The sequence below is a fragment of the Lutibacter sp. Hel_I_33_5 genome, from assembly GCF_007827455.1.
Classification (GTDB): domain Bacteria; phylum Bacteroidota; class Bacteroidia; order Flavobacteriales; family Flavobacteriaceae; genus Polaribacter.
Map to the genome: position 1 here is coordinate 2,406,957 of NZ_VISM01000001.1, position 230,686 is coordinate 2,637,642.

At 29.9% G+C, this 230,686-nt stretch carries 216 protein-coding genes, 1 tRNA gene and 1 other RNA gene (2 of these 218 only partly in view); 121 read left to right on the forward strand and 97 right to left on the reverse strand.

The genetic code is table 11. The features are described from left to right. The 11 genes from OD91_RS10615 to OD91_RS10665 form a co-directional block, all read left to right on the forward strand. Window positions 1–1,951: the 3' portion of a penicillin-binding protein gene (locus OD91_RS10615; protein ID WP_144896959.1), read on the forward strand. Its footprint begins 14 nt before the window's first position; 1,951 of the gene's 1,965 nt are visible here — the last part of the coding sequence; its start codon lies off the left edge, out of view; its stop codon occupies window positions 1,949–1,951. Then, window positions 1,952–3,418, forward strand: coding sequence for a UDP-N-acetylmuramoyl-L-alanyl-D-glutamate--2,6-diaminopimelate ligase (locus tag OD91_RS10620; RefSeq protein ID WP_144896364.1), 1,467 nt, complete (start codon window positions 1,952–1,954; stop codon window positions 3,416–3,418). After that, window positions 3,419–4,645, forward strand: coding sequence for a phospho-N-acetylmuramoyl-pentapeptide-transferase (gene mraY, locus OD91_RS10625; protein WP_144896365.1), 1,227 nt, complete (start codon window positions 3,419–3,421; stop codon window positions 4,643–4,645). Between the two features lies 1 nt (window position 4,646). Next, window positions 4,647–5,981 carry a UDP-N-acetylmuramoyl-L-alanine--D-glutamate ligase gene (gene murD / locus OD91_RS10630; protein WP_144896366.1) on the forward strand — a complete coding sequence of 445 codons (1,335 nt, stop codon included), beginning with the start codon at window positions 4,647–4,649 and terminating at the stop codon, window positions 5,979–5,981. Between the two features lie 5 nt (window positions 5,982–5,986). Next, a complete protein-coding gene (locus OD91_RS10635) occupies window positions 5,987–7,177 on the forward strand; it encodes an FtsW/RodA/SpoVE family cell cycle protein (protein WP_144896367.1) in 1,191 nt (396 codons plus the stop codon). Beyond that, a complete protein-coding gene (gene murG / locus OD91_RS10640) occupies window positions 7,161–8,255 on the forward strand; it encodes an undecaprenyldiphospho-muramoylpentapeptide beta-N-acetylglucosaminyltransferase (RefSeq protein WP_144896368.1) in 1,095 nt (364 codons plus the stop codon). Before OD91_RS10635 ends, murG begins: the two co-directional genes overlap by 17 nt. Beyond that, window positions 8,252–9,586 carry a UDP-N-acetylmuramate--L-alanine ligase gene (gene murC / locus OD91_RS10645; RefSeq protein WP_144896369.1) on the forward strand — a complete coding sequence of 445 codons (1,335 nt, stop codon included), beginning with the start codon at window positions 8,252–8,254 and terminating at the stop codon, window positions 9,584–9,586. Before murG ends, murC (OD91_RS10645) begins: the two co-directional genes overlap by 4 nt. A gap of 14 nt (window positions 9,587–9,600) precedes the next feature. Beyond that, the gene (locus OD91_RS10650) at window positions 9,601–10,320 is read left to right on the forward strand and encodes a cell division protein FtsQ/DivIB (RefSeq protein ID WP_144896370.1); all 720 of its coding nucleotides are present in this window, start codon (window positions 9,601–9,603) and stop codon (window positions 10,318–10,320) included. Window positions 10,321–10,326: 6 nt separating this feature from the next. After that, complete coding sequence (gene ftsA / locus OD91_RS10655; RefSeq protein ID WP_144896371.1) at window positions 10,327–11,655, forward strand: cell division protein FtsA; 1,329 nt, start codon at window positions 10,327–10,329, stop codon at window positions 11,653–11,655. 39 nt (window positions 11,656–11,694) lie between these two features. Further along, complete coding sequence (ftsZ, locus tag OD91_RS10660; protein WP_144896372.1) at window positions 11,695–13,593, forward strand: cell division protein FtsZ; 1,899 nt, start codon at window positions 11,695–11,697, stop codon at window positions 13,591–13,593. Between the two features lie 197 nt (window positions 13,594–13,790). Continuing rightward, window positions 13,791–14,003 carry a hypothetical protein gene (locus OD91_RS10665; RefSeq protein ID WP_144896373.1) on the forward strand — a complete coding sequence of 71 codons (213 nt, stop codon included), beginning with the start codon at window positions 13,791–13,793 and terminating at the stop codon, window positions 14,001–14,003. Window positions 14,004–14,007: 4 nt separating this feature from the next. Here OD91_RS10665 and OD91_RS10670 read toward each other — a convergent pair whose 3' ends face one another. Together OD91_RS10670 and OD91_RS10675 are read right to left on the reverse strand one after the other, a co-directional pair. Next, the gene (locus tag OD91_RS10670; protein WP_186434437.1) at window positions 14,008–15,195 is read right to left on the reverse strand and encodes a pyridoxal phosphate-dependent aminotransferase; all 1,188 of its coding nucleotides are present in this window, start codon (window positions 15,193–15,195) and stop codon (window positions 14,008–14,010) included. Window positions 15,196–15,224: 29 nt separating this feature from the next. After that, window positions 15,225–16,316: an acyl-CoA desaturase gene (locus OD91_RS10675; protein ID WP_144896374.1), complete on the reverse strand. Its 1,092-nt coding sequence runs from the start codon at window positions 16,314–16,316 to the stop codon at window positions 15,225–15,227. A 142-nt stretch (window positions 16,317–16,458) separates the two neighbouring features. Here OD91_RS10675 and rsmG point away from each other — a divergent pair, with 142 nt between their 5' ends. After that, the gene (gene rsmG, locus OD91_RS10680) at window positions 16,459–17,088 is read left to right on the forward strand and encodes a 16S rRNA (guanine(527)-N(7))-methyltransferase RsmG (protein WP_144896375.1); all 630 of its coding nucleotides are present in this window, start codon (window positions 16,459–16,461) and stop codon (window positions 17,086–17,088) included. 44 nt (window positions 17,089–17,132) lie between these two features. Here the strand turns inward: rsmG and OD91_RS10685 are convergent, their stop codons facing one another. The 4 genes from OD91_RS10685 to OD91_RS10700 all read right to left on the reverse strand — a co-directional run bounded on the left by OD91_RS10685 (window position 17,133) and on the right by OD91_RS10700 (window position 22,810). Beyond that, a complete protein-coding gene (locus OD91_RS10685) occupies window positions 17,133–19,586 on the reverse strand; it encodes a PEP/pyruvate-binding domain-containing protein (RefSeq protein WP_144896376.1) in 2,454 nt (817 codons plus the stop codon). Window positions 19,587–19,592: 6 nt separating this feature from the next. Continuing rightward, complete coding sequence (locus tag OD91_RS10690; RefSeq protein ID WP_144896377.1) at window positions 19,593–20,057, reverse strand: hypothetical protein; 465 nt, start codon at window positions 20,055–20,057, stop codon at window positions 19,593–19,595. 171 nt (window positions 20,058–20,228) lie between these two features. After that, window positions 20,229–21,923 carry a lysine--tRNA ligase gene (lysS, locus tag OD91_RS10695; RefSeq protein WP_144896378.1) on the reverse strand — a complete coding sequence of 565 codons (1,695 nt, stop codon included), beginning with the start codon at window positions 21,921–21,923 and terminating at the stop codon, window positions 20,229–20,231. Between the two features lie 386 nt (window positions 21,924–22,309). Next, on the reverse strand, window positions 22,310–22,810 hold the full coding sequence (locus OD91_RS10700; RefSeq protein WP_144896379.1) for a DUF456 domain-containing protein: 501 nt from the start codon (window positions 22,808–22,810) through the stop codon (window positions 22,310–22,312). 166 nt (window positions 22,811–22,976) lie between these two features. On the opposite strand from OD91_RS10700, the gene OD91_RS10705 reads away from it, so the two are divergent. From OD91_RS10705 to OD91_RS10720, 4 genes are all read left to right on the forward strand, one after another. Continuing rightward, window positions 22,977–23,339, forward strand: a complete 363-nt coding sequence (locus OD91_RS10705) for a BlaI/MecI/CopY family transcriptional regulator (RefSeq protein ID WP_144896380.1) — start codon at window positions 22,977–22,979, stop codon at window positions 23,337–23,339. Window positions 23,340–23,467: 128 nt separating this feature from the next. Then, on the forward strand, window positions 23,468–24,721 hold the full coding sequence (locus tag OD91_RS10710; RefSeq protein ID WP_144896381.1) for a M56 family metallopeptidase: 1,254 nt from the start codon (window positions 23,468–23,470) through the stop codon (window positions 24,719–24,721). A gap of 139 nt (window positions 24,722–24,860) precedes the next feature. Further along, window positions 24,861–25,928 carry an energy transducer TonB gene (locus OD91_RS13670; protein WP_255513239.1) on the forward strand — a complete coding sequence of 356 codons (1,068 nt, stop codon included), beginning with the start codon at window positions 24,861–24,863 and terminating at the stop codon, window positions 25,926–25,928. Window positions 25,929–25,954: 26 nt separating this feature from the next. Beyond that, a complete protein-coding gene (locus OD91_RS10720) occupies window positions 25,955–26,434 on the forward strand; it encodes a hypothetical protein (RefSeq protein ID WP_144896382.1) in 480 nt (159 codons plus the stop codon). 408 nt (window positions 26,435–26,842) lie between these two features. Here the strand turns inward: OD91_RS10720 and OD91_RS13525 are convergent, their stop codons facing one another. After that, on the reverse strand, window positions 26,843–27,016 hold the full coding sequence (locus OD91_RS13525; protein ID WP_186434438.1) for a hypothetical protein: 174 nt from the start codon (window positions 27,014–27,016) through the stop codon (window positions 26,843–26,845). A 68-nt stretch (window positions 27,017–27,084) separates the two neighbouring features. Here OD91_RS13525 and OD91_RS10730 point away from each other — a divergent pair, with 68 nt between their 5' ends. After that, window positions 27,085–27,765 carry an ATP-binding protein gene (locus OD91_RS10730; RefSeq protein WP_144896384.1) on the forward strand — a complete coding sequence of 227 codons (681 nt, stop codon included), beginning with the start codon at window positions 27,085–27,087 and terminating at the stop codon, window positions 27,763–27,765. On the opposite strand, the gene obgE is transcribed toward OD91_RS10730, so the two are convergent. The 3 genes from obgE to secDF all read right to left on the reverse strand — a co-directional run bounded on the left by obgE (window position 27,762) and on the right by secDF (window position 33,031). After that, entirely contained in the window at window positions 27,762–28,751 is a 990-nt protein-coding gene (gene obgE, locus OD91_RS10735) for a GTPase ObgE (protein WP_144896385.1), read from the reverse strand. The genes OD91_RS10730 and obgE overlap by 4 nt on opposite strands. An 85-nt stretch (window positions 28,752–28,836) precedes the next feature. Next, entirely contained in the window at window positions 28,837–29,955 is a 1,119-nt protein-coding gene (locus OD91_RS10740; protein WP_144896386.1) for an adenylate kinase, read from the reverse strand. 106 nt (window positions 29,956–30,061) lie between these two features. After that, window positions 30,062–33,031 carry a protein translocase subunit SecDF gene (secDF, locus tag OD91_RS10745; RefSeq protein WP_144896387.1) on the reverse strand — a complete coding sequence of 990 codons (2,970 nt, stop codon included), beginning with the start codon at window positions 33,029–33,031 and terminating at the stop codon, window positions 30,062–30,064. Between the two features lie 201 nt (window positions 33,032–33,232). On the opposite strand from secDF, the gene OD91_RS10750 reads away from it, so the two are divergent. Continuing rightward, window positions 33,233–34,909: a formate--tetrahydrofolate ligase gene (locus tag OD91_RS10750; protein WP_144896388.1), complete on the forward strand. Its 1,677-nt coding sequence runs from the start codon at window positions 33,233–33,235 to the stop codon at window positions 34,907–34,909. Between the two features lie 18 nt (window positions 34,910–34,927). Here the strand turns inward: OD91_RS10750 and OD91_RS10755 are convergent, their stop codons facing one another. The 7 genes from OD91_RS10755 to OD91_RS10785 form a co-directional block, all read right to left on the reverse strand. Further along, entirely contained in the window at window positions 34,928–35,593 is a 666-nt protein-coding gene (locus OD91_RS10755) for a DUF4412 domain-containing protein (protein WP_144896389.1), read from the reverse strand. Window positions 35,594–35,670: 77 nt separating this feature from the next. Next, window positions 35,671–36,597: a malate dehydrogenase gene (mdh, locus tag OD91_RS10760; protein ID WP_144896390.1), complete on the reverse strand. Its 927-nt coding sequence runs from the start codon at window positions 36,595–36,597 to the stop codon at window positions 35,671–35,673. A 119-nt stretch (window positions 36,598–36,716) separates the two neighbouring features. Next, window positions 36,717–37,781 (reverse strand): DUF6588 family protein, encoded by a 1,065-nt coding sequence (locus OD91_RS10765; RefSeq protein WP_144896391.1) that lies wholly within the window; start codon window positions 37,779–37,781, stop codon window positions 36,717–36,719. Between the two features lie 114 nt (window positions 37,782–37,895). Next, window positions 37,896–39,833 carry a DNA topoisomerase (ATP-hydrolyzing) subunit B gene (gyrB, locus tag OD91_RS10770; protein ID WP_144896392.1) on the reverse strand — a complete coding sequence of 646 codons (1,938 nt, stop codon included), beginning with the start codon at window positions 39,831–39,833 and terminating at the stop codon, window positions 37,896–37,898. 268 nt (window positions 39,834–40,101) lie between these two features. Continuing rightward, window positions 40,102–43,425, reverse strand: coding sequence for a bifunctional amidotransferase subunit GatB/aspartate--tRNA ligase AspS (gene gatB/aspS, locus OD91_RS10775; protein ID WP_144896393.1), 3,324 nt, complete (start codon window positions 43,423–43,425; stop codon window positions 40,102–40,104). Beyond that, window positions 43,425–44,825: an amidase family protein gene (locus tag OD91_RS10780; protein ID WP_144896394.1), complete on the reverse strand. Its 1,401-nt coding sequence runs from the start codon at window positions 44,823–44,825 to the stop codon at window positions 43,425–43,427. The genes gatB/aspS and OD91_RS10780 overlap by 1 nt, the downstream gene beginning before the upstream one ends. 1 nt (window position 44,826) lies before the next feature. Next, a complete protein-coding gene (locus OD91_RS10785) occupies window positions 44,827–45,093 on the reverse strand; it encodes a hypothetical protein (RefSeq protein ID WP_186434439.1) in 267 nt (88 codons plus the stop codon). A 641-nt stretch (window positions 45,094–45,734) separates the two neighbouring features. Between OD91_RS10785 and OD91_RS10790 the strand changes: the two genes are divergently transcribed. Genes OD91_RS10790 through trpA form a run of 9 tightly spaced genes read left to right on the forward strand, consistent with a single transcriptional unit; the run spans window position 45,735 to window position 53,277 of the window. Further along, a complete protein-coding gene (locus OD91_RS10790) occupies window positions 45,735–47,126 on the forward strand; it encodes an anthranilate synthase component I family protein (RefSeq protein WP_144896395.1) in 1,392 nt (463 codons plus the stop codon). Between the two features lies 1 nt (window position 47,127). Then, on the forward strand, window positions 47,128–48,057 hold the full coding sequence (locus OD91_RS10795) for a S41 family peptidase (protein WP_144896396.1): 930 nt from the start codon (window positions 47,128–47,130) through the stop codon (window positions 48,055–48,057). 3 nt (window positions 48,058–48,060) lie between these two features. Beyond that, window positions 48,061–48,645 (forward strand): aminodeoxychorismate/anthranilate synthase component II, encoded by a 585-nt coding sequence (locus tag OD91_RS10800; protein WP_144896397.1) that lies wholly within the window; start codon window positions 48,061–48,063, stop codon window positions 48,643–48,645. Window positions 48,646–48,662: 17 nt separating this feature from the next. After that, on the forward strand, window positions 48,663–49,652 hold the full coding sequence (gene trpD, locus OD91_RS10805) for an anthranilate phosphoribosyltransferase (protein ID WP_144896398.1): 990 nt from the start codon (window positions 48,663–48,665) through the stop codon (window positions 49,650–49,652). 1 nt (window position 49,653) lies between these two features. Next, entirely contained in the window at window positions 49,654–49,830 is a 177-nt protein-coding gene (locus OD91_RS13530; protein WP_186434440.1) for a hypothetical protein, read from the forward strand. 1 nt (window position 49,831) lies between these two features. Next, window positions 49,832–50,620, forward strand: coding sequence for an indole-3-glycerol phosphate synthase TrpC (trpC, locus tag OD91_RS10810; RefSeq protein ID WP_144896399.1), 789 nt, complete (start codon window positions 49,832–49,834; stop codon window positions 50,618–50,620). Window positions 50,621–50,622: 2 nt separating this feature from the next. Next, window positions 50,623–51,312, forward strand: a complete 690-nt coding sequence (locus OD91_RS10815) for a phosphoribosylanthranilate isomerase (protein ID WP_144896400.1) — start codon at window positions 50,623–50,625, stop codon at window positions 51,310–51,312. Further along, window positions 51,302–52,480 (forward strand): tryptophan synthase subunit beta, encoded by a 1,179-nt coding sequence (gene trpB / locus OD91_RS10820; RefSeq protein ID WP_144896401.1) that lies wholly within the window; start codon window positions 51,302–51,304, stop codon window positions 52,478–52,480. Before OD91_RS10815 ends, trpB begins: the two co-directional genes overlap by 11 nt. Window positions 52,481–52,509: 29 nt before the next feature. Then, window positions 52,510–53,277 carry a tryptophan synthase subunit alpha gene (gene trpA / locus OD91_RS10825; protein WP_144896402.1) on the forward strand — a complete coding sequence of 256 codons (768 nt, stop codon included), beginning with the start codon at window positions 52,510–52,512 and terminating at the stop codon, window positions 53,275–53,277. Between the two features lie 53 nt (window positions 53,278–53,330). Here the strand turns inward: trpA and OD91_RS10830 are convergent, their stop codons facing one another. The 9 genes from OD91_RS10830 to OD91_RS10865 all read right to left on the reverse strand — a co-directional run bounded on the left by OD91_RS10830 (window position 53,331) and on the right by OD91_RS10865 (window position 69,637). Next, a complete protein-coding gene (locus OD91_RS10830) occupies window positions 53,331–54,164 on the reverse strand; it encodes a T9SS type A sorting domain-containing protein (RefSeq protein ID WP_144896403.1) in 834 nt (277 codons plus the stop codon). Between the two features lie 202 nt (window positions 54,165–54,366). Continuing rightward, a complete protein-coding gene (locus OD91_RS10835; RefSeq protein ID WP_144896404.1) occupies window positions 54,367–54,837 on the reverse strand; it encodes an FKBP-type peptidyl-prolyl cis-trans isomerase in 471 nt (156 codons plus the stop codon). Window positions 54,838–55,170: 333 nt separating this feature from the next. Beyond that, window positions 55,171–58,860 (reverse strand): T9SS type A sorting domain-containing protein, encoded by a 3,690-nt coding sequence (locus tag OD91_RS10840; protein ID WP_144896405.1) that lies wholly within the window; start codon window positions 58,858–58,860, stop codon window positions 55,171–55,173. Between the two features lie 94 nt (window positions 58,861–58,954). Further along, window positions 58,955–59,704: a LytTR family DNA-binding domain-containing protein gene (locus OD91_RS10845; RefSeq protein ID WP_144896406.1), complete on the reverse strand. Its 750-nt coding sequence runs from the start codon at window positions 59,702–59,704 to the stop codon at window positions 58,955–58,957. A 5-nt stretch (window positions 59,705–59,709) separates the two neighbouring features. Beyond that, the gene (locus OD91_RS10850) at window positions 59,710–61,575 is read right to left on the reverse strand and encodes a sensor histidine kinase (RefSeq protein ID WP_144896407.1); all 1,866 of its coding nucleotides are present in this window, start codon (window positions 61,573–61,575) and stop codon (window positions 59,710–59,712) included. Between the two features lie 117 nt (window positions 61,576–61,692). After that, the gene (locus OD91_RS13535) at window positions 61,693–63,303 is read right to left on the reverse strand and encodes an amidohydrolase (protein ID WP_186434441.1); all 1,611 of its coding nucleotides are present in this window, start codon (window positions 63,301–63,303) and stop codon (window positions 61,693–61,695) included. 3 nt (window positions 63,304–63,306) lie between these two features. Further along, window positions 63,307–64,743, reverse strand: a complete 1,437-nt coding sequence (locus tag OD91_RS13540; RefSeq protein ID WP_186434442.1) for a M20/M25/M40 family metallo-hydrolase — start codon at window positions 64,741–64,743, stop codon at window positions 63,307–63,309. Between the two features lie 95 nt (window positions 64,744–64,838). Continuing rightward, complete coding sequence (locus OD91_RS10860) at window positions 64,839–66,608, reverse strand: TonB-dependent receptor (RefSeq protein WP_144896408.1); 1,770 nt, start codon at window positions 66,606–66,608, stop codon at window positions 64,839–64,841. 5 nt (window positions 66,609–66,613) lie between these two features. Further along, the gene (locus OD91_RS10865) at window positions 66,614–69,637 is read right to left on the reverse strand and encodes a tetratricopeptide repeat protein (protein WP_144896409.1); all 3,024 of its coding nucleotides are present in this window, start codon (window positions 69,635–69,637) and stop codon (window positions 66,614–66,616) included. Window positions 69,638–69,798: 161 nt separating this feature from the next. Between OD91_RS10865 and OD91_RS10870 the strand changes: the two genes are divergently transcribed. Then, window positions 69,799–70,485, forward strand: coding sequence for a cell division ATP-binding protein FtsE (locus tag OD91_RS10870; protein ID WP_144896410.1), 687 nt, complete (start codon window positions 69,799–69,801; stop codon window positions 70,483–70,485). On the opposite strand, the gene OD91_RS13675 is transcribed toward OD91_RS10870, so the two are convergent. After that, complete coding sequence (locus OD91_RS13675) at window positions 70,475–71,593, reverse strand: hypothetical protein (RefSeq protein ID WP_144896411.1); 1,119 nt, start codon at window positions 71,591–71,593, stop codon at window positions 70,475–70,477. The two genes, OD91_RS10870 and OD91_RS13675, sit on opposite strands and share 11 nt — an antisense overlap. Before the next feature lie 53 nt (window positions 71,594–71,646). On the opposite strand from OD91_RS13675, the gene OD91_RS10880 reads away from it, so the two are divergent. Then, on the forward strand, window positions 71,647–72,465 hold the full coding sequence (locus tag OD91_RS10880; protein WP_144896412.1) for a 2OG-Fe(II) oxygenase: 819 nt from the start codon (window positions 71,647–71,649) through the stop codon (window positions 72,463–72,465). Here the strand turns inward: OD91_RS10880 and OD91_RS10885 are convergent, their stop codons facing one another. Next, window positions 72,466–73,551 carry a glycosyltransferase gene (locus OD91_RS10885; RefSeq protein ID WP_144896413.1) on the reverse strand — a complete coding sequence of 362 codons (1,086 nt, stop codon included), beginning with the start codon at window positions 73,549–73,551 and terminating at the stop codon, window positions 72,466–72,468. It lies immediately after the preceding gene. A 521-nt stretch (window positions 73,552–74,072) separates the two neighbouring features. Between OD91_RS10885 and OD91_RS10890 the strand changes: the two genes are divergently transcribed. Further along, the gene (locus OD91_RS10890) at window positions 74,073–75,311 is read left to right on the forward strand and encodes a tyrosine-type recombinase/integrase (protein WP_144896414.1); all 1,239 of its coding nucleotides are present in this window, start codon (window positions 74,073–74,075) and stop codon (window positions 75,309–75,311) included. A gap of 189 nt (window positions 75,312–75,500) precedes the next feature. Here the strand turns inward: OD91_RS10890 and OD91_RS10895 are convergent, their stop codons facing one another. The 6 genes from OD91_RS10895 to OD91_RS10920 form a co-directional block, all read right to left on the reverse strand. Next, the gene (locus OD91_RS10895; protein WP_144896415.1) at window positions 75,501–76,394 is read right to left on the reverse strand and encodes a tetratricopeptide repeat protein; all 894 of its coding nucleotides are present in this window, start codon (window positions 76,392–76,394) and stop codon (window positions 75,501–75,503) included. A gap of 323 nt (window positions 76,395–76,717) precedes the next feature. Beyond that, window positions 76,718–80,668, reverse strand: coding sequence for an Eco57I restriction-modification methylase domain-containing protein (locus OD91_RS10900; protein WP_144896416.1), 3,951 nt, complete (start codon window positions 80,666–80,668; stop codon window positions 76,718–76,720). Then, window positions 80,655–81,665, reverse strand: coding sequence for a restriction endonuclease subunit M (locus OD91_RS10905; RefSeq protein ID WP_144896417.1), 1,011 nt, complete (start codon window positions 81,663–81,665; stop codon window positions 80,655–80,657). Before OD91_RS10905 ends, OD91_RS10900 begins: the two co-directional genes overlap by 14 nt. Beyond that, window positions 81,662–81,862 carry a helix-turn-helix domain-containing protein gene (locus OD91_RS10910; protein ID WP_144896418.1) on the reverse strand — a complete coding sequence of 67 codons (201 nt, stop codon included), beginning with the start codon at window positions 81,860–81,862 and terminating at the stop codon, window positions 81,662–81,664. The genes OD91_RS10905 and OD91_RS10910 overlap by 4 nt, the downstream gene beginning before the upstream one ends. Window positions 81,863–82,177: 315 nt before the next feature. Continuing rightward, window positions 82,178–83,599: a S41 family peptidase gene (locus OD91_RS10915; protein ID WP_144896419.1), complete on the reverse strand. Its 1,422-nt coding sequence runs from the start codon at window positions 83,597–83,599 to the stop codon at window positions 82,178–82,180. 227 nt (window positions 83,600–83,826) lie between these two features. Then, complete coding sequence (locus OD91_RS10920) at window positions 83,827–84,351, reverse strand: hypothetical protein (RefSeq protein ID WP_144896420.1); 525 nt, start codon at window positions 84,349–84,351, stop codon at window positions 83,827–83,829. 373 nt (window positions 84,352–84,724) lie between these two features. Here OD91_RS10920 and OD91_RS10925 point away from each other — a divergent pair, with 373 nt between their 5' ends. Further along, window positions 84,725–85,696, forward strand: coding sequence for an IS110 family transposase (locus OD91_RS10925; RefSeq protein WP_144894406.1), 972 nt, complete (start codon window positions 84,725–84,727; stop codon window positions 85,694–85,696). Window positions 85,697–85,730: 34 nt separating this feature from the next. Here OD91_RS10925 and OD91_RS10930 read toward each other — a convergent pair whose 3' ends face one another. The 7 genes from OD91_RS10930 to OD91_RS10960 all read right to left on the reverse strand — a co-directional run bounded on the left by OD91_RS10930 (window position 85,731) and on the right by OD91_RS10960 (window position 91,556). Beyond that, window positions 85,731–86,048 (reverse strand): hypothetical protein, encoded by a 318-nt coding sequence (locus OD91_RS10930; protein WP_144896421.1) that lies wholly within the window; start codon window positions 86,046–86,048, stop codon window positions 85,731–85,733. A 3-nt stretch (window positions 86,049–86,051) separates the two neighbouring features. Further along, a complete protein-coding gene (locus OD91_RS10935; RefSeq protein ID WP_144896422.1) occupies window positions 86,052–86,315 on the reverse strand; it encodes a hypothetical protein in 264 nt (87 codons plus the stop codon). 121 nt (window positions 86,316–86,436) lie between these two features. Continuing rightward, window positions 86,437–87,588: a hypothetical protein gene (locus tag OD91_RS10940; RefSeq protein ID WP_144896423.1), complete on the reverse strand. Its 1,152-nt coding sequence runs from the start codon at window positions 87,586–87,588 to the stop codon at window positions 86,437–86,439. 143 nt (window positions 87,589–87,731) lie between these two features. After that, the gene (locus OD91_RS10945) at window positions 87,732–88,586 is read right to left on the reverse strand and encodes a hypothetical protein (RefSeq protein ID WP_144896424.1); all 855 of its coding nucleotides are present in this window, start codon (window positions 88,584–88,586) and stop codon (window positions 87,732–87,734) included. 174 nt (window positions 88,587–88,760) lie between these two features. Continuing rightward, window positions 88,761–89,405 (reverse strand): SOS response-associated peptidase, encoded by a 645-nt coding sequence (locus OD91_RS10950; RefSeq protein WP_144896425.1) that lies wholly within the window; start codon window positions 89,403–89,405, stop codon window positions 88,761–88,763. Continuing rightward, window positions 89,380–90,786, reverse strand: coding sequence for an exonuclease domain-containing protein (locus OD91_RS10955; RefSeq protein ID WP_144896426.1), 1,407 nt, complete (start codon window positions 90,784–90,786; stop codon window positions 89,380–89,382). Before OD91_RS10955 ends, OD91_RS10950 begins: the two co-directional genes overlap by 26 nt. After that, entirely contained in the window at window positions 90,783–91,556 is a 774-nt protein-coding gene (locus tag OD91_RS10960) for a helix-turn-helix domain-containing protein (protein ID WP_144896427.1), read from the reverse strand. The genes OD91_RS10955 and OD91_RS10960 overlap by 4 nt, the downstream gene beginning before the upstream one ends. Window positions 91,557–91,608: 52 nt before the next feature. Here OD91_RS10960 and OD91_RS10965 point away from each other — a divergent pair, with 52 nt between their 5' ends. Together OD91_RS10965 and dinB are read left to right on the forward strand one after the other, a co-directional pair. Continuing rightward, window positions 91,609–94,602, forward strand: a complete 2,994-nt coding sequence (locus OD91_RS10965) for a DNA polymerase III subunit alpha (RefSeq protein WP_144896428.1) — start codon at window positions 91,609–91,611, stop codon at window positions 94,600–94,602. Continuing rightward, on the forward strand, window positions 94,599–95,816 hold the full coding sequence (dinB, locus tag OD91_RS10970; RefSeq protein WP_144896429.1) for a DNA polymerase IV: 1,218 nt from the start codon (window positions 94,599–94,601) through the stop codon (window positions 95,814–95,816). Before OD91_RS10965 ends, dinB begins: the two co-directional genes overlap by 4 nt. A gap of 125 nt (window positions 95,817–95,941) precedes the next feature. Here dinB and OD91_RS10975 read toward each other — a convergent pair whose 3' ends face one another. The 10 genes from OD91_RS10975 to ssrA form a co-directional block, all read right to left on the reverse strand. Further along, on the reverse strand, window positions 95,942–96,568 hold the full coding sequence (locus tag OD91_RS10975) for a metallophosphatase domain-containing protein (protein ID WP_144896430.1): 627 nt from the start codon (window positions 96,566–96,568) through the stop codon (window positions 95,942–95,944). A 27-nt stretch (window positions 96,569–96,595) separates the two neighbouring features. After that, window positions 96,596–96,835: a hypothetical protein gene (locus OD91_RS10980; protein WP_144896431.1), complete on the reverse strand. Its 240-nt coding sequence runs from the start codon at window positions 96,833–96,835 to the stop codon at window positions 96,596–96,598. A 91-nt stretch (window positions 96,836–96,926) separates the two neighbouring features. After that, complete coding sequence (locus OD91_RS10985) at window positions 96,927–97,373, reverse strand: DUF6730 family protein (RefSeq protein ID WP_144896432.1); 447 nt, start codon at window positions 97,371–97,373, stop codon at window positions 96,927–96,929. Window positions 97,374–97,390: 17 nt separating this feature from the next. Further along, window positions 97,391–98,221: a relaxase/mobilization nuclease domain-containing protein gene (locus OD91_RS10990; RefSeq protein ID WP_144896433.1), complete on the reverse strand. Its 831-nt coding sequence runs from the start codon at window positions 98,219–98,221 to the stop codon at window positions 97,391–97,393. Further along, the gene (locus OD91_RS10995; RefSeq protein ID WP_144896434.1) at window positions 98,222–98,524 is read right to left on the reverse strand and encodes a hypothetical protein; all 303 of its coding nucleotides are present in this window, start codon (window positions 98,522–98,524) and stop codon (window positions 98,222–98,224) included. 84 nt (window positions 98,525–98,608) lie between these two features. Next, window positions 98,609–99,649 carry a DUF6371 domain-containing protein gene (locus tag OD91_RS11000; protein WP_144896435.1) on the reverse strand — a complete coding sequence of 347 codons (1,041 nt, stop codon included), beginning with the start codon at window positions 99,647–99,649 and terminating at the stop codon, window positions 98,609–98,611. 211 nt (window positions 99,650–99,860) lie between these two features. Beyond that, entirely contained in the window at window positions 99,861–101,213 is a 1,353-nt protein-coding gene (locus OD91_RS11005) for a DUF3987 domain-containing protein (protein WP_144896436.1), read from the reverse strand. An 89-nt stretch (window positions 101,214–101,302) separates the two neighbouring features. Beyond that, complete coding sequence (locus OD91_RS11010; RefSeq protein ID WP_144896437.1) at window positions 101,303–101,593, reverse strand: helix-turn-helix domain-containing protein; 291 nt, start codon at window positions 101,591–101,593, stop codon at window positions 101,303–101,305. Window positions 101,594–101,687: 94 nt separating this feature from the next. Continuing rightward, on the reverse strand, window positions 101,688–102,533 hold the full coding sequence (locus OD91_RS11015; RefSeq protein ID WP_144896438.1) for a hypothetical protein: 846 nt from the start codon (window positions 102,531–102,533) through the stop codon (window positions 101,688–101,690). 146 nt (window positions 102,534–102,679) lie between these two features. Beyond that, window positions 102,680–103,073, reverse strand: a transfer-messenger RNA (tmRNA) gene (gene ssrA, locus OD91_RS11020). A gap of 118 nt (window positions 103,074–103,191) precedes the next feature. Between ssrA and OD91_RS11025 the strand changes: the two genes are divergently transcribed. Then, window positions 103,192–104,397 carry an NAD(P)-dependent oxidoreductase gene (locus OD91_RS11025; RefSeq protein ID WP_144896439.1) on the forward strand — a complete coding sequence of 402 codons (1,206 nt, stop codon included), beginning with the start codon at window positions 103,192–103,194 and terminating at the stop codon, window positions 104,395–104,397. A gap of 39 nt (window positions 104,398–104,436) precedes the next feature. Next, window positions 104,437–104,658 carry a DUF3820 family protein gene (locus tag OD91_RS11030; protein ID WP_144896440.1) on the forward strand — a complete coding sequence of 74 codons (222 nt, stop codon included), beginning with the start codon at window positions 104,437–104,439 and terminating at the stop codon, window positions 104,656–104,658. 49 nt (window positions 104,659–104,707) lie between these two features. Here the strand turns inward: OD91_RS11030 and OD91_RS11035 are convergent, their stop codons facing one another. The 4 genes from OD91_RS11035 to OD91_RS11050 all read right to left on the reverse strand — a co-directional run bounded on the left by OD91_RS11035 (window position 104,708) and on the right by OD91_RS11050 (window position 107,192). Continuing rightward, window positions 104,708–105,520, reverse strand: a complete 813-nt coding sequence (locus OD91_RS11035) for a hypothetical protein (protein WP_144896441.1) — start codon at window positions 105,518–105,520, stop codon at window positions 104,708–104,710. Between the two features lie 133 nt (window positions 105,521–105,653). Beyond that, a complete protein-coding gene (locus OD91_RS11040; protein ID WP_144896442.1) occupies window positions 105,654–105,950 on the reverse strand; it encodes a transcriptional regulator in 297 nt (98 codons plus the stop codon). A gap of 6 nt (window positions 105,951–105,956) precedes the next feature. Then, the gene (locus OD91_RS11045; protein WP_144896443.1) at window positions 105,957–106,544 is read right to left on the reverse strand and encodes a hypothetical protein; all 588 of its coding nucleotides are present in this window, start codon (window positions 106,542–106,544) and stop codon (window positions 105,957–105,959) included. Between the two features lie 69 nt (window positions 106,545–106,613). Continuing rightward, complete coding sequence (locus OD91_RS11050; protein ID WP_144896444.1) at window positions 106,614–107,192, reverse strand: hypothetical protein; 579 nt, start codon at window positions 107,190–107,192, stop codon at window positions 106,614–106,616. Window positions 107,193–107,219: 27 nt separating this feature from the next. On the opposite strand from OD91_RS11050, the gene OD91_RS11055 reads away from it, so the two are divergent. Then, on the forward strand, window positions 107,220–107,588 hold the full coding sequence (locus OD91_RS11055) for a DUF1801 domain-containing protein (RefSeq protein WP_144896445.1): 369 nt from the start codon (window positions 107,220–107,222) through the stop codon (window positions 107,586–107,588). Here the strand turns inward: OD91_RS11055 and OD91_RS11060 are convergent, their stop codons facing one another. Both OD91_RS11060 and kdsA read right to left on the reverse strand, forming a co-directional pair. Further along, the gene (locus OD91_RS11060) at window positions 107,589–108,548 is read right to left on the reverse strand and encodes a transglutaminase domain-containing protein (RefSeq protein WP_144896446.1); all 960 of its coding nucleotides are present in this window, start codon (window positions 108,546–108,548) and stop codon (window positions 107,589–107,591) included. It lies immediately after the preceding gene. 38 nt (window positions 108,549–108,586) lie between these two features. Further along, a complete protein-coding gene (gene kdsA / locus OD91_RS11065) occupies window positions 108,587–109,405 on the reverse strand; it encodes a 3-deoxy-8-phosphooctulonate synthase (RefSeq protein ID WP_144896447.1) in 819 nt (272 codons plus the stop codon). 69 nt (window positions 109,406–109,474) lie between these two features. Between kdsA and OD91_RS11070 the strand changes: the two genes are divergently transcribed. Beyond that, on the forward strand, window positions 109,475–110,443 hold the full coding sequence (locus OD91_RS11070; RefSeq protein WP_144896448.1) for a M20/M25/M40 family metallo-hydrolase: 969 nt from the start codon (window positions 109,475–109,477) through the stop codon (window positions 110,441–110,443). Window position 110,444: 1 nt separating this feature from the next. Beyond that, window positions 110,445–110,801, forward strand: a complete 357-nt coding sequence (locus tag OD91_RS11075; RefSeq protein WP_144896449.1) for a TfoX/Sxy family protein — start codon at window positions 110,445–110,447, stop codon at window positions 110,799–110,801. Window position 110,802: 1 nt separating this feature from the next. On the opposite strand, the gene OD91_RS11080 is transcribed toward OD91_RS11075, so the two are convergent. Beyond that, window positions 110,803–111,471, reverse strand: a complete 669-nt coding sequence (locus OD91_RS11080; protein ID WP_144896450.1) for a response regulator transcription factor — start codon at window positions 111,469–111,471, stop codon at window positions 110,803–110,805. A 5-nt stretch (window positions 111,472–111,476) separates the two neighbouring features. Further along, window positions 111,477–113,309: a tetratricopeptide repeat-containing sensor histidine kinase gene (locus OD91_RS11085; protein ID WP_144896451.1), complete on the reverse strand. Its 1,833-nt coding sequence runs from the start codon at window positions 113,307–113,309 to the stop codon at window positions 111,477–111,479. Between the two features lie 140 nt (window positions 113,310–113,449). Here OD91_RS11085 and OD91_RS11090 point away from each other — a divergent pair, with 140 nt between their 5' ends. The 3 genes from OD91_RS11090 to murC (OD91_RS11095) all read left to right on the forward strand — a co-directional run bounded on the left by OD91_RS11090 (window position 113,450) and on the right by murC (OD91_RS11095) (window position 117,725). Then, window positions 113,450–116,065, forward strand: coding sequence for a BspA family leucine-rich repeat surface protein (locus OD91_RS11090; RefSeq protein WP_144896452.1), 2,616 nt, complete (start codon window positions 113,450–113,452; stop codon window positions 116,063–116,065). Between the two features lie 26 nt (window positions 116,066–116,091). Next, entirely contained in the window at window positions 116,092–116,259 is a 168-nt protein-coding gene (locus tag OD91_RS13545) for a hypothetical protein (RefSeq protein ID WP_186434443.1), read from the forward strand. 113 nt (window positions 116,260–116,372) lie between these two features. Next, window positions 116,373–117,725: a UDP-N-acetylmuramate--L-alanine ligase gene (murC, locus tag OD91_RS11095; protein ID WP_144896453.1), complete on the forward strand. Its 1,353-nt coding sequence runs from the start codon at window positions 116,373–116,375 to the stop codon at window positions 117,723–117,725. Here murC (OD91_RS11095) and OD91_RS11100 read toward each other — a convergent pair. The 6 genes from OD91_RS11100 to trkA form a co-directional block, all read right to left on the reverse strand. Beyond that, entirely contained in the window at window positions 117,717–118,757 is a 1,041-nt protein-coding gene (locus tag OD91_RS11100) for a nucleotidyltransferase family protein (protein ID WP_144896454.1), read from the reverse strand. The two genes, murC (OD91_RS11095) and OD91_RS11100, sit on opposite strands and share 9 nt — an antisense overlap. Continuing rightward, window positions 118,747–119,871, reverse strand: a complete 1,125-nt coding sequence (locus tag OD91_RS11105; RefSeq protein ID WP_144896455.1) for a hypothetical protein — start codon at window positions 119,869–119,871, stop codon at window positions 118,747–118,749. The genes OD91_RS11100 and OD91_RS11105 overlap by 11 nt, the downstream gene beginning before the upstream one ends. Window positions 119,872–119,950: 79 nt before the next feature. Continuing rightward, on the reverse strand, window positions 119,951–120,115 hold the full coding sequence (locus OD91_RS13550; protein ID WP_186434444.1) for a hypothetical protein: 165 nt from the start codon (window positions 120,113–120,115) through the stop codon (window positions 119,951–119,953). Window positions 120,116–120,129: 14 nt separating this feature from the next. Next, the gene (locus OD91_RS11110; RefSeq protein WP_144896456.1) at window positions 120,130–122,388 is read right to left on the reverse strand and encodes a T9SS type A sorting domain-containing protein; all 2,259 of its coding nucleotides are present in this window, start codon (window positions 122,386–122,388) and stop codon (window positions 120,130–120,132) included. Between the two features lie 69 nt (window positions 122,389–122,457). After that, on the reverse strand, window positions 122,458–123,957 hold the full coding sequence (locus OD91_RS11115; RefSeq protein WP_144896457.1) for a TrkH family potassium uptake protein: 1,500 nt from the start codon (window positions 123,955–123,957) through the stop codon (window positions 122,458–122,460). A gap of 1 nt (window position 123,958) precedes the next feature. Next, window positions 123,959–125,305, reverse strand: a complete 1,347-nt coding sequence (gene trkA, locus OD91_RS11120; protein ID WP_144896458.1) for a Trk system potassium transporter TrkA — start codon at window positions 125,303–125,305, stop codon at window positions 123,959–123,961. Window positions 125,306–125,420: 115 nt separating this feature from the next. Here trkA and radC point away from each other — a divergent pair, with 115 nt between their 5' ends. Genes radC through OD91_RS11135 form a run of 3 tightly spaced genes read left to right on the forward strand, consistent with a single transcriptional unit; the run spans window position 125,421 to window position 128,296 of the window. Beyond that, the gene (gene radC / locus OD91_RS11125) at window positions 125,421–126,107 is read left to right on the forward strand and encodes a DNA repair protein RadC (protein ID WP_144896459.1); all 687 of its coding nucleotides are present in this window, start codon (window positions 125,421–125,423) and stop codon (window positions 126,105–126,107) included. 27 nt (window positions 126,108–126,134) lie between these two features. Beyond that, on the forward strand, window positions 126,135–127,439 hold the full coding sequence (locus tag OD91_RS11130; protein ID WP_144896460.1) for a polysaccharide deacetylase family protein: 1,305 nt from the start codon (window positions 126,135–126,137) through the stop codon (window positions 127,437–127,439). Further along, complete coding sequence (locus OD91_RS11135) at window positions 127,439–128,296, forward strand: hypothetical protein (protein ID WP_144896461.1); 858 nt, start codon at window positions 127,439–127,441, stop codon at window positions 128,294–128,296. The genes OD91_RS11130 and OD91_RS11135 overlap by 1 nt, the downstream gene beginning before the upstream one ends. On the opposite strand, the gene OD91_RS11140 is transcribed toward OD91_RS11135, so the two are convergent. After that, window positions 128,269–129,531, reverse strand: a complete 1,263-nt coding sequence (locus tag OD91_RS11140; RefSeq protein WP_144896462.1) for a polysaccharide biosynthesis C-terminal domain-containing protein — start codon at window positions 129,529–129,531, stop codon at window positions 128,269–128,271. The two genes, OD91_RS11135 and OD91_RS11140, sit on opposite strands and share 28 nt — an antisense overlap. Next, window positions 129,528–130,661 carry a glycosyltransferase family 4 protein gene (locus tag OD91_RS11145; protein ID WP_144896463.1) on the reverse strand — a complete coding sequence of 378 codons (1,134 nt, stop codon included), beginning with the start codon at window positions 130,659–130,661 and terminating at the stop codon, window positions 129,528–129,530. The genes OD91_RS11140 and OD91_RS11145 overlap by 4 nt, the downstream gene beginning before the upstream one ends. Before the next feature lie 71 nt (window positions 130,662–130,732). On the opposite strand from OD91_RS11145, the gene OD91_RS11150 reads away from it, so the two are divergent. From OD91_RS11150 to OD91_RS11165, 4 genes are read left to right on the forward strand one after another with little or no spacing between them, the layout of a single operon-like run. Continuing rightward, window positions 130,733–131,416 carry a YjjG family noncanonical pyrimidine nucleotidase gene (locus OD91_RS11150; protein WP_144896464.1) on the forward strand — a complete coding sequence of 228 codons (684 nt, stop codon included), beginning with the start codon at window positions 130,733–130,735 and terminating at the stop codon, window positions 131,414–131,416. Between the two features lie 33 nt (window positions 131,417–131,449). Continuing rightward, a complete protein-coding gene (locus OD91_RS11155; RefSeq protein WP_144896465.1) occupies window positions 131,450–131,992 on the forward strand; it encodes a hypothetical protein in 543 nt (180 codons plus the stop codon). A 2-nt stretch (window positions 131,993–131,994) separates the two neighbouring features. Further along, window positions 131,995–133,368: a DUF5723 family protein gene (locus tag OD91_RS11160; RefSeq protein WP_144896466.1), complete on the forward strand. Its 1,374-nt coding sequence runs from the start codon at window positions 131,995–131,997 to the stop codon at window positions 133,366–133,368. A 2-nt stretch (window positions 133,369–133,370) separates the two neighbouring features. Beyond that, entirely contained in the window at window positions 133,371–134,159 is a 789-nt protein-coding gene (locus tag OD91_RS11165) for a hypothetical protein (RefSeq protein WP_144896467.1), read from the forward strand. Here OD91_RS11165 and OD91_RS11170 read toward each other — a convergent pair. Further along, window positions 134,156–135,427, reverse strand: coding sequence for a replication-associated recombination protein A (locus OD91_RS11170; RefSeq protein ID WP_144896468.1), 1,272 nt, complete (start codon window positions 135,425–135,427; stop codon window positions 134,156–134,158). The genes OD91_RS11165 and OD91_RS11170 overlap by 4 nt on opposite strands. Window positions 135,428–135,503: 76 nt before the next feature. On the opposite strand from OD91_RS11170, the gene OD91_RS11175 reads away from it, so the two are divergent. Then, a complete protein-coding gene (locus tag OD91_RS11175; protein WP_144896469.1) occupies window positions 135,504–136,229 on the forward strand; it encodes a rhomboid family intramembrane serine protease in 726 nt (241 codons plus the stop codon). 38 nt (window positions 136,230–136,267) lie between these two features. Here OD91_RS11175 and rlmB read toward each other — a convergent pair whose 3' ends face one another. Beyond that, window positions 136,268–137,011, reverse strand: a complete 744-nt coding sequence (rlmB, locus tag OD91_RS11180; protein WP_186434445.1) for a 23S rRNA (guanosine(2251)-2'-O)-methyltransferase RlmB — start codon at window positions 137,009–137,011, stop codon at window positions 136,268–136,270. Between the two features lie 75 nt (window positions 137,012–137,086). Further along, a complete protein-coding gene (locus tag OD91_RS11185; RefSeq protein ID WP_144896470.1) occupies window positions 137,087–137,791 on the reverse strand; it encodes a hypothetical protein in 705 nt (234 codons plus the stop codon). A gap of 238 nt (window positions 137,792–138,029) precedes the next feature. On the opposite strand from OD91_RS11185, the gene OD91_RS11190 reads away from it, so the two are divergent. Further along, window positions 138,030–138,782 carry a hypothetical protein gene (locus OD91_RS11190; protein ID WP_144896471.1) on the forward strand — a complete coding sequence of 251 codons (753 nt, stop codon included), beginning with the start codon at window positions 138,030–138,032 and terminating at the stop codon, window positions 138,780–138,782. A gap of 1 nt (window position 138,783) precedes the next feature. Further along, window positions 138,784–139,551, forward strand: a complete 768-nt coding sequence (locus OD91_RS11195; RefSeq protein WP_144896472.1) for a hypothetical protein — start codon at window positions 138,784–138,786, stop codon at window positions 139,549–139,551. A gap of 58 nt (window positions 139,552–139,609) precedes the next feature. On the opposite strand, the gene OD91_RS11200 is transcribed toward OD91_RS11195, so the two are convergent. The 5 genes from OD91_RS11200 to OD91_RS11220 form a co-directional block, all read right to left on the reverse strand. Then, a complete protein-coding gene (locus OD91_RS11200; protein ID WP_144896473.1) occupies window positions 139,610–142,945 on the reverse strand; it encodes a VCBS repeat-containing protein in 3,336 nt (1,111 codons plus the stop codon). A gap of 98 nt (window positions 142,946–143,043) precedes the next feature. Next, window positions 143,044–144,009 (reverse strand): hypothetical protein, encoded by a 966-nt coding sequence (locus tag OD91_RS11205; RefSeq protein ID WP_144896474.1) that lies wholly within the window; start codon window positions 144,007–144,009, stop codon window positions 143,044–143,046. A 19-nt stretch (window positions 144,010–144,028) separates the two neighbouring features. Next, window positions 144,029–145,846, reverse strand: a complete 1,818-nt coding sequence (locus OD91_RS11210) for a SusD/RagB family nutrient-binding outer membrane lipoprotein (protein ID WP_144896475.1) — start codon at window positions 145,844–145,846, stop codon at window positions 144,029–144,031. 19 nt (window positions 145,847–145,865) lie between these two features. Then, window positions 145,866–149,114, reverse strand: a complete 3,249-nt coding sequence (locus OD91_RS11215) for a SusC/RagA family TonB-linked outer membrane protein (protein WP_144896476.1) — start codon at window positions 149,112–149,114, stop codon at window positions 145,866–145,868. 129 nt (window positions 149,115–149,243) lie between these two features. Next, a complete protein-coding gene (locus OD91_RS11220) occupies window positions 149,244–150,830 on the reverse strand; it encodes a ShlB/FhaC/HecB family hemolysin secretion/activation protein (RefSeq protein WP_144896477.1) in 1,587 nt (528 codons plus the stop codon). Window positions 150,831–151,058: 228 nt separating this feature from the next. On the opposite strand from OD91_RS11220, the gene rpsL reads away from it, so the two are divergent. The 42 genes from rpsL to OD91_RS11430 all read left to right on the forward strand — a co-directional run bounded on the left by rpsL (window position 151,059) and on the right by OD91_RS11430 (window position 180,094). Further along, window positions 151,059–151,433, forward strand: coding sequence for a 30S ribosomal protein S12 (rpsL, locus tag OD91_RS11225; protein WP_144896478.1), 375 nt, complete (start codon window positions 151,059–151,061; stop codon window positions 151,431–151,433). Window positions 151,434–151,459: 26 nt separating this feature from the next. Next, the gene (gene rpsG, locus OD91_RS11230) at window positions 151,460–151,939 is read left to right on the forward strand and encodes a 30S ribosomal protein S7 (protein ID WP_144896479.1); all 480 of its coding nucleotides are present in this window, start codon (window positions 151,460–151,462) and stop codon (window positions 151,937–151,939) included. 5 nt (window positions 151,940–151,944) lie between these two features. Beyond that, window positions 151,945–154,062, forward strand: coding sequence for an elongation factor G (gene fusA / locus OD91_RS11235; protein ID WP_144896480.1), 2,118 nt, complete (start codon window positions 151,945–151,947; stop codon window positions 154,060–154,062). A 19-nt stretch (window positions 154,063–154,081) separates the two neighbouring features. After that, window positions 154,082–154,387: a 30S ribosomal protein S10 gene (gene rpsJ, locus OD91_RS11240; protein ID WP_075342599.1), complete on the forward strand. Its 306-nt coding sequence runs from the start codon at window positions 154,082–154,084 to the stop codon at window positions 154,385–154,387. Window positions 154,388–154,539: 152 nt separating this feature from the next. After that, entirely contained in the window at window positions 154,540–155,157 is a 618-nt protein-coding gene (rplC, locus tag OD91_RS11245; protein ID WP_144896481.1) for a 50S ribosomal protein L3, read from the forward strand. Continuing rightward, window positions 155,157–155,786 carry a 50S ribosomal protein L4 gene (gene rplD / locus OD91_RS11250; protein ID WP_144896482.1) on the forward strand — a complete coding sequence of 210 codons (630 nt, stop codon included), beginning with the start codon at window positions 155,157–155,159 and terminating at the stop codon, window positions 155,784–155,786. Before rplC ends, rplD begins: the two co-directional genes overlap by 1 nt. Window positions 155,787–155,793: 7 nt before the next feature. Further along, window positions 155,794–156,084 (forward strand): 50S ribosomal protein L23, encoded by a 291-nt coding sequence (gene rplW / locus OD91_RS11255; RefSeq protein WP_144896483.1) that lies wholly within the window; start codon window positions 155,794–155,796, stop codon window positions 156,082–156,084. Between the two features lie 12 nt (window positions 156,085–156,096). Beyond that, complete coding sequence (gene rplB, locus OD91_RS11260) at window positions 156,097–156,921, forward strand: 50S ribosomal protein L2 (RefSeq protein ID WP_144896484.1); 825 nt, start codon at window positions 156,097–156,099, stop codon at window positions 156,919–156,921. A gap of 3 nt (window positions 156,922–156,924) precedes the next feature. After that, complete coding sequence (gene rpsS / locus OD91_RS11265) at window positions 156,925–157,203, forward strand: 30S ribosomal protein S19 (protein ID WP_144896485.1); 279 nt, start codon at window positions 156,925–156,927, stop codon at window positions 157,201–157,203. A 6-nt stretch (window positions 157,204–157,209) separates the two neighbouring features. Then, complete coding sequence (gene rplV, locus OD91_RS11270; RefSeq protein ID WP_144896486.1) at window positions 157,210–157,614, forward strand: 50S ribosomal protein L22; 405 nt, start codon at window positions 157,210–157,212, stop codon at window positions 157,612–157,614. Window positions 157,615–157,625: 11 nt separating this feature from the next. Continuing rightward, entirely contained in the window at window positions 157,626–158,351 is a 726-nt protein-coding gene (gene rpsC / locus OD91_RS11275; protein WP_144896487.1) for a 30S ribosomal protein S3, read from the forward strand. A gap of 23 nt (window positions 158,352–158,374) precedes the next feature. Further along, on the forward strand, window positions 158,375–158,806 hold the full coding sequence (gene rplP / locus OD91_RS11280) for a 50S ribosomal protein L16 (RefSeq protein WP_144896488.1): 432 nt from the start codon (window positions 158,375–158,377) through the stop codon (window positions 158,804–158,806). 11 nt (window positions 158,807–158,817) lie between these two features. Further along, window positions 158,818–159,009 (forward strand): 50S ribosomal protein L29, encoded by a 192-nt coding sequence (gene rpmC / locus OD91_RS11285; RefSeq protein WP_144896489.1) that lies wholly within the window; start codon window positions 158,818–158,820, stop codon window positions 159,007–159,009. Window positions 159,010–159,029: 20 nt separating this feature from the next. Further along, window positions 159,030–159,287 (forward strand): 30S ribosomal protein S17, encoded by a 258-nt coding sequence (gene rpsQ, locus OD91_RS11290; RefSeq protein WP_144896490.1) that lies wholly within the window; start codon window positions 159,030–159,032, stop codon window positions 159,285–159,287. A 1-nt stretch (window position 159,288) separates the two neighbouring features. Then, window positions 159,289–159,657 carry a 50S ribosomal protein L14 gene (rplN, locus tag OD91_RS11295; RefSeq protein WP_144896491.1) on the forward strand — a complete coding sequence of 123 codons (369 nt, stop codon included), beginning with the start codon at window positions 159,289–159,291 and terminating at the stop codon, window positions 159,655–159,657. Between the two features lie 12 nt (window positions 159,658–159,669). Then, complete coding sequence (gene rplX, locus OD91_RS11300) at window positions 159,670–159,978, forward strand: 50S ribosomal protein L24 (protein ID WP_144896492.1); 309 nt, start codon at window positions 159,670–159,672, stop codon at window positions 159,976–159,978. A 2-nt stretch (window positions 159,979–159,980) separates the two neighbouring features. Then, complete coding sequence (gene rplE, locus OD91_RS11305) at window positions 159,981–160,532, forward strand: 50S ribosomal protein L5 (protein WP_144896493.1); 552 nt, start codon at window positions 159,981–159,983, stop codon at window positions 160,530–160,532. Window positions 160,533–160,535: 3 nt separating this feature from the next. Continuing rightward, window positions 160,536–160,805: a 30S ribosomal protein S14 gene (gene rpsN, locus OD91_RS11310; protein ID WP_144896494.1), complete on the forward strand. Its 270-nt coding sequence runs from the start codon at window positions 160,536–160,538 to the stop codon at window positions 160,803–160,805. 105 nt (window positions 160,806–160,910) lie between these two features. Continuing rightward, a complete protein-coding gene (gene rpsH, locus OD91_RS11315; RefSeq protein WP_144896495.1) occupies window positions 160,911–161,309 on the forward strand; it encodes a 30S ribosomal protein S8 in 399 nt (132 codons plus the stop codon). Between the two features lie 10 nt (window positions 161,310–161,319). Beyond that, window positions 161,320–161,865, forward strand: a complete 546-nt coding sequence (gene rplF / locus OD91_RS11320; protein WP_144896496.1) for a 50S ribosomal protein L6 — start codon at window positions 161,320–161,322, stop codon at window positions 161,863–161,865. A gap of 11 nt (window positions 161,866–161,876) precedes the next feature. Then, window positions 161,877–162,227 carry a 50S ribosomal protein L18 gene (gene rplR, locus OD91_RS11325; RefSeq protein ID WP_144896497.1) on the forward strand — a complete coding sequence of 117 codons (351 nt, stop codon included), beginning with the start codon at window positions 161,877–161,879 and terminating at the stop codon, window positions 162,225–162,227. Window positions 162,228–162,230: 3 nt separating this feature from the next. Next, window positions 162,231–162,755, forward strand: coding sequence for a 30S ribosomal protein S5 (gene rpsE, locus OD91_RS11330; protein ID WP_144896498.1), 525 nt, complete (start codon window positions 162,231–162,233; stop codon window positions 162,753–162,755). Window positions 162,756–162,766: 11 nt separating this feature from the next. Beyond that, window positions 162,767–162,949 (forward strand): 50S ribosomal protein L30, encoded by a 183-nt coding sequence (gene rpmD / locus OD91_RS11335; RefSeq protein WP_144896499.1) that lies wholly within the window; start codon window positions 162,767–162,769, stop codon window positions 162,947–162,949. Window positions 162,950–162,961: 12 nt separating this feature from the next. Then, on the forward strand, window positions 162,962–163,411 hold the full coding sequence (gene rplO, locus OD91_RS11340) for a 50S ribosomal protein L15 (RefSeq protein ID WP_144896500.1): 450 nt from the start codon (window positions 162,962–162,964) through the stop codon (window positions 163,409–163,411). Window positions 163,412–163,425: 14 nt separating this feature from the next. Continuing rightward, complete coding sequence (gene secY / locus OD91_RS11345; RefSeq protein WP_144896501.1) at window positions 163,426–164,748, forward strand: preprotein translocase subunit SecY; 1,323 nt, start codon at window positions 163,426–163,428, stop codon at window positions 164,746–164,748. A gap of 4 nt (window positions 164,749–164,752) precedes the next feature. Further along, window positions 164,753–164,968, forward strand: a complete 216-nt coding sequence (gene infA, locus OD91_RS11350; protein WP_144896502.1) for a translation initiation factor IF-1 — start codon at window positions 164,753–164,755, stop codon at window positions 164,966–164,968. Between the two features lie 74 nt (window positions 164,969–165,042). Further along, window positions 165,043–165,159: a type B 50S ribosomal protein L36 gene (ykgO, locus tag OD91_RS11355; protein WP_004568720.1), complete on the forward strand. Its 117-nt coding sequence runs from the start codon at window positions 165,043–165,045 to the stop codon at window positions 165,157–165,159. After that, window positions 165,159–165,524, forward strand: a complete 366-nt coding sequence (gene rpsM / locus OD91_RS11360) for a 30S ribosomal protein S13 (RefSeq protein WP_144896503.1) — start codon at window positions 165,159–165,161, stop codon at window positions 165,522–165,524. The genes ykgO and rpsM overlap by 1 nt, the downstream gene beginning before the upstream one ends. A gap of 76 nt (window positions 165,525–165,600) precedes the next feature. Further along, a complete protein-coding gene (rpsK, locus tag OD91_RS11365) occupies window positions 165,601–165,984 on the forward strand; it encodes a 30S ribosomal protein S11 (protein ID WP_144896504.1) in 384 nt (127 codons plus the stop codon). An 84-nt stretch (window positions 165,985–166,068) separates the two neighbouring features. Beyond that, window positions 166,069–166,674, forward strand: a complete 606-nt coding sequence (gene rpsD, locus OD91_RS11370) for a 30S ribosomal protein S4 (protein ID WP_144896505.1) — start codon at window positions 166,069–166,071, stop codon at window positions 166,672–166,674. Window positions 166,675–166,769: 95 nt separating this feature from the next. Then, window positions 166,770–167,762 (forward strand): DNA-directed RNA polymerase subunit alpha, encoded by a 993-nt coding sequence (locus OD91_RS11375; protein ID WP_144896506.1) that lies wholly within the window; start codon window positions 166,770–166,772, stop codon window positions 167,760–167,762. Between the two features lie 60 nt (window positions 167,763–167,822). Next, window positions 167,823–168,296, forward strand: coding sequence for a 50S ribosomal protein L17 (gene rplQ, locus OD91_RS11380; RefSeq protein WP_144896507.1), 474 nt, complete (start codon window positions 167,823–167,825; stop codon window positions 168,294–168,296). Window positions 168,297–168,385: 89 nt separating this feature from the next. Beyond that, window positions 168,386–169,501 (forward strand): glutamine-hydrolyzing carbamoyl-phosphate synthase small subunit, encoded by a 1,116-nt coding sequence (gene carA / locus OD91_RS11385; RefSeq protein WP_144896508.1) that lies wholly within the window; start codon window positions 168,386–168,388, stop codon window positions 169,499–169,501. A 122-nt stretch (window positions 169,502–169,623) separates the two neighbouring features. Next, window positions 169,624–170,913: a phosphopyruvate hydratase gene (eno, locus tag OD91_RS11390; protein WP_144896509.1), complete on the forward strand. Its 1,290-nt coding sequence runs from the start codon at window positions 169,624–169,626 to the stop codon at window positions 170,911–170,913. Between the two features lie 158 nt (window positions 170,914–171,071). Continuing rightward, the gene (locus OD91_RS11395) at window positions 171,072–172,358 is read left to right on the forward strand and encodes a citrate synthase (RefSeq protein ID WP_144896510.1); all 1,287 of its coding nucleotides are present in this window, start codon (window positions 171,072–171,074) and stop codon (window positions 172,356–172,358) included. A gap of 66 nt (window positions 172,359–172,424) precedes the next feature. After that, on the forward strand, window positions 172,425–173,339 hold the full coding sequence (locus tag OD91_RS11400) for a dimethylarginine dimethylaminohydrolase family protein (RefSeq protein ID WP_144896511.1): 915 nt from the start codon (window positions 172,425–172,427) through the stop codon (window positions 173,337–173,339). 86 nt (window positions 173,340–173,425) lie between these two features. Then, entirely contained in the window at window positions 173,426–174,361 is a 936-nt protein-coding gene (gene ctlX / locus OD91_RS11405) for a citrulline utilization hydrolase CtlX (protein ID WP_144896512.1), read from the forward strand. Between the two features lie 190 nt (window positions 174,362–174,551). Further along, complete coding sequence (leuC, locus tag OD91_RS11410; RefSeq protein WP_144896513.1) at window positions 174,552–175,952, forward strand: 3-isopropylmalate dehydratase large subunit; 1,401 nt, start codon at window positions 174,552–174,554, stop codon at window positions 175,950–175,952. An 89-nt stretch (window positions 175,953–176,041) separates the two neighbouring features. Then, the gene (gene leuD / locus OD91_RS11415) at window positions 176,042–176,641 is read left to right on the forward strand and encodes a 3-isopropylmalate dehydratase small subunit (protein ID WP_144896514.1); all 600 of its coding nucleotides are present in this window, start codon (window positions 176,042–176,044) and stop codon (window positions 176,639–176,641) included. A 21-nt stretch (window positions 176,642–176,662) separates the two neighbouring features. Further along, window positions 176,663–178,186, forward strand: coding sequence for an alpha-isopropylmalate synthase regulatory domain-containing protein (locus OD91_RS11420; protein ID WP_144896964.1), 1,524 nt, complete (start codon window positions 176,663–176,665; stop codon window positions 178,184–178,186). A gap of 47 nt (window positions 178,187–178,233) precedes the next feature. Then, window positions 178,234–179,289: a 3-isopropylmalate dehydrogenase gene (gene leuB, locus OD91_RS11425; RefSeq protein WP_144896515.1), complete on the forward strand. Its 1,056-nt coding sequence runs from the start codon at window positions 178,234–178,236 to the stop codon at window positions 179,287–179,289. Between the two features lie 130 nt (window positions 179,290–179,419). Beyond that, the gene (locus OD91_RS11430) at window positions 179,420–180,094 is read left to right on the forward strand and encodes a PrsW family intramembrane metalloprotease (RefSeq protein ID WP_144896516.1); all 675 of its coding nucleotides are present in this window, start codon (window positions 179,420–179,422) and stop codon (window positions 180,092–180,094) included. Here the strand turns inward: OD91_RS11430 and OD91_RS11435 are convergent. Genes OD91_RS11435 through pafA form a run of 3 tightly spaced genes read right to left on the reverse strand, consistent with a single transcriptional unit; the run spans window position 180,084 to window position 182,881 of the window. Then, window positions 180,084–180,944, reverse strand: a complete 861-nt coding sequence (locus OD91_RS11435; RefSeq protein ID WP_144896517.1) for a T9SS type A sorting domain-containing protein — start codon at window positions 180,942–180,944, stop codon at window positions 180,084–180,086. The genes OD91_RS11430 and OD91_RS11435 overlap by 11 nt on opposite strands. Window positions 180,945–180,967: 23 nt before the next feature. Beyond that, window positions 180,968–181,231, reverse strand: coding sequence for a hypothetical protein (locus OD91_RS11440; RefSeq protein WP_144896518.1), 264 nt, complete (start codon window positions 181,229–181,231; stop codon window positions 180,968–180,970). 3 nt (window positions 181,232–181,234) lie between these two features. After that, window positions 181,235–182,881, reverse strand: a complete 1,647-nt coding sequence (pafA, locus tag OD91_RS11445) for an alkaline phosphatase PafA (protein ID WP_144896519.1) — start codon at window positions 182,879–182,881, stop codon at window positions 181,235–181,237. Between the two features lie 113 nt (window positions 182,882–182,994). Here pafA and OD91_RS11450 point away from each other — a divergent pair, with 113 nt between their 5' ends. From OD91_RS11450 to OD91_RS11465, 4 genes are all read left to right on the forward strand, one after another. Further along, the gene (locus tag OD91_RS11450; protein ID WP_144896520.1) at window positions 182,995–183,735 is read left to right on the forward strand and encodes an ABC transporter permease; all 741 of its coding nucleotides are present in this window, start codon (window positions 182,995–182,997) and stop codon (window positions 183,733–183,735) included. 1 nt (window position 183,736) lies between these two features. Further along, window positions 183,737–184,504, forward strand: coding sequence for an ABC transporter ATP-binding protein (locus OD91_RS11455; protein ID WP_144896521.1), 768 nt, complete (start codon window positions 183,737–183,739; stop codon window positions 184,502–184,504). Window positions 184,505–184,563: 59 nt separating this feature from the next. Beyond that, window positions 184,564–184,636: transfer RNA gene (locus OD91_RS11460), tRNA-Lys, on the forward strand. Between the two features lie 123 nt (window positions 184,637–184,759). Continuing rightward, window positions 184,760–186,244, forward strand: coding sequence for a DUF389 domain-containing protein (locus OD91_RS11465; protein ID WP_144896522.1), 1,485 nt, complete (start codon window positions 184,760–184,762; stop codon window positions 186,242–186,244). Window positions 186,245–186,497: 253 nt separating this feature from the next. Here OD91_RS11465 and OD91_RS11470 read toward each other — a convergent pair whose 3' ends face one another. Genes OD91_RS11470 through OD91_RS11480 form a run of 3 tightly spaced genes read right to left on the reverse strand, consistent with a single transcriptional unit; the run spans window position 186,498 to window position 188,837 of the window. Beyond that, the gene (locus tag OD91_RS11470; RefSeq protein ID WP_144896523.1) at window positions 186,498–187,574 is read right to left on the reverse strand and encodes a mannose-1-phosphate guanylyltransferase; all 1,077 of its coding nucleotides are present in this window, start codon (window positions 187,572–187,574) and stop codon (window positions 186,498–186,500) included. Next, on the reverse strand, window positions 187,564–188,151 hold the full coding sequence (locus OD91_RS11475; RefSeq protein WP_144896524.1) for a SprT-like domain-containing protein: 588 nt from the start codon (window positions 188,149–188,151) through the stop codon (window positions 187,564–187,566). Before OD91_RS11475 ends, OD91_RS11470 begins: the two co-directional genes overlap by 11 nt. Before the next feature lie 5 nt (window positions 188,152–188,156). Next, window positions 188,157–188,837, reverse strand: coding sequence for an SDR family oxidoreductase (locus OD91_RS11480; protein ID WP_144896525.1), 681 nt, complete (start codon window positions 188,835–188,837; stop codon window positions 188,157–188,159). A 74-nt stretch (window positions 188,838–188,911) separates the two neighbouring features. Here OD91_RS11480 and OD91_RS11485 point away from each other — a divergent pair, with 74 nt between their 5' ends. After that, window positions 188,912–190,192 carry an amidohydrolase family protein gene (locus OD91_RS11485; RefSeq protein ID WP_144896526.1) on the forward strand — a complete coding sequence of 427 codons (1,281 nt, stop codon included), beginning with the start codon at window positions 188,912–188,914 and terminating at the stop codon, window positions 190,190–190,192. Between the two features lie 39 nt (window positions 190,193–190,231). After that, complete coding sequence (locus OD91_RS11490; protein ID WP_144896527.1) at window positions 190,232–190,882, forward strand: class I SAM-dependent methyltransferase; 651 nt, start codon at window positions 190,232–190,234, stop codon at window positions 190,880–190,882. 8 nt (window positions 190,883–190,890) lie between these two features. Here OD91_RS11490 and OD91_RS11495 read toward each other — a convergent pair whose 3' ends face one another. Both OD91_RS11495 and OD91_RS11500 read right to left on the reverse strand, forming a co-directional pair. Then, entirely contained in the window at window positions 190,891–192,405 is a 1,515-nt protein-coding gene (locus OD91_RS11495) for a hypothetical protein (protein WP_144896528.1), read from the reverse strand. Window positions 192,406–192,446: 41 nt separating this feature from the next. Then, the gene (locus tag OD91_RS11500; RefSeq protein ID WP_144896529.1) at window positions 192,447–193,502 is read right to left on the reverse strand and encodes a glutaminyl-peptide cyclotransferase; all 1,056 of its coding nucleotides are present in this window, start codon (window positions 193,500–193,502) and stop codon (window positions 192,447–192,449) included. A 165-nt stretch (window positions 193,503–193,667) separates the two neighbouring features. On the opposite strand from OD91_RS11500, the gene OD91_RS11505 reads away from it, so the two are divergent. Beyond that, window positions 193,668–193,922 carry a type B 50S ribosomal protein L31 gene (locus OD91_RS11505; protein WP_144896530.1) on the forward strand — a complete coding sequence of 85 codons (255 nt, stop codon included), beginning with the start codon at window positions 193,668–193,670 and terminating at the stop codon, window positions 193,920–193,922. Window positions 193,923–194,283: 361 nt separating this feature from the next. Next, window positions 194,284–195,795, forward strand: coding sequence for an FMN-binding glutamate synthase family protein (locus OD91_RS11510; RefSeq protein WP_144896531.1), 1,512 nt, complete (start codon window positions 194,284–194,286; stop codon window positions 195,793–195,795). 142 nt (window positions 195,796–195,937) lie between these two features. Here the strand turns inward: OD91_RS11510 and OD91_RS11515 are convergent, their stop codons facing one another. From OD91_RS11515 to gcvP, 5 genes are all read right to left on the reverse strand, one after another. Continuing rightward, window positions 195,938–197,239 carry an erythromycin esterase family protein gene (locus OD91_RS11515; protein WP_144896532.1) on the reverse strand — a complete coding sequence of 434 codons (1,302 nt, stop codon included), beginning with the start codon at window positions 197,237–197,239 and terminating at the stop codon, window positions 195,938–195,940. A gap of 280 nt (window positions 197,240–197,519) precedes the next feature. Beyond that, complete coding sequence (locus tag OD91_RS11520) at window positions 197,520–198,158, reverse strand: DUF998 domain-containing protein (RefSeq protein WP_144896533.1); 639 nt, start codon at window positions 198,156–198,158, stop codon at window positions 197,520–197,522. Between the two features lie 44 nt (window positions 198,159–198,202). Further along, complete coding sequence (locus OD91_RS11525; protein ID WP_144896534.1) at window positions 198,203–198,526, reverse strand: YegP family protein; 324 nt, start codon at window positions 198,524–198,526, stop codon at window positions 198,203–198,205. A 14-nt stretch (window positions 198,527–198,540) separates the two neighbouring features. Beyond that, entirely contained in the window at window positions 198,541–199,209 is a 669-nt protein-coding gene (locus OD91_RS11530; protein WP_144896535.1) for a HEPN domain-containing protein, read from the reverse strand. A 202-nt stretch (window positions 199,210–199,411) separates the two neighbouring features. Continuing rightward, window positions 199,412–202,249: an aminomethyl-transferring glycine dehydrogenase gene (gene gcvP, locus OD91_RS11535; RefSeq protein ID WP_144896536.1), complete on the reverse strand. Its 2,838-nt coding sequence runs from the start codon at window positions 202,247–202,249 to the stop codon at window positions 199,412–199,414. Between the two features lie 186 nt (window positions 202,250–202,435). On the opposite strand from gcvP, the gene OD91_RS11540 reads away from it, so the two are divergent. The 18 genes from OD91_RS11540 to OD91_RS11625 all read left to right on the forward strand — a co-directional run bounded on the left by OD91_RS11540 (window position 202,436) and on the right by OD91_RS11625 (window position 219,034). After that, on the forward strand, window positions 202,436–203,254 hold the full coding sequence (locus OD91_RS11540; RefSeq protein ID WP_144896537.1) for a hypothetical protein: 819 nt from the start codon (window positions 202,436–202,438) through the stop codon (window positions 203,252–203,254). Between the two features lie 111 nt (window positions 203,255–203,365). Beyond that, the gene (gene serA, locus OD91_RS11545) at window positions 203,366–205,261 is read left to right on the forward strand and encodes a phosphoglycerate dehydrogenase (RefSeq protein ID WP_144896538.1); all 1,896 of its coding nucleotides are present in this window, start codon (window positions 203,366–203,368) and stop codon (window positions 205,259–205,261) included. Window positions 205,262–205,334: 73 nt separating this feature from the next. After that, the gene (kynU, locus tag OD91_RS11550; protein WP_144896539.1) at window positions 205,335–206,597 is read left to right on the forward strand and encodes a kynureninase; all 1,263 of its coding nucleotides are present in this window, start codon (window positions 205,335–205,337) and stop codon (window positions 206,595–206,597) included. Beyond that, entirely contained in the window at window positions 206,598–207,797 is a 1,200-nt protein-coding gene (locus tag OD91_RS11555; RefSeq protein WP_144896540.1) for a S41 family peptidase, read from the forward strand. Beyond that, window positions 207,790–209,238 (forward strand): NAD(P)/FAD-dependent oxidoreductase, encoded by a 1,449-nt coding sequence (locus tag OD91_RS11560; RefSeq protein ID WP_144896541.1) that lies wholly within the window; start codon window positions 207,790–207,792, stop codon window positions 209,236–209,238. Before OD91_RS11555 ends, OD91_RS11560 begins: the two co-directional genes overlap by 8 nt. Before the next feature lie 84 nt (window positions 209,239–209,322). Next, window positions 209,323–209,847: a DUF1697 domain-containing protein gene (locus tag OD91_RS11565; protein ID WP_186434447.1), complete on the forward strand. Its 525-nt coding sequence runs from the start codon at window positions 209,323–209,325 to the stop codon at window positions 209,845–209,847. Then, a complete protein-coding gene (locus OD91_RS11570; protein WP_144896543.1) occupies window positions 209,848–210,993 on the forward strand; it encodes an FAD-dependent monooxygenase in 1,146 nt (381 codons plus the stop codon). A 36-nt stretch (window positions 210,994–211,029) separates the two neighbouring features. Beyond that, window positions 211,030–211,434 (forward strand): RidA family protein, encoded by a 405-nt coding sequence (locus OD91_RS11575; protein WP_144896544.1) that lies wholly within the window; start codon window positions 211,030–211,032, stop codon window positions 211,432–211,434. A 146-nt stretch (window positions 211,435–211,580) separates the two neighbouring features. Further along, a complete protein-coding gene (locus OD91_RS11580) occupies window positions 211,581–212,267 on the forward strand; it encodes a DUF6090 family protein (RefSeq protein WP_186434466.1) in 687 nt (228 codons plus the stop codon). Further along, a complete protein-coding gene (locus tag OD91_RS11585; RefSeq protein ID WP_144896546.1) occupies window positions 212,267–213,022 on the forward strand; it encodes a DUF6090 family protein in 756 nt (251 codons plus the stop codon). The genes OD91_RS11580 and OD91_RS11585 overlap by 1 nt, the downstream gene beginning before the upstream one ends. Window positions 213,023–213,053: 31 nt before the next feature. Further along, the gene (locus OD91_RS11590; protein WP_255513244.1) at window positions 213,054–213,731 is read left to right on the forward strand and encodes a DUF6090 family protein; all 678 of its coding nucleotides are present in this window, start codon (window positions 213,054–213,056) and stop codon (window positions 213,729–213,731) included. A 31-nt stretch (window positions 213,732–213,762) separates the two neighbouring features. Next, window positions 213,763–214,470, forward strand: coding sequence for a DUF6090 family protein (locus OD91_RS11595; RefSeq protein ID WP_186434467.1), 708 nt, complete (start codon window positions 213,763–213,765; stop codon window positions 214,468–214,470). Between the two features lie 16 nt (window positions 214,471–214,486). Beyond that, window positions 214,487–215,926, forward strand: coding sequence for an aldehyde dehydrogenase (locus OD91_RS11600; protein WP_144896549.1), 1,440 nt, complete (start codon window positions 214,487–214,489; stop codon window positions 215,924–215,926). A 70-nt stretch (window positions 215,927–215,996) separates the two neighbouring features. Beyond that, window positions 215,997–216,215 carry a DUF6500 family protein gene (locus tag OD91_RS11605; protein ID WP_144896550.1) on the forward strand — a complete coding sequence of 73 codons (219 nt, stop codon included), beginning with the start codon at window positions 215,997–215,999 and terminating at the stop codon, window positions 216,213–216,215. A gap of 38 nt (window positions 216,216–216,253) precedes the next feature. Next, entirely contained in the window at window positions 216,254–216,571 is a 318-nt protein-coding gene (locus OD91_RS11610) for a GIY-YIG nuclease family protein (protein WP_144896551.1), read from the forward strand. A gap of 47 nt (window positions 216,572–216,618) precedes the next feature. Continuing rightward, window positions 216,619–217,395: an SDR family oxidoreductase gene (locus OD91_RS11615; RefSeq protein WP_144896552.1), complete on the forward strand. Its 777-nt coding sequence runs from the start codon at window positions 216,619–216,621 to the stop codon at window positions 217,393–217,395. A 28-nt stretch (window positions 217,396–217,423) separates the two neighbouring features. Then, entirely contained in the window at window positions 217,424–217,951 is a 528-nt protein-coding gene (locus OD91_RS11620; protein WP_144896553.1) for a 3-hydroxyanthranilate 3,4-dioxygenase, read from the forward strand. After that, window positions 217,952–219,034, forward strand: coding sequence for an amidohydrolase family protein (locus tag OD91_RS11625; protein WP_144896554.1), 1,083 nt, complete (start codon window positions 217,952–217,954; stop codon window positions 219,032–219,034). A 59-nt stretch (window positions 219,035–219,093) separates the two neighbouring features. Here OD91_RS11625 and OD91_RS11630 read toward each other — a convergent pair whose 3' ends face one another. The 9 genes from OD91_RS11630 to dnaK form a co-directional block, all read right to left on the reverse strand. Then, entirely contained in the window at window positions 219,094–219,717 is a 624-nt protein-coding gene (locus OD91_RS11630; RefSeq protein ID WP_144896555.1) for a hypothetical protein, read from the reverse strand. A gap of 11 nt (window positions 219,718–219,728) precedes the next feature. Beyond that, window positions 219,729–220,346, reverse strand: coding sequence for a DUF2306 domain-containing protein (locus OD91_RS11635; RefSeq protein ID WP_144896556.1), 618 nt, complete (start codon window positions 220,344–220,346; stop codon window positions 219,729–219,731). After that, on the reverse strand, window positions 220,346–220,768 hold the full coding sequence (locus OD91_RS11640; RefSeq protein WP_144896557.1) for a DUF2141 domain-containing protein: 423 nt from the start codon (window positions 220,766–220,768) through the stop codon (window positions 220,346–220,348). The genes OD91_RS11635 and OD91_RS11640 overlap by 1 nt, the downstream gene beginning before the upstream one ends. A 180-nt stretch (window positions 220,769–220,948) precedes the next feature. After that, complete coding sequence (locus OD91_RS11645) at window positions 220,949–223,105, reverse strand: TonB-dependent receptor (RefSeq protein ID WP_144896558.1); 2,157 nt, start codon at window positions 223,103–223,105, stop codon at window positions 220,949–220,951. A 98-nt stretch (window positions 223,106–223,203) separates the two neighbouring features. Further along, entirely contained in the window at window positions 223,204–223,833 is a 630-nt protein-coding gene (locus OD91_RS11650) for a GyrI-like domain-containing protein (RefSeq protein WP_186434448.1), read from the reverse strand. 10 nt (window positions 223,834–223,843) lie between these two features. Beyond that, the gene (locus tag OD91_RS11655) at window positions 223,844–224,761 is read right to left on the reverse strand and encodes a GyrI-like domain-containing protein (protein ID WP_144896560.1); all 918 of its coding nucleotides are present in this window, start codon (window positions 224,759–224,761) and stop codon (window positions 223,844–223,846) included. A gap of 68 nt (window positions 224,762–224,829) precedes the next feature. Then, a complete protein-coding gene (locus tag OD91_RS11660) occupies window positions 224,830–226,131 on the reverse strand; it encodes an NAD(P)/FAD-dependent oxidoreductase (RefSeq protein WP_144896561.1) in 1,302 nt (433 codons plus the stop codon). A 57-nt stretch (window positions 226,132–226,188) separates the two neighbouring features. Further along, entirely contained in the window at window positions 226,189–226,713 is a 525-nt protein-coding gene (locus OD91_RS11665) for a hypothetical protein (RefSeq protein WP_144896562.1), read from the reverse strand. A 72-nt stretch (window positions 226,714–226,785) separates the two neighbouring features. After that, window positions 226,786–228,687, reverse strand: a complete 1,902-nt coding sequence (gene dnaK, locus OD91_RS11670) for a molecular chaperone DnaK (protein ID WP_144896563.1) — start codon at window positions 228,685–228,687, stop codon at window positions 226,786–226,788. A 245-nt stretch (window positions 228,688–228,932) separates the two neighbouring features. Between dnaK and OD91_RS11675 the strand changes: the two genes are divergently transcribed. Both OD91_RS11675 and OD91_RS11680 read left to right on the forward strand, forming a co-directional pair. Then, the gene (locus tag OD91_RS11675) at window positions 228,933–229,274 is read left to right on the forward strand and encodes a DUF2853 family protein (RefSeq protein ID WP_144896564.1); all 342 of its coding nucleotides are present in this window, start codon (window positions 228,933–228,935) and stop codon (window positions 229,272–229,274) included. A gap of 91 nt (window positions 229,275–229,365) precedes the next feature. After that, window positions 229,366–230,686, forward strand: the 5' portion of a protein-coding gene (locus OD91_RS11680; RefSeq protein WP_186434449.1) for an L-serine ammonia-lyase. Its footprint extends 101 nt past the window's final position; only the first 1,321 of its 1,422 coding nucleotides appear in the window; the start codon lies at window positions 229,366–229,368; its stop codon lies off the right edge, out of view.

A 230,686-nucleotide genomic window follows, 5' to 3' on the forward strand; every position in this document is an offset into this window, starting at 1 on the left:
ATTGGCAATAATCTTTAGAGTTTTTAATTTACAATACATTCAGGGAGAGAAATATAAGAGGCTTTCTACCGAAAGAAATATAAAGCAAGACACTGTTTATGCAAATAAAGGAAATGTGTATGCTGCTGATGGAAATTTATTAGCAACGTCTATGTCTAAGTATACCATTAGAATGGATGCAGTTGCTGTAAAAGACAAAATATTTTATGCCAATGTTTTAGAGTTGTCAAAAGAATTGTCAAAAATGTTCGGAAAAACTACAGAACATTATGAGCAACGATTAAGAAATGCTAAAAAAAGTAGAAATAGGTATTTATTAATAGCAAGAAATGTTGGGTACAACGATTATATTAAAATGAAGCAATTTCCCATCTTTAGAAAGGGAGTTTATAGAGGTGGGTTTATTGCTGAACACAAAACTGTAAGAGCGCATCCTATTGGTAAAATTGCAGAAAGAACTATTGGTTATCACGATTTTAGAGGTGATGCAGGGTTAGAGGGAGCGTATGCAAATCATATGAAAGGAGAAAATGGTGTACGTTGGAAGCAGAAAATTGCAAAAGGACAATGGAAGCCTATTAATGATGTAAACGAAAAAGAACCAATTGATGGTCATGATGTAATTACTACCATCGATGTGAATATTCAAGATATTACACATCACGCTTTATTGCAACAATTAGAACATTTTGAGGCAGATCATGGTTGTGCTGTGGTGATGGAAACCAAAACAGGAGAGATAAAAGCAATTGCAAATCTTGGTAGAACCTCTGATGGTAAATATTTTGAAAAAAGAAATTATGCTATTTGGGAAAGTCATGAACCAGGTTCAACATTTAAACTAGCTAGTTTAATGGCGGCTTTAGATGATAAAGTAATAGACACATCAACAGTTGTTGATACAGAAAAAGGTAGAATATATATTCATAATAGAAAAGTAGAAGATTCTCAGCGTGGTGGATACGGAAAAATTTCTGCGGCTAGAGTTTTTGAAGTTTCTTCTAATGTGGGTATCGTAAAACTGATTAAAAAACATTACGATGAAAAGCCTGAAAAATTTATATCAAAAATAAAAGAGTACGGGTTTACAAAAAAAATAGGGTTACCAATTAAAGGAGAAGGAAAGCCATTTGTGCCAACTCCAAAAAACAAAAAACGTTGGAATAAAATTTCTTTAGAATGGATGGCATGGGGTTATGGGGTTTCAGTAACTCCTTTACAAACATTAATGTTTTATAATGCTGTTGCAAATGATGGAGTTATGGTAAAGCCTCGTTTTATTAAAGAGTTAAGAAGAGAAGATAAAGTAGAAAAAGTTTATGAGACTGAAATTGTAAACGCAAGAATTGCATCTAAAGAAACCATAAAGAAAATAAAGACAGTGATGGAAAATGTGGTTGTTAAAGGAACTGCAGATAATATTTATTCACCAAACTTTTCTATGGCAGGAAAAACAGGAACTGCTAAAAAATACATTCCAAGACATAAAAATAATAAAGGAGAAACCATTTCTGGTCATTATTCAAATAAACACTATGTAGCGTCATTTGCAGGTTTTTTTCCAGTTGAAAATCCTAAATATTCTTGCATTGTTGTGGTTCATGATCCGAAGAAAGAAAAAGGATATTATGGAGCCATAGTTGCTGCGCCAGTATTTAAAGAAATTGCTCAAAAAATATACACCACAACACCTGTTGATGTACAATCTGTTGATGATAATGTGCAGATATCAGCATTAGATAAGTTGTTTAATAAATATGGAAACGCATTAACTAATACAAATAATACAATTCCAAATGTTAAAGGAATGTCTGGTATGGATGCGATTTCATTGTTAGAAAATATTGGATTGAAAGTCCGTTTTACGGGTACAGGAAAAGTTACTTATCAATCTTTATCGAAAGGACAAAAAATAAAAAAAGGAACAACCATAACTCTAAAGTTAACCTAATTGAAAATACTTAAAGATATATTATATAAGGTTTCTGTAAATGCTGTTTTTGGCGATACAAATATTGGTGTGAAAAGCATTGTATTTGATTCTAGAAAAACTGAACAAAATACTGTCTTTATAGCATTAAAAGGAACATTGGTAGATGGTCATGAATATATCGAAAAAGCCATAAAGTTAGGAGCAACGTCTATCATTTGTGAAGATATTCCTAAAGATAAAAATGAAGGAATTACCTATGTGCAAGTTGAAAATTCAAATTCAGCATTAGCTATAATGGCTTCTAATTTTTTCGAAAACCCTTCAACAAATTTACAGTTAGTTGGTGTTACAGGAACTAATGGTAAAACTACCGTTGCATCATTGTTGTATCAACTCTTTAAGAAAGCAGGATATAAAGTTGGTTTACTATCTACCGTAAAAATTATGGTTGATGAGGTTGAGTATAAAGCAACCCATACTACTCCAGATTCTGTAACAATCAATCAATATTTAGATACGATGGTTGAAGCTGGTGTGGCCTATTGTTTTATGGAAGTAAGTTCTCATGGGATTCATCAAAAAAGAACTGCTGGCTTACATTTTGCAGGTGGAATTTTCACAAATCTTTCCCACGATCATTTAGATTATCACAACACATTTGCAGAATATAGAGACACTAAAAAAATATTCTTTGATGAGTTACCAAAAACGGCATTTGCATTAATAAATATTGATGATAAGAATGCTGGTTTTATGCTGCAAAATTCGAAAGCAAAAAAATATTCGTATGCATTAAAAACCATAGGAGATTATAAGGCTAAGATTTTAGAAAAACGTTTTTCCGGAACATTAATAAATGTTAATGGAATAGAAGTGTGGACGAAATTGATAGGAGAATTTAATATCTATAATTTATTAGCAATTGTAGGAACAGCCCAATTATTAGGACTCGAAAGATTAGAAGTCTTGCGGATAATAAGTGAGTTAGAAAGTGTAAGTGGACGTTTTCAGTATACAATTTCAAAAGAAAATATTACGGGAATTGTAGATTATGCACATACACCAGATGCTTTAAAAAATGTGTTAGAAACAATTAATGATATAAGAACTGGTAACGAAAAAGTGATTACCGTTGTAGGATGTGGTGGCGATAGAGACAAAACTAAAAGACCAAAAATGGCGCATATAGCTTCTCAATTAAGTAATCAAGCAATATTTACTTCAGACAATCCAAGAACAGAAAATCCACAAACCATTATTGATGAAATGGAAGTTGGAGTTTCGCCAGAAAATTATAAAAAAACATTATCGGTTTTAGACAGAAAACAAGCAATAAAAGCAGCTTGTAAATTTTCTGAACCAGGAGATATTGTTTTAGTCGCAGGAAAAGGGCATGAAAATTATCAAGAAATAAACGGAGAACGTTTTCATTTTGATGATATGGAAATAGTTACAGAATGTTTTAACCAACTAAAAAAATTATAAATGCTGTATTATTTATTTCAATATTTAGAAGAACAATTTAATCTTACGGGAGCTAGTGTGTTTCAATTTATCACTTTTCGTGCAGCTGCTGCTTTTATTGTTTCATTATTGATTTCTGCTATTTTCGGTAAGAAAATTATTAGGTTTTTACAAAAACAACAGGTAGGAGAAAGTATACGTGATTTAGGTTTAGAAGGACAAGCGGAAAAAGCAGGAACTCCAACTATGGGTGGAATTATTATCATTATGGCAACCTTAATTCCTGTGTTATTATTAGCGAAATTAGAAAATATTTACATCATCATTTTATTGATTACCACAGTTTGGATGGGGTTAATTGGTTTTACTGATGATTATATAAAAGTATTTAAAAAAGACAAGCAAGGTTTAAAAGGGAAGTTTAAAGTTTTAGGTCAAGTTGGATTAGGAATTATCGTTGGTTCGATGCTTTATTTCCATCCAGATGTAACCATGAAAGAACAATTGCCAAAAGCAGAACAAATAGAGCAAGCTAATGGTAAAATAAAAGTTTTTGGAGATGCAGAAAAGTCAACAAAAACGACAGTTCCGTTTTTAAAAGACAACGAATTAGATTACGCAAAAGCATTAAGTTTTTTAGGTGATGATTATCAAAAGTATGGTTGGATTGTCTTCATTTTTATTGTTGTTTTTATAGTGACGGGAATTTCTAATGGGGCAAATTTAACAGACGGAATAGATGGCTTAGCAGCAGGAACATCAGCCATTATGGTAATTACGCTCGCGGTTTTTGCATGGGTTTCGGGTAATATCATTTTCGCAGATTATTTAGATGTAATGTATATCCCTAAATCGGGAGAAATGACAGTTTTTATACTTGCTTTTGCAGGAGCTTTAATAGGTTTTCTTTGGTACAACACGTATCCAGCACAAGTATTTATGGGAGATACAGGGAGTTTAACAATTGGTGGAATTATCGCAGTAATAGCAATAGCAATTAGAAAAGAATTGTTGTTGCCAATTCTTGCTGGAGTATTTGTTGTAGAAAATTTATCAGTGATGTTACAAGTTTCTTGGTTTAAATACACAAGAAAAAAATATGGTGAAGGAAGACGAATTTTTAAAATGTCACCCTTACATCATCATTATCAGAAATTAAGTTATCACGAAAGTAAAATTGTTACACGTTTTTGGATTGTTGGTGTTTTGCTAGCAGTGCTAACAATTGTAACTCTAAAATTAAGATAGTGTGAAAAAACTAGTTGTTTTAGGAGGTGGAGAGAGTGGAGTTGGTACAGCTATTTTAGGAAAGCAAAAAGGATATAAAGTCTTTGTTTCAGATAAAGGAAGTATATCAAATAAATATAAAGAAGTTCTTTTAAATAATGAGATAGATTTTGAAGAGAATCAGCATACAGAAAGTGAGATTTTTAATGCTGATGTTGTGATGAAAAGCCCTGGAATTCCAGATAAAGTAGCCTTAGTTCAAACGTTACTAAAAAAAGGTATTCTAGTTATTTCAGAAATAGAGTTTGCATCACAATTTACAGATGCTACTATTGTTGGAGTTACAGGTTCTAATGGTAAAACTACCACAACAATGCTAACGCATCATCTTTTAAAATCTAGTGGGATTCATGTTGGAATGGCAGGTAATATTGGTGATAGTTTTGCGCTTCAAATTGCAGAACAAAACCATAAAAACTATGTGTTAGAATTAAGTAGTTTTCAATTAGATGGAATCGAGAAGTTTAATTCACACATTGCCATAATAACCAATATTTCTCCAGATCATTTAGATAGATATGATTACGATTACAACAAGTATATCGCGTCAAAGTTTAGAATCAGTCAGAATCAAACCCCTGATGATTTTTTAATATACGATGCTGATGATGATGCGATTAATACTTGGTTAAAAAACAATAAAACAAAAGCAACATTAATACCTTTTTCTATAAAAAGAGAATTAGAATTTGGTGCTTTTTTAAAAGATAAAAACATAATAACAATTATTAATACCAAACAATTCAAGATGCCATTAACTAAGTTATCATTACAAGGAAATCATAATATTAAAAATGCAATGGCTGCCACGTTGTCTGCGCAATTATTGAATGTAAGAAAGCAAAATATTGCAGAAAGCTTATCAAACTTTGAAGGTGTAGAACATCGTTTAGAAAATGTTCAAAAAATTAGAGGTGTGCAGTTTATTAATGATAGCAAAGCTACCAATGTAAATGCAACTTTTTATGCTTTGGAATGTATGAAAACTCCTACAGTTTGGATAGTTGGTGGTGTAGATAAAGGAAATGATTATACAGATTTAATGCCATTAGTAAGAGAAAAAGTAAAAGCTATTGTTTGTTTAGGCGTAGATAATTCTAAGATTTTAGAAACGTTTGGGAATGTTGTAGATGTTTTTGTAGAAACAGCAGGAGCTGAAGAAGCAGTAAAAGTGGCTAAAAAAATATCAGAAAAAGGAGATACTGTTTTATTATCGCCTGCATGTGCAAGTTTTGATTTATTTAATAATTACGAGGATAGAGGACGTCAATTTAAAGCGGCAGTTAGAGGTTTATAAAAAGAATGAAAACCATTTTACAACATATAAAAGGTGATAAAACCATTTGGGCAATTGTAGCTGTTTTGGCAATACTTTCCTTTATGCCAGTTTATAGCGCAAGCACAAACTTAGTATATGGTGTAGGTTCTGGATCTACTTTAGGATATTTAATTAAACATATGGTGCTGTTAATAATGGGTTTTGCTATTATTTATGGCGTTCATAAAATTCCGTATAGATATTTTAGTGGCGGTTCAGTTATAATGTTACCAGTAGTTGTTATTCTACTGATTTTTACGTTAGCACAAGGCACAACCATTGGAGGGGCAAATGCAAGTAGATGGATTCGTATTCCGTTTGTTGGTATTGGTTTTCAAACATCCACATTGGCAGGTTTGGTGTTGATGGTCTATGTGTCTAGATATTTAGCAAAAAACAAAGAAAGAGAAATTCAGTTTAAAGAAAGTTTATTACAACTTTGGTTGCCAGTTGCAGCAGTATTGATATTGATTTTACCTGCAAATTTTTCTACTACGGCTATAATTTTTTCAATGATATTATTAATCACTTTTATTGGTGGTTACCCATTAAAATATATCGCATTTATTTTAGGAATAGGAATTGTTGCGTTAACCTTTTTTATTCTGATAGCAAAAGTGTTTCCTGATGCAATGCCAAATAGAGTAAATACTTGGCAAAGTAGAATTGAGAATTTTTCCAAAGCAGACGGGTCTGAAAGTTATCAAGTAGAAAAAGCAAAGATAGCAGTCGCAACGGGTGGAATTGTTGGGAAAGGTCCTGGTAAAAGTGTGCAAAAGAATTTTCTACCTCAATCATCTTCAGATTTTATTTATGCAATTATAGTAGAAGAATACGGTTTAATTGGTGGATTTGTAATTGTATTTATTTACTTTTTATTACTCTTTAGAATTTTTATTGTGGTACGGAAAACCACAACAATTTTCGGAACATTATTGGTTTTGGGAGTTGGTATTCCAATCATATTTCAAGCAACAATTAATATGGCGGTAGCAACAAATATTTTTCCCGTTACTGGTCAAACACTACCGCTTATAAGTAGTGGAGGAACTTCAATTTGGATGACCTGTTTTGCACTTGGAATGATATTAAGTGTGAGTGCATCAAAAGATGAGACAGAAGAAGATATTTTAGATGATAACCCTTTAGATATACTCCATGAAACAATCGATTAACATCATAATTTCTGGAGGTGGAACAGGCGGACATATTTATCCAGCGATTGCGATTGCGAATGAATTAAAATTACGTTATCCAGAAGCTAACTTTTTATTTGTTGGCGCAAAAGATAAAATGGAGATGGAAAAAGTTCCTCAAGCGGGATATGAAATTAAAGGATTGTGGATTTCTGGAATTCAAAGAAAACTAAGCTTAAAAAATTTATCATTTCCATTTAAATTAATCAGTAGTTTGTGGAAAGCAAATTCAATTATTAGAAATTTCAAACCTGATGTTGCTATCGGAACAGGCGGGTTTGCGAGCGGACCAACTTTAATGGCAGCGAATAGGAAAAAGATACCAACTTTAATTCAAGAACAGAATTCATATCCAGGAATTACGAATAAATTATTGAGTAAAAAAGCACAAAAAATTTGTGTTGCTTACGATCATTTAGAGCGTTTTTTTCCAGAGAATAAAATCATTAAAACTGGGAATCCAGTAAGACAAGATTTATTGTCTATACATACAAAAGTTGAAGAAGCAAATTCGTTTTTTAAACTTAAAAAAGATAAGAAAACAGTATTGGTTTTAGGGGGGAGTTTAGGAGCAAGAAGAGTAAATCAATTAATAGAAAGTCAATTAGATTTTTTTAAAAATCAAGAGGTACAAGTTGTTTGGCAATGTGGTAAATTATATGTGAATGATTATGAAAAGTATAATGAATTTGACGCAATTCAAGTACATCAATTCTTAAACAGAATGGATTTAGCATATGCAGCTTCGGATGTAATAATTTCTAGAGCTGGCGCAAGTTCGGTATCAGAATTATGCATTGTAGGGAAACCAACAATTTTTATTCCTTCTCCAAATGTAGCAGAAGATCATCAAACTAAAAATGCAAAATCTATTGCAGATAAACATGGTGCTATTTTAATTAAAGAAAGTGAGTTGGAAACATTTCCAATTGTATTTGAAACACTTTTAAAAGACGAAGGAAAGCAACAAAGTTTGTCAGAAAATATTAAAGAATTAGCGTTGCCTAGTGCAACATCAGATATTGTAAACGAAATTGAAAAGCTGTTAAATAAGTGAATTTTAAAAGTATAGAAAACGTTTATTTTATAGGTATCGGAGGAATCGGTATGAGCGCTCTTGCAAGATATTTTGCAGCAAATGGGAAAAAGGTTGCCGGATATGATAAGACAGCTACAGATATCACAAATTCGTTAGAAAGTTTAGGTGTCGAGATTCATTTTAAAGATGGTGTAGAAAACATTCCAGGTCAATTTTTAGATCAGAAAAAAACACTTGTGGTATATACACCTGCTGTGTCAAAAGAACATATTGAATTAAATTATTTTATTGAAGCTGGTTTTACTGTTTTAAAACGTGCAGAAGTTTTAGGTAAAGTAACAGAAAACACCTTTTGTTTTGCCGCTGCTGGTACGCATGGAAAAACAACAACATCTTCAATTTTAGGGCATATAATGCAACCTAGTTTAGCAACTTCATTTTTAGGGGGCATTGCAGAGAATTATCAGTCAAATTTAATTCTTGGTGAAGATAAAATTACCGTAGTTGAAGCTGATGAATTTGATAGGTCGTTTTTACAATTATCTCCAAATATTGCATGTATAACATCTATGGATGCAGATCATTTAGATATTTATGGTGAAGCAGAAAGTTTAGAAAATTCGTTTAAAGAATTTGCCGCTAAGGTTTCAGAAAAATTAATCATTGCAAAAGGATTACCTATTAACGGAATTACCTACGCAATAAATGAATCTGCGGATTATAAAGCGCACAATATTAAAATAAACAATGGTCGATATGTTTTTGATGTTGAGACTCCAAATTCTGAAATAAAAAATATTGAGTTTCATCTACCTGGAAAACACAATGTAATGAATGCTTTAGCTGCATTGGCAATGGCAGATGTTTATGGAATTGACTTGCCGAAAATTAAAGAACAGCTAAAAACTTTTAAAGGAGTTAGAAGAAGATTTTCTTATAAAATTAAAACCGATGATTTGGTGTTGATTGATGATTATGCACATCATCCGACTGAGATAAATGCAGTAGAAAATTCAGTAAGAGAAATGTATCCTAATGAAAAAACTTTAGCAGTTTTTCAACCCCATTTATTTAGCAGAACAAAAGATTTTGTAGAAGAATTTGCAAATGCATTATCAAAATTTGATGAAGTTATTTTATTAGATATTTATCCAGCCAGAGAATTGCCACTTGAAGGGGTAACATCTGACTGGTTATTGAAAAAAATTAATTTAAAAAAGAAACAATTATCAACAAAAAAAATGTTGATTGAAGATATTAAAAAATCATCTGCAAAAATTATTACCATTTTAGGTGCTGGAGATATTGGAATGATGGTAGACGAAATCCAAAATGAATTAGAAAAATAACAAAAATTAGAAATTTGAAAAAGTATTTACCACATACAGGTTTATTGTTGTTGCTAGGTTTGTTGCTATTTTTGTATGGGTTTTCTGTTCATAGGAATATGAATAAGAAAATCATAAAAGTTGATATTGAGTTTAAAGAAGAGGTAAACTATTTTCTAACTCATTCGATGGTTAATAAATTGTTAATACAAAACTTTGATGACGTTAAAAAACAAGCAAAAACTGTAATAGATTTACATAAGTTGGAGAAAAAGGTTTTAATGAACCCTTATATAGAAAATGCTTCGGTTTTTTTAACAATAAAAGGTGAGTTAAAATCAACGATAAAACAACGAACACCAATAATAAGGATTGTTGATGGTAGTACCTCTTACTACATTGATAAGCAAGGAGTGAAAGTTCCTCTGTCTTTAAATTATTCAGCACGTGTTCCGTTGGTTTCTGGAGTGAAAAGTGAGAGTGATATTGCGGAAATTATGCAGTTGATGGAATTAATTTTGAATGATGACTTTTTGAAAAAAGAAATAGTTGCCATTCAAAAATTAGAGAACAAAGAATATTTTTTTACAACTAGGAGTGGTGATTATAAAATTGAGTTTGGAAAAATTGAAGAGGCAAGTTTAAAATTTAGAAAACTAAAAGCGTTTTACAACAAAACATTTGTAGATAAAACCATAAAAAAGTATAAAACTATAAACGTAAAATATCACAATCAAGTTGTGTGTACAAAATAAATCAAAATGGAAAACAATAAAATAGCAGTTGGTTTAGACATTGGTACTACCAAAATTGTTGCCATGATTGGTCGTAAAAACGAGTACGGTAAATTAGAGATTTTAGGAATAGGTAAGGCTAAAAGTTTAGGTGTAAAACGTGGTGTGGTAAGTAATATTACACAAACCATACAATCTATTCAACAAGCTGTTGATGAATCGGAAAGTGTTTCTAGTACTAAGATAGATGAAGTTGTAGTTGGTATTGCTGGACAGCATATTAGAAGTTTGCATCATAGTGATTATATCACAAGAGCAAATGCAGATGAAGTAATTGATGAAAACGATATTGAGAATTTAGTAAATCAAGTTCATAAATTAGTGATGTTGCCAGGAGAAGAAATTATTCATGTGTTACCACAAGAATTTAAAGTGGATTCTCAAGCGGATATCAAAGAGCCAATCGGAATGTACGGTGGGCGTTTAGAAGCTAATTTTCATGTAGTTGTTGGACAAGTTTCATCAATCAGAAATATTGGTCGTTGTGTAAAAAGTGCCGGTTTAAATCTAGCGGATATCACTTTAGAACCATTAGCTTCAGCATCAGCAGTATTAAGTCAAGAAGAAAAAGAAGCTGGTGTAGCTTTGATTGATATTGGTGGTGGAACAACAGATTTAGCCATTTTTAAAGACGGAATCATTCGTCATACAGCAGTAATTCCTTTTGGTGGAAATGTAATTACAGATGATATTAAAGAAGGTTGTTCTATTATAGAAAAGCAAGCTGAATTATTAAAAATAAAGTTTGGATCTGCATGGCCAGGAGAAAATAAAGAAACAGAAATTGTTTCTATTCCAGGACTTAGAGGAAGAGAACCTAAAGAAATTACTTTAAAGAATTTATCAAAAATAATACATGCTAGGGTTCAAGAAATTATTGAGCATGTGTATTTAGAAATAAAAAATTACGGTCACGAAACTGCAAAAGGAAAATTAATTGCAGGGATTGTACTTACTGGTGGTGGTTCACAATTAAACCATTTACGTCAGTTAGTAGAATATATTACCGGAATGGATGCAAGAATAGGCTATCCAAACGAACATTTAGCAGGAGAATCTGATGAATCACTTTCTAGTCCGTCTTATGCAACTGCAGTTGGGTTGTTAATGGAAGGATTAGAAAATCATGCAAGAGAAGAGGCTGAAGAAGAAGTTGTTGAAGAAATTGAAACTTCAACAGAAGAAAATGTAGCCGTAGAAGAAGAAAAACCAGTAGAGAAAAAACAGCCTAAAAAGAAATCTTTCTTTGAGAAATTCACAGACGGATTAAAAGATTTTTTAGACAACGCAGAATAAAATATATAATTAATAAACAATTAAAATTGAAAAGTTATTATGAGCGCAGATTTCAATAACATTTCGTTTGAAATGCCTAAAGCACAATCTAATACCATAAAAGTGATTGGTGTTGGTGGTGGTGGAAGTAATGCAGTAAATCACATGTTTACCCAACATATTAAAGGGGTAGATTTTGTAATCTGTAATACAGACTCTCAGGCATTAGAAAACAGTCCAATTCCAAACAAAATTCAGTTAGGTGTAAACTTAACATCAGGTTTAGGAGCTGGAGCAAATCCAGAAGTAGGAGAGAAGGCAGCTAAAGAAAGCATGCAAGAAATTCAGCAAATGTTAAACACGCAAACCAAGATGGTATTTATTACTGCTGGTATGGGTGGAGGAACAGGTACTGGTGCTGCGCCAATTATTGCTAAGATTGCCAAGGATATGGATATTTTAACAGTAGGAATTGTTACTATGCCATTTCAGTTTGAAGGGAGAATGCGCTCGAAACAAGCTCAATTAGGAATTGATCAATTACGTAATAATGTAGATTCTTTAATCGTAATCAACAATAATAAACTTCGTGAAGTATATGGAAACCTTGGTTTTAAAGCAGGTTTTTCTAAAGCAGATGAAGTGTTGTCTACTGCAGCAAAAGGAATTGCAGAAGTAATTACACATCACTATAAGCAAAATATAGATTTACACGATGCTAAAACGGTACTGTCTAATAGTGGAACAGCAATTATGGGTTCTGCAAAAGAAGAAGGAACTAATAGAGCTAAGAATGCGATTGTAAAAGCGTTAGATTCTCCGTTATTAAATGATAATAAAATTACAGGCGCTAAAAATGTACTGCTTTTAATTGTTTCTGGTGGCAGTGAGGTTACCTTAGATGAAATTGGAGAAATCAATGATTTTATTCAAACTGAAGCTGGATATGATGCTAATATAATTATGGGTATTGGTGAAGATGAAGAATTAGGTGATGCTATTTCCGTAACAATTGTTGCTACAGGTTTTGCAGCAGATCAACAAAATACAATTACCAATACTGAAGCTAAAAAAATAATTCATACGCTAGAAGGCGAACAAAAAGCAACCTATGATTTTGAAGATAAAAAGGTTGAAAAAGCATCAGTATTAGAAGAACCAATTGCTCCAAGTGTTGAAAAGAAAATAGTGCATGTTTTAGAAGATAATGTTGAAGAAGTAGTTGAAGAAACAAACCCTTTAATCCAAACAACAGAAGCAATTAAAAACATTAATGTTGTTTTTGATGAAGTTGTTGAAGAAGTTTCTGAAGACGATTTTGTTATCACCAACGCTACAACTATTGAAGCACCAGTAGTAGAAGAAAAACTTGAAGTTCAGGCAGATTTATTATTTGATTTACCATTAAATTCTTTTGAAGAAGTTACTGCAGAAGAAGAAATAGTACACGAAATTACTGCGGAAGAAATAAATCAAGTAGAAGTTCTTGATGAGCAAGAGATTGTTGCTGAGAAAGAAGAGGTTGAAGAAACAAGATTTGTTTTAGAAGATTTTGAAGTGCAGCCTACTATTGGTAAAAGTTCTACAATTTCTAAATCAGATGAAGTAGTGGAAGTTGAAGAAGGATTAAATTTCGAATTAAAAACTGCAACTCCACAAAACGAAATTAATCAGATAGAAACTGAAAGTGAAGAAGTGTCTCCGTTGAGTTTAACAATTGCAGAATTGGAAAATAGAGCAGAACTAAGACGTGAGAAAATGAAAGGTTTCAATTATAAATTTACAGAGCAAGTAAATAAAAACATAGATGATATAGAACGTCAGCCAGCTTATAAAAGAATGGGTGTAGATTTAGACCAAAACAATGCTATTAGTAAGTCTAAAACTACTTTGAGTACAGAGAATGATGATATTCAATTAAACTCAAACAATTCTTTTTTACATGACAATGTGGATTAACCCCTAGATTAGATGGGTAAGTCTTACCCTTTATTAACCGCACTAAAATTTTAGTGCGGTTTTTTTTATGTTTTTTTTCAATCGGCGTAAACTATTGCTATTGAGTTTGTTGATTTTTAAGAGATTATGTTCAGATTTTAGTGTAACATTAATTATTATATGTCGTCTATACTATATAATCAATTAAATTAAACACCATGAAATCAACAGCACACCCACGAGTCATTGAAAGAGGAATTTTAACATCTAATTACAAACAAGAGATTAGAAATAACCTTCGAGAAATAAATTCTACATCTTTGTTTGGTAAAAAACTACTCGTAAAAAACAACCAAGCACTTTGTACCCCTGCAGGCACAATTTTAAGAACTTCTTTATTCTTTATTGCTTTGGTATTTATTGTTTTTTAAAGCTTTATACTAAAACTTTTTCAATCCTTTTTATCGCTTCTCTTAATTGAAGTTCTGATGCTGCATAGGATAATCTAATACAGTTTGGTGCACCAAAAGCGTCACCAGTAACCGTTGCAACATTTGCTTCTTCTAAGATAAGCATAGAAAAATCGGTCGCATTATTAATTTGCTTACCAGAAATAGTTTTGCCAAAAAAGCTAGAAACATCAGGAAAAACATAAAAAGCACCTTCAGGTACATTTAGTTTTAAACCATCAATTTTACCTAGTAGATCTAATACTAAATCTCTACGAGATTTAAATTCTTCTACCATATAAGATACTTTTGTAGGCGATGCTAAAACAGCTGTAATTGCTGCTCGTTGAGCAATACAGTTAGTTCCGGAAGTAATTTGTCCTTGCATTTTAGTACATGCTTTAGCAATCCATTGTGGAGCACCAATAAAACCGATTCTCCAACCTGTCATTGCATAAGCTTTTGCTAATCCGTTTACGGTAATTGTTCTATCAAACATAGATTCGATCGCTCCAAAACTAAAAGGTGTTACTCCATAGTTTATGTGCTCATAAATTTCATCAGATAAAATATAAATCTGCGGATGCTTTTCTAAAACAGCAGCTAAAGCTCTATATTCTGATTCGCTATAAATACTCCCACTTGGATTGTTAGGAGAATTAAAGAAAATCATTTTTGTTTTTGGTGTAATTGCTGCTTCTAATTGAGCTGGTGTAATTTTAAAATCATCATCAATAGAAGAAGGGATTTCAACATATTTTGCTTCACACAACGTTGCAATTGCAGAATAACTTACCCAATATGGAGCAGGTAAAATAACTTCGTCACCAGGGTTTAATAAAACCTGTGCTATGTTTGCAATAGATTGTTTTGCTCCCGTTGAAACGACTATTTGATTTGGTGCATAATTTAAGTTGTTATCTCGCTTAAATTTCTCGCAAATAGCTTCTTTTAACTCACCATAACCATCAACTGGTGTATAGGAGTTGTAATCTTGATTAATAGCTTCAATTGCAGCATTTTTAATAAAATCAGGCGTATTAAAATCTGGTTCTCCCAAACTTAAACTGATAATATCTTTTCCTTCTGCTTTTAATTCTCTTGCTTTAGCAGCCATTGCTAAAGTTTGCGATACAGGTAAACTGTTAATTCTGTCCGATAATGGATGTGACATTTTTAATAAAGTTATAGTGTGTTGTTTATTTATGCTAATTCAGGATTTTTACCTAAAACCCCTAAATGTTTAAAATGTTCAATTACTGCTCTAGTCATTGTCTTATACTCATTATAAGGCAAATTAAATTCTTTTGTTGTTTCTCGCACAATTTTAGATAATTTGTCGTAATGTACATGAGAAATATGTGGAAAAATATGATGTTCAACTTGATGATTTAATCCACCCGTATAGAAATTTACTAGCCAATTACTAGGAGCAAAGTTCGATGTTGTATATAATTGATGGACAGCCCAAGTGTGTTCTAAATTTCCATCTTTATCAGGTATTGGCATTTCTGTATTAGGTACAATATGTGCTAGTTGAAAAACTAGACTTAAAATCATACCGGCAGTATAATGCATTACAAAGAATCCTATTAAAATCTTCCACCAAGCAATATTCAAAACTAATAAAGGTAAAACGATCCAAAGTGAATAATATACAATTTTAGAGACGATTAACTTTGTCCATTCAGTAGCAGGGTTTGGAAATTTACCATACGATAGTTTTCTTTTTAAATAACTATGCATTTGTTTAATATCGGTAGTAATTGCCCAATTAATGGTTAATAATCCATATAAAAAAATAGAATAATATTTCTGAACCTTATGAATTTTTAACCATTTAGAATGTTTAGAAAAACGAATGATTCTTCCCGCATCTATATCTTCATCATGATCTTTAACATTGGTAAATGTATGATGTAAAACATTGTGCTGTACTTTCCAGTTATAAACATTTCCTGCAAGAATATAAATACTACTCCCCATTAATTTGTTTACCCATTTTCTGCTAGAAAAGGATTCATGATTACTATCGTGCATCACATTCATTCCAACTCCAGCCATTCCAATACCGGTAATTACCATTAATAAAGCCATTACCCACTGAGGCATTGATATTGTTAAAATTAAAATAAAAGGAATTAAAAATAACGAAAACATTAGAACTGCTTTGGTGTATAACTTCCAGTTACCAGTACGTTTTAAGTTATTTTCTTTAAAATAGGTATTCACTCTTTTATTAAGTGTTCTAAAAAATTTAGCGTTATCTATTCTAGAAAAGTTAATAGTTTTCATACTGTTAGTTTGTTTAACAAAAGTAAACGTTTTTTGTGGACAAATGTTGTCTGATATACCCTTTTTAACGAATAAGATAACTTTCGTTTAAAAAATAACAGATATCAATTAGTTTTCTATTTTTGCAGAGTAAAATTTATCCATGGAAATTATCCTTAAATATTTTAAAAACCTAAGTGAAACTCAGTTAGAACAGTTTGCAAAATTGCAAGAATTGTATCAAGATTGGAACCTGAAAATTAATGTGGTTTCTAGAAAAGATATCGACGAATTATATTTACGACATGTGTTGCATTCTCTTGGAATAGCAAAAGTGATGCAATTTAAACCAGGTGCAAAAGTGATGGATGTTGGTACAGGTGGCGGTTTTCCTGGGATTCCGTTAGCTATTTTATTTCCTGAAACACAGTTTCATTTGGTAGATTCTATAGGGAAAAAGATAAAAGTGGTGAACGAAGTTTCTGCTGGTTTAGGTTTAGAAAATGTAAAAACAACCCATGGAAGAGTTGAAGAGGTAAAAGACACCTACGACTTTATTGTGAGTAGAGCAGTTGCACAAATGGAAACTTTTGTACGTTGGAATAAAGGTAAAATTGCTAAAAAGCAAAACCACGATTTAAAAAACGGAATTCTTTATTTAAAAGGTGGCGATTTAACTGAAGAGTTAAAATTATACACTTCTGCTACTGTTTATAATTTGCCTGATTATTTTGAAGAAGACTTTTTTGAGACAAAAAAAGTGGTGCATTTAGGGATGAAGTTTAAAGGGTAAATTGTTTTTGTTTTATAATTAATCTTGTTAGATAATAATAAAACCTAGTAAGGCCTTGCTTGTTTAATGTATAAGTATCTATTTTCAATTGTAGAATCAACTTTAAATTCTATATCCAACCCAAAATCAATGTAATCACAATTACAATTATATACTCTACTGTAGAAGTAAGTATTAATTATTGTTAGATAATCCCCTAATTTATATAATTCTTCATCCGACATAACATGATTTGATGTATCTGTTATAACATTAGAAAAAGTATTGTATTCTAAAGTATATTTATTATTGTTTGATGAAAAAGTATATATAATAACTTGATCTGGTATGATTCCTGGATCTGCGTCAACAACACTAATTTCTTTAAATTGAACATTTACAACAAAGGCATGGTTTCTGTTAAAAATATTTCTTGTGATAACAACACCGTTTGCGTCTTCATCTGGAAAAGAGCGATGAACTAGAATTCCCATAGCAGTAGATAAGTGATTTATTTTAAAATAATCTCTTTCTTCAAAGGCACGAAAATTCCATAAACTTGCCCAAACCTTTTTTATTGCTCTGGTTGGTGTTTTCCTATCATGATTTAATTTTCCGGAAGAAGAACTGTAAAGCCCAGCTCCATTAAACCCTTCTAAGTCTTCTGCGTTGGTTGAAGATCGAAAACGATATGAAGTAAACCTGCTGTCTGAGGTCATTTTATTTAATACATTACTTAATAGTTTTTGATTTAGAGGAGAATTCTTAATACTATCACGAATTTTATCCAACATTGATTTTCTAAATTCGGTATTAGTTTTGAATTCAGATTGGTTTAAAATAGTATCAATATAAGTATCTATGCCATTTTCTTTAAGGTGTTCTTCATAGTAATAAAATGGAATCGCAAAATAATTTTCTGGTACAGGTGCTGTTTTGCCTTCCCTTTTAAAAGCTTTAAGGATTTCTGCAAAGTTTGCAGCTTTTCCTCCAATTTTATTTACATCTTTTATTGAAACATTTTCTAAATCAATAATCCCATAATTTTGGGTGTCTTTATCTAGTGTAATTATATTTTTTGGTTCATTTTTATTCCAAAAAGCGGTAGCTTCTTCAATAGTAGCTTTTCTAATTTGGAAAGAATCTGTATCTACTTTTAAATATACTAATTTTCCATTTAAATCATTTAAAGTCTTATCTTTATAACCATCCCTTAAAGTCATGTTTGGTGTACCTCTGTTATAACTTAAAACATTAATATGACTTAGATGAGTTTGAAATTCAGTAGTAATAATTCCAGAAATAACGGGAATGTCAATAGGGATTCCATTTGTTAATACAATATTATGTTTTTGAAGATTTACAGATGAAATATCTTTTACGTCAATTTTTTTCAAATAACCATAGCCCTCGGCAATATTAAGTGCTTGATAATTTTGTCCTTCAAATAATTCATTAGCGCCAATTATTGGTATTTCTTTACAATTCTCCCATGAAGTATTTGTGGTATAAAAATACAGATTGTCTTTTAAATAAGAGCTTTCTGAAATTTTATTATATATTCTGTATACGTCCTCACAATTAGCACCATCAGAAGAGAAAAATTCAAAAGTATAAATATTTAAATTTTTAAAATAATTGATAGTTATTGGGAATAAATAACGATTGGAATTATTAGAGTATTGTTCCTTAATATATTGATCATGAGAATGTTTGTATTCTAGTTGTTCTTTAGAAAAAGTATAATGTAATTTGTATTTTTTTGAATTCATGTAATACATTATATTTTTTCTACTATCGAATATTGCTTTTAAAGATTCTACTCCGCTTAAATGGGTTTTTGAAGGTTGATCTGCAACCATTACAAAAGCATTTTCATCAATTAACTCTTCAAAATAATATAAATTTTCATATTTTTTTCTCAAGAGTTTTATTCCTCTTTTATTATAAAAACGATCATCTGACAAAGAAAGTTTTCTTTTGAAATAGTTTTCTTTTGTGAAAATAATGGAGTCAGATTTTTGAATGTAATTTCTACTATTGCTTTTTAGTTTAGAGATATGGTTTTTATCAGGGGATAGAAAAAGGCGATAAATATAATTCCCTTTTGGAGAAAAAATTTTTATAAAATAGCTCCCTGTTTTTAGATTATTCAAAGAAATGTTATCCCTTTCTGAGGCATTATTTTTTTGATAAAGAGTTTTCCCTAAAGAATCATATATGTATATGTTAAATGTTGTATTAAAAAAACTATGAAGTGTGTTTCCGTCCGTAAATAAATAACCTTTAAATTCCTGGTTTTTTTCGTTGGAATCTACTTTTAAATAAAAGTACCCGTTAGAGTCACTTTTGTAAATTACATTTGAATTTTGAAATCTAACATTAACATTTTTTAATGGAATATCAGAAACTACATCACTAATTACTGAATGTATCGGTATTTGTGCATTCGTTTTTTGAAAATAAAAAAATATACATATAATAAAAAAATAAACAGTGATTTTAAGTTTGTCACTCATAACTTTTTATTTTACTAATTCAAATTTTGAAATATTATTTCCGCTTCCATGAATGAAAACAATATAATCTTCTCTAAAAAAATACTCATGAATAAATATTTCTTTTATTACATCTGGTTGAGATTGGCAAGTATATTTTAAATTAATTTTTTTCGATTCAATAAGATAATTTCCTCCAATTTCTATACAGTTAAGAATATTAATATTTGAAGTGAAAGTACTATCTAATAAAAATTCATATTTATCACTATTACTCAAATTAATTGGCTTCCAAAATGAAGGACGTTCTCCACCACCATCTACCCAATTATAAGTTTCTTCCCATTTACCAATTAATGAGCCTTCATTTATAAGTTTACCTGAATCCGAACCTTCTCGATATGCTTCTGGGTCATAATTGTCATCATTAAAAAGACTACTACAAGAAGTTGTTAGTACTAATAATAAACAATACGCAATTTTAGATTTCATAAGATTTTTTTATTAAATATAATGAAAAATAATTAATAGTTTGATGGTAGCTAAAGTTGTTGTAATAAAAAAGGAACTACATTGCTGTAATTCCTTTTTTTGTCATTCCTGCGAAGGCAGGAATCTCAGTAAGAATATAATGTCAAATTCCTGCCTTCGCAGGAATGACAGTTAGATAACCTCTACAAATAAGCCATCATCAGTTTTAGAAACTTTTGCAAGCTTATTTTTAGTTAATCCTTTTATGGTTTTGTCCCATTTTTTATTAGACAGACCAGATTGAGTTTTTAATTCTGATAAATCAATTTTTTCTACTTTAGAAATAATTTCTAATAACGCTTTTTCTTCATCGTTTAATTCAACAGAAAGTGCTTTCTTCTCAGGTCGCATTTGCGGAAAGAATAATACTTCTTGTATCGATTGATTATTTGTTAAAAACATAATTAATCTATCCATTCCAATTCCCATACCAGAAGTAGGAGGCATACCATATTCTAAAGCACGTAAAAAATCTTCATCAATAAATTCGGTAGCTTCATCATCACCTTTTTTAGCTAATTTAAGTTGATGCTCAAATCGCTCACGTTGATCAATTGGATCATTTAATTCCGAATATGCATTTGCAATTTCTTTCCCACAAACCATTAATTCAAAACGCTCAGTTAACTCAGGATTGTCTCTATGTTCTTTACAAAGCGGAGACATTTCTTTAGGATAATCTGTAATAAATGTTGGCTGAATGTAATTTCCTTCACATTTTTCACCAAAAATTTCATCAATCAATTTTCCTTTCCCCATGGTATCATCCACAGGAATATTCATGCCTTTTGCAGCAGCTCTAATTTCATCTTCTGTTTTACCAGTAATATCAAAACCAGTAAAATGTTTTATAGAATCTGCCATCGTTACTCTTGCATATGGCGCCTTAAAATCAATTTTATGCTCACCAAAAGTAGCTTCCGAAGTTCCATTTACTGCAATTGCACAATGCTCTAAAAGTTGCTCAGCAAAATCCATCATCCAGTTATAATCTTTGTACGAAACATAGATCTCCATTGCTGTAAATTCTGGATTGTGCGTTCTGTCCATTCCTTCATTTCTGAAGTTTTTAGAAAACTCATACACACCATCAAAACCACCAACAATTAATCTTTTAAGATATAATTCGTTAGCAATTCTCATGTATAATGGAATGTCTAAAGAATTATGATGTGTAATAAATGGTCTTGCTGCAGCTCCTCCAGGAATCGGTTGTAAAACAGGTGTTTCAACTTCAAAATAACCAGCGTCATTAAAAAATGAACGCATGGCATTAAATAATTTTGTTCTTTTTATAAAGACTTCTTTTACATGCGGATTTACCACTAAATCTGCATAACGTTGTCTGTAACGCAACTCAGGATCTGTAAAAGCATCATAAATAACCCCATCTTTTTCCTTTGGTAAAGGCAATGGTTTTAAAGCCTTACTTAATAAGGTGAAATCTTTAACTCTAACCGTTTTTTCGCCAACCTTGGTTGTAAATAATTCCCCTTCAATTCCTATAAAATCACCTAAATCTAGTAATTTTTTAAAAACATCATTGTATTTAGATTTGTCTTCTCCAGTACAAATTTCATCCCTATTAAAATACACTTGTATTTTACCTTCACCGTCTTGTAACTGTGCAAAAGAAGCTTTTCCTTGTACATTTATAGCCATTAGTCTTCCAGCAATTATTACCTGTTTATTTTCAGCAAAATCCTGTTTAATTTTTACAGAATTTGAATTGATTGGATACAAATCTGCTGGATACGGATTAATGCCTAATGCACGTAATTTTGTGAGTTTTTCTCTACGTACAATTTCTTGTTCTGATAATTGCATTTGGAATTTTTATAATGATTTTTAAGCTCCAAAGATACAAACCCTTAAAGAATTAGACAATGAAGTTTAGGTAGTTATTCTACTAAAAATTTGTTGGTCTACGAAATCGTTGTATATTTGCAGTCACTTGCTATTTATATAGCAATTTAGTTGTGTTGTTTGGCACTTTAGTAAAAGTGTCTTGGTTTTGTTAACCAATGGAAAGCTTCCCTGAGATGGGACGCTTTTTTTTTGCTCTGAATTTATTTCTGGAACTTATTTTATTTTTTTTGAAGCTATTTCCTGCTTTTGCAGTCGCTCTTTTCAAGGAGCTCCAACAATGCTGCAATCAGGGCTAAACAGCTTAGGGTGTTAATAGATAGACTAAAAAGGGTTTCCATTTTTTATTAAAAGAACTGTCCTTTGTATTCCCAGAAGGTAATCATGAATAAAACAAAATAGATTGCTGCTACAGAAAATTTTATAGTCGCAGAAGCTAAAAATCCTAGAAATGCTCCGAAAGAAGCTTTTATAGCGCGGTTTGTGTCTTTTCCATCATATAGTAATTCACCAATTAAAGCACCACCAAAAGCACCGATTAACATTCCGAATGGAATAGGAGAGAACAATCCAACAAGTAACCCTATTGTAGTTCCATAGACACCATATTTACTGCCTCCAAATCTTTTTGTGCCTATTGCTGGAATAAAGTAATCTAGTATCCAAATTAAAATAGCAATCCCTAAAGTTACTCCTAAAAACGTCCAATCTTTCGGAACAATTTTTGTAAAATGTAATAGTAATAAACCAAACCAACTTGTTAAGGGTCCAGGTAAAACAGGTAAAAATGAACCTATAATTCCGAGAATTACAAGCACAAAACCTAGTAGTAATAAAAATATATCCATATTTATTTAATGTTCAATTATAAGAAGAAACCTAACAATAACTTCATTTATTCTAATTATAAGACGAAGATAAAGGAGTATTGTTACAAAAAATCAACTAAAAAATTAGTTTAAACTAAAAATTTAGTTACATTTGTGTTGTTGAACTAAAAAGTTAGTTAAAAAAATGAGCAAACAATTAACAAAAGCAGAAGAGCAAATAATGCAGGTTCTATGGGATTTAAAAGAAGCTTCGGTTAAGGAAGTTATTGAAAAGTTACCAGAGCCAAAACCTGCTTACAATACGGTTTCTACGATTATCAGAATTTTAGAAACAAAAGAATTTGTAGACCATAAACCATTAGGGAGAGGGTTTATTTATTATCCAATAATAGAAAAAGAAACCTATAGCAATCAGAGTTTACATAAACTAATGAATGGCTATTTCGAAGGTTCTTTTAAAAGTATGGTGTCCTTTTTTGTAAAAGAAAACAAAATGGATATTTCTGAATTGGAGTCTATTTTAAAAGAAGTGAATAAGAAAAAGTAATGTCAGTTTGACTGAATTTTTAAGAATTAAAAATTAGTAACGAGAACAAATAACTTCTCGATAAAATTTCTTTTCGATTTGTATCTCAAGAAATCACGCTAAGTGACAGTTTAAAAAAAATAAAAATTATGATCAACTATATTATTCAAGTTATTCTATTCCAAATATTGTTTTTGGCTATTTATGATTTAATTCTAAGTAGAGAGACATTTTTTAATAAAAATAGAGTGTATTTATTAATTACTCCTGTATTATCTTTTTTAGTACCATTCATAAAAATACCAACCTTTCAAAAAGTTGTTCCAAAAGAGTTTATTATTTACTTACCAGAAATAATGTTATCTCCAGAAAAAGTAATTCAACAAACAAATTGGTATCAAAATATTAACTTTTTGAATGTATTGTTCTGGCTAGGTGTATTCTTGTTTTTAGTAGTGTTTATTGTAAAAATAGTTAAAATTAGTAGATTAATTTTAAAGAATAAAACCATAAAACAAGCAACTTATAAATTAGTGTTGCTACCAAAAAAGACGAAGGCTTTTTCTTTTTTCAATTACATTTTTTTAGGGCAAGATATTTCAGAAAATCAGCGAGAAAAAATTATTCAGCATGAGCTTGTTCATAGCAAACAAAAACATTCTTTAGATTTATTCTTCTTCGAGATATTAAAGATTTTTATGTGGTTTAATCCTATGATTTATTTCTATCAAAAAAGAATCACTCTATTACACGAATATATTTCTGATGCTGTTATGACAAAATCAGATAAGAAAGAAAATTACATTAATAACCTACTATCCAACTTTTTTCAGGTTGAAAACATTTCGTTTGTCAATCAATTTTATAAACAATCATTAATTAAAAAAAGAATTATTATGATGAAAAAAACACAATCCAAAAAAATGAATCAATTAAAATATTTAGTGTTGATTCCAGTATTACTTAGTATGCTTTTTTATACTTCATGCTCGGAAATTAAAGCTCAAGAGAAATTTAATTCTAAAAAAGAAGTTTCTAGCGATAAGACAGAGGTCGAAGAGTTAAAATTTAATAAGATAGATAAACCACCAGTTTATCCAGGCTGTAAAGAAGGGGATAAACTATGCTTTTCAAGAAGCGTTCAAAAGTATTTTATAAGTAATTTTGATAATTCTTTGATTAAAAAATTGGGATTATCTAAAGGTGAAAAAAGATTAGCGATTCAATTTACAGTTGATAAATATGGAAAAACTACTAATATCAATGTTAAAGCTCCTCATCCTGAATTAAAGTTAGAAGTAAGTAGAGTAATTGGTTTATTACCAAAAATGATTCCTGGTGAACACAAAGGCAAGAAAGTGGCTGTAAAATATTCTATTCCATTTGTGATAATGGTAGAATAAATTAATTAACTAGTGTAAAAAATTTGAAAACTCAATACTTAGTATTGAGTTTTTCTTTGTGTATTTGTAAAATTCTTCATTACCTATGTGAAATCTTAGGTATTTTCTATATTTGCTATCAAATTTTATTTTTCTGTCTATGCAAAAGGTTTATATTTCTATTTGTTTCTGTCTTATTTCTACAATTGTTTTTTCGCAAGATAAAGTCGCCCTTGCAAATGCTTATGTTAAAAAAGTAACTCAGAGTTTAAAAGCAACAGATACTGTAAAAGCGATAAGATATTTAGATAAAGCACTTATTAATTTTGGCGATAACAAATCTTCTAAAGCATTAAAGATAGCAACTGAAATATACGCAGCAAAAAAAGAATATAACAAAGCAAAGGAATATGCTGATTTGTATTTTAAAACATCCAAAGATCAAAAACTAAATGAGTATCAAGAAATGTTGCTTTTATATATTGATATTGAAGATGCGTTGATCGAAACACCAGTAGAAATTAAGAAAATTAAAGAAAAACCTCTTGTTGAAGTTAAAAAAGTAGAGGTAGCCAAAGTTGTTGTTGGAAAAACTATTGAAGATACATACCGTCTTTCAAAAGAAAATTTCGAAAAGAAATCATATAAACTATCAAAAGAAAACCTAACTAAATACTTTTCTTTAAATCCAAATAAGACATCAAAAGAATACGAAGAAATGTTGGAGTTGTTTGTAGATATTGATGAAAAAATAGAAGAATCTAAGGCTAAAGAAACTAGTTCAGTAATACCTCCACCACCAACTCCTGAAGTAATTGAGATTGTTGAAGATAAAAATGAAATTGAAGAAACTGTTCCATTTACGGTAATTGAAGAAGTACCTGTTTTTCCAGGATGTAAAGGAGAAAATATCGAATTAAAGAAATGCTTTAGTAGTAGTGTACAGAAACATTTCGTTAGAAAATTCAATGCAGATCTTCCGAATCAATTAGGTTTAACTCCAGGAAGAAAAAGGGTGAGTATTTTTTTTGTAATTAATAAAGACGGAATTATAGATAATTTAAATGTACGAGCTCCACATCCAAAAATTAAAGAAGAAGTGATTAATGTTATGAACACTTTACCAAAAATGAAACCTGGTATACAAAGAGGTAAAGCTATTGGTGTAAAATATTCTATTCCTTTTACAATGATTGTTGAAGGGAATTCTGATAAAGAAGAAAATTAAATCAATATAATTTGTAAATTCACACAATGAAATTTATACGTTTTTTGTGTGTTTATTTTTTACTGATTTTCACGATTATTTCCTGTGACTTATTCTACCCTAAGAAAAGTCAAAATAATTCAATTAATACGGTCGTAGATTTCTCAACAATAGATGTGTATCCATCCTTTAAAAATTGCGATTCTATAATTGATAAAACTAAAAAAACAACGTGTTTTAGGAATACAATTCACAATAAAATATCAGAACAATTTAAAAACCATTCTTTAACTATAAAAGATACAATTGATGAAGTTGTTTATGTTGATGTTTTAATTAATTCTAAAGGGAATATTAGCTTAAAAAAAATTACTTCTACAGAGAAATTAAAAGAGCAATTACCAAAATTAGATAGTATTATAAAAGTAAGTGTTACCAATTTACCTGTTATTTTTCCAGCGTTAAAAAGAGGGATTCCTGTTTCTACCGAATATCAATTACCGATTAAGGTTTTATTAAATGATTAAAATTAAAAACTAGTATATTTACAAAATTGATAAAATTTCAATATGAAAACTTCGATTGTAAATTGATCTATTTTCTATGAATAAATTTTTTAAAAAACTTTATGAATTAGGCAGATTAGAGGGGTTTGAGGTCAGAAATACTAGTTTTGTATTATTTTTAATTGGCCCAAGTTTATTTATTTATTCTCTTTTTATTGATAATTATGACAATGACAAAGTTAGAATTGAAGGTGCAAGAGAAGTTTTTTCTTTCTTATTCTTGATTATTAGTCTGCTTCCTTATTTTTATAAAAGAAATATAAAGAATTATTATGGTTGGTTGGTTTTTATTTCCATGCTACTCTTTTCTCATTATACAATAATTAATCTTCTTTTAAATGATTTTACAATCTACTTTATATTAGGGAGTTATGTTTTAATATTTTGTTCAATTCTGTTGTTTAATAATAGAGTATTTATTAATGTTTTCTTATTTACAGTACTAATACATTTAATTCTAAATTTATTTTCTTCTAATGTAGATAAAGAAACTTTTAGTGCGGTATTAAGCTCTATCTCGTTATTTTTTATTTTTTGCTTCATTATTTTAAACGGTTCTGCAACCGTTTAGAAATAGAATTTCTAGAGAAAATAAATCCTTAGAAATAAGAGTGCAAGAAAGAACCAAAGATTTAGAAGAAAAAAATAAAGATTTAGAAGATTTTGCTCATGTTGTCTCTCATGATTTAAAAAGACCTTTAAGAAATATAATGACACTTTCTCATTGGTTATTAGAAGATAATGTAGATAGTACTACTGAAAAAAATATAAAGTTGATAAATAAGCAAATCGAGCAAATGGATTCCTTAATAAATGGAGTTTTAAACTATTCTTTGCAAAATCAAGTTTCTAGCGATGAAATTAAAGTGGATTTAAATGCTTTGGTTAATACATTAATAGAACTAAATGTACATAAAAATTGTAGTATTAAAGTCAATAAAACATTGCCTACATTAAGTATTAATAAATCGCAAATAACTCAAGTTTTTGAAAACTTAATTAATAACGCAATCAAGTATAATGATAAAGATATTTGTGAAATAGAAATTGATTACACTAGAGATGAAAAACATTTCACTTTTTCAATAGAAGATAATGGTTGTGGAATTGAAAAAAAATATCATGAAAAGATATTCAAGTTATTTCAAAAACTAGAAGTTAATAAAGAAGTCGATTCTGTTGGAATTGGATTAGCATTGGTTAAAAAAATTATCACCAGAAATAATGGAGAAATTTATTTAAAGAGTAAAGTAGGTAAAGGAACAACTTTCTATTTTACACTACCAGCTTAATTAAGCATTTTCCAAAGTGTATCCTTTAACTCTTGCAAGCCAATTTGTGCAACAGAAGAGATAAATAATGTTTTAATTCCTTTAGGTAAATCTGCTTTAATTTCTGCTATTAATTCATCATCCAGCATATCTGTTTTAGAAATAGCTAATAATCTATCTTTGTCTAATAATTCTGGATTGTGTTGTTTAAGTTCGTTCAACAAAATTGCATATTCTTTGTTGATGTCATCACTATCAGCAGGAATTAAAAAGAGCAAGGTAGAATTTCGCTCTATATGACGTAAAAAACGATGTCCTAAACCTTTTCCTTCAGCAGCACCTTCAATAATTCCAGGAATATCTGCCATCACAAACGTCTGATGATTTCTATGTTCTACAATTCCTAAATTAGGTTTTAGAGTAGTAAATGCATAATCTGCAATTTTAGGTTTTGCAGCCGTAACCACCGATAATAATGTGGATTTTCCTGCATTAGGAAAACCTACCAATCCAACATCTGCTAATAACTTTAATTCTAAACGAAACCAGCCTTCAATACCATCCATTCCAGGTTGCGCATAACGAGGAGTTTGATTTGTAGAGGATTTAAAATGCCAGTTTCCTAATCCACCTTTTCCGCCTCGTAACAATACTATTTCTTGTTGATCTTCGGTTACTTCAAATAAAATTTCGTCAGTATCTGCATCTCTAACAATAGTTCCTAGTGGAACAGGAATGTAAATATCCTTTCCATCATGCCCAGTACTTCTACTTTTACTACCAGAACCACCATGATCTGCTCTAAAATGCTTTTTGAATTTTAAATGAAATAGTGTCCACATGTTTTTATCACCACGTAGAATTATATGTCCGCCACGACCTCCGTCACCACCATCTGGACCACCTTTGGTAATAAATTTCTCTCTGTGTAAGTGCATAGAACCTTGTCCGCCTTTACCAGAAGATGCATACACTTTTATGTAGTCAACAAAATTTCCTTCAGTCATTTTATTTGTGTAATTATATAATTGTTAAAATGTGTAATTGTTCAGTTTGTTGTTTAAACAATTCAACATATAAACAATTCAGCTTTTATAGAGTGTCAAATACTTTCGATAATCGTGTTGTAATATCTTCAATAGAACCAACACCGTTTATACCGTAATAATTTCCTTGCGCTTGATAAAAGTCTTTTAAAATAGCTGTTTTTGTATTGTATTCGTTAAAACGATTACGTATTTTGCTTTCATCAGTGTCATCTGTTCTTCCACTAGTTTTTCCACGTTCTAATAAACGTTCAACTAATAAATCTTCTGGTACTTCTAAAGCTACCATTCCGTTTATTTGTTCTCCTTTTTCAGATAAAAACTCATCCAAAGCAATTGCTTGAGATTCTGTTCTTGGAAATCCATCAAAGATAAAACCGTTTGCATCTGCGTTTTTTTCAACCTCTGCTTTTAACATATTTATGGTTACTTCATCTGGTACTAAATCACCTTCATCCATAAATTTCTTGGCTAATAAACCAAGTTCAGTTTCGTTTTTAATATTAAATCTAAAAACATCTCCTGTAGAAATATGTACTAAATTGTATTTGTCTTTTAGTAAATCTGCCTGTGTTCCTTTTCCTGCACCTGGAGGGCCAAATAATACAATATTTTTCATTTTTGGTTGTGTTGTTAATTGATATACTGATGGTAAATTTCTTCCTAATTCGTTATAATCTAAACCGTAACCTACAATAAATCTATCGTCAATATTTTTTCCGATATAATTTATTGGCAGCTCTTTTTTATACACATCGGGTTTAAAAAAGAGGGTTACAATTTTTAATGCTTTTAATTTTTTATCCTTAAAAATAGTGTAGATTTCTTGAAGTGTAACTCCAGTATCTATAACGTCTTCAAGAATAATTACGGTCCTATTGGTTAAATCTTCATTAATACCAATTAGGTTTTTTACTTTTTCGGTTGATGTGGTTCCACTGTATGATGCTAGCTTAACAAAAGATACTTCGCAATCTCCTTTGTAAGATCGTATAAAGTCTGCAGCAAAAACAAAACACCCATTTAAAATTCCAACAAAAACCGGAACTTCATTTGGGTATAAATCAGCTTTTACTTGTTTGGTTAATGACTGTATAATTCTATCTATTTCTTTTTCAGAAATAAAAGGTTTAAAATACAAATCATGTAACTTTATAATGCTCATTTATAGGTAAATATACTAATTGATATGAATTGAAAAAACCGTTTTGAAGTTTCTGAAATATTTTCAGTATAACAAAACGGTTTTTTTATATGATTAATTTTTACTCTTATTTATTCTTTTCGTCTTTTTTAGTTGTATCAAACATTATTGGTGTTGCAACAAATAATGAAGAGTAGGTACCTACTATTACACCAATAATTAATGCAAACATAAATCCTTTAATAGAATCTCCACCGAATAAGAAAATAGCTAACATTACTAATAAAGTAGTTAATGATGTATTTATGGTTCTTCCTAACGTAGAACTTAATGCTTTATCAACTACTTCGCTATATTTCCATTTAGTATGAAGTCCAGCAAACTCTCTAATTCTATCAAAAATTACCACCGTATCATTCAGTGAATAACCTACCACGGTAAGTATTGCTGCAATAAATGATTGTCCGATTTCCATATCAAATGGCATAAATTTATAAAGAATTGAGAAAATTCCGATTACAATTAATACATCATGGAAAACTGCAACTACAGCTCCAATTGAGTATGATATTTTTCTAAAACGTAATAAGATGTATAAGAAAACTACTAATAAAGAACCGAAAACTGCATAAAGCGCTGATGTTTTAATATCATCTGCAATAGTTGGATCTACTTTTCTATAACTCATAACTCCGCTTCCAGATTTTTCGAAACCTGGTTTAAAATTATCATAAGAAGTGTCTCCTAAATAGGTTTTTAATCCTTTGTATAATGTACTTTGAACCTCTTCATCTACATTTTGTCCTTCTTCATCAATCTTATAAACTGTTGTTATTTTTAACTGAGAATCAGAACCATATGTTTTAACTTCTGGTGATGTTCCAAAAACATCTTTTAACGTTCCAGCAACTTCTGTTGCATTCATTGGTTGGTCAAAACGAACAACAAAAGAACGTCCTCCTTTAAAATCAACTCCTTGTTTTAATCCAATAGAGAAAATAGAAACCAAACCTGCTAAAACAATTGCACCAGAAATAACATAAGCAATTTTACGTTTTCTAAGGAATTCTATATTTAAATTTTGGAACCAACCTTTAGAAATAGATGTGTTAAACGTTAGGTTAGAACCTCTATTTACTGCTCCATCAACTAATAATCTAGTAATAAATACTGCTGTAAATAATGATGTTGCTATACCAACCATTAATGTTAAGGCAAATCCTTTAATAGGACCTGTCCCAAAAACATATAAGATAATACCTGTTAATAAAGTAGTAATATTTGCATCTATAATGGCAGATAAAGCTCCTTTGATAGAGAATCCTTCTTCTACAGATTGTTTTAATCCTTTCCCTTTATATAAGCCTTCTTTAATTCTTTCAAAGATGATAACGTTTGCATCCACAGACATACCAATTGTTAAGATAATACCAGCTATTCCAGGTAATGTTAACACTGCATTAAACGATGCTAATATTCCAAAAATGAATAAGATATTTACTGCTAACGCGATGTCTGCATATAAACCTGCTTTTCCGTAATATAAAAACATCCAAAGTAATACAAGGATAATTGCTAGTCCGAAAGATTGAATACTTCTATCAATAGATTCTTGACCTAAAGAAGGTCCAACAACTTCAGATTCAATAATTTTTGCCGCAGCTGGTAATTTACCTGCTTTTAAAACCGTTGAAATATCTTGTGCTTCATCTACTGTCATTAAACCACCAGATATTGAAGTTCTTCCTCCAACAATTGGTCCTGGTACAGAAGGAGCTGTATATACATAATCATCTAACACTACAGCAACAAATTTCCCTGTGTTATCTCCAGTTAATTTCTCCCATAACTTAGAACCAATACTGTTCATAGTCATACTTACTTCTGGCTTGTTCAATTGGTCATATACTTGAGCAGCGTCAACAATTACATCACCTTCAATAGGTGCTTTGTCAGCTCTGTTAGACTTTATGGCATATAATGAAATTATATCTGTTCCGTCTGCTCCTTTTGTAGGCTTGTAATCCCATAAAAATTTAGCAAACTTTAAATCTCCAGTTAATAATGCTCTAACATCTTTATTAGCTAGTAGGCTATTAACTTGAGCTGTATCAACTAATCTAGCATAAGCTACTGTAGAACTAGCTTGCTGATTTTGTGTGAAATTTGGATTTAAATAAGTAAATAATGATTTTTGTTCTACTTGGGTAGAATCTGTGTCTTTACCTAATAAATCATCAATACTATCAGTTTCTGTAGAGTCCTTTACAACTTCTGTATCAACTTTTAGTAACTCGCTAACTTTACTGTTTGCTTGTAAAAAAAAGTTTTGAAGTTCTGTATTAGAAAATACTTCCCAGAATTGTAATTCTGCCGTACTTTGTAATAATTTACTTACACGTTCTATATCTTTTGCTCCAGGTAATTCTATTTGAATTCTTCCTGAATTTCCAATTCTTTGTATGTTTGGTTGCGTAACACCAAATTTGTCAATTCTACTTCGTAATACTTCAAACGCAGTACTAATAGATTGATCTATTTCTCCCTGTAGAATTTCTTTAACTTCTTCATTCGTTTTGTTAAAGTCAATTTTATCACGTAAAGATTTTGTTCCAAAAATACTTGGGTCACTTAATTTTACATTTGTTCCAGCTAACTTAACAAACTCATCATAAAAGTCGTCAAAATAAGTTGCATTACTATTTTTTTGAATTTTATCAGTAGCAACCAATGCTTGGTTAAAAATTACATTTTTAGTTTCGTTTGTTAACCCTTTCAAAATATCTTTTACAGATACTTGTAAAATAGCATTAATACCACCTTTTAAATCAAGACCCAAGTTCATTTCTTTGTCCTTGATGTTGTCGTAAGTTAATTTGGTAAACCCTAGATCTACAATTTCTTTTCCAGCAACGCTGTCTAAATATTTTCTTTCAAAAGTAGCAAGCTCTCTACCGTTGTTTTCTTCAGCTAAATTTTTAGCATAAACTTTAGCATCATCTTCTACTTTATTCGCAAAAAATGTGAATGATAATTGGTATAAACTTACTAATCCGAAAAGGATTGCAAATAATTTGATTAGTCCTTTGTTTTGCATCTTCAATAATTTAAGTCGTCTTTCTATATAAAAACGTGCAAATATAGTATTTCAAAAAAGATTTAACAATTCTTTTATCACATTTATCTCATTAGATTTTTTTAGTAAAAATCGAGTGTCATTTTTGTCGTTTTTTAAGTATTAATATTGTTTATATTTACCTCATTAAACAGACATTTATTACATACTAAAAGTTGATATATGGCACATTTATCTGATATAGAAATTGCACAAAAAAAAGAGTTATTACATATTAAAGATATTGCAGAGAAGTTAAGTGTCTCTGAAGATGATATAGAAATGTACGGAAAGTATAAGGCAAAACTACCTTTATCTTTAATTGATGATGAAAAAGTAAATCAAAATAACTTGGTTTTAGTAACGGCGTTAACTCCTACACCAACAGGTGAAGGTAAAACTACTGTTTCAATAGGATTGACAGAAGGATTAAATAAAATTGGTAAACAAGCAACTGTTGTTTTACGTGAGCCTTCTTTGGGGCCTGTTTTTGGAATAAAAGGCGGAGCTGCAGGTGGAGGATATTCTCAAGTTGTACCGATGGAAGATATTAATTTACATTTTACGGGTGATTTTAACGCCATAGAAAAAGCAAATAATTTATTGTCTGCATTAATTGATAATAATATTCAAAGTAGGATAAGTAATTTAAATATTGATCCAAGAACAATTTTGTGGAAACGTGTTATTGATATGAACGATCGTTCTTTAAGACAGATAACTATTGGGTTAGGTGGTACAGCAAATGGAGTTCCAAGAGAAGATGGGTTTAATATAACACCAGCTTCAGAAGTGATGGCTATTTTATGTATGGCTACTAATTTTGATAATTTAAAAAAGCGTTTAGGAAATATTTTTATTGGATTTACTTATGATAAAAAGCCAGTTTTTGCTAGTGATCTAAAAGCTGAGAATGCTATGGCAATTTTATTGAAAGATGCAATTAAGCCTAATTTAGTACAAACATTAGAAGAAAATCCAGCTATAATTCACGGAGGTCCTTTCGCAAATATTGCGCAAGGAACCAATACTATTATTGCTACTAAAATGGGACTTTCTTTATCTAATTATGTAGTAACGGAAGCTGGTTTTGGTGCGGATTTGGGTGCAGAAAAATTCTTGAATATAAAATCTGCATACGCTAAGTTAAATCCTAAATGTGTAGTTTTAGTGGCTACAATTAGAGCGCTACGTCATCATGGGAAATCTCCAAAAGAAGAATACAATACGCCAAACTTAGAACGTGTAAAAGAAGGGTTTAGAAATCTTGAAAAACATATAGAGAATATTAGAAAATACAATATAGAATCCGTGGTTGCTATAAATTCGTTTATATCAGATACAGATGAAGAAGTGCAGTTTGTTATTGATGCATGTAAACAATTAGGTGTAGAGGCTGTTTTATCTGAAGGTTGGGCTAAAGGTGGAAAAGGAACTCAAAATCTTGCTAAAGCAGTTGTAAATGTAGTTGAAAATAAAGCAACTCAACTTAAACCTTTGTATGATTGGAAAAGTCCAGTGAAAGAAAAAATTGAAACAATTGCTAAAGAAATTTATGGAGCAGAAAAAGTAGAGTATAGTAAAAAAGCACAATTAAATTTACGTAGAATTGATAGGTTAGGTTTTAATGATTTTGCGATTTGTATGGCTAAAACTCAAAAATCATTTTCAGATAATGCATCATTAATCGGAAGACCTGAAGGTTTTACTGTTACTGTACGTGAAATAGAGATTGCAGCTGGAGCGCAATTTATTATTCCAATTTTAGGTAAAATGATGCGTATGCCAGGATTGCCATCTATTCCTGCGTCTGAAGGAATGACGATTGACAGTAATGGTGTTATTTCTGGTTTGTCTTAAATTAAGGTTAGTAAATTATTAATCAATTCCAGCTGGACTTGGTTTTTCTGGTTTTTTAAAACCATCAGGAATGCTAAAGTCAAATAGATTATTATCTACCTCTTTTTTAGTAACCTCGGTAACTTTTAATTCGACTTCCATGTCAATTCCTCCTTGATTTACGTTGACAATAGTAAGCATTGGAAACCCTTTAATTTTGTCTTGAATAACAACTGTATTTTGAGTAGGAGCAGAAATTTTTTCAGTCATAAATAAGGTTAATTTAGTTTCAATTGATCCTTTCTTTATTACAACATCATAGCCTATACAATTGTAGCCTGCAATTGTCATTGTTTTGTTGTTTTCAGAAACTGTTACATCATCTGGTTTGCTATTATTTAAATCTTTTTCAATATAAATTTTTCCTGCCATTGGGTTATCAGAAAGCAATAACATTTTCTTTTTATTATTATCAATAATTGTAGTGTTGTCACCAATCATATTATGCTTTTGTTCTGTTCTTGACATATTGTTTTTAAAGTAATATGTAATTGGAACTTCACCAATCATTTGAAACATAGCTTTTGCTTGTGCGTTATCAGTAGACATTTTCATTGTCATTTTTATAACGCCTTCTTCTAGTTTTTCTTGAGAAACTACAGATACTGTTATCAGGAGAATAAATAATTGAACAATTTTTTTCATGGTTTTATTTTAAAATTATAAAAAAAACCTCTCTTATTTAAGAGAGGTTAGCTTATACAAATATACTTTTTTTAAAATTAAATATTTAAAGAAGTATTGTTATTCTTTACAGCTTCTGCAGAAGATGCTAAGTGTTCTTTCTCTGCGTCACTTAGATTAATTTCTACGATACGTTCTATTCCGTTTTTTCCTAAAACAACAGGAACTCCAATACACAATCCAGATAATCCATATTCACCATCTAATAATGTTGAACAAGGGAATATTTTTTTAGTATCACATGCAATTGCTTGAACCATTCCAGAAACAGCAGCACCAGGAGCATACCAAGCAGAAGTGCCTAGTAATCCAGTTAATGTGGCGCCACCAACTTTAGTATCTTGTTTTACTTGTTCTAATTTTTCTTCTGATAAAAACTCAGAAACAGGAACAGAGTTTCTAGTTGCTAATCTAGTTAATGGAACCATTCCTTTATCAGAATGTCCACCGATAACCATTCCGTCAATATCAGAAATTGGAGCTTCTAAAGCTTCAGCTAATCTATATTTAAAACGAGCAGAATCTAATGCACCGCCCATTCCGATAATTCTATTTTTTGGTAATCCAGTTGTTTTATGAACTAAATAGGTCATTGTATCCATTGGATTAGAAACCACGATAATAATTGTATTTGGCGAATGTTCTATTAAGCTTGCAGAAACCATTTTTACAATTCCAGCATTGATGCCTAATAATTCATCACGTGACATTCCTGGTTTACGTGCGATACCAGAAGTAATAACACAAACATCAGAATTTGCAGTTTTACTATAATCTCCAGTAGTACCAGTAATTTTAGTGTCAAAACCATTTAAAGAGGCAGTTTGCATTAAATCCATTGCTTTTCCTTCTGCAAAACCTTCTTTAATATCTAATACAACTACTTCTGATGCGAAGTTTTTAATTGCTATGTACTCTGCACAACTTGCTCCAACAGCACCTGCACCTACAACTGTTACTTTCATTTTATTTGTTTTTAATGATCATTAATTTAAGTTGCACAAAAGTAGAGAATTACAAAATCATATAAAAACAAAAAGCTCTTGAAATTTCAAGAGCTTTTTATATAAAAATGTATTTTTTATTATCTGATACTGATTGCAATACCAGCACTAATTGTATTATACTCTTGTAACGTATAATCAGCAAATATTTTAAAGAACCCTAAACTTAGTCTAGCTCCTACAGTGGTTTTAAAGCCGCTTGCATCAAACTCCATGTTTGATGGTGGTGATAAATCAATTTTTTCTGTATAACTAGTTCCTGCTATATTATATGAATAATTACCTTCATAAGTACCACTCATTACTAAACTAGAATTACCACTACCGTATCCTAAACCTCCATAAATATTGATGAAAGGAAAATTTAATGAAGCGATAGCCTGAATAGTATAAGCAGATAAATTAAATTCTGCTTTTGCATTATTTATAGTAATATCACCTGTCTGATTTGGAATTCCATAACTTACATCCATAGATGTATAAGCTGCTAATAAAGAAACATGTAATGGAGTTTTACCTAAAGGACCAAACCAATCTGTAATTTCTTTTTTAAGACCTAAACCATACATTCCTGCTTTACCGCCATCATCCCCTAAATCAGTTTCAGGAAAATAACGTACACTAGCTTCAAATTTTCCAGGTAAGCCAATATTAAATTGAACTAATGGGGCAGGAACAGCTTTTAAGGGTAAATCACCAACCACCCCACCTGGCAACGTTAAGTTTGCAGTAACATTTTGTGATTGTCCATTTGCTGGAGAAGCTGGGTCATTAATTGTTACATTCCTTGTAACAGTTAAACTAGTTGAATTACTAGGTCCAGCAAAAGTTGATGCTGATGAAGCTCCAGAAATAGAAGTTAAACCTAATGCGGTTAAATTAAATAATTCTCTTTCAGTTGGTACTTTTGCAGCACTTAATCCTATTGTTAAATCAAATCCTAAAACCTTGTGAACTTTCGCAGTATGAAACCATCCATTGTTCATGCTGTAAATAAACCCCTCCATGGCAGGAGCAAAATATCCTTGCATTAATTTGGTTGCATCATTCTTGTCTGCAAGTAAAATATTTTCAAAACCATCTTGTGCTTTTGAATTTAAGGATAACGTAAGTGTTGCTATAAATAATAGCGCATACTTCTTCATAATATAGTATATTTAATTAATAATTGGTTAAACTTTAGGCAAGATATAAAAAAAAACACATTTCAAAAATTGAAATGTGTTTTTAAGATGTTAAATACGGTATATCACGTAGTTCTACGCATCGATATTTGCATACTTTGCATTTCGTTCAATAAAGTCCCTTCTTGGTGGTACTTCATCTCCCATTAACATAGAAAATACTCTATCTGCTTCTGTAGGGCTGTCTATAACAACTTGACGTAGTGTTCTGAATTCTGGGTTCATGGTTGTATCCCATAATTGCTCAGCATTCATCTCTCCTAAACCTTTGTAGCGTTGAATATTTACACTTCCGCCTAATTTTTGAGCAATTAAATCACGTTGATTATCATCCCAAGCGTATTCTCTTTTTTGTCCTTTTTTCACTAAATATAAAGGTGGAGTAGCAATATAAATATATCCTTGTTCTACCATCTCTCTCATGTATCTAAAGAAGAAAGTTAAAATTAATGTAGCAATATGTGATCCATCGACATCGGCATCACACATAATAACTACTTTATGATAACGTATTTTAGTTAAGTTTAATGCTCTCGGATCTTCTTCTGTACCAATAGATACTCCTAGTGCAGTAAACATGTTTTTGATTTCTTCGTTTTCAAAAACTTTATGTTGCATCGCTTTTTCAACATTTAAAATCTTTCCACGAAGTGGTAAAATAGCTTGAAAATTACGATCTCTACCTTGTTTTGCTGTTCCACCTGCAGAATCTCCCTCAACTAAAAATATTTCACATAATTCTGGGTCAGTTTCTGAACAATCTGATAATTTTCCAGGTAAACCACCTATACTCATTACGGTTTTTCGCTGTACCATTTCACGTGCTTTTCTTGCTGCGTGACGTGCTTGTGCCGCTAAAATTACTTTTTGAACAATAGTTTTAGCATCGTTAGGATTTTCTTCTAAGTAATCTGTTAACATTTCAGAAACTGCTTGAGATACAGCAGAAGTTACTTCTCTATTTCCTAATTTGGTTTTTGTTTGTCCTTCAAATTGTGGTTCTGCAACTTTAACAGATATAATTGCTGTTAATCCTTCACGGAAATCATCACCTGCAATTTCAAATTTTACATTTTTAAGTAATCCAGAATTATCTGCATACTTTTTTAATGTACCCGTTAATCCACGTCTAAAACCAGAAAGATGTGTTCCTCCTTCATGTGTATTAATGTTATTTACATATGAATGAAGATTCTCTGAATATGAGGTATTGTATACCATGGCAACTTCTACTGGAATTCCATTTTTCTCACCCTCCATAGAAATTACGTTGGCAGTTAATTGCTCACGTGTTGAATCTAAATATTTAATAAATTCAGGAAGACCTTCTGTACTTGTAAAAGTTTCATTGATATAATTTCCTTCATCATCTTTATTACGCTTATCTGTTAAAGTGATTGTAATTCCTTTATTTAAGTAAGATAATTCACGTAAACGTGCAGATAAAGTGTCGTAATTATATTCTGTTGTTTGTGCAAAAATTGATTTGTCAGGAGAAAAAGTAACGATGGTTCCCGTAAAGTCAGTTTCACCAATAGTTTTTACTGGATATAATGTTTTTCCTTTAGAGTATTCTTGTTGCCAAACTTTTCCTTCTTTATGAACTGTTGCTGTTAAGTGTTCTGATAATGCATTTACACAAGAAACACCAACACCGTGTAATCCACCAGAAACTTTATAAGAGTCTTTGTCGAATTTACCGCCAGCCCCAATTTTTGTCATTACTACTTGTAATGCGGAAACACCTTCTTTTTCGTGAATTCCAACAGGAATTCCACGTCCATTATCTTTCGTGGTAATAGAATTGTCTTCATTAATTGTAACATCAATAGTGTCACAATAGCCGCCCATTGCTTCATCAATTGAATTATCTACAACCTCATATACTAAGTGATGTAAACCACGTACACCTACATCTCCAATATACATAGAAGGACGCATTCTTACATGCTCCATTCCTTCTAATGCCTGAATACTGGAGGCATCATAATTATGTTTTTTTTCTTCGCTCATGATAAGTGAATTATTTAGATTTAATTTTTGTAAAAAGGAGTTAATCCTTCCTAACAAATTTACGAAAAAAGGACTTTTTTTGAAAGTATTTTAGATGATGAAACTTGTAATTATTAACATTTGTTCATTACTAAGAAAGTGTCTTAAATAGCTTAAAAATGAGTTTATTTTTAATTTTGATATTTCTAAAATCGATGATTATTTAAAAGAATAAAAAAAATCCCGCAGAAGCGAGATTTTAAAATTTTATAATAGAGTGAAATTTACACTATTTAATCACTTTTACATTCATTTCCTCAACTTTTTTATCAGATAAAGGAGAAGGAGCGTTAAATAATAAATCTTCACTGGATCCTGTTTTTGGGAAAGCCATGACTTCTCTAATAGATGCTTTTTTCTCTAAAATCATCATCAATCGATCAATTCCCCAAGCAATTCCACCATGAGGAGGAGCACCGTATTGAAACGCTTTGTACATGGTTCCAACACTTTTCATCATTTCTTCTTTATTGTACCCCATATTTTTATAGGTAGCTTCTAATATTTCAGCTTTATGTGCACGAACTGAACCACCACCGATTTCAAAACCATTTAAGATTAAATCATATTGTTGCGCTATGATTGTTCCAATTTCATCATCATTTCCAGTCATATGTTTTTCTAAATCATAAATTGCTGGCATAGAAAAAGGATTATGTGTAAACGTCCATCTTCCTTCTTCTGTTTTTTCAAACATTGGGAAATCTACCACCCAAGCTGGTCTTAATTCCTTTGAGTTAATCAACTTTAAAATTCTACCCATTTCCTGGCGAACAGCATCTAATGCTTTATTAGCAGTTGCATAATCTGCAGCAGAGAAAAATACAATGTCACCAATTTGAGCGTCAGCAGCTTTAATAATGTTGGCAGCAATCTCTTCACCTAAAAACTTAATGATTGGCGATTGTAAATCATTTTCATTCACAATAATATAGGCTAAACCTCCAAGCCCATTTTGTTGAGCAATTGCTGTTAGGTTTTCAATTTGACCTTTAGACATACGTTTCTTACCTTGTTCTTTTGCAGAAACTTTAATACATTTTACAATTCCACCATCTTCAATAGGTTTGCTAAAAACTTGAAATGTAGTGTCTTTTACAATTTCAGTAATATCTTGCATTTGTAATCCGAAACGTAAATCTGGTCTGTCGCAACCGTATTTATCCATCGCATTTTTATAGGTAATAACTTCAAACGGATGTAAAATCCATTTTTTACCATATATTTTTGTCACCACTTCATTAAACATTTTTGTGTTTAAATCTATGATTTGTTGCATACTAGCATATGCTAATTCTATATCTAATTGTGTGAATTCTGGCTGACGATCTCCACGAGAATCTTCGTCTCTAAAACAACGAGCAATTTGGAAATATTTCTCAAAACCACCAACCATTAACATTTGCTTAAACTGTTGAGGTGCTTGTGGCAAAGTATAAAAAGAACCTGCTTGTTTTCTTGTTGGAACAATAAATTCTCTAGCACCTTCATCAGTTCCAGCGGTTAAAATAGGCGTTTCAATTTCTAAGAATTCTTCTTCATCTAAAATATCACGTAATAACTTAATTACTCTATGACGATTTACAATTGCCTTGCGAACATCGTCATTTCTGTGGTCTAAAAACTTGTATTGAAAACGAGTAGTTTCATTTGTTTTCATTGCTCTTTTTATTTCAAAAGGCAATGTTTTAGATAAATTTAATATTTCTAAAGTGGCTGTTTCTAATTCTAGTTTACCTGTTCTTAAACCTGCATTATAGTCATCTTCTTTTCTTTGAACAACAATTCCAGTAACCATAATTACAGTTTCTGGTTTCAATTTAACAAGTTCATCTAGATTTGGGAATGACTCTCTACTTAATCGTACTTGAAATATTTGATTGCTAGAATCACGTAAATCGATGAAAATTAATTCCCCATGATCTCGCACACTAGAAACCCAACCAGATAAAGTTACTTCTTCGTTAATTGAAGTTTCTGTTAGTTGAGAGATTTTATGTGTTCTATATTCATCTTTTATGATGATAGGAACTTGAGTTAATTCTTCTTCTGCTTTAGCTATTTGCTTTTGGCTATTCGTTTTTTGTTTTTCGTTTCCATTATTTTCACTTCCAACTTCACCAGAAAGAGAACTTAAAATTCCTTCTCTAATTACTTTTCCTGAAGCACCTTTACCAATAATAGCGATTACTTTACCAACTAAAATACCAGCTTTACCTTGGTTTCCTCCTTTGATATCATTTGCAACTGCTTCGTTTTCTGAAATTACTTTTTTGATGGCATTTTGAATTTGCGCTTCAGAAATAGTATTCTCTTTAAAGTAAGTTGTATAATCAAAACTAGCATTATCTAATAATGATTTTATAGCATTTTGAGCAAGAACTACAGTTACTTTGTTTTCTTTAAGTAGTGAGAAAATGGTTGTGAAATCTTCAATATTTTGAATCTTCACATAATCTTCAGGTTTAATATTATTGGTTAGTGTTTTCGCAACAAATGACGCATCACCAATCTTGTTGTTAATCGTGACAAAGGTTTCAGATCGTAATGAATCTCCAGTGAAAAACTTTGCGTCTTGCGGTAAAACACCACCTTTAATTAGTATTGACTCTACGGCAAAAGGTAAGGCGCTTGTATCTACATCAATAGACTCTACAACTTCTTTTATACTAACAAAAGGTAAATCTGGTTCAGAGATAAAGCGATAATCTGCTTCAAACTCCTTTTTACGCATCGTCTTTGTTTGCTTTAATTCTGCATCAAATAAAACGGTAGTTTGGTCGGGTCTAAATTTTTTATGCTCAACAAAATAGTTTAGTTGCTTTTCAATTTCTTCCTTTAAAGCATCGACCATAAACTTAAACGAGTTTAGGTTTTTTATTTCTGTTCTGGGGTTTAAATCGTTGCTTCCTTTTTTACGTAAAGAGACAGAAACATCCGATTTAAATTCACCTTTTTCAAGGTTAGCTTCCGATATTTTTAAATTTTGAACAATACGCTGTATGTATTGCGCGTAGGTTGATGCATCTTCAATATTACGAACACATGGTTCTGTAACTATTTCTATTAAAGGTACACCTGCTTTATTAAAATCGACTAAAGAAACATTCTTTTCGTGCATTAATTTTGCTGCGTCTTCCTCAATATGAGTTTGAGTTAGTTCAACAGTAAACTGTGATCCATCATTTCTAAAACACGATACTTTTCCATCTGGAATTACCGGATTGTGGTATTGTGTAATTTGAATATTTTTCGGGTTATCTGGGTATTCGTAATGCTTTCTATCCCACGAGATGATTTCGTTTGAAAAACTAGATTCTACAGCTTTTCCAAAGTAAATAGCTTTTGTAATCGCTTCTTTATTAATAGCGGGTAATACACCCATTTGCCCTGTACAAACTGAACAAATATTTTCGTTAGGTTTGTCTATTTCAGTGTTTGGACACGAACAAAATAATTTTGTCTTTGTGTTTAATCGTACGTGTGTTTCAAGTCCGATAACCAACTCTAAATCTTGTGCTTCAATCGCTGCGTTTAATTGCTCTAATTCCATTATAGTACGTCGTTTAAAAAGTTAGCAAAAGTTAAAACTTTATCGTCATTTTTTTTCGCTGCCGATATTTGTAATCCTGTAACTGTTCCTTTAGGAATGGTTAATGTTGGTAATTGTGCTAAGCTAAAACCAACGGTGTATGCGTCTGATAAATACATGGCCAACGGATCTTTTAAGCTGTTTCCTATTTCTGGCGGAGCTGCTGGTGTTACTGGAGATAAAATAATATCTACATCGTTAAAATCGGCGTCAAAACTTTGTGAGATTTGATCTCTTAAAGCTAATCCTTTTAGGTAAATAGCATCTGAAAACCCTTGTGATAATACTTGATTTCCACCAACAATTCTGCGTTTTGTTTCTTCAGAAAAATTTTCTGAACGTGTTACAGCGTAGGTTTCTTTTAAATTGTCAGATTCAATTCTATTTCCATAGTTAGTGCCATCTAAGCGCGATAGGTTAGAGGCTGTTTCTGCCATAGCAAGTGTATAATAAGTAGAAACTAATGTGTTCGATTCAAAAAAGTCTAAGGCTTTAACTTCAATACCCTTGGCTTTTATTTTTTCAATAGTTTTTAAAAAATCTGCTTTTACCTGAGTGTCAATAGCATCAGAATCTATGAAGTTTTTAAAATACCCAACAGATTTAACAGTATTGGAATTTAAAATATCAGCATCATTAATATCTTCTGATTGATACGTGGTTTGATCTTTAGCATCTTTTCCACTCATTGTATTTAGTACAATACGAATATCTTCGATCGATTTTGCTAAAGGTCCTACACAATCGGTTGACGATGCATAAGCCATTAATCCGTAACGTGAAATACGACCGTAAGTTGGTTTTAAACCATAAACGGAATTATATCCAGCAGGTTGACGTACAGAACCACCAGTGTCGCCTCCTATAGAAAATACGGTGTAATCTTTTGCAACATTTACAGCCGATCCACCACTAGATCCACCACCAACTAAATTAGGATTATTGGCATTTTTCACAGCGCCAAATATGGTGTTCTCACTTGACGATCCGTGACCAAAGCTATCACAGTTTTCTTTTACAATCGGTATTGCACCTGCGTCTAATAACTTCTGGATTGCCGTTGCTGTATAAGCCGATTTATAGTTTTTTAATAAATTAGAACTAGCCGTTGTGTTTGTGCCCTGAAACATATACACATCTTTAATGCCGAAAGGAATACCTTCTAATAAACCTATAGATTCACCATTGTTTATTTTAGCATCAACTTTAGCCGCTAATTCTAAAGCAATAGTATCAAGTAAAGTGTTTACTGAATTGTGTGTGTTTTGCTGTAAAAGGTCTAATTTTTCTTGAATTAGTGCTGTGCAAGTAATTTGTTTAGACACCAGTTGTTGGTGTGTTTTTTTTATCTGCGACTCCATGTTAATCTTCTATAACTTTTGAAACTACTAAATAACCGTTCTTTTCTTTCGGAAAGTTTTCTTTTATTATTGTGCGTTCTATTTCAGAACTTTTAACTACGATATCTTCTCGCAAATCAGTTAATGACACAGCGTTGTAATTGCCATTGCTAGAAGTATTGTTATCTGTATGTGCATTTTTAATTACATCAAATAATTGATTAACCGCTTCCGAAGGTTTCGCGCCTTTAATACTCGATAAAATATCGACTGTCATTATTTTACTCATATGCTTTAATATCTATAATTAATAAAAAAGCCTTCCAAATTTGGAAGGCTTTATTTATATATGTTTAAACAACAACCTTCCAGTCCTAACAATTAGGATTATTGAAATTATTATTGTTGTTATTATGTTTCATTTTTGTTTAAAAATTGGTGGCAAATATATATAGAATTGTTTTGCTCACAATTTATTTTTTTAAAATATTTAATCTTTTTATTATTTAAAAATACACCAATAATCTGATCAAAAATTATTGGTGTAGTAATCAATTCAAATAGTTATACAAAAGTTTGTATTTCTATGCAAATAACTAATTATTAGTTATTAAAATAAAGTTAAATATTAATTATAGTTATATATTGAAACTAAATTATTTATAATTATAATAAAAAATTAATTCTTTACTTATTTTACTCTAATCATATTACAATCTATTATATAGTTAAAAAAAAATATAAGAATATTTGTTCAAATAGATTTAGGTCTCTACATTTGCCATTCAATGATGAAACAAATAAACATATGGTGGTGGAACTCTCTTAATCAATAAGTGAGAATAGATCCTATATGTAAAAAATAAAGAAAAGGCTTATCTCACGATAAGCCTTTTTTTATAATACGCTTTTTTTGAAGCAAAACATAAAATGAAAAAATTACAATTTAAGACAACAAGTAAAAAACGGATATCGGATACTGTAACACCAGTAGGTTTGTATTTGCGTTTTAGAGATAAATATGCGAATTCACTTTTACTAGAAAGTTCAGATTATCATAGTAAAGAAGAAAGTTTTTCTTTTATATGTATTGAGCCTGTAGTTTCAATGAAGGCTGATAAAAATCAGTTTACGGTTACACATAAAGGAGTAGAGTTGTCTAAAAATACAATAGATAGAAGTTTTTTCGATTTATTTACTGATTTTTCTAAGACGATAGATTTAGATTGTGATGATGAACTAAAATCATTTAATGGCTTATATGGTTATACAACCTATGATTCCGTTAAATATTTCGAAACTGTTCAGTTAAATAATCCTGATGCACCTTCTGCAATTCCAGAAATGCAGTATAGTTTTTATCGATTTATTATTGCTATCAATCATTTTAATGATGAAATGACCTTGATAGAAAATATAGAAGAAGGTACCGAATCAAGAATTTCTGAAGTAGAAACGATTATAGAATCTCAAGTTTTTAACACCAACACATTTGATATTGTAGATGATGAAACTTCAAATTGTACAAACGAAGATTTTAAAGAATATGTAAGAAAAGCAAAATCTCATTGTAAAAGAGGAGATGTTTTTCAGTTGGTTTTATCACGTCAGTTTCAACAAAAATTTAAAGGAGATGAATTCAATGTTTATCGAGCTTTGCGTTCTATAAATCCGTCACCCTATTTATTTTATTTTGATTATGGTTCTTTTAAATTGATGGGATCATCACCTGAAGCACAGATAAAAATATCTGCAGGAAAAGCAACCATCAATCCAATTGCTGGTACGTTTAGAAGAACTGGTGATATGGCTGAGGATATTAAACTTGGTAAAAAACTTTCTGAAGATAAAAAGGAAACTGCTGAGCATGTAATGTTGGTAGATTTAGCGCGTAACGATTTAAGTAAACATGCTGATAATGTAACTGTAGAGGTTTTTAAAGAAGTGCAATATTTTAGTCATGTTATTCATTTAGTTTCTACCATAGAAGGAAAAATTAAAGGAAAACCAATAGAAATTGTTGGCGATACTTTTCCTGCAGGAACCTTAAGCGGCGCGCCAAAATATAAAGCGATGGAGCTCATTAATAAATACGAAAATCAGTCTCGAGGATTTTATGGCGGAGCAGTAGGAATTATTGGTTTAGATGGTTCTGTTAATTTAGCAATTGCAATTCGTTCTTTTGTGAGTAAAAGTAATGTGTTGTATTATCAAGCTGGAGCAGGAATTGTAATTCATTCTGATGAAGAAAAAGAATTACAAGAAGTAAATAATAAGTTGGCAGCGTTGAAAAAAGCGTTGACTTTAGCAGAAAATATATAAAATGAAAAACATTCTATTTTTATGTTTGTTGATATTTCTAGTTTCTTGTAATAAAAACAAGAAATATGTTGAAGAAGCTATAGAAATAATTGAAAACAATTCGATTAGAAAAGATTCAATAAATTGGAATTCTTTTAAAAGCAACTTGTTAGAAGAGATTAAGAAAGAAGATGACTTGACAGAGTTACATGCTTTAATTAGCAAAGCCTTATATGGTTTAGGAGATAATCATAGTTTTTTATTAACTAAAGATGTTCAAGCTAAAATTTTTAATGATAGAAACCCAATTCCAAGAGTTTATTCAGATACAATTTCTGATAAAATAGGTTACATAAAAATACCACAATTTTTAGGAAATGATAGACAAGTAAATCAGTTTGCAAATGATATTCAAGATGAAATAAAATGGTTAGATAGTTATGATTTAAATAACTATATTATTGATTTAAGAGGAAATACAGGAGGAAATATGTTTCCTATGTATTTAGGTTTAGCTCCAATTTTAGGTACTGATGTTTCAGGGTTTTTTAAAATGACAAACGATAAATTATTGCCTTGGAGTTATAAAAGTAACAGTGTTTTTGTAGGAGATGAAAAAATGTTAGAAATAGAAGATTCGTATTCTTTAAAATCGGATATTCATAAAATTGCTGTTTTAATTGATGGAGAGACTGGTAGTTCTGGTGAAGCAATTGCGATTGCTTTTAAAGGAATGAAAAACACAAAGTTTTTTGGTCAATCAACTTATGGAATTTCTACAGGAAATGATGTCTTTGTGTTAAGCGATGGCACAAAAATGGTTTTAACAACAAGTATTTTTGTAGATAGAAATAAAAAAATATACGGAGGTAAAGTTGAACCAGATGCTATAACATACCAACCGAAAAAAGAAGCTATAGAATGGTTGTTAAATACCAACACTAATAAATAAAAAATGAAAATATTAATTTTAGATAATTACGATTCTTTTACCTATAACTTGGTTCATATGGTAGAGAAAATTACTGGCAATTTTCCTGCAGTTTTTAGAAATGATGAAATCAGTATTGACGCCATAAATAACTACGATTTAATTATGCTGTCTCCAGGACCAGGAATTCCGGATGAAGCTGGAATATTAAAGGAAGTTATTAAGACGTATGCTGGTAGAAAACCAATTTTTGGAGTATGTCTTGGTTTACAAGCCATCACAGAAGTTTTTGGAGGTAAAATCATTAACCTAGAAGAAGTTTTTCATGGAGTTGCAACCGAAATGAGGGTCATAGATCCATCAAGTGTTATTTTTAAAGATATTCATGAAACGTTCTTAGCAGCACGTTATCATTCTTGGTTAGCTTCAGATGAAGGTTTTCCTGAGCAAATTAAAGTAACTGCAAGAGATGAAGATGGGGGAATTCAAGCAATTGAACATAAAGAATATCAAATAAGTGCAGTGCAGTTTCACCCAGAATCTATTTTAACGGAAGTTGGTGAGCAGATTGTTACAAATTTTATTCAAAGCTGTAAACCAAGAGCTTAAAGCGAAAAGCCAATAGAATGAAAGAAATACTAAATAAATTATATCAACATAAAAGGTTATCAAAATCTGAAGCAAAACAAATCTTGATAGATATTGCCGCAGAAAAATATAACGATGCGCATTTGTCGTCTTTTTTAACGGTGTTTATGATGCGCCCAATTACAGTTGATGAACTTTCAGGGTTTAGAAATGCGTTAAAAGAATTAGCGATAAAAGTAGATTTTTCAGACTATAATACCATTGATATTGTTGGTACTGGTGGTGATGGAAAAGACACGTTTAATATATCAACTTTAACTTCTTTTATAGTTGCAGGAACTGGCCAGAAAGTTGCAAAACATGGTAATTATTCTGTGTCTTCGCAATCAGGTTCTTCAGATATGTTAGAAAGTTTTGGTTATGAATTTACTAATGATGAATCAATTTTAAAAAGTCATTTAGAAAAAGCTAATATTTGTTTTTTGCATGCACCAAAATTTCATCCAGCTATGAAAGCAGTTGGGCAAACAAGGAAAGCGCTAAAATTAAAAACGTTTTTTAATATGTTAGGACCATTGGTAAATCCGAGTTCACCTCAAAATCAATTATTAGGAACATTTAACTTGGAAGTTGCACGTTTGTATAATTATATTTTGCAAGAAGAAAATTCTAATTACGGAATTGTGCATGCTTTAGATGGTTATGATGAAATTTCCCTAACTGGGGGATTTAAATTGTTTACCAAAAATGGAGAGCAATTAATTAATCCGGAAGATTTAGGGCAAAAAAGGTTGCAACAATCAGATATTTTTGGAGGTAATTCTGTAGCTGATGCAGCAAGGATTTTCAAAACTATTATTGATGGAAATGGAACTGATGCACAAAATTCTGTAGTATTAACAAATACAGCTTTTGCATTACAAATAGTTGATGAAACAAAGAGTTTTGAAAATGCATATGAAGAAGCTAAAGATTCGTTATTTGGATTAAAAGCAAAAAGGACTTTAGAAAAACTAGTAAATATTTAAAATGAAGAAAAAAAGTGATTTAATATCTATTATCCCTGCATTTTTATTAATGGGGACAGCTTTGGGTATTCAAACTCAGAATATTTTAAAACATTCAATAATTGGGTTAATAGTTGGAATAATAGTTTACTTTTTCTTAACAAATAGAAATAAAAGAATAAATAAAACGAAGTCATAATATGACAATACTCGATAAAATAATAGCCTTCAAAAAGAAGGAAATAACAAAAATAAAAACAGAAGTTCCTGTTAAAAAATTGGTAGAAAGTCCAAAGTTTAAAAGAACACCTTTGTCGTTAAAAAAGTCGTTGTTAGAAGTTGGTTCTACAGGAATTATTGCAGAGTTTAAACGTCAATCGCCATCAAAAGGAATTATTAATGACAAGGCTACAATTACTGATGTAACAAATGGATATTTGGATGCTAATGTTGCAGCTCAATCCATTTTAACAGATACTTCATTTTTTGGAGGTACGATGGCAGATTTAATGGAAGCGAGAATTATTAATCAACAAAAACCAATTTTACGGAAAGATTTTGTTGTGGATGGATTTCAAATTGTTGAAGCAAAAGCAATTGGAGCTGATGTAATTCTATTGATAGCAACCTGTTTAACTGCTCAGGAATTAAAAAATTACGGACAACTTGCAACTGATCTTGGAATGGAAGTTTTGTATGAAGTACATACCAAAGAAGATTTAGATAAGATTAATGATTTGGATGGGAAAATCATCGGAATTAATAATAGAAATCTAAAAACCTTTAAGGTAGATTTAGAGCATTCAATCGCTTTAGCGAATCAAATTCCTGATACTTGTGTTAAAGTTTCTGAAAGTGGAATTTCTGACCCAAAAATTATTACAGGTTTAAAAGAGTTTGGATTTCATGGTTTTTTAATCGGAGAAAATTTCATGAAAACCGATAATCCAGGTGAAGCTTGTCAAGAATTTATCAGTCAAATTCGATAATTATGAAGCTGAAAGTTTGTGGAATGAAATATCTAGAAAATATCCAACAAGTTGCTGAGTTGCAACCTGAGTATTTGGGTTTTATTTTCTATGATAAATCGAAACGTAATTTTGAAGGAATCATTCCTGAATTCCCAAAATCAATTAAGAAAACAGGTGTTTTTGTTAATGAATATATAGAGATTTTAATTTCTATGGTTGAAGAATATCAGTTAGAGGCAATTCAGTTACATGGGGATGAATCTGTAGAATATATTAATAAATTAAGAAATCAATTAGCAGAAAGAAGAGCCTTGTTTATTGAAGAAAATAAGCAGATAAGAAAGAAAAAAAATCAACATTTTATTTCTAAATCACCAATTGAAATTATAAAAGTATTTGGTATTAAAGATGAATTTAATTTTGATGTTTTAAAACCTTATGAAGATGTAGTTGATTTCTTTTTGTTTGATACTAAAGGAAAAGAAAGAGGAGGGAATGGTGTTGTTTTTAATTGGGAAGTATTAAAAAATTATCCATCCAAAAAACCATTTTTTTTAAGCGGAGGAATCGGTTTAGAACAATTAAAAGAAGTAAAAGAGATTTTAAATACTGAGTTACCAATTTATGCAGTTGATGTTAATAGTCAATTTGAAATTAAACCAGGATTAAAATCTATAGAAAATATAAAGAAGTTTAAAAATGAAATTTAAACCTACAAAAGAAGGGTATTACGGACAGTTTGGAGGCGCATTTATCCCTGAGTTATTATATCCTAATGTGAAAGAATTAGAAGATAATTATATTCAAATTATCGAATCTTCTGAGTTTCAAAAAGAGTATAAATCGTTGTTGAAGGATTATGTTGGTCGTCCAACACCATTGTATTTAGCAAAACGATTATCAGAAAAATATGGTGTTACTATTTACCTAAAAAGAGAAGATTTAAATCATACAGGAGCGCATAAAGTAAACAATACGGTTGGTCAAATTCTTATAGCAAAAAAATTAGGTAAAACTAAAATTATTGCTGAAACTGGAGCGGGACAACATGGAGTTGCAACTGCAACTGTTTGCGCTTTAATGGGATTAGAATGTACTGTTTTTATGGGGGAGATTGATATTAAACGTCAAGCGCCCAATGTTGCTAGAATGAAAATGTTAGGAGCAAAAGTTGTTGCTGCCACAAGCGGAAGTAAAACGTTAAAAGATGCTACTAATGAAGCAATTCGTTACTGGATTCAGAATCCTGAAACCTATTATTTAATTGGTTCTGTAGTTGGGCCACATCCTTATCCAGATATGGTAGCGCGTTTACAAGCTATTATTTCTGAAGAAATGAAATGGCAATTAAAAGAACAAACTGGTAAAGAAAATCCGGACACGGTAATTGCTTGTGTTGGTGGTGGTTCTAATGCGGCTGGTGCTTTTTATCATTATTTAGAGGATGATAAAGTTGAGTTAATTGCTGTTGAAGCTGCAGGTTTAGGAGTTCATTCCGGAGAAAGTGCTGCTACTTCTCAATTAGGAGAAGTTGGTGTAATCCATGGAAGTAAAACTATTTTAATGCAAGATGATTATGGTCAAATAGTTGAACCATATTCAATTTCTGCAGGATTGGATTATCCTGGAGTTGGCCCTTTACATGCCTATTTATTTGAAAGTAAACGAGCTGAATTTATGAATGCGACTGATAAAGAAGCATTAGATGCTGCTTATGAATTAACTAAAATTGAAGGAATTATTCCTGCATTAGAAAGCGCCCATGCATTGGCTGTTTTACCTAAGATGAATTTAAGAAAAGATCAAGTTGTTATTGTTAATTTATCGGGTAGAGGAGACAAAGATTTAGAAACGTATATTAAACATTTAAGCGATTAGCCATTAGCTAAAAGCCAAAAGCTTTAGAAATGAATTCAATCAAAAATATATTCAATCAAAAAAAGGAAGGAATACTTTCAATTTATTTTACTTCTGGATTTCCAAAATTAAATGATACTACAAAAGTAATTCAGAATTTATCTGAAAGCGGTGTAGATTTTATTGAAGTTGGTTTGCCTTATTCAGATCCATTAGCAGATGGCCCAACGATACAAGATAGTAGCCAGGTTGCATTAAAAAACGGAATAAATTTAGACTTGATTTTTGATCAGTTAAAATCTATAAAAGAGACAAATAAAACTCCGTTAGTGATTATGGGGTATTTGAATCAGGTGATAAAATATGGTGAAGAAAAGTTCTGTGAAGCTTGTGTATCTTGTGGAGTCGACACCGTTATTTTACCAGATTTACCAATGATTGAGTACGAAAATCATTATCAAGAGTTATTTAAAAAATATGGAATAACAAATGTCTTTTTAATTACACCTCATACATCCGAAGAACGAATTAGAAAAATAGATTCTTATTCGGATGCTTTTATTTATGTTGTTGCTTCTGCTTCAATTACAGGTGCAAAGGGAGAAATTTCCAATCAGCAAATAGCTTATTTTGAAAGAATAAAATCAATGAATCTTCAAAGTAATTTGGTTGTTGGTTTTGGTATTTCTGATAACAAAACTTTTACAACTGCTTGTAATTATATGAATGGTGCCATTATTGGTTCTGCTTTTATAAAAGCGTTAGAGAAAAATGGAGTTGATAAAATTGATGGTTTTATTAAGTCAATTATAACTTAAATAAAAAGGCGAAACTAAAAAGTTTCGCCTTTTTTAATACTTTCAAATTGCGATTAATGTTGTATAAGTATCATTTTTGATGCACTAACATTATATTTATCAGAAAACTTAACTAAGTACATTCCATTAGCTAATTTTGAAGTGTCAAAAGTTTGATTTGAATTTTCTATTTTCCTTGAGATAAGCATTTTACCTAAAACGTTGAAAATTTCAATCTTATTGACTCTTTCATTTATGTTTTTTAAATTTAAATGTTGGTTTGCAGGTATTGGATACATAGAAGCTTTGCTCAATTCATTACTTATTGTAGAAGCTGTAGATGCTTCTTTATAGAATTTTATTTCACTAATTGTATTCCAAGCACTTGTGTTAGCTTCTGTTGTAGCATTTATTCTTCCAAAACAAATTAATTTTACATATGTAACCCCAGTTTGTACACTTGGTAATATAAATTGCTTATAAGTTCCATCTAAATTACTTTGTTGTTTAGCTCCATTGAAAACATCTGTAAAATCTGCAGCTTCTTTTCCTGTAGTAGATACTAAAAATTGAAAAGCATAAGGATCACTTTTAGCAACAGTTAGGTATTGAAATTCAGCTAAGTTATAAGCGGCACCAAGATTAATAATAATTGATGCTTCTCCTGTTGCATTTCCTAAATTACCAGCCCAATCAGTATCTGGGTCATTATCTGTAATTCTTTCTTTTACATTATTTTTTGTATCAGATTTTTCTTCATCAAATGCAAATTCTACAGTAATTCCAGTAGTAATTTCTGTATTAGTTGAAGTTACAGGTACTTCTTGAGAAAACCCATTAAATGCTAGTAAAAAAACTAATGTTCCTAAATAGTTTTTTGTTTGTTTTAAAAATTTTAAAGTAATCATTTTTTCGATATTTTTTTATTTTAATTTAATATATTTGGTAAACCAAACTGGTGTGCCAATTTGGTTTACCAAATATATTAAATTATATTTAAATCTTAAAAATTGATTAAATGCCAGTAAGTTAAATGATTTTTCATGAAAATTATTAGTAATAAAATAATGCCTATTGTGAGTTTAGGTATAATGAAAAGTAAATAATATTTTAGTTTACACTAATCAATTTAATGTCAAATATAATTACTTTACCCCCTAATGGATTAAAAGAGGATAATTTTCCTGAATATCCAATTTTAGAAGGAATAATTAGTTTCGCAGAACCACCTTCTTGAAGATATGTTATTCCTTCAGAAAAACCAGGAATTAGTCTATTTAAATCATAATTAACACCAATATCTGGGCTTTCTTCAAAAACAATTCCATCAGTTGTGTATCCCTTATAATAAACAGTTACATTAGAAGAAAGAGTTGGGGTTTTCCCTGTGCCTTTATCGATAATTATATAATATAACCCAGTGCTACTTTTTTTAGGAGTTAAATTGTTTTTAGAAATATAATCTTGAATTTCTATTTCATTAAGAGAATCATAATCAATTACTTCTTCTTCAATAGTTTCAGTTGAAGAACATGAAACAAATAGAAGTGTTACAAATACTATAGATATAATTGATTTCATTAAGAATGATTTTAATTTGGAGGCAAATATAAGTGGAAAGTTTTAATATTTTTTTTCCAAAAAAGTTAAATCATTAAAATTTATAATTTTAAAAGAAGAATTATTTAACTAGAATTAATTTTTTACTAAAAGAAAAGTAAATAAATAAATCCAGAAATAAATAAATACATGGTAGTTAAAGCAAGTTCGAGTCTATAGCGTTTTATGAGTTTCATTAGTGACATTTATTATTAGATACCAGTTTGTAAAAAAGGTTGCGTCATTTTATGAAAAAAAAGAAGCCAGAATAAATATTATCCTGACTTCTTTAAACTAACTTTTTCTTTTATGGAATTATTCCTTAATTATTTTTTTAGTGATAATCCCTTTTTCAGTTTTCATTTTTAATAAATAGATTCCTGAATTAATTCTCTCTAAATTGATTTTAAGTTTTGTTGTTTCTATTACTTTTTTACCAAGTAAGTTATAGATAGAAACCTTTTCAACTTTAGAATTACTCCTTATGTTTAAGGTGTTTTTAGCTGGATTTGGATATATAAAATATTCAATTCCTTTCTCTTCATCTATACTTGCAGTTGAACTAAATATTGCAGTAATGTTTTTATCTGCATCCATTGTTATTGATAATGGATTTGTAGTTCCAGATGCATCTCCAGACCAATTAACAAATTGATACCCTGTATTAGGAGTTGCTGTTAAGGTTAAAGATTCTCCATCATCATAAGTAGATTTTCCTTTAAGTATAGGATTTATTGAGACGGTTCCATTTGTTGCGGTAATTGTTAATGTACGTTGTATTTTTACAAAAGTGGCAGTAACTATTTTATGTCCATTCATAACAATTGTAAATTGATTTGTCGTCCCAGAAGCATGACCCGCCCAATTCTTAAATTCATATCCAGTATCTGGAGTTGCTGTTAATGTAACAGAGGTTCCTTCATCATATTTTCCGTTTGTTGGATTTGGATTTGTAACGATAGTTCCATTTGAGGAAGTCAATGTTAGAATGTATTGAATCCTACTAAACATAGCTGTAATATTTTTGTCAGCATCCATTGTAATTGTTAATGGATCTGTTGTTCCAGATGCATCACCAGACCACCCATCAAATTGATAACCTGCATTTGGTGTAGGAGTTAAAGTAATTGCAGTTCCGTAATCATACGTTCCATTTGTAGGGTTTGGATTTGTAGCTACACTACCATTTGTTGCTGTTAAAGTTAATGAATGTTGGATTTTAGCAAAAACTGCAGTAACATTTTTATCAGCATCCATCGTAATAGTTAATGGATTTGTTGTGTTTGTATTACCAGTTCCTGCAAAATCTCCTGTCCAATGTGAAAACTCATATCCTGAATCTGGAACAGGAGTTAGAGTCACTACAGTTCCGTCATCAAAAGTTCCACTATTTCCAGTTATTGTTGTAGGAGTTGGATTTACAGTTATAGTTCCGTTTGTTTCTACAATAGTTAATGTACGCTGTGTTTTAATAAACATTGCAGTAATGTTTTTATCAGCATCCATTGTAATAGTTAATGGATTGGTGGTTCCAGTTGCATCTCCAGACCAACCATTAAATTGATATCCAGTATCTGGGGTTGCTGTTAGTGTAACACTTGTACCGTCTGTATAAATTCCATTTGTAGGATTTGGGTTTGTTGTTATATTACCATTGGTCGCAGTAATTGTTAAAGTTCTATTATTTTGTGCAGGATCATATTCAAAAGCTCCCATATCTACAGTTGTATTGTAGATTCTTGAATTTCCAGCTAAATCTAAAGTAACCCCACTCGGAATTTTACTATTATCACCAGTATCAACAGCAGGAGAAGTAGCTTGTAATTTAAAATCTGATGCTAGTAATGGATCTGAATTACTAGTATTTGTTAAAAAAGCTAAATTTGAAAAGTTATCCTCATCAATTGAGTTGTTTACAAGTGTTGTATTTGGTAATGAAACATGACCTTTATTGATTGCCTTTGTTACAACATTGCTTGCTCCTTTATTGTTATAAAAGATGCTATTAGAAATGTTTGCATTGTGTGTGCTACTACCTCCAGTATTTTTAGCTAAACTTAGAACTCCTCTTTCTGTACTGGCTTGTGTTCCAATATCAGTATTATTTGCAAACGTACAGTTTGTTATGTTTGAAGTTACGTTAGATCCAGAAGCGTTCGCCCTTATCCATAAAGCACTTGCTGTATATCCTTTTTCTGTTCCGCTTTTATCTTTTGAAGTATTATTAGTAAATAAACAGTTTGTAATATTATAAGTAACTGTTCTATTCTTATTCGTTAAAAAATATCCCACAGAACCATACCTACTAAGGTTATTGTTAAAAACACTGTTTTGAATATTAATACTCGCATTTATATCAAAATAGGCTCTTATTGCTCCTCCTGTTAATCCAACATTGTTCTTAAAAGAACAGTTTTTAAGAGTTAGCGAATTAGCAGTATCAGCAACTAAAATTGCAGATCCATAAGCATTGGTAGAAGTACCATTAGCGTGTCCATCATTTATTTGAATTCCATCAATAATAATATCATTTGCGTTTAATTTTACAATATGATAACTATTTTCAGTTCTGCCCATTGCAGAAAAATCTACGCCTGTATCATCTCCATTCAAATCTCCCGATAGAATTGTTGGATTGTCATTTATTTTACGTTCAGAAATTGTTGTTTCTGTTCCAGCAAAACCACCGTAAATTTTAAGATTATTTACACTTAAATTAAAAGCATCCGATCTTCCAGTACCTGGTTTATAAGTTCCTTTAGCAATCCAAATTTCTGAAGTATTATTTCCAATTTCATTAAAAACATCTTTTAAATCAGATTTTGCATTTGCCCAAGAATCTCCAGAATTATTTCCTCCAGACACATTTGCATTAACATAATATTTAGCTATTGAAGGCGTTGGTTGATATTTTTTTATAGAAACTTTACCTCCATCTAAAAAGAATAAGTAAAGGTGATTATCTGTAGAATTAAATTTTATTCCGCTAAAAAAATCAGCCGTATTAGTGGTTATATTTAAATCGGGTAATGTAGACCAGAAAGAAGAACTGTATTTCTGAAATTGTAACTTATCACTAGAATCAGAATACATTAAATATGCTCTGTTTTGAGTTTTGTCTTCTGCTAAACTTAAAATATCACTAGTATTATTAGTTGTATTAAGAGGTTGTGGAGTTGTTTGGTCTTTATATCCAAAAATTATTCTTTTAGCTCCAGCGTTTCCAACAGCTTCATTTTGCCCTGCCCAATAATTTCCTCCAGAAACTGAGGTCATTTTTATTAACCTTGCTGGATCTATGTTTTTATGATAATCATTATTACCAGTATTAAAAATGTGTTGATACACATCTGCACGTTGTACAACTGCAGTGTGATTTATCGTATTATTAACTACATATTTATTATATGCTGTTGGATAAGTTGCCATAGCTTTAATGCTATAAACTTGATCATAGCTCCAAGAAGAAGTTCCGCCTCCATTTACAACACCTACATCATAAAACCTTCTTAATAGATGATTAGCGGTGTTATTTGAGACATTTTGATGTCCAAAAACATAAATATTATTATTCGTATCGTATTGAATACTTAAAGGCGCAATTTCTCTAATGGCATCACTTCCGTTTAAACTTGTTTTAATAGCAACCCAATTTGTACCATCAAATTTATAAATATCAATTCTATTTGTTGTTTTATTTTTAAAAGCAACATTAGGTTCATTTGTAGATGGGTTAAAGGCAATGTTAATTAATACTGCTTCATTTGCTATAATAGCTCCTGTACCAACTGCCACCCAGTTTGTGCCATCAAACTTAACAACATAAGGTTTGTTGGCGTCTAAAACATTTGCGTAAATAACATAAGGATTTCCCGTTGTTGGATGAAAAGCCATTGCCGCATCCTTTGCAAAATTTGTAAACTTAGCACTTCCTACTTGTGTCCAATTCTGTCCAAAACTCAAACTTGAGATTAGAAAAAGTAAATAAAATAATTTTGATTTCATATTTTCTTGATTTTTTATGAAAACAAAATTGCCCCTAATATTTATTTAAATTAGAGGCAAATTTCTGAAATGTAGATATGAGTTTCTAAACTCCTTAGATGTTTTGTACAATGGTTAAAAATTCTTCTTTTTTATCTTTAGATATTGATACTACTTTATCATTTTCCATTAAAATGTACCCGCCATCTTTTTTAATATATTCTTTTATGTAAGATAAATTTATAAGATATGATCGATGAGGTTTATAAAATATATTTATATTTTGTAATAGATCTACAAAAAACTTTAAAGGTTTGCTGACTAAAATAGTACCATCATTTTTTGTAGATACTTTTGCATACATTCCATCTGCTTCTAAAGAAATTATATCATTAAAATTAACAAATTTTATTCCATCTGCATTTGGTAATCCTATTTTTTTGAAATTAGAATCTTGAAGACTTTCTTTTAGTTCTGTTAATCTTTTATTTATTTGCGAGTTTCCTAAAAAGGCCACTGCTTTATCAACAGCTTCTTTAACTTGATTTGGTCTTACGGGTTTTAATAAATAATCTATAGCAGATAGCTGAAAAGCTTTTATTGCATATTCACTATAAGCAGTTGTAAAAATAATTTCGAAATTATAAACTTCTTTTTCAATATAATTTAGGATTTCTAAACCAGAATGTTCTGGCATTTCTATATCTAAAAAAACAATACTTGGTGTTTCATTTTTAATTAAATCTACTCCATTAAGTAAATTTTCTGCTTCAAAAATTTCTGTAATCTTTGGGCAGTTTTCTTCAATTAAAATTCTTAGAACTTGCCTTGCTTTTTTCTCGTCATCTATAATTAATGCCTTCATGTATATTATTTTATAACAGGTATTTTTAAAATAACTTTTGTTCCTAAAGCTTTACTATCGTCTTTTAAATCTATGATTTCTACACCTATTTTTTTTTCTTTGCCAAAGTTTAATAAATCTAATCGTTGTGATGTAGCATTGGATGCAAAAGATTTATGATGTAATTCTTTTTTCGCATTTAATTCTTTTGATTTTTCCCTTCCAACACCATTATCTTCTATAATACACTCTATAATTTTATTAGACTCTTTACTTATAGATATACTTAACTTTCGTTCTTCTTTTATGTGTAACAAACCATGTTTTAATGCATTTTCTACATAAGGTTGAATTAGCATTGTTGGTATTTTTATTGTTTCAGAATTTGCATTATCATCAATTTTAAAAGAATATTGCAGTTGTTCTTCAAAACGTAGTTTTTCTAATTCTAAGTATAAATTAAGATTGTGTATTTCATCAGGAATAGAGATAAATCCTAAATCACTAAAATGAAGATAATTTCGAATTAAGTCTGCAAATTTCCCTAAATAATCGCTAGCTAAGTTTTTTTGATTTAGAACAATATAATCTTGAATAGAATTTAAAGCATTAAATATAAAATGTGGATTCATCTGAGCTTTTAGTGCTTTTAATTCTGAATCTTTATATTGTTTTTCTAGCGCTAATCTTTTTTGAATTTCTTTTAGTTCTAAAGCTATTAACTCTGTTTTTTTCTTAGCTTTTAAGCGACCAAAATAAAATAATGAAGCAATTAATAGTAAACAAGCAATTACAATGGAACCTATAAATAAGTTTCTGTTTTTTTTGCTTTCTAATTCTGCTATTTCTTTTTGGTTTTTAATTTTTTCAGTTTCAAACTTTGTTTGAGAATCCGCTAAGAATTTTCTTTTTTCTATATTAAAAATAGAATCTTTAATTGAAATGAATTTCTTGTTAGATTTTAAAGCATTTCCTTGTTGATTTAAGATAGAATAAGCAACAAATAAATGTTGATTAATCCTCATTTGATAAGATAAGTTCTCTATTTCTTTGAATTTTACTAGCCCTTTTGTGTAAAATGGAATAGATGCTTTATGATTTCCTTCTATAGAATATAATGTCCCTAAAGTATAATTTGCATAGGCAATATTATTTATTTGCTTTTTGTTTTTAAATGTATTATTTGCCTTGTCAGCATAAGTTCTTGATACTTTTAAATTTTCTATTTTTTTTTCTCTTAAATATAATATTTTATAAAATCGACTATATTTAATTTGTGTCATTGCAATACCACTTTCACAATCTTTCTTTTTAAAAATAGTATTGGCTTTATTTAAGTGAATTAATGCGTTATTAAACTTATTGCCTTTAATATTCATGTAAATATTTGCTGCATTAAGATGTATCCTAGCAAGTTGTATTGAATTTGGTTCTTTCTCTAATTCAGAGATTAGATTTAAACAAATCTCAATACCTTTTTCAAAATTATCATTTTCTCTTTCTATCTTAGCAATGTTATTTTTTACTTCAATTAATGCTTCAGTGTCCTTAGTAATATCTAATAACTTTATTGCTTTTAAGCAATAATTCATAGACGCTGAAAAATCTCCTTTTGTATAATAATAACTTGAGTAGGCTACAAAAGCTCTTGCAATTCCTTCTATGAAATTATTTTTTTCAGAAAAAATTAAAACATTTTCTATATTGGATAAACTTTCGTTGTAGTTTTTATTGTTATAATATAGACCTAAATCTAAAATTCCTAGTGCATTATTTTTATTAATTTCTTGATTGTTAAACTTTTTAAGATCAAAATTATCACTACAGATATTCTGAGAAAAACTAATAAGTATATTTAATAAAAAAAGAATGGAGGTTAGTTTAAATTTCATAAAAGCTTAATAGTGCAAGTGTGAAAATAGATGAAAATGAATTAATAATAATATAAAATTTCTGAAATGTTAAAACAAACTTCTAAAGTGTAATGTTTAACTTTTAAGAGAATTTGATTAATTTACCTGTTCACCATTTACAAAAGTTTTTAATGCTTTAGTTTCAGGAATCTCTTTTCCTTTAACTTTCATGATATTCTGATTTAAAATCACGAAATCTGCAGATTTTCCAACTTCAATAGATCCTTTTTTATTTTCTTCAAAGTTTGAAAAAGCAGCCCAAATGGTCATTCCTTTTAAAGTTTCTTCTCTCGATAATGCATTTTCCATTTGATACCCACCTTCTGGGTAATTGTTGAGGTCTTTTCTAACTGTAGCTGCATAAAATGTTAAATAAGGATTTACTTTTTCAACAGGATAATCTGTTCCTAAAGCTACTTTTCCGTAAATGTTTAGTAATTTTTTATAGGCATATCCACCTTTAATTCTTTTTTCGCCAACTCTATCTCCAGCCCAATACATATCTGATGTTGCATGTGTTGGTTGAATGGAAGGAATGATGTTTTTAAAACCATCGAAATCATTCTCATCAACAATTTGAGCATGCTCTATCCTCCAACGTCTATCTTTTTTATTTTTTAATACTTTCTGATAGGTTTTTAATAGTAAATAATTTGTCGAATCTCCAATAGCATGCGTATTCATTTGATAATCAGAATTCGCAATTTGTTCTGCAATTTCTTGATATCTTTCTGGTGAATATATTAAGGCTCCAAAATGATTTTCTCTATCGGAGTATGATTTTTTTAATGCAGCTCCTCTAGAGCCTAAAGCGCCATCACCATATACTTTAAAAGAACGCACGTTTAATCTATCCGTTTTTATAATTCCTTTTTTAGTGTAATAATCTAAGTTAGGTTGTGTTGCTGAAACCATGGCATAGATTTTAATTTTTAAATCTCCAGTTTGATGTAAACTATCAATTAATTCAATAATTGGTTTGTCTAAACCAGCATCATCTACGGTTGTTAATCCGTAAGAGAAATTAATTTTCTCTGCTGTTTTTAATGCTTGAATTTGTTCTTTTCTAGTTGGAGTAGGGGGTTTGATATAATCCATGGCATTATCTATTAAAACACCAGTAAGTTCTCCGTTTTCTTGAATAAATTCTCCACCTTCAATTTTTATTGCTTTTGTAATCCCAGCAAAATCTAACGCAGCTTGATTAACTAACAATGCATGTCCATCAATTCTTGTTATTGCCACTGGAATAGTAGGGAATAGTTTATCTAATTTTCCCTTGGTCGGAAACTTTTTAACTTCCCAATCATTTTGATCCCAACCTCGTCCTGTGATAAAAGAAACATTTTTTTCTTTTTGAAAAGTAACTAGTTTTTCTAAGACTTCATCGTAGCTCTTAGTATCAGAAACATCAACTTTTTGTTGTTGTAATCCTAAGCGATAAAAATGACAATGTGCATCAATTAAACCTGGAACAATAGTTTGGCTTTTAGCATCAATAATGTTTTTTGAAGCATATTTTTCTTGAATCTCCTCGTTAGAGCCTACTGCAATAAATTTACCGTCTTTAATCGCAAAAGCTTCAACATTTTCAAAATTGTCATTAACCGTATAGGTGTTAGAATTTATGACAATGCTATCTGCTTGTTTTTTACTGCAAGAAGTAAAAAGGATACTAAAACAAAAAAGAGAAATTAATCTTTTCATAAATTATGGTTTAAGAGTCTCGTTTGTGTACAAATATTTATCCATTAAATAGACAATACTTACCATGGAAGCACTCCCAAGTTCAAGCTCACGTTTATTTACTTTATCGAATGTATCACTTGCTGCATGATGATAATCAAAATAACGTTGACTATCTGGACGATAACCTACCAATGTAATTTCATCATTTTTCAAAGGACTTATATCAGCGCCACTTCCGCCTTTTGTAATATCATGTAAACCATATGGAGCTAATAGTTTTTTCCAACTTTGTAATAAGTGAATGTTTTTATCATTTGCATCAATAGAAAAACCTCTTGGTGTATGTCCGCCAGCATCAGATTCTAAAGCACCAATATGAATTTCTCCATTTACTTTAGCTAAACGCGCATATTCTTTGGCACCACGTAACCCATTTTCTTCATTCATAAAAAAGACAATTCTAATTGTGTTTTTTGGCTTGATATTATTCTTTTTTAATAAGTACGCAACTTCTAAGGATTGTACAATACCTGTTCCATCATCATGAGCGCCATCACCTAAATCCCAAGAATCTAAATGTCCGCCAATCACCATAATTTTATCTGGATTTTCACTTCCTTTAATTTCGCCAACTACATTATGAGAAGGTGCATCTGGTAATGTTTTACAACTTTGTTTTAAATAAAATTTTAACCTTGGATTTTCTTTTAAATGTTTGCTTAAATTTTCTGCAGCTCTAGAGCTAATTGCTGCTGAAGGAATATATTCTGATGTTGGAATATCTCCATACCCCATAGAACCTGTATGTGGATAATCATCAATGCCGTTTGTCATTGATCTAACAATAATTGCTTTCGCTCCAAATTTACCAACGGTTGACGCACCAGCAAATCGTTGCCCAACACAACCACCATACGCTTTAAAAGTGTTTATTAAGGTGTTGTCAAATCGACCATTAAAAAAGACAATTTTTCCGTTGGCTTTTTCACCTAATAGTTCGGCTTCTTCGATGCTTTTTACTTCAATAACTTCTGCTGTAATTCCGTTTGAAGGTGTTGCAATAGATCCACCTAAAGCACAAACAGGTACATGTATCTTTTTGCCTTTAAAAGAATAATTAGCAACTTCTTTTTCGCCACGTACCCAATGCGGAACCATAACGGGTTGTAACCAAACTGAGTCTAAACCAATCTCATTCATTAGTTTTTCTCCCCATACAACAGCTTTTGCAGCACCTTCAGAACCAGATAATCTACTTCCAACATTTGTTGTTAGGTCTTCTAACCAATCGTAGGCTTTACCTTCTTTTAAAGCCGTATTGAAAAAGTGTTTAATGTTTGTTGAGTCTTTTTTCTCTTGTTTAGAAAAGTCTGCAGAATTTAGAGCAGTATCTTTTTGTGTTTGCTTGCAAGAAAAAATTACAAGACTTGCTATAATAAGTAGCGATAGTTTTTTCATTTTGTAGGATTATTTGAATGAGATAAATCTACAAAAATCAAATGAGAAATTTGAAAAAGTAATTTTAGATTATAAAATACTTAAAAACGCTAGCTTTAAAAATCAAACTTATAGGCAACCCCTCCTAAAATTTGAAAACCTTGATTATTAAAGTTCGAGAAACGTTGATATTTATTATCAGAAATGTTATTCATTTTTATAAAAGCAGAAAGTTTATCACTAAAATGATAGCCTCCATTTAAGTTAACATCTACATAAGAAGTTAGCTTTTTTGTGGTAAATGAATTGTTGTTTGCTCCGTTATAATTAATCACACTTCTATCTCCAACGATAAAAGCATCTAGTCCGAAATACCATTTGTAGTTTTTATATCTGGTAAAAAAAGTTCCTTCAAACTCTGGTAAATTCCATGCGGTTGAATTATTGCTTACAGTATATGAATTTACTTTTCCATTAAAACCAACAGTAATTTTCTTGCTTAAGTCGATTTCTATTTCACCAAAAAAACTGAGTGTAATAACATCGTCATACAATACTTTATAAGAGTTTCCGAATTCGTACCCTAAAAGCGACGTAGCATTAAAATTTGTATTTGTCCCATCAGATTTTGAGTTATTTCTTAAAAATAACGCTTTGTCTTGTTCGTTTTTGTAGCTGGCTTTAAAATCAAAACTAGTATGCGTGGAAAGTTTTCCTGCAAATCCACCATTAAAACTATATTTTTCATTGGTTTGTGTGATGAAAAGTGTTGGTGAAACATACGGATTGTCTGCCACTAAATCTTGATATGTATTGGTATGTAAATCGCCATTTGCAGCCACATACACATTTAAGTAATCCTTTACTAATGGATACGAAACATGCACGTCTGGATAGATTAAAAAGTTAGTAGAACTATTTTCTGTATCTAAAGAAAGATAGGTTTTTAGCCCAGCTTTTATAGAAAAATCATTCCAATCTAATAAATAATACGGATTTATACCAGCTGTGAAAATAGTGTATTTGATTTGAGTATTACTGGTATATTCTTTTACAAAATCCCCTTTTAGAAACTCAAGTTTTGTGTTTACATGTATATCATCTAAAAATCGGTTAATTCTTCCTAAAGGAAATTTAAAATTAGGTTTTAACTGAATTAAAAATTCAGAAGAATCATATAAATCTCTAAAAATTCCTAAACTAATTGATGAAGATTGAATATACGAATCGTGTAAAAGAAATTCTGTTGTTACGTTAAACGAATTATAACTTTGCTCTTCGGCAATAGCATTTATGGTTGGTTGTGTAAAAGTATAATTTGGTAAACCATACCAATTGTATTTTTTCTGTTCTGAGTTTAACTGAATTTTAATATCAAAATAACGTTCTTCCTTAAGAAAAAAGAATCCAGCTTCAAAATTTGAAAAACCACTTTGTAAAGGTGTACTTTCAATAGGATTTTCAGAAGAGATATATTTAGCAAACAAGCCAATATCAAAATCGAATTTAGAATTATAATGTAAAAATAGTTCTCCAAAAGGAGTTGTGTTACTTCCAAATCCGCCTGCTAAATAATTTCTGTATAAACGTTCTTTTTTTCCTAAATCGATTCCTTTTAAAACGCCACTTTTAGGAATAAATGTAGAGGCAACCGGCGCAGAAAAAATAGTGTATTCTAAGGCTCTCTTTTTACTGTCTTTATCTAATTTAATGGTAGGCGTTTTTTTTATCTTAAAAGCATCTGATATTTTAGGAGTATACGAAGTAATCACATTAATTACTTCTGTTTTTATAGTGTCTTTAGCCTTTTTTGGAGGTGATTTTTTTTGTGCGTTTACCAAACAAACACCAAAAATAACTAGGTATGTAAAAAGAATTTTTTTCATCAATGTTAATTTTGTGGTGTTACCGAATTATTGGTTTTGGCTTCTTGAGTTTTTATTTTCTTCAACTCGTTATTTGCGTCTAATAAAACATCATCAAATCCTTGCGTATTTTTAATTACGTTTTCTAAAATATACGTTGCTTGATAGGCATCTTTTAGTTTGTAATAATTTTTTGCCATAATAATTAAGCCTTTTAATCCCCAATACTTATAAGAAGAATAATCAGCAGCTATCGTTTGTACAACTTTATTAGAGTCTAGATATTCTTTATTTTGATGTTTAAAAAAGGCATTAAAATACAGGGCTTCCGCTTTTAATTCTCCAGTAGCGTTTCTTTCTATTTCACCATAGTATTCTTCGGCGGTTTGTAAATCTTCAGTTTTAAATGCAGCTCTGGCAATAATAATCTTAGCATCATATTCTAAATTGCTTTCAATTTTATCTTTTACCAATACTTTTTCTGCGTATTCAACTGCTTTTTTAAATTGATTAGATTCGTAATACCCTTTCATTAAATTACTTTCTGCAAACAGAATATTTTGTGGCGAATTTGCTTCAACTTCTAATCGTTCTAACAAAGGAATTGCTTTTTTCCAATCCGCAGCTTCTAGATGAATTTGCGCTAATTTATTTAAAGCTTCTTCTGTAAATTCATTCTGATGTTGAACAATTACATAGCTATAATTCGGAATCGCCTTTTCTTGAAGATTAATTTTATTTAGTAATTCGGCTAAGTAAAAGTTTGTCTTAAGTGCGTGTAAACCATCTGGATAGGATTGTAGATATTTGCTAAAACCTTCAATGGCTTTTTGAGTATTATTCTCCAAAAATTTATTTTCCGCTGCTTGATACGTGATATTATCTAAATCATCATCAGAGACATTTGCAAATTTAATTCCACGAACCCAATTTGCATATTCATCAATATTTCCTGTATCTATATATACATTTTTAGCATTGGTAACCGCTTGCTTTGCTTCTGTAGAATTTGGATACTTTTTTACAGTTTCTTTAAATCGTTCTATCGCTTTACTATTGTTGTTTTCATTATAATATAGTAGCCCCTCTCGTAATAAAATACTTGGATTGTAAGCGCTTTTAGGGTGTTTTTCTAAAACACGTTGATACGCCTTATGTGCTTGTTCATTTTCTTTAATACTAGCATACGTATTTCCTATTTGATACAAGGCATCATCTTTTAAATCTGAAGTTTCAAATTGATTCACTACTGATTTTAACGCGTCAATTTTTTTATCATTTTCACCTAAAAAACCATAACTAATTCCAGTTTGATAAAACGCATAATCTGCACCTGTTCCAATTTCATCAGTAATGTTTTTGTACGCTTTTATAGCATCTCTATATTCTTTTGATGCAAAATAAGAATCGCCTACACGTAATCTAACATCATCTTTTAAAGAATAATCAATTTCTTCTTTACTCAAAAAGTTTTGAAACCATTCAATAGCCTTATCATACTGTTTTAGTTTAAAATAACTATACCCAATATTATAATCGATTTCAGAAAACTCAATGCTATTATTTTTAATTAAAAACTTTTTTAAGATGATAAATTGTGCTGTAGATTCTTTATAATTTTCTAATCTGTAATTAGTTTCTGCTTCCCAAAATTGTGCTTTTTGATAAATAGGTGGTTTTTCTGATTTTTTACTTTTCACAAATAAAGGAAGTGCTTCTTTTAGTTTATTTTCATTAAATAATTGAATTCCTCTGTATAAAGAAACTTCGTTGGTTAATTTTGAATTTTCTTTAGTTTTTTTCTTTGCCAGATAATTTAAAGCACCTTGATAATCTTGTTGATGTAAATAGGAGGTAACCACCAAACCATTAATTTCATTGTAGCTTTTAGACTTAGGATATTGAATTAAATATTCTTGTAAAATTTCTGCAACACTTTTATATGGGTTACCTTCTTCATAACTCAACTTAGCATAATTTAAAGCAGCATCTTCTTTTATTTGTTGATCAAAAGCAAGTTCACTAGCACTTTTAAAAGCATTTAAGGCTTCTGGTTTTCTGTCTAAGTTCAGATAACATTCACCTAAATGATAGTATGCGTTTTGAGAAACACCATCTTTTTCATCAATAATTTTATTGAAATAACTAATGGCAGTTTCAAAATTATCTTGCTTATAATAGGCGTATCCTAAAATATAATAATCAGTATTATTCCATTTACCTCTTTTTCCTTTATAGGTTTTTAAATACGGAATTGCTTCTTTATATTTTTTAAGATTAAAATAACTTTCTCCTACAATTTTAGAAATTTCTGATTTTTCTTTTTTACTTGCTTTTGGTAATAATTTCTCGCCAACATCAATACAACGTTCAAATCTACCTGCTTTAAAACTAATGTCTAATAGGTAATAACTTACTTCACTTTTATAAGATTCGTTATTTGCAATTTCTGTTAATGTCGTTTCTGCAACATCGTAATCTTCTTGTTTGTAAGCAATATATCCATAATAATATCGTGAGTCGTTTCCGTATCGAGCATCATTAATTAAAGGCAAAAATTTATTTCTAGCCAATGATAAATTTCTATTGACCAATAATGCATATCCCATTTTAAAGTTCAACTCTTTTTTGTTTTCATCAGATAAAAAACGATCGTTAACTTTTGTATACCATTTTAGGGCATGGGATGCTCTTTTATTAGAAAAATAATAATTACCAACATTTAAAAAAGCTTTGTCTTTTTTGTTGCTTGTTGGATGATTTTCTACAAAATCTTTAACTTTTTTATCGGCATCAGTTTGATTTAATTTGATAGCGCACATGGCATCATAATAAAATGCATCTGCTTTAATATTACTTGTGCTTTCGCTCTTTTTGGTGACTTTAATAAAATTCTGTTGTGCAGCAGCATATGCTTTGTTGTTGTACAATTTTACTGCGTGATTAAAATCTGCTAATAGGTTTACATCAATTTCAGATTGCTGAGAAGAAACAGAGAATGTTAGTAGAATACTTAAAAAAAAGAAAATTATTTTTTTTGAGGGTTTCATCAAAGAATTTTATTGTTTAAAAAGAATAACGTTCGTTTTTTTGTTTTGTTGGATAGTATTTCTAAAAAAGTTTTTAAAAATATGATTCAAATGTAAGAATTGTTGCTAATTTTAATCGTAAAATGATTATAAATTTATAGGTTTGTAGAAATCAATATTTTATGGAAGATTCGGTTTTACATTTAGATAATGCAGATATTTATCAAAGAGATAATTTAGTATTGTCTAAAGTAAATTTGACTATAAATAAAGGTGATTTTTACTATTTAATTGGTAAAACAGGAAGTGGAAAAAGTAGTTTGATGAAAACACTTTATGGAGATTTACACTTACAGCGCGGATTAGGAAATATTGTTGGTTTTGATTTGAAAAAATTAAAGGAAAAAGAGATTCCGTTTTTAAGAAGAAAAATAGGAATTGTTTTTCAGGATTTTAAATTACTGAGTGATAGAAATGTTTTTGATAATCTTGAGTTTGTTTTAAAAGCAACGGGTTGGAAAGATAAATCAGAAAGAAAAGATAAAATTCATGAAGTGTTAGATAAGGTTGGTATGAAAGAACAATACTACAAAAAAACCTTTGAGCTTTCTGGTGGAGAACAACAACGTGTTGCAATAGCAAGAGCACTTTTAAATGATCCAGAATTAATTCTAGCCGATGAACCTACTGGGAATCTAGATCCAAAAACTTCGTTAGAAGTGATGGAATTACTGAATGAAATAAATAAAAGTGGTAAAACCATTTTTATGGCCACGCACGATTATCAGCTTATCGTAAAATTTAAGCAAAGAACCGTGAAATGTGAAGGTGGAAAACTGTTTGAAGTAGAACAGAAAGCTACGGTTTAAAAATTTCTTTAATCATTTTTTTAGCCGATTCCTCAGGACTAAAGTGAATTAATTTATCTTGACGGTCTTTTATGTCTTCAATTTCAAAATCTTGAGAAAATAACTCTTCTGTAGCCCTTAATATTTCTTTTTTTGAATTAGCCACAACACATAAGTTTTCTAAACCAGTATCATCAATCATTTTACTATTAGCAATAATATGTTTTCCTTGATATAATGTGTTTAGTAGCTTTAACTTTATTCCGGTTTTCTGAAAAGTAAAAAGTGTATTTATATGCGCTTCTTTTAAAAGTTTTTCTAAAGAATCTTGATCAGGAATATCCTTAAAAACAATAGCATCATGTTTTTTTATTTCGGACTCAATTTTCTTATTGATTTTACTACTTGCAATAATAAATTTATATCCTGAATCTTTATAAACTTTAATCAGAAATAATGCTGCTTTAATATTATCAGAAACTCTTAGATCTCCATGAAACAAAATAAAATCTCTTTTTTTTGAATACTTATCTATGGTTTTAGTTTTGTGAAAAGCTGGAATATAGTGACATTTATTACCGTAATTAGAGGTGAAATACCTTTGTTCATAGGGTGAAATAGTAAATATTCCGGTTACCTTATTTATATGTTTTTCAAAACGTTTAAGCTTCCAACCTTCCATAAAGAAAAATATCTTTTTAAAAATATTTGATTCGCTTTTTGCTAATCCATAAAAATAATCATGCTCAATATTATGGGTTCTTATAAAAGTTCTTTCATCAAAAACTTTATTTAATAATGGGTAACAAGTATGTAGTCCTTCAAATAAAACAGGGGCTTTAATTTTAATTAAATTATAAATTAAAGTGTTGTTTTTCCTACTTTTAACCCTAAAAGGAAGCGTTGATAAAATGGAAAGAAAACTATTTTTCCTTTTATAATAAAAAACCTTTTCACAATATTTTTCTAACTCAGTTTGTTTTCTTTTATTGTTGAATAAATATGTGTGTAAATATATAGATACACCTTTTTTATGTAGTTCAATAATTTTGTAAAAAACATCTATTATTCCACCATAATTCGGAGGATACGGAACATCAAAAGAAACAAGGTGAATACTTTTCTTCATTAAGAACAAAAATAGAATTTAAAAATGAATACTTTTATACTTTTAAAATAATTGTGAATTATAATAGAAACAACATAGGTGAGCTAATTTTTAATCAATTAGAGAAAAATAAAGAATCTTTAAAAAAGCAATTTTTAAAGTCGAAAGATACAATTGGTTATTTTTTCTTAGATGATATTTTACCCAAAGAGTTTGCGCAATTAATTCATGAGAAATTTCCTAAAATTGACCAAGCTGTAAAAAAGAAAAATATAAGAGAGTATAAGTATACAGCCTATCAAATGGATAAATACGATTCATTATTAGAAGAAGTTATTTATGCATTTCAAGACGAAAAAGTAATTAAATTGGTTTCAGGAATTTGTGATTTAGAACATGTCTATGGAGATGAGTTTCTTTATGCTGGCGGATTATCTTTAATGAAAAGAGATAGTTTTTTGAATCCACACTTGGATAATTCACATGATAAAGACAGAAATAGATGGCGTGTTTTAAACCTGTTATATTATGTAACTCCAGATTGGGAGCTTGAAAACGGTGGAAATTTAGAAGTTTGGCCTAACGGATTAAAAAATAAGCAAATCACCATAGAAAGTAAATTTAATAGGTTGGTGGTAATGGCTACACACCAAAATTCATGGCACTCTGTAAGTAAAGTTGTTAAAGATGATGTTAGATGTTGTGTGTCTAATTATTATTTTTCTGATACCGCTTTATTAGTTTCGGATGAATTTCATATTACTACATTTAGAGGAAGATCTTCAGAAAAAATAAAAGATATAATCTTGCAAATTGACAATTCTGTGCGTTCTAGTTTACGAAAATTATTTAAAAAAGGAGTACGAGAAAATCCACACCAATACAAAAAGTAATTAATGTAAGTTGTTAAAAATAGAAAGCAATTGTTTTTCCTGTTTTTCCCAAACCAATGCTTTTTTTGCTGTACATAATTCTTTTGAAAAATCCTTATCTAATAACGCTTCAATTTGTTTAGCAATAATTTTTGGATCTCTGTTTTTTATAATCCCACCAACATTATAATCTAAGACAACTTGTTTCATTTCTGGAAGATTAGAAACTAAAATTGGAATTTCTGCTTGGATATAATCAAATATTTTATTTGGTAAAGCATATCTATAATTTAAGCCTAAATCTTCTTCAAAACTGATTCCTAAATTTGCTAAAGGTGTTAGTTTTTGAAGTTCTTCTGGAGATAATTTTCCTAAAAGCTTCACATTGTTTTCTAAACTTTCTTTTTTTACTTTCTTTTTTAATTGAATAAAAATATCACCATCACCAATAATAACAAAAATATAATTTGGAAGATATTTCATGGTATCAATCATTAATTCTAAACCTCTTCCCATATTAATTGCACCTTGATAAATAATGACTTTTTCTTCTTTATAATTAAAAGGAAAGTTTCCGGTCTCTGTTTCTTTATAAAGAGGTATGTTTTTTATAACTTTAAATTCTGACTTATAGGTGTCTTTATATATATCGGCTATACTTTTACAAACAGTATAATTATTTTTCAATTTCGGAATGACCCATTTTTCAATTTGAAGCCAAACTTTTTTTACTAAATTCTTGTCTACGAGTTCTGGAACTTCAGAAAATAACTCATGACTGTCAAAGACTATTTTTTTTCTTTGAATTTTACTTACTAAAAAATTCGCTATTAATGAATCGACATCATTAGAAAGTAAAATGTCTTTTTTTGTAAACAGTAAGAAAAAGAAAAGGCGGAAGTTATATTCAGCATAAAAAAGAAAGCTACTATTAAAAAATAAGTTCATTCTTTTAGTACTATATTCTCTAATAATAGGTGAACTATTTTTTAATTCTCTACCAACCAATAATACATCAAAACCATTAGCGTGTAAAGTATTACATACTTTTGCAACACGTTGGTCTGTAGATAAATCGTTTGTTACGGAAACTATAATTTTTTTCAACTAAAAAGGTATTGTTGTGAGCAATATAAAATAAAAAACCCACTCCAAAGTATGAAGTGGGAAAATTGCTATGAAAAAGAAAGATACTCTTTAACAAGTATCTTGGTTCAAAGATACAATAGAATGTAGTTGTAAACCAAAAAAAATAGATAAAAGGTCGATTTTTATAGATGAAAAGAAATCGATTTCGTAAAAAACCCACTTCAATTACTTAAAGTGGGAAAATTGCTATGAAAAATTATGATAACAACTTGTTATTATAATTTAATAGACGCTTGCTTTTAATATAACTTACGTCTATATATAATTTTAACATTTTATTTTGGTAAAATGTATTTTGTGGAGACGCCGAGAATACTTTAGTATAATTTTTGTTTGTCATTTATTCTTTATAAGTTGTTTATTTATAAGGGTTTGTATACTTTTTTTATATCTTAATAATCTTTTTTTATATAATTAGATATAACAAAATTATCAACGATTTTATCAACGTATAAAAATTTGAAAATAATTTAAAAATTATGAAGCATACATTTTATCTGAGAAAACCAAAGGGTGTTAATGAGACTTTAATTTTGTTTTCTTGTTATTTTAAAAATGAAAGAAAACAATTTGTTTATTCCACAAGACAATCAATAATCCCAAAAAATTGGGATTTCCAAAATAATAAACCCAATAATAGGGGAAAGGATGTATCGGTCAACCATATACTCATTTCTCGAGTTCTAAATCAATATGAAGATGAATTTTACTTATTTCAATCTCGATCTGAATTAAGTAAAACGGAGTTTACAAGCCATTCATTAAAACAGTATTTAGATAAATCATTAGGTAATATTTCAGTTAATAAAACTGCATTTTTTGAAGTTTATGATCGATTCACAAATGAAAAGATTAAAAGAAAAGAATGGAAAAAATCTACAATTAAAAGATATAATAATATTAAAAATCTACTTACAGAATTTGAAAAAGTAAAAAGATATAAATTAACTTTCAGTAAGATTGACAATATATTTTATACAGAGTTCATTGATTTTTGTTATGAGTATAAAGATCATTACACAAATACTTTTAATAGAAATATAGGGCTTGTAAAAACTTTTTTGTTTTGGGCTTTAAAAAAAGAATTTATGTTTAATAATAAATTTATTAATTTTAAAAAACCCAAACGAGTTTTAACAAGGGAGGAAGCATTGTCTTTTGAAGATATTAAAAAGCTCTATAATCACGATTGTGATGATTCAAAATTGAATAAAATTAAAGATGTTTTTATTTTTCAGAGTTTAACTGGTATGCGCTTTGGCGAATTAAAACTGATTAATAAAAGAACGGTTAATAGTAGTGATTGTGTAGTATTAAAAGAAGAAAAAGATAGTTCTAAAGATACCAGAGAAATTCCTTTGATTTCTATTTCGAAAGCTATTCTCTTAAAATATGATTACAGACTTCCATTAGTTTCTAATCAAAAACATAATGATTACATAAAAGAGGTTTTAAAAGATGCTGGTTTTGTAAATGAAGTTGAGTATAGCAAAACAAAAGGAGTAGAACAGGAGGTTTTTGTAAAGAAATTCTATGAACGTATTTCTACCCACACAGCAAGAAGAACATTTATTACTATTATGAGAAATAAAGGAATAGCAGATAAAACGATTATGAGTATCAGTGGTCATAAGGATATAAAAACATTTAATATGTATCATCAAGTAAATAATGAGGCTAAAATTGAAGCAGTAAAATCAGTATTTGAAGATTTCTGAGTGAAAACTCTTTAATTTTATGAGCCGTATTTAAGACGGTCAAAAGGTGTTACAACGTGATTGTATAAGATTAGTTGCGTTGATTTAGCACTAAAGTTAGCAAATAAATCACAGATAGAAAGTCCGCGAGGACTTTCGTAAACTGGCTAAAACCAGCAATTAATTTTATACGGTGTTAGCACCAGTTTTTTATTGTTTTAATTCAACTATTTGTTGTTTCGCAAATTCCTTTGCTCTTTCATCTCCGAATTCAGCTGTTTTTTCATAATATTCAATAGCTTTTTTCTTGTCGCCTTTCAGTTTGTAACCTTGAGCAATGTTTCCAAGAACAATATAATCTTTCGGATTTATTTTTTCAGCTCGTAAAAGAGGTTCAATTCCTTTATCATATTCTCCAGTTAGTAAATATGTAATTGATAAATTTGATAAACTCTCAATATGGTTTGGATAAAACTCTAAAACTTTGTTAGCAACATCTCGCATATTTTTTAGTAAATCATCATTTCCAGTATTGTATAGTTGTAACTGATAATTTTGAATGTCTAATAGAAAATCTTTTTCTGTTCCATCAAATTTTTCATTGCTAGTCCAAGTCCAATTATTTTTGTTTTTAGCAGAATATTCAATTGTTTTTAGAATTTCTGATGTGAAATTTTTCCAATCAGGAATTTGTCCAAGTGCATAGATTTTACCAAACCTCATATCAAGTCGATTTGGGTAAAGTTTGATTCCTTTGTCAATTTTATCAAACCCTTTTTTTAATTCGGTTTGATTGTAGTGAATTTGGCTTCCTAAAAATCCAGCATTTTTATTTAAACTATCTTTTAATACAAGACTTTCGCCATTTGTTTGGTCATTCGTCAAAGCCAGAACTTCTTGACGAGATTTCATAAAATGATAATTAAAATAACTCGTAAATAGTTCAGCGTCTTTTGGGTTTTCAGATTGCCATTTTCTCAAAGTTTTCAATTGATTTATTGTGTCATTAGTTTCACAATATTTCTGAAATTCAGATTGATAATTTTGACTAAAGCCAATTTGTGATATTAAAATCACAATTAAAGTTACAAATATCTTTCTCATTAGTTTTTTTTTCAAATTGGTGCTAACGGTTAGTATATGAAAAGTAGGGCAGGTGATAAGCACTTACTTTTGGATTTATACTGAGCCATATTTTTCATTTTATTTTTATCTTTTTCTAAAATACAAATTAAAAATGTGGCGGACTTTGCAAATAAGCACAAGCCTTTGATTTAGCAGTTTCCGCCCTATTTTTTATATACATTGTTAGCCACTGGCTTTATTCCGCAAACTTTCTAGCGTTGGTAAGACATACTCTTTTGCAATTTTTGGCGTAGCGTTGGCTGTAGCGAATTGCGAATGTGTATGGCTTTGAGCGTTGGCTTTTACATCGGTTTAATCATTTTTTCAATAAATTCAATTTCTTCTTTACTCAATTTATATTTTTCATAAAGTTGCTTGTCAATTTCCTCAATGGATTTACTCCAGTCAATGTCAGATTCAGAAGTGAAATTTTGGAGAGGAACAAATTTGTATGTTTTCGATGTTCCGTGTTGGCTTACTTTCGGAATGCTATGCATAAACCTAGTAAACTTAGTAAAACAATAGTTTGTTAGATTTTTAGCTGATTGTTCTTTTAAATCTAAATCAGCTCCTATAACGATATATGTTTCAGTGCTTATTGTATTTGGCTCTCCTACAAATGCATTTAAGTTATCATCATTTAACTCTGTCCCAATATTGTTAGCGTAAGGTGCAAATACTTTGAATTTATCAATCCAATTAGTATTTTTTGTGATTTCCTCTTTATTTAAAAAACCTACTTGTTTCCCTCTACCATAGCACAAAATAGGTGATGTTAGTCCATTCTTTGTAGACCTAAAGATTGTTTTGTTTTTAACAATATTTCCCTCTAGACCAAAAGGTTTTCTTGAAGATATAATGTTTTGAAAAGACTCAAATTTATCATTTGATTTAACCTTTTTGAGTATGTCTACAGCAATACTGTGTCGAATAAGAATGTCAGAGTCTTCTGTTTTTAAATTTCTTAAACTTTGAGTTGGGATTAAATTATCATTATAAGTAAATACTTTCGTTAAGTCTTCACTATTATCAAAACTCTTATCTCTTAAGAAAAAACAAATACCTCCTCTGTTATTTGTATTGGAGAAAATGATATCTGGCTTTAAAAAATCGTGTAGTTCCGAAACACTTTTGTCATTTAACATTTGGTCTCTAAATGTATCTAACCCTTTTCCACCAGCATACCATCTTGTTGGCATAATTATACAGGTGTAGTTAGAATCCAATTGTTTTGCAATATTTACAAAATGGTGATAAATAGGTCTAGCACTAGCTTGTGCACCTCCATCGCTTTCTTGGTATGGTGGATTACCAACAATTACATTAAATTTCATATCGTTGTTGTTAATTTTTATAGTTTCATCTTCAATCAAATCGTTTTCTTTGATTAAATCGTAAGATGTGTAGTTTGATTCTATATTTTTAATTTCTAGTTCAAGTAGTTTGTATACTTTTCTAGTAAATTCGTAAGCAATCTTGGATGTTGGGATTGAGTAAAAATTATTTGCTACCTTTTTTCCGAATTTTTTATATGTGGCATATACAAACTCGCCTTGTTTGGAAGCAATATCAAGTAGTAAAGTAGTTTCTTTTATTGCATCGACAGGTAATGAGTTCATCATTTTATCGGTAACAATTTCGGGTGTAACAATCTCAGAATCCGATAAGCGACTAAATTTCTTCATCGCATTACTTGCTCTTTCAATTGGTGAAATTGTAGTGTCGTTTGCTAAAGAATTTATATTAGAGATTTTATAATCTAATTCGCTTAGTATAAAAGGATTAATGTGCTCTTGAAATAGAACAAGTATGTCTGCTTCAAGATTTAAATGTGTTGCTATACGCAGATTGTTTTCATCGTTAATTATTGCATTGATAATTTCTTGAAGTGATTTAACAGTTGAATCCGTTAAAAAAGAAAAGAAAAGAATTCTTGCATAATACATTGCAAACTTTCCTTTGTAATCTATTTTTTCATCATCTTTTGAAGGTTTTGAATCCTTATCACCTTCATCTGCCTTTTCACTATTATCAGGTTCATCACCAGTATCAATATCGTCACCTTCTCCCTCTGATGGTTCTATTTCTAAACCTTGTCTTGATTTTAAACCACCTTGTTTTTCGATTACAGCTTTTATTGCCTCTATGTCTAACAAAGAAAAATCTATAGAAATTGATGTGGCTTCATCTAAAACACTCCTTTCATTCGAATATTTGCGAACAGCATCTAAAATATCTGTTGGCTCAACTTCAACCATTTTTTTGTTGTTAATGACAACTATTGGTGAAATTTGTAGCTCTCTTTTTATTCTTTCTTCTAATTCGGTATTTCCGTTAGATTCTACATTAACATTATAAATCTGCGACTTTTGTTCCTGCATTTGGAACACTCTATTAGGATTAAAATCAACTAATAAGGTTTGAGGTTTCATATTGTATTTTACAATATCGCCATCAGGTTCTTTATAAACCTTAATAAATTGGCTTTGAAGCCTGAAAATTGCTTGGTCGTACTCTTGTGGTGAGGCTGTATCTTTTAAATAGAGCATAGTATCCCATTCAGGTACTGTACTTCCTGTAAGCATTCTATTTACAGTTAAAGTGATAGTTTTTTTGTTCTCGCTTTCACATTTAATTATTTTAGATTTTACTGACTGTGTGTCTTTGTAAATTTTATCATTTTCTACACCAGAAATATTGATTACTTCGTAAGAACTTAGGTTTTTAAATTCATTCGATTTAATTAATTCCTCTAAAGCATCACAGGAAGCACGATAGGGAAGAACACAAACCATATGACGACACATTTTACCTTCTTTCAACTTATCATAGTCTAAAAAACTTAATAAATTGTCATCTTCATCTTTACCATCAATCACATTAAGTAAATCGATGATTTCTTGCTCATAAATAAACTTTTTATGTAGTTGATTTGTGTTGTCTTTAAGTATGGATTTAGGTTTTAATAATTCAGCGAAAGCATAAGTAATACCTGCTTTTTTAAGTTCTTCCATTCTTTGTCTGGAAGATTTATTTGGGTTAAATGCAAAACGTATCATTTGAGGAAAACCATAATAAGGGTTATCCCATTCTTTTATTTCATCTTTAATTAGGTTTTGCTCATTCCAATTTTCTTGGTCTTCTGCAATATTTGTGAATTGATAAAAAGCGATTATATCGTCATTTGTAAATTCACTATTCATTAAAATTCGATAAGGTGTACCAGATAAATGAATGCGAACCTTTGCGTTTATAGTTTTAGTAGTATCGTCTAATTGGTCTATAGATTCATCATTGAGTTTTTCCTCATTTTTTCGTTCTTTGCTTGAAAAGTCTTTTAAAACCTTACCATATTCTAATGCTCTTGCACCAAAATGTGTCTCGTCAATAAGTAATAAATCAATTTGATTTTCAAATACTTCCTTATGTTTTGTTTTTATATCATCGCCTTGTAAATCTTGAAGTGTTAGAAATAAAGCGATGTTTTCATTTGCCTCAATTTTTTCTTTAATAATAGAATCACTTTGCAAAAGTGAGTTACTGTCTAAAAACGTAAATCCATCAAACTTTTTATGGCTTTCTACAGTTTTTTTCCATTCTTCTCTAACATCAGCTTTTGCCGAAACAATTAAAACAATTTTTGCATTCATTTCTACTGCACAACACATTGAGGTAAATGATTTGCCAAAACGCATTACAGCATACATTAAAAGATTGTTTCTACCTTTGTTTAATGCATTTGTGAACCTTTCAATAGTCTCCTTTTGATTTGGTCTTGGCTCATAAGTTTCAGTTCTATTGTAAGTATGAACTATTGGAATATGACTGTCTTCAAATTTATAGAGCTGATATTTTGTGTCGTTATTTTTATGAGATTCTTTTATATCAATTATAGCATCATCTACGTCCTTTGGTGTAGTATCTTTGAAAAATTCATTTGAATAATATGGCATTGACTCTAAGGAATCAGGCAATAATCTAGACTTTTGAATATCGTTTTCTAAATATTTATGAACTGCAAAATCTCTAAAAAAAGTTTCTTCATCTATCTTTGCTACTTCTTGAAATTTCTTCTCTAGTTCAGGAAAATATTTTCTCCATTCATTAAGTCTTGTTTCTACTGGTCTGTAGGTATCGCCAATTTTTAAATAATTAGGAATTGTTCCAGTTGTGAAAGCGTAAATATGAGGCTCAACTCTTCCGATGATTAATTCCTCAAGTATTTGTATATCTAGTTGATTATTTTCTGCCATTTATTGATTTCTTATTTTCTATTAGGTCAATAAACCTTAGTTTTTTCCCTTTTAAATCTTTGTTTGACCAGTCCATAACTAAACAGTAAATTCCATTATGTTCAAGCATATTGTTGTTAAGACAGCCTTTACAAAATGAATTGTCTGTTTCTTCTTCTCCAAATAGGTTAACTGATTTTGTTTTTATTTCACCACAAGAGAATGGAACAACACCTTTTAAACCATCCATTTGCCAAACATTCCAAGAAATTATATATGCTATCTCTTGAATTGATTTAAGTAAAGGTTCTTTTCTGAATTTATGTTTGTAGTTTTCAATGAAAGTAAATAGCATTGACTCTCTTGCTAATAACAAACTGTCACCTTGCCATTCATAAGCATAAGTATTTTTATAAGCAGACTTTATTGCCTTAAGCCATTCACTAGAATCATCAACATTTTCGTTTATAACTCTTAGTTTTCTATCTAATAAACCAATCCTGCTTTCAATCTTAATGAACTTACCTGTTGTAGTATCGTATCTACTTGTTATGTATGGTGCTTCTCCACAAGAAATTTCAAGTCGAGTATCATTTACATAATCTATCCAAGTCTTATTTTTGGGGAATTCAATTTTTGTTTGGTTAGTTTTCCATTTTTTTTCATCTGGAATTTCTTTATTGAAAACATTTTTTCTTTCGAACCAAGCATTATCTATTAAGTTATTTTGTGCATTACATATCCAAGATGGTGTAAATACTTCAGCCATTTTTTTTACTCTGGAATGTTGTAATATTTGGTCTTTTTGAACCCTTGGCATTATTACATTTCCATTTATACCAGTAATATGCTCAGATTGAATCTGATTACATTCTAAATATTGTTCTCCCAAATGCTCATAATTACTTGTTGCCCAAATAATGTTTTTTTGAGTTGTTTGGTCTCGTAAAAGAATATCCAAAACTTTTGGATATTTTTCTAAGATTTCATTTTCTAATATGTCTATTTCCGTCCTCAATTCAGCTCTTTTATTGGCACTAGTAATTCTTTTGCTTCAACATTTAAGATTTCAGCAATTTTGTATAAATCCTCTAAACTTGGTTGTCTCCTGTTTTGTGCATAAGAGTTAACCATATTGTAACTTTTTTCTAGTTTTTCAGCTAGCCATTTTTGCTTAATTCCTTTTTCGTCTAAAACCTCTTTAATTCGGTTCATAATTGAATTATTTATTTCAGTTTACTAAAGTAAGAAGAATTATTAATTATCTCACTAAATGAGTATTAAAATAATCACTATGTTTGGGTGAGTGTTGGAAAAAGGCAAGCTCTTTTTATTTTGTGAGGCACGAGCAAAATGAAATGTGCTTGACTGTGCGGTTGGCTTTTCAGAGCTTGTGGCTAACGGTCTAGTATAAGAATAGTAGCGAATTTTCACGCATTAACTTTTCGGTTAACACAGACCTTTTTTATATTTACTTACTTTCGGTTTAGCGACTAAACCGCTATTATTTTTATACATTGTTGGCAATAGTTATTTTCCTGATTTCTCTTTTTCAAGTTCTATGACTAATTCAATTGCTTTGTCTTTTTTGTTTTTTAAATCATTTGTTAGTTGGTCTAAAAACTCATCTTTATTTGTTGAATATTCCAATGGATAATCTGCGGAAATTCCCACATTTTCATAGTTTTTGCCTTTTAAATCTTGATAAACTTCGTTAGATAATTCGTATTCCCAACCATTTGGAAGTTCTTTATCTAAAGTCGATGAAAAAATTCCTTCTGTTGTCGAGCCAATTCTTTTGAAATTGGAATTAGCTAAAGATGCTAAAACAAGAATTTCGGAAGCACTTGCTGTTAAATTACTTGTTAGCAAATATACGTTTCCATTAAAATGATTTTTTGACGGAATAATTTTAAACTTTTGAGGATTTGCAAAACCTTTTTCTATTCTTGCTTTTTTTGTGTAAGCCAATTTTTCTTTATCGGAAAAGTGGTTTAAAATGTCAAGTGCAACAGCATCTTTTCCGCCACCATTAAAACGCAAATCCAAAATATAACTTTTTGCTTGTGGTAAGTTTTTAATTATTGAATTCAATATTTTGTTGATTCCGTCAACTTCGTCTTGCCTTTGTAATTCATCTTTTCTATTCTCTGCTTTTTCCCAATATTGACCATAGAAATTTCTTAAATCTAAATCTTTCTCCAAATTATAATCCGCTAACATTAGCATAGAATTGATTTGAATGTAACCTACATTTTTCTTGATAAGTCCGTAACGAACCATTCCTGCATTGTAATTACGTAAACTATCAACATAAAATTCAGCAATTTCTTTGTTGAGATTAAATTCGTCCAATTTAGAATACTTTTCTTCTTGTTCTTTAATTTTATTTTTATACTCGTTTTCAATTTTTTCGGGTACTTCCATTTTGACGTGTCCATCATTTAGAATTGCAATCATTTCCTTAAAAATTGTATAAAGTTCTAAATCTGTGGTGTTCTCGTTTACTTTAGGTTTGTATTTTTTATAGACTTCTTTCCAATTAATGTCTTTAATATCAAAAGATGCGTAATGTTCATTGAATGTATCCCAAAACACTTGAAAGTTAATTTTTGGGTCGTTATTTAATTCGCTCGTAGTTTTACAGAGATTTGGTAATTTCTCTAATCTAGTAAATAGCCAATCATCATTTCCGTGTTGAATTGTTAATGTTTCTTTTGAATAGTTTGTGACTTTTCCAAAATCTAAAATATGTTCTTTAAAAGATAAATTACAATCTTGCTTTGAAATATTATAAACGCTTATAATTGTGTCATTCAATTCGATAATATTTCCATATCCAATTTGTTTCCAAAATCCGTCTGGTTTCGGTTTTTCGTTTGATACTTTTTCATTACACGAACACAGAATAAAAAATAATATAAAGACTGATAAAAATTTAATGTTTTTCATTCTGTTTCTTGGTTTGTTTTAATTATTGCCAACGGTCTTGTGTATGAAACGTAGCGTATAAATAAACACTAACTTTTCGGATTAACACAGAGCCGAATTTTTATATTTTGTTTTTAATTTTTCTCTTTTTAAAAGCCAAATTAAAAATTTGGCGGACTTTTTAAATATACACAAACCTTTCGATTAAGCACTTATTAGCTATGTTTTATACACCGTGTTGTGTACAGTTATTTTTTCATATTGTCAAATGTCAAAACTACTTTCGGTTTTTGAGCATCCATAAACATTTTACTTCTACCAAATAGACAAATTTTTCCAATTTCGTTAAATACGTTGTGTTCTCCGTTTGAGTTAATCAGAACTTCTGCAGTACAAATTCCGTCAAGATGATTTTCGTCAATATATTTCCAATGATTTTCAATTTCGTCTTTAAAAACAATATTAAAAGCAGGTTCATTATATTGAATTGTATAATTTCCGTCATCCATTTCTGTCGGATTAAAATCAGGATGAGCGTTGTAAATCTTATCAAGTATTTCTATAGCAGAAGAGTTAATATCTGAAACTCTTTCCGGAAACATTATTACAGTTCCATTTTCAAAAACAGCAATTTGTATTTTTTTATCGGTGTAATACTTAGATTTTTCTAAAATCAAATTCAAATCGATAGGCAAGTTCGGTTTCCATTTCGGTTTAGGTGGAAAGTCAATTACTTCTTTTTTTTTGTTAAATAGTTTATCAAATATTCCCATTCGTTCGAGTTTGTTTTAATTGTACACAACGTTGTTGTGTATGGTTAGTTGCGTGGTTAAGCAACTAAGTTAACAAACATTTACGAACCCGTGAAAATTCCGCAGGAATTTTCGTAAGTAGGTAAGAACCAAGCAATTAATTATACACGGCTTAAGTTAGCATTTTAATAAAAAGGTTAAATTAAGCAATATAAATTAGAAAGCACAGAAGAGAGGATTAAGGTTATTATATACGGAGAGACTATTGATCTCGTCAACATTGAAAATCCCCTCTCTTTTCTACACAGATTTCGTACAGTTTTATGAGGCTTCAGACCTCGATTTTAAGTCGTTGAAACTTGCGTAGGTTGTCCTTTCGTTAAAACATTTTCTTATGAATAAAGATATTAAATATTTTGGAATAGACATTAGTCATTTAGTATTTGATGTTACAGATTCTTCTGGTAATTACTATCAGTTTAAAAACAATGTAACTGGATTTAAAAAATTTGTAAAACATCTAGATTACAATAGTCATTGTGTAATGGAAGCTACAGGTTATTACCATTACAGGTTGGCTTATTTTTTACAGGAAAACAGTATAAAAGTTTCAGTAGAAAACCCTCTGTCGGTGAAACGCTTTATCCAGATGAAGTTATCAAAAATAAAGACAGATAAAAGCGATTCAAGATTGATTTGTGAGTATGCAAAACAAGTTGAATTAAAGTTATGGCAAGGTAATTCAAAACATCAGTTAGAATGCTTACAAATGACAAGACTTCTTTCTGTGTATACAAAACAGAGTACTATGTTAAAAAACAAAATACATGGAGAAGAAGTTTTGGGCAATCCAAGTAAAGTAGTTACGAGCTCATTAAAAAGTAGTTTGAGACAGGTAACAAAACAAATAGAAAAGGTAGAAGCAGCATTATTAATTTTAGTAAGAAAGCTACATCAAGATGTTTTAACACGCTTAAAAACAATACCTGGAATTGGAAATAAAACAGCGCTAATGCTAGTTGTTTTAACAGATGGATTTGATCGTTTTAAAAGCGGAAGTGAATTGTGTAGTTATGCTGGATTAACTCCTGTAATTAGACAAAGTGGAAGTAGTATAAATGGACGAGCCAGAATAAGTAAAATAGGCAACCAGAAGCTTCGAAATTTATTATTTATGTGCAGTTTTAATGCTTGTAAATACAACAAGGCTTGTAGAGAAATTTATGAACGAATAGTTGCCAAAGGAAAGAGTAAAAAATTAGCATTAATAGCGGTGTGTAATAAACTATTAAAACAAGCATTTGCCATTGCTAAATCAGGATTAATATATGATGATACTTATAGAAGTACTTTAGTGAATATTTAATGAGTTTTTACTTGTTTTTTACCACAGTACTTTGTTAGGCAACGTTTTTTAATTCGGTTAATTTTTCTGATAAAAATTCCGTTATTATATTATTCAATTCCGATTTTTTTATTTTTTCGATAATCTTATATTCAGATTTCTCCGTTTTAAAAATAAGAAATTCTATTTCCAAATATTCCATTTCTCCATTTGAGTAATAAAATATTTCTCCAGCAAAATTATTCGTTTCAAATTTTATTCCTTCGCTAGATGGATAATATATGGATTTACTAAATTTCGCATATTTCAATTCCGAAACTTTATAAATATTATGTTCCTCAAAAGTTTTGGAAATGATTTTCAAGTATTCCATATTTCAAATTTTCAAGTCCTCGATTACTTTTTCTAATTCGATTTTGAAATTTCTCCATTCAGAATATTCTTTATCAGGAATGGTACTAAAATCAATATCTTCTGTTACTTTACTAATCCCAAATTTGTTTTCGTCAAGTTGAATACAGTAAAAATCCTTATTTATCCAAACATCAACCATAAATGCACCAGAGTCAAAAGAATGAATTTCGTGTCGAATTCCTTTATGTTTAATTAATTCCGATATTTTGTCGACGTACTGTTTCATCTAATGTTGCCTAACGGTTTTGTGTATGATTAGTGGCGTGTTTAAGCACCTAATTTAGCAAATAAAAACCGAATAGAAAATCCGCGAGGATTTTCGTAAGTAAGCTTGAACTAGCCATTAATTATACACGTTGTTGTAAGCAGTTTTTTATTTCCGCTTTTAATATTTTGTCAATTTTTTCTAATTCCAAATAATTAATTCGGATTAGTTTATAATTATGTTCAGAAGCGAATTCGTTTTTAATTTCGTCTCTAATTTTCAATGATTTTAATGCTTTTTCTCCTCCCCAAATTGAAATGGGTTCAAAATGTTGAATTCCGTCAAATTCTATTAACGTTTTTAAATTTGGTAAATAAAAATCAAATGGTAGAGTTGTTTTGTGACTACAATCTTTAAATCTCTTTTGGTATTTATATTCAATTCCTTGACTCTCTAAATAAAGCCTTATTTTTCTCTCTCCAGTCGTCTCTTTGCATTTTGGACATCCTTTTCCAGTTGAATAAATATGGTCACTTGGTGTTTGTTTAAAAAATCCGTGAACTTCACATTTAATTTTCACTTTTTGATGTGCGTTTATGTAATTTACTTTATCGTAATTGTAAATTTCTCCGTGTTGTTTAATTGCTCTTTCTATAAATTGCTCTTTTGTCAATCCAGAATTTCCTGTGCATTTCGGACAATTATGACCTTTCAGATGAGCAGAAGCAAATTGAGACCACTTTCCGTGCTCTTTGCAAACAATGGTAATTTTTCTATCTGCTCCTTTGTATTTCGCTAAAGAATAATCATATCTATTTCCGTGAATTTCTTTTGCAATGCTGATAAATTCATCTAATGTTCGAGTAAATAATTCTGAATGTCCATCTAAACCACATTGATAACATCCTTTTTTATCGTTAACGTGATTGTCAGGTGTTTGTCTAAAATCTCCGTGTTTTTTACAAGTGATTATTATTTTGGAAAATGCTCCATTATAATCTAATTCGGATTTTGAATAATTGTATTTTTCTCCGTGAATTTTTATTGCTTGAGTTTTAAACTTTAAAAAAGGTTTTGTTCTTTTAGTCTTCGATTTTTCAATTCCGCAAATCGGACAACCTTGTTTTCTGTTTAAATGTTTGTAAGGTGTTTGAAAAAATGTTCCGTGTTCTGGAATTTTACAAATTATTTCAAGTTTTGAATCAACATTTATATATTCAGATTTCGAATAATCATATTGCTCTCCGTGAATAGCAATTGCCTTTTCAATGAATATGTTTGTCTTTTCGTTCACGGTTTTCTCAAATTGCTTACAACGGTTTTGTGTATGATTAGTGGCGTGTTTAAGCACCTAATTTAGCAAATAAAAACCGAATAGAAAATCCGCAAGGATTTTCGTAAGTAGGCGAGTACTAGCCATTAATTATACACGTTGTTCTACGCAGTTTTTATTCTTTTTATTAATTCACTTTTTTCAATTAAAATCTCTGGAAATTCTAGAAGTTTGATTTTGCTCTCGATTTCTACAAGTTCCAATTTTTCCTTTCCAAACTGTACTTTAAATTTAGCTTTTTCAGGCAGTATTTGTAAATATTCACAAAGTTCTTTTGGGTATTCATTGATTTGGTCAGTTAACTTATAAATCCACCTTAAAATATCATTAACAGACTCCGCAACATTCATTCCGTGTCCACTTGTCATTCTTCCGCCTCCAGGACTAAAATATACAGTATCTCGAATTTTTGTCATTGGTAAAGAATATCCTTTGTCCCATAAAGTTTGTCTTTCAGTTGCATTTACTTTTGGGTTTACATCTTTCCAATGTTTAATTTTATATTGAGAAATTAGTTCGGGAAAATTATCGTGTAGAATTTCAATCCATTTCGTGTCTGCAAAAATCCCGTATTTATGTTTATCTGTTCCTAAAATTACAAAAACATCGTCTGTTATATAAACGAAAAGTAAACTGTCAACTTGTTTTACAAATTTGGATTTTTTGTCTTTTTCTGAAGATAAGTGAAAGTGATATATATTCCATTCATTGAGCAAATGGTCGTGAAATCTACTTTGAATAACTCTTTTGCTTTGGAAATAATTCAAATTCCTTCCACTTTTTGCAATGTTAAAGATAAGTTCTATTTCCTTTCTTTTTGGGTGTAGAATAATCTCTTTTACGAAATTCGGATTGACTAATACTTTTCTGATTTTTGGATTAATTAACTTTAGTCTTATTGCCAAATAATTTCGAAGAATGTCATTTGTTTTTTCGCTATTCGGAATTTTTAAATCCATTTGTTTTAAAAGACGTTTAATTTCATCTTTTAATTGGTTTTCAAAAGTGGTCTTTGATAGATTCAATTTCGTTGGTTTGGTCAAATTGCGTAGAACTAGTTATATCCAATCAAATATATGGATTTATTATGTTAATTTACGGGATAACAGAACATTTGACTTGTTATTATCCGTTTAAAATATACTCAATTGATGATTGTCAAAGTCCAAATTATTTGAAATCAATTTATGTTCATAAGGGAAACCAAATTTTTTATAATCATCACCGTTTAACCAAAAAGATTCATCTTCTTTTTTCAAAATTACTGGCATTCTTTTTTTGGTATTGTGAATTTTACTCATAAATTCATTTGCTTGTGTTGTTACTATTGAGTAAGAATGAATAATTTGCCCTTCCATATCTGTCCATGAAGAATATATGCCAGCAAAAGCAAATAAATCCTCATTAGGAATCGTAATTAAATATTTTTCTTTTTTAGTGCCGCTTTTATTTAACCATTTCCATTCATAAAAACCATTTGCAATTATTAAACATCTATTTTGAATTACATCTTTAAAAGATCTTTTTTCATTTAGAGTTTCTATCCTTGCATTTAGTGTATAATGTCTATGCGAAGTATCTGATGACCATGATGGAATTAATCCCCAGTTAAACAAACTTGCTTTATTAGGTTCATTGCAAGTAATGACAGGAGTTTTAGGGTAGTCAAATGCTTTTATTACATCTGTAGGGTCAAAATTATCAATATCTTGAATATCGATATTAAATCTTTCTTGAATCTCTTCTTTTTTTTTAATTAATCGTGTTTGATAGCACATTCAATTCAAAATTTGCATTATACTTTTCTTCATCTAAAGGTACGAAATTGTTGGGGTTACTTTTTAGATACCATTTTAGAATTCTATTAATGTCCTTATTGTCTTTTTGTTTGATAATGTTTTGAGAGTATTCTTGTAAAGTGTTTTTGGCATTATTTTCAATATAGCCAAACCCTTTATAGGTACCGTTTACAACTATTACAAATGCTTGTTCGTTTTTATTTCTTCCTTTTTCCTTGATGATAAAACTTTCTGTTTGATATCGAACTGAAGATAAAGCTAATTCCACTCTAGAATTATAGCTTTCTACAGATTCTTCATTTCTACAAATACCCATGCACTGTTTTATTTGGTAATGAAAACAGTTAGAAACATTAGATTGTAGATGGCAATATTTGGGGCATAATTTAAATTCTTCACATAAATTTTCTATAAATACACGAGCTTCGGTAGCATTATAAAACTTGGTAATCGGTTTTTGTACTAGCTTAATTTTATTAGTAGCTATATGTGTAATTCCTTGTCTATCTTGATAAATAAACAAAGCAATGTTCTCTCCAGTTCTTCTTTGGGCTCTATTGTATTTTGGATAAATTCTTTTTATCTCAGAAGATTCGTGCAGTAGAGCAATTAATTCACTCCCTGTTTCAGTAAAAGTAATGTTGGCAGTTTCTAAACACATATTTACTTCTTTTTTTGATTTATCGTAAATATGACTTAGAATACGTTGCTTGATATTAATAGATTTACCAACATAAATAATTTCGTTTTCATTATTTCTAAAATAATAAACACCTTCTTTCTCTGGTAAATTGTCAATTACACTTTTTGGAAGCAACGGAGGTAAAGTTGCCTCTCTAGATTTTGGATTTAAAAAGGAATTAATAACGTTGTTGTTGTCTCGCTCTAAGAGAATTTTAAACAAAATTACTGTAGCATCTGCATCACCTTTAGCTCTATGTCGATTAGAAATAGGGATGTTTAAAGATTTACAAAGTTTACCCAAGCTATACGATTTTAAACCAGGGATAATTTTTCTGGATAATCTTACGGTACAAAGTTTTTTTCTTTGAAAAGAAGCGCCAAGGGATTTAAATTCTTTTTTAATTATATTATAATCAAAATTGACACTATGGGCTACAAATATGGTGTTTTCAGTAATCTCTAAGACCCGTTTTGCTATCTCATAAAATTTAGGAGCATTCATAACCAAGTTATCATTAATACCAGTAAGACTGGTAATATAATATGGGATGGTACATTCGGGATTCACCAAACTAGTAAATTCATTAACAACCTTTTCTCCATCAAAAACTAGAATAGAAATTTCAGTGATTTTATCACCACCAGTTGTTTCAATATCTACAATAGAATACATCATGCAATCAACTTTTCTAAAGCCTTTAATTCAATTCCTAGTTGATTTAGCATTTGAGCGATACTACTTATTTTCAATTCATGTTCATCATATTCTTGAGTATTTATGCTACAGGTGTATTCCCAAATTTCTAAAACATTTTCTTTTGGTACTTCAAACGCAGGATAAAACTTGTTATCAGAAACTAGTAACAACGAATTCTTTTCTTCAATTTTATCGTAAACTCTTTTATATACTAAACCATCATTTTCTGTAAGAATAATATAGGTTCTGCCATCTTTTACATCTTGAATATCATCAATAAATTTAGCTATAACATAAGAACCGCTTTTGGTAGGTAACATAGAATCTCCTTTAATGGGAAAAGCTCTGTGTTTACCTGTTGGCAGAAATGGGAGTTTAATTTTATTTAAGTCTTCTACATATTCTGGATCTGAATATCCATTTAAATATCCAGCAGATGCTTCAAGAGGAATTACTTCAATTAAATCTTCATCAGAACCATCTACCATAATTGGAAACAAGACTCGTTGATTTCCAACATCAATAAATGATGTTTCTTTTGATAATGTTAAATTGTTTTTAATCAGAATATCTAATGGTAATTTAAAGTAATCTGATAATTTTATTAATGTATCAATAGATGGTTCTATTCTTGCAGATTCATAAGACATTAATTGGGAGCGTGAAATAGATATCTCTTCTGATAAATATTCTTGTGATAACCCTTTTAAATTTCTAAGGTGCTTAAGATTGTTTGCTAAATTCTTCATAATGTTTCAAAATTAAACAATCAATGTGTAAAAATGAAACTATTTTTGTTAAATGTTTTTAAATACACATTCTTACTATAGTTTAAGGTATGGAACAATCTCTCCCAAAGAGTTGATTTCATTGGCTATATCAAACAATTTAAAAGCTTTTTGCATAACAGATGTAAATAGTACAACTATGTCTTTAGATGTCTTTAGGTTGGCTAAAAAAGCAAATATTAGGGTTGTTTTGGGTGTTGATTTTAGGAATAAAGCTGAGCAAAAATTTATAATGTTAGCTAAAAACAATTTAGGATTTAAAAAAATCAATTCTTATTTGTCGGAATTCTTACATCAGACAAATTTTGTTGTGCCAGATAAAGCGAAAACTATCATAAATTCATATGTCATTTATCCTTTTCATTCTTATAAAAACAGTCAACTCGAATCTAATGAATATTTGGGTGTTAGAATTCAAGATATTGGAAAACTGCGTTTGTCCAAATGGAAAAATAAGTTAGATAAACTGGTGATATTACATACTATTTCGTTTCAAAATAAGAAGGGTTTTAATACACACAGACTTTTAAGAGCTATTGATAATAATACATTATTAAGTAAGCTTTCTAAACAAGAACAAGGATTAGAAACTGATGTTTTTATTCAAGAATTAGAAATTAAAAAAGCATTTAATGAATTTCCTAAAATCATAAATAACACTCAGAATATATTAAATAGTTGTCATGCAGAATTTGATTTTTCTGGTGGAGTACCCAACAATCAAAAGTCTTATACTAATAATGAAGATTTAGATTATAGACTTCTTAATAAATTAACTTTTAATGGTTTAAGTTATAGGTATGAAAATCCAACTGAAAAAGTTTTTTCTAGGATAAAAAAAGAGCTGAAAATTATAAAGGAGAAGAAATTTGTGTCCTATTTTTTAATTAATTGGAAAATATTAAAATACGCAAGAAGTAAAGATTATTATTATGTAGGAAGAGGAAGTGGAGCGAATAGTATCGTTGCTTATTTATTAAGAATTACTGATGTTGACCCAATAGAGTTGGATTTGTATTTTGAAAGATTTATAAATTTATATCGTACAAATCCACCCGATTTTGATTTAGATTTTTCATGGAGAGATCGAGATGATATAACTCAGTTTATTTTTAAAAGATTTAAAAATACAGCATTAATATCTGTATATAATACATTTAAACATAGAGCTTCTGTAAGAGAATTAGGCAAAGTGTTTGGATTGCCAAAACATGAAATAGATAAGCTATCTGCAAATAAATTTAATTATCAAAAACTAGACAGATTATCTCAACTTGTTTTAATCTATAGTAAATATATTCAAGGGTTTCCAAATTATTTAGGAATACACGCAGGTGGAATTCTAATTTCTGAAAAACCGATTCATCAATATGTTGCAACATTTATGCCTCCAAAAGGTTTTGCTACTACTCAATTTGATATGGTAATTGCAGAAGATATTGGCTTATATAAATTTGATATTTTAAGTCAAAGAGGATTAGGTAAAATTAAAGAAGCCGTTGAGATAATAAAATATAATCAACCAGAAAAAGGTAGAGAATTAGACATACATGATATCAAAAGATTTAAAGAAGATAAAGAGATTAAAAACCTGTTAAGAACGGCAAAAGCTATAGGCTGTTTTTATGTAGAATCTCCAGCTATGCGTATGTTGATGACAAAACTACAAGTTGATACTTATTTAGGGTTAGTAGCCGCAAGTTCAGTTATTAGACCTGGAGTTTCTCAATCTGGAATGATGAGAACTTATATTCAAAGACATCGATTTCCTGAGAAAAGAAAAGAAGCACATCCGATTCTGTATGATATTATGCCCGAAACGTATGGGGTAATGGTATATCAAGAAGATGTAATAAAGGTAGCTCATTATTTTGGGGAGCTAACTTTGGGAGAAGCGGATATGTTAAGAAGAGGAATGTCTGGTAAATTTAGAAGTAGGTCGGAATTTGAAAAAGTAAAACAACAGTTTTTTGATAACTGTAAAAAGTCAGGTAAAGCAGATGATTTAGCAGCTGAAATTTGGAGGCAAATAGAGAGTTTTGCTGGATATGCTTTTGCTAAAGGTCATTCTGCTTCTTATGCAGTAGAAAGTTACCAGAGTTTGTTCTTAAAAGCTTACTTCCCTATTGAATACATGGTTGCAACGATTAATAACTTTGGTGGATTTTATAGAACAGAAGTATATGTTCACGAGGCAAGAATGCATGGAGCAATTATAAACCCACCCTGTATAAATAAAAGCTATAATCAAACTATTGTTATTGGAAAAGGGATTTTTATTGGTTTTATGTTTTTACAATCATTTGAATCAAAAACAGCTAAAGAGATAATAAATGAAAGAACCAATAATGGAACATTTAATAGTTTAGATGATTTTATAAATAGAGTTTCTATTTCATTAGAGCAAATAACAACTTTAATAAAAATTGATGCATTCAGATTTACAAAAAGAAATAAAAGAGAATTACTATGGGAGGCTCATATGAAAATCAACAAAATATCATTTAATGAAACCAAATTATCATTGTTTAAAACTGCACCTGTAAATTATAATACACCAAAATTATCTTCTACAAAATTAGAAGATGCTTTTGACCAAATAGAACTATTAGGTTACCCAATATGTAATCCATTTGATTTATTAGTAGATACTTTTATTAACCCAATGAGAGCTGAGCATTTGGCTAGATTAAAAGGGAAGGTTGTTACAATTGATGGGTATTTAATAACAGCACGAAAAGTAAAAACAAGCAATAACAAGGTTATGTATTTCGGGAATTTTGTTGATTATGAAGGTTATTTTGTAGATACAGTGAATTTTCCACCAGTAGTTGATCAATATCCATTTAGAGGAAAAGGAATTTATAGAATTACAGGTAAAATTGTTGAAGAATTTGATTGTATTAGCATAGAAACTCAATCTATGGAAAGACTTGCAATTGTTGAAGATCCAAGGTATTCAGATAGTCAAAAAGGTAGAATTTTAAAAAAAAGAAAGGTTGTATGAGTAATGAACGCTCTATTGTGCATATGGATTTAGATACTTTTTTTGTGTCTTGTGAACGTTTGTTAGATAGTAAACTTAATGGAAAACCTATTTTAATAGGCGGCACTTCCGATAGAGGAGTGGTGGCATCTTGTAGTTATGAAGCAAGAACTTTCGGCATCCATTCTGCCATGCCAATGAGAATGGCTAAACAATTATGTCCAGAAGCAATAGTTTTAAGAGGAAATTCGGGAGTTTACTCTAAGTTTTCAAACTTAGTTACTGATGTAGTTAAGGATTCTGTACCCTTATATGAAAAAACATCTGTAGATGAATTTTATATTGATTTAACTGGGATGGATAAATTCTTTGGATGTCATCAAATTGCAAGCGAACTCAGACAAAAAATAATAAAAGAAACAGGGTTACCTATTTCATTTGGATTATCGGTTAATAAAACAGTTTCTAAAATTGCAACTGGAGAAGCTAAACCTAATAATGAAATCAGGGTTTTAAAAGGAACAGAAAAGCCCTTTTTATCACCATTATCTGTTAGAAAAATTCCAATGGTTGGTGAAGTTACCTATAGAGCATTATGTGATTTAGGAATCAAACAGATAAAAACTATACAAGAAATGCCTATGGAAATGATGGCAAAAGTTTTTAAAAAGAATGGTGTTTCTATTTGGAAAAAAGCAAACGGAATAGATGATAGCCCAGTTATTAAATATCGAGAAAGGAAATCAATTTCGACGGAAAGAACATTTGATAAAGACACAATTGATGTAAATAAACTTGAAGGAATTATTGTTGCAATAGCTGAAAATTTAGTATACCAATTAAGAAGAGGCAATAAGTTAACGGGTTGTTTAGCTTTTAAAATAAGATATTCGGATTTTCAAACCTATACTTTACAAAAAAAAATAGCTTATACATCCGCAGATCATAAAATAATACCAATAATAAAAGAACTATATAAAAGATTGTATCAGAGAAGAATGTTAGTTAGATTGATTGGTGTAAAGTTTTCACATTTAGTAGAAGGGGGATTTCAAATTGATTTATTTAATGATGATGAAACAACAATTAATTTATATCAGGCAATGGATAAAATGAGAGAAAGATATGGTGATAGGGCAGTAATAAGGGCAGTTGGAATGGATGCGAAAAGTATTTCAAGATGGAATCCGTTTAATGGAGAACCACCACCATTATTAGCTAATAGAAGAGTTTAATAAAACTCTATCTAAACATAAAAGACAGCACCTAGGTAAAAAAAAAGCGCTATGAAAAAGCAAAACCTAGGAACTGTCAATATATTTCAAATATAATTATTTTATATTCATTAACTCAGAATAATTTATATTTCAATAGCAATTGGCTGATTTATATTTAAATATTTTTCATTTAAAATACTTGCATTTATATAAATAGTTTCATTTTTTTTTATGATACCATAACTTTCATGGATATGACCAAAAACGTGAACCTTAGGTTTAATTTCAATATTTTTTTTTAGAAGCTCTTCGCACCCAACAAATTCTCCCCTAACTGTTTTATCAAGAATTCCATAAGGAGGACCATGTGTAATTAGGATATCTGTATTTTTTGGTATTAAATCCCAGTGCTGCTTTATTTCTTCGCCTCTTTTTCTATTAAAAGCCCAATCATAAAACTCTGGCTGAATTGGAGAGCCCCAAAAATTCACACCTTTAATTTGGCAACCTGTATCATTTAAATAAATTACATTATCAGGAATTTTTGCTTCAACCATAACATTATGGGCTCTTTCGAAATAAAAGTCGTGGTTTCCAGCAATGAAAATTTTATGTTTATGTGGCTGTTTTGAAAACCAATCAAGAAAACCATTTATTTCATTAGCTCTTCCTCTTGATGAAACGTCTCCCGCATGAATTAAAATATCTCCTTTAGGAATTTCAATATCATTATGTTTATTATGTGTGTCCGAAATAAATACAATTTTCATGATTTAATAATATAATATTTTTAATTATTAAAAAAGCTTTTTCATTTCAGATTTGTAGTTAAATATTAAATCTTCAATTTCGTCTTTATGGTCTTCAAAGAATTTATAAAAAATATTTTCTGTGATTTGATTTCTCCCAATCCCAGTCATTATTGACATAGAAGCTATTTTCTTGTGAGTAGCCTCCAAACAATATAGTGTTTTAGATTTATTATTACTATTTTCAATGTTTATCGGTTTGCGTAGAAAGCGTAATTTATTATCCATGAATATTATATTTTAATTTTGAATTATAACAATTAATTGTATTCACATTTTTTTCCCTTTTGATGGGTAGAAAGAATTATTTTTGGCATAGTTATTTTTTGTTTTTCCATTTCTGATATGTTTTATATGATCTTGGATTGTCATTAAAAAACATTTTCATATGGTTTGTTATTTCAATTATTCCTTTATCATAAGCAGTATTTTCCACTTCTTTGATTTTTTGATATTGATAAAAATTAACTAAAAAACTTAGAAAACAAAAAATGAAAAATGAGCTAACTAAAATTGTCATCCACTTTGGAATAATGACGGTTTTAGTCAGTTTGTTTTGGAGTGTGTTTAATTGGGTATTTTGATTTTTAAAACTTACATCTAATGAGTTTAATAGTTCTGAAAACTTTAAATTTAAAGGAGTTGTATCAACTTTAAATTTAGTAGTTTTTATTTTCTCAGATTCTATTTGTAATGTTGCTACGGCTTTTTCAAATGATTGTATTTCATCAATTAGTAAAGCGGCTATTTCTTCAATCTTTGTCATGGTTATTATCTTGTTATTTATTTAACTGAGTTTTTAACTAGCGATTTCATAATTGATATTACTAAATTGGTTGGAAGTTGAACAATTTTGTTAGTCAGTTGAATACCATTATTTTTAACGTACTCTTTTCTTAAATTAATTTGAGGAGCTAGTTTGTTAATAGACATACTTCTGTGAACTTCACTTCCTTTTAGGTTTGTGCCTTTAAAATGATATCTAAACCCTTGTAATTTGTTCTGCTTATTTATAACTGGATTTACTTTAATTTTATATTTTATCATTAGGTCAATATAATTTTGAAAGCTTCGAGGTTTATACATTTTTAAACAGTTTAAGTGATGTTTATGAATCTCTGATCGAATTATCTTTAAACCATTTAGTTTTTCTTGTTGAATTTGCTTAACGGTTTTTAATTGTAGTTTTTCAGCTACTCTTTCTGCTGTTTTTTGTGAACGTTTGCCAATAAAACTATCATTATATGCTTTTCCTTTAAAATTAATTCTATTTATATATAAGTGAATATGTTTGTGATTTTTATCATTATGTACAAAGGCGATAGCTTGATGGTTTTCTAATTTTAATTCTTTAATAAATTCTTTTGTAATAATATTTAACCCATTATTATTTAACTTTTTTCCATCTTCAATAGTTGGACTTAATACAAAACTGAAAGTATTTCTCTTACATTTTTCATTCATAGACTGAATAATTTTAAATTCTTCAGTAACTTCTTTTGGAGTTTCTCCAGCAAGGTTTTGTTTAAAAACGATATCAGCATCTTTGTTTAAATCCCATCCATATTCTATAGATGCTTTTGTATGAGAAATTGCTTTTCCTTTACCAATCATTTATTTAAAATTTTGTAGATGCTTTTTTAATTCTTCAGCAGTTTGAAATACTTTTTGATATAAATCTGGGTGTTTTATTTTTATTAAATTTCCAATGCTTTTAAAATTATTGTGGTAGGTAATTAGCATTTTATATAGTTCAATTTGTTCTTCAGAAAGTCTTTCCGTTATCTTAAAATTAAGCACAGCTTTTTTACAAAATTCACTTTGTGTTAACCCTGTTTTTTTAGCTCTAATCTTTATCAACTTTTTTTCAAAAGAAGTAGTTCTAAACTTTGTTACACTGTTGTTTTTTCTTTTCATGTCATTGCTCCATTTGCGACCATAGGGAGAAAATCAAGATTTGTGAAGTCAGGCTTTTGGGCCCACTTCACACATCTTGAAAACCTACTCAAACCTAATTACTTTACCTTTTACGTCTGTTAGATTAAATACTTCAATTAATGTTTTTATATGTTTGTTTTTCATATACATTTTTAGTGCTTTTTGATTTGTTTTTGATAGTATTCTCTTTGGTTTTTCTTCTATACTTTTTAGAAAATAATCAGCAATATCAAACCCTTTTTCTCGTTCAATTCTGCTTCCTTTTTCTTTTAATAAATCTGATACTTTAATATCATATCCTTTTAATTTCAGTTTTTCAGAAGTTGATTTCCATTTTGTATAAGGAGAACCATTTTTGCCTTCTAAACCTAAATCTGGATAGAGTATTATTTTTCTATTTTTTAAGACTTTAATTTTTTTAGCATTCAAACCACCTAAAGAACCAGAAGCTAACCATAGATATTTTTCAAATAAAATACTCATTATACAAGCAGTTTTTTCAGACTCTACAATTGCAATGGGTTTATCATATTTTGATAACAAGTGTTCGCCAAAAAAACATTGTGAAAGGTTAAATGATTCGATCTCTCCTTTTTTTATTTTTAAAGAATGTTTCCAGTTGATATATTTGGTTCTTTTGCCTTGATTAGAATAAAGAATGATTTTTCCTCCTCTAATTTTATTTTCATAATCAATTTGCCAAAATATGGTTCCGTTATTCCAAGATGTTGCAGTACCAATTCTGTAATCATTTAAAAGAATAGAAACTTGTTCTGAATTAAATTTAGAATCTAAAAATTGAATGAAATTATTTTTTTCATAATTATCAAGTGTGTCACTAAGTTCATTTAAAGAATGAAAACTTGTTTTCTTAACTACTACTAATTGATTTTGATTTGTAAAGGGTGTGTAAGGTATATTTTGATTTTTAAAATATGCTTTAGGTGTTAAGTGGTAACCACAATTAACTTCTCTATCACATCTACCAACTTTAGATGATAAAAAGTTATCATTTTCTGTATCAATGTAACGAACTAATTTGTTCTTTTTGCATTGAGGACATTTATGCTTTATTGATTTTTTATGTAATGAATATTTATACATGTAGGCGATTTTACTTCATTTTCTGCACTTTCAATCTATACTTGACTTGTAACTCTTTTTTGACTGCACTTTGGCTTCACTTTGACTGCATTTTCTGCACTTTGAAAGTGCATTAGTTTGCATTGTTTGCACTAATTTTGCATTTTGATTTACGCTTAACTTATTGATATGCAGCTGTGTATTGTTCAAAGTGCGGAAAGTGCAGTATTTTCTATAGGTTTATCTTTTGATATTTTCCATGAGATACTTTTTTAAACAGTTTTGAGTCTTTTAAATATGTATAGAATTGTCTTTTACTAATTCTAGGCTTATCATTAACTTTCTTACAAGCAATCTTTAATCCTTCAGCAGTAGTAAAATCATCATCTAATTCCTCAAGAATTGTTTTTTGCAATTCTGTTAAAGTTTCAACATAGGCTTTCTTAATAATTTCTTGCCTAACCTTTATAGCATTGTTATAGAAGTATTGAAAAAGTTTTATGCCTCCTTGAACTGCAAATAATTCAATTTTATCAAGGGTGTTCTTATTAGCCGCATAATGGATTGATTGTAAAATCAAAGCAAAACGAATAACATATTGTTGAAGTTTAATTTCAATACTTCTCTCGTATTCGAAAAGATAATTTTCAGGTCTATTATTTTGCCAATCAAATAGATGCTTTTTAGCGTTTTCTTCAATCGGAATTAAAAGAGGTTCGACTTGGTCTATTGATGTTTCAATAAGGTTTGAGATTATAGAAAAGTAATTTTCTAAAATCCTATCATCTACCTTATTTATATTCCATTTTAAAGTTTTTTGTATTTCAGGATACACAAATAATAAGCGATCCATAAAACCATTAGAGCTTCTACCGTCTTTAGCAAAAGATTTTAATACTGATATTTGTGTGCTACCAATAACACCTATAAAAGGATCTTTTATCCTAAGACTTTTACCCGAAGCTCTATCTGTAGAAATAGTAGTTCCACTCCAAAGACTTAAGTATGTTTCTGCCTCTCCAGATGAATTGTAGCGATTAAAGTTCTTAATCCAACCATTTAATTCATCTACATAAATATATAAGCCTTTTTTATTATTAGAATGATGAAGTATTAATGCTTCAGGGGTATAATCATTGATAAGATATTTTTTTAAAAAAGGTTTTCTTAATGTAGTTTTAGAATCAGATTTTAATTCATCTTCATAGTCTTTTAAAAGTTTTGAGTACTCAGCAAACAGTAGATTTTCTTTTATATGAATAGGTTTAAAACAAAAACTTAAAGCGTGGGATTTTGAATCTCCAGGTCTACCAACAATTACAGTAAAAAGGTTTGCTTTTTCATTCCACCCTTTTTTTACTTCTACCTTAAGAGAATTCCCGATTGCAGATGAAGTCGCAGTTAAAATTCCTGCTCCTAGATAATCCAACGCAAATTGGTATTTATAATTTGCTTCGTAAATAATTTCTTGAATAATTTTAGGAAAAACTTCTACTGGAAAAGGATTTTTATTTTTGTCTGTTAATTGAATAAAATCATTTTCTAGGTCGATTTTATCAATATGAATAACTTTAGGTTTACTCATTTTAAGTGTAAATTTTAAACCGTATATTTGTACTATACAGTAGTTAATATTGTATTTTTGAAAAAATATAAAGCATAGGGTTTGTACCTCTATGCTTTTCTTTTGTATTTGAAATTTTTCAATGTTTGATCTTCATTGAAAATTTGAAAGTGGTGTATTAACTTTTTACGTGGGCCGACTTCTTCGGCTTTTAAGAATCCAGAGTTTACATAATTTCTAATGCTCTGATAATCTACATGTAATAGCTCAGCTACTTGATGATACGTGTAGTACTTATTTGTGTAGTCTTCTTTTGGGGAGTTTTTAATTTCAATAAGAAGTTTTTTTAGTTCTGAAACTTCATTTATTAGGAACTCATAAGGATTGTGAATTGCTCTCATAATTTATAATTTTAATGTATGTTGTCATCAAAACTGATAAAAAATGTAAACAGTTAGCACAGCTGTCTCAACTTTTTGTAGCTATTTAGTTTTTTTATAAATTATCAAGAAAACTAAGACTATCATAAAATTCTTGATAATTATTTAAATCTTCATCATTATTAAAAACTCTTCTTCTGTGTGAGGTGGAATTATCGTATTCAAAGCCTTGGGTAAAAAATTTTTTATAATAAAGATGATTTACATTTTTGTAATCATCACTCTCGAATATTACACATTTTGATACTTCCAACTTAGCGGTTACTATTGCAAGGTGTATATAATTACAGCTTATTCTATTATAAATGAATTTTCCTTGCTTATTTAGAAATTCTATTTCTTTGAATCCATCAATAATTTCATCAATTGGTTTAACGAAAAAATCTTCTAATTTGTTTTTATCTGTATAAACATCCTTTTCAGATGTTCTATATAGATCGGAATAATCATTTACATTAAAGCATTTGTTTTTTTTATTAAAAAGCGATAAAGTTTCAACAGTATTATAAAACTCTTGAAATTTTTTGTCAAGTTTATTACGGTTTTCTTTAGTAAGAAAAGGAGATAGCTTAGAGATTAACTTAGTTCCATCGGATATGTATGTTTTAGGTTTGTAGTTTTTATTTGGTTTTATCCTATATAAGAGCATTGATAAGAAAGAAATTAATAAAAACACAAATATAAAGGCACAAGTAATAAAAATGTACTTAAAAATAATACTCTTAGTAGTAAAACCTAATCTTAAATATTGAATAGAAAGAAGAAGTGTACCAGCGTTCATAATAAATAACCCCGCCTTCTCGCTCTTATATAATTTATTTTTTAAATGTTTTGGGTATTGATGTAAAAAAGATATTGCTGTGCCGGTATAAGAGGCAAACTTAAAGAAAACATTTATCATGATTTTATTATAGTTTATTATTGTTAATTATTCTAAAAATACTAAATTTGAAGATAACAACAAAAGAGTGAGGAAGAATTAAATTACCAACGAAAATATCAACTCAAAATAAAAACCCTTATAAACACTGAGTTTACAAGGGTAATCTGTGGAGACGCCGAGAATCGAACTCGGGTCCAAACAAGCAGCCAACAAGCTTTCTACATACTTAGTTTTTGTTTAGTTTTCATCAAAAAGCCGATCAAAAACAATCTACTTTAAGCCTATCTTCTTTAGTTTCAAAAATTTATCGAAGTGCTAAATTTTCTATGTTTACTTTTACGATGCCCAAAAGTGAAACGCCGTAAACCAAGGCTTTTCGTGGACATAAAGCTTGCACACCTAGTGTGCCGAGGCTAATTCTACTATAATTCGAATTATGCAGCTAAAGCGTAGTTATCTTCGCCGTTTAAAAAGTTGAAATTAAGTTTTACGAGTGTTATTTCATAACTCGGTATGCTTACAAATTCACTGACCTTGCTGTCAAAACCAGTCGTCCCCAAAATGTCAAAGAAATATTTCTATATATAGAAATAAGGATTGCAAAAGTATAAAAAATACCCTTGCTCATCATTATAAAATCTAATATCTTAGACCAATATTTATACCATTTAAGATTATGAAGTTTGGCATTATAAAAGAACGAAAAAATCCACCAGATAGAAGAGTGGTCTTTTCTCCAGAAAAGTTACAAGAATTTCAAGAGGAATTTCCTGAGGCAATAATTAAAGTAGAAAGCTCTGATATTAGAGTTTTTCCTGATTCTGCTTATACAAATGCAGGATTTGAGGTGACAGAAGATGTTTCTGATTGTGATATACTGTTTGGTGTAAAAGAAGTACCAATTGAGGCGTTAATTCCAAATAAGAAATACTTTTTCTTTAGTCATACTATTAAAAAACAACCCTATAATAGAAAATTAATAAATGCTATTTTAGAAAAAAACATCGAGTTAATAGATCACGAAACTATTATAAAAGCCAACGGAGCACGTTTAATTGGTTTTGGTCGTTATGCTGGAATCGTCGGTGCATATAATGGGTTTAGAGCTTTAGGGTTAAAAAATGAAACTTTTAATTTACCAAAAGCAGAAAATTTAGGAAGTCAGCAAGAATTAATAGAGGAGTTAAATAAGGTTGAAATTCCGAATATTAAAATCCTTTTAACAGGGAATGGGAAAGTTGCCTATGGAGCAAAAGAAATGTTGGACGGAATGAACATCAAAAAAGTTTCTGTAGAAGATTATTTGAGTTCAACTTTTACTGAACCCGTATATTGTTTGGCAGATGTTTTAGATTATAATAAACGTAAAGATGGTAAAGTTTTAAATAATAGAGATTTATACAACAATCCAGAAAATTATGTGTCAGATTTTATGCGTTTTGCAAAAGTGACAGATTATTTTATTGCCGGACATTTCTATGGAAATGGTGCTCCTTATTTATTTACTCGTGAAGACGCAAAATCTAAAGATTTTAATATAAAATTAGTTGCAGATGTTTCTTGTGATGTAGATGGTCCTGTTGCTTCAACTTTAAGAGCATCAACAATAGCTGATCCAATTTATGGGTACAATCCTCAATCCGAATCTGAAGTCGATTTTAAAGATGAAAGAGCTATTGTTGTAATGGCAGTAGATAATTTACCTTGCGAGCTACCAAAAGATGCTAGTGAGGGCTTTGGAGAAATGTTTCTTAAAAACGTAATTCCTGCTTTTTACAATAATGATAAAGATGGAGTTTTAGAAAGAGCTAGAATGACTCAAAACGGAAAGTTAACTGAACGTTTTTCTTATTTACAAGAGTATGTAGATGGAAAAGAGTAAGTTAGTTATTCGTTTTTGGTAATTAGTTCATGATATTTTATGGAACAAAATCAACAGTTTTTAATAGAGTTAGCTAAAATGAAAATGCCTTTTGGTAAATATAAAGGCACTTTTTTAATTGATTTACCAGAGCATTATGTGGTTTGGTATCATAATAAGGGGTTTCCTAAAGGTAAATTGGGTCAACAATTAGGGTTAGTTTACGAACTTAAGTTAAATGGACTTGAAGATATTGTTAGAGAAATTAGGAGGAAGTTTTAATTTCCCTAACAAAACATATCAAGTACATAAAGCATGTTTTATTTATAAATTATTTCTCAGTAAATCTCTTACCTGTTAAAAAACCAATTCTTAAATTTAATCCAATTAAAACATTTCCTCCTCCAATCATGTTACCTAATCGTAAAGCTGCATCAAAAATATCATCATTTGAATTCCCAAAATAGTAATGGAATCCAAATGATGCATCAACAGATATCGTTCTATCAAGAATCCATTGATTGCCATATTGTAAACCAAAATGTACTACAGTATGAGAAATTGTTTCTGTTCCATAGTATTCTTCCATTTTAAGTTTTCCAGTACTAAAACCTACAACTGGTGAAAAATAAGGACCGTGTAAAATATGTTTAGGTCTATATTCACCCTTATTAAATAAAGATTTTGTTTTCAATTTATAAAAGAAATCTATCCCAAAACCACTTCTTTCTAATTCAAATTCTGGAGTAACACCTAATCCATAAATTTTTAATTCTGTCATAATAGATTGCCCTAATTTTATGTTTTTTTCATAAGACAAGCCAAGTGTGTTATTTGCAAAGGCAGAAAAATTAAATAGTATGTTTCCAGTTCTATCTTCAGAAAAATAGTTGCTATCTTTTTCAGGATTTTTTACATTTAAATTTTCCCCATAAGCAAATTTCACTTCTCTTAAAAGCACTTTATCAATTGTAAAAAGAACGCCATTTGGATCATCAAATAATACATATTTAATGGTATTTTTTGTTACTTTTTTGATGATTACTTTAATTTCTGAACCATCTTTTTTTGTAATAATATCTTGACCTTGTATTGCTGAATAGCATAAAAATAAAATAAGAAATAATGTTTTGTATTTTTTCATAATCGATTTTTTTTAGGTGTAAGTGAGATACTTTAGAGTTTCTAAAGTATCCACTTAAACCATTGTTGATTTTCTTTTCCATAGCAAATCAATCTTTAAATAATGTTTTTTAAAAGTTAACTACTAATTCAAATCAACTTGTTTTTATTAATTTTTCTAAAGCTTCAATATGTTTTTTAAATTCTTGTTTACCAACCTCAGTTGCATAATATTTTGTATTTGGTTTTCTATCTATAAATTGTTTTTCAATTCTTATATATGCTACTTTTTCTAAAGCTTTACAATGACTTGCTAAGTTTCCATCAGTGACACCTAATAACTCTTTAAGTCTTTTAAAATCCGCATACTCATTTACAGTTAAAACCGACATAATTCCTAGCCTGATTCTATGATCAAAAGCTTTGTTTATATTTAGAATGATACTTTTCAGGGTTCCTTATTTTTTGTCATATTTAAAATAAATAACAGCTCCATAAATTATATGGATAATACCAAAACCTATCACTAAAAACCAAAAACTAAATTTTGGAATAAGAGCACATAATAAACCAATAACTATTTGTAGTATTCCTAATGGTTTTACAATATTATTAGTGTGTTTTGCAGCATGTAAAAGTGATAATCCATAAAATAAAGGAAGTAATGGAATTGCTTCTTTATATTGGTTTTTTAGGAGCAGTATACTGATAAAAACTAATCCAATACATAATGTAGTTATAAATGCTGAGACTAGTTGTTTTGTGGTAGAACTCCATATTTTTTCATCTGTAATTTTAGCTCTTCTTGACGTCATTATTATCGTAGTAACACTACTTAAGAAACCTACAATCAATATAACAATTATTGCATTTATTGCTGAATAGCTTCCAGTGTTAATATCATTAAAATAATAGTATACAGCACCAAGGATTGCATATATACCTGCGAAAACTCCAGATAAACCACTCAATGAAATAAACCTAGATGATTTAGTCATTAAGTTTTTAATTTCTGCAATGTCTTTTAAGTAATTTTCTTTATTCATTTTAAAGTACTTTGAAATACAAAGTAAGTGAATATAAATATTATGACAAAGAGAAATTCCATTAAATTTTTAAGTGCGTGATATTATTCCGTTAACAATATGAGCAACGCCAAGGATTAAAAGAGAAGAATACCAGTAGGTTGGAATGAGAAAAACAATAATAGCTAAAAGTAAACATAGTAAAGCAATTAGATAGATGTTTTTATTTTTAGAGGTATTTAATACAGTTGTAAAAACGGCATAAAAAATTAAGAAAAAAGGAGTAATAAAATTAGAATCTGAAATGTTATTTATAAATGAAAAAACAATAATGAAAATAAAAGAAAGAAGTAAATACGTATTTCTTTGAACTTTAGTTTTTTTATTCCATAAAAAATATCCTTCCTTTCTGGCATTTCTTCTACCTGAAAAAAAGAGTGCTAAGGTTGAAAAAATAAAAACAAAAATAAGAAGAACAACTCCTAAAATTTCAAGTATTTCAATAGACATAAAGGCAACAGGGTTTTCATCATTTAAAAAACCATCGCCAAAATATTTAATAGCATAGGCTGCTAAAAGAATATAAATTCCAATTAAAATACTTGTAATTCCTCTTAAAGAAAAGTTTACATTATTGTTTTCTAATAAATTCTTAGCTTTACCCATCATCTTTTTTCAACTGCTAATATACAAAAAATGAACCCTGCAGAAGACTTTATTCTAAATCAGCCAGAACCATTTAAATCAATGTTACTACATCTTCAAATTCTGATTGAAACTCAATTTAAAGAAGTTGATTTAAAATTTAAATGGAAAATTCCTTTTTATTATTTGAATGACAAACCCTTGTGCTATTTAAATCCGTCTAAAAAGAAAGGTTATGTAGATGTTGCATTCTATTCAAATAAAGCTTTTGATTTATATGATGAACATGTGATTACTGAGAATAGGAAAGTTGTAAAGTCTTTACGTTATAAAAATTTAGAAGAAATTGATGCGCAAGTTTTGTCCTCTGTGTTAGAAGAAGCTTTTAATCAAACAACTAAAGGTTTTTTTGGTAAATAATTAATTAATAATAACCTTATATTCTAATGCCAATTCATTTTCGATAAAAACATACAATAAACTATTTCTTTGTGGGTTTTTAAAAGTTAAAATTGAAATATCACCTTTTAAAGTTATACTAGGTTTTTTAGCATATTGTTGCCCTTCATAAAGATAAATCACTTTTTTATTATGTAGGTTTTTTATTTTTAATTGAATTGTATCATTTTTACTGATGTCGATTATTCCTTTTAAAGGTGAAACAAGTGTTAAATCATAATTCAAAAATTTTTGATTATAAATCGGTTGATTATAGAATTCTTCTTTAGATATTCTGCCGAAACGTAAAATCCAAAGAGAATCTTCAGGCAAATGTGTTTTAAAGATATTATCAGCAGGAATATTCCAAAAATAGGAATTAAAATCACGAATCCACTTTCCATTATTTTCATAACCTGCTGCCCAAGTCGCATCTAAAATAATCCATTTATTATTTAATTTCACAGCGTTCCAAGCGTGATTGGAGTTTTGAGGAATTACACCAATTTCTTCACCAGAAATCCGAACATTTCCAGTAATTACTTCAGTTTCTAGCCCTAATAAATCTCCAACTTTTTTAAAAGCTTGTGCATATTCTTCACAAACACCAGTTTTATTCCTAAAGGCTTTACTAACAAGTTCATCTTTTAGGTTTTGTAGCTTTTGTTCTTTTTCTTCTTCACTTGAATAACTAAAATTAAAGCTTCTCGGTTTCGGATTGTAAAACTCTTTTAGATTATAACGAATGTTTTTTGCTAACCAATAAAAAGCCGCATACGCTTTGTTTTCATCAGAATTAAAATCTTTTTGAATTTGATTTGCTAAGTTTTTTGCTGATGAAAATCGAGGATAATTATTAACTGAATTTTCAACCTTAGCAAAATTTTGCGCACCTGAAGAGTAAGAGAAAACTAATAAAAGAAAAAAGAAAAGTTGTTTCATAGTTTTATTTAAACAACTAAATCAAACAAAAATTGTGCCTATAAATTATTGATCGTTTTTCTAATGGAAACTAAATTAGAAAGTAAGTTTTCTAAGTTGTCTAAATGTAACATATTTGCTCCGTCAGATTTAGCATTTGCAGGATCAAAATGAGTTTCTATAAACAATCCATCAACATTATTTACAACACCGGCACGAGCAATAGTCTCAATCATATCGGGTCTTCCACCAGTAACACCAATAGTTTGGTTGGGTTGTTGCAAAGAATGAGTTACATCTAAAACAGTAGGAGCGAAGGCTCTCATTTCTGGAATTCCTCTAAAGTCAACAATCATATCTTGATACCCAAACATGGTTCCTCTGTCGGTAATCCAAACTTTTTCACTACCAGAATCTTTTACTTTTTGAACAGCGTGTTTCATTGCAGCAGGACTCATAAATTGTCCTTTTTTAAGATTCACAACTTTTCCAGTTTTTGCAGCAGCAACAACCAAATCGGTTTGACGTACCAAAAAAGCAGGAATTTGTAAAATATCTACATATTCAGCAGCTTTTTCTGCATCAGAAACTTCATGAATATCTGTAACTGTTGGAACTTTAAAAGTTTCCGATACTTTACGTAAAATCTTTAAAGCTTTTTCATCACCAATACCTGTAAAACTATCAATTCTACTCCTGTTTGCTTTTTTAAAACTTCCTTTAAATACATAAGGAATCTCTAATTTATCTGTAATTGAAACTACTTTTTCTGCAATCCGTAAAGCCATGTCTTCACTTTCTATTGCACAAGGACCCGCTAATAAAAAAAAGTTATTAGCATCGGTGTGTTTTATATTTGGAATTACAGATAAATTCATTTTGAATATTTTTTTGACAAAACTACGAAATAAAATTGGCTATATTTATCGAATAAAATCGATTTTAAAATGAAGAAAATTACATTCTTATTAATGATAACAATTTTAATTATTTCATGTAAAGAAAAAAATAAAGTTGTACAAAAATCAAATTCTAAAAAAGTATTTGTTATTGATTCTGTAACTGTAAAAAAACACCTATATACTTTGGCTTCAGATGAAATGCAGGGTAGAAGAGCAGGAACAGAAGGTATAGAAAAAGCGGCACAGTATATAGAGAATGAGTTTAAAAGAATTGGTTTAAAAACCTATGATACATTATCTTCTTATAGACAAAATTTTGTTACAAAAGAACTGAAAATGTTTAATGTAATTGGTGTTTTAGAAGGGAAAAGTAAGAAGGATGAATTTGTTGTTATCTCTGCTCATTATGACCATTTAGGGATGAAAAAAGATGGAGAAGGAGATCTTATTTTTAATGGTGCTAATGATGATGCTTCTGGAGTTACAGGAGTTTTAACCTTAGCAGAATATTTTAAAAATAAAGGAAATAATGAAAGAACAATATTGTTTGTTGCTTTTACTGCTGAAGAAATGGGTTTAATTGGTTCTAAGTATTTCGGAAAAGGAATAGATGCTTCTAAATTTGTAGCAGGAATCAATTTAGAAATGATTGGTAAATCTCCAAGTTTTGGACCTAATACTGCCTGGTTAACTGGTTTTGAACGATCGGATTTTGGTACCATTGTACAAAAGAATTTAGAAGGTTCGGGATATAAATTATATCCAGATCCGTATACAAATTTCAATTTATTTTTTAGATCAGATAATGCTTCTTTAGCACGTTTAGGAATTCCTTCACATACTTTTTCTACAACTGCAATTGATATAGATAAAGATTATCATAAAGTAACAGATGAAGCGGAAACGTTAAATATGACAGTAATTTCTGAAACGATTAAAGCTGTTGCAAAAGGAACAGAAAGTATCATTACTGGTAAAGATACACCAAGTAGAGTTGTTTTAGAAGAAAAATAAAATGCCTTATAATCAATTTTTAGCCGATAGAATAGCACAATATTTTAAAGAGAAAAACATCAACTATTTTGAAAAGAAAATGTTTGGAGGTGTTTGTTTTATGGTTGATGATAAAATGTGTGTGGGTGTTAATCGTGATGAAATAATGGCACGAATTAATCCTGATATTTATCAAGAATCTTTATTGAAAAATGGGTGTAATGAAATGAATTTTACTGGAAGACCAATGAAAGGTTTTGTTTTTCTATCAGATGAAGCGATTGATTTAGATACTAATTTACATGAATGGTTGCAATTGGCATTGGATTTTAATCCACTAGCAAAAATGAGTAAAAAAAAGAAACCTATAAAAAGCTAGTTTAATTCTGATACTTTAATAATTCATTTTGAAATTCTAAACTAAAAAGAGCTACGTCATTCCTGTTTTTTAGGTTAAGTTTTGTAATGATGTGTTGTAAATAAGAATCTATTGTTGAAGGTGTATTACCCATTATTTTAGCAAGTTCCTTTCTGTCTGTAGTATCTTTTAATAAAATTGTTAATTCTAATTCACGTTTACTTAAGTTTGAAATTCCATATAAAGAATCATTAAAAAGATTAAGTAACACTGAATTCCTTTTTTTAAGTAAATTTTTGATAGAAGCAGATTCGTATTTGCCTATGTTTATTACATTGTGTATAGTGTCAAAAAAATCTTGAAAATTACTTCCTTTATATAGAAAACTCATGAAACCACTATTTTGCACTTTTTTCATAACTCTATAAGAATTATAATTTGTGTGAGCAATTAATTTCATTTTTGGTTTCATTTTTAAAATTCTTTCGCAAATATCAAAACCATCAGTAATATCACTATTATTGAATTCTAAATCGCAAAAAATTAATTGTATTTCTATAGAGTTTACAATAGAAATTGAGTTTCTAATATTGTCAGTAAAATAAAATTTAGCATCGGGTAAAACTTTTAGAATTCGTTGTTTTAAACCTTCTTCTATAATAGCATGGTCATCTATAATTAAAATATTCATACGTTTTAAGAATTATAAGGGATGCTTATTATTATTTTAAAACCATCATTTTCTTCAGTTTCAATATTAAAACTTCCATTCATTAATGTAATTCTATCTTCAATATTCTTTAAACCATTACCTTTTTTTATTTTTTTAACCCCTTTACCATCATCTTTGTAAACTATAGATAGCAAGTTGTTATCTAATTTTATACTAACATTTGTGTGGTTAGCATCTGCATATTTTATATTATTAGCAATAAGTTCTTGAATTATTCTAAACGAATGTGTACTGTAAGGCTCTATTAAACTTAGACTTATAGGAGATACTTGTTGATCAAATTTTTGACTATCTGTATCTTCTGGAAAAACATCTAATAACCTATTTATAAAAAGTTCTCCTTCTATAGAAGTATTATTTAGCTGATGTGACAAACCTCTAATCTCATTATAAGAATCTAGTAATTCATGAGATAAAGCTACGTTATTAACCTCTGTTTTATGTGATAATTTTATTAAATTACTTGCAATACCATCATGTAATTCTCTACCAATTCTTCTTTTTTCTTCTTCGGTACTTTTTATAGAAGTTTGTAATAAATCTAATTGTTGTTGCTTCTTTCTTCTATGTATCCAAAATAATCCAGAAATTAAAACCAAAAGTAAACCAGCAAAACTAAGTTTAGTATTAAAACTTGATTTTTGAAGTTTAATTTCTTGTAGTTGACTTTCATTTTCTAGTTTTAATATTTTATTTTCTTTTTGTTGTGTTTGATATTTAGTTTCAATGTCTTTTACAAGTGCTGTTGTAGAATTATTGGATAAACTATCTGCTAATATTTTGAAATCAGAAACGTGATTATATGCATTTTTATAGCTCTTTGTTGCTGCATATATTTTTGCTAACACTTTATTGGCATCTCTTTCAAACTCAGTTTGTTTTTGACTTTTTGCTTGTTCTAAACCTTTATTGGTAAATGAAATGGCTTTGTTATATTGTTTCTTTTTGTAATAGGTATCACCCAAACCAATATAAACCACAGCTTTTTCTGCTAAGGTAGCTTCAATAGAATTCATAATATCTAAAGCTTCTTTATATGATTTTTCAGCTTTATTTAACTGGTTTGTATCTAAGTAAATTGCACCTAAATTAACTAAAGAAAGTACTTGACGTCTAATATCTTTTTTCTCTTTAGAAAACTGTAATGTTCTTTCAAAATGATAGGTAGCTTTTTCTAAATTACCATCAGTATAAAAAATATTTCCTAGCTGATTTTCTATATTGGTATTCAAGTAAGTTCCAAAATTATTTTCTTTAATAATTTTTTGAATTTCATAACAATATTCTGCACTTTGATCATATAACTTCTGTCTAAAAGAAATTAAGGAGATATTAAAAAGTGAAATAATTTCTCTTTTTGGTGAGTCTAATTTTTTATATAAATCAATGGCCTTAAAAAAATAAGTCATTGCTTCTTTTAGCTTATTTTGTTGCGAATGTAATGAGCCTAAGTTAGCATATGTAGAAGCGATACTAGAAGTGTCTTTTACTTTTTCAAAACAAACAATTGCTTCATTATATTTTTCTAGAGCAGTATCGTAGTTCGTTTTTTCATAATAGGTAATTCCTTCACGCATTAAAGCCCTCCCTAATAATTCAGTTTGTTTTTTTTCTCTAGCTAATTCAATAGCTCTAGTAGAAAAAATAATACTAGAATCTAGTTTAAATTTCCTTCTATAATCAACAGATTTTTTAATGAATTCTTCAATTTCTGTAGAATCTTTTTTGTGGATACTTTCTTGAGAAGAAACAACAAATGCAAATGAAATGAAAATGAGAGTAGTTAGTTTTTTCATGTTAAATTTTTATACAAGATAATAAAATGATTTTTCAAAGATACAATCTACAAAAAAACAAAAACATACGAATGTTGCTATGTTCCATTTTAATAATAGCATCTAGATTTGTGATAACTAATCAAAAAAATAGTTAAAACATGAAAAAAAACATATACAAAAAAGTACTGTTTGTGATTTCTATGTTGCTTATAACCAATATAACAGCACAAAACTTTAGAACAGTTTGGCGCACAACAGCACCGAACGAATCTATTACAATTCCAACAACTGGTAGTGGCTACAATTATACAGTAAATTGGGGCGATGGAGATTCTGATGCAGCACAAACTGGTAATGCAATGCATACCTATGTAAATGCTGGAGATTACACCGTTACAATTTCAGGAACTTTTCCTAGAATATTTTTTAATAATACTGGCGATAAATTAAAAATACGTTCTGTAGAAGAATGGGGTTCTTCTATAGCGTGGACAAGTATGTTAAATGCTTTTTACGGTTGTACTAATTTAGTTAATAATGCAACAGATGTTCCAGATTTATCAGGAGTAACATTAATGATGAGAACTTTTTATAATTGTTCTAATTTAGGTACAGGATCTGCAACAAATTGGAATTCGTGGAATGTTAGTTCTATTACAAGTATGTTTGCTCTTTTTCAAGGTGCTTCTTCCTTTAATAAGGACATTAGTAATTGGAATGTCTCTAATGTTAGTGGTATGAATTTTATGTTTTACAATGCGTCTTCCTTTAATCAAAATATTGGTAGTTGGGTTGTTTCTAAAGTTACTAATATGAGCAATATGTTTGATGGGGCATCTGCATTTAATCAAAATATTAGTAGTTGGAATGTTGAAAAAGTTACTAATATGTATAGTATGTTTAGAGCTACTGCTTTCAATCAAGATATAAGTGGTTGGAATGTGGTAAAAGTTACTGATATGAGTATAATGTTTTTCTCAGCAACTTCTTTTGATCAAGATTTAAGTGGTTGGAATGTTGCCGCAGTTACAGATATGAGTAATATGTTTACCAATGTAACATTATCAACAACAAATTACGATGCTCTTTTAGTAGGTTGGGACGCATTAAGTTTACAAAGTAATGTAACTTTTCATGGAGGAAATTCAAAATATCAGTCAAATGCAGCCGTAAATGCAAGAGCAAATATGATTGCTTCTGATAATTGGACTTTTACAGATGGAGGAAGAGTAACTGTAGCTAATGAATGGACAGGAACAACAAATACAGATTGGAGTACAGCAACAAATTGGGATATTGGTATTGTTCCTCTAGATCATCATAACGTAACAATACCAAATGTAACTAACGATCCAATTATTAGTGCTACTACTGGTGCAGTAACAAACGATATAACTGTAGATGGCGCAGGATTATTAACCGTAGAAAATGGAGGTTCGTTAATTGTGTACGGTTTATCTTCAGGAGATTTAACATATACGATTAATATTCCTGATGACAAATGGCATTTAATATCTTCTCCAGTTGAAGTTGAACACTATGATGATACTTGGGTAGCAAATAATTCTATTGCTTCTGGACAAGGAGATAACAGAGGCGTTGGTGCTTATGATAATACTACTGATGCAGATGGAGATTGGTCTTATTATCAAACAGGTGCAGCAGCGGAAAATTTTCTTCCAGGAATAGGGTATTCTTTAAAAAGAACAGGAGCAGGAAATGTTAATTTTACAGGCCCAATTCAAGATTCTGGTTTATCTAAAAACATAACTATTTCTGATGAAGGTGGAGGAAGTGAAAATAGATGGAATTTATTAGGGAATATGTTTCCATCATATATAAGAGCAAGTGAATTAATAACTGCAAATGCTGCAAATTTAACAGATACACATGAGTTTGTGTATGTTTGGGATAATACAGAAAATGCAGGTGCTGGTGGTTATAAAGCATTAGCAGGCACAGATTATATACGTCCAGGACAAGGGTTTTTTGTAAATGCAGATAATTCTAATGCTAATAATTTTACCATTGCAGAGAGCTTACAAAGTCATCAAACAGGAATTACTTTTTATAGAACAAGTATTCCATCAATAAAGCTATTTATTAATGATGGTAGTCTTTCTAAATCTACAGAAATTAGATATGAAAATAATGCTACAACAAGTTTAGATAAAGGTTTTGATGCAGGAACATTTACTGGAACTTCAACAAGTTTTAGTGTGTATTCGCATTTAGTAAATAATAGCGAAGGAGTTGATTTTATGAGACAATCTTTACCAAAAGACAATTATGAAAACATGATTATTCCTATTGGAGTAAATGCTGAAACTGGAAAAGAAATAACTTTTACTACAGAAGCATTAAACTTACCTACAGATATTAAAGTTTTTTTAGAAGATAGATTAACGAATACAATAACTCGTTTAGATAAAGTAAATTCTAGTTATAAAATTATAGTAAGTAATTCGCTAAAAGGCATTGGTAGATTTTATCTTTATACTACTTCAGAAAGTAGATTAAATATTGATGACTCTATTTTATTAAACAATATTAATATCTACAGATCTAGCAAAAATAATTTAAGAATTGTTGGCTTACCACTGGGGAAAACTAGTTTAAAATTGTTTTCCATTCATGGAAAACAGATGATGAGTAGTTCTTTTAGAACTAATGGAGTTAAAAATATTTCTTTGGCAAAGTTAGCCAACGGAGTTTATGTTGTTCAATTAGATACAGAAAAAGGCAAGTTGAACAAAAAAATTATTAAACAATAATTCCTAATTTTTTAAAGAAAGACATCATGAAAAAAAATATAAAAAACACAGAAGATATTACACGTAATGAAGCTCTTAAGAAGATTGGTACTTACGGTAAGTATGCAGCTTTAACTGCACTTGGAACTTATATGATTTTAAATCCTCAAAAAGCTCAAGCTGCAAGTCCAGAAGCACCGGGTTCGGGTTTTTAATTTTCTCATTTTTAGTGATTAAAAATGAAAATCCTCTAAATTAATTTTAGAGGATTTTTTGATCTTTTTTTTTAGAAAGCTTTTGTATTTTTACTTTTCATAATTCTTATTATATGAATATACATTTTATTGCTATAGGAGGTAGTGCTATGCACAATTTAGCAATTGCTTTACACCAAAAAGGATATCAAGTTTCTGGAAGTGATGACACAATTCACGACCCTTCAAAATCTAGATTAGTAAAATATGGTTTGTTACCAGAAGAATTTGGCTGGTTTCCAGAAAAAATCTCATCAAAATTAGATGTTATTATTCTTGGAATGCATGCTAAAATAGACAATCCAGAATTGTTAAAAGCACAAGAATTAGGACTAAAAATTTATTCGTATCCAGAGTTTTTATTTGAGCAATCTAAAGATAAAACACGTGTTGTTATTGGTGGTTCTCATGGAAAAACAACCATTACTTCTATGATTTTACATGTATTAAATTATCATGATAAAAAAGTAGATTATATGGTTGGCGCGCAGTTAGAAGGTTTTGAAACGATGGTGCATTTAACCAAAGAAAATGATTTTATTGTTTTAGAAGGTGATGAATATTTAAGTTCACCAATTGATATGCGTCCGAAATTTCATTTATACAAACCCAATATTGCTTTGTTAAGCGGAATTGCTTGGGATCATATTAATGTATTTCCAACTTTTGAAAACTATAAAAAGCAATTTTCAATTTTTACTGATTCCATGATTAATGGAGGGAGTATGGTATATAATATTGAAGATGAGCATGTAAAAGATGTTGTGGAAAATTCGGATAATCACATAAAAAAGTATCAATATCAAACCCCAGAACATTTTATAGAAAACGGAATAACCTATTTAAAAACTGCTGAAGGAAATTTACCATTAGAAATTTTCGGAAAACATAATCTTCAAAATCTTGCTGGTGCAAAATGGATTTGCCAACATATGCAAGTTGATGAAGACGATTTCTATGAAGCGATTGCAACTTTTAAAGGAGCTAGTAAACGTTTAGAAAAGATTGCAGAAAATAAATCGACGGTTATTTTTAAAGATTTTGCACATTCGCCTTCTAAAGTAGCTGCAACAACAAAAGCTGTAAAAGCACAATATTCTGAAAGAACAGTTTTAGCTTGTTTAGAATTACATACCTATTCTAGTTTGAATGCAGAATTTTTAGCTGAATATAAAGGAGCTTTAGATAAAGCAGATAAGGCAATCGTTTTTTATTCTCCTCAAGCAGTAAAAATTAAGCAATTAGAAGAAGTAACAGAGAAACAAATTGCAAATTCCTTTGAGAGAGGGGATTTAATTATTTATACAAATCCACAAGAATTTAAAGAGTTTTTATTTTGTCAAAATTTAGATAAATCTGCAGTTATTTTAATGAGTTCTGGTAATTATGGAGGTTTAAACTTTGATGAAGTTAAGAATTTAATTTAATTTTTTTATTCTTGATAAAATAAATTTTCTATACTTCTTGTTATAAAGACCTTTGAATAATATTGGGATTCTTATTCTTAAGAAAATAGATAATTTTATTAGTCTTTTCTTTTTATTTAAATTACTTAAACTTTTTAATGTGTAATTTTTAGTTACTTGATTTTTTTCAAACTTAATTGAATTTGGGTGGTTTAAAACTGATGAAGAAAGTGCTAAAAATGAATTTGCTTTTGAAAAGAAAAACGAAAATTCCCTAATTGAGTTTATTGTATCTATTTTTTTTGAGAATAGAAAAGCATCATAAAAATTTCTCATAAATACTTGCTTTAATAAGTATCCATAATCATTTATTTGTTTACTCAAAATTGTTAACATTAATTGATGTTTTAGGCCAAGCAAACAGAACTCATTTTTATGTTTTAAATTAAACTCTATAGATTTATAATTAAAAATTTTCGCATAATTGTCTCGTAATATTTCTTTATGTATTTCTACTGCAGCAATATAATCTTCATTAACTAATCTTGGATAATGCCTGTGATTTGGAGGCATAATAGATGTGGATTCAATCTTTTTGTAATTGTTTTGTTTTAATATTTTATAAGCTTTACTTGCTTCTTCTTTTTTGAAAACTAGATCAATATCACCAATCATTCTTTCTGCAATATCTTCATATAATCCTTCAAGTAAATTCCCTGTTCCTTTTAAGAATATTGGTGAGATATTATTTTTTAATAATAATTGGTTTATTTCTTTAGCTTGCTTAATTATTTGTTGATTTCTTTCTCTGTTTAAATCTGTAATATGTTTCATGTAATCAACCAAATCATTTGGTAAATAATGTAGGAAATCAGCACGTTTTAAATTACAATATAATGCAGGGAAAACATAATGTTCTGTACTTAGTTTTACAACATTATCCCAATCAACTTTTTCAGCTTTTAAATCTTTTTCAATAAGAATTCTATTATGCTCTTCATGTGTTACGGTTAAACATTTTCCAACAAAAAATAACGCTTCTTTATAATTCATTATTAAATATTTTAGAAACTGTTTCAATCATTTTTGCATTGTCTGAATAGGTAATTTGATAGCAAGGTAGTTTTGTAAACCATTCTAAAAATATCACTGCATTTTCCTTAATCGGCGATAACCAAGAATCTGGTACTAACTGTTGAAAACCGTCAATATTAGATATTTTATCAACGATTAAATCACTACCTTTTTCATATTTAATAAAAACAAGTGCTTTGCAAGGTAAATGACTTGTATTGTCTTTATTATTTGGAATTAAATATCGTACAATTTTATTAAGTCTCTTAAAATTATATTCTGCAGTAGTTTCAAGTTCTGGGTAAAATGGAAGTAATGTTTCTAAGCTATTTCTTTTTATTGAAATAGCAGAAGGAAAACTATATACATACTGTTTTTTTGCATCAATAGGTACAAAATCGTCTGCTAAACAAGTATATCCGTTTGCTTGTAATAATGCCAAAGAAGTACTTTTTCCATTGCCAGAATCCCCTAAAAAAAGCATAGATTCTTTTCCGTTACTTATTGCAGATGCATGAAAAACACCTAGCCATTCTTTTTCTGATTTATTGTGCATTAATTGCACCAATTCCATAGAAAATTTCCCTTGAAAAAAATGAATATCTTTACGATGCCAAGAATTTATATAAGTATTATTTTTTAACAAAAAAGTATAATGTTCTTCGGTGTATAACTGATAAAGATTATCAGAATTTTGAATGGAAACTTCTAAGTGTGCAAATTTAGGGTGGATTAAATACAATTCGAAATCCGACTCATATTCAACATTGAAAATTTTGTTATTTACTTGGTAGTATTTGTTGTGTTTAAACTCTTTAGGAAGTTTAATGTCTCTATGATCATTTACAACTTCAGTTTTTGGGTCCTTTAAAAAATTCTCTTCTAACTCAATAATAAAGTCTATTGTTTTATCAATAGGTACTCTTATTTTTTTTGCTAATACTTTTGCTATTTCTATTACAGAAATACCTTTAGAAAGTCTTTTTAAAATATCTGCTGTTGTATTTTCTAAAACTACATATTTGTTGTGTTTTTCTAACCAAACAAGTGTTTTATCTTCTACTGTCTTATGTAATATATTGTTTGTACTCATTAAAATATAAAACTACTATAAAAATGTAAAAAAGCCTCGAATAAACGAGGCTTTTTTATATATAAATAATGTTTGATATTTAAAATCCTGTACCTGGAGCTTCTGGTGAAACTGCTTGTGCTTTTTGTGGATTTAAAACCATATATGTTCCTAATGCATTTAGTGCTGCGTATTTACTGAAATTACCTATATTTTTTATAGCATCTTTTCGAGAGATGTTTTTAACATTCTTTTGCTTATTCATAATTACTGGATGTATTAATTTTTAATAATAACTTTTGTGGTTAATTTTCCATTCTCAGTAATTAAATATGCTAGATAAATTGCAGTTTTTAAGCCAGGTAATTTAAAGTTATTTATATCGTTAGCTTTAAAGTCACTCTGGAATACTAATTTACCTAAAAGGTTATATAACTTAATAGTCGCATTGCCTCTTTTTAAACCAGCAATTGTGATGTTCTTGGTTTTACTGATGAAGATATTTACATTTCTTTCATCATAATTACTTATGTCTAAAATCTGTGAAGTTGTATGTAAATAAAAGCGACCAATACCATTTATCTTTTCAGAAATATTTGTTTGATACGTAGTGTTTACATTATTTAAATTAGTAAATATATTTTCAACTTTATCTTCTAAATAAACATTGATACTGTTTGGTACGTTAGCAATATTTGCAGAAAAAGTAAGTTGTTTTCCTTTATCAGCATTAATTCCAATTGGAATAATTTGGTTCTCATAGTTTTTAGGTAATGTTTGTTGCATAAAATTGATGTCATTACTGTTATCAACCAAACGTGTATACAAATTAAAGATCGTTTTTTCTCCCGTGAAAGTACCAATGTCAAACCTTGGATCTAAACCTGTTGTTGTGTTTTTGTCATACTTAATTTCTGTGGTACATATTTTGCTACCATCTGTCATCGATAAAATAATTTTTTCTGTGTTATTTCTGTAAAAAGTAATACCAGTTTGATGACTAAGTTGAGTTTTATTAAATGCTACATTGGTAGATACAGCATTTGAGTTTACAAAAAAACCTTGCCCTGTATGGATATAACCAGATGTAAGAGCTTGGTACTTCATTCCGTCCCAAACATATACGGCTTCGTGTGAATTATTTAATGGTGTTGCGTTTTCAGATAAGAAAGTTTCAATATTTAAATAGGCTGGAAAAGGATTTCCAACTAAATTCCACTTATTTTCTCCTGATAATCCTTCTTGTGCTGTTGTGATTACTTTTTTGATATTAGTGGTAGGTATAGTCCCAGTAAAACTATACTCTCCAATTCCTGTTCTCTTTAAAGAATATCCTTGCCCTTGATTAAAGGTTGTAGCAATTCCACCAGTTTGAAAATAATTCCAGTTGCCATTTGCGTCTGTTGTATTATCATAAATACCTATTGCATTGTTATTATTAGTGCCTGTAGTATTAATTGAATTTGTAGAAACCCAAGAATCATCATATTGTTCTCCTGTAACTGGTGAAGAAACTAAATGCCAATTTGTGTCATTTACACTCACATTATAAGTAACTTCTCCAGTAGAAGTACCATGAATAATTAAAGACCCACCACTTTTTATTGATAGATTTCCTATAATAGCTAATTTACCATTTATAGATAAAGAATTAGTAGTGTTAATGGTAAGTAATTCACCAGATTCAATAGTTAAATTTCCTGCGTTTGCAGTTGTGCCTGAATTAATTATTGGTGAAGTTGTTACATCAGGAATAGTAACTAAAGATGAAGAAGTTGGAATTCCATTACTCCAATTATCTGCTAAATTCCAAACCGAACTAGTTGATCCATCCCAAGTAGTTGCAGATGTGGTAAATGCTTCTCTGGAAATAGGTAATGTATCTTCACCTAAACCTGTATTATGTGTCCAATTATTTTTATCAACTAGTATTGATAAATAATTTGAATATGGATTTACTTGATTTGATCTAGATCCGCTAAAAAAGCCTCCGTCTGGACTTGTTACTGGATTAAACTCTAAAAAATCGTTACCAATTGCTAAGTCAGTTCCTCCTAAACCTGTACCAGTTAAGTCAGTTGTAACTGCTCCATTTTTAATTCCTGTTAAGAATAATGTAGGGTTGTCTTTATCAGTTCCAATATAAGCAAACAGCGTTTCACCTGATGCTAGCAAATTAATGTTTTCAAGGCTCGTTAATGTTCCAATTGAAGATCCATAATGTGTATTACTACTATTATCAATATCATTAAAAGTGATAATAGCACCAGCTTTAATTATTGATGTTCCAGAATTCCAACTTAAAAATCCATCAGAACCAGTTTCTGTAAATTTAGGATTTGGTAGGGCAGCTTCGTCCCATTCGTAATCTGTAAAATAAATTGTAGTGTTGGGGGCAATATCTGCAAGTGTAACAATTGCAAAATCATCATCTCCATCTACATTGATGGCTGTGAATGCAATACTTCCTCTTGTTTGTGATTGTGTAAAATAATGGCATAGGATTGCCACTATCAGCAAAATGTGATTCTTTTTCATAGTAAATAGCTTTTTCTTTTACTATAAATATAGTGAAAATATAATTAATTAAAATTCAAGAGATTATAGTTAGTTTTTTCTCCAGAAAAAAGGTGTAAAAAGTATTAAAACGGTAAATAATTCTAAACGACCAATTAACATTAAAAAAGAACAAAACCATTTTGCTCCAGATGTTAAATGATTGAAATTATCTACAGGACTTACCGAGCCAATTGCAGGTCCAATATTTCCTAAAGAAGATGCTGCTGCACCCAAGGCAGACATAAAGTCTAATCCTAAAAACGTTAGTATTACAGACGAGATTATAAATATGAGCATGTAAATAATAAAGAAGGATAATATGTTAAAAACAATATTCTGCCCTACAGCTTTAGTATCATATCTAACAGGTATAATTGCATTGGGATGTAATGCTTTTTTAAACTCTAGAAAACTGTTTTTTAACATTACAATATGTCGAACAATTTTAATTCCTCCACTCGTAGAACCTGCAGATCCTCCAACAAAAAACAATGCAAAGAAAATTCCTGTTGCAAAGAAACTCCACATTGTAAAGTCAGCACTTACAAAACCAGTAGTAGTTATTATCGATGTAACTTGAAATAATGCATGACGTATGGCGCTTTCTGTTTTACCAAAAACCATCGGATGCCCAATAGTTGATTGTAAATTTGGATCTTGAAAAAAGAATATAATTACAGCAATAATCGCACTGATACCAAGTATACCAAATAGGTAATATCTAAATTCTTCGCTTTCTATCATCTTTTTTACTTTTCCTTTTAAAGCAAAGTAGGTAAGTACAAAGTTTGTCCCTGCTACCAGCATAAAAAAGATGACAATATATTGTACAAAAGGAAGTCCGTTATAAAATGCTAAACTTGAGTTTTTGGTTGAAAATCCACCGGTACTAACTGTTGCCATTGCATGATTTATAGCATCAAACCAAGTCATACCAGCAAGTTTAAGTAAGAAAAATTCTGCAAACGTTAATGTCACATAAATTAACCATAGTCTTTTAGCAGTGTCTGTAATTCTAGGATGTAATTTGTCTGCTGAGGGACCAGGTGCTTCGGCCATAAATAATTGCATTCCTCCAATACCCAATAAAGGTAAGATAGCAATGGTTAATACAATAATTCCCATACCACCTATCCAATGAGTTGCGCTACGCCAAAATAAAATTCCTTTTGGCATGGCTTCAATATCTGTTAAAATTGATGATCCAGTTGTTGAATATCCAGAGATTGTTTCAAAAAAAGCATTCGTAAAATTCGGTATTGAACCAGAAAGTAAATATGGTAACATTCCTGTGAAAGAAAGTGTAAGCCACCCAAGTGTTACAATTAAGTATCCTTCTTTTTTCTGAATGTTTGTATTTGTTGGTTTGTTAAAAAAATAGAGGAGAAGTCCAATAAAAATAGTAATGATTCCTGCGTTTAAAATTCCCCAAACAGCTTCTTCATCATTAAACAAGCTAAATGGAACAGCAATGAACATAAAAATACCATTCAATACTGCAGTTAAGCCAAGAAATCTATAAATAATCTTTAGGTTAAGATTGTTCATCTTAGTTAAATAATTCTTCTACTATTGATATTGCTTCTGGTAAGCAAAAAACAATGGCTTTATCGCCACTTTGTATTTGAAAATCACCAAAAGACATATGTGCTTGTCCATCTCTTATAATTCCTCCAAAAACAGCTTCTCTAGGAAAACGAAGTTCTCTAATAGGTTTTTCGGTAACTTTTGCGCCTGGCTGAACTTCAAATTCAAAAACTTCAGCATCAATATTGTGTAGATTTGCTAATGCAAGAATTTCTCCTTTTCTAATATGTTTAAAAATATTACTTGCAGCAATTAATTTTTTATTGATAAGTGTGTCAATTCCTATAGTTTGAGAAATATTGATATAATCCATATTTTCAACCAAAGCAACGGTCTTTTTTACACCTTTAGATTTTGCAACTAAACAAGACATAATATTAGTTTCAGAATCTCCAGTCACTGCAATAAAAGCATCCATTTCTCTAATATTCTCTTCTTCTAAAAGTTCAATATCACGTCCGTCACCTTGTATTATTAATGCATGATTGAGTTCTTCTGCAAGTGTATTTGCTTTTTCTTTATTTTTTTCAATTAATTTTACTTTGTAATTTTCTTTACAAAGGTTTCTTGTAGTTTTAGTACCGATACTACTTCCACCAAGAATCATTACATTTTTAATTTTAATGTGTTCTTGACCTACGATTGGGTATAATTTATCGATACTATGTTTTGGAACTGAAAAATAAACCTGATCTTTTACTTTATAAACTGAGTCTCCACGTGGAATAATAGTTTGAGCAATTCCTTCTCTTTTTATTGCAATGGTAATAAAATCTACCGTCGAAAATTTTTCTTTGGCTTCTTTAACTGTTAAATCAACTAAGGGTGATTTGTAAGTAAGTGATGTTCCCATCACATTAAAAAGACCATTTTCAAAAGCAACTGTATCATTAAATGAAGATTGATTAAGTAACATTTTTATTTCATCAGCAGCTAATTCTTCTGGGGAAATCATAAAATCTACACCATATTCTTCAAAATTAATATGATCGTTTTTTAAAAATTCTTGATTTTTAATTCGTGCAATTGTTTTTTTTGCGCCAAGTGCTTTACCAATTACCGAAATAGTAAAATTTGTGTTTTGACTATCAGTAACCGCTAATAGTAAATCTGCAGAATCTATGCCAATTTCATTCAATAATTTAATTGAAGTGGCATCTCCTTTTTTTGTAATTACATCTAAATGATTATTGATGTAGTTTAGCTTCTCTCCATCAAAATCTATAATGTACGTATCTTGGGACTCGTACGAAAGTAGTTTAGCTAAGTGGAAACCTACATCTCCAGCTCCAGCTATTATAATTTTCATATTAAAAATATAGAAATAGTACGCAAAGATAGAAGTCTTTATCAGTATCTGCAAAAAAAGAAACTGTTTTAAGTAATTAAATTGGTTTTTGTACATTTATAAAAAAAGAACTGCTATGAATAATATCTCGATTAAATCTTGGGCTTTAGATGATAGGCCAAGAGAAAAATTATTATCTAAAGGAAAAATAAATTTATCTGATACTGAGTTAATTGCAATTCTAATTGGCTCTGGAAATAGAGAAGAAAGCGCAGTTGATTTAGCCAAAAGAATTTTACAATCTGTAAATAATAATTTAAATAAACTTGCGAAACTTACTAAAAATGAACTAACAACATTTAAAGGTATTGGAGAGGTAAAGGCAATTGCAATTATAACGGCTTTAGAATTAGGGAAAAGACATCAGTTTGAAGAGGTGATTAAGTTGACTAAAATTAATAGTTCTAATGATGTCTTTAATCTAATGAAACCTTTAATAGGTGATTTAGAACATGAAGAATTTTGGGTTTTATACCTTAATAATGCTAATAAAATTATTGAGAAACATCAGATAAGTAAAGGTGGCTTAACTGCGACTATTGTTGATGTAAGATTGTTATATAAAAAAGGGTTGGCTCTAGCTGCAGTTGGAATTATTATCTGCCATAATCATCCTTCTGGAAAATTGAAACCTAGTAATTCTGATATCGATTTAACAAAGAAAATAAAACTTGCAGGAGAAACCTTAGATATAAAACTATTAGATCATTTAATAATTACCGAAAAAGCGTATTTTAGCTTCGCAGACAATGCTACTTTATAGCCATTTTTTTATCTACTAATAGTAACTATGATTTTAATTTATACACACAAAATTACTCCTAGAGTTCGGTATATTTTTAAACATATTTTTACAAGAACTTTATTGATCCCTGTTGATTTTACTACAAAAGTAGAAGAGTTTGTGGCACATAATGGTCCTAAAATTTCCTATACAAGAGTAGCATTGGGGAATGAATTTTTTGTTAAAAGTCACGATTTACTATTTGAACAAGGGGTTAATGATATTGAAATAAATATTCTTAATTGGGATGAAACGCCCTGTTTTTTTTCAGCAGGAGCAAAATCTACCATACCGTTTGATATTTTTGCTGCAAGTTTTTATTTAATTAGCAGGTATGAAGAATACTTACCTCATGTAAAAGATATGCATGAGCGTTTTACTTCGGAACAAAGTATCGCTTATAAATATCGCTTTTTAGAAAAACCCGTCATCGATATTTGGGCATATAAATTGCTAGCTTTTTTAAAAGAAAGGTTTCCTGATTTTGAGTATAAAAAAAGAGAATTTAAATTTGTTTCTACCATTGATGTAGATAATGCTTTTGCTTATAAGCATAAAAGTATTATTAGGACTTTAGGAGGTTTTACTAAAGATTTTTTCAAATTTAATGTTAGAAATTTCTGGGATCGTTTATTAGTGCTTTTAAGTTTGAAAAAAGATCCGTTTAATACGTTTCAAAAAATAATTGATTTAAAAAACGAGTACGATATAAAAACTATATTTTTCTTTTTAATAGGCGATTATACAACTTTTGATACTAATGTTTCGGCATCAAAGTCAAAGTATCGATTGTTGATAAAAGAAATGGTAGATTATGCTAGAGTAGGATTGCATCCTTCTTATTTTACATTAAAAGATGTGCCGCTTTTAAAGAAAGAAAAAGAACGTTTAGAGAATATTACAAATATGCCAATTAAACGTTCTCGACAACATTATTTACGATTAAGCTTGCCAGAAACTTATCAAAATTTAATCGATTTAGAGATTACAGAAGATTATTCTATGGGATATGCAAATCATGTTGGTTTTAGAGCGAGTACGTGTACACCTTTCTATTTTTACGATTTAGATTTTGAAATTCAGACTCCATTAAAGGTCTTCCCATTTGCTTTAATGGATACTACTTTAAATGATTATATGAAGCTAACTCCAAAACAATCTTTAGGGAAAATTAGAGATTTAAAAAATGAAGTAAAAGCTATAGATGGGTTGTTTATTGCCTTATTCCATAATGAAAGTTTAAGTAATTATTTACGTTGGAAAGGATGGAAGCGTTTGTATGAATCTATGATGAAAATTGTTACTGCTTAATGATAAATTACATTAAAAGAAAAGACTTAAATGTTAAGAAATATGATGCATGTATAGAAGAATCTATTCAGTCTAGAATTTATGCTTTTTCTTGGTATTTAGATATCGTTGCAGATAATTGGGATGTTTTAGTTTTAGATGCTTATGAAGCAGTTATGCCAATTCCTTGGAAGCGTAAATATTTTTTAAAATATAGTACTCAGCCTTATTTTTGTCAGCAGTTGGGTGTGTTTTCAAAAACTACATTATCCGCAAAACTACAAGTAGATTTTATTAATAGAATTCCTAATTCTTTTCTAAAGGTTTCTTATCAATTTAATTCAGATAATGTTAATGTATCTAATCATTTTTCGGAAAGAAAAAACTACATCCTTAATTTGTCTGAAGATTATTCGGAATTGAGAAAGAAATATAAAAAAGACAGAAAATATAGAGTAAATCAATCATTAAGAAATGATTTCGTAATACAAAATATTGAAATAGACAATCTAATAAAAATAGCAAAAGAGCATTATAAATTTATTGCTTTATTAGATAAGGATTATTTAAAATTAAAAAAATTGATGTATCAAGCTGTAAAAACTAATAATGGATTTTTACTTGGAGTTAAAGATGCTGGCGGATGTTTTTTTTTAAAGGATAAAAAGAGGTTGATTTATTTGTTCTCTGTTATGACTCCTTTTGGAAAAGAAAAACAAGTTCCAAGTTTACTATTAGATTCTATTATAAAAGAATATTCTAATTCAAATTACACATTAGATTTTGAAGGCTCTATGATTCCTGGTGTTGAAGCTTTTTATAAAAGTTTTGGAGCAGAAAAAGAAGATTATTATTTGTTTGAAAAATCTTTCTTGTAAAGAATGATAAAAAGAATACATGATAAAATTCCAGTAAACCACATTAAAATAGCTGAAGTTATTGCCGCGCCTTTTATTCCGTACTCAGGAATTAAATAATAATTACTTATTACGTTTATTATCAATCCTATCGTGGCAATGTAATAATTAACATGTGCTTTGCCTATTGAAGATAATAAATTACCAAATAAACCTCTAAAAATAAAGATACCTGAAATTCCGAAAATTAATATTAAAAAAGTATCTGAATATTTATCAAAATTTGAATCTATAATTGAAAGGATTTCATTTGAAAATAACCAAGAAGTTAGTATTAAAAGCGAACTAATTAATAAAAATAATAGCATGTAGCTTTTTATGTAATTTTTTATATATACGCTATCGTATATTTTTTCTGTAAAAGAAACAAAATCAGTATTTATAAATACTCTAGGTAAAAACAATAAACTAAAAGGAATTATGGAAACATATCTATAATCAGTAATTAATTCAGAATTTTTTAATAAATACCCGATTAATAAAATATCAATTACAAAAAGTAGTTGAGTGAGAACGTTTGAAAGGCTTGCAAAAAAACCATATTTCCAAAAAGTAAAATCAGTAATATTTAATTTAATATTTACTTTAAAATTGATATCCAATTTTTTAAAGAATATAATTGAAGTGATCAAAGGAGTTAATAAAAGTGCAAGTGTGTAACCAATTTCTTTAAAGAAAAAACTAAATAAACAAATACTAATTAGCAATAGTAAACTGTGAATCAATTCAGTATAAGCATATGATTTGTTATCATGATTTAATCGAAATTGAGCTCTAACTATTTCAAAAATAAAAGAAGGTAGTAGTATAAAAGATAAAATTATTAAATAGGTCTGTGTATTTTTAAATTCAAAAGAAAAGAAAAAACTTGCCACTATTATTAAAAAAATTAAAATGAAAGAAGCTAGTATTCCTTTTTTTAAAACGTAAATAAATAAACTGTTTTTTTCTTCTGATGTTTTTAATAAAGCTCCATATCTAATTAAACTTTGATGTAAGCCAAAACCGCAAATAGGAATAATAAATAGAATAAAATTATATGCATATAATACAACTCCCAGTTCTTTATTAGATATGAATTGAAGAACCAATATTGAAGCTAAAAATGAAATAATCCGCGCAAAAACAGTTGCCATAAAAACGTAACTGCCAGATCTTGTTAAAAAGCTTTTAAGATAAGTTGTTAGTAAATTCAATTTTTATGTTTTAGGGTTTTATAATATAGCTTAGAGAAATTTTCTGCAATAGCCATTCTACTAAAATTACTTTTAGCATATTCATGCATTTCTTCTTTCGGTATTTTTTTATTTTGATACTCTAATATACTTTCTAGTAATTGTTTTTTATTGTTTTTTTCTATAAGCTTTCCAAAATTATTTGGAAAATATTCTTTTATACCACCTACATCTGTAGAGATTACTGGTGTTCCACAACAAAAAGATTCTAAAATTACACAAGGTAAATTTTCATAATTACTAAAGAGTACAAAAACTGTTGCTTGTTGAAGATACTGTATAAGGTCTTTTTGAGGAATATGTTTAATGAATTCGATGTTAGCTTTTGTAAAATTTAATTTTTCAAGTTTGCCTTTATAGGTTTTATCCTCTCCACCAATAAAATACCAGGTAAATTTACCAATACTATCTTCTAATTTTTTAGCAACATCAAGCATTCCAGTTATGTTTTTATGCGTATCAAGCATACTAGAAATATGTACAATCGTAAATTTTTCTACCAACTCTTCTGTTGGTTTAAAAATAGTAGTATCAACAACATTAGGAATCTTAAAGTAATTACCTTTTAGCCCAATACTTAACATCGATTCTTTTAGGTTATCACTAACAGGACAAACAAAATTAGCATTTTTTACAATGAATTTAGAAACTAGTATTTCAATTGTACTAATTGATTTATTAAAAGGGGAGTGGTAGCCCGTCCAATGTTCAGAAATTATATAAGGTTTCTTCTTGATCCATTTTTGATGTAGAGCAAAAATACCAAATGGATAAATTTCATTTAAATGCAAAATATCAAAAGGCTTAATTTTTTTCATTAGGAGAAAATAAGCTTTCCAAAACCTTAAAAATTTTATTATTGAATTATTAGTTTCTTTTATATAAGCAATGTGAGTATCGACTTTATTTATTTTATTAGATTCAATATTTATATTTTGATGAGTATTTTTATCAGAAATAATATGAAGTACCGAAACTTCATGTTTTAAAGAAACTGCTTCTGCGTGGCGTTGAATAAAGTCGCCATTAGTCGGTAAAACTTTAGAAGGATACCAGCCACATATAAAAAGAATATGCAATTTATTTTTCAAAAAATAGATTTAAATAAAAACAAATATAAGTACTTCATTGTGTATTTGGATAGAATTAATACTTTTATAAAATGAATATTAAACACATATTTTTTGATTTAGATCACACATTGTGGGATTTTGAAAAAAACTCAGATCTTTCATTTAAAAAAGTATTCAGGGAACTAAACGTAAAAGTTGATGTAGATATTTTCTTTAAGGTCTATAAACCTATTAATTTTAATTACTGGAAATTATATAGAGAAGAAAAAGTGTCTAAAGAAGTTTTAAGATATGGAAGATTAAAAGACGCTTTTGATGCAATTCAATTTGAGATTTCAGATGAGGTGATAGATCAAATAGCGATTAAATATATAGATTATTTACCAGATTTTAATTATTTGTTTGAAGGTACTTTTGAACTCTTAGATTATTTAAAAGATAAATACCAATTACATATTATTACAAATGGATTTGAAGAAATTCAAAGTAAAAAAATGGAAAGCTCAAACATTCATCATTATTTTAATCAAATAATAACATCCGAATCTGTAGGTGTAAAGAAACCAAATCCTAAAGTTTTTGACTATGCTTTAATGAAAGCAAACGCTATAAAAGAAGAGTCAATTATGATTGGAGATAACTTAGAAGCTGATATTCAGGGGGCTATAAATGTTGGTCTAAGAGCAATTCATTGCAATTTTGATAATAAAAAAAATAATGATAAAAAGATAACTTCTGTCACTTCGCTTTTAGAAATAAAACAATATCTTTAACCAGTTATCGTTTTGTATAAATAACAAAGATTTATGAAATTTCTTAAATGTAATTTTTTATTTTTTGTAGTAATTTTTAGCCTAGTATCGTGCTATAAAAATTTAGACTTTAAACAAGTTGATACTTTTACATCAAGTCAGGTTGTAGAAACATCTTTAATTTATTTTAAAATTAAGGAGCCTGCATTTATTGATGCTGCTAATAATATAGAATTATCTTCTGTTAGTGATATAACCGAATTTACACTTTTAAATACTGATAGGGCAAAAAATAATCTTCAAAGAGTAGATCTTTATTTTGAAATAAAGAACGAGTTTAATAGATCTTTTGATACAAGATTGCAGTTTTTAGATGAAAACGATCAAATAGTTTTTTCTGATACTTTAAATCTTGTAAGACCAAAACAATTAAATTATAAAGATGGTGTAGAAATTATTATTGCAAAAAATGCTGCTCTTTTAAATTCAAATAAAATAAAATTAACACTTAATATTTCTGGAGGACAAGCTTTGGATTCTACCTCAGTAAATGAGTTTGAGTTTAAATCTTCAGGTAAATATTACTTTAAATTTTAAGAATGATAAGAAGAGTATTAATAATAATTTTCATATCATTTTGTAGTACTATATTTTCTCAAAATTCGAATATATTATATGGGTTCGATGAAATTCCTCAAACGTTACTATTAAACCCTGGAGCAGAAACTAATTATAAATTTCATGCTGGAATTCCTTTATTATCTGGAGTGTCTTTAAGTTATGGTATTTCTGGTTTTACACTAGCCGATTTATTTGTAAGTAAAGGAGATTTTTCATCAAAATTCGATAGAGTTTTCAATTTATTAGTTCCAGAAGATAATATCAAAGTAAATGTTCATATAGATATATTAAATGCTGGTTATCGATATGATGATAAAACGTATTTAAGTTTCGGGTTTTATGAAGAATTAGATTTAATTGGTTATTTCCCACAAGATATTGCAACACTTTTATATAAAGGTAATTCAGTATATTTAAATAGAAACTTTTCTTTTTCTCAGTTAAGTTATAAAGCAGATATTTTAGGTGTGTTGCATGCCGGAATTAGTAGAAAAATAAATAAGAGATTAAATGTTGGAGCTAGAGCAAAAATTTATTCATCTAGTTTTAATTTATATTCTAATAATAATTCAGGTACAATTACCACTACTTTAGGACAGAATAATATTTATAAGCACTATTTTACAAATCTTGATGTAGATGTTAAAACATCAGGATTAGTTGATGAGGATGACCAATTTATAGAAGATGTTTCTAGATTATATAAAAAGTCTTTTTTAAATGGTAATTTAGGGATAGGTTTTGATTTTGGGTTTACGTATCATGTAAGACCAGATATTGAAGTTACAGCTAGTATTTTAGATCTTGGTTTTATTAATTATAGCAAGAATATTAAAAATTCTTTTTTAAATGGTACGCATGCTACAGAAGGAATTAATTTTGAATACAATCCTTCAAGTTTATTGGGTTATTGGGCAGAATTTGATGCGGAATTAACAAGGAATTTACCAAGGGGAAGTAATAAAGAATCGTATTTGCTTTGGAGGCCAGCTAAAATAAATGCTGCTGTAAAGTATAGTTTTGGAGAAATAAGAAGTAAAAAATGTTTTACTGAAACGTATAAAAAGTATTATTATAACGCAATAGGTTTTCAGTTAAATACAGTTATGAGACCCTTGAAACCTCAATTTTCATTTACTTCGTTTATAGAGAAAACATTATCTGATAAAATTTTAGTAAAAGCAACACATACAGTAGACGAGTATTCTTTTACAAATATTGGTTTTGGTCTTACAACAAGAATTGGAAAAGTAAATGTATATGGTGTAGTAGATAATGTTTTAAAACTTGTAGATTTATCAGATGCAAATATTTTTTCTTTACAATTTGGAGTAAATTTAATTATTGATTAATTATGATAAAAAAAATTACACTTTCAGTTTTATTCGTCTTATCGATGAATTCTTTTTCTCAAAAAACAATTAATAATTATAAATACATAATTGTTCCCAATCAATTTGAATTTTTAAAGCAAGAGGATCAATATCAAACAAGTTCTTTAACTAAGTTTTTATTTAATAAAAAAGGATTTACTACCTTCTTAAATAATGAAAGTTTTCCAGAAGAATTATCTAGAAATAGATGTTTAGCATTAACAGTAAAACTAAAAAGGAACTCTAGTTTTTTATCTACTAAAAATAAAATTGAATTGTTGGATTGTAATAACAAAGTTGTATTTACTTCTCAAGAAGGAAGAAGTAAAAATAAAGACTATAAAAAAGCATATCATGAATCAATAAGAAAAGCTTTTAAATCTATTGAAGCGCTTAATTATAAGTATCAACCAGTAAGTCAATCTGATAAAACCGTAGTTAGTAACAAAGAAATTAGTGAAATTTCTCCATTGAAAGTAGTGAAAACTGTAACTCAAAAAAATAAGGGTAAAGTTATTAAGGAAGTTTTACCTAAAGAAAAACTGAAGGTAAATGAGAATAACATTCTATATGCTCAATCAAAAGAAAACGGATTCCAGTTAGTAAACACAAAACCAGAAGTTGTTTTTAATGTTTTAAAAACTAATAAAAATGATATTTTTATTATTAAAGACAAAAACGGAATTCTATATAAAAAAGGTGATTTATGGTTCGCCGAATTTTACGAGAATAATCAAAAAGTAATTCAAAAATATCAGATTAAATTTTAATAATCATATTTATCTTTCCATCTATTTTTTAAAACCTCTTTAAACTGATTTTCTCTAGGATTGTTTCCAGGTTCATATAATTTTGTTCCAGAAATTTCTTCAGGTAAAAACTCTTGATGTATAAAATTACCAGGATAGTTATGAGAATACTGATAATCTTTGCCATAATCTAAATCTTTCATCAATTTAGTAGGTGCATTCCTTAAATGCAGCGGTATAGATAAATCTCCAGTTTTTTTAACCAACTGTTGTGCTTTTCCTATTGCCATATAAGAGGCATTACTTTTTGCAGAATTCGCTAAATATACCGCGCACTGACTTAATATAATTCTAGACTCTGGATATCCGATTGTAGAAACAGCTTGAAAAGTAGTATTAGCTAAAATTAACGCAGTAGGATTTGCATTACCAATATCTTCTGAAGCTAAAATTAATAATCTTCTTGCAATAAATTTAACATCTTCACCACCTTCAATCATTCTAGCTAACCAATAAACAGCAGCATTTGGATCGCTTCCTCTAATCGATTTTATAAAAGCAGATATAATATCATAATGTTGTTCGCCAGTTTTATCATATCTAACGGTATTTTTTTGAACTTTTTCAAGAACCATTTTATTGGTAATTTCAATTTCGTCTTCAGAAGAAACTAAAAGTTCAAAAATATTTAATAGTTTTCTTGCGTCACCACTAGATACTTGAAGCAAAGCATCGGTTTCTTTTAATATAATTTTTTTTGTTGATAAAATTGCATCCTCTTTCATCGCTCTATGTAACAAAGCAATTAAATCGTCTTTATCAAAAGAATTTAAAATATAAACCTGACAACGAGAAAGTAGGGCAGGAATTACCTCAAAACTAGGGTTTTCAGTAGTAGCACCAATTAAAGTTACCCAACCTTTTTCTACGGCTCCTAATAAAGAATCTTGTTGAGATTTACTAAATCTATGAATTTCATCGATAAATAAAATGGGATTCTTCTGAGTGAATAATCCGCCACTTTTTTTAGCTTTCTCGATTACTTCTCTAACATCTTTTACTCCAGAACTAATGGCACTTAATGTATAAAATGGCCTACCTGAAACATTTGCAATAATATTTGCTAAGGTTGTTTTTCCTATTCCTGGAGGCCCCCAAAGTATTAATGAAGGAATAATACCTTGTTTAATATGCTGTGTTAAAACACCTTTCTCACCAACTAAATGTTGTTGGCTGATATAGTCTTCAAGCTTTTTTGGTCTAATTCTTTCTGCCAAAGGTTCATTCATATTGTAAAAATAGGAAAGATTTCTGACAGAATTTGTAAAACGCAGCTTTGGTTAGATTTTTGTTGTTTTTATTGTAATGAATGATGAAATTACATATCATAAAAATACATTTACGATTCCAATTTTATATGTTGCAATAATTTGGGTTGTGTACTGGATTGAAATTCATTTTAATTTCAATTTTAATAAGTTTGGAGTTTTTCCAAGAACTTTTGAAGGTTTTAGAGGTGTTTTTTTAACGCATTTCATTCATAGTAATACAAACCACCTTTTTAATAATTCTATTCCTTTATTTGTGCTCTTAACTAGTCTTTTTTATTTTTATAAAGATGTTGCTATTAAAATATTGCTTATTGGAGGTTTTTTTACTGGATTCATAACATGGGTAATCGCTAGAGAATCTTTTCATATTGGAGCAAGTGGAATTGTCTATCTACTATTTAGTTTTGTGTTTTTTAGTGGAATTATTAAAAGTCATTATAGACTAGTTGCCTTATCTTTAATTATCATTTTTTTATATGGTAGTATGATTTGGTATATTTTACCAATAAAAGAGGGGATGTCTTGGGAAGGACATCTATCTGGGTTCATGACAGGGTTAATCTTAGCTTTTTTAAATAGAAAAAAAGGAATTATAAAAAAAGAGCATCAATTTGTAGAAACAGAATTTGACACGTTGTTTGATGAAGATGGAAATTTTTCACCTCCTATAATTGAAAATAGGGTAGAAGAGGAGATTCCTAAAATTATATATGATTATAAGATTCCCAAAAAGGGAAATGATGATGTTACTAAAAACTAAAAACTAAAAACTAAAAACTAAAAACTAAAAACTAAAAACTACAACGTCCTTTGTCTTACAGTTTCATATAAAAAAGCACCACAAGCTACAGAAACATTTAATGATTCTATTTCACCAAGTAAAGGTAATTTTGCTTTATAATCTACCATTTTCAAAATAGATGGATTAACACCTCTATGTTCTGATCCCATAACTATTGCCATTGGTTGATTAAAATCAATATCAAATACTGAATCTTCTGTTTTTTCAGTAGCTGCAACAGTTTTTATTTCTGATGCTTGTAAAAGGAATAAAGCATCTTTAATATGATCTACTTTACAAATTGGTATTTTAAAAGCTGCTCCAGCAGATGTTTTTATTGTTTCAGCATTAACAGGAGCACTTCCGCTTTTTTGAATTATTATTCCGTTAACACCAGTACATTCAGCTGTTCTAATAATGGCACCAAAATTTCTTACATCAGATAATTGATCTAATAATAAGAATAAAGGAATCTTATTACTTTCTAATGTAGTTTCAATTAAAGTCTCTAAATCGTAAAATTCTATAGGTGATATTTGTGCAACTGCACCTTGATGATTATTGTTTTTAGACAGTCTATCTAATTTCTCTACAGGAACCATACTAGTTGCTATCTTCTTTTCTTTTATCAATTTATCTAACTGATAGAATAGGTCACCTCTTAATCCTTTTTGAAGATAAACTTTGTTCATAGTAGAGCCACTTTCAATAGCTTCTATGATGGCTCTTATTCCAAAAATATTTGTAGATTCTTTAATCATTTTGCAAATGTAGTTTAAATTGAGAGCATAAAAAAACCATCTCAATTGAGATGGTTTTTTTATTGTTTTACAATATTATTGAATAAAATGTGCTAATATTTTTTTAACATCTTTTTCTTTCTTAAAAGAAAGATCTTTTTTCTTTGCAAATGCCTTTATTTCATTAGTTTTTTCCTTTCCTATCAAACCAACAATTTTACTTCTTTTAAGTTTAAACTTTTTTACTTCATCATTCTTTCTGATAAAAATTGATTCCTGTCTAACAAATTTATCAAAAGACCTATTTAACATAGGGTTAGCAGATCCTTCAACAAATTTAACTGAATACCCTTTTAATAATTGAAAATCTTTATTTTCATAAATAATTTGATATACTCTAGAATCTTCAGAAGAAAAATATTTTTTATAAACCTTATTATTAATAATAAATTTATCTATGTTATTAAAGTTAAAAACAAAGACTTTTTTATTACCTCTAACTTTAGATTCAAAAGAATTACTTTTTATATTTAAGTTAATATTTTGGATGGAGAATTTTTTGTTATCTTTTGTAACAATTACACCATTATTTTCCCACTCATCTAGTAAATAAAAAGAACCTAAAATTTTTCTTCTAGGATTGTTAAAAGACACAGAACCTCCATAGGCATTAACACTATTAGTTGCTGCAACAGAGTTTGTGAATGATTGAAAATCATTTAAAGCCGTTCCTTCTTGATCTTGGCTAAATGATAAACTAAAACTAATTATAAAGCTAAGTGTCAATAAAATTTTTCTCATAATATTTGATTATTTTTTTTAAGATTGCTAAAATAGCAAAAATACTATTTATTTAATGTTAAAAAATATAGATTATTCATAAAATTAACATTTTATTAGGGTAATGTTTTGTCAAAAGGAAATATAACAATATCAAGTAATTGAAAATGTTGAAAAATATAAATTAAATCCTTTATATTCAGTTAATTAAATTTTTTTTCACTAACTTTTAAGTATTATTAATTTAAAAATATTTATTATGAAAAAAATAATTTTTTTGGCGTCTTTATTTTTTACAATGAATTGTTTTAGTCAAAGCTTTTTAGAGGCTTATGAGAACACAAGACATTTTGAGCCTTTTGATCATGCAAATGGACTTTATGATGGAGAGTTTGAAACACTTACAGGTAACCCAGAAGAATGGAGTAAAGTTATGGGTATTTTGCATCAATTTGATGATATACAATTAGCAAAAAGAGGTTTTGACGGTTCTGTATTTTTATTTGATGAATGGGAAAATAGATCTGTGGTTTATGCAAACAACACAAAATTTGTTTTTCCTAATTTAAATTATAATATTGAAAAAGATGAGTTTATGTTTCGATTAAACGATTCTACTTATGTTTTTGATATGAATAAAGTACAAGGAATTAAAATCAAAAATAAAAGTTTTAAATCTGTTAATGTTGAAGGGGTTAAAAATAATTTTGAAATTGTTCATAAAACCAAAAAAATATCTTTACTAAAAAAGTACAGTATTTCCTTATCTAAAGCTTCTCCAAATCCAATGGTAAATAGAAAAAGAAGTAAGATAAAAAGGAAAAGTAAATACTACTTAGAACGAGCAAATAATCTCACTCCTTTTTCTCTTAGAAAATCAGCTATTGTGAAATTAGTTTCTATTGATAAAATAAAAGATTTAAAATGGTTTGTTAAGAGCAAAAAACTCTCATACAAAAAAGAGGAAGACGTTAAAATTATTTTGAATTATATTAGCAACTTAAATGTATAGAATGATGTGTTTAAAAAAATCACAACTCACATATTTTTTAGGTTTGCTATTATTTAGTAATAGTATTTATTCACAAGGATGGGTAGAGACTGTAGAAAGTCAAGCTGTAATACCAATTACAAGAATTAACGACATTAATCAATTAGGACCTGATTCTGAACATTTAAGAGGAAATGAATACGAATGGTCAAAGGTTATGGGTCTCCTATTTCAATTCGATGATATTTCTTTAGCTAAAAAAGGATTTGATGGATCAATATTTTTATTTGATGAATGGGAAAATAAATCAACAGTTATTGCCAATAAGAAAAAATTCATTTTTCCGAATTTAAATTATAATATTGAGCGAGATAAATTTATGTTTAAGCATAAAGATTCTACTTTTATATTTGATATGAATAAAATTGAACGTGTTTCAATTAGAAATAAAGTTTTTAAACCTCTTAATGTAGAAGGTGTTCAAGGTAACTATCAGGTGATTTTTAATAATAAACAAATTTCTATACTTAAAAAATATAGTCTTGTCTTGTCTAAGGCTTCGCCAAATCCGATGGTAAATAGAACCAGGTCTAAGATAAAAAGAAAAAGTAAATACTTTTTAGAAAAAGAAAATAGTTTAAATCCTTTTGCTCTTAAGAAAAAAAGTTTCTTAAATCTTACTTCTAAAAACCATCATAAAAAAATAAAAGCTTTTGTAAAAGAAAATAAGTTGTATTATAAAGAGGAAAAAGATATAGGTCAAATAATTTCTTATATATTGACACTTTAATTTTAATATTACATTTTATATAATACCTAAAATATCATTATGGATATTTTGGGTATTTTTATTTATTAATTTTATAGCTTTTTAATTTTCCATTATTAAGAGATATTAATATTAATGGATTTCCTTTTTTATTTTGCAAAATTTTCACAGATTTTGCATTACCTTCTGTGTATAATCCAGATTTTTTGGTCGTAATTATATTGTAATTATCTTTTTGATTTGACGTTAATATTAAAGCATAATTATTATCTAATCTAGGTGTTTCTACTTCTGTATTATATATATTTCCAACAATAATTAAATCTTCATATCCATCGTTATTAATATCTATGTTTTCACTATCTAATATTGGCATAGATTGGACAATTTTAGGCAACTCTTTTTTGCTAAATGTACTATTTCCATTATTCAATAATAAAATTGATTTAAATTGATTTACTTCTCTTCTATAGGCAGTATTAACTTTATCACCATAAATATCTTCTAAAGTAGCATTTGCAAATTGATTAAATGTTGGTATTTTTTTAGATATAAAAGGCATTTGTTGAGTAGAACATTCTTTTCCTCTAGCGGGTACAAACCTATTATTATATTTATAACTTAAAACAACATCATGCTTTCCGTTATTATCAAAATCATCAGCATAAATTCTAAAAGGTTTTTCTTTTGTTGCCTTATGTTTAATATTTAAACCAACATTACCTATTAAGTAATCTTTAAAACCATCATTATTAACATCAGTTTCAGAGATACTAAACCACCAACCTTTTTCTTTATCTAATTTGCTTTTATTTGATATGTCTTTGAAAACGCCGTTATTATTTATAAAAATTCCAACATGAGTCCATTCACCAACAGCTATAAAATCTTCCCAACCATCATTATTAATATCAGTAGAAATTACTTTATTTATAATCCCTAAATCTTCAAATTCAGGACAAATTTTATTAGTTACTTCTTTATATTTTCCATTTACATTCTCAAAAATAAAAGAAGGTACATGTAGCGGATATTTTTGCGGTTGTATTCGATTACCAACTATAATATCTTGATCTCCGTCATTATCAAAATCAATTTTTGTTATAGTTTTTCCACTAAAGTGATATCCTTCAATACCTATGTTTTTATCTCTCTTAAAATTACCTTTTCCATCGTTTATATAGATTCTGTCTTGTAATAAAGAATCATTATTTTCAAATTCACTTCCACCGCTCACAACATACAAATCATTGTCATTGTCATTATCTATATCTATAAAAATTGCTTCCATATCTTCATATGCAGCATCTTCAATAAAAGAACTGTTATTTGCTTTTAGAAAGGAGTTATCTTTATTGATATAAAGTTGCGCAGATTGATTTTTTGCTCCGCCAATAAAAAGATCATCTAAGCCATCATTATTAACATCGCCTTTGGTTATGTAAGGCCCAAAAGTTGATTGTTTATATGGCAGAAGTATTTCTTTAAAAAAATCGTTAAAATCATTTTCTTTATGAGTAAAGTTTATCGTTTTAGATTCTTTAAAGAGTGTCTTTATTTTTGGAATTGAGTTACTCTTTTTTATATTTTCTTTTGTTTCTACAAATGTTAGTGTAGAATTTGCTTGAACATTATATTTTTCTTCATAATTACCAGATTTCCATAAAACTCTTACGGTATCTATAGTGTTTTTCTTTCCAATGCCAAAATGTATTGTCTTATCTACAGAAGATAAATACCCTCTTACTCTTCTAGATTCTTTAGTTCTTGTTTTATTGTTATATGAAATAGAAACTTTTGCAAAATCTTCTGATAATTTACTCTTAGTGTTTATTTTAATGTAATTTCCTTTGCTGTTTTCAGTAGTTAAGTTTTTAAATAAAAAAGCTTTATCATCAATATTGTTAACAACGATATCTAAATCACCATCATTATCTAAATCAGAATATGCAGCACCGTTAGAAAAAGAAACTTCGTTTAACCCTGAAAAAGAGGTGTTATCCTTGAAATTTAATTCACTATCACCTTTGTATAAAATATTTGATAATTTTTCTGAAGGTAATTTATTATATATTTCTTCTTTTATTTTTAAAGGTACATTTCCTTTATATTTTCTTTTTGCTTTAAAAATCTCAATTCTCATGTCATTATCTAAAGCATACCTTCTATAACCATTGGTTACATATATATCTTCATTTCCATCATTATCAGTGTCAAAAATAAGTCCAGCCCAACTCCAATCAGTTTTAGATAAGCCTAACATCTGACCTATGTTATGATATTTATTATTCCCTATATTCAGCTGTAAAGAATTATACATATATTGTGTATGTAATCCAAGGCTTTTAAGTAGATTGAATTTGGGTACATTCATAGAGGCCATTAGAGTCTTAGATTTTATATGATCTTGAGAAGCCATATCTAAGACAAAAATATCATCTAAATTATCTTGATTGATATCTGCTATATCAACACCCATACCATAAAAAGAAACTTGTTTTGTAGCTTCTTTAATTTTATTTGTAAACGTTCCGTTTTTATTATTTATGTACATGGCATCTGGTACATAATAATCATTTGCGATATAATAATCTAACCAGCCATCATTATTTAAGTCTGCAATGCAAAGACCTAAACCAAATGTTGGTTTAAATGTTCCGGATTCTTTAGTTACATTTTTAAATTTACCATTTATATTTTCATATAAACGACTAGTACTTTTTTTAAGGTTTTTCTCATCTTTATTAAGATTGTAAAACGTACCTGGATCATAACCATACAGTTGACTTTCATTCATAACAATACAATCTAAATCTCCATCATTATCATAATCAAAGAATGCTGATTGTGTTGAAATTCCTGCATCGTTTAAACCAACATCTTTTGCAGATTCTTTAAATGTTAAGTCTTTTTGATTTATGAGTAGAATATTTTCCCTTTTTTCTTTTGAATAGGGACCTCCCTGAGATATATAGATATCCATCCATCCATCATTATTAACATCTGCAAATGTGATACCGTTAGCCCAGTTTTTATTAGTATTTATATTTGATTTCTCAGTAATATCTTCAAAAACTAAATTTCCTTTATTTAAATAAACTTTATTAGATACTTGATTTCCACAAAAAATAATATCTTTCAAACCATCGTTATTTATATCTTCTATGCCTACACCAGCCCCATTATAAAAAAAATCATAGTCAAATAAGTTTTCTTTATTAGTAAAACGATGTGTAATTTTATTATTAAAATCTATATTACTTTTACTTGATTCTACTTTTTCAAATGTGAAATTAACAGTATCACTAATAACACGTTGGTTTTTATCTAATTTTTCACTTTCTTCAGTTGTACAAGAAATAATAAGTATTACTATAAGGATAGTATATTTCAACAAGTTTTTATGTGCCTGCATAATTTATTGTTTTACAATAACAAATATAAATTTTAAAATAAAAAAAGAGCTTATTTTCATAAGCTCTTTTAATGTATATAAGATGTTTTTATCTAATATTATAAACAGTTTGTAACTGGTAATAAACCAGGAGCACCTGTTCCATCTGCGACATCTAATAATTGTCTACCATCTGGAGCGAAAATAGTAAAACCTATTTCACTATGAGCATCTCCAGGGAAATTCCAGATAGCAAGTTTAGTTCCGACAGGTACTGTAATTATTTCACTAGCAGTGGAATAATCAACAGTAGGATCAGCTGTACCAGCTGGCCACGGTGTACAACTACCAGTTGTTAACCATTGACCACCATCATTATAAGGGCTACACATACCTACTTGTAATACAGTTGTACTATCGTCAGCATTTGTTAATGTTATAGTAATACCAGTACCACCACTTCCATGACTTGTTTGCCAACCATCACCCCATGTATCACGCATATCTATTTTATAATCCCCAGGTTTAGGAGAACATACTAAAGCAGCGTTATATACATATGGAGATGAGAAGAATCCACCAGTAATAATACCACCAGCATCAGCAGCACCAAAAGTTTGTCCATTTGTTAATTTTAATCTTGTTTCAAAAACAAATAAATCTCCAGGAGCATGCTTAGACGCATCTAATCCCATAGCTGCTTCAGCTTCTGCAAAAGTGGCAGAGATAGTTGCTCTAGGTAAACCTAATGGTCCAGTAGAAAAATCTGAAGCTGGTATCGTTTTAACCAACGCGTCTTTAGCTACCGTAGTTCCATTTCCATCAGATAAATCTCTAAGAGAAACATAAAGTTCTACACTTTCCATTAACTTACCGTCTTCAACATCTTGTTCTTCAACAGTTACAGACCAAAAAGTAGTTGCATCACTTCTATTCAATACGTTTGAGTTTGTACTTATTAATCTAAGTATAGCCCCATTAGTTGTTCCGTCAACAACTTGGTCTATCACTTTGTCTGATTCACTACAAGAAAGTATTGTAGTAGCTAAAACAAGTGATAATATAGTTTTAAATATGTTTTTCATAATTATAAATTTGTAATTATTAATTTGCTGGGTTTACTGTACCATTATCCCAAAAAACTTTCTCGCTATTATCAGTTCTTTGTTGAATATTAGAATTCGAGCTCACTTCGTTTCCAGGGAACAATAAAGTTCTTGGAAAAGTTCCTGGATTTGGATCTATATTTCTTGATAAAGTTCTTGGGTAACCGGTTCTTCTATAAAAGTTAAAAGTATCTGTACCAGAACCATATTGAGCAATAAAATATTGTTCACCCAAAAGATCCCATTTATCTTTTGCTGTTGGAAAACCATTTCCATCAGCAGCGGAATTAGTTGCAGCAGCATCAAATTCTGCTTTTTTAGCAGCAACCCAAGCTGTTACAAAAGCAGCATTAGGTGCTTGAGATTTATCAGCAGCACCATCCAATGCTCCGAAAGACATTACTTTAGCAATATGCTTTGTCATACCAGCTTCTAAATGTGTAGAGGCAGCAGTAGGATTTGATAATGCTAAATTAGCTTCTGCTTTCATAAAATCAACGTCAGATGCCAAATAGATTGGTAAAATACCAGCTCCATTACCACCACCAGTTTGAGACACTTGTTGTCCATAAATTCCATTAATTGAAGCTGAACCACCAGTATTTGGAAATGTCATAGCATCTTCTCTCCAATCAAATTTTCCACCAGCAGGATAAACACCTACCGCAGTTCTTGTAAAGTTATCTGGAGGTGTACCAGCGTCGTTTCCATGAATTCTTCCCCAATATCCCATATCCATACTACACCAAATATCCTCATCAGGTGTAAACTGTAAATGTACAGGTGTATTTTCTAAAGTACAAGATAAAGTTTCACCATCTTCTGGTCCACCAGAAAGATATAAACCTGGTCCATTTCCAATTACATCGTTTGCATCAAAAAATATTGATGATCCTCCTGGAGTTCTCCAGTTTTGTCTATAAAAGTAATAACGTCTTCTAGGATCTGTAGAAGCACGTAAATCACCAAAACTAGGCACCATAGTTTTCATTAACCAATTTGATTGGTATATACCTGCACCAGAACTTGTATAATCAACAGTAAAATCAGGATGCTGTGTATTTGGAGATAATTGATTAGTTCCATAAGTAAATTGGAAATCATCTGCAGTATCTGTAATTACACCTGTTGCATTTACAACTGCAGTATAGTTTCCAGTTGTTAAATTAGCACGCATTTTTAATGTATTAACTAATTTTGTCCATTTAGCAGCATCACCACCATAAAAGAAATCTGTTGCACTACCAGCACCACTTGTACTAGCAAATAATGCTCCGGCTTCATTTAACATTGTTAATGCAGCAGTATAAATTTCTTGACCTTCATCAAATTTAGGTAAAGGAAATTCATTTGGCTTATTAGCCTCACTCCAAGGAGCTTTACCAATATAATCGACTATCTGCATTAATACGTGTGCTTGCATTGTTTTAGCAGCAGCTACGTGAAAAGATAAATCTTTATCTGGATTTGCTTTATCTAAAGCTTCAATAGCAGCTATATTAACAACCATTCCTACTGCACCAGTGTTACTGTAAAAATTTGTCCATATACCATTCATAGTACCTGAACCATAGTTTGCAAAATAGTTCCTTCCAAACATGTAATCAATTCTAGTTAATTGAGAACCAATATTTCCAAAAGTTCCTTGAATGTTTCTATAAGCTAATTGCACAGAATTAAGTAATAAATCTGGATCTGCTTGATCTGCTGACAAGGCATTTGGACTTGCCAAATCTTCTTGCTTTAATGTTTCACAAGAAATAATCATAGAGCTAGTAACTACTAAGGCTATGAATATTTTATAAATGTTTTTCATAATTATATAAATTAAATTTTTAGAATGATAATTTTACACTCAATCCAAATCTTCTAGAACTTGGTCCGTTAAGGTAATCAAAACCTCTACCATTACCAACACCTACACCAGCTACGTTTGGATCAAAGTTAGCATCATCTGGAGTATTGTAAGCATCATACCATAAGTTAAAACCACTAGCAGTTAAAGATACAGCGCCAAAAGGTGTTCTATCTAAAACATTTTTAGGTAAAGAATAACTTAAAGATACTTCTTGTAAACGTAATACAGAACCATCATATATTGTTAATTCTTTTGGTCCAAATAATAAGTTAGAGAAATAATATTGTGAATTATTAATCTGAGTAGTATTAGTATTACCAGCAGCATTAACACCAGGTAAAACAAATGTATTTTTTCTGTCTTTTACAATTAAACCACGACCTAATAATGTTGCTACAGTTGTAGTTGCTATATCTCCACCTTTTGTATGGTTAAATTGAAAATTAAAAGTGAAGTTTTTATATGATAATGAATTATTTAAATTCATAACATAATCTGGATTTGGATCTCCAATAATTGGCGTAATTGATCTTCCATCAGGTAAAACAATATTCGTTTCAGCTTGATAATTACCAGCTCCATCTACTACAAAGTTATCATTTGCGTCTCTTTGAATTCTAGAACCAACAATTACACCCAATTGTTCACCTTTAATTGCAGCATTACCTCCTAAGAAAGCAGCTGTTGATCCTGCATAGATAATTTGATCATCATCTTGTTCTGTAACAATTTGCTGACTCGTTGTAAAGTTTACATTCGTGTTCCAATTTAAACCATCACCATCATTACTGATAATATCTAAAGATAAATCAGCTTCCCATCCATCTCCTTCTACTTTACCAACATTAGATTGTGTTGAAGTAAATCCTGAAGAAGCAGGTAAAGGTTTAAATACAATTAAATCTTGTGTAGTTCTATCAAAATAAGAAACACTTAAATTAGCTTTTCTATTTAAGAATCTAGCATCAAATCCAACTTCAAATTCACTTAAAAGCTCAGGCTTTAAATTAGGATTTGCTTGGAAACCGCTAATAGTATTTGTAACAACACTACCAATTGCACCACCACCAACTTGTGTAGTTTGACCAACAGTATTAACAGTTGGATAACCAGTTGGGAAGTTTGCAGATTGACCTAAACCAGCTCTTAATTTCAAGTAATTTAATCCCCATCCACTTTCAGACTTAAGATCTTCAAAAGCTGCAGTAGGAAGGAAAGAAGCAGAAATACTTGGGTAAAATAAACTATTGTTTTGAGTAGGTAAGTTAGATACCCAGTCATTTCTTCCAGATAATGTTAAAAATAACATATCTTTAAAATCAAAAGAAGCTTCTGCAAATATACCTTGTATATTTCTTCTTACGAAAAACTGAATTGGAGTTTGATTTTGGAAGTTAAAATGTTGTAAAACACCAAATACAATTTGTCCAGTACTTGCAACACCTTGACCTTCTACAGTTCTTGCTCTACTTGTAGCACCTGCAACAAAATCTAATCCTATATCATCAGTTAAATCATAACTACCATTGGCAGCGAAATAATGATCATATATAGTTGTGTTATTATCAAATGTAGTTAAGAAACCAAAAATTGCAGCATTAAAGTTAACACCATTTTTGTTTGAGTGTGCACTATTTCTTTCATTATAGAAGTCAATACCAGCACGATAAGCTAATGATAAATTATCATTTACTTCGTATGTTAAAGTTGCATTAGAAAATATTCTGTTAGTTTTTTGTGCATTTTGTGCATTCTTAACAGACCATCTTGGGTTGATAATATCGTTACCATTTCTATAGTAGATACTACCACCATTTTCTGGAAGTTCAAATTCTAATCCCATTAAATCTACGTTACGAGGCGTAAAGAATACATTACCAAATGTAGACCATCCTAAAGTACCATTACCTCTACTTGCCGCTACAGGCGGTGAAGTTACTCTATTACTAGTGTAATTCATAGAACCTTGAATGGTAAATTTATTACTTAGTTTAGCACGTCCACCAAAAGATAAAGTAGTTCTTAAAACTTTATTACCAGGAGTAAACCCTTCTTCATCTAAATGACCAACATTTGCATTATAAGTAATATCTCCATCAGTAGATGCTCCTCTAAAGTTAACAGATAAGTTATTTACAGATCCAGTTCTAAAGAAATCTTCAACACTATTATAAGGTTTCCAATCGTATCTTTGACCAGTATACTTATTGTTTAATAAGTTATTACCTCCTAAGAAGTTATTTAAGAAAGCAGAAGAACCATAAGGGTGTTCTACAGTTCCATCAGGTTGAATTGTTCCAGCTGGGTCATTTAAATAACCATCTACACCATTAGGACTAAAAGAAGGTCCCCAGTTACTAAAGAACCAACCAAAAGATTGGTCAAAACCACCACCATATTGATCTTGGTAATTAGGTAAAGAAGCAATTTGATTAACAAAAAACGAGTTGTTTATTGTAATTTCATTTTTCTTTCCTTTTTTACCAGAAGAACCAGATTTAGTTGTAATTACAATTACACCATTTCTACCTGCAGAACCATAAAGAGTAGCAGCTGCTAATCCTTTAAGTACGTTTACACTTTCAATAGTATTTGGGTCTAAATCTAAAAATCTACTAGAACCAACATTACCATTTAAAAAGTTACCTTGAGAGTTTGTATCACTACTAAAAGGTACACCATCAACAACAAATAATGCTTGGTTGTTACCATTAATAGAAGAATACCCTCTAATTACAACGTTAGTTGCAGAACCAGAAGTACCACTCTGTGAAGTAATTTGTACACCAGAAGCTTTTCCTGATAGTACTCTTGCAACATCACCTTCAGCTCTTTGCTCAATTTGAGAAGAACTTACTTCAGACACAGCATATCCAAGAGCTTTTTTCTCTCTTTTAATACCTTGTGCGGTTACAACTACCTCTTCAAGAACATTGTCAGATTCCATAGTTACATTAATTGAGCTAGAAGATCCAACTGTCTTACGTGTAACTTTTAATCCAACATACCTAAAAACAAGTACATCACCTGTTTTAGCAGTAATGCTATATTTTCCATCAAAATCTGTTTCAGTACCATTAGATGTACCATCAATTACGATACTTACTCCAGGTAAAGGGCCTGTATCGTCAGAAACCGTACCTGAAATAGTTCTTTCTTGCGCAAAAGATATTTGCACAACCAACGCCAGTAATAGCGTTAAAATTCCATTAAACTTTGTCTTCATTGTATAATTATTTGAATTAATTAGTGCCAAAAATCTTAAATTAATCTTAAAACACCAACTTTTTTAACAAAAAAAATCATAAAAAAGTTAACAAATAGTTAATTATGTGTTTTAAAAATTCTTAAATCTTTAAAATAGTAGTGTCCATTTTACTATAATTTTAGAATTATTTAATTTTATTGAAGAATTTGTGGTTTTTCCTAAAACATAACTAATATTGATTGTAGAATTATTTAAAGTAGTTAAATATCCTGCCCCAAACCCCAATAAATTATTGAAAATTAGACTTGTGTTTTTTATTTTCCCAAAATCTGTAATAGTATGAATGTAAGAACTATTAGATAGTAAGAATCGGTATTCAAAATTAAAATAGGTATAAAAAGAAGTAAAAATACTTTGTTCATTAAATCCTTTAATAGAATTTGCTCCTCCAATCCTAAAAAGTTCATTATCTAAAAATAAATCGGAATTTATGTGTCCAGTTGAATTACTAGCGTAGAAATAATTTCTTTGATTTATTTCAAATAAATAGGAAATGTTTGATGTTATTTTTATTTGTTTTGAATTTTTGTTTTCTGATTTTCTATTTCCAAAAGAAGTTTTAATAGTTAAATTAAATTTTGAATTATTAAATAAATCGTTTTTAATAATCGAATAATTAAATTGAATACCCCAAAAACTAGCGTTAAAGCTTTTAATATTGTTAATGTTGCTTTTGATTAAGTTTTCAGAATTCTCAGAGTCATAAGTTAATCCTATAGTTGTTTTCTCATTTAAGTTATAGTTTAAACTGGTTTTAAGTTTTGAATTTATAAAAGCAGAATCTTGTTTATAGAGTTTAAAAGATAATTGAGGTGTTATTACCGAGTTAAATATATAAGGTAGAGTTGTCGAAATGTTAAACTCTTGAGATTCTTCTGCAATGTTGTTCCAGAAAAGTTTAAATTGTTCGCCAGAATTGAAAATGTTGTTGAGTTTTAAATCTAGATATCCATTAAATAAAACACCTCCGTTTTCTTTTGAAGCAAAATTCACCAATCCATCAAAACTGTTATTTTTTCTTTTTTTAAGATATAGGTATAAAAACGTGCTGTCTTTTAAAAATAAAACTTCTGGAGGTTTAATCTCATTTATGAAATTTAATGATTTCAGTTTTCTAGAAAATGAAATCAATTTTTCTTTATTGAAAGTTGAAGTTCTATTGATTTTTAAATAATGCTTTAAAAATGCTTTAGAGAAATCTTCATAGCCGGTTATAATTACTTTGTCAATTTTTCTTTTTTTTGATTGTTTAATATTGAGTTCTGTAAAAAGGGTATCGTTTTTAATTTCTATGTTTTTAAGTTTTACTGTAGAGAACGATTTCCCTTCCTTGTCTAGTTTTTTTATAATTGTAGCTATATGTGTTGAAAGTTTGTCAGTAGAAATAAACTCTAGTTTATTGTTGAATTTAATTGCGGCAGTATTGATCCTTTTTCCTAATGAATAATAATATGTATGATTATGTTGTTTTTTAACTATGCTGTCTAAAGAATTTAAAAAGTATCCGTTTTTCTTTAAATGCTCTGAAATTAACTGAATTTCTTTTTTGATTGATTTTTCTGAAGGATGTGTTTTTGTGAAGCTGATTTGTTTTAGAAAGTTGTTTTCAGTGTCGTTTTTTGAAGTGATATGTAAAGTTAAATCTTGCGATAAAACTACATTTGAAAATACCATCAAAAAGTATATATATATATAAGGAGTAAAAAAACGTTTCAATGTAGTTTTAAAAATCAATGAATAAAAGGCTAAATCTAGGTTAATTCTTGTAAATAGAATTTATTAATTAAATAATTACAAAAATAACTAACTGATATTTGATTAAATAGAAATTAGTTGTACATTTGCAAGCTCTTAAAAAAGAGTAAAATTTTAAGTATAAACGAAAAATAGTAACAATTTAGTATGCCAACTATACAACAGTTAGTTCGAAAAGGAAGAACCAAAACAACTAAGAAGAGTAAATCGGCTGCTTTAACGTCTTGTCCGCAAAGACGTGGAGTTTGTACGCGTGTGTACACAACAACACCAAAAAAACCTAATTCAGCAATGCGTAAAGTTGCCAGAGTTAGATTAACAAATGGTAATGAGATCAACGCGTATATTCCAGGTGAAGGACATAACTTACAAGAGCACTCGATAGTATTAGTTAGAGGTGGAAGGGTAAAAGACTTGCCAGGTGTAAAGTATCACGTTGTACGTGGAGCTTTAGATACGGCAGGTGTTGAAGGAAGAACGCAACGTAGATCAAAATACGGAGCTAAACGCCCAAAAAAGTAAATTAGTAACTTTTTTAATGTAAAGACATGAGAAAAAGAGCAGCAAAAAAAAGAGTCTTATTACCAGATCCAAAATTTAACGACCAGTTAGTAACTCGTTTCGTTAATAACTTAATGTGGAGTGGTAAGAAGTCTGTAGCGTTTAAAGTATTTTACGATGCAATGGACATCGTAGAAGAAAAGAAAGGAGAAGGCGAAGAAAAATCGGCTTTAGAAATATGGAAAGATGGTTTATCAAATGTAATGCCTCACGTAGAAGTAAGATCTCGTCGTGTTGGTGGAGCAACATTCCAAATTCCAATGCAAATTAGACCAGATCGTAAAGTATCTATGGCAATTAAATGGATGATTTTATATACTCGTAAGAGAAATGAAAAAACCATGGCACAGCGTTTAGCGGCTGAAATCTTAGCTGCGGCTAAAGAAGAAGGTGCAGCAGTAAAAAAACGTACTGATACTCACAAGATGGCTGAGGCAAATAAAGCATTCTCACACTTCAGATTTTAATAGAAATGGCTAGAGATTTAAAATTCACAAGAAATATAGGTATTGCCGCACATATTGATGCTGGTAAAACTACAACTACAGAGCGTGTATTATATTATACAGGTGTTTCTCATAAAATTGGAGAAGTACATGATGGTGCCGCTACTATGGACTGGATGGAGCAAGAACAAGAAAGAGGTATTACAATTACTTCTGCAGCTACCACTTGTACATGGGATTTTCCAATTGAAAACGGAGAAAAAACTCCAGATACTAAAGGATATCACTTTAATATTATTGATACTCCAGGTCACGTTGATTTTACTGTTGAGGTAAATAGATCATTACGTGTATTAGATGGGTTAGTTTTCTTATTTTCAGCTGTTGATGGTGTTGAGCCACAATCTGAAACAAACTGGAGATTAGCAGATAACTATAAAGTGCCTAGAATTGGTTTCGTTAATAAAATGGACCGTCAAGGATCTGACTTTTTAGGAGTTTGTCAACAAGTAAAAGATATGTTAAAATCAAACGCGGTGCCAATCGTTTTAAACATTGGTGACGAAGATGATTTTAAAGGAATTATAGATTTAGTAAAGAATCGTGCTATTGTATGGCATGATGAAACTCAAGGGGCAACTTTTGATATTATTGAAATTCCTGAGGATTTAAAAGAGGAAGCTCGTAAGTACCGTGCACTTTTAATTGAAGAAGTAGCAAGTTACGATGAGAATCTTTTAGAGAAATTTATGGAAGATGAAGATTCTATAACAGAAGAAGAAGTGCATTCTGCATTAAGAGCTGCTGTTATGGATATGGCAATCATTCCAATGGTATGTGGATCAGCATTTAAAAACAAAGGTGTTCAATTTTTATTAGACGCTGTTTGTAGATATTTACCTTCTCCAGTAGATAAGGAAGGTATTGTTGGTGTTAATCCAGATACTGAACAAGAAGAAATTCGTAAACCAGATGTAAAGGAGCCGTTTGCTGCTTTAGCATTTAAAATTGCAACTGACCCTTTTGTAGGTCGTTTAGCATTTTTTAGAGCATATTCTGGTCGTTTAGATGCAGGTTCTTATGTGTTAAATAATCGTTCAGGTAAAAAAGAACGTATTTCACGTATTTACCAAATGCATGCTAATAAACAAAATGCAATCGATTATATCGAGGCTGGAGATATTGGAGCTGCTGTTGGATTTAAATCTATTAAGACAGGAGATACTTTAACTTCAGAAAAGCATCCTATTGTTTTAGAATCTATGGATTTTCCAGATCCAGTAATTGGTATTGCTGTTGAACCTAAAACAAAAGCAGATGTTGATAGATTAGGTATTGGCTTAGGTAAATTAGCAGAAGAAGATCCTACTTTTACAGTACGTTCAGACGAAGCTTCAGGACAGACTATTATTTCTGGAATGGGTGAATTACACTTAGATGTAATTGTAGATCGTTTAAAACGTGAGTTTAAAGTAGAAGTAAATCAAGGACAACCACAAGTAGAATATAAAGAAGCTATTACAGCTGCTGCAGATCATAGAGAAGTTTATAAGAAACAATCTGGTGGTCGTGGTAAGTTTGCTGATATTGTTTTTACAATGGAGCCAGCAGATGAAGGTGTTCAAGGTTTACAATTTGAATCAGTAATTAAAGGTGGTAACGTTCCTAGAGAATTTGTACCGTCTGTAGAGAAAGGATTCAAAGAAGCTATGAAAAATGGTCCTTTAGCAGGATACGAAATGGATTCAATGAAAGTAACTTTAAGAGATGGATCTTTCCATGCGGTGGATTCTGATCAATTATCTTTTGAGTTAGCTGCAAAATTAGGTTATAAAGCTGCTGCTAAAGCTGCTAAAGCTAAAATTATGGAGCCATTAATGAAACTTGAGGTATTAACTCCTGAAGAAAATATGGGAGATATCGTAGGAGATTTAAATAGAAGAAGAGGTCAAGTAAACGACATGAGTGATCGTGCTGGATCTAAAGTTGTAAAAGCAGTAGTTCCATTATCTGAAATGTTTGGATATGTAACAGCTTTAAGAACAATGTCTTCTGGTAGAGCAACTTCTACAATGGAATTTTCTCATTATGCAGAAACTCCATCAAATGTTTCGGAAGAAGTAATCGCAAAAGCAAAAGGTTAATTTACTAAAGAGAAATAAGATGAGTCAAAAAATTAGAATAAAATTAAAGTCTTACGATTACAATTTAGTAGATAAATCTGCTGAAAAGATTGTAAAGACGGTAAAAAGTACTGGAGCTGTAGTAAATGGCCCAATACCTTTACCAACACATAAAAAGATTTTTACAGTATTACGTTCACCGCACGTAAACAAAAAATCTAGAGAGCAATTTCAATTATCTGCTTACAAGCGTTTGTTAGATATCTATAGTTCTTCATCTAAGACTATTGATGCTTTAATGAAGCTTGAATTACCAAGTGGTGTTGAAGTTGAGATAAAAGTATAAGTAAAAAAAAGTGTCACTTGTGACACTAACATGTCCGGAGCGTTTCGCGAAGGAAAAACGGTAAAACATTATTCAGCGTTGAAAATGTTTAACGCTGTTTTTTTTGAGAGAAATTTAAAAGGAAAAATAAATTAATAATTAATAATAAATAAATGTCTGGGTTAATAGGAAGAAAAATCGGAATGACCAGCTTATTTGATGAAAACGGGAAGAATATTCCTTGTACAGTAATCGAAGCAGGTCCATGCGTTGTTACCCAAGTCAGAACCGAAGAGGTTGACGGCTACAACGCCTTACAGCTTGGTTTCGATGACAAAAAGGCAAAAAGCTCTAATAAAGCTTTAGATGGTCACTTTAAGAAAGCTGGTACATCTGCCAAAAGAAAAGTCATTGAGTTCCAAGGGTTTGAAAAAGAGTTTAATTTAGGAGACTCAATTACAGTTGAACATTTTGCAGAAGGAGAATTTGTAGATGTATCTGGTGTATCTAAAGGTAAAGGTTTTCAGGGAGTTGTTAAACGCCACGGTTTTGCGGGTGTTGGACAAGCAACCCACGGTCAACATAACCGTTTAAGAGCTCCAGGATCAATTGGTGCAGCATCATATCCAGCAAGAGTATTCAAAGGAATGCGAATGGCAGGAAGAATGGGTGGTGATCAAGTAAAAGTACAAAACTTAAGAGTGTTAAAAGTAGTTTCTGAAAAGAACTTACTTGTTGTTAAAGGAGCAATTCCTGGTCACAAAAACGCTTATGTAACTATTCAGAAATAATGAAAGTAGCAGTTTTAGATATTACAGGAAAAGATACAGGTAGGAAAGTTGAACTTTCTAAAGATGTATTCGGAATAGAACCAAATAATCATGCAATCTATTTAGATGTTAAGCAGTATTTGGCAAATCAAAGACAAGGTACTCACAAAGCTAAAGAAAGAGCTGAAATTACAGGAAGTACTAGAAAGATAAAAAAACAAAAAGGAACTGGTACTGCAAGAGCAGGTTCTATCAAGTCTGGAGTTTTTAGAGGTGGAGGTCGTATGTTCGGTCCAAGACCAAGAAGTTATTCTTTCAAATTGAATAAAAACTTAAAGCGTTTAGCACGTAAGTCTGCTTTAAGTATTCAAGCAAAAGACAATAATTTAGTCGTAATAGAAGACTTTAATTTTGATACACCAAAAACAAAGAATTTTGTTAATGTATTAAAAGCTTTAGAGTTAGATACGAAAAAAGCATTGTTTGTATTGGGTGAGTCAAATAAAAATGTATATTTGTCGTCGCGCAATTTAAAAGGATCTAAAGTTGTAAATAGTTCAGAATTAAATACTTATGGTGTTTTAAACGCTAATAAAGTAGTGATTTCTGAAAGCTCTTTAGAAGGAATTAAATCTAATTTAAGTAAATAGGATTACGATGAGTATTTTAATTAAGCCTATAATTACAGAAAAAGCTACAAATGATAGCGAGTTATTTAACCGTTATTCATTTGTTGTAAATAAGAAAGCTAACAAATTAGAAATTAAAGGTGCTGTAGAAGCAGCTTATGGAGTTGCAATTGAATCTGTAAAGACCATGAATTATCCAATTAAAAGAACAACTAAATTTACCAAAAAAGGTTTAGTTACTGGGATAAAAGGAGGATACAAGAAAGCAATTGTACAGTTAGCAGAAGGAGAAAGTATTGATTTTTATAACAATCTTTAAGAAAAGACAAAAATGTCAGTTAGAAAATTAAAACCAATAACACCAGGTCAGCGTTTTAGAGTTGTAAATGGGTTCGACGCCATTACAGCTGATAAGCCGGAGAAAAGTTTACTTGCTCCGAAAAAACGATCTGGAGGTCGAAACAGTCAAGGTAGAATGACAACCCGTAATATCGGTGGTGGTCATAAACAAAGATATCGTATTATCGATTTTAAAAGAGATAAGAATGGTATTCCTGCAACAGTAAAAACTATTGAGTACGATCCAAATCGTACTGCATTTATTGCATTAGTTTCTTATGCTGATGGAGAAAAGCGTTATGTAATTGCACAAAACGGTTTACAAGTAGGGCAAACAATTGTATCTGGTTCTGGAGTAACTCCAGAAATTGGAAATACAATGCCTTTAAGTGAGATTCCTTTAGGAACTACAATTTCTTGTATAGAATTACGTCCAGGTCAAGGAGCTGTTATGGCTCGTTCTGCTGGTTCTTTTGCTCAATTAATGGCAAGAGATGGTAAGTATGCAACTGTTAAGTTACCTTCTGGAGAAACAAGATTAATCTTGTTGACATGTACAGCTACTATTGGAGTTGTATCTAACTCAGATCACCAATTACTAGTTTCTGGTAAAGCTGGTAGATCTAGATGGTTAGGTAGAAGACCAAGAACTAACGCTGTTAGAATGAATCCTGTAGATCACCCAATGGGTGGTGGTGAAGGACGTGCTTCTGGTGGTCATCCAAGATCTAGAAACGGTATTCCTGCTAAAGGATTTAAGACTAGGTCTAAAACTAAAGCAAGTAATAAATATATTTTAGAACGTAGAAAGAAATAAACCATGGCAAGATCATTAAAAAAAGGACCTTACGTTCACTACAAGTTAGAAAGAAAAGTATTGACTAACGTTGAGTCAGGAAATAAATCAGTAATCAAAACCTGGTCTAGAGCTAGTATGATTACTCCTGATTTTGTTGGACAAACTATAGCAGTTCATAATGGACGTCAATTTGTTCCTGTTTATGTAACAGAGAATATGGTAGGTCATAAGTTAGGAGAATTTTCACCAACTCGTTCATTCCGTGGACATGCAGGTGCAAAAAATAAAGGTAAAAAATAGTAGGAAATGGGAGTTCGTAAAAAAAACATGGCAGATCAGTTAAAGGAAGCTAAAAAGCAACGTGCTTTTGCAAAGCTTACTAACTGTCCTACGTCACCGAGAAAAATGCGTTTAGTAGCAAATCAAGTAAGAGGTGTAGAAGTTGAAAAAGCTTTACAGATCTTAAAATTTAGCCCTAAAGAAGCATCAATAAACTTAGAAAAGTTATTACTTTCTGCAATTGCTAATTGGCAAGCTAAGAATGAAGATGCAACTATTGAGGATGCAGGTTTATTTGTTAAGTCTATTTGTGTAGATAGCGCAGGAATGTTAAAAAGATTAAGACCAGCTCCACAAGGGCGTGCTCATAGAATTCGTAAGCGTTCTAATCACGTTACTTTAGAGTTAGGTAGTAAAAATAAAAGTAATTAATCAAAGTAGAAATGGGACAAAAAACTAATCCAATAGGAAATCGTTTAGGAATTATCAGAGGATGGGAATCTAACTGGTATGGTGGAAATGACTACGGAGATAAGATTGCTGAAGATGATAAGATAAGAAAGTATGTAAATGCTAGATTATCTAAAGCAAGTGTTTCTAGAGTAATAATTGAGCGTACGCTTAAACTTGTAACCGTTACTATCACAACGGCACGTCCTGGTATCATTATTGGTAAAGGCGGTCAAGAGGTAGACAAGTTAAAAGAAGAGCTTAAGAAAATTACTGGTAAAGAAGTTCAAATTAATATTTTTGAGATTAAACGTCCAGAATTAGATGCAAAATTAGTTGCAGCTAGTGTGGCTCGTCAAATCGAAAATAGAATTTCTTACAAGCGTGCAACTAAAATGGCAATTGCTGCTGCAATCAGAATGAATGCAGAAGGAATTAAAATTCAACTTTCTGGTCGTTTAAACGGAGCAGAAATGGCACGTTCTGAGCATTATAAAGAAGGTAGAATTCCTCTTTCTACTTTTAGAGCAGATATAGATTATGCACTTGTAGAATCTCATACAACTTACGGTAGAATCGGAGTTAAAGTATGGATTATGAAAGGTGAGGTATATGGTAAACGTGAGTTATCTCCATTAGTAGGATTATCTAAACAAAAAGGTGGTGCTAATAAAGGTGGAGGAAATAAACGTGGTCAACAACCTCGTAGAAGAAAATAATTTTTAAAAATTAGAAATTAAAAATGTTACAGCCAAAAAGAGTAAAATACCGTAAGGTACAGAAGGCCAAAGGTAATATGAACGGTAATTCTCAAAGAGGAAATCAACTTTCTAATGGAATGTTTGGTATTAAATCTTTAGATCAGAATTTACTTACCTCTCGTCAAATTGAGGCGGCTCGTATTGCGGCAACTCGTCATATGAAAAGAGAAGGTCAGCTTTGGATTAAAATTTTTCCAGACAAGCCTATTACAAAGAAGCCATTAGAAGTACGTATGGGTAAAGGTAAAGGTGCACCAGATCATTTTGTTGCTGTTGTAAAACCAGGTAGAATTTTGTTTGAAATCGGTGGAGTTTCCATTGAAATAGCAAAAGAAGCTTTACGTTTAGCAGCTCAAAAACTTCCTGTAAAAACGAAGTTTGTAATCGCAAGAGATTTTGATATTAACGCTTAATTCTATAGACAATGAAACAATCAGAAATTAAAGAATTATCAGTTGCAGACTTACAAGAAAAGTTTGTTGCGTTAAAGAAAAACTATACAGACCTTAAAATGGCTCACGCCATAACTCCACTAGAGAATCCAGTGCAGTTAAGAGGTTTAAGAAAATCTGTAGCAAGAATTGCTACAGAGTTAACAAAAAGAGAATTACAATAATTCTATAGTCAGTTTTAAAGATGGAAAAAAGAAATCTTAGAAAAGAGAGAATTGGTGTTGTATCTAGTAACAAAATGGAGAAATCTATTGTTGTTAACGAGGTAAAAAGAGTAAAACACCCAATGTATGGAAAGTTCGTATTAAAAACGAAAAAATACGTTGCACACGACGAAAAGAATGATTGCAACGAAGGTGATACTGTAAGGATAATGGAAACAAAACCTTTAAGTAAATCTAAACGTTGGAGATTAGTAGAAATCCTAGAAAGAGCTAAATAATATGTTACAGACAGAATCAAGATTAAAAGTAGCAGATAACACTGGAGCAAAAGAAGTTTTAGTGATTAGAGTTTTAGGAGGAACAAAAAAGCGTTACGCAAGAGTTGGAGATAAGATAGTTGTATCTGTTAAGTCTGCAACGCCAAACGGTACTGTTAAGAAAGGACAAGTTTCTAGAGCAGTTGTTGTTCGTACTAAAAAGGAAGTAAGACGTAAAGATGGATCATATATCAGATTTGATGATAATGCTTGTGTACTTTTAAATCCTACAGAGGAGATGAGAGGAACTCGTGTTTTTGGCCCAGTTGGACGTGAATTACGTGATAAACAATTTATGAAAATAGTATCATTAGCACCTGAAGTGCTTTAATTCTATAATAAGATGAAGAAGTTTAAAATCAAATCAGGAGATACTGTAAAAGTAATTGCAGGAGATCACAAAGGTTCAGAAGGAAAAGTTTTACAAATTCTTAAAGAAAAGGATAGAGCTATAGTAGAAGGTGTTAATATGGTATCTAAACATACTAAGCCAAGCGCTCAAAGTCCACAAGGAGGAATTGTAAAAAAAGAAGCATCACTTCATATATCAAACTTAGCTTTAACAGAAGATGGAGAAGCTGTAAGAGTTGGATATAGAATGGATGGTGATAAGAAAGTAAGATTTTCAAAGAAATCAGAAAAAGCAATATAATCATGAGTTACGTACCAAGATTAAAAGCAGAATATAAGAGTACAATAATTAATACTCTTAAAGAAGAATTTAGCTATAGCAATGTAATGCAAGTACCTAAACTACAGAAAATTGTAGTTTCTAAAGGTGTTGGTGCTGCTATCGCAGATAAGAAGTTAATAGATTACGCTTTAGAAGAAGTTACAACTATTACAGGTCAAAAAGCAATTTCTACATTATCTAAGAAAGATGTAGCTGCATTTAAATTACGTAAAGGTATGCCGATTGGTGTAAAAGTTACTTTACGTGGTGATAAAATGTATGAGTTTTTAGACAGATTAGTTACTGCTTCTTTACCACGTGTAAGAGATTTTAACGGGATAAAAGCTACTGGATTTGATGGTAGAGGTAATTACAATTTAGGAATTACTGAACAGATCATTTACCCAGAAATTAATATTGATCAAGTTAAGAAAATTAATGGTATGGATATTACTTTTGTAACATCTGCAGCTACTGATAAAGAAGCTAAGTCATTATTGACAGAACTAGGTTTACCATTTAAAAAGAATTAAGAGATGGCTAAAGAATCAATGAAAGCGCGTGAGCGTAAAAGAGCAAAAACAGTTGCTAAGTATGCTGAAAAGCGTAAGGCTTTAAAAGAAGCTGGCGATTATGAAGGATTACAGAAGTTACCAAAAAACGCTTCTCCAGTTCGTACTCACAATCGTTGTAAGTTAACAGGAAGACCAAAAGGCTATATGCGTCAGTTTGGAATTTCTCGTGTAACTTTCCGTGAAATGGCAAACCAAGGGTTAATACCAGGAGTTAGAAAAGCTAGCTGGTAAAAACCAAACAATTAAAGAATACTAATTGATTTCAGGTTTAATTGTCACAGAGCAATCTGTAAGAAAATAGAGACAATTAAAAACCAAAGTCGCAAATTAATAAATATGAACACAGATCCAATCGCGGATTATCTAACAAGAGTTAGAAATGCAATCGCAGCAGGACACAGAGTAGTAGAAATTCCAGCTTCGAACTTGAAGAAGGAAATGACTAAAATTTTGTTTGATCAAGGTTTTATTTTAAGTTATCAATTTAATGATGAGTCTGTACAAGGAACCATCAAAATTGCCTTAAAATATGACAAGACAACAAAAGAGTCAGTAATTAGAAAAATTCAACGAATCAGTACACCAGGTTTACGTAAGTACGTTGGCTCTAAAGAGATGCCAAGAGTATTAAACGGATTAGGTGTTGCAATCGTATCAACATCTAAAGGCGTGATGACTAATAAGCAAGCACGTCAAGAAAATGTTGGTGGGGAAGTATTATGTTACGTTTATTAAATCTTAAGAAATGAGTAGAATAGGAAAAAATCCCGTTAGCATTTCACAAGGTGTAGATGTAAACATAAACGAAAACGTAATTACTGTAAAAGGAAAGTTAGGAGAGTTATCTCAAACTATTTCTGACGGAATTACAGTAAAAATTGAAGATGCTACGATTACTTTAGAAAGAGCATCAGAAAGTAAAGAACACAAAGCACAACATGGTTTGATGAGAGCTTTAATCTTTAATATGATTGAAGGTGTAAGCAAAGGATGGACTAAAGAATTAGAATTAGTTGGTGTTGGTTATAGAGCTTCAAATCAAGGGCAGAAATTAGACTTAGCCTTAGGATATTCTCACAATATTGTTTTAGAATTAGCTAAAGAAGTTAAGGTTGAAACTGTATCTGAGAAAGGTAAGAATCCTATCGTTAAATTAACTTCTTTTGATAAGCAGTTGGTAGGAGAAGTAGCAGCTAAAATCCGTGGCTTCCGTAAGCCAGAACCTTATAAAGGAAAAGGAGTTAAGTTTGTAGGTGAACAATTAAGAAGAAAAGCAGGTAAATCTGCATAATATATAGCATTATGGCATTATCAAAGCTTGAAAGAAGACAACGTATTAAGCATAGAATCAGAAAAATTATATCTGGTACTGCTACTAAACCAAGATTATCGGTTTTTAGAAGTAATAAAGAAATTTATGCTCAATTAGTAGATGACATTGCAGGAGTTACATTAGCATCTGTATCATCTAGAGATAAAGGAATTACTGCTGGTACAAAAGCAGAAGCTGCTGCAGCGGTTGGAAAATCTATTGCAGAGAAAGCTACAAAAGCAGGTGTAGAAACTGTTGCTTTTGATAGAAACGGATATTTATATCACGGTAGAGTTAAAACATTAGCAGAAGCTGCTAGAGAAGCTGGTTTAAAATTTTAAGAAATTATGTTAGGTTATAAAAACGTAGAGAGAGTTAAACCAAGCGGATTAGAGCTTGTAGATAAATTAGTAGGTGTACAACGTGTAACTAAAGTAACTAAAGGTGGTAGAGCTTTTGGTTTTTCAGCAATTGTTGTTGTTGGAGATGGTAACGGAGTTGTAGGTCAAGGTTTAGGAAAATCTAAAGATGTTGCTTCTGCAATAGCAAAAGCAATTGAAGATGCAAAAAAGAACTTGGTAAGAATTCCAATTTTAGACGGAACATTACCTCATGAGCAAAAAGGTAAATTTGGTGGTGCAAAAGTATTCATCAAGCCTGCATCTCATGGTACGGGAGTTATTGCTGGTGGAGCTGTAAGAGCTGTATTAGAGTCTGTTGGGATACATGATGTATTATCAAAATCTCAAGGATCATCTAATCCACATAACGTGGTAAAAGCAACTTTTGATGCATTGTTACAAATGCGTAGTGCAGCAACTATTGCTAAGCAAAGAGGTGTTTCTTTAGAAAAAGTATTTAACGGTTAAATCTAAGAACGATGGCAAAAATAAAAGTTACACAAGTAAAAAGTCAAATCGGACGCCTTAAGAACCAAAAAAGGACTTTAGAGGCATTAGGTTTACGTAGAATGAATCAAACTGTAGAACATGAGGCAACTCCTTCTATCGTTGGTATGGTAAATACAGTTAAACACTTAGTTTCTGTTGAAGAAACTAAATAAGACATATATAAAATGAGTTTACACAATTTAACACCTGCAGAAGGTTCCACTAAAAAAGGAAAAAGAATTGCAAGAGGTGAAGGATCTGGTCACGGAGGAACATCAACAAGAGGTCATAACGGACAAAAGTCTCGTTCTGGTTATTCTAGAAAGATTGGTTTTGAAGGTGGTCAAATGCCATTACAAAGACGTGTTCCTAAATTTGGTTTTACAAACATAAACCGTAAGGAATATCAAGGAATCAATTTAGATAAATTACAAGCTTTAGTTGACAGTGGTGTTATTAAAGACACTGTTGATTTAGATATTTTAGTTGCTAATAGATTAGCAGGTAAAAACGACTTAGTAAAAATACTAGGTAACGGAGAATTAAAAGCGAAGTTAAATATTACTGTTCATAAATTTACTGCATCTGCAAAAGCGGCTATTGAAGCTGCTGGTGGTGAAGCAGTTTCTTTATAATATTTTTATAAAAGATGGGTATTATAAATAGACTAAGAGAGATTTTTGCGATAGAAGAATTAAAAAATAAAATTCTTCTAACTATCGGTTTAATTGCAGTGTATCGTTTTATGGCAGCTGTACCATTACCTGGTATAGATCCATTACAATTAACAGCGTTAAAGGATGGTACATCAAGTGGTCTTTTAGGATTATTAAATGCATTTACAGGAGGAGCATTTTCTAGAGCATCAGTAATGGCGCTTGGTATTATGCCTTACATTTCTGCATCTATTGTAGTTCAGTTAATGGGAATTGCAGTTCCTTATTTACAAAAACTACAGAAAGATGGAGAAAGTGGACGTAAAAAAATTACACAAATAACACGTTGGTTAACTATTGCTATTACATTAGTACAAGCACCAACATATATTGGTACCATTCAAAACTCATTTGGTTTAGGACCAGAAGCGTTTTTAGTTACAGGACCTACTTTCTGGATATCTTCAATAATCATATTAACAGCAGGAACAATTTTTGCAATGTGGTTAGGAGAGCGTATTACAGATAAGGGAATTGGTAATGGTATATCTTTATTAATTACAGTAGGTATTATTGCTAGTTTTCCAGCAGCATTTATGCAAGAGGTTGTTTCTAAAACAACCAATGCGGGTGCAGGTGGAATTATGATGATATTAATTGAAGTAATTGTTTGGTTTGTAGTAATTCTTTTAACAGTATTATTAGTAACAGCAGTGCGTAAAATTGCAGTACAATATGCAAGACGTACCGTTGCAGGTAATATTCAGAATGTACAAGGATCTAGAGATTATATTCCTTTAAAGTTGAATGCAGCAGGTGTAATGCCAATTATCTTTGCACAAGCAATTATGTTTTTACCAATTGCTTTAGCTCAAAGATTTCCTGCAATAGCAAGTTTACAAGATATAAATGGATTATGGTATAATGTTATTTTTGCATTATTAATTATCATTTTTAGTTTCTTTTATACAGCAATTACAATCCCAACCAATAAAATGGCTGAGGACTTAAAAAGAAGTGGAGGATTTATTCCAGGAATTAGACCAGGAAAAGATACTGCTGACAGATTAGATTCTGTATTATCTAGAATTACGTTCCCAGGATCGTTATTTTTAGCAGCCTTATCAATCTTACCAGCAATTGTATATCAATTTGGTGTGCAACAAGGTTGGTCTATGTTCTATGGAGGAACATCTTTGATCATTATGGTTGGTGTAGCAATAGACACGTTACAGCAAATCAATGCATATTTATTAAACAGTCATTATGATGGTTTAATGAAGACAGGAAATAGTAATAGAAAATCAAACAAATAATAATATGGCTAAACAACCGGCAATTGAGCAAGACGGAACGATAACAGAAGCATTATCAAATGCAATGTTTCGTGTAGAGTTAGAAAACGGACATATTGTTACGGCACACATTTCTGGTAAAATGCGTATGCATTATATCAAATTATTACCTGGTGATAAGGTGAAATTAGAGATGAGTCCTTATGATTTAACAAAAGCAAGAATTACTTATAGGTATTAAAGAATTAAATAATTGAAAGATTAATAAGATTTTAAATTTTTAAATCTTTTAATTTTTAAATAAAATTAGAATCGATGAAAGTTAGAGCATCAGTTAAAAAAAGAAGTGCCGACTGCAAAATAGTTCGCAGAAAAGGCAGATTATATGTGATTAACAAACAGAATCCTAGATTTAAACAAAGACAAGGGTAATGGCAAGAATAGCAGGTATTGATATCCCAAAGAACAAAAGAGGAGTTATTTCATTAACTTACATCTTTGGTATCGGAAAAAGTAGAGCTAAAGAAGTTTTAGCAAGCGCAAAAGTAGATGAGTCTATCAAAGTTCAAGATTGGAACGATGATCAAATTGCTGCAATTAGAGAGCAAATTGGGTCATTTACAATTGAAGGAGAATTACGTTCGGAAGTTCAAATAAACATCAAACGTTTGATGGATATTGGATGTCAAAGAGGTATTCGTCATAGATTAGGTCTTCCTTTAAGAGGGCAAAGAACTAAGAATAACTCTAGAACTAGAAAAGGTAAGCGTAAAACTGTAGCTAACAAGAAAAAATAAGTTAGATAAGTAATAAAGATCTAATCGTAGTGTAAGCTATCATATTAGAAAACTAAATTACTAAAACTGAATAATTATGGCAAAAGCAAGTTCAAAAAAACGTAAAGTAATAGTAGATTCTGTTGGAGAGGCGCATGTAACTGCATCTTTTAACAATATCATTATTTCTTTAACAAATAAAAAAGGTGACGTAATTTCATGGTCATCTGCAGGTAAAATGGGTTTTAGAGGTTCAAAAAAGAATACTCCATATGCAGCTCAATTAGCAGCAGAAGATTGTGCAACCGTTGCAAAAGATGCAGGTTTACGTAAAGTAAAAGTGTATGTAAAAGGACCAGGAAATGGTAGAGAATCTGCAATCCGTTCTTTGCATAATGCAGGTATTGAAGTTACAGAAATTATTGATGTAACACCAGTACCACACAACGGGTGTCGTCCACCAAAAAGAAGGAGAGTATAATAAATATTTTAACTAAAGTAAGAATTTTAAGATTATCGAAGGAGAAAGCCTTAATTCATAATCCTTACTTTTAATAATTAAGAAATGGCAAGATATACAGGACCAAAAACTAAAATTGCTCGTAAATTTGGCGAAGCAATTTTCGGAGAAGATAAGAACTTCGAAAAAAGAAATTACCCTCCAGGACAGCATGGAAATGCTAGAAGAAGAGGTAAAAAATCTGAATATGCTGTCCAGTTGATGGAAAAGCAAAAAGCAAAATATACCTATGGTATTTTAGAGCGTCAATTCAGTAACTTATTTAAACAAGCTTCTGCCTCTAAAGGTATTACAGGTGAAGTTTTATTACAATTATGTGAATCTCGTTTAGATAACGTTGTTTTCAGAATGGGTGTTTCTAACTCACGTAGTGGAGCTCGTCAATTAGTTTCTCACAGACATATTACTGTAAATGGTGGTATTGTAAACATTCCATCTTATAGTTTAAAAGAAGGAGATGTTGTTGCTGTTAGAGAAAAATCTAAATCTTTACAAGCTATTGAAAATGCTTTAGCTTCAAGTAGTGCTGTTTACGAATGGTTAACTTGGAATTCAGATAAAAAAGAAGGAACATTTGTAAAAGCTCCAGAGAGATTACAAATTCCTGAAAATATCAAAGAACAATTAATCGTAGAATTATATTCTAAATAATAAATAATTAACATTGGTATTTGGCCAAAGGGTTTGTTTGACTTCTTCAAACTTACAGACCGCGCAACTAAATAACAATCAAAACGAAGAAAACTATGGCAATTTTAAATTTTCAAAAACCAGATAAAGTAATAATGATTGAATCTACAGATTTTTCTGGTAGATTTGAGTTCAGACCTTTAGAACCAGGTTTTGGTTTAACAGTTGGTAATGCACTACGTAGAGTATTATTATCATCTTTAGAAGGGTTTGCAATTACTTCATTAAGATTAGATGGTGTAGAGCACGAATTTTCTACTATTAAAGGAATTGTAGAAGATGTTACAGAAATTATCTTAAACTTAAAACAAGTACGTTTTAAGAAGCAGATTGAAGAATCTGAAAGAGAAACTGTTTCAGTAATTGTATCGGGTCAAGATCAATTAACTGCAGGAGATTTACAGAAATTTATTTCTGGTTTCCAAGTTTTAAATCCTGATTTAGTTATCTGTAATATGGATAAGTCTGTGAAATTAAACATGGAACTTACTATAGAAAAAGGTAGAGGGTTTGTACCTGCAGAAGAAAATAAAAAAGCAGGAGCGCCAATAGGAACTATTTATACAGATTCTATTTACACGCCAATAAAAAACGTTAAGTATTCTATTGAAAACTTTCGTGTTGAGCAAAAAACGGATTATGAAAAATTAATATTTGATATAGATACTGATGGTTCAATCAATCCAAAAGATGCTTTAACTGAGGCTGCAAAAATATTAATTCATCACTTTATGTTATTCTCTGATGAGCGTATTACATTAGAAGCAGATGAAATTGCACAAACTGAAACATATGATGAGGAATCATTACACATGCGTCAGTTATTAAAAACTAGATTAATCGATATGGATTTATCTGTTAGAGCTTTAAATTGTTTAAAAGCAGCAGAGGTAGATACATTAGGAGATTTAGTTTCTTTTAATAAAAGCGATTTAATGAAATTTAGAAATTTCGGTAAAAAATCTTTAACGGAGCTAGAAGAACTAGTAAATGTAAAAGGATTGAATTTCGGAATGGATTTAAGTAAATACAAATTAGATAAAGATTAATCTTTCATATTTTGCTCCTCATAAAGAGTTGATGCAAGATGAAAGTATAAACAAAACGTCATGAGACACGGAAAGAAATTCAATCATTTAGGAAGAAAAACAGCGCACAGAAAGGCGATGTTAGCTAATATGTCATGTTCTTTAATAGAACATAAGCGTATTAACACTACAGTAGCAAAAGCGAAGGCTTTACGTAAGTTTGTAGAACCTTTAATTACAAAATCTAAAGAAGATACAACTCATAATAGACGTGTTGTTTTTAGTTATTTACGTGATAAATTTGCAGTTACAGAATTATTTAAAGAAGTATCTGTAAAAATTGCAGACAGACCAGGTGGTTATGTTCGTATTATCAAATTAGGAAACCGTCAAGGAGATAATGCTCCTATGGCTATGGTAGAATTAGTTGATTACAACGAAATTTACAATCCTAAAGGTAAAAAAGCTAAAAAATCTACTCGTAGAGGTAGAACTAAAAAAGCTGATAAAGTGGAAACTGTTGAAGTTGCAACGGAAGAAACTTCTGAAGAATAAATATGAATGTATAAATATTCATATCAAAGGGATAAACTTTTTAGTTTATCCCTTTTTTTATGTTATTTTTGTAAAACTTTTTTTATAAAATGAAATACCAAACAAGAAAGAAAGCATTAGTTTTATTAGCAGACGGAACCATTTTTTACGGTAAGTCTGTAGGAATTGAAGGAACATCAACTGGAGAAATCTGTTTTAATACAGGTATGTCGGGTTATCAGGAGATCTTTACAGATCCGTCTTATTTTGGACAATTAATGGTAACTGCCAATGTTCATATTGGAAATTATGGAGTAAATGATAATGAAGTAGAATCTGACGGAATTAAAATTTCTGGTTTAATCTGTAGAAATTTTAGTTATCCTCATTCTAGAGTTGATTCGAACGGAAATTTATATGATTATTTTCAAAAACATAATCTAGTTGCAATTTCAGATGTAGACACTCGAGCGCTAGTTGCTTATATTAGAGATAATGGTGCAATGAATGCAATCATTTCTACAGAGGTTGATAATATTGATGCCTTAAAAGAGCAGTTAGCGAAAGTACCTAGTATGGAAGGTTTAGAATTAGCTTCTAAAGTTTCTACAAAAGAACCTTATTTTGTTGGTGATGAAAATGCACCGATTAAGATTTCTGCATTAGATATTGGAATTAAGAAAAATATTCTTAGAAATTTTGTAAAACGAGGAGCCTACATAAAAGTATTTCCTTATAATGCTAGTTTTGAGGAATTAGCATCTTTTAATCCAGATGGATATTTTATTTCTAATGGACCTGGTGATCCAGAACCATTAGTTGATGCTCAAAATACTGCAAAAGAAATTATTAAAAGAGATTTACCATTATTTGGAATTTGTCTTGGTCATCAAGTTATTGCATTAGCAAATGGAATTTCAACTTATAAAATGCATAATGGCCATAGAGGAATTAATCATCCAGTAAAAAACCTGTTAACAGGGAAAGGAGAAATTACTTCTCAAAATCATGGTTTTGCTATCAATAGAGAAGAAGCTGAAGCGCATAATGACGTAGAAATTACACATGTTCATCTAAATGATCATACTGTAGCAGGAATTAAAATGAAAGATAAAAACTGTTTTTCAGTCCAATATCATCCAGAAGCAAGTCCTGGACCAAACGATGCAGAGTATTTATTTGATCAATTTATAGAAAATATCAATAAAGCTAAAGTAGAAGCTTAACATACTGAAAACGTTTTCGTAATATTTACCATTCGGTAACATAAGAAATAGCACAATTTTATAATTTAGCAGCTAAATTAATAGTCATCTAAATTGATTTTTAGATAAAAAACAACTAAAAAATGAGCATAATAATTAAGGTTTACGCACGTCAAATTTTTGATTCAAGAGGGAATCCAACAGTAGAAGTAGATGTAGTTACAGAAAACGGTGTTTTAGGTAGAGCAGCTGTTCCTTCTGGAGCATCAACTGGAGAACATGAAGCAGTAGAGTTACGTGATGGTGGTAAAGCCTATATGGGTAAAGGAGTTTTAAAAGCAGTAGAGAATGTAAATGAAGAAATTGCTGGAGCCTTATTAGGAACTTCTGTTTTCGATCAAAATCTAATCGATCAAACAATGATTGAATTAGACGGAACACCAAATAAATCTAAATTAGGAGCGAATGCAATTTTAGGAGTTTCATTAGCAGTTGCAAAAGCAGCAGCAAACGAGTTAGGATTACCTTTATATAGATATGTAGGTGGAGTTTCTGCCAATACATTACCTGTGCCAATGATGAATATCATTAATGGTGGTTCGCATTCAGATGCACCTATCGCATTTCAAGAATTTATGGTAATGCCAGTAAAAGCAAAAAACTTTACTCAGGCAATGCAAATGGGTTCTGAGATTTTTCATAACTTAAAGAAAGTTTTACACGATAGAAATTTATCTACAGCTGTTGGAGATGAAGGAGGTTTTGCACCAAATTTAGAAGGCGGAACAGAAGATGCTTTAGATACAATAAAAAAAGCAGTAGATAATGCAGGATACACTTTAGGAGATGATATTATGATTGCCTTAGATTGTGCAGCAGCAGAATTTTATGTTGATGGTAAATACGATTATACAAAATTTGAAGGGCCTACAGGTAAAATTCGTTCAAGTAAAGAACAAGCAGATTATTTAGCCGTATTAGCAGCTAAGTATCCAATTATTTCAATTGAAGATGGAATGGATGAAAACGATTGGGAAGGATGGAAATACTTAACAGAAATTGTTGGAGATAAAGTTCAGTTAGTTGGAGATGATTTATTTGTAACGAATGTTGAGCGTTTATCTAGAGGAATTGAAAATAACATTGCAAATTCAATCTTAATTAAAGTTAATCAAATTGGTACATTAACAGAAACTATTGCTGCCGTTAATATGGCTAAAAATGCAGGATATACGTCTGTAATGTCTCACAGATCTGGTGAAACTGAAGATAATACTATTGCAGATTTAGCAGTTGCATTAAACTGTGGTCAAATAAAAACAGGTTCTGCTTCACGTTCAGATAGAATGGCTAAGTACAATCAATTATTAAGAATTGAAGAAGAATTAGACGAAGTAGCTTATTATCCTCAAGAAAAAGCATTTAAGATTTAATTCTATTTAAAAAAGATATTATTGAAACCTCATAATTCATTTTATGAGGTTTTATTTTTTTTATAAAATTATAACAAAAATTTATAGAGTCAATTTTTGAAATCCTTTTAAAATTGGTATCTTCGTGGGCTCACTTCAACAAATAAAAAAAGAATAAAATGTCAGATATAGCGAAGCTACAAATTGGTGATGAATCGTATGAATTTCCTTTAATAAAGGGAACTGAAAATGAAGTTGCTATAAATATAAAAACTCTTAGAGGTGTTTCTGGAGGAGTTATAACAATAGATCCAGGATATAAAAATACAGGTTCTTGCGAAAGTGCTATTACTTTTTTAGATGGAGAAAAAGGAATTTTACGTTACAGAGGGTATTCAATTGAAGATTTAGCTGAAAAAGCTGATTTCTTAGAAGTTGCTTATGCACTAATTTTTGGTGATTTACCTAATAAAGAACAGTTAGATAAATTTCATGACGATATTAAATCTAATTCCATCGTAGATGAAGATGTTAAGAAGATTATCGATGCTTTTCCAAAGAATGCACACCCAATGGGTGTTTTGTCTTCTTTAACTAGTGCGTTAGTTGCATTTAATCCATCGTCTGTAAATGTTGATTCTGAAGAAGAAATGTATAATTCTATTGTTAGAATTATGGGAAAATTTCCAGTGTTAGTTGCATGGGCAATGCGTAAAACACAAGGATTGCCATTAAATTATGGTTCAAAATCTTTAGGATATGTAGAGAATATTATGAAAATGATGTTCGAAAAACCTAATGAAGAATATGAAATAAATCCAATTATAAAAGATGCTTTAGATAAATTATTAATCTTACATGCAGATCATGAGCAAAACTGTTCTACCTCTACAGTAAGAATTGTAGGTTCGTCTCATGCAGGTTTATTTGCTTCTCTTTCTGCAGGAATTTCTGCATTATGGGGGCCATTACATGGTGGTGCAAATCAAGCGGTTTTAGAAATGTTGGAGGCGATTAAAGAAGATGGAGGAGATACTAAAAAATACATGGCGAAAGCTAAAGATAAATCAGATCCTTTTAGGTTAATGGGCTTCGGACACAGAGTATATAAAAACTTTGACCCAAGAGCAACCATCATTAAAGTTGCTGCAAATGAAGTGTTAAATGACTTAGGAATTGAAGATCCAATCTTAGACATTGCAAGAGGGTTAGAGCAAGAAGCGTTAAATGATGAGTATTTTGTAAAAAGAAAATTATATCCAAACGTAGATTTTTATTCAGGAATAATTTACCGAGCTATGGGGATTCCAGTAGAAATGTTTACTGTAATGTTTGCTTTAGGTCGTTTACCAGGTTGGATTGCTCAGTGGAAAGAAATGCGTGAAAACAAAGAACCAATCGGTCGTCCACGTCAAGTATATACAGGTGAGAACTTGAAAGAATTTAAAGACATTAACAAGCGATAAATATTATTGCATATTTAACAGTTTAAAGCTTCATTTTTTAATGAAGCTTTTTTTATATTTGGCGATATGATACAGCTCAACGTTAAAAATGAAACATCTAGATTACGTGCCGTAATTTTAGGAACTGCAGAAAGTAATGGACCTACACCAAAAGTTGAGGATTGTTACGATCCTAAAAGTAGGCAGCATGTTATTGATGGAACCTATCCGTTAGAAAAAGATATGATTCCGGAAATGGAAGCTGTTGCAACTGTTTTTAAAAAATACAATGTAGAAGTCTATAGACCAGAAGTTGTAAAAAATTACAATCAAATATTTTCTAGAGATATCGCTTTTGTGATTGAAGATACATTGGTTAAAGCAAATATTTTACCCGATAGAGATGGTGAATACAAAGCCATACAACATGTGTTGAGTTTAATTGATCCAGCAAAAATTATTGAGCTTCCAGAAGAATGTCATGTAGAAGGAGGTGATGTAATGCCTTGGAACGATCATATTTTTATAGGTACGTATTCCGGTGCAGATTATCCAGATTATATTACTGCAAGAACTAATACAGATGCAGTCATTGCGTTGCAAGAATTGTTTCCAGACAAGATTGTGAAAGCCTTTGAGTTGCGTAAATCAAATACTGAAGCTAAAGAAAATGCATTACATTTAGATTGCTGTTTTCAACCGATAGGAAAAGACAAAGCAATACTTCATAAAAATGGATTTTTAGTTGAGAGTGAATACGAATGGTTAGTAAATTATTTTGGAAAAGAGAACATTTTTGAAATTACGAAAGAAGAAATGTACAACATGAATAGTAATGTGTTTTCTATTTCTGAAGAAGTAATTATTTCAGAGAAAAACTTCACCCGATTAAATAGTTGGCTTAGAAAACAAGGGTTTACGGTTGAAGAAGTTCCTTATGCAGAAATAGCAAAACAAGAAGGTTTGTTACGCTGTTCTACCATGCCTTTAATTAGAGATTAGTTAGTTATTTTTTATTTTTCATGATCCAAATTAATTTATTTTTTCATCATAAAATAAACTAATTTTGTGTTTTAGAATTTAAAGCAATGCAACAAACTACAAATACCATTTTAATGGTGCGTCCTATTAATTTTAGGATGAATGAGCAAACGGCTGTAAACAATTATTATCAAAAAGTAATTGATAACTTATTGCCTGCCACCGTAAATGCAAAAGCGCAAGAAGAGTTTGATACTTATGTAGAAAAACTACGTAGTTATGGTATCAACGTTATTGTGGTTTCAGACACGAAAGAGTTTGATACACCAGATTCTATTTTTCCTAATAACTGGATTTCTTTTCACCAAGATGGAACGGTAGCATTGTATCCTATGTTTGCAGAAAACAGACGATTAGAGCGAAGAGAAGATGTGTTAGAACAATTAGAGTCGAATGGTTTTTCAATTGAAAATATTGTTGATTATACAGCTGCTGAAGCAGAAAAAGTGTTTTTAGAAGGTACAGGAAGTCTGCTGCTAGATCGAATAAATAAAAAAGCATATTGTGCGTTGTCTCCAAGAGCAGACGAAGAATTATTTATAGAATTCTGTGAAGATTTTGAATATACACCAGTCGTTTTTGTTGCCAATCAAACAGTAAATGAATCGAGAGAAGCTATTTATCATACCAATGTTATGATGTGTTTGGCAGAAACTTTTGCTGTAATTTGTTTAGCGTCTATTGATGATAAAAAAGAACGAAAAAACGTTTTAAAACATCTAAAAGAAGATGGTAAACAGGTTATCGATATTACAGAAGAACAGGTAAATAATTTTGCAGGTAATATGCTGCAAGTCCGTGGAAAAAATGATGAATTGTTCTTAATTATGAGCCAAGCAGCATTTGATTCGTTAACTGTTTCTCAAATTCAGAAAATAAATAATCATTGTGAAATTATATCAAGTTCTTTAGATACAATTGAAGCATGTGGTGGCGGATCTGCACGATGTATGATGGCAGAAATTTTCCTTCCTAAAAAATAAAGAAAAAAAACAGTTCTCTACTTTGTTTATAGACTTCGTATTTAGTTTTTGTCAAAGTACTGATTTTTAAATAATTACGTATTATTTTTAGAATTGAGTATAATGCAGTTATTCAAAAAAAAGACCCCAAAGTATACAATTATAGTACTTTTGGTAGTTGATTATAAAACAAACAATTAAAGTTTAAAAAATGGCAAATACATTATTTGACAAAGTATGGGATTCGCACGTTGTTCGTCAAGTTAAAGATGGACCAGATGTGTTTTTTATCGATCGTCATTTCATTCATGAAGTTACAAGTCCAGTTGCATTTTTAGGATTAGAAAGTAGAGGAAACTCTGTGGTTTATCCAGAAAAAACATTTGCAACTGCAGATCATAACACACCAACCATAAACCAACATTTACCAGTAGAAGATGCATTATCTGCAAATCAGTTAAATGCATTAGAATCGAATGCTAAAAAGCATGGAATTTCTCACTGGGGATTGGGTGATAAAAACAACGGAATTGTTCACGTTGTTGGACCTGAAAACGGAATTACTTTACCGGGTGCAACGATTGTTTGTGGAGATTCGCATACATCTACTCATGGAGCTTTTGGTGCTATTGCCTTTGGTATTGGTACATCAGAAGTAGAAATGGTATTGTCTACACAATGTATCATGCAGCCAAAACCTAAAGCCATGCGTATCAACGTAAATGGAAAGTTAGGTTTGGGTGTAACTCCAAAAGATGTTGCTTTATATATTATTGCAAAACAAACAACTTCTGGAGCTACAGGATATTTTGTAGAATATGCAGGTGATGTTTTTGAAGATATGACCATGGAAGGAAGAATGACTGTGTGTAATTTATCTATTGAGATGGGTGCACGTGGTGGAATGATTGCTCCAGATGAAAAAACGTTTGATTATATAAAAGGACGTTCTCAAACTCCGAAAGGAGCAGATTGGGATAGCGCCATGGAATATTGGAAAACCTTAAAATCAGATGATAACGCCGAGTTTGATATTGAATTCAATTATGAAGCATCTGATATTGAGCCAATGATTACATATGGAACAAACCCAGGAATGGGAATGGGTGTAACGAAGAATATCCCTAAATCTGGAGATGTAGAAGGCGGTGCAGCAACGTATAAGAAATCGTTAGGATATATGTCTTTCAATGAAGGAGATTCTATGATTGGTAAAGAAATTGATTTTGTGTTTTTAGGTTCTTGTACAAACGGACGTATAGAAGATTTTAGAGCATTTTGTTCTATTGTTGAAGGAAGAAAAAAGGCAGATAATGTTACAGCTTGGTTAGTACCAGGATCACATAAAGTAGTAGATCAAATTAAAGCAGAAGGATTAGATAAAATAATTGATGATGCAGGTTTTGTATTAAGAGAACCAGGATGTTCGGCTTGTTTGGCAATGAATGATGATAAAATTCCAGCAGGAAAATTATCAGTTTCAACATCAAACAGAAACTTTGAAGGACGTCAAGGACCAGGATCAAGAACATTATTAGCTTCTCCTTTAGTGGCTGCAGCATCTGCGGTTGAAGGTGTAGTTACAGATCCAAGAACATTATTAACAGCATAATAGCTATTCGCTTTTGGTAAATAGCCATTAGCTAAAAAATTATAAATTATTGCCAACAGCTATAAGCTAAAGGCTAAAAGCATAAAAATATGGCTTACGATAAATTTAATGTATTAACAAGTACAGCATATCCGTTACCAACAGAAAACGTAGATACAGATCAAATTATCCCTGCTCGTTTCTTAAAAGCAACAGAGCGTAAAGATTTTGATATTAATTTTTTTCGTGATTGGAGATATAATTCAGACGGAACACCAAAAGCAGAGTTTCCTTTAAACAAAGAAATTTATGCAGGTTCAAAAATATTAGTAGGAGGTAGAAACTTCGGTTCTGGTTCTTCTAGAGAGCATGCAGCTTGGTCTGTGTACGATTTTGGATTACGTTGTGTAATTTCATCAGCATTTGCAGATATTTTTAAAAATAACTGTTTAAACGTTGGAGTTTTACCAGTTCAAGTTTCTGCGGAATTTGCAGATACGTTGTTTACAGCTATTATGGCAGATCCAAAAACAGAAATCAACGTTGATTTACCAAATCAAACAGTAACTTTAGTAGCTACTGGAGAATCTGAATCTTTTAACATAAATGCTTATAAAAAAGACAATATGTTAAATGGTTTTGATGATATTGATTATTTAAAAAATATCGAAAACGAGATTTCAGCATTTGCAGAAACAAGACCTTTCTAAGTATACTTTTTAATTAAGTTGATTATGGCAAGAAGGATAGAAATAATGGATACGACTCTGCGAGACGGTGAACAAATGTCTGGCGTGTCTTTTTCTGTTTCAGAAAAATTAACCATTGCAAAACTATTATTAGAAGAATTAAAAGTAGATCGAATAGAAATTGCCTCTGCGCGTGTTTCTAAAGGAGAATTAGAAGCTGTAAAAAGCATTACTTCTTGGGCAACAGAAAATAATTTTATTGATAAAATTGAAGTGTTAACTTTTGTTGATGGTGGAAAATCTATCGATTGGATGATTGAATCTGGCGCAAAAGTTCAGAATTTATTAACCAAAGGTTCTTTAAATCATCTTACACATCAACTTAAAAAAACACCAGAGCAACATTTTTCTGGTATAAAAGATACAATTGAATTAGCGTCTAAAAACGGAATAAAAACAAATGTTTATTTAGAAGATTGGTCTAACGGAATGCGTAATTCGAAAGAATACGTTTTTCAATTTTTAGATTTCTTATCGACTCAAAATGTAGAACGTTTTTTATTACCCGATACCTTAGGAGTTTTAACTCCCGAAGAAACTTTCGAATTTGTAAAAGAAGTTAGAGCGAAATATCCAAATGCTCATATCGATTTTCATGGTCATAACGATTATGATTTAGGGGTTGCAAACGTGATGGAAGCTGTAAAAGCTGGTACAAATGGATTGCATTTAACCATAAATGGAATGGGTGAACGTGCAGGAAATGCACCATTAGCGAGTGCAATTGCTGTGGTAAATGATTTTTTATCTGATGAAGCTACTATTACTGTAAATGAAAAAGCGTTGCATAAAGTTAGTAAACTTGTAGAAACTTTTTCAGGCTTTAGAATCCCAGTGAATAAACCAGTGGTAGGCGCAAATGTATTTACGCAAACTGCAGGAATTCACGCAGACGGAGATAATAAGCATAATTTATATTTTAATGATTTAATGCCAGAGCGATTTGGTAGAAAACGTAGATATGCATTAGGAAAAACTTCAGGTAAAGCTAATATCCAGAAGAACTTACAAGATTTAGGAATCAGTTTAAATGATGAAGATCTTAAAAAAGTTACTCAAAGAATTATAGAACTAGGAGATAAAAAAGAAGTCGTTTCTCAAGAAGATTTACCGTATATAATTTCTGATGTTCTAGATAGCAATACTATTGAAAAAAGTGTTGTTGTAGAAAATTATGTCTTAGGGCATGCAAAAGGAATGAAACCATCAACCACATTACAATTAAAGGTTGAAGGAGTTTTATATGAAGCGCATGCACAAGGTGATGGACAGTTTGATGCATTTATGAATGCTTTGAGAAAATTATATAAAACACATAACAAAAAAGAGTTGCCAAGTTTAATAGATTACGCAGTTAGAATTCCACCAGGAAGTAATTCTGATGCTTTATGTGAGACAATTATTACTTGGAAAGAAGATAAACACGAATTTAAAACACGTGGCTTAGATTCAGATCAAACAGTATCTGCAATTAAAGCTACAGAGAAGATGCTCAATATTATTTAAAAATTAAACATTAAAAGATTTAATTATTTAATCATTCAATAAAAATTATGAAATTAAACATTGCACTTTTAGCAGGTGATGGTATTGGTCCAGAAGTAATAGATCAAGCCGTAAAAGTATCTAATGCAATTGCAGAAAAATATAATCATGAAATTACTTGGACTCCAGCCTTAACAGGTGCTGCAGCAATTGATGCGGTTGGAGAACCGTATCCAGATGAAACACATGAAATTTGTGTAGCTTCAGATGCAGTATTATTTGGTGCAATTGGTCATCCAAGATTTGATAATGATCCTTCAGCAACCGTTCGTCCAGAACAAGGATTATTAAAAATGCGTAAGAAATTAGGCTTATTTGCAAATGTAAGACCAACGTTTACATTTCCATCATTATTAGATAAATCACCTTTAAAAAGAGAACGTATTGAAGGAACTGACTTAGTTTTTTTACGTGAATTAACGGGGGGAATTTACTTTGGTGAAAAGGGTAGAAGAGATGGTAGAGAAACAGCTTTTGATAATTGTGTGTATACTAGAGCTGAGGTACAACGTTTAGCTAAAAAAGGTTTTGAATTAGCAATGACACGTTCTAAGAAATTGTGTTGTGTTGATAAAGCGAATGTTTTAGAAACGTCAAGATTATGGAGAGAAACTGTGCAAGCAATGGAAAAAGACTATCCAGAAGTTGAAGTTTCTTATGAATTTGTAGATGCAGTTGCAATGCGTTTGGTACAATGGCCAAATAGTTATGATGTGTTAATTACAGAAAATTTATTCGGAGATATTTTAACGGATGAAGCGTCAGTAATTTCTGGTTCTATGGGATTAATGCCTTCTGCTTCTGTTGGAACAGAGAATGCGTTGTTTGAACCAATTCATGGCTCATATCCACAAGCAACAGGATTAAATATTGCAAATCCTATGGCAACTATTTTATCAGCAGCTATGATGTTTGAAAATTTTGGTTTACAGGAAGAAGGTAAAGCAATTAGAAATGCTGTAAATAAGGCATTAGATGCTGGTTTTGTAACAGAAGATTTAGCAGACGGAGGAAAATCTTATGGAACTTCTGAAGTTGGAGATTGGTTAGCTTCCAATATTTAAAATAAAAAAAAACTTTATACTAAAAAGCATTCAACACTGAAACGAGTTCAGAATAAGTTGGATGCTTTTTTTCTTTTTGTCATTCTCGAGAAAACGGGAATCAGTAATTCGCTTTTTATATATTTACAAAATGAACTTACTACTTCTTGCAGTTGCACCAGCTATGGTAATTATCTTATATGTTTATTATAAAGATAGGTTTGAAAAAGAACCCATAAAGTTTTTGTTGAGAAACTTTATTTTAGGAGCAACGGCAAGTATTTTAATCACTTTTGTTTTGAGTGCTGTTTTAGGAAACTTAATTCCAACTGCTGATGAAAAAAGTATTCTTCAGCAATTTGTTAAAGCTTTTATTGTGGTAGCATTAGTAGAAGAGTTTGCTAAGTTTGTAATTGTAAAATATGTTGCGCAAAACAATAAAGAATTTAACGAACCTTTTGATGGAATTGTTTATGCAGTGATGGTTTCTATGGGGTTTGCAACCTTAGAAAATATATTATATACGTTTCAATATGGAGCAGGAACGGGAATTGTTAGAGCGTTTACTGCTGTTCCAGCCCATGCAACTTTTGCGATATTAATGGGATATTTTATGGGGAAGGCAAAGTTTTCTCCAAACAAAACTCAACTCAATTTATTCGGATTGTTAGCGGCAACACTGTTTCATGGTGCATATGATTTCTTCTTATTTATTGATTTTGTTCCTGGAACTTTTGTAGGCGCAATCTTATCTTTATTTGTTGGAATTTTCTTGTCTAAAAAAGCCATGAAAAGGCATCAGAATAGTTCTCAATTTAAAGCTTGATTATTTTTTTATAAATATTGGTTTTTTCAAAACTGACTTTAATAAAGTAAATCCCTTTTGGAAGATTTGAAGTATCTATATGATTGATGTTCTTGAGTTCGTTAATTTTTTTGCCTAAAGAATTATAAAGTACTATTGAATTAATATTATTCTTAGTGTAAATTTTCAGAATATCGGTAACTGGATTTGGTGAGAATGTAACCGTACTTTTTATGTGATTTTTTGTTGAAAGTAGTGATGAAATTATTTCTTCAAATTGATATAGTTTTTGAGGGAAGTTAAAAGTATTGCCGTTTATAGCTGTGCTTAAAAACTCTCTAGAAATGTACATTTTACCAAAGTCATAACTGGTAATGGCTTCTATTTGGCTTCCTTGTCCTAATTCATTTTCTAGTGATATTTTTTCAAAAGATGAATAAAAAATATCATCTCCAGGTTTTCTATTTTGATTTATTATAACTAAAAAAGGGATGGAATTAGCATCATAGCCACAAAGAAAAAAATTTCCTCCACCTAACCTAGGATATGTAGCCCCAGTAATTAACCCTTCGATGTTACCTGTGCTAATTTTCTTTGCAGAATAATTGCCTTTTGCTATAGGTAATTTATAGACATTCGTTTTAAGATCTTTCCAATTTTTTGTAAAAATTAATAAATCATTATGATAGACAACAATTGCTTCTGCATCAAAGTTATGATTGTTTGTATTGATTGTAAAATCAGTTTGGTCTTCATAAGAAAAAGAAATAATTTCAGCATTTACCGAGGTAGAATTTTTATAAGCTTCTTTTTCAATTTTATATATAGTTAAATCTGTTCTGTTACCTTTATTATTACCAATATCACCCACAAAAATATGTGTATCATTCTGAGTTATATCTTCCCAATCAATATTAGTTGCGTTAATAATTTTACAGTTCTAGTTATAAGCCCAGAAAGACTATCTATCTCATAAAGGTTAGCAGCATATCCACTATCATTATGAGTAATTATTTTGTCATTAAAAAAAAGTAAACCAGAAGTTTCTTTGACTTCTATTGGTAGGGTGAATTTTTCTTTAAAATTATCAATGTTCCCCTGTCCAAAAATTGGACTAAGAAAAAAACAACATAATACATAGCAGATTTTTGTTTTCATAATTTATTTTTTTAAAACTTCATCAATTATTTTCCCGGTGCTTCCATTTGGTGTTTCAATATGTAATAAATTGGAAAGTGTAGGAGTAATATCAATAATTTCATACTTCTTTTTAGAAGACCCTTTTTTAATTCCATTTCCGTAAAAAATTATAGGAACATGGGTATCGTAAGAAAATCCAGAACCATGAGTAGTTCCACCTTTTTTATAATAACTACTTATAGTTGATGGATTTGGAACTAATAATACATCTCCAGAAAATTTTTGATTGTAACCGTTTTGTATTGAGTTTAAGATTCCTGTCGTAAAATTTGTATTCTGTAGTGTTTTCGCAGAAATAGCTTTATAGATGGTTTTGTAATTAATTGTTTCTTCAACAAGTTTGTTAATAATTTCCTCTTTTTGTAACCCTAAAGATTCAATTTTCTCTTTATTTAAAAATAGTTGAAAATTAGAAATGTTCTCAACCAGTTCATCGTTTCTAAAGTATTTTTTGGTGATTGAATTCACAAACGTTTTAAAGTCTTTAGCATCAAAATATGGCGCTGGTATTTTTAACGATTGCAAGTATGATGGGGCTCTTGCAGCTCCATGATCAGAAGTCAGAAATATAGTATAATTCTCTTTGCCAACCTGAGTGTCTAAAAAAGAAAATAAATCGGCTAAATCTTTATCTAAACGCAAATATGTATCTTCAGTTTCTACAGCATCAACACCAAAACGATGTCCAACATAATCGGTACTAGAAAAGCTGATTGATAAAAAATCTGTTGCTTTATTTTTGCCTAAATTCTCGCCCAAAATTGCAGCTTTTGCAAAATCTAATGTTAATGTATTTCCAAAAGGAGTTTCTTTTATAATTCCAATTCCATCATTCTCTTTCATTAAACTAGGTAAATCGTGAGGGAAAGTTGGTGTTTCTTCTCCTTTAAATTTTTCTTCAAAAGTATTGTTATCGCTAATGCTATTCGTGTAGGTTTTAATATCGTATAAGGTATTCCAAGGCTGGGAAACATATTTTTTTGCGTTGTTTTGATTATTGAATTCTTTAACCCAATTTGGTAAATCATTCATGTAAAATGAGCTTGAAATAAATCGTCCGTTTTCGCCATTATCAAACCAATACGCAGCATTTCCTGTATGACCAACAGGTAAAATTGCAGACCTATCTTTTATGGCAATTCCAATTGTTTTTCCGTTATTATTTTGAGCTAATTTTAATTGATCTGTTAGAGTGGTAGTAAACAATCTATAAGGAGATTTTTTTCCTTTATTTGTTTCAGTACCCACAGAATTATATGTCTTATCATCTACACAGTAGATAGATTTTTTTAAAAATTTATCATACCACCAATTCCCGATAATTCCATGATTGTTTGGTGTTGTTCCCGTATAGATTGATGCATGTCCAACTGCAGTATACGTAGGAACATAGTTATAATGAGCATTTTCTAACGAAAAGCCATTCTGTATAATTCTTTTAAATCCACCTTCTCCATATCTATCTTCAAAACGAGTTAAGTAATCATAACGCATTTGATCTACAACAATTCCAATAACTAATTTGGGTGATTTCTGCTTGTTGTCTTTTTTCTGACAAGAAAAAATAAACAAAGAAATACAGATAAAAATAAAACTTAATTTTTTCATTAAAAGGTGTTTTAATTTTGAATTTACTCAAAAGTAATAATTTTTACCTTTGAAAGGTAAAACTTTACCAACAGTTGATGATATTTTAATACTTTAGCATAAAATTAAATGGAATGAATTACCTAGAACATATTGGTAAGTATTTTATGATGCTGCGTCAGGTTTTTAAAAGACCGCAACGTGGTAGAGTATTTTATGAAGCAGTAATGAGGGAGATTGATGAATTGGGTATAAAATCGTTAGGTATTATTATGTTCATTTCCTTCTTTATTGGAGGTGTAATTGCTCTGCAAACGGCTTTAAATATTGATAGCCCGTTTATTCCAAAATATTTGATAGGTTTTGCAACAAAAAGATCGATAATTTTAGAGTTTGCGCCTACTTTTTGTTCTATTATTTTAGCAGGTAAAGTAGGTTCTTATATTACATCAAGTATTGGTGCTATGCGTGTTACAGAACAAATTGATGCCTTAGAAGTGATGGGGATAAATTCCTTAAATCATTTAGTAATGCCAAAAATTATTGCGACTCTTTTTTTCTATCCTTTTTTAATAGTTTTGGCGATGTTTCTAGGGATTCTAGGAGGATATTTAGCAGGTTTTACATCGGGTATCTTTTCTTTTGTAGATTATATTTATGGAGTACAATTACAGTTTGATCCTTTTTTAGTGAAATACGCATTAATTAAAACCTTAATTTTTGCTTTCTTAATTGCAACCGTTCCTTCTTATCATGGATATTATGTTAAAGGAGGTTCAATTGCAGTTGGTAAAGCAAGTACACAATCTGTGGTTTGGACCATTATTTTAATAGTGATTATGAATTATATTTTAACTCAATTATTACTAACATAAAATGATAGAAGTAGCTAACTTACATAAAGGTTTTGGTGATGTGCAGGTTTTAAAAGGGATCTCTACCACATTTCATCCTGGAAAAACTAGTTTAATTATTGGGCAAAGTGGTTCAGGTAAAACGGTTTTTTTAAAATCATTAATTGGATTACATACTCCAGAATCTGGAACAATTTCTTTTGATGGTAGAATAAATACGGAGTTTTCTATTGAAGATAAAAGACTATGGAGACAAGAAATAGGTATGGTTTTTCAAGGTTCTGCATTATTTGATTCGCAAACCGTAGAAGAAAATGTAATGTTTCCCTTAAAGATGTTTACAAAGCTGCCTGTAAATGAAATGATAGAACGTGTAAATGCCGTTCTAAAACGTGTTAATCTTGAAAATTCTAACGCAAAATTTCCAGCAGAACTTTCTGGAGGAATGCAAAAGCGTGTTGCTATTGCAAGGGCTATTGTAATGAAGCCAAAATATTTGTTTTGTGATGAGCCAAATTCAGGGCTAGATCCGCAAACAGCTATTGTAATCGATAATTTAATTCAAGAAATTACCGATGAGTATAAAATTACAACCGTAATTAATACACATGATATGAATTCTGTAATGGAAATTGGAGAAAAAATTGTTTTTTTAAGAAATGGTGTAAAAGCATGGGAAGGATCCAATAAAGAGATATTTAAAACTGATAATGAAGCAGTTGTAAACTTTGTGTATTCATCTAATTTATTTAAAAAAGTAAGAGAAGCATATTTAAATGAAACAAAATAAAAAACAAGTTTGTTTTTTATAAAAATAGGTATATATTTGCAGCCGCTAAGAGCAAAAATGACCTGGTAGCTCAGTTGGTAGAGCATCTCCCTTTTAAGGAGAGGGTCCTGGGTTCGAGCCCCAGCCCGGTCACAAAAAAAGCTTCACATTTCGTGAAGCTTTTTTCTTTTTAAACCTTTTTCATCCTATATAAATTAGTTTCCATATCATTTTTAAAATTTTGTATCTTTCCGATGATTTTTATCAATTTATATAATGGAAGAGCAACAAAATAAAGAAGAAACTGCATCAAAATCTAAGCAAGAAATTAAAAATGAAGCTAAAGGGTTATTTGTTAGTGTAAAAAAGTATTTAACCGAGCTTTTAGACTTTCGTCACGATACAGATCATGAAGCAACTATAGAAGCTATAAAAGCAGATGTTCCTTTTAAAGGAGCAACAGCATGGATTCTTATTTTTGCTGTTTTTGTGGCTTCTGTCGGGTTAAATGCAAATTCTACAGCTGTTGTAATTGGAGCGATGTTAATATCTCCGTTGATGGGCCCAATCTTAGGAATTGGTAGTGCTTTTGCTATTAATGATATCGATATTTTTAAAAAATCGGCAGTAAGTTTAGCAACGATGATTGTGCTAAGTTTATTAGCATCATTTGTATACTTTTATTTTTTTCCTGGTGGAGGAGAAGATACTTCAGAATTATTAGGAAGAACAAAACCAGATATTAGAGATGTATTAATTGCGTTTTTTGGAGGTTTAGCATTAATGGTTGCTAGAACTAAAAAAGGTACGGTAGCGTCAGTAATATTTGGTGTAGCAATTGCTACCGCTTTAATGCCGCCATTATGTACAGCAGGTTTTGGGCTGGCAAAAGGTTTTTCTGGTGAAATGATAGGGTTTAACTATGCGTTAGGCGCTATGTTTTTGTTTACTATTAATACTATTTTTATTGCCCTAGCTACTTTTATTGTATTAAAATTATTGAGTTTTCCAATGCATAAATATGCCAATGCAGCTAAAAGAAAACGATATGCTACAATTGCTACCATTGTAGGAATTGCAGTAATGATACCTGCGGTGTACACTTTTATTAATGCTTTGGATGAAAGTAGAATGCAAGCTCAGTTTAAAAATTATGTTAAGAATGAAATTGATGCAATTCCTAATTATCAATTAATTGATGAGAATTTAGATATTGATAATAAAATAATTAGCCTAAACTTTTTTAATGAAGTTACCGAAGCTGAAGAAAATATTTTGCAAAATAAATTAGTGAGTGATCCTCGATATTCAAATTTAAGTGAAGTTAAAATTCAAGTAAAGGGTAGTGATACAAAAAGCTACAATTTAATTACAACTGCTTATAATGAAAAGCGTCAAGAGTTACAAGAAAGTAAAAATGTAATAGATGGTTTACATAAACAAATTGAAGGTTTGCAGGAAACGATTTCATCTTTAAATAAGCGTATTGAAAAAGATGCTTTAAATAAGAATGAGAAGTTTGTAGCTTTTAGTAGAATAGCAAAAGATGCAAAAATACGCTATAGTGACATTCAAGAAATTGGTTTTGCGAGTGTATTGTCTTCTAAAGATTTTATAAAGATTGATACGATTCCACAAGCAATTATAAAATGGAATAGAAGTTTGCCAGATAGTATCATTTCTCCAAAAGAAAGAGAATTAAGGACATGGTTACAATCGGAAATGAAATTAGATACGCTCTTTATTAAGAGAGGTAATTAAGCTGAATTAGAGTAAGAAATTATTTTAAAATTTGATATAATTATCAATATGTTTAAAACATATTATCATTCCTGCGAAAGCAGGAATCTATGAAAACATTGGTGTTTAGATTCCCGTTTTCACGGGAATGACATTAAATCTTTAAGATGTATTCGTAACTAATTGACAAACTGTTGTTAAATGTATCGAATTTGCATTAATTAGCATAAAAAAAGCATCCATCTGGATGCTTTTTTATTGAAGTATAACTTTTTTAAACAAAATCTTCTCCAAAAGTACCTCTAACTTCAGAAGTTATTTGTTTGATGTCTTGTTCATCTTTTTTAGGACAGATTAAAAGAACATCATCTTTTTCTACTACGATATAATCTTTCAGTCCTTGAATAACAACTTTCTTGCCGTTTTGTGTTCGTATCATATTTCCGTTGGCGTCTCTAAAAATTGTTTGACCACCAACAGTAGCATTTTCTTCAGAATCTTTTTCAAGTTTATTGTATAAAGAGCCCCAAGTACCTAAATCATTCCAACCAAAATCAACGGGTAAAACATGTACGTTTTCTGCTTTTTCCATAATACCAAAGTCAATAGAAATGTTTTCGCATTTTGCATAATTTGTATTGATAAAATCGTCTTCAAAGTCAGAATTATAGACATTATTTTCGTCATCTAAAATATCAATCATTTCAGGTAACGAATTCTTAAAAGCTTTGATAATACTTTTTACAGACCAAACAAAAATCCCTGCATTCCATAAATAATCACCACTAGAAATAAACTCTTTTGCAGTTTCTAAATTAGGTTTTTCAGTAAAGTTTTTTACTTTTTTAATTTCAGTTTCGTCTTTATTAAATTGAATATATCCATAACCTGTATTAGGAGAATCTGGCTGAATCCCTAAGGTCATTAAAATGTCACTCTTAGAACATGCTTTATAAGATGTTTCTATATTTCTTGTAAACTCCGCTTCGTCATCAATCCAATGATCAGAAGGTGCAACAAGCATTACGCCATCTGGATTTTGATTGTATATTTTTAAAGCAGCATATAAAATACAAGGTGCAGTATTACGCATTGCAGGCTCTAATAATAATTGATTTTTTGTTGTCTTAGAAAGTTGTTCTAACACTAAATCTTCGTAGCGTTTGTTTGTTGCAATTAATATATTTTCTGAAGGAACTAAATCATTAATTCTTTCAAATGTTCTTTGAATTAAAGATTGACCAGCTCCTAACATATCATGAAATTGCTTGGGAAAGTTTGACGTACTCATTGGCCAAAATCTTGATCCAACTCCACCAGCCATTATTACTGCGTAATAGTTATTTTTCATATTTTTCTACTTCTACATTCTGATTAAAAAGATATACTCTTTTATTATTGGTGTTTAAACACTCAAAACGAGTTCTACGTTTGTTACCTCTTTTGTAAATAGTGTTTTTAAATCGGAATAAACTTCCATATGGAACTTCAAAGATAAAATTCTTTCCCATACTAGAAACATTTCCTTTTAAAGCTAATGATAATTTAACATCGCTATCCGTACTTGCTTTAGGGTTTTTTAAATAATTGGCAAGAAAAGGTAAGATTTCCTTCGAATAAATAGCTGGCTTTAAAAACGGTAACATTAAATGTTGAAAAATCGTTTTCCATTCTTTACCATGCGGTTGTACGCGTCCAAACTTTTGATGCGTAACATGATGTGAGATTTCATGAATCAAGGTTAATAAAAATTGATGTTTATTAAGATTATTATTAACAGTGATTTGATATTTTCCGTTTGGTAATTTTCTAAAATCACCATGTTTTGTTTGACGCTGTTTTACGATTTTTAAAATAAAATTATGCTGATCAATTAAATATTGAACGGGTAAAATTGCTTTCTCTGGTATGTGATTTTGAAAACTCAATAAGTTTATGGTGTAGAACTTGAAACTTGTAAAACTTTTCCGTTATAATGCTTATACCCCGTTAAAGCAAAATTAAAAATATAATCTGCCATTTCTTTAGCTGTTGTTGGTGCTTGATACCCAGGAAACGCTTCTTCAAGCATTTCTGTTTGTACTGCTCCTAAAGCTAAAACATTAAAAGAAAAGCCGTGTTCTTTATATTCTTCTGCTAATAATTCTGATAGTGTAATAACGGCACCTTTAGCAGAACTATAAGCTGCTAATCCAGGAAATTTCATACTTCCTTGAATTCCTCCCATGCTACTTATCGTAACAATATGACTTCCTTTTGTGAAAAAAGGAATACATTGTTTTGTGAGTTCTGCTACGCCAAAAACATTCACTTTATAAACTTCTAAAAAATCATTAGAAGTTAAATCGGTAAAGGGTTTATTAATTAGTTTTCCTGCATTATTAATAAGAATATCAACTTTTTTCCAACTAGTTTTTATAAAATTAACTACTTTTTTAAAGTCAACATTATTAGATAAATCAACAGAAATTAAAGTAATATTTTTATGATTTATTTTTTTTAAAGGTTTAGTATTTCTTGATAAAGCCAACACTTTATGTCCTGTATTAGCAAATTGTTGTGCAAGTTCAAAACCAATTCCTCTACTTGTACCAGTGATTATAATATTCTTCATGAAAATAGAAAAATTTAAAAAAGCAAGCTACTTAAAAAATTCTTACATTTATAAACTTAATTAAATTTTTTATCATGAAAAAAATCAGTTTTATTCTTTCTTTTTTATTCGTTATCACTTGTTCGTTTGCCCAAACAACGTATTTACATTGTGGTAAAATAATTGATACTGAATCTGGAAAAATTCAATCAAAAAAAACAATTGTAGTTCAAGGGAATAAAATTGTGAATGTTTTAAATGGATATGTGAGTCCGAAAGACAAAAACTCAGATACCATCGATTTAAAAAGTAAAGTTGTGATGCCTGGTTTAATTGATATGCATGTACATATAGAAAGTGAACATAGTCCAAAAGCGAGGATTAATAAATATATATTAAACGAAGCTGACAGAGCGTATAATTCTGTTGGTTTTGCAAAAATCACCTTGTTAAATGGATTTACAACAGTTAGAGATTTAGGCGGAACAGGAGTGAATATTTCTTTAGGAAAAGCAATTAAAACTGGAAAGGTTATTGGACCTAGAGTGTTCACAGCAGGAAAAGCATTGGCTACAACTGGAGGTCATGCAGACCCAACAAACGGTGGTAGTAGAGAATTAATAGGGAATCCTGGACCAAAAGATGGAGTTGTGAATTCTGTTGAAGATGCAAAAAAAGCAGTAAGACAACGATATAAAAATGGAGCTGATTGGATAAAAATAACAGCCACTGGAGGCGTGTTAAGTGTTGCTAAATCTGGACAGAACCCACAATTTACAATAGAAGAAGTAAAGGCTATTTGTAATACCGCAAAAGATTACGGAATGAAAGTAGCTGCGCATGCACATGGAGATGAAGGAATGCAGCGTGCAATTATTGGAGGCGTAAAAACAATTGAACATGGTACTTTTATGAGTGATAAAACCATGGAGTTAATGAAAAAGCACAATGCTTATTTAGTACCTACGATAACTGCTGGAAAAGAAGTAGTTGAAAAAGCAAAAGTAAAAGGGTATTTCCCTGCGATAGTAGTTCCAAAAGCATTATCTGTTGGGCCACAAATACAAGGAACGTTTGCAAGAGCATATAAAAAAGGAGTCGGAATTGCATTTGGAACAGATGCAGGTGTTTTTAAGCATGGTAATAATGGAAAAGAATTTGGATTTATGGTTGAAGGAGGTATGCCAGCAATGGAAACTATCCAATCTGCAACTGTTACAAATGCAGAAATTTTGGATATGAAAGACGCCTTAGGTCAAATTAAAAAAGATTTTTTGGCAGATATCATTGCAGTAAACGAAGACCCAACAAAAAATATTTCAACGATGGAGAATGTTGTTTTTGTTATGAAGAATGGTACGGTGTATAAAAAATAAGTATTTTCGTTTTTTTTAACTAACTAAGCTTCAATTATAATGAAATTATTTTACTTTATTAAGTATAAGTTGCGTTTAGCAATTATAAAACCCTTACGATACAGAACATTAATTAGTGAAATTGCAAAACAAAAAAGCAATTCAATATTAGAAGTTGGAGTGTTTAATGGGAGAAACTCTAATAGAATGATTGAGACTGCTAAAAGTTTCCATAAAGCATCTACAATTAATTATTATGGTTTTGACTTGTTTGAAATGTTAACAGAAGATGAGTTGAAAGAAGAGTTTTCTAAAAGACCATTATCAAAAAATTCTATACAAAACAAATTAAACCCTACTGGAGCAAATATTAATTTATATCAAGGCTATTCTCAAAAAACTTTACCAAAATTTGTGTCAGATAACCCAAACATTAATATAGATTTTATATTTATAGATGGTGGACATAGTATTGATACAGTGAAGTCTGATTGGGAAAACCTAACAAAAATTATTACAAAAGATACTGTCATTATTTTTGACGATTATTATGAAAATACCGAAAAAGAGATTCTTGGTAAAGGATGTAATGAATTAATTGATGCTTTGGACAGAAATAAATATCAAGTTGAATTATTAAATCCAATTAATAGTTTTCAACACGATTGGGGAGTTTTAAATGTTCGATTTGCTAAAGTTCAACTCAAATAAAATAAAGACTAATCTTTTTTAAACTCAATATGTTGGTAGGCACCAATGTCAGGATTAGTGGTTCTATCAGTTCCTAAAATATCTAAAGAAATACTAGTCGCTTTTGCTTTATTAATCGCTGCACTTTGTTCGCCAATAATAAAATCACTTAGTGAAGTACCTCTAAAATTTGGACTACCATTAATAATATTGTTTTGAAAATGTATTGTATCATCAAAATTCATTTCAGCAATATCATTAAAGTCATTATTACTATCTGTAAATTCAATTAGAGAATTGCTAATATTATAATTGAATAAACTTCCCTCAACTTTATCTAAAATTAGTTCTATATTATTATTTCCGTTAAAAATGCAATTGGTAAAATTAGCAGCATGTAAATCTCTAGTCAAAATAACTTCTTGATCGTTTTCATCATTAAAAGAAACGAAGTTATTAATTAAAACTGCAGGTAAAGGTCTAATTCCATTACTCCAATAATTTGCAAAAGTTGAATGTGTGAAATTATAAGTTCCACCAATAGTAGCGGCTAAAGAAGCTTGACCAGCGTTACCAATAACAACATTTTCTCCTATTATATTTGCTTCTCTAGAGAGAATTCCGAAACTAGCATTATTATAAATTTCGGTATTTTTTAGTGTTAAGGTAGGAGTAGAATTTGAACCAATACTATCAACTAATACACCAATAATTCCGTTTTTAATTTGTACGTTCGTTAGCTCGTTGTCTCTACTACCTGCACGCATCCAGATTGCTCCCCATTGCCCAGGTACTCTACTAAAAGAATGTTCTAATCGATCGCCTTCAAAAACTACTTTTTCAGATAATGTTCCGTTGGCTTTTAAAGTGGCGTTTTTATCAATAATTAAACCAGAATTATCATGAAAATGAATCTTAGCTCCAGCATTTACAGTTAAGGTTTTATTTTCTGGTACAGCTGCATATCCATAAATTATATAGGGTTTTGTATTGGTAAAAGTAAGTTCGGTATCTGTTAAAAAACGACCTTGAATTGATGTTGGTTTGCCATCTAAAGAAAGACTATCAATTTTCATTGAGATTGGATTTCTACCCGGATAAATAAAAGTTGCATCTTGTACCAAGGTAACTAAATCCACATCTTGTTGATTAGTTCCATTATCAAATAAAATCCGATCTGTATATAATGGATTTGCTACAGAAGTAACATCAATGGTGGTTTCAACAAAAACATAAATACTATCGTTAGCTAACAAATCAATATTTTGAAATGATTTTCCAGAAATTCCATCAACATTTAATCTATAGTTAGAACTGTTGCCGTTCTCTAATTGAATAGAAGGGATGCTTATCGCTTTATTACTCTTGTTGTAAACCTTTAAATTATAGGTGGCAGAACCAATATTCGAAAAAACAGTATCTAAAAAAACAGTGTCTTTAGAAAAAGTTAAGTCGCCAAAACTAGCCACTGTATTAAAATCTTTTCTACAAGAACTAACAGAAAATAAAAGAACACAAATAAGAAAAGTAATAATATATCGCATTGATTGATTTTGGTTAAAAGTATAACTTTTTATTTAATGGATTATTGCTTTTTTACAAGTTCAATTTCAAATAACTTACTCCAATGTTTTCCAGTTACAAAGAGTCTGTTATTTTCATTGTCAAAAGCAATTCCGTTTAAAACATCATCATCTTCTAATTTCTGAGATTTTAAAACTTCTTTACGTAAACCATTAAGATTTGCAAGGCCTTCAACCACGCCATTTTCAGGGTTCACAATTACAAAAATAGACTTTACAGGTTTCTCTGTCATCCATCTATTAATATACAATTTTCCGTTAAAAAATTCAGCTTCATTTAATTTATCAACTGCATATTTGTTCGTATAAGCTTGAATTTTTCTTTTTTCTTTTTGTGTTTCTTGATTTAAAAACCAAATATTGTGAGAACCATCAGTTTTAATTAATTCAGTAGCATTATGAGTTAACCCCCAACCTTCTTTACTTCTATTATAGTTAAATTCTCCAACTTGTTTAAAGTCGTTTAAATTGTATACAAACCCTTTTTTAGCCTGCCATGTGAGCCAGAAAATTTTATCTTTTACAATAGTCATTCCCTCGCCAAAATATTTTTTATCTAAATCTATTTTCTGAATTACTTTCCCAGATTTAATATCAACTTTTCTTAAAGTAGATTGTCCTTTTCTTCCTGTAGTTTCATACAAATATCCATTATGATATTCTAATCCTTGCGTATATGCTTTTGCATCATGCGGGTAGGTGTTGATTAATTTGTAGCCATAAACTTCTGGCGCTTTATTTGCAAAAATTTCAAACGAATTATTTGTTTTTTTAGTTTTTCCAGGATAAAAAGTTAATGCCGTAATATATTGTTTACCTACACCAATAGATTCAGTATTAATTGTAATACTATTATTTTTACTTGCAAGTTGTTTCCCGTTTAAGAAAAATTGAACAGAATCAATTGGATTATTGTTTTTCTCTTTTAAAGTAGCAGTAACAGTTTTTCCTATAGTTGTCTTTTTAGGAACTTCTATGCTAAATTTATAGGTGGTTTCACAAGAAGATAAGGTGATGGCTGTCAGTAATAAAATAAAAAAATACGTTAGAATTTTCATGGATATTATTTTTATACAAATAAAATAAATTATTTGTTTGCAAATTAAAAAAAAGGGTTAAATTTGCACCCACTTAATATTTAAGATTAAAATGTTAAGCAAATAACGTGTAAAGCTTTACCAACTTTACTATAAATTAAGAATAAAGTATTAAAATTATATATCATGAGAAAAGGAATTCATCCAGAAAATTACAGAATGGTTGCTTTTAAAGACATGTCTAACGGAGATGTTTTCTTAACACGTTCTACTGCAAATACTAAAGAAACTTTAGATGTAGAAGGAGTTGAGTATCCGTTAATAAAATTAGAGATCTCTAGAACATCTCACCCATTTTATACTGGTAAATCTAAATTAGTAGATACGGCAGGACGTATAGACAAGTTCAAAAACAAATACGCAAAATTCAAAAAAGAGTAATTCTTTAAGAATTTTAACCATATTTAAAACTCCAACATGTATTTGTTGGAGTTTTTTTTATGCTGAACTTGTTTCAGTATCTACGAGTTTATTTCAAAGTCTTATAAGTTGGGCGTTACCTTTTAGGTCGGGCTTTACGCTGCAATCTTTTTATAACTTTTATTACCAAGTTTATTTTTTGTAAACTGTGGCAACCTCATTATTATAAAGAGATTACTTCGTAAACTCGTAAAGACACTTATAAATTTAGCTTATAAAAAGGATTTCCACTACAATCCCTAACGCAGATATTTGCCAAAGTAGTTGTGTAAATTAAGATGAAAAGTTTATTTTTAAGCCCCTTTAAAATTAAAACCTAAAAATGAAAAATACCATATTAGCTGTTTTATTTATAATAACTAGTGCTTGCGGAGCATTGGTTTATTTTATGCCACAAATAGGAACAATTATTTTACTATCTATTTTTGGAATTTTATTGCTTATAGCAGTATATGATAGCATTCAAACAAAACATTCACTATTAAGAGCATTTCCATTAGTAGCACGTTTACGTTGGTTATTTGAAGAAGAAAGAGAAAAAATTCAACAATATTTTATAGAAGACGATTTAAACGGAACCCCTATAAATAGAGAAAAAAGAAGTATTGTATATCAACGATCAAAAAAAGAAATTGAGACGATTCCATTTGGAACTCAGCATGATGTATATGCAAAAGGGTACGAATTTGTAAAGCATTCACTATTTCCAAAAGATCATCATCATATTACTGGAGAAATGATTCAATTCGGCTCCGATAAATGTACCCAGAAATATACATCTTCAATTATTAACATCTCAGCAATGTCATTTGGTTCTTTAAGTAAAAATGCAATTAAAGCGTTAAATCAAGGAGCAAAAATGGGTGATTTTGCACATAATACAGGAGAAGGCGGAATTTCTCCGTATCATTTACAAGGAGGCGATTTAATTTTTCAAGTTGGAACAGGATATTTTGGGGCAGGAAAATCTGATGAAAACGGAAAAAGAATCTTTGACGATGAAATTTTTAAAGAAAATGCCATCAGACCAGAAGTGAAAATGATAGAAATTAAGTTTTCACAAGGAGCAAAACCAGGACATGGCGGAATTTTACCAGCCAAGAAAAATACTGAAGAGATTGCTAAAATACGATCAGTAAAGCCTTTTACACGAGTAGATTCTCCGCCAAGTCATTCGGCGTTTTCAGATTTTGAAGGGATGATTTCTTTTATTCAAAAAGTAAGGGAATTAGCGGAAGGAAAACCAGTAGGAGTTAAATTTTGTGTAGGAGATACTTCAGAAATTGAAGCCATGTTTAAAGCATTTTCAGAAGCAAATAATTATCCAGACTTTGTTTCTGTAGATGGGGCAGAAGGTGGTACAGGTTCTGCACCATTAGAGTTTTCTAATTATGTTGGAACTCCGTTAATAGACGGATTGGTTTTTGTAAATAAAATGCTAAAGAAATACAACTTAAAAGAACAGATTAAAATTATAGCAAGCGGAAAAGCGATCGATGCTTTTGATATTGTAAAATACTTGGCTTTAGGTGCAGATGCAATTGGTATGGCGCGTAGTTTTATGCTAAGTTTAGGTTGTATTCAAGCACGTGAATGTAATTTAGATACCTGCCCTGTTGGTGTGGCAACACAAGATGATGATTTAGTAAAAGCATTGGTTGTAGAAGATAAAAATATCCGTGTTAAAAACTACCATACTAAAACAATTTTAGCAGTAAAAGAATTAGTTGCTGCTATGGGAAATAACTCTATTTCAGAAATAAAATCAACACAAGTTTTTAGAAGAACGAAAGAAGAGGTTGTAGAGAGTTTTGAAGAGGTTTATTTTAGATGATTAGCTAACGTTGTTGTCTATGCTAGTGGCGTGTTTAAGCAACTAATTTAGCAAATAATTATGGGCAAAGAAAGTCCGCGAGGACTTTCGTAAACTAGCTAAAACCAGCAATTAATTTTATACGGAGTTGTAAAACGTTTTTTTATTTATCCAAATTATATTCGGGTCTCGATATTTCTTTGACAAAAATCAATCCGTCATATGTTTCAGTATAAATTTTACTTATCATAATTTTGTGAAGTGGTTTAGGTTGATACCCTCCACCTGCTATTAATAAATGTTTGTTTTTCTTACTAAAAAATTTTGAGGAATCATTTTCAATTGCTTTTTGCAAATCAATAAAATAAATATCTTTATTTATAGACATTAGAGTTTTAGCATATGTTCTTTTGAATGGTTTTTCTATGTCGTAAGTTTTCCAATGATTTCCCTTTTTTTTATCTATAATGAAACCATTTATTTCTCCAATTCCAAAGTCAAAACCTACACTATAGTAATTATCTTTATAATAATCTTTCAAATGACGACCTAAATTTATTATATCGCTCCCAGTATAATACATTTCCTTTTTATTAATATGTTCGTTATGAGCCCAAATAAAAGCTTTTCCATTTTTAGATTCGTTTTCTACTATCCATTTAACGTTTTCAAACATTTTTAAATCTCTAAATTCAGTATTTTCTGGATATTTAGTTTTAACTTTTGATGCATATTGAGTATAGCTTATTAAATAATCTAAACTTCTGATTACAGGATTGTAGTCTTCATCTTTTATTTGTGAATTCAGTATTTGTTTTTTCAATTTATTTAATTTTGGAATTTGAATTTTCCACCAAATGTCAGATTTACTATAATCTATACTTTTGGTTGAGCAATTATCTACAATCATTAGAAGCTTTTCGTCAATAGTAATTTTATGTGTGTTAACAAATTCACGTATTTCTTGACTAATGTTTTTTCCTATTTGGATATCCATTCCGTAAAATCGAATTTGATTTTCTTTGGCTTTATTCAAGTTATAGTTTCTCATCCATTGTAATAAATTTACAATTTCTTTAGTGTACCAAAAACCAATATTAAAATTGTTAGCAATTGTTTTAATATCTCCTTTTCCACCACTTATCCATTCGTTTATTCCAGATTCAGCTTGATAAGATTCTTCCATTATGAAAGTTTTCAAACCTTCATTTTTTACTAAATGCTTGAAGAATTTGGCTTTTAAGTCGAAAAATTCCTTTGTATTGTGAGAAGCTTCTCCAAACCCGAAAATTTTAGCATTTGCGAATTTAATAGGCGTATTATTTTCGAAATGTTTTAGTTCAGAATTAGGATTTGCATTTTCTATTTCTATCGAATTATTAGTTATCCAATCTATCGTTTCCTTGTTTTGAGAATTCATTAGGAATGGTAAAATAAATATGAAAATTGAAAGTGTCTTTTTCATCCGAAATGTTTATTTTAAATGTTTTACAACTTAATTAATATGGTCGAGTTTTAATTCGTTATATCAAGAGTTAGCTAAGTTAGTTTTTAAAATTAAGAAAATCAATAAGGAGAAATATCTATTCTTAATAAAAATACTTTCAATTTGTATGCATAGTCAGTTACATATAATCCTCAAGTGAATTAGAATAACAAAAGAAGAAGTTTTTAAGAGTTTTTTTACTGAAAGTTTTAGAATGTAATAAACATGTCTCTTTTATTAAAAAAAAGCTACTATTTTCTTATAGATTATTATCTGCTGGTTTTTTATTTTTAATGGTAATAGCACAAGTAATTACCCATATAATAAATACGAGTTCTACCATTCGTTGATATAATCCAATGTATTCAGAATTCGAATTAGAGACCAATAAGAATACAAATAAAATACTTATTACACCATATGCAATTGATAGTATTGAGAACCTATTGTGATTTGAGAACCTTTTTAATCCTACTCCAACTAGTATCATACAAATAGGAACAAATAAATATGTTAATAACCCCATTAAATTATGAATGATTTGAGAAGTGCTTGGGTCAATTAATTGTTTATTACATCCACTATCACAAGGAAAGATTCCAACCATTATTGTAGCTAATCCATAAAATATTCCGATACCATAAAACCCAATTTTGATTAGTTTAGAAGGTTGAAAATAAGTTGCTCCAAAAAAACAAAATATGGTAAGAAGAATTCCACTTGGAATATACCCAAAGGCTCTTAAAATTACGCCATATATTGTATCAATTGCATAAGTTTCACTTATGTATTGACTCAATATACTGTAGTTTTCAATTAGAATTCCACCAACAATAGATGAAATAATAAAGAGGCTAACTCCAAGTATTCCTATTAAAAAAGTAGTGTTTTTTTTCATTGGTTTATCCTTATTTTATTAGTAGTTAATGTTGTTGTGTACAGTTAGTAGTCTAATCTTGCATTTGGTGCATATCTTCTAACAGCTTCGATTCCTCCAAGCATTGAATTCTTGTTAGAATACATTTGACTAGTTGCTATAATTTGTCCATTCTGTGATTTCAAGTTGAAGTAATATTTTCCGTTTGAAGAAGTCTTTTCAATAAATTGATTACCTCTAACAGCATTAATTTTGACAGCATCAACACCATTCATACAGCCAGCCTTACTTGTGTAACCTTCACTTGTAACCAATACCTCTCCATTTGAAGCTTTTAAGTTAAAATAGTATTGTCCATTGCTCATTTGCCTAATTAGAAATTTTCCCATTTTTAAAATCTATATTAATATTTTGAAAGGTCAGTAAAGTAGTCCTTATTCCAAGGTAAACTTGCTGTTCTTGTCATTACTTGTAAAGTGTCTGCCATATTTGAATCAATATTTATCACATTATTTACAATTAAATCCTGATAAGCTCTTAATTTAGTCATCCTAATATACGAAGCTTTGTTTCCATTATGTGCAATATTACCTCTATCAGAAACAAAAAGATCAATTTCAGTCGAATTATTCACAGTCCACAATCTAGTATAATCAGGGATTCCTAGATAAGTCAAGTATAATTCTCTTAGTTTATTACCCTTTGGTGTGTTTAATAATTTAGTTTCATCCAACGCATAATTTTTCCAAACCTCTTTCCAGCCTAAACCAGCTAATTCGATTGGTTTGTTATTATGTTTATCAGATTTCACCTTTTCACTTATCGTATTCTTGATGCCATCATTTAATTGATTTATATCATTAACTGAAAGACAAATTTTATCAATCGATTCTAATAGTAAATCCTCGTTATATCTTTCCCAAGCTGCACAAAGCATAACCACAGCACTTCTAGTCAAATGCCCTAAACTCTTTCGTCCTGGTCTATTATTTGTATAGTAAGTATGAGTCTCGATTAATTTCAGAACATCTATTCTAATGTGAAGGAAATTAATGTAAGATTCTGATGGCATATGATATTTTCTTAATTGCACACAACTTAATTGATACGCGTCGTTTTAATGACTTATACCAAGGTTACTGAAACAGGTTCAGTACATGTAGCTAAGTTATCTTTTTAAATTGATAAAATCAATAAGGAAAAACACTCATTTATAATAAAAAAAACCGTTTCAAAACGAAACGGTTTAAAATAGTTAAAAGACACTGCTTGTCCTACATATAATCTTCAATTGGGTTACAAGAACAAATTAAGTTTCTGTCACCAAATGCATCATCAACTCTTCTAACAGAAGGCCAAAATTTATTTTCAGTAATATAATCCAACGGAAAAGCAGCTTGTTTACGTGTATAAGGTAAAGTCCACTCATCATCCGTTAACATCGCTTGAGTGTGAGGCGCATTTTTTAAAAGATTGTTAGTATCCTCTTTAGTAGCTTCTGCAATCTCTTTTCTAATAGCAATCATAGCATCACAAAAACGATCTAATTCATCAATACTTTCAGATTCTGTAGGCTCTACCATAATAGTTCCGGCTACAGGAAAAGAAACTGTTGGTGCATGGAATCCGTAATCCATTAAACGTTTGGCAATGTCTACAACTTCAATTCCGTTTTGCTTAAAATCACGGCAATCTAAAATCATTTCGTGAGCTGCTCTGTTCAATTCACCAGTATATAAGGTGTCATAATGTCCTTGTAAACGTTCTTTAATATAGTTTGCGTTTAAGATGGCATTCTTTGTCGAATTTGTTAATCCGTCAGCGCCCAACATGGTTATATATCCGTAAGAAATTAAACATGCTAATGCAGAACCCCAAGGTGCAGCAGAAATAGCGGTAATCGCATTTTCACCACCAGTTTCAATTACAGGGTTTGTAGGTAAAAAAGGCACTAACTGTGGTGCAACACAAATAGGGCCAACTCCTGGGCCACCACCACCATGTGGAATGGCAAAAGTTTTATGTAAGTTTAGGTGACATACATCAGCGCCAATCGTTGCAGGATTTGTTAATCCTACCTGAGCATTCATATTTGCTCCATCCATATAGACTTGTCCGCCATTATCATGAATAATTTTCGTAACTTCTTTAATGGCTTTTTCATACACTCCGTGTGTTGAAGGATAGGTGACCATTAAAGCTGCTAAATTATCTTTATGTAATTCAGCTTTAGCGCGTAAATCATCAACATCAATATTTCCTTTTTCATCTGTTTTAGTAACAACCACTTTCATTCCAGCCATTACTGCCGATGCAGGATTTGTTCCATGTGCTGACGCAGGAATTAAACAAATATTTCTATGCGAATCATTATTTGATTGATGATAGGCTCTAATTGTCATTAATCCAGCAAATTCACCTTGTGCACCAGAATTTGGTTGCAAAGAAGTGCCAGCAAAACCAGTTATTATATTTAACTGATGTTCTAGGTTTTTTAAAACTTCTTGATATCCTTCCGCTTGATTTAAAGGAGCAAAAGGGTGAATATTTCCCCATTGTGGATTACTTAAAGGCAGCATTTCTGAAGCCGCATTTAGCTTCATCGTACAAGATCCTAAAGAAATCATTGAGTGGTTTAACGCTAAATCTTTACGCTCTAATTTTTTAATATAACGCATCATATTCGTTTCCGATTGATACGTATTAAATATTTCGTTTTCTAAAAATGGTGTGTTTCTTAGTAAATTTTCAGGAATTACTTTTATTGGTAGAGGTAATTCTCCTTTTTTAAGATTGAACGCTTTTTCAAAACAACTTACAATTGCTTTTATTTCTTTAATACCGACAGTTTCATTTATAGAAATAGAAACATGATTATCATCAACATAATTAAAATTGATATTATTAGCTTCTGCTACAGCTTTTAATTTTGCAGCTTCAACTTCAATCAAAATAGTGTCAAAATAAGCGTTGTTTACCTGTTTAAAACCTAAATCTTCTAATTGAATGGACAGGGTTTTTGTGTATGTATGAACGCTATTGGCAATATATTGTAAACCATCTTTTCCATGATATACCGCATACATTCCAGCCATAACAGCTAATAAAACTTGGGCTGTGCAAATGTTGGAAGTAGCTCTTTCACGTTTAATATGTTGCTCTCTGGTTTGTAAAGCCATTCGTAAAGCCCTTCCACCATTTACATCTTTGGTAACACCAATAATGCGTCCTGGAATACTACGTTTGTATGCTTCTTTAGTTGCAAAATAACCAGCGTGAGGCCCTCCATAACCTAAAGGAATTCCAAAACGTTGTGTGGTTCCAACAACTACATCGACACCAAATTCTCCTGGAGATTTTAGTTTTACTAACGATAAAATATCTGCTGCAACCGCAACCTTTATATTGTTTTCATTTGCTTTCGTAACAAAATCTGTATAGTCAAATACTTCTCCGTGTTTTCCTGGATATTGTAAAATTGCTCCAAAAAAGGCATCAGAAAAATCAAATTCTTCATGATTGCCAATCACTAATTCAATTCCAATCGGAGTAGCACGTGTTTGTAAAACCGATAATGTTTGAGGTAAAATTTCTTCTGAAACAAAAAACTTAACAACATTAGATTTTTTTTGAGATCGTTCTCTAACATCAAATAACAAAGCCATGGCTTCTGCAGCTGCAGTTCCTTCATCTAGTAAAGAAGCATTTGCTAGTTCCATTCCTGTTAAATCACAAACCATGGTTTGATAATTTAACAATGCTTCTAATCTTCCTTGGGCAATCTCTGCTTGATAAGGAGTATAAGCGGTGTACCAACCTGGATTTTCTAAAATATTTCGTTGAATTACACTAGGTACAATTGCTTCATGGTATCCTAAGCCGATATAACTTTTAAAAACCTTGTTTTTGGCACCTAATTCGTTAATATGATTTAAATATTCATATTCACTCATTTCTGGAGCTAAATCTAATTCACCTTTTAGACGAATATCATCTGGAATGGTCTCGTAAATTAATTGCTCAAGTGTATCAGCTTTAATAGTTGATAACATTTTTTCTTGTTCCTCTTTATTAGGTCCAATATGTCTTTGTTGAAACGAATTTGTGTTCATCTATACTATCTAATTTGTCCTTAATTCAATCGTTTTAGTTTAAGATTTTTCAATCAATAAACAGTGTAATTTTTAGAAGCTCAAAATTACATATTTTCTATTGATTTTTTAGGTAAGATTTTATCAAAAACAGGTAAATTATTAACCAAATTATAAGGTTATGAACATTAAATGTATTTTTACAAGATGAAGCTTTTAAAAATAGCCTTAGATTTTTATGTAAATGCAAGTATTCATGTTGCATTATCTGTGTATTGTTTTGTGAGAATAACAGAAATATATTTTAATCTATCGTATAACGAATCCCTAGATTATTTTATGTTTTATGGAACAATTACTGGGTACAATTTTGTGAAATATGCCGGTGTTGCAAAATTGCATCATCGAAGTTTGACTAATAATTTAAAAGCAATTCAAATTTTCTCATTTATTTGTTTTTTATTGATGTGTTTTTACGGCGTTAAATTATCTTTTAATACACTACTGTTTTTAGTCCCTTTCTCTTTATTAACCTTGTTATATGCGATTCCATTTTTAAGTGGGTTTCAAAAAAATTTAAGAACTATTAGTCATTTAAAAATTATTGTAGTTGCATTAGTTTGGACTGGTTTTACAGTTTTAGCACCGTTAGTGGATGTTCAATCTGAATTATCTGAAGTAGCATATTTAGCTGCATTTCAACGATTTTTACTGGTGATCGTTTTAATATTACCTTTTGACATTAGAGATATAAAATACGATGCAATATCCTTACAAACCATTCCGCAAAAAATAGGTGTAGAAAACACTAAAAAGTTAGGCTATTTTTTGTTGATTATCTGCCTTGTTTTAGAGTTTGTAATTGCACCAAATTCATCCATTAGAAATTTATTTTTAATTTTCTTTTTTGCACTTTTATTTTTATTGATGAGAGCCAAAGAATCACAATCAAAATATTATAGTTCATTTTGGGTGGAATCATTACCTATATTTTGGTGTATAATTCTCTTTTTTATTGCTAATTAATTAATTAAAAACGTCTTTTTTATCAATTTGGTAAAAATTAATAAGTAGAAAAGCTTTCTTGATTTTTTTGTCAATTTACTTCGTATTTTTGTAGCTTAACTTTAGTTAACTATGAGCAGCACACTAAAAAGAAGTTTTGTTTTTGATTTTGATAGCACCTTAACACGAGTGGAAGCATTAGATGTTTTGGCAGAAATCACCTTGGCAAATAATCCTAACAAAGAAGAAATTATTCAAGAAATAATTAATGTTACTAATTTAGGAATTGATGGCGAGATATCATTTACAGAATCATTAGAAAGACGTATCAATCTGTTAAAAGCAAACAAGGCAGATTTACCATTGTTAATTAGTGAATTAAGTAAGCTGGTATCATCTTCTATTGAAAGAAATAAAGAGTTTTTCGAAGAATTTTCTGATGATATTTATGTGATTTCTTGTGGTTTTAAAGAATTTATAGAGCCAATAGTTGCCGAATATAATGTACCAGCCGATAGAGTGTATGCGAATACTTTTGAATTTGATGCAGACGGACAAATTGTAGGTTTTGATAGAGATAATGTGTTGTCTACTCATAATGGAAAAATTAAGTGTTTAGGTGATCTAAATCTAGATGGAGAAGTTCAAATGATTGGAGACGGTTATAGCGATGCAGTAACTAAAGAAGCAGGTGTTGCCGACAAGTTTTTTGCTTATACAGAAAATGTTTCTAGAGAAAAAACGACTAAAAATGCAGATCATATAACGCCAAATTTTGACGAGTTTTTATATGTAAATAAATTACCGAGAAATATATCATATCCAAAAAATAGAATAAAAATTCTATTACTAGAAAATGTACATGTAGATGCTTTTAGTAAATTATCTAAAGATGGTTTTTCTGTTGAAACTGTTTCTAAAAGTTTGTCTGAAGATGAATTAATAGAGAAATTAAAAGGCGTACATGTTTTAGGAATTAGATCTAAAACTCAAGTCACTAAAAAAGTGATTGAAGCTGCTAATAAATTAATGGTTGTTTCAGCTTTTTGTATCGGAACAAAACAAATTGATTTAGACGCTTGTAAAGAAAACGGAATTGTAGTTTTTAACGCGCCATATAGCAATACACGTTCTGTGGTTGAATTAGCAATTGGAGAAATTATTATGTTAATGCGTAGTGTTTTTCAACGTAGTTCAGAATTACATAATGGTCAATGGCAAAAAACTGCTGCAGGTTCTAGAGAGGTACGTGGAAAAAAACTAGGAATTGTTGGTTATGGTAATATTGGTAAGCAATTGTCGGTTTTAGCAGAAGCCTTAGGAATGGATGTTTATTACTATGATGTTGAAGATAAATTGGCTTTAGGGAATGCAACTAAATTAAATACCTTAAAAGAATTATTAACTATTTCTGATGTAGTTACGCTACATGTTGATGATAATGCAGCTAATAAAAACTATATAGGTAAAGAGGAGATTGCGCAAATGAAAGATGGCGCTCATTTAGTAAATCTTTCTCGTGGTTTTGTAGTAGATATTGAAGCTTTAGTAGTTGCTCTAAAATCAGGGAAATTAGCAGGCGCTGCTGTTGATGTATATCCAGAAGAACCAAGAAAAAATGGTGAATTCTATACCGCTTTAAAAGGATTGGATAATGTGATTTTAACACCACATGTTGGTGGTAGTACAGAAGAAGCTCAAAAAGATATTGCCGACTTTGTGCCTAGTAAAATCATGGCATATATTAATTCTGGTAATACAGTAGATGCAGTAAACTTTCCAAATATACGTTTGCCACACCATAAAAATGCTCATCGTTTTTTACATATTCACCATAATGTTCCAGGGATTATGGCTAAAATTAATTTAGTCTTAGCAGAATTCGAATTAAACATTACAGGACAGTATCTATCTACAGATGCTAAAGTGGGTTATGTAATTACAGATATCAATAAAGAATACAATAAAAAGGTTATTAAAGCTTTAAAAAAGATAGAAGGTACTATTAATTTTAGAGTTTTATACTAGATAAATTATTTAGTAAAAGTTTACTTCTGAAAAATGATTGTTTTATATTTGAGAACAATCATTTTTTTGTTTAATGAAATACCAAAATAATTTAAGCTACGCACAACAATTAGATGCAAAAGACCCACTTTCTTATTTAAGAGATCAGTTCCATATTCCTAAAGATAAAAATGGAAATGACTGGTTATATTTTACAGGGAATTCACTAGGGTTGCAACCTAAACAGACTCAGAAATATATTCAGCAAGAATTAGATGATTGGGCAAAATACGGAGTAGAAGGTCATTTTGAAGCTAAAAATCCTTGGTTGCCCTATCATGAATTTCTAACAGAGAAAATGGCTAAAGTTGTGGGTGCAAAACCACTAGAAGTTGTGGTGATGAATACCTTAACAACCAACTTGCATTTATTAATGGTGTCGTTTTATCAACCCACAAAAACCAAATATAAAATAGTCATTGAAAGTGATGCTTTTCCTTCGGATAGATATGCGGTGCAATCGCAATTAAAATTTCATGGATTTGATGCCGAAGATGGATTGATTGAATGGAAACCAAGAAAAGGTGAGGATTTATTACGAATTGAAGATTTAGAAGAAATTGTAAAAAAAGAAGGAGATGAAATCGCTTTACTTTTAATTGGAGGCGTAAATTATTATACGGGACAATATTTAGACATTAAAAAAATTGCAAAAATTGGTCATTCTAAAAACTGTTTTGTTGGAATTGATTTAGCACATGGAGCAGGAAATATTCAACCTAATTTGCACGATTCTGGAGTAGACTTTGCAGCTTGGTGTACTTATAAATATTTGAATTCTGGCCCTGGAAGTTTAGCAGGATTATTTGTGCACGAAAAACATGCAAATAATAAAGATTTACCGCGTTTTGCTGGTTGGTGGAATCATAACAAAGAAACACGTTTTAATATGCGTATGCCTTTTGATGTGATGAATGGGGCAGAAGGTTGGCAATTGTCGAATCCGCCAATATTATCGATGGCAGCTATTCGTTCATCGCTTGACGTATTCGATAAGATAGGAATGGATGCGCTGCGTCAAAAGTCAGAAAAATTAACAGGTTATTTTGAGTTTTTAATCAACGAGATAAATTCTGATGATATAAAAATTATAACACCAACTAACCCAAAAGAAAGAGGTTGCCAATTATCTATTCAAGTTAAAAATGCAGATAAAAGTTTACATCAAAAACTAACAAAAAACAATGTTATAACAGATTGGAGAGAACCTGATGTTATACGTTGTGCGCCAGTACCACTTTATAATTCTTTCGAAGATGTGTATAGGATGGTTACTATTTTAAAAGAATTGTTATAGATGAAAAATAAAAGTTTAATTTTTTTCATGTTTATTAGTTTTAGCTTGGTAAGTCAAACTAAATATCAAAAAGATTTTAATTATTTGTGGGATACTTTTAATGATTATTATGCATATTTTGATAAGAAACAAACAAATTGGAAAAAAGTTAAAGAAATTTACCAAGATAGAGTTGATTCAATAAAAACTGATGGGCAATTTATTAGTGTTTTAGAAGAGATTATTTATGAGTTTTATGATGCCCATATTTCTTTAAACAGAAATAATAGCTCTTCTTTTCGTCTTATTCCAACTTCTTTAGATGCCAATATAGAAATTAAGAATAATAAATATTTTATAAAAGATATTAGACAAAACTTTGAGGCTGAAAAAGCTGGTTTAAAAATTGGTGATGAAATATTAATGATCAATGGTAAAAAAATAAATCAATTAATAACTGATATATTACCAGAATCTTTTAATAAACCTAAAAAGAATGTAAAAGAATTTTTTGCAAATTTATTGTTTGCAGGAAGACATAATGAACAAAGAGAAATTTCTATAAAAAGAAGAGGAGAAGATATTATATATAAACTTGGTAAACCAAAAGTAGTTAGAAAAGAAGAAGGTATTCTAAATTCTAAAATCATAGAAAAGAATATTGGCTATATCAAATTTAATAACTCTCTCGGAAATAATAGTGTTATTAAATCCTTTCAAGAAAAAGTAGATGAATTTGAAAATACTAGAGCAATTATTTTAGATTTAAGAGATACACCTAGTGGAGGTAATGCAGAAGTTGCTAAAAGTATAATGGGTAAGTTTATTACTAAGACAATTTCATATCAAAAACATGAAAAAGTTAGTTTAGAAAGAGAATTTGGAATAAAAAGAAGCTGGATTGAATTAGTAACACCTTTGAAAAAACCATATAGAAAACCTGTTATAGTTCTAGTTGGAAGATGGACTGGAAGTATAGGTGAAGCTATTGCCCAAGGATTCGATAATATTAAATCAGCAAAAGTAGTTGGAACAGAAATGGCAAAGCTTTTAGGAGCGATAGGATGTAATAGATTACCAGAAACAAACATAAATATATGTTTTCCAATTGAAAGGCTCTATCATATAAATGGAATGCCTAGAGAAAGTTTTAAGCCTGAAATTCAAACTGGAAGTAGTAAAGAAGCATACAAAAAAGCTATTCAAATTTTAAATGAATAAAAAAGACAACATATTAATTATTGGAGCAGGTTTATGTGGTTCACTTTTAGCTTTACGTTTAGCACAAAGAGGCTATAAAGTTGAGGTATACGAAAGTAGACCGGATTTACGAAAAGTTGATATATCTTCTGGACGTTCTATAAATTTAGCCTTATCAGATAGAGGTTTTAAGGCATTACGATTATGTGGCGTTGAAGAAAAGGCTAGAGAAATTTGCATCCCAATGTATGGGCGATTGATGCATAATAGAAAAGGGGAAACGTTTGCTTCAAATTATTCTGGACGAGAAAATGAGTATATCAATTCAATTTCGAGAGGAGATTTAAACGGGATTCTACTAACTGAAGCTGAAAAGCATGAAAATGTAAATATTCATTTTAATAAAAAATGCACTTCGGTTGATATAGAAAATACCGTAGCTCATTTTAAAGATTATAAAACCGAAGAAACTTTTTCAATTGATGGCGATGTCATTTTTGGAACAGATGGTGCAGGTTCTGTATTAAGGAAAAGCTATTATTTAGAAAAGAAATTTCTATTTAGTTACGGTCAGAATTATTTAACACACGGTTATAAAGAATTAGAAATTCCAGCTGATAAAGTTGGAAGTCATCAAATTAGTGCAGCACATTTACATATTTGGCCCAGAGGCGATTTCATGCTAATTGCTTTGCCAAACTTGGACGGAAGTTTTACTGTAACACTCTTTTTGAGTTATGATGAAGGTGAATATAATTTCAAGAATTTAACATCCGAAGAAAAAATCACAACATTTTTTGAGAAAGAATTTCCAGATGCTTTAGCATTAATTCCGAATATTAAAGAAGAGTTTTTTAATAATCCCACAGGAGCTTTAGGTACCGTAAAATGTTCGCCCTGGCATTATCAAAATAAAACCATTTTAATGGGGGATGCAGCGCATGCTATAGTTCCGTTTTACGGACAAGGAATGAACGCGTCTTTTGAAGATGTTACAGTTTTTGATGAAATACTTTGTCATTTCGAGCCTTTCGTCTCCGCTCAAGATAAACTCCGTCGAGAAATCTTTGATTGGGAAGATGTTTTTAAAACTTTTGAGAATGCTCGTAAAAAAGATACGGATGCTATTGCAGATCTAGCTGTTGATAATTTTCATGAGATGAAAGATCATGTTGCAAATCCGCTTTTTAAAGAAAAGAGAAAAATAGAAATGGATTTGGAAAAAACGTTTCCTATGGAATATTTTTCTAAATATTCTATGGTTACTTTTAATGAAGATATAGGATATCATGAAGCGATGAAAAAAGGTAGAGCGCAAAATAAAGCGATACTAAATTTAATAGCTGATAATGAGATCTCGACTGCGCTCGATTTGACAAAAGAAGAGTTGGGAATCATTTTAGAAAAAGTCAAAAAAGAAACTCATGAGATTTTAGATGAAGATAAAATCGCAGGATTATAAAATAACGTCATTCTGAACTTGTTTCAGAATCACATCAATAATAATGAGAAGCTGAAACAAGTTCAGCTTGACAAAAATAATAGTTTGACTAGATTTATTATTTTATTAAGAGGAATAAATGTATCAGGAAAAAACAAACTCCCGATGGCTGATTTACGTCAATTATTGAATGATTTAGAGTTTCAAAATGTGCAAACCTATATTCAAAGTGGGAATATTATTTTAGATTCTGATAAATCAAAATCAGAAGTCTGTCAAAAAATAAAAGATGGAATTGCATCTAAATTTGGATATGATGTTCCTGTAATTTCTAGAACAATTTCTGAATGGAAAAAAGTAATTAAAAATTATCCTTTTCCAACGGAGAATGAAAAAATTGTAGCATTTACTTTTTTAGATAAAAAAACTGTAGCTCAAGAAATTGAAATTAAAAATCAAGGTGAAGACCAATTTAAAGTAGTTGATGATTTGGTGTATTTATATTGTCCTAACGGATTTGGAAAATCAAAAATCACTAATAACTTATTTGAAAGAAAGTTAAAAGTTACAGCTACTACTAGGAATTTAAGAACTACGTTAAAATTAATAGAATTAGCCGAAAAAGAATAGATGAAATACACAATTATTGGTGCGGGAATTGGAGGGCTTACAACAGCATTAGCTTTTGAAAAGAAAGGAATTCCGTATCAGGTTTTTGAACAAGCACCTGAATTAAATGAAGTAGGTGCAGGAATTTGGTTAGCGCCAAATGCATTACAAGTTTTAGAAAGTTTAGATGTATTAGATGAAGTTATTGCTTCTGGGAATTCAATTGATAGAATTACGATAGGTAAGCCTGATTTGTCACCAATTTCAGACAGCTTTCAAGATGTTTTTAAAGATAAGTTTGGGTATAATACAATTGCTATTCATAGAGCTAAACTTCAAAAACTATTGTTTGATAAAATACCAAAAGAGAAACTATTTTTAAATAAAGGTTTTCAAAGTTTTAAAGAATTAAGTTCAGGTAGAATTGAAGTGAATTTTGTTGGAAATTCAAAAATACAAACTGATTTTTTAATTGGAGCTGATGGAATAAATTCTAAAGTTAGAAAACAACTTTTTCCAGAAAGTACTACTAGATATTCAGGGCAAACTTGTTGGAGAGGTATTGCAGATATAGAGCTTGATAAGGAATTTTTACATCGAGGTTTTGAGTTATGGGGAAACCAGATTCGATTTGGAATCTCTAGAGTCGCCAAAAACAAAGTGTATTGGTTTGCAGTTGTCTTGTCGGATCAGAATAGAAAAGTCGATTCTAGTTTAGCTAAAAAAGAGCTGCTTAAGCTTTTCAAGGAGTTTCATCCAATAGTGTTAAAATTGATTTCAGAAACTGAAATAAATCAGATATTAAAAAATGATATTAACGATTTAAAACCACTTAGAAAATGGTATCAAAATAATGTTTGTTTAATTGGCGATGCAGCTCATGCAACAACTCCTAATATGGGACAAGGTGGAGCACAAGCAATAGAAGATGCTTATTATTTAAGTAACTTGTTTGCTCATAAAAGAGATGAAAATGTGTTTGAACTGTTTCAACAAAAGAGACAGAAGAAAGTGAATTTAGTTGTAAATCAATCTTGGACTACTGGGAAAATGGCGCATTGGTCTTATGGTAGAGGTTTTAGGAATTTTATAATTAAGAATGTACCTAAAAAGATGATAGAAAAGAAAATGGTAGAATTGTATCAAATTGAAAAAATCAATAGTTAGGAATACTACTTTAGAAAAGAATAAAAGTATTAAAATATGTCAGAAAAAAAAGTAACACCAAGAGGCGCATATCCACATGTAAAAGTTGTGGGTGATTTTATTTTTGTTTCAGGAACAAGTTCTAGAAGAGCAGATAATACCATTGCTGGAGTTGATATTATTGATGAAATGGGAACCAAACACTTAAATATTGAAACTCAAACTAGAGAAGTGTTAAATAACATCGATAAAAATTTACAAACAGTTGGAGCTAGTTTAAAAGATGTTGTAGATGTTTCAACGTTCTTGGTAAATATGAATGATTTTGCAGGTTATAATAAAGCCTATGCAGAATTTTTTGATGCAGCAACTGGACCAACTAGAACTACAGTGGCTGTGCATCAATTACCGCATCCAGATTTAGTGGTGGAGATTAAAGTAACTGCTTTTAAGAAACAATAAATGATTAAATTCTTCAGATTATTGAAACGAAATTTTGTTTTTACAAAATCAAAAGTCTTGTAGACTTTTGGTGAAAATAGCCGCTTGCGGTTTTAACAAATATAAATATGATTAAATTCTTCCGAAAAATCCGTCAAAACCTACTTATGGAAAACAAAACATCCAAATACTTTAAATACGCAATTGGCGAAATTGTATTGGTGGTTATTGGTATTTTGATTGCTTTACAGATTAATAATTGGAATGAGAGTAGAAAGCAAGTTAATACTCAAAATGCAATATATCTCATTGTAAAAGAAGATTTAGAAACTGACATCTCTGAATTTGAATTATTCATTCAAGAATATAATAAATTACAAAAGCCTGCTTTTGATGCAGTATTAAATAAAGAATTGACAAAAGAAGATTGGAAAAATAATCCTAATTATATGAAAGTTATGTATGGTTATGAAGATATAGGAATTAGTCAACGTGGTATTGATCAATTAAAAATAATATCAGATTTTTCTAATAATCTAGGACAAGGTCTTACTTCAGACATAAATAATTTTTACAATAAACATATGTTGGAAGTTAACATATCAACTGATGAGTTAGGGAAACAGCATGAAAGAAATTATATCTATTTTCAGAGTTTTGGTTGGTATGCATCTTTTTTAATGCAGAATAAAACTGACGGCTTTATAGATAGTTTTTATAAGGATCCAACAATAAAAAGTAGAATAGCAACTTATTATTTTATTTTTCGAATTTATATAAAAGAACTCCAAAATTATATAACCAATGCCAACGCATTAATTGTAAAAATTGATTATCATTTAAAAGAAATATAATGATTAAATTCTTTAGAAATATCCGTCAAAAACTATTTTTAGAAAACAAAACATCTAAATACTTCAAATACGCAATAGGAGAAATTATTCTGGTAGTTATTGGAATTTTAATTGCGTTGCAAACCAATGAATGGAAACAAAACCAGAACTTAAAAAAAGAAAGAACAGAATTGATTAATGATTTATTAATAGACTTTACCAACACCCAAAAAAAGTTAGATTCATTGTCTATTTTTCAAGAAAAATCATATAAAAATATGACTCTATTTTTTGAAGATGTATATATTAAAAGAAAAGAATTAAGTTTAGATTCTTTACAGAGCTTGGCTCTTAATTTTTTTTCAACTACAAATTTTAATCCAAGTTTAACAACATATAATAACGCTAATTCTAGTGGTAAATTAAGTCTATTAAAAAACAAGAAAATAAACTATTTGTTTTCAGATTTCTTTGAAAAATACAATTCTTATAAGCAAATAAATACATCAGATAGTAATAATTTTTTCTCAGGGACCATTTGGGATTTAAAAAAAGAAATCGGTTCTGTTTCTCAGTTATTTGATATCGCTTATTATGAGAAAGTGAGACATACCAAAATTTCATTAAAAAAATATATGGATTTAGTGAATTCTAAAATTGTATTTATTGCTTTGGAAAACAGAAAAGTAATAGTTTCAAATTTAAAATACGAAATAAATACCTTATCTAATATAAATAAAAAAATTATTGAAGAATTAAAAAATAGTTATGATTAAATTTTTCAGAAAAATTCGTCAAAACTTACTTATGGAAAACAAAACATCTAAATACTTTAAATACGCTATTGGAGAAATTGTACTAGTGGTAATTGGTATTTTAATTGCTTTGCAGATTAATAATTGGAATGATTATCAAAAAAATCAAAAATATCAAAAAGAAATTATTTTGTTAATAGATCAGAATTTGAAAAGTGACTCAATTGCAATCTCAAAATCATTAAATAAATCAAAAATAGCTATTAATTATACAAATCGTTTGTTAAAAGAAGTTACTTCTAAAAATTATGCTGACAGTTTAAATTTTTGGATGGGAAAAATTATTCGTTTTGAAAGATTTAAATCTCAATCTAGTGCTTTTGAAGTATTAAAATCAAAAGGGATAGACATAATTGAAGATAATGAACTGTTATTAGCATTGATATCTTATTATGACCAAATTTTATTTAATGTTTATCAATCTTTAAATGATGTAGAGCAATCATTTCAAGATGATTGGATGCCAGTTTTAAGAAAAGAAATGATAGATTATAAATGGGATAAATTTTGTAAACCTATTAACTCTAAAGAATTCCTTGAAAAGAGCTCCACAATTACTCTTTTTAAATTATATAATGATAATAGAGAAGGAGGAGTTTTTAATTTAGAATCTGCTTTAAGTAAAATTTCAGAAATCAGACAACTTAATAAAAAGTACATTAATGATTAAATTCTTCCGAAAAATCCGTCAAAACTTACTTATGGAAAACAAAACCTCCAAGTATTTTAAATATGCCATTGGAGAAATAATTCTTGTGGTTATTGGTATTTTAATTGCTTTACAGATTAATACTTGGAATCAACAAAAAAACAATCAAGAAATCTTAAAACAGTTTACAGTTGAGTTTAAAGAAGAATTGAGGTTAAATATCAGAGACTTTAAATTTGATTTAGAATTGATTAAAAATCAGAAAAAATTAAAAAATAATTTATTAAAAAATAAAAGATTAGATACCATTCCACTAGATTCTCTAGAAAAATATGTTGAAACTTTTTATATAAATGTAGCTTATAGTCCAGTTTTATTAAATCGATTTGAGAATACTCAAATATCAAATTATGGGAAATACGATTCAATTTTTTTGGACTTACAAGAGTTTTATGGATATCATTGGCCACAATTTAGAAAGGAATTAAATGAACATAATAAAGCAGTAGATAAAGAAGATCAATTTTGGCGTTATCAACAAAATAAATATGAGCTAAATTTTTCTAGTGATAATGATACATTTATAAAAGATTCAATTCAACGAAAAAAAGAATTGATTAAGTTAATCAAATCTCCTATTGTTAGAAATATTTTAAAAACGGATCTTAGAAGAAAGAAATTATTTAAAATAAGAATAGAAAGGAAAATTTTGTTGGGAGAAAAGATTCAAAAACAAATTGATGAAGCTTTAAAAGATTAATTTAGATAAAAGAAACGTGAACATTAAAAACTACATCAACGGAAAATTCGAGAATCCAATACATGGAGATTATATTGATAATTACGACCCATCTGTTGGAGAAGTGTATGGACAAATTCCAAATTCAACAAATGAAGATGTAGAAAAAGCGTATGAATTTGCATCAAAAGCATTTCCAAAATGGAGTAATACCACTTTAGAAAAAAGAAGTAGAATTCTTATAAAAATATCAGATTTATTAGAAGAAAATTTAGTTCGTTTTGCAAAAGCAGAAAGTATTGATAATGGGAAACCATTAAATTTAGCCAAACAAATTGATATTCCTAGAGCTGCAAGTAATTTTCGTTTTTTCGGAAATGCAATTTCACAGTTCTCATCAGAATCTCATGAAAGTGTAGGTTTAAATGCAGTTAATTTTACGTTACGTCAACCAATTGGAGTTGTAGGCTGTATTTCTCCCTGGAATTTACCATTGTATTTATTCACATGGAAAATAGCGCCAGCAATTGCAGCAGGTAATTGTGTAGTTGCAAAACCAAGTGAAGTTACTCCAATGACAGCCTTTTTGTTAGGTGAAATTTGTAATGAAGCTGGTCTCCCAAAAGGTGTTTTAAACATCGTTCATGGATTAGGAACTACAACTGGTCAGGCAATTATTGAACATCCGAATATTAAAGCAATTTCATTTACAGGAGGCACTAAAACTGGTGCTCATATTGCTAGAGTTGCGGCTCCAATGTTTAAGAAATTGTCTTTAGAATTAGGTGGAAAGAATCCAAACATCATTTTTGCAGATTGTGTTTATGAGAAAATGTTGGCAACAACAGTTCGTTCTTCATTTGCAAATCAAGGTCAGATATGTTTATGTGGAAGTAGAATTTTTGTAGAAGAAAAAATCTATGAAAAATTCAAGAAAGATTTTATCAAAAAAGTATCTGAATTAAAGGTTGGACATCCTGAGAAATCAGATACAGATATTGGAGCATTGGTTTCTGCAGCACATTTAGAAAAAGTAAAAAGTTATATTGATATTGCAGAAAGTGAAGGAGGTAAAATTCTTTTTGGCGGAAATAAAGTTGAGGTTTCAGGAAGCGAAAATGGTTATTATTTACAACCCACAATTATAGAAGTTTCAGACAATCAATGTAAATTGAATCAAGAAGAAATATTTGGACCCGTAGTTACAATTATGTCATTTAAAACTGATGAAGAAGGGTTATCCTTAGCAAACGAAGTTAAATACGGATTGTCTGCAACTTTATGGACAAATAATTTAAACAGAACTATGCAATTTTCTAAACTATTACAAACAGGAATTGTTTGGGTTAACACTTGGATGTTACGTGATTTAAGAACACCTTTTGGAGGCGTAAAAGAAAGTGGAGTAGGAAGAGAAGGAGGATTTGAAGCTTTACGTTTTTTTACCGAACCAAAGAATATTTGCATTAAGTATTAAAAAACTAAAGAATTAAAATATTTAAAGATTGTTTTTAATTTTTGAATTATTTAATCTTTAAATTTAGAAAATGAATAAAGAAATAAAAGACAAAATTATTCAGGTTTGTGAAGAGAAAATCACAAAAAAAGGAGATAACGTAGGGTTGTCATTTTATGCATTTTTCAAGAATAAAAACGACAATCCAAAATTATTAATGGAAGTTGCTACATGGTGGATAGAAACTCATCAATTAGATCATTTTGAAAAAGCAGTTAAGATTAAAGAAATGATTGAAAATAAAATATAAAATTAAAATGTCTCCTCGAGCGCAGTCGAGAGGTTATTATGAAAACTTATTATGTTTATATATTAAAATGTTCTGATGATTTTTTATATGTTGGAATTACAAATAATATTGAAAGAAGATTTGAAGAGCATCAAAAAGGATTAAATAAAAATTGTTTTACTTTTAAAAGAAGACCTTTAGAGTTAATTTTTAGTCAAATTTTTAATGATGTAGAACAAGCAATTTATTTTGAAAAGAAAATAAAAAAATGGAGTCGCAAAAAGAAGTTAGCTTTAGCAAATGAAAATTTTGATATGGTAGAAATTTTATCAGAATGCAGAAATGCAACTCATTCAAAATATAATTCAGATAATTAAATAGGTTTCGACTGCGCTCAACCAGACATACAGATAAAAATATAAATATGAATTTAAACCTAAAAAACAAAAACGCATTAGTTTGCGGAAGTTCACAAGGAATAGGAAAAGCAACTGCTATTTTATTAGCAGAAGAAGGAGTAAATGTAACCTTGGTTGCAAGAAATGAAGAGAAACTAAAAAAGGTTGTATCAGAATTGCCAAATAATAATCAAAGCCATAATTATTTAGTTGTAGATTTTTCTAATCCTGAAGCTTTAAAAGAAGTTTTACATACTACAGATTTAGAATTTCATATTTTAGTAAATAATACCGGAGGACCAAGAAGTGGATCAATCTTAGAAGCAACTTTAGAACAGTTTGAAAACACGTTTACTCAGCATTTAAAGTGTAATCATGTATTAGCACAAGCAGTTGTTCCTTTTATGAAAACGCAATGTTATGGTAGAATTATCAATATCATTTCAACGTCTGTAAAAGAACCAATTCCAGGATTAGGAGTTAGTAATACTATTAGAGGTGCAGTTGGTAATTGGTCAAAAACATTAGCAGAAGAAGTTGGTAGTCATGGAATAACAGTTAACAATGTGTTACCAGGATTTACAGATACAGAACGATTAACAGAAATTATCAATATTAAAGCTAAAAAAGCAAATACTAGTATTGAACAAATGACTGAAATTATGAAAAATTATACTCCTGCAAAACGCTTTGCAAAGCCAGAAGAAACTGCCAACGCAATTGTGTTTTTAGCAAGTGAAAAAGCGAGTTACATTAACGGAATTAACATTCCTGTTGATGGTGGAAGAACAAAAAGTTTGTAAATTGTCTTAAAAATTAAATCTATTTAATATGAATTTAGTACAGCCTTTAAATTTTAAAAAGTGGATTGATGAAAATCGTCATTTATTAAAACCACCAGTTGGTAACAAACAAGTTTGGGATAATGGTGAATATATAGTGATGGTTGTTGGTGGTCCAAATTCAAGAAAAGATTATCATTATAATGAAACTCCAGAATTTTTCTATCAAGTTGAAGGAGATATGATTTTAAAAATCATTGATGATAAAGGCGAACAAGTAGATGTAGAAATTAATGAAGGTGATATTTACTTGTTACCTGGAAAAGTACCACATTCGCCACAGAGAAAAGAAAATACTGTTGGTTTGGTGATAGAATATCCACGTTCGGAAGAAATGGTAGACGCTCTAGAATGGTATTGTGAAAATTGTGATGCGCCATTATATCGAGAAGAATTTAAACTTGATAATATTGAAACTGATATGCCAATCATATTTGATACTTATTATTCAGATAAAAAGAAATGTACGTGTGATAATTGTGGAGAAATAATGGAAACGCCTAAGAAAATTAAATAAATGACTAGAAAATTACGTATAAACGGACACTCACATTTGTTGCCTTATCCAGAACAGATTCCTCAATTTATGAAGGAAAAAGAAATCTTTTGGGTAGATGATGAACGTAAGTATATGTTGCAAAAAGGGTGGAAACGTCCTGTAACAGATTCTAGTTTTTTCTTAGATGAAAAGTTAGAGTGGATGGAAAGAAATCGTTTAGATCATGCGGTAGTTTTAAATTTGTCTCAATTATATGGAAATGGATTGCGTTTAGAGGAAATGAAAAAAGCCTTGCGTTTTCAAAATGATTTTAATGCAAAAGTTCAGCAAGATCATCCATCTAAATTCACTTGTGGATTTGTAGTGCATCCAGGTTTTATTTATGGTGCCTTGTATGAAATGGAGCGTTGTGTAGAAGAATTGGGCTTAAAAGTTTTGTGTTTGCCAACACATTTTATGGATTCAATTGGACAATGGCGTTCAGTTTTTGATAAAGAGAATGATCGAATTTTTGAATTGGCTGATAAATATAAATTAGCCATTGAAATTCATCCATATGATGGCGATCAAATGATAAAATTAGAAAACACTAATTGGCGTTTTCATTTAATTTGGATGTTAGCACAATGTGGAGATGCCTATCATTTTTATACGTTAAACGGAATGCAAGAGCGTTTTCCAAATATTAGAACTTGTTTTGCGCATGGTGGTCAGTTAGCACAAATGAACTTAGGAAGGCGTATTCAAGGTTTTGATGGGAGACCCGATTTATTTGAAGGGAAAACACATCCTAGAAAAGCAGTCGGACACCCAAATATCTTTTTCGACACTTTAGTGCATGATACAGATTCGTTAAAATTGATGATAGAACGTCAAGGATCTAATCAAGTTTTAATGGGTTTAGATGATCCATATCCACTTGGTGAAATGGAAAGTGACGCACAATCTTCATATCCAGGTAAGATTTTAGATTTAGCTATGGATAGAAATATTATTGATCAAAAACAGTATGACCAAATTTGGGAAGACAATACTTTACGTTGGTTGTTTGGAGATGATGAAAAAGCAAAAAAAGAACTGATTTCGAAAATTTTAAATTGATACTACTTAGTTTTTAGTCACTTGGAATAAACTAAAAACTAAGTAGTAATAATTAAAGATTATTTTTCGCATTGTTTTAAAACTTGCTCCGCTCTTTTTAGCATAAATCTAGGATAAAATTCAATTTCATTTTTTTCCTTTTTACCTAATTCAATTGCTTTTTTAACTTGCTCGCAATATGGTTTTGTAGATTTCCCAAAAAACTTTGCAGCTCCCATTTCCCATTCTGCTTTTCCTAAAATTACTCTTGGATTGTTTGGTTCAATTTCTAATGCTTTTGCATATAATTGATTGTTTTTTCCAGATAAAGTCATTCCATACTTCTGTCCATCAAAAGCAATATAACCAAGGTTTAAAAGTGCTTGTGTAATTATAATCTCTGGATTGTTTTCTGAATTTGATTTTGCAATATCTAAAAATTCTTGAGCCTTTGTTAATTTAGCTTTTAAAACAGCTTCATCTTTTAACCCAAAACTACCTAAAATTTCTATAGTTGCTGCATAATACGACGGTAACCAATTTGTTGTTTCTACTTTAGATATTCTTTCAAAAAGTTGAGAAGCTTCTTGCATTTTCCCAGTTTCCCAAAGAGAGAATGCTTTTTGCATTCCTTTTTGATAATTTGATTGCGCAGAAATTCCTAGAGTAAATATAAGTGCTATTAGTGTGATTATTTTTTTCATGATAAGTAAGTTTATTTTGATAATTTAAATTGATATTTAATAATTAGAAAAGCAACAAATAAATTAGGTATCCAAGATAACCATGCAACAATTCTGTATGCAGGTAAAAAACCACCAAAGATATTTCCTAAAATTGGTAACCATATTCTTAGTGTTACTGCAGAGAAACATACTGCATAACTATAAATCATTAATTTTTGATGCTTAATTATATTGCCATTTTTAATTGCTAAAAAGCCAAATAATGTTGTGAAAAACCAAACAATAGCCATAGAAGCAAAACCAAGTTTTGGACTTATTCCTCCTGTTGCATATAAAGCGATATAGAATCCAGAGATTCCACTTAATAAACAAGAAACTACATATACTTTACCAATTTTTCTATGTAGTTGTATTTTTTTTACTCGTAATTTTTTATTGAATTGTAACCAGCCAATTATTAATGCAATTCCACCTAAAATTATATGAGTGTAAAACATGGTATTCCATAATATATCTGCTAAAAGTAAGTCAGATTTACTTGCTAACAATCCAAATTTTCTATCTACAATAAAATATATAGCAGGATATAATCCAATTAATATTGCGCAAAAAGAAATTATAAAATAAGATATTTTTCTTAATAACATTAGTTGATGTTTATAATTATTGTTTTGTTTTCTTCTAAATTAAATTTGGCATCTTTAAATTTTGGTGGGCCCATAAAACCAGTAGCATCATTAGAAAATCCATAAGGTTCTTTAGGTATTCCAAAAATCTTGGTATCCATTTTTTTGTTATTGTTTTCATCGTGAAATAATGAAACCGCATACGTTCCTTTCTTTAAGTTTTTAAAAACACCTGTAGCTTTTTTATTTTTTATGTCAGTAATTATTCCAGATGCTTTCTTAAGAAAAGTTTCTTCGCTATCGTAAATGGCTAGAAAAATTTTACCATTGTTTGATTCTATTCCTTTTACTTCAATTGATAAATTAAAAGTTTCTTCTTCTTGAGCTTGGATTGAAATAATCCCATTAAAAATAAGAAGTGCGATAAGTATTAATTTTTTCATGATGTTATTTTTTGATGATTCAAAGATCTGATGTTTTTCTTGTTTTTCAACAAGAATAATACCGAGTTGTCATTTTTTGTTGATGAGTTGTTGTTTTATATCATTACGAAGGAGAAACGATTGAAGTAATCTACTTTAGTTATAAACAGATTGCTTTATTTTATTCGCAATGACAAATCATTATAAATTATTTAATTGATTGTCTTTTTTATTATCGCTAATCGTCCAGAATAAGCCAACAAAAAAGAAGCTGTCTGTATTTGGTATAATTGCTTGTCTTTCGAAATTCCCATTCATGTTTGGAGTGTTTTTGTAGTTGTATCCAAATACATTTTGAGTTCCAAACACATTATTTACAGAGAAATATAAAATCTTTTGCTGACTAATTAAATATGCCCAATTTAAACTGACTGAGTTATAATTTTTGGTTTGATTGTTTAAGAAGCCAGGTTCGTTTGGATTGGTGTAATTTCTTCCTGAAGCAAAATTATATGACATTCCAAATTGACTTTTCCAGTCTTCAATCCAATGTTTAGCAACAACAGATAAATTGTGTTTTGACGCAAAACTTGGTCTAGCAGTAGTAGGATAATTTCTATAATCTCTTTCTGTTTCTAAAAATGAGTAAGAAACCCAATAATCTGTGTTTTTAATTTTACGATTTTGTCTCCAGAAAATATCAAACCCTTTTGCAAAACCACTTCCGTTATTGTTATAGTTTGCATTAAAATTTGCTATTTGTGTATCGAATTTTACTAAATCTTTATAGTTCTTGTAATAACCTTCTATTCTAAAAATTTGCCCTTGTTTTACCGATTGAAAATTAGCAATTAAATGAGAAGTGTTTTCAGCTTTAAAATCTTGATTAAATTTTAAATATTCATTTTTAGGGTTTTGATAAAACTGACCGTAAGCCAACGAGAATTGAGAACTTTTACTTGACTTAAATGATATTGATGCTCTAGGTGAAATTGTAAATTCATTCAATAATTCAGAATGTTCTGCTCTAACACCAATTTTTGTTGCTAGATTTTTTGAAAAGAAAATATCTGTTTCTGCAAATGAAGCAAAAATATTATTATTAAAACCATAATCAAATTTTCCAACAGTGTTAGAAGTATACGTTTCATCGAATTTTGTAATAAAATACTCTGAACCAAAACTAATTTTAAATCTGTTTGAAAACTGTTTTTTTAGCTTTAGTTTAAAATGCATTGAGTTTTCATTGTCAGTTACTAGATCATCAATAATATTGATATTAGAATAATCATTTGTAAAACTTAAACCAGTTTCAAATTTCCAATTATCTCCAAATTTATTTTTATATGAACTATTAAAATATAGATTTCTGTTATCTAAACCGAATCTAAAACCATCCACAAAATTAATGTCATCTTGTATTAAATCGAAATTTGTATAGCTAAATGCACCATAAACTTTAAGTAAAGATTCATTCTGAAATTTATGTCTATAAATCATTTCTCCACTTAAAGCTTGTACAGGTTTTTTCCAAGTATTTCTATCTGGAAAAGCTTTTTGATAGGGTGCGAGATTAATATAAGATGTATTTACACTAAATGAATTTTTTCCCCATATTTGTGTATTTCCGACTCCTAATCCTAATGTCATAAAGGATAAATCTGTTTTTTCTTCAACAGGTTCATCAATTGTATTTAATAATAAAACACCAGACAATGCTTGTCCATATTCTGCAGAATATCCACCTGTAGAAAATGAAATTCCTTTAAATAAAAATGGAGAAAATCGACCACGTGTTGGAATATTTCTTGCAGCAGGTGCATAAGGTGTAAATACTCTAATTCCGTCAACAAAAATTTGTGATTCTTCAGCATCACCTCCTCTTATAAATAATCGTCCATCTTCACCTACAGTAGAAGTTCCAGGAAGTGTTTGTATAGCGCCAAAAACATCGCCAAGAGCACTTGCAGTTGTTACAACATCTAAAGGTTTTAAAACCGTGACTTTAGCTTTTGCGCCAGTTTCAAATGTACCAGCATTAATTGTTACAGCATCTAAAGCATTTACATCTTCTCTTAGGATAATTTTTAGGTTTTTTAATTTAGAAATGATATCGGTTTTAGTATAGGTTTCAAAAGATATAAAAGAGACAACAATTGTTTGTGTTCCTTTTTCTGATGTTGTAAAACTAAATTCACCTGTATCTGAAGTTGAGGTTCCATCATAAGTTCCATCTAAATATATATTAGCGCCTATAATCGGATTCCCTTTTTTGTCGGTTACTTTTCCTGAAATTGTGTTTTGAGCAATTGCTGAAAAATGTAAAATAATTAAAAGAAGTGGTAGTATGTGTTTCATCGTTTTGTTATTTGATGGTACAAAGATGTAGGGTTATTCTTTTTTAAAATAAAAAGAAATACCGAGTTGTAAATTTTGAATGATGAATTGTTATGCTGCTATCTTAACTTGAACCTTAAAACTGTTTTTAATTTTTCTGGAGCAACTTTTCTAAAATCTGATAAGTATATTTCTTTATGAACTTTAGAATCTCTTTCTAGACCTTCACTTTTTGCAAATTCTTCCATGATTTTAAAAGAAGCAGGTTCATTATCATAAGAGCCAATATGAAGCATTTGAATACATTTTCCTTCCGTAATTTTCTTGAATTTAACTTTATCAAACAATAGGTTTGTTTTCTTTAGTTTTACTTTTTCAATAGCTTTTAATGCGTAATTTTCTGTAACAAAATTAGGTTGTCTTATCATTAATGTAAAAACCAAATCGTTTTTATTCAACTTTGTGTTTTCTGTGTATGTTTTTTTTGCTTCATCAGAAATATCCCAAACTCCTTCTAAAGGATAGACAGTGTAATCGTAATAATCTTTTAAAACAGGATTCTTTTTTAAGCCCATTTTGATACCATAACAAATAGGATATAATGCTCTAATATATGCTGAAAATTCTGGATTATTGGGATTTCCTTTTCCAGATATTGTTAAATAATTATATTCAGGAATTTCTATAATTTCTGGTTTAGTTTTAGGAATGTAAACTTGTTTTTCCTTTTTTCTCCACTCGTGTTTCATCAGAATAATATTAAAGAACTGGAATACATAGATCTACAATAAATTTGTTCTCTGGATGCTCTGCAGCGTTATTGTAATAAATTTCAAAAGGATCAACTTCAGATTTTTTGTAACCATTTTCTATCATCCATGCAAAGCTAGACTCCCAAGCTTGTTGAAATTGAAAAGGCTTAATCTCTAATCTAGAAACAATACATTTTGTTGGAGTTAATACTTTTAAATTTACTTGTTCGTCAAAATCAATAGGATCATTTAAAACAATGCAAGCGCTCATTCTTAAATTATTAGGATCTGTAATTTTGGGGCTATCATGATAAATAGTTACCATTCTTGTTTGCTCATTGATCAAACCTTTTGGAGTTGCCCATTTTACTAACCTACCATACACACTTCCAATTGCTTCAATTTTTCCTTTATGAGAAATATAAGCTAAATCTAATCTAGGAATTTTTTTAATTTCTGTTTTTGCATTCATCTGTAACCAATTTAAAGCGTTGTTTATATTACAAATATATTGCTCAAAAGTGGTTTGTATTATTCCATTCTTGCTTTCAGTTTTGCAAATCTTGCTATATTTTTCTGGGCTTTCTTTTTTGAAATTTACAGGAGATATTCCATAAAATTTTTTAAAAGCTTTAGAAAATGAAGAAATACTAGAAAAACCAACTTCTTCAGAAATTTCTGTAACAGTTTTTTCTTTCTGATGTAATAAAAACGATGCTGCTTTTTCAATTCGCTTTCTTACTATAAAATTATTTACAGTTTCTCCTGTTACAGCAGAAAAAAGACGATGAAAATGATAGGGAGAAAAAAAAGCTTTTTTAGAAACTTCATATAAATCTAGTTTTTTATCTAGATTATCTTCAATAAAAACTATTGAGTTTGATATTCTTGTAACTATTTGATTTGTTATTTTAGAAGATTTCATGAAATCTATTTAATAAAATTTAAGAAGCAATTTATACAAAAGTTATAGAATTTACTTTGTAAATCTTGCTACATTTTATTTTTAAGACGAATTTTTTTATTTTTCTTATAAGGTCTAATAATCAATCTAGTTTCTCTGTCAAAACGAATATAATTATAGACCCAATTTAGAAAAACAATTGCCTTATTTCTAAAACCAATTAAAGAAAATAGGTGTACAAACATCCAAACAAACCAAGCAAAAATTCCTTGAAACTTCCATTTAGGTAAATCTACAACAGCTTTATTTCTACCAATTGTTGCCATAGAACCTTTATCATTATATTCAAAAGGTTTCATTTTCTTTTGATTGATTTTAGCTAAAATATTTTTTGCTAATAATTTTCCTTGTTGAATAGCGGGTTGCGCCATCATAGGATGTCCTTTTGGAGTTTTCTTAGAACTCATACAAGCAACATCACCAATGGCGTACACATTTTCATATTGCTCTATTTGATTGAATTCGTCAACTTTTATTCTTGCTGCTCTTTCAATAATACACTCAGTTTCTAATCCGTTAATTGTTTGCCCTTTTACACCAGCGGCCCAAATTACAGTTGCAGATTTAAAATGATCTTCTCCGTTTGTAGTAACCGTTGTTCCATTATAATCTAAAACACGTAAATTTTTCCAAACATCAACACCTAAATCAATTAAAAAATCTTCTGCTTTTTTAGAAGCTTTATTGCTCATACCTTTTAATATTTCTCCAGAACTTTGAATCAAGTTTATTTTCATTAACCTGATGTCTAAATCAGGATAATCTTTTGGTAAAATCCCTTTTTTCATTTCTGCCAAAGCACCTGCTAATTCAACACCAGTTGGCCCACCACCTACAATAATAAAATTCATTAAAGCATTTCTTTCTTCTAGATTTGAGGTTAATAAAGCTTCCTCAAAATTTTCTAAAATAAGACTTCTAATATTTAAAGATTGCGGAATTGATTTCATTTCCATTGCATATTTCTGGATATTAGTATTTCCAAAAAAGTTTGTAGTAGAGCCTGTAGCAATAATTAATTTATCGAATTCTAAATCGCCTATAGAAGTTTCAATGCTATTTTTGTTTGCATTAATTTTTAGAACTTCTGCTAATCTAAAATAGAAATTATCTACATCGTTAAAGCGTTTTCTTAATGGAAAAGCAATTGAGTCTGGTTCTAATCCGCCAGTGGCAACTTGGTATAATAAAGGTTGAAATGTATGATAGTTATGTTTGTCTATTAAAACAACTTGTAATTCTTGCTTTTCAAGACCTTTTGCAGCAGCTAAACCTGCAAATCCACCTCCAATGATCACAACTCTTGGAAAGCTAGTTTGTGGAATATTCATCTAGATTTTAACGGTTTTAAATCTATAGTAAATTTACGAAATAAATAAGAGTTTCTTTTACTTGTAAGCTAATTTAATCTCCTGGAAAGTTTTATTTGTATTAATAAATTTAGAAATAATATTGAATCTTAACGTTTCAATTTCTTCATTAAAATAGCTAGCCCATTTATTATCTTTAAACAAATGATTTATTTTTTTTGTTCTGTTTTGTGCTTCTGAAAATGTAAATAAATAGTTTGTTGATTTTTCTTTCTTAGGTTGAATTCTTGCAGTTTTTGATTCAAAATCAACTTTTATATAAAATGTTTTTTCAGTTGAATTGATTGGATAGAAGTTTGTCCATTTTGCAAAACCAATAACTGTTTGTTGATTTTTATAATTTTCATCAGAAATTAATTTCCATCTACAATTAGCAACTCTTCCCCAATGATTTGATTTTCTAAATACACCTTCTTCAGTATAAAAATAAATGCTTTCTGATTTACTTTTATAATTTGTGTTTTCTGGAAATTCAAAGTCATCAACTTGTTGGAATTCGCAAAAAGTATGTTTAAAAAAGTTAGTTTGATTGTAGGTTTTCAAATGAAAATAGATTGAATTAAAAAACGCAACCAAATTAATGATTGCGTTTTATATCTATAGTAATTAAATTACTTATTTAACTTCTTCGAAGTCTACATCTTCAACATTGTCACCTTGCGCATCTTCTGTTTGAGGTTCTCCTTGTTGAGCTCCAGCATCTGCACCTGCAGCACCTTGTGCAGCATACATTTCTTCTGAGGCAACTTTCCAAGCTTCATTTATCTTTTCCATTGCAGCATCAATTTGTGCAAGATCTTTAGATTCATGAGCAGCTTTTAATTCAACTAAAGCAGCTTCGATTGGTCCTTTTTTCTCATCAGATAATTTCTCTCCAAATTCTTTTAATTGCTTTTCTGTTTGGAAAATCATTCCATCAGCGCCATTAATTTTTTCTGCAGTTTCTTTTGCTTTACTATCAGCTTCAGCGTTTGCTTCTGCATCTGCTTTCATTTGTGCGATGTCTTCTTCAGATAATCCAGAAGAAGCCTCAATTTTAATGTCTTGAGATTTTCCAGTTGCTTTATCAGAAGCAGAAACATTGATTATTCCGTTTGCATCAATATCAAAAGTTACTTCAATTTGAGGTACTCCTCTTTGTGCTGGTGGAATATCTGTTAATTGGAAACGACCAATTGTTTTGTTATCCGCAGCCATGGCTCTTTCTCCTTGTAATACATGAATGTCTACAGAAGGTTGATTGTCTACTGCTGTAGAAAATACTTGCGATTTCTTTGTTGGAATGGTTGTGTTTGCATCAATTAATTTTGTGAAAACATTCCCCATAGTTTCAATACCTAATGATAAAGGAGTAACGTCTAATAACAATACATCTTTTACATCACCAGATAATACTCCACCTTGAATTGCAGCTCCTAAAGCAACAACTTCATCAGGATTTACACCTTTACTTGGTGCTTTTTTAAAGAATTTTTCAACAGCTTCTTGTACAGCAGGGATTCTTGTAGAACCACCAACTAAAACAACTTCATCAATATCAGATATTGATAAATCAGCATTTTTTAATGCAGTAGCACAAGGCTCTATTGTTCTTTTTACTAAATCGTCAATTAATTGCTCAAATTTAGCTCTAGTCATTGTTCTTACCAAGTGTTTTGGGCCACTAGCAGTAGCTGTAATATATGGTAAGTTTATTTCTGTAGAAGTTGTGCTAGATAATTCAATCTTCGCTTTTTCTGCAGCTTCTTTTAAACGTTGTAAAGACATTGGGTCTTTACGTAAATCCATTCCTTCTTCTGCATTAAACTCATCTGCTAACCAGTTGATTAATTTTTCATCAACATCATCACCACCTAAATGCGTATCTCCATCTGTTGCTAAAACTTCAAAAACACCATCTCCTAATTCTAAGATAGAAACATCATGTGTTCCTCCACCAAAATCAAAAACAACAATTTTCTTATCTTCACTAGCCTTGTCTAAACCGTACGCTAAAGCTGCGGCAGTAGGCTCGTTTATTATTCTTTTAACTTTTAATCCTGCAATTTCACCTGCTTCTTTTGTAGCTTGTCTTTGTGCATCGTTAAAATATGCTGGTACCGTAATAACCGCTTCAGAAACATCAGTTCCTAAATAGTCTTCGGCAGTTTTTTTCATTTTCTGTAACACCATAGCAGAAATTTCTTGTGGTGTATATAAACGACCATCAATATCTACACGTGGTGTATCATTATCTCCTTTAACTACTTTATAAGGAACTCTCTTTGCTTCTTTAGAAGACTCAGAAAATTTATTCCCCATAAAACGTTTTATAGAATATACTGTTTTTGTTGGATTGGTAACGGCTTGTCTTTTTGCTGGATCACCAATTTTACGCTCTCCACCTTCTACAAATGCTACTACAGAAGGTGTAGTTCTTTTTCCTTCGGCATTAGGGATTACCACTGGCTCGTTTCCTTCCATTACAGAGACACAAGAGTTGGTGGTACCTAAATCAATTCCAATAATTTTACTCATAACTAATATTTATATTTAAAAATTTTAATTCAATTTTACTTTTATACCATTGACAATATGTGTGCCAAGGGATTTTTGACTAAAAATTGGCAGTTTTGAAAAAAATAATTAAAAAATTGTGACATATTGACACAAATTGTATCTAAAATAATAGAAGGATACATTTTTAAGCAGTGCCTTTTTTTAGTATATTTGGGTAATTGCTTAATTTTAATATAATTAAACCACAAAAAAAACAATAAATCATGAGTAAATTTGACGAAAAAGTAGCTTTGTATAAAAAATTTATGGACGATAGAGATCTACGTTCAAACACAGAATTATTAGCAGCTGTAACAAAAGGTTTAGGCCCATCTATTTATAAAGCAGATGCAGAGACTGTTTCTGGTTCTGATCCGAAAGAATTAGCAACTGTTAAAAATAATTACTTAATTAAAAAATTAGGGTTAAAGGATAGCAAAGAATTAGACGCTGGTATTGAAGAAGTAATGGATAGAATTGGAAAGTCTGAAAGAAAAAAATATAGAGCTGTAGTGTACTACATGTTAATGAAAAAATTCGATAAAGAATCTGTTTACGGATTCTAAAGATTTCTTCTTTTAAAATAATAATAAAAATCCAACTCATTGAGTTGGATTTTTTACATTTACGGCATTATTATATGTAAAAAATAAGAATGTGCAATTTATTAGTGTTTTTGATATGCTTAAGGTTGGTGTAGGCCCATCTAGTTCTCATACCTTAGGTCCTTGGAGAGCTGCACAGCAATGGATTACAAGAATAAAAGAAACAAATCTCTTTGATTCTATCGATGGAATTAAAATAGATTTATATGGTTCGCTTTCATTAACAGGAAAAGGTCATGCTACAGATTTTGCAATACTGTTAGGGTTAAGTGGAACGGACCCAGAATATATTCCGATTGCAGATATTGATACAATTATCAATCAAATTAAAAGTAATAAGAAGTTACATTTTAATAATGAGAAAGAAATCAATTTTTCGATTGAAAATGTTGTTTTTAATAAAGACTTTTTACCATTTCATTCTAACGGACTTACCTTTAGAGGTTTTTCTAAAGGAAAAGAAATTTCAACAGAAACATATTATTCTATTGGCGGTGGTTTTATTGTGAAAGAAACCGATTCACTATCAGAAGAAATAGCAATAACTAAGCAAAATTTTCCATTTCCAATTAATAGAGCTGTTCAATTAGAAGAATATTGTGAGAACGAAAATCTGTTAATTTCTGATATTGTTTTAAATAATGAACTTGAACTTAGAAGTAAAGAAGAAATAGATATCGAGTTAAAAAGAATCTGGGATACCATGCTAGAATGCATGTATATTGGTTGCCATACTGAAGGAAAACTTCCTGGAGGATTAAATGTAAAACGAAGAGCTTTCGATTCGCATAAAAAGTTGATAAAAGACGGAAAGTATACCAATGCAAACGAATGGATTTCTGCCATTAGGAATTCGGAAGTAAAATTTAGAGAAATTTTAAAGTGGGTGAGTTGTTTTGCGCTTTCTACCAATGAAGTAAATGCCTCTTTAGGAAGAGTTGTAACTGCGCCAACAAATGGAAGTGCTGGTGTAATTCCTGCTGTTTTAATGTATTATTTAGTGATTGAAAATCACGAAGCTGATTTTGAACATATTAAAAAATTCTTGTTAACGGCTGGAGAAATTGGAAGTATTTTTAAGAAAAATGCTACAATTTCTGCAGCAATGGGAGGTTGTCAGGCAGAGATTGGTGTTTCTTCGGCTATGGCGGCGGCGGCATTAACAGAATTGTTAGACGGAACTCCTGCACAATGTTTAGTGGCAGCAGAAATTGCTATGGAACATCATTTAGGTTTAACCTGTGATCCAATAGGAGGTTTGGTTCAAGTTCCATGTATAGAACGGAATGCAATGGGGGCAATAAAAGCAATTAATGCAGCAGAATTAGCTTTGGAAACAAATCCTAAAGAATCATTAGTCCCATTAGATAAAG

Coding starts and splice junctions, on each gene's coding strand:
- OD91_RS10780 (WP_144896394.1), bottom strand. CDS start 44,825: ATGGAGTCGCAGATAAAAAAAACACACCAACAACTGGTGTCTAAACAA.
- leuB (WP_144896515.1), top strand. CDS start 178,234: ATGAAATTAAACATTGCACTTTTAGCAGGTGATGGTATTGGTCCAGAA.
- OD91_RS11155 (WP_144896465.1), top strand. CDS start 131,450: ATGAAATTTCTTAAATGTAATTTTTTATTTTTTGTAGTAATTTTTAGC.
- OD91_RS10700 (WP_144896379.1), bottom strand. CDS start 22,810: ATGGATATATTTTTATTACTACTAGGTTTTGTGCTTGTAATTCTCGGA.
- OD91_RS10720 (WP_144896382.1), top strand. CDS start 25,955: ATGAAATTTATACGTTTTTTGTGTGTTTATTTTTTACTGATTTTCACG.
- kdsA (WP_144896447.1), bottom strand. CDS start 109,405: ATGAATTTATCTGTAATTCCAAATATAAAACACACCGATGCTAATAAC.
- OD91_RS10800 (WP_144896397.1), top strand. CDS start 48,061: ATGAAAATATTAATTTTAGATAATTACGATTCTTTTACCTATAACTTG.
- ftsZ (WP_144896372.1), top strand. CDS start 11,695: ATGAGCGCAGATTTCAATAACATTTCGTTTGAAATGCCTAAAGCACAA.
- murG (WP_144896368.1), top strand. CDS start 7,161: ATGAAACAATCGATTAACATCATAATTTCTGGAGGTGGAACAGGCGGA.
- rpsC (WP_144896487.1), top strand. CDS start 157,626: ATGGGACAAAAAACTAATCCAATAGGAAATCGTTTAGGAATTATCAGA.
- OD91_RS10890 (WP_144896414.1), top strand. CDS start 74,073: ATGAAGCATACATTTTATCTGAGAAAACCAAAGGGTGTTAATGAGACT.
- OD91_RS10740 (WP_144896386.1), bottom strand. CDS start 29,955: ATGAGCATTATAAAGTTACATGATTTGTATTTTAAACCTTTTATTTCT.
- OD91_RS11570 (WP_144896543.1), top strand. CDS start 209,848: ATGAAATACACAATTATTGGTGCGGGAATTGGAGGGCTTACAACAGCA.
- obgE (WP_144896385.1), bottom strand. CDS start 28,751: ATGACTGAAGGAAATTTTGTTGACTACATAAAAGTGTATGCATCTTCT.
- OD91_RS11400 (WP_144896511.1), top strand. CDS start 172,425: ATGATACAGCTCAACGTTAAAAATGAAACATCTAGATTACGTGCCGTA.
- OD91_RS11675 (WP_144896564.1), top strand. CDS start 228,933: ATGAGTAAATTTGACGAAAAAGTAGCTTTGTATAAAAAATTTATGGAC.
- rpmD (WP_144896499.1), top strand. CDS start 162,767: ATGGCAAAAATAAAAGTTACACAAGTAAAAAGTCAAATCGGACGCCTT.
- rplE (WP_144896493.1), top strand. CDS start 159,981: ATGAGTTACGTACCAAGATTAAAAGCAGAATATAAGAGTACAATAATT.
- OD91_RS10815 (WP_144896400.1), top strand. CDS start 50,623: ATGAAGCTGAAAGTTTGTGGAATGAAATATCTAGAAAATATCCAACAA.
- gyrB (WP_144896392.1), bottom strand. CDS start 39,833: ATGAGCGAAGAAAAAAAACATAATTATGATGCCTCCAGTATTCAGGCA.
- OD91_RS11470 (WP_144896523.1), bottom strand. CDS start 187,574: ATGAAAAATAACTATTACGCAGTAATAATGGCTGGTGGAGTTGGATCA.
- OD91_RS10670 (WP_186434437.1), bottom strand. CDS start 15,195: ATGTCACATCCATTATCGGACAGAATTAACAGTTTACCTGTATCGCAA.
- OD91_RS11495 (WP_144896528.1), bottom strand. CDS start 192,405: ATGCGATATATTATTACTTTTCTTATTTGTGTTCTTTTATTTTCTGTT.
- OD91_RS10895 (WP_144896415.1), bottom strand. CDS start 76,394: ATGAGAAAGATATTTGTAACTTTAATTGTGATTTTAATATCACAAATT.
- OD91_RS11440 (WP_144896518.1), bottom strand. CDS start 181,231: ATGAAAACAAAAATCTGCTATGTATTATGTTGTTTTTTTCTTAGTCCA.
- OD91_RS11580 (WP_186434466.1), top strand. CDS start 211,581: ATGGAAAACAAAACATCCAAATACTTTAAATACGCAATTGGCGAAATT.
- OD91_RS10750 (WP_144896388.1), top strand. CDS start 33,233: ATGGCACATTTATCTGATATAGAAATTGCACAAAAAAAAGAGTTATTA.
- gatB/aspS (WP_144896393.1), bottom strand. CDS start 43,425: ATGGAATTAGAGCAATTAAACGCAGCGATTGAAGCACAAGATTTAGAG.
- OD91_RS10995 (WP_144896434.1), bottom strand. CDS start 98,524: ATGAAAAGAAAAAACAACAGTGTAACAAAGTTTAGAACTACTTCTTTT.
- trpC (WP_144896399.1), top strand. CDS start 49,832: ATGACAATACTCGATAAAATAATAGCCTTCAAAAAGAAGGAAATAACA.
- OD91_RS13550 (WP_186434444.1), bottom strand. CDS start 120,115: ATGAATAAGCAAAAGAATGTTAAAAACATCTCTCGAAAAGATGCTATA.
- rplN (WP_144896491.1), top strand. CDS start 159,289: ATGTTACAGACAGAATCAAGATTAAAAGTAGCAGATAACACTGGAGCA.
- ftsA (WP_144896371.1), top strand. CDS start 10,327: ATGGAAAACAATAAAATAGCAGTTGGTTTAGACATTGGTACTACCAAA.
- OD91_RS11015 (WP_144896438.1), bottom strand. CDS start 102,533: ATGATAAATGTTTTCTTTAAGTTTGCCTCTTATACCGGCACAGCAATA.
- dinB (WP_144896429.1), top strand. CDS start 94,599: ATGAGTAATGAACGCTCTATTGTGCATATGGATTTAGATACTTTTTTT.
- OD91_RS10635 (WP_144896367.1), top strand. CDS start 5,987: ATGAAAACCATTTTACAACATATAAAAGGTGATAAAACCATTTGGGCA.
- OD91_RS11455 (WP_144896521.1), top strand. CDS start 183,737: ATGATAGAAGTAGCTAACTTACATAAAGGTTTTGGTGATGTGCAGGTT.
- lysS (WP_144896378.1), bottom strand. CDS start 21,923: ATGCAATTATCAGAACAAGAAATTGTACGTAGAGAAAAACTCACAAAA.
- rplV (WP_144896486.1), top strand. CDS start 157,210: ATGGGAGTTCGTAAAAAAAACATGGCAGATCAGTTAAAGGAAGCTAAA.
- trpB (WP_144896401.1), top strand. CDS start 51,302: ATGAAATTTAAACCTACAAAAGAAGGGTATTACGGACAGTTTGGAGGC.
- OD91_RS11080 (WP_144896450.1), bottom strand. CDS start 111,471: ATGAATATTTTAATTATAGATGACCATGCTATTATAGAAGAAGGTTTA.
- OD91_RS11175 (WP_144896469.1), top strand. CDS start 135,504: ATGAATGATGAAATTACATATCATAAAAATACATTTACGATTCCAATT.
- OD91_RS10850 (WP_144896407.1), bottom strand. CDS start 61,575: ATGAAATTTAAACTAACCTCCATTCTTTTTTTATTAAATATACTTATT.
- OD91_RS10840 (WP_144896405.1), bottom strand. CDS start 58,860: ATGAAATCAAAATTATTTTATTTACTTTTTCTAATCTCAAGTTTGAGT.
- leuD (WP_144896514.1), top strand. CDS start 176,042: ATGGCTTACGATAAATTTAATGTATTAACAAGTACAGCATATCCGTTA.
- fusA (WP_144896480.1), top strand. CDS start 151,945: ATGGCTAGAGATTTAAAATTCACAAGAAATATAGGTATTGCCGCACAT.
- OD91_RS11200 (WP_144896473.1), bottom strand. CDS start 142,945: ATGCAGGCACATAAAAACTTGTTGAAATATACTATCCTTATAGTAATA.
- OD91_RS11610 (WP_144896551.1), top strand. CDS start 216,254: ATGAAAACTTATTATGTTTATATATTAAAATGTTCTGATGATTTTTTA.
- kynU (WP_144896539.1), top strand. CDS start 205,335: ATGAAATACCAAAATAATTTAAGCTACGCACAACAATTAGATGCAAAA.
- OD91_RS11215 (WP_144896476.1), bottom strand. CDS start 149,114: ATGAAGACAAAGTTTAATGGAATTTTAACGCTATTACTGGCGTTGGTT.
- OD91_RS10950 (WP_144896425.1), bottom strand. CDS start 89,405: ATGTGCTATCAAACACGATTAATTAAAAAAAAAGAAGAGATTCAAGAA.
- OD91_RS11505 (WP_144896530.1), top strand. CDS start 193,668: ATGAGAAAAGGAATTCATCCAGAAAATTACAGAATGGTTGCTTTTAAA.
- OD91_RS11605 (WP_144896550.1), top strand. CDS start 215,997: ATGAATAAAGAAATAAAAGACAAAATTATTCAGGTTTGTGAAGAGAAA.
- eno (WP_144896509.1), top strand. CDS start 169,624: ATGAGCATAATAATTAAGGTTTACGCACGTCAAATTTTTGATTCAAGA.
- ykgO (WP_004568720.1), top strand. CDS start 165,043: ATGAAAGTTAGAGCATCAGTTAAAAAAAGAAGTGCCGACTGCAAAATA.
- OD91_RS10960 (WP_144896427.1), bottom strand. CDS start 91,556: ATGAAGAATTTAGCAAACAATCTTAAGCACCTTAGAAATTTAAAAGGG.
- OD91_RS11110 (WP_144896456.1), bottom strand. CDS start 122,388: ATGAAAAAGAATCACATTTTGCTGATAGTGGCAATCCTATGCCATTAT.
- OD91_RS11490 (WP_144896527.1), top strand. CDS start 190,232: ATGAAATTATTTTACTTTATTAAGTATAAGTTGCGTTTAGCAATTATA.
- OD91_RS11070 (WP_144896448.1), top strand. CDS start 109,475: ATGAAGAAAATTACATTCTTATTAATGATAACAATTTTAATTATTTCA.
- OD91_RS10955 (WP_144896426.1), bottom strand. CDS start 90,786: ATGATGTATTCTATTGTAGATATTGAAACAACTGGTGGTGATAAAATC.
- trkA (WP_144896458.1), bottom strand. CDS start 125,305: ATGAAAATTATAATAGCTGGAGCTGGAGATGTAGGTTTCCACTTAGCT.
- rpmC (WP_144896489.1), top strand. CDS start 158,818: ATGAAACAATCAGAAATTAAAGAATTATCAGTTGCAGACTTACAAGAA.
- OD91_RS11630 (WP_144896555.1), bottom strand. CDS start 219,717: ATGAAAAAAATAATCACACTAATAGCACTTATATTTACTCTAGGAATT.
- OD91_RS11540 (WP_144896537.1), top strand. CDS start 202,436: ATGAAGCTTTTAAAAATAGCCTTAGATTTTTATGTAAATGCAAGTATT.
- OD91_RS10790 (WP_144896395.1), top strand. CDS start 45,735: ATGAAAAAATTACAATTTAAGACAACAAGTAAAAAACGGATATCGGAT.
- OD91_RS11660 (WP_144896561.1), bottom strand. CDS start 226,131: ATGAATATTCCACAAACTAGCTTTCCAAGAGTTGTGATCATTGGAGGT.
- OD91_RS11590 (WP_255513244.1), top strand. CDS start 213,054: ATGGAAAACAAAACATCTAAATACTTTAAATACGCTATTGGAGAAATT.
- rplQ (WP_144896507.1), top strand. CDS start 167,823: ATGAGACACGGAAAGAAATTCAATCATTTAGGAAGAAAAACAGCGCAC.
- OD91_RS11375 (WP_144896506.1), top strand. CDS start 166,770: ATGGCAATTTTAAATTTTCAAAAACCAGATAAAGTAATAATGATTGAA.
- carA (WP_144896508.1), top strand. CDS start 168,386: ATGAAATACCAAACAAGAAAGAAAGCATTAGTTTTATTAGCAGACGGA.
- OD91_RS10865 (WP_144896409.1), bottom strand. CDS start 69,637: ATGAAACCCTCAAAAAAAATAATTTTCTTTTTTTTAAGTATTCTACTA.
- OD91_RS11615 (WP_144896552.1), top strand. CDS start 216,619: ATGAATTTAAACCTAAAAAACAAAAACGCATTAGTTTGCGGAAGTTCA.
- OD91_RS11035 (WP_144896441.1), bottom strand. CDS start 105,520: ATGAAAAAATACAAAACATTATTTCTTATTTTATTTTTATGCTATTCA.
- OD91_RS10985 (WP_144896432.1), bottom strand. CDS start 97,373: ATGACAAAGATTGAAGAAATAGCCGCTTTACTAATTGATGAAATACAA.
- OD91_RS13535 (WP_186434441.1), bottom strand. CDS start 63,303: ATGAAAAGATTAATTTCTCTTTTTTGTTTTAGTATCCTTTTTACTTCT.
- trpD (WP_144896398.1), top strand. CDS start 48,663: ATGAAAGAAATACTAAATAAATTATATCAACATAAAAGGTTATCAAAA.
- OD91_RS10830 (WP_144896403.1), bottom strand. CDS start 54,164: ATGATTACTTTAAAATTTTTAAAACAAACAAAAAACTATTTAGGAACA.
- OD91_RS11525 (WP_144896534.1), bottom strand. CDS start 198,526: ATGGGAAAATTTCTAATTAGGCAAATGAGCAATGGACAATACTATTTT.
- OD91_RS11595 (WP_186434467.1), top strand. CDS start 213,763: ATGGAAAACAAAACCTCCAAGTATTTTAAATATGCCATTGGAGAAATA.
- OD91_RS11075 (WP_144896449.1), top strand. CDS start 110,445: ATGCCTTATAATCAATTTTTAGCCGATAGAATAGCACAATATTTTAAA.
- OD91_RS11430 (WP_144896516.1), top strand. CDS start 179,420: ATGAACTTACTACTTCTTGCAGTTGCACCAGCTATGGTAATTATCTTA.
- OD91_RS11000 (WP_144896435.1), bottom strand. CDS start 99,649: ATGTATAAATATTCATTACATAAAAAATCAATAAAGCATAAATGTCCT.
- OD91_RS10990 (WP_144896433.1), bottom strand. CDS start 98,221: ATGATTGGTAAAGGAAAAGCAATTTCTCATACAAAAGCATCTATAGAA.
- dnaK (WP_144896563.1), bottom strand. CDS start 228,687: ATGAGTAAAATTATTGGAATTGATTTAGGTACCACCAACTCTTGTGTC.
- OD91_RS10910 (WP_144896418.1), bottom strand. CDS start 81,862: ATGAACCGAATTAAAGAGGTTTTAGACGAAAAAGGAATTAAGCAAAAA.
- OD91_RS10795 (WP_144896396.1), top strand. CDS start 47,128: ATGAAAAACATTCTATTTTTATGTTTGTTGATATTTCTAGTTTCTTGT.
- OD91_RS11510 (WP_144896531.1), top strand. CDS start 194,284: ATGAAAAATACCATATTAGCTGTTTTATTTATAATAACTAGTGCTTGC.
- OD91_RS11585 (WP_144896546.1), top strand. CDS start 212,267: ATGATTAAATTCTTTAGAAATATCCGTCAAAAACTATTTTTAGAAAAC.
- OD91_RS11500 (WP_144896529.1), bottom strand. CDS start 193,502: ATGAAAATTCTAACGTATTTTTTTATTTTATTACTGACAGCCATCACC.
- OD91_RS11105 (WP_144896455.1), bottom strand. CDS start 119,871: ATGAGTACAAACAATATATTACATAAGACAGTAGAAGATAAAACACTT.
- OD91_RS11620 (WP_144896553.1), top strand. CDS start 217,424: ATGAATTTAGTACAGCCTTTAAATTTTAAAAAGTGGATTGATGAAAAT.
- rplB (WP_144896484.1), top strand. CDS start 156,097: ATGTCAGTTAGAAAATTAAAACCAATAACACCAGGTCAGCGTTTTAGA.
- OD91_RS10845 (WP_144896406.1), bottom strand. CDS start 59,704: ATGAAGGCATTAATTATAGATGACGAGAAAAAAGCAAGGCAAGTTCTA.
- leuC (WP_144896513.1), top strand. CDS start 174,552: ATGGCAAATACATTATTTGACAAAGTATGGGATTCGCACGTTGTTCGT.
- OD91_RS13525 (WP_186434438.1), bottom strand. CDS start 27,016: ATGAAGCAAAAAATAAAAAATAACGAGATAGAGCTTAATACCGCACTA.
- OD91_RS11560 (WP_144896541.1), top strand. CDS start 207,790: ATGAATAAAAAAGACAACATATTAATTATTGGAGCAGGTTTATGTGGT.
- rpsK (WP_144896504.1), top strand. CDS start 165,601: ATGGCAAAAGCAAGTTCAAAAAAACGTAAAGTAATAGTAGATTCTGTT.
- OD91_RS11090 (WP_144896452.1), top strand. CDS start 113,450: ATGAAAAAAAACATATACAAAAAAGTACTGTTTGTGATTTCTATGTTG.
- OD91_RS11210 (WP_144896475.1), bottom strand. CDS start 145,846: ATGAAAAACATTTATAAAATATTCATAGCCTTAGTAGTTACTAGCTCT.
- OD91_RS11085 (WP_144896451.1), bottom strand. CDS start 113,309: ATGAAAAAACTAACTACTCTCATTTTCATTTCATTTGCATTTGTTGTT.
- OD91_RS10860 (WP_144896408.1), bottom strand. CDS start 66,608: ATGAAAAAAATTCTTTTTACATACCTAGTTATTTTTGGTGTTTGTTTG.
- OD91_RS10765 (WP_144896391.1), bottom strand. CDS start 37,781: ATGAAGAAGTATGCGCTATTATTTATAGCAACACTTACGTTATCCTTA.
- gcvP (WP_144896536.1), bottom strand. CDS start 202,249: ATGAACACAAATTCGTTTCAACAAAGACATATTGGACCTAATAAAGAG.
- OD91_RS11465 (WP_144896522.1), top strand. CDS start 184,760: ATGGAAGAGCAACAAAATAAAGAAGAAACTGCATCAAAATCTAAGCAA.
- OD91_RS10900 (WP_144896416.1), bottom strand. CDS start 80,668: ATGGCAGAAAATAATCAACTAGATATACAAATACTTGAGGAATTAATC.
- OD91_RS10915 (WP_144896419.1), bottom strand. CDS start 83,599: ATGAAAAACATTAAATTTTTATCAGTCTTTATATTATTTTTTATTCTG.
- OD91_RS10675 (WP_144896374.1), bottom strand. CDS start 16,316: ATGAAAACTATTAACTTTTCTAGAATAGATAACGCTAAATTTTTTAGA.
- OD91_RS11050 (WP_144896444.1), bottom strand. CDS start 107,192: ATGATGGGTAAAGCTAAGAATTTATTAGAAAACAATAATGTAAACTTT.
- OD91_RS10705 (WP_144896380.1), top strand. CDS start 22,977: ATGAGCAAACAATTAACAAAAGCAGAAGAGCAAATAATGCAGGTTCTA.
- OD91_RS11555 (WP_144896540.1), top strand. CDS start 206,598: ATGAAAAATAAAAGTTTAATTTTTTTCATGTTTATTAGTTTTAGCTTG.
- OD91_RS11045 (WP_144896443.1), bottom strand. CDS start 106,544: ATGAATAAAGAAAATTACTTAAAAGACATTGCAGAAATTAAAAACTTA.
- secY (WP_144896501.1), top strand. CDS start 163,426: ATGGGTATTATAAATAGACTAAGAGAGATTTTTGCGATAGAAGAATTA.
- OD91_RS11190 (WP_144896471.1), top strand. CDS start 138,030: ATGAAAAAAATAATTTTTTTGGCGTCTTTATTTTTTACAATGAATTGT.
- OD91_RS11130 (WP_144896460.1), top strand. CDS start 126,135: ATGATTTTAATTTATACACACAAAATTACTCCTAGAGTTCGGTATATT.
- OD91_RS11010 (WP_144896437.1), bottom strand. CDS start 101,593: ATGAGAGCAATTCACAATCCTTATGAGTTCCTAATAAATGAAGTTTCA.
- rpsS (WP_144896485.1), top strand. CDS start 156,925: ATGGCAAGATCATTAAAAAAAGGACCTTACGTTCACTACAAGTTAGAA.
- murC (WP_144896453.1), top strand. CDS start 116,373: ATGAATATACATTTTATTGCTATAGGAGGTAGTGCTATGCACAATTTA.
- OD91_RS10690 (WP_144896377.1), bottom strand. CDS start 20,057: ATGAAATCTAAAATTGCGTATTGTTTATTATTAGTACTAACAACTTCT.
- OD91_RS10925 (WP_144894406.1), top strand. CDS start 84,725: ATGAATAAAGATATTAAATATTTTGGAATAGACATTAGTCATTTAGTA.
- trpA (WP_144896402.1), top strand. CDS start 52,510: ATGAATTCAATCAAAAATATATTCAATCAAAAAAAGGAAGGAATACTT.
- OD91_RS11450 (WP_144896520.1), top strand. CDS start 182,995: ATGAATTACCTAGAACATATTGGTAAGTATTTTATGATGCTGCGTCAG.
- rpsJ (WP_075342599.1), top strand. CDS start 154,082: ATGAGTCAAAAAATTAGAATAAAATTAAAGTCTTACGATTACAATTTA.
- OD91_RS11480 (WP_144896525.1), bottom strand. CDS start 188,837: ATGAAGAATATTATAATCACTGGTACAAGTAGAGGAATTGGTTTTGAA.
- OD91_RS13540 (WP_186434442.1), bottom strand. CDS start 64,743: ATGAAAAAACTATCGCTACTTATTATAGCAAGTCTTGTAATTTTTTCT.
- OD91_RS10755 (WP_144896389.1), bottom strand. CDS start 35,593: ATGAAAAAAATTGTTCAATTATTTATTCTCCTGATAACAGTATCTGTA.
- rlmB (WP_186434445.1), bottom strand. CDS start 137,011: ATGATTAAAGAATCTACAAATATTTTTGGAATAAGAGCCATCATAGAA.
- OD91_RS10710 (WP_144896381.1), top strand. CDS start 23,468: ATGATCAACTATATTATTCAAGTTATTCTATTCCAAATATTGTTTTTG.
- OD91_RS10665 (WP_144896373.1), top strand. CDS start 13,791: ATGAAATCAACAGCACACCCACGAGTCATTGAAAGAGGAATTTTAACA.
- pafA (WP_144896519.1), bottom strand. CDS start 182,881: ATGAAAAAATTAAGTTTTATTTTTATCTGTATTTCTTTGTTTATTTTT.
- rplR (WP_144896497.1), top strand. CDS start 161,877: ATGGCATTATCAAAGCTTGAAAGAAGACAACGTATTAAGCATAGAATC.
- OD91_RS10975 (WP_144896430.1), bottom strand. CDS start 96,568: ATGAAAATTGTATTTATTTCGGACACACATAATAAACATAATGATATT.
- OD91_RS10685 (WP_144896376.1), bottom strand. CDS start 19,586: ATGAGTGACAAACTTAAAATCACTGTTTATTTTTTTATTATATGTATA.
- OD91_RS11060 (WP_144896446.1), bottom strand. CDS start 108,548: ATGAAACAACTTTTCTTTTTTCTTTTATTAGTTTTCTCTTACTCTTCA.
- OD91_RS11575 (WP_144896544.1), top strand. CDS start 211,030: ATGTCAGAAAAAAAAGTAACACCAAGAGGCGCATATCCACATGTAAAA.
- rplC (WP_144896481.1), top strand. CDS start 154,540: ATGTCTGGGTTAATAGGAAGAAAAATCGGAATGACCAGCTTATTTGAT.
- OD91_RS11520 (WP_144896533.1), bottom strand. CDS start 198,158: ATGAAAAAAAACACTACTTTTTTAATAGGAATACTTGGAGTTAGCCTC.
- OD91_RS11135 (WP_144896461.1), top strand. CDS start 127,439: ATGATAAATTACATTAAAAGAAAAGACTTAAATGTTAAGAAATATGAT.
- radC (WP_144896459.1), top strand. CDS start 125,421: ATGAATAATATCTCGATTAAATCTTGGGCTTTAGATGATAGGCCAAGA.
- OD91_RS13530 (WP_186434440.1), top strand. CDS start 49,654: ATGAAGAAAAAAAGTGATTTAATATCTATTATCCCTGCATTTTTATTA.
- OD91_RS11100 (WP_144896454.1), bottom strand. CDS start 118,757: ATGAATTATAAAGAAGCGTTATTTTTTGTTGGAAAATGTTTAACCGTA.
- rsmG (WP_144896375.1), top strand. CDS start 16,459: ATGGAAATTATCCTTAAATATTTTAAAAACCTAAGTGAAACTCAGTTA.
- OD91_RS11160 (WP_144896466.1), top strand. CDS start 131,995: ATGATAAGAAGAGTATTAATAATAATTTTCATATCATTTTGTAGTACT.
- rpsG (WP_144896479.1), top strand. CDS start 151,460: ATGAGAAAAAGAGCAGCAAAAAAAAGAGTCTTATTACCAGATCCAAAA.
- OD91_RS11150 (WP_144896464.1), top strand. CDS start 130,733: ATGAATATTAAACACATATTTTTTGATTTAGATCACACATTGTGGGAT.
- OD91_RS10965 (WP_144896428.1), top strand. CDS start 91,609: ATGTTTTTAAATACACATTCTTACTATAGTTTAAGGTATGGAACAATC.
- OD91_RS11025 (WP_144896439.1), top strand. CDS start 103,192: ATGAAGTTTGGCATTATAAAAGAACGAAAAAATCCACCAGATAGAAGA.
- OD91_RS11635 (WP_144896556.1), bottom strand. CDS start 220,346: ATGTTATTAAGAAAAATATCTTATTTTATAATTTCTTTTTGCGCAATA.
- OD91_RS10980 (WP_144896431.1), bottom strand. CDS start 96,835: ATGGATAATAAATTACGCTTTCTACGCAAACCGATAAACATTGAAAAT.
- OD91_RS11115 (WP_144896457.1), bottom strand. CDS start 123,957: ATGAACAATCTTAACCTAAAGATTATTTATAGATTTCTTGGCTTAACT.
- ctlX (WP_144896512.1), top strand. CDS start 173,426: ATGCAACAAACTACAAATACCATTTTAATGGTGCGTCCTATTAATTTT.
- secDF (WP_144896387.1), bottom strand. CDS start 33,031: ATGCAAAACAAAGGACTAATCAAATTATTTGCAATCCTTTTCGGATTA.
- rplF (WP_144896496.1), top strand. CDS start 161,320: ATGAGTAGAATAGGAAAAAATCCCGTTAGCATTTCACAAGGTGTAGAT.
- OD91_RS11650 (WP_186434448.1), bottom strand. CDS start 223,833: ATGAAACACGAGTGGAGAAAAAAGGAAAAACAAGTTTACATTCCTAAA.
- OD91_RS11395 (WP_144896510.1), top strand. CDS start 171,072: ATGTCAGATATAGCGAAGCTACAAATTGGTGATGAATCGTATGAATTT.
- rplD (WP_144896482.1), top strand. CDS start 155,157: ATGAAAGTAGCAGTTTTAGATATTACAGGAAAAGATACAGGTAGGAAA.
- OD91_RS11030 (WP_144896440.1), top strand. CDS start 104,437: ATGGAACAAAATCAACAGTTTTTAATAGAGTTAGCTAAAATGAAAATG.
- rplW (WP_144896483.1), top strand. CDS start 155,794: ATGAGTATTTTAATTAAGCCTATAATTACAGAAAAAGCTACAAATGAT.
- mdh (WP_144896390.1), bottom strand. CDS start 36,597: ATGAAAGTAACAGTTGTAGGTGCAGGTGCTGTTGGAGCAAGTTGTGCA.
- OD91_RS11640 (WP_144896557.1), bottom strand. CDS start 220,768: ATGAAAAAATTAATACTTATCGCACTTCTTATTTTTAATGGGATTATT.
- mraY (WP_144896365.1), top strand. CDS start 3,419: ATGCTGTATTATTTATTTCAATATTTAGAAGAACAATTTAATCTTACG.
- OD91_RS11185 (WP_144896470.1), bottom strand. CDS start 137,791: ATGAGAAAAATTTTATTGACACTTAGCTTTATAATTAGTTTTAGTTTA.
- rpsH (WP_144896495.1), top strand. CDS start 160,911: ATGAACACAGATCCAATCGCGGATTATCTAACAAGAGTTAGAAATGCA.
- infA (WP_144896502.1), top strand. CDS start 164,753: ATGGCTAAACAACCGGCAATTGAGCAAGACGGAACGATAACAGAAGCA.
- OD91_RS13675 (WP_144896411.1), bottom strand. CDS start 71,593: ATGAAGAAAAGTATTCACCTTGTTTCTTTTGATGTTCCGTATCCTCCG.
- OD91_RS11485 (WP_144896526.1), top strand. CDS start 188,912: ATGAAAAAAATCAGTTTTATTCTTTCTTTTTTATTCGTTATCACTTGT.
- OD91_RS10920 (WP_144896420.1), bottom strand. CDS start 84,351: ATGGGAATATTTGATAAACTATTTAACAAAAAAAAAGAAGTAATTGAC.
- OD91_RS11625 (WP_144896554.1), top strand. CDS start 217,952: ATGACTAGAAAATTACGTATAAACGGACACTCACATTTGTTGCCTTAT.
- rplP (WP_144896488.1), top strand. CDS start 158,375: ATGTTACAGCCAAAAAGAGTAAAATACCGTAAGGTACAGAAGGCCAAA.
- OD91_RS11515 (WP_144896532.1), bottom strand. CDS start 197,239: ATGAAAAAGACACTTTCAATTTTCATATTTATTTTACCATTCCTAATG.
- rpsL (WP_144896478.1), top strand. CDS start 151,059: ATGCCAACTATACAACAGTTAGTTCGAAAAGGAAGAACCAAAACAACT.
- OD91_RS11170 (WP_144896468.1), bottom strand. CDS start 135,427: ATGAATGAACCTTTGGCAGAAAGAATTAGACCAAAAAAGCTTGAAGAC.
- rpsN (WP_144896494.1), top strand. CDS start 160,536: ATGGCTAAAGAATCAATGAAAGCGCGTGAGCGTAAAAGAGCAAAAACA.
- OD91_RS11205 (WP_144896474.1), bottom strand. CDS start 144,009: ATGAAAAACATATTTAAAACTATATTATCACTTGTTTTAGCTACTACA.
- OD91_RS10945 (WP_144896424.1), bottom strand. CDS start 88,586: ATGGATTTAAAAATTCCGAATAGCGAAAAAACAAATGACATTCTTCGA.
- rplO (WP_144896500.1), top strand. CDS start 162,962: ATGAGTTTACACAATTTAACACCTGCAGAAGGTTCCACTAAAAAAGGA.
- OD91_RS10870 (WP_144896410.1), top strand. CDS start 69,799: ATGGAAGATTCGGTTTTACATTTAGATAATGCAGATATTTATCAAAGA.
- rpsQ (WP_144896490.1), top strand. CDS start 159,030: ATGGAAAAAAGAAATCTTAGAAAAGAGAGAATTGGTGTTGTATCTAGT.
- OD91_RS13545 (WP_186434443.1), top strand. CDS start 116,092: ATGAAAAAAAATATAAAAAACACAGAAGATATTACACGTAATGAAGCT.
- OD91_RS11220 (WP_144896477.1), bottom strand. CDS start 150,830: ATGGTATTTTCAAATGTAGTTTTATCGCAAGATTTAACTTTACATATC.
- OD91_RS10930 (WP_144896421.1), bottom strand. CDS start 86,048: ATGGAATACTTGAAAATCATTTCCAAAACTTTTGAGGAACATAATATT.
- OD91_RS10835 (WP_144896404.1), bottom strand. CDS start 54,837: ATGAAATCAATTATATCTATAGTATTTGTAACACTTCTATTTGTTTCA.
- OD91_RS11165 (WP_144896467.1), top strand. CDS start 133,371: ATGATAAAAAAAATTACACTTTCAGTTTTATTCGTCTTATCGATGAAT.
- OD91_RS11655 (WP_144896560.1), bottom strand. CDS start 224,761: ATGAAATCTTCTAAAATAACAAATCAAATAGTTACAAGAATATCAAAC.
- rplX (WP_144896492.1), top strand. CDS start 159,670: ATGAAGAAGTTTAAAATCAAATCAGGAGATACTGTAAAAGTAATTGCA.
- OD91_RS11055 (WP_144896445.1), top strand. CDS start 107,220: ATGAACCCTGCAGAAGACTTTATTCTAAATCAGCCAGAACCATTTAAA.
- rpsD (WP_144896505.1), top strand. CDS start 166,069: ATGGCAAGATATACAGGACCAAAAACTAAAATTGCTCGTAAATTTGGC.
- OD91_RS10935 (WP_144896422.1), bottom strand. CDS start 86,315: ATGAAACAGTACGTCGACAAAATATCGGAATTAATTAAACATAAAGGA.
- OD91_RS11530 (WP_144896535.1), bottom strand. CDS start 199,209: ATGCCATCAGAATCTTACATTAATTTCCTTCACATTAGAATAGATGTT.
- OD91_RS10785 (WP_186434439.1), bottom strand. CDS start 45,093: ATGAGTAAAATAATGACAGTCGATATTTTATCGAGTATTAAAGGCGCG.
- OD91_RS13670 (WP_255513239.1), top strand. CDS start 24,861: ATGCAAAAGGTTTATATTTCTATTTGTTTCTGTCTTATTTCTACAATT.
- serA (WP_144896538.1), top strand. CDS start 203,366: ATGAGCAGCACACTAAAAAGAAGTTTTGTTTTTGATTTTGATAGCACC.
- OD91_RS11645 (WP_144896558.1), bottom strand. CDS start 223,105: ATGAAACACATACTACCACTTCTTTTAATTATTTTACATTTTTCAGCA.
- OD91_RS11195 (WP_144896472.1), top strand. CDS start 138,784: ATGATGTGTTTAAAAAAATCACAACTCACATATTTTTTAGGTTTGCTA.
- OD91_RS11005 (WP_144896436.1), bottom strand. CDS start 101,213: ATGAGTAAACCTAAAGTTATTCATATTGATAAAATCGACCTAGAAAAT.
- rpsM (WP_144896503.1), top strand. CDS start 165,159: ATGGCAAGAATAGCAGGTATTGATATCCCAAAGAACAAAAGAGGAGTT.